197 protein-coding genes, 11 tRNA genes, 6 rRNA genes, 1 other RNA gene, 11 pseudogenes and 1 riboswitch (1 of these 227 cut by a window edge) are annotated in these 230,686 nt (G+C 54.9%); of the genes and pseudogenes, 82 read left to right on the top strand and 144 right to left on the bottom strand.

Annotated elements, in window-relative coordinates:
• From folP to rlmE, 3 genes are all read right to left on the bottom strand, one after another.
• Positions 1-292, bottom strand: the 5' end (the start) of a protein-coding gene (gene folP / locus EBA31_RS01145) for a dihydropteroate synthase (protein ID WP_020824949.1). 542 nt of this gene lie to the left of the window's left edge; 292 of the gene's 834 nt are visible here — the first part of the coding sequence; the start codon lies at positions 290-292; the stop codon falls past the left edge of the window.
• Positions 293-384: 92 nt separating this feature from the next.
• Entirely contained in the window at positions 385-2,316 is a 1,932-nt protein-coding gene (ftsH, locus tag EBA31_RS01140; RefSeq protein ID WP_041414147.1) for an ATP-dependent zinc metalloprotease FtsH, read from the bottom strand.
• Positions 2,317-2,372: 56 nt separating this feature from the next.
• Positions 2,373-3,002 carry a 23S rRNA (uridine(2552)-2'-O)-methyltransferase RlmE gene (gene rlmE, locus EBA31_RS01135; protein ID WP_012004940.1) on the bottom strand — a complete coding sequence of 210 codons (630 nt, stop codon included), beginning with the start codon at positions 3,000-3,002 and terminating at the stop codon, positions 2,373-2,375.
• Between the two features lie 144 nt (positions 3,003-3,146).
• Between rlmE and yhbY the strand changes: the two genes are divergently transcribed.
• Positions 3,147-3,440 (top strand): ribosome assembly RNA-binding protein YhbY, encoded by a 294-nt coding sequence (gene yhbY, locus EBA31_RS01130; protein WP_004933536.1) that lies wholly within the window; start codon positions 3,147-3,149, stop codon positions 3,438-3,440.
• 114 nt (positions 3,441-3,554) lie between these two features.
• Here yhbY and greA read toward each other — a convergent pair whose 3' ends face one another.
• Positions 3,555-4,031: a transcription elongation factor GreA gene (gene greA / locus EBA31_RS01125; protein WP_020824947.1), complete on the bottom strand. Its 477-nt coding sequence runs from the start codon at positions 4,029-4,031 to the stop codon at positions 3,555-3,557.
• Positions 4,032-4,287: 256 nt separating this feature from the next.
• Here greA and dacB point away from each other — a divergent pair, with 256 nt between their 5' ends.
• From dacB to pmrB, 3 genes are read left to right on the top strand one after another with little or no spacing between them, the layout of a single operon-like run.
• Entirely contained in the window at positions 4,288-5,721 is a 1,434-nt protein-coding gene (dacB, locus tag EBA31_RS01120) for a serine-type D-Ala-D-Ala carboxypeptidase (RefSeq protein WP_020824946.1), read from the top strand.
• Positions 5,722-5,729: 8 nt separating this feature from the next.
• Positions 5,730-6,392 carry a two-component system response regulator PmrA gene (gene pmrA / locus EBA31_RS01115; protein WP_122076761.1) on the top strand — a complete coding sequence of 221 codons (663 nt, stop codon included), beginning with the start codon at positions 5,730-5,732 and terminating at the stop codon, positions 6,390-6,392.
• Positions 6,389-7,453, top strand: a complete 1,065-nt coding sequence (pmrB, locus tag EBA31_RS01110) for a two-component system sensor histidine kinase PmrB (RefSeq protein ID WP_122076758.1) — start codon at positions 6,389-6,391, stop codon at positions 7,451-7,453. The genes pmrA and pmrB overlap by 4 nt, the downstream gene beginning before the upstream one ends.
• Positions 7,454-7,503: 50 nt before the next feature.
• Here the strand turns inward: pmrB and cgtA are convergent, their stop codons facing one another.
• From cgtA to rplU, 4 genes are all read right to left on the bottom strand, one after another.
• Positions 7,504-8,676, bottom strand: coding sequence for an Obg family GTPase CgtA (gene cgtA / locus EBA31_RS01105; protein WP_020824943.1), 1,173 nt, complete (start codon positions 8,674-8,676; stop codon positions 7,504-7,506).
• A 16-nt stretch (positions 8,677-8,692) separates the two neighbouring features.
• A complete protein-coding gene (locus tag EBA31_RS01100; RefSeq protein WP_122080570.1) occupies positions 8,693-9,664 on the bottom strand; it encodes a DMT family transporter in 972 nt (323 codons plus the stop codon).
• Positions 9,665-9,770: 106 nt separating this feature from the next.
• On the bottom strand, positions 9,771-10,028 hold the full coding sequence (gene rpmA / locus EBA31_RS01095; RefSeq protein ID WP_004933559.1) for a 50S ribosomal protein L27: 258 nt from the start codon (positions 10,026-10,028) through the stop codon (positions 9,771-9,773).
• Between the two features lie 17 nt (positions 10,029-10,045).
• A complete protein-coding gene (rplU, locus tag EBA31_RS01090; RefSeq protein WP_004933561.1) occupies positions 10,046-10,357 on the bottom strand; it encodes a 50S ribosomal protein L21 in 312 nt (103 codons plus the stop codon).
• A 269-nt stretch (positions 10,358-10,626) separates the two neighbouring features.
• Between rplU and ispB the strand changes: the two genes are divergently transcribed.
• Positions 10,627-11,598: an octaprenyl diphosphate synthase gene (gene ispB, locus EBA31_RS01085; RefSeq protein WP_020824941.1), complete on the top strand. Its 972-nt coding sequence runs from the start codon at positions 10,627-10,629 to the stop codon at positions 11,596-11,598.
• A gap of 49 nt (positions 11,599-11,647) precedes the next feature.
• Here ispB and EBA31_RS01080 read toward each other — a convergent pair whose 3' ends face one another.
• Positions 11,648-11,998: a DNA-binding protein gene (locus tag EBA31_RS01080; RefSeq protein ID WP_048762812.1), complete on the bottom strand. Its 351-nt coding sequence runs from the start codon at positions 11,996-11,998 to the stop codon at positions 11,648-11,650.
• Positions 11,999-12,180: 182 nt separating this feature from the next.
• Here EBA31_RS01080 and EBA31_RS01075 point away from each other — a divergent pair, with 182 nt between their 5' ends.
• Positions 12,181-12,441: a helix-turn-helix transcriptional regulator gene (locus EBA31_RS01075; RefSeq protein ID WP_020824939.1), complete on the top strand. Its 261-nt coding sequence runs from the start codon at positions 12,181-12,183 to the stop codon at positions 12,439-12,441.
• A gap of 68 nt (positions 12,442-12,509) precedes the next feature.
• Here the strand turns inward: EBA31_RS01075 and mdh are convergent, their stop codons facing one another.
• Entirely contained in the window at positions 12,510-13,448 is a 939-nt protein-coding gene (mdh, locus tag EBA31_RS01070) for a malate dehydrogenase (protein WP_122076755.1), read from the bottom strand.
• A 251-nt stretch (positions 13,449-13,699) separates the two neighbouring features.
• On the bottom strand, positions 13,700-13,867 hold the full coding sequence (locus tag EBA31_RS26725; RefSeq protein ID WP_162302861.1) for a hypothetical protein: 168 nt from the start codon (positions 13,865-13,867) through the stop codon (positions 13,700-13,702).
• A gap of 47 nt (positions 13,868-13,914) precedes the next feature.
• On the opposite strand from EBA31_RS26725, the gene argR reads away from it, so the two are divergent.
• The 3 genes from argR to yhcN (EBA31_RS01055) all read left to right on the top strand — a co-directional run bounded on the left by argR (position 13,915) and on the right by yhcN (EBA31_RS01055) (position 15,442).
• Complete coding sequence (argR, locus tag EBA31_RS01065; RefSeq protein ID WP_020824937.1) at positions 13,915-14,385, top strand: transcriptional regulator ArgR; 471 nt, start codon at positions 13,915-13,917, stop codon at positions 14,383-14,385.
• 405 nt (positions 14,386-14,790) lie between these two features.
• Positions 14,791-15,054: a peroxide/acid stress response protein YhcN gene (yhcN, locus tag EBA31_RS01060; protein WP_048762811.1), complete on the top strand. Its 264-nt coding sequence runs from the start codon at positions 14,791-14,793 to the stop codon at positions 15,052-15,054.
• Between the two features lie 124 nt (positions 15,055-15,178).
• Entirely contained in the window at positions 15,179-15,442 is a 264-nt protein-coding gene (gene yhcN / locus EBA31_RS01055) for a peroxide/acid stress response protein YhcN (RefSeq protein WP_020824935.1), read from the top strand.
• 203 nt (positions 15,443-15,645) lie between these two features.
• On the opposite strand, the gene mpl is transcribed toward yhcN (EBA31_RS01055), so the two are convergent.
• The gene (mpl, locus tag EBA31_RS01050) at positions 15,646-17,025 is read right to left on the bottom strand and encodes a UDP-N-acetylmuramate:L-alanyl-gamma-D-glutamyl-meso-diaminopimelate ligase (protein WP_020824934.1); all 1,380 of its coding nucleotides are present in this window, start codon (positions 17,023-17,025) and stop codon (positions 15,646-15,648) included.
• A 168-nt stretch (positions 17,026-17,193) separates the two neighbouring features.
• Here mpl and fbp point away from each other — a divergent pair, with 168 nt between their 5' ends.
• On the top strand, positions 17,194-18,198 hold the full coding sequence (fbp, locus tag EBA31_RS01045; RefSeq protein ID WP_020824933.1) for a class 1 fructose-bisphosphatase: 1,005 nt from the start codon (positions 17,194-17,196) through the stop codon (positions 18,196-18,198).
• Between the two features lie 37 nt (positions 18,199-18,235).
• Here the strand turns inward: fbp and EBA31_RS01040 are convergent.
• Positions 18,236-19,788, bottom strand: a pseudogene (locus EBA31_RS01040) (methyl-accepting chemotaxis protein).
• Between the two features lie 256 nt (positions 19,789-20,044).
• On the opposite strand from EBA31_RS01040, the gene ppa reads away from it, so the two are divergent.
• Positions 20,045-20,575 (top strand): inorganic diphosphatase, encoded by a 531-nt coding sequence (gene ppa / locus EBA31_RS01035; RefSeq protein ID WP_004952787.1) that lies wholly within the window; start codon positions 20,045-20,047, stop codon positions 20,573-20,575.
• A 52-nt stretch (positions 20,576-20,627) separates the two neighbouring features.
• Here ppa and EBA31_RS01030 read toward each other — a convergent pair whose 3' ends face one another.
• From EBA31_RS01030 to EBA31_RS01020, 3 genes are read right to left on the bottom strand one after another with little or no spacing between them, the layout of a single operon-like run.
• On the bottom strand, positions 20,628-20,975 hold the full coding sequence (locus EBA31_RS01030) for a gamma-glutamylcyclotransferase (RefSeq protein ID WP_006317485.1): 348 nt from the start codon (positions 20,973-20,975) through the stop codon (positions 20,628-20,630).
• Positions 20,976-20,977: 2 nt separating this feature from the next.
• Positions 20,978-24,796: a translocation/assembly module TamB domain-containing protein gene (locus EBA31_RS01025; protein ID WP_122076751.1), complete on the bottom strand. Its 3,819-nt coding sequence runs from the start codon at positions 24,794-24,796 to the stop codon at positions 20,978-20,980.
• Positions 24,793-26,529: an autotransporter assembly complex family protein gene (locus tag EBA31_RS01020; RefSeq protein ID WP_020824929.1), complete on the bottom strand. Its 1,737-nt coding sequence runs from the start codon at positions 26,527-26,529 to the stop codon at positions 24,793-24,795. The genes EBA31_RS01025 and EBA31_RS01020 overlap by 4 nt, the downstream gene beginning before the upstream one ends.
• 286 nt (positions 26,530-26,815) lie before the next feature.
• Between EBA31_RS01020 and msrA the strand changes: the two genes are divergently transcribed.
• Both msrA and EBA31_RS01010 read left to right on the top strand, forming a co-directional pair.
• Entirely contained in the window at positions 26,816-27,457 is a 642-nt protein-coding gene (gene msrA / locus EBA31_RS01015; RefSeq protein ID WP_020824928.1) for a peptide-methionine (S)-S-oxide reductase MsrA, read from the top strand.
• A gap of 177 nt (positions 27,458-27,634) precedes the next feature.
• Positions 27,635-28,966 carry a hemolysin family protein gene (locus EBA31_RS01010; RefSeq protein WP_020824927.1) on the top strand — a complete coding sequence of 444 codons (1,332 nt, stop codon included), beginning with the start codon at positions 27,635-27,637 and terminating at the stop codon, positions 28,964-28,966.
• A gap of 197 nt (positions 28,967-29,163) precedes the next feature.
• Here the strand turns inward: EBA31_RS01010 and EBA31_RS01005 are convergent, their stop codons facing one another.
• Positions 29,164-29,370, bottom strand: coding sequence for a DUF1107 domain-containing protein (locus EBA31_RS01005; RefSeq protein ID WP_122076748.1), 207 nt, complete (start codon positions 29,368-29,370; stop codon positions 29,164-29,166).
• 326 nt (positions 29,371-29,696) lie between these two features.
• Here EBA31_RS01005 and EBA31_RS01000 point away from each other — a divergent pair, with 326 nt between their 5' ends.
• Positions 29,697-30,254, top strand: a complete 558-nt coding sequence (locus EBA31_RS01000; RefSeq protein WP_122076744.1) for a YtfJ family protein — start codon at positions 29,697-29,699, stop codon at positions 30,252-30,254.
• Between the two features lies 1 nt (position 30,255).
• Here EBA31_RS01000 and cysQ read toward each other — a convergent pair whose 3' ends face one another.
• The gene (gene cysQ, locus EBA31_RS00995; RefSeq protein ID WP_162302927.1) at positions 30,256-30,996 is read right to left on the bottom strand and encodes a 3'(2'),5'-bisphosphate nucleotidase CysQ; all 741 of its coding nucleotides are present in this window, start codon (positions 30,994-30,996) and stop codon (positions 30,256-30,258) included.
• A gap of 256 nt (positions 30,997-31,252) precedes the next feature.
• Between cysQ and EBA31_RS00990 the strand changes: the two genes are divergently transcribed.
• Both EBA31_RS00990 and ytfE read left to right on the top strand, forming a co-directional pair.
• The gene (locus EBA31_RS00990) at positions 31,253-33,205 is read left to right on the top strand and encodes a bifunctional 2',3'-cyclic-nucleotide 2'-phosphodiesterase/3'-nucleotidase (RefSeq protein WP_122076736.1); all 1,953 of its coding nucleotides are present in this window, start codon (positions 31,253-31,255) and stop codon (positions 33,203-33,205) included.
• Positions 33,206-33,324: 119 nt separating this feature from the next.
• Complete coding sequence (gene ytfE / locus EBA31_RS00985) at positions 33,325-33,990, top strand: iron-sulfur cluster repair protein YtfE (RefSeq protein WP_046374657.1); 666 nt, start codon at positions 33,325-33,327, stop codon at positions 33,988-33,990.
• Positions 33,991-34,033: 43 nt separating this feature from the next.
• Here the strand turns inward: ytfE and fklB are convergent, their stop codons facing one another.
• Positions 34,034-34,654 carry an FKBP-type peptidyl-prolyl cis-trans isomerase gene (gene fklB, locus EBA31_RS00980; RefSeq protein ID WP_020824922.1) on the bottom strand — a complete coding sequence of 207 codons (621 nt, stop codon included), beginning with the start codon at positions 34,652-34,654 and terminating at the stop codon, positions 34,034-34,036.
• 288 nt (positions 34,655-34,942) lie between these two features.
• Between fklB and EBA31_RS00975 the strand changes: the two genes are divergently transcribed.
• Positions 34,943-35,611 carry an OapA family protein gene (locus EBA31_RS00975; RefSeq protein ID WP_122076732.1) on the top strand — a complete coding sequence of 223 codons (669 nt, stop codon included), beginning with the start codon at positions 34,943-34,945 and terminating at the stop codon, positions 35,609-35,611.
• On the opposite strand, the gene EBA31_RS00970 is transcribed toward EBA31_RS00975, so the two are convergent.
• From EBA31_RS00970 to rpsF, 5 genes are all read right to left on the bottom strand, one after another.
• Positions 35,608-35,967, bottom strand: a complete 360-nt coding sequence (locus EBA31_RS00970; RefSeq protein ID WP_122076728.1) for a DUF488 domain-containing protein — start codon at positions 35,965-35,967, stop codon at positions 35,608-35,610. The two genes, EBA31_RS00975 and EBA31_RS00970, sit on opposite strands and share 4 nt — an antisense overlap.
• A gap of 110 nt (positions 35,968-36,077) precedes the next feature.
• Complete coding sequence (gene rplI, locus EBA31_RS00965; protein ID WP_004933629.1) at positions 36,078-36,530, bottom strand: 50S ribosomal protein L9; 453 nt, start codon at positions 36,528-36,530, stop codon at positions 36,078-36,080.
• A 39-nt stretch (positions 36,531-36,569) separates the two neighbouring features.
• Positions 36,570-36,797, bottom strand: coding sequence for a 30S ribosomal protein S18 (rpsR, locus tag EBA31_RS00960; RefSeq protein WP_000135199.1), 228 nt, complete (start codon positions 36,795-36,797; stop codon positions 36,570-36,572).
• Positions 36,798-36,801: 4 nt separating this feature from the next.
• A complete protein-coding gene (gene priB / locus EBA31_RS00955; RefSeq protein ID WP_006317460.1) occupies positions 36,802-37,119 on the bottom strand; it encodes a primosomal replication protein N in 318 nt (105 codons plus the stop codon).
• An 8-nt stretch (positions 37,120-37,127) separates the two neighbouring features.
• Positions 37,128-37,526: a 30S ribosomal protein S6 gene (gene rpsF, locus EBA31_RS00950; RefSeq protein ID WP_006317459.1), complete on the bottom strand. Its 399-nt coding sequence runs from the start codon at positions 37,524-37,526 to the stop codon at positions 37,128-37,130.
• Between the two features lie 457 nt (positions 37,527-37,983).
• Between rpsF and EBA31_RS00945 the strand changes: the two genes are divergently transcribed.
• Positions 37,984-38,250 carry a DUF1471 domain-containing protein gene (locus tag EBA31_RS00945; protein ID WP_020824919.1) on the top strand — a complete coding sequence of 89 codons (267 nt, stop codon included), beginning with the start codon at positions 37,984-37,986 and terminating at the stop codon, positions 38,248-38,250.
• Positions 38,251-38,344: 94 nt separating this feature from the next.
• Here the strand turns inward: EBA31_RS00945 and yjfP are convergent, their stop codons facing one another.
• Positions 38,345-39,097: an esterase gene (gene yjfP / locus EBA31_RS00940; RefSeq protein WP_122076724.1), complete on the bottom strand. Its 753-nt coding sequence runs from the start codon at positions 39,095-39,097 to the stop codon at positions 38,345-38,347.
• A 126-nt stretch (positions 39,098-39,223) separates the two neighbouring features.
• On the opposite strand from yjfP, the gene bsmA reads away from it, so the two are divergent.
• Both bsmA and EBA31_RS00930 read left to right on the top strand, forming a co-directional pair.
• Complete coding sequence (gene bsmA / locus EBA31_RS00935) at positions 39,224-39,532, top strand: biofilm peroxide resistance protein BsmA (protein WP_020824917.1); 309 nt, start codon at positions 39,224-39,226, stop codon at positions 39,530-39,532.
• Between the two features lie 122 nt (positions 39,533-39,654).
• Positions 39,655-39,930, top strand: a complete 276-nt coding sequence (locus EBA31_RS00930) for a DUF1471 domain-containing protein (RefSeq protein ID WP_122076720.1) — start codon at positions 39,655-39,657, stop codon at positions 39,928-39,930.
• Here the strand turns inward: EBA31_RS00930 and EBA31_RS00925 are convergent.
• From EBA31_RS00925 to nnr, 16 genes are all read right to left on the bottom strand, one after another.
• Positions 39,927-40,325 (bottom strand): DUF350 domain-containing protein, encoded by a 399-nt coding sequence (locus EBA31_RS00925; protein WP_020824915.1) that lies wholly within the window; start codon positions 40,323-40,325, stop codon positions 39,927-39,929. The two genes, EBA31_RS00930 and EBA31_RS00925, sit on opposite strands and share 4 nt — an antisense overlap.
• 87 nt (positions 40,326-40,412) lie before the next feature.
• A complete protein-coding gene (locus EBA31_RS00920) occupies positions 40,413-42,044 on the bottom strand; it encodes an isovaleryl-CoA dehydrogenase (protein WP_122076716.1) in 1,632 nt (543 codons plus the stop codon).
• 129 nt (positions 42,045-42,173) lie between these two features.
• Positions 42,174-42,905, bottom strand: coding sequence for a 23S rRNA (guanosine(2251)-2'-O)-methyltransferase RlmB (rlmB, locus tag EBA31_RS00915; RefSeq protein WP_020824913.1), 732 nt, complete (start codon positions 42,903-42,905; stop codon positions 42,174-42,176).
• A 59-nt stretch (positions 42,906-42,964) separates the two neighbouring features.
• The gene (gene rnr, locus EBA31_RS00910; protein WP_122076712.1) at positions 42,965-45,451 is read right to left on the bottom strand and encodes a ribonuclease R; all 2,487 of its coding nucleotides are present in this window, start codon (positions 45,449-45,451) and stop codon (positions 42,965-42,967) included.
• A gap of 59 nt (positions 45,452-45,510) precedes the next feature.
• On the bottom strand, positions 45,511-45,936 hold the full coding sequence (gene nsrR / locus EBA31_RS00905) for a nitric oxide-sensing transcriptional repressor NsrR (RefSeq protein WP_020824911.1): 426 nt from the start codon (positions 45,934-45,936) through the stop codon (positions 45,511-45,513).
• Between the two features lie 500 nt (positions 45,937-46,436).
• Positions 46,437-47,735 (bottom strand): adenylosuccinate synthase, encoded by a 1,299-nt coding sequence (locus EBA31_RS00895; protein ID WP_041415174.1) that lies wholly within the window; start codon positions 47,733-47,735, stop codon positions 46,437-46,439.
• Between the two features lie 97 nt (positions 47,736-47,832).
• Positions 47,833-48,033, bottom strand: a complete 201-nt coding sequence (locus tag EBA31_RS00890) for a DUF2065 domain-containing protein (RefSeq protein ID WP_122076706.1) — start codon at positions 48,031-48,033, stop codon at positions 47,833-47,835.
• Positions 48,034-48,096: 63 nt separating this feature from the next.
• On the bottom strand, positions 48,097-49,104 hold the full coding sequence (hflC, locus tag EBA31_RS00885; protein ID WP_020824908.1) for a protease modulator HflC: 1,008 nt from the start codon (positions 49,102-49,104) through the stop codon (positions 48,097-48,099).
• Between the two features lie 3 nt (positions 49,105-49,107).
• Positions 49,108-50,367, bottom strand: a complete 1,260-nt coding sequence (gene hflK, locus EBA31_RS00880) for an FtsH protease activity modulator HflK (RefSeq protein WP_020824907.1) — start codon at positions 50,365-50,367, stop codon at positions 49,108-49,110.
• Between the two features lie 68 nt (positions 50,368-50,435).
• The gene (gene hflX / locus EBA31_RS00875) at positions 50,436-51,716 is read right to left on the bottom strand and encodes a ribosome rescue GTPase HflX (protein WP_020824906.1); all 1,281 of its coding nucleotides are present in this window, start codon (positions 51,714-51,716) and stop codon (positions 50,436-50,438) included.
• A gap of 95 nt (positions 51,717-51,811) precedes the next feature.
• Positions 51,812-52,120, bottom strand: coding sequence for an RNA chaperone Hfq (gene hfq, locus EBA31_RS00870; protein ID WP_012004894.1), 309 nt, complete (start codon positions 52,118-52,120; stop codon positions 51,812-51,814).
• Positions 52,121-52,234: 114 nt separating this feature from the next.
• Positions 52,235-53,176: a tRNA (adenosine(37)-N6)-dimethylallyltransferase MiaA gene (miaA, locus tag EBA31_RS00865; RefSeq protein ID WP_020824905.1), complete on the bottom strand. Its 942-nt coding sequence runs from the start codon at positions 53,174-53,176 to the stop codon at positions 52,235-52,237.
• The gene (gene mutL, locus EBA31_RS00860; protein WP_122076703.1) at positions 53,169-55,043 is read right to left on the bottom strand and encodes a DNA mismatch repair endonuclease MutL; all 1,875 of its coding nucleotides are present in this window, start codon (positions 55,041-55,043) and stop codon (positions 53,169-53,171) included. Before mutL ends, miaA begins: the two co-directional genes overlap by 8 nt.
• A gap of 26 nt (positions 55,044-55,069) precedes the next feature.
• Complete coding sequence (gene amiB, locus EBA31_RS00855; RefSeq protein WP_020824903.1) at positions 55,070-56,866, bottom strand: N-acetylmuramoyl-L-alanine amidase AmiB; 1,797 nt, start codon at positions 56,864-56,866, stop codon at positions 55,070-55,072.
• 7 nt (positions 56,867-56,873) lie between these two features.
• Positions 56,874-57,344 (bottom strand): tRNA (adenosine(37)-N6)-threonylcarbamoyltransferase complex ATPase subunit type 1 TsaE, encoded by a 471-nt coding sequence (gene tsaE / locus EBA31_RS00850; protein WP_122076700.1) that lies wholly within the window; start codon positions 57,342-57,344, stop codon positions 56,874-56,876.
• Positions 57,345-57,358: 14 nt separating this feature from the next.
• A complete protein-coding gene (gene nnr, locus EBA31_RS00845; protein ID WP_122076697.1) occupies positions 57,359-58,870 on the bottom strand; it encodes a bifunctional ADP-dependent NAD(P)H-hydrate dehydratase/NAD(P)H-hydrate epimerase in 1,512 nt (503 codons plus the stop codon).
• Between nnr and queG the strand changes: the two genes are divergently transcribed.
• The gene (queG, locus tag EBA31_RS00840; RefSeq protein ID WP_115060335.1) at positions 58,869-60,008 is read left to right on the top strand and encodes a tRNA epoxyqueuosine(34) reductase QueG; all 1,140 of its coding nucleotides are present in this window, start codon (positions 58,869-58,871) and stop codon (positions 60,006-60,008) included. The genes nnr and queG overlap by 2 nt on opposite strands.
• Positions 60,009-60,307: 299 nt before the next feature.
• Here queG and EBA31_RS00835 read toward each other — a convergent pair.
• The 4 genes from EBA31_RS00835 to orn all read right to left on the bottom strand — a co-directional run bounded on the left by EBA31_RS00835 (position 60,308) and on the right by orn (position 61,404).
• A tRNA-Gly gene (locus tag EBA31_RS00835) sits at positions 60,308-60,383 on the bottom strand.
• 55 nt (positions 60,384-60,438) lie between these two features.
• Positions 60,439-60,514, bottom strand: a tRNA-Gly gene (locus EBA31_RS00830).
• A gap of 64 nt (positions 60,515-60,578) precedes the next feature.
• Positions 60,579-60,654 (bottom strand) — tRNA-Gly (locus EBA31_RS00825).
• A gap of 204 nt (positions 60,655-60,858) precedes the next feature.
• Positions 60,859-61,404, bottom strand: coding sequence for an oligoribonuclease (gene orn / locus EBA31_RS00820; RefSeq protein WP_020824899.1), 546 nt, complete (start codon positions 61,402-61,404; stop codon positions 60,859-60,861).
• 183 nt (positions 61,405-61,587) lie between these two features.
• On the opposite strand from orn, the gene rsgA reads away from it, so the two are divergent.
• The 3 genes from rsgA (at position 61,588) to mscM (ending at position 66,971) form a co-directional block, all read left to right on the top strand.
• Positions 61,588-62,637 carry a small ribosomal subunit biogenesis GTPase RsgA gene (rsgA, locus tag EBA31_RS00815; protein ID WP_020824898.1) on the top strand — a complete coding sequence of 350 codons (1,050 nt, stop codon included), beginning with the start codon at positions 61,588-61,590 and terminating at the stop codon, positions 62,635-62,637.
• A 76-nt stretch (positions 62,638-62,713) separates the two neighbouring features.
• Positions 62,714-63,610, top strand: a complete 897-nt coding sequence (gene asd / locus EBA31_RS00810; RefSeq protein ID WP_020824897.1) for an archaetidylserine decarboxylase — start codon at positions 62,714-62,716, stop codon at positions 63,608-63,610.
• Between the two features lie 13 nt (positions 63,611-63,623).
• Positions 63,624-66,971, top strand: coding sequence for a miniconductance mechanosensitive channel MscM (gene mscM, locus EBA31_RS00805; RefSeq protein WP_048762797.1), 3,348 nt, complete (start codon positions 63,624-63,626; stop codon positions 66,969-66,971).
• A 69-nt stretch (positions 66,972-67,040) separates the two neighbouring features.
• Here mscM and epmA read toward each other — a convergent pair whose 3' ends face one another.
• Complete coding sequence (gene epmA / locus EBA31_RS00800) at positions 67,041-68,018, bottom strand: elongation factor P--(R)-beta-lysine ligase (RefSeq protein ID WP_020824895.1); 978 nt, start codon at positions 68,016-68,018, stop codon at positions 67,041-67,043.
• A 385-nt stretch (positions 68,019-68,403) separates the two neighbouring features.
• Between epmA and frdA the strand changes: the two genes are divergently transcribed.
• From frdA to blc, 5 genes are all read left to right on the top strand, one after another.
• On the top strand, positions 68,404-70,200 hold the full coding sequence (gene frdA / locus EBA31_RS00795) for a fumarate reductase (quinol) flavoprotein subunit (RefSeq protein WP_020824894.1): 1,797 nt from the start codon (positions 68,404-68,406) through the stop codon (positions 70,198-70,200).
• Positions 70,193-70,927: a succinate dehydrogenase/fumarate reductase iron-sulfur subunit gene (locus EBA31_RS00790; RefSeq protein ID WP_122076694.1), complete on the top strand. Its 735-nt coding sequence runs from the start codon at positions 70,193-70,195 to the stop codon at positions 70,925-70,927. Before frdA ends, EBA31_RS00790 begins: the two co-directional genes overlap by 8 nt.
• Positions 70,928-70,942: 15 nt before the next feature.
• Positions 70,943-71,335: a fumarate reductase subunit FrdC gene (gene frdC, locus EBA31_RS00785; RefSeq protein WP_020824892.1), complete on the top strand. Its 393-nt coding sequence runs from the start codon at positions 70,943-70,945 to the stop codon at positions 71,333-71,335.
• A gap of 12 nt (positions 71,336-71,347) precedes the next feature.
• On the top strand, positions 71,348-71,707 hold the full coding sequence (gene frdD / locus EBA31_RS00780) for a fumarate reductase subunit FrdD (protein ID WP_020824891.1): 360 nt from the start codon (positions 71,348-71,350) through the stop codon (positions 71,705-71,707).
• Positions 71,708-71,794: 87 nt separating this feature from the next.
• Positions 71,795-72,328: an outer membrane lipoprotein Blc gene (gene blc / locus EBA31_RS00775; protein ID WP_122076691.1), complete on the top strand. Its 534-nt coding sequence runs from the start codon at positions 71,795-71,797 to the stop codon at positions 72,326-72,328.
• Here the strand turns inward: blc and sugE are convergent.
• The 4 genes from sugE to efp all read right to left on the bottom strand — a co-directional run bounded on the left by sugE (position 72,322) and on the right by efp (position 73,875).
• Complete coding sequence (gene sugE, locus EBA31_RS00770; RefSeq protein ID WP_020824889.1) at positions 72,322-72,639, bottom strand: quaternary ammonium compound efflux SMR transporter SugE; 318 nt, start codon at positions 72,637-72,639, stop codon at positions 72,322-72,324. The genes blc and sugE overlap by 7 nt on opposite strands.
• 215 nt (positions 72,640-72,854) lie before the next feature.
• Positions 72,855-72,986: an entericidin A/B family lipoprotein gene (locus EBA31_RS00765; protein ID WP_020824888.1), complete on the bottom strand. Its 132-nt coding sequence runs from the start codon at positions 72,984-72,986 to the stop codon at positions 72,855-72,857.
• A 122-nt stretch (positions 72,987-73,108) separates the two neighbouring features.
• Positions 73,109-73,237, bottom strand: a complete 129-nt coding sequence (locus tag EBA31_RS00760) for an entericidin A/B family lipoprotein (protein ID WP_232103375.1) — start codon at positions 73,235-73,237, stop codon at positions 73,109-73,111.
• Positions 73,238-73,308: 71 nt separating this feature from the next.
• A complete protein-coding gene (gene efp / locus EBA31_RS00755) occupies positions 73,309-73,875 on the bottom strand; it encodes an elongation factor P (protein ID WP_020824887.1) in 567 nt (188 codons plus the stop codon).
• 42 nt (positions 73,876-73,917) lie between these two features.
• On the opposite strand from efp, the gene epmB reads away from it, so the two are divergent.
• Positions 73,918-74,946, top strand: coding sequence for an EF-P beta-lysylation protein EpmB (gene epmB, locus EBA31_RS00750; protein ID WP_048762794.1), 1,029 nt, complete (start codon positions 73,918-73,920; stop codon positions 74,944-74,946).
• Between the two features lie 83 nt (positions 74,947-75,029).
• On the opposite strand, the gene EBA31_RS00745 is transcribed toward epmB, so the two are convergent.
• The 4 genes from EBA31_RS00745 to EBA31_RS00730 form a co-directional block, all read right to left on the bottom strand.
• Entirely contained in the window at positions 75,030-75,374 is a 345-nt protein-coding gene (locus tag EBA31_RS00745; RefSeq protein ID WP_020824885.1) for a DUF4156 domain-containing protein, read from the bottom strand.
• Between the two features lie 239 nt (positions 75,375-75,613).
• Positions 75,614-77,260: a chaperonin GroEL gene (groL, locus tag EBA31_RS00740; RefSeq protein WP_020824884.1), complete on the bottom strand. Its 1,647-nt coding sequence runs from the start codon at positions 77,258-77,260 to the stop codon at positions 75,614-75,616.
• A 44-nt stretch (positions 77,261-77,304) separates the two neighbouring features.
• Positions 77,305-77,598: a co-chaperone GroES gene (locus tag EBA31_RS00735; RefSeq protein ID WP_004952634.1), complete on the bottom strand. Its 294-nt coding sequence runs from the start codon at positions 77,596-77,598 to the stop codon at positions 77,305-77,307.
• Between the two features lie 184 nt (positions 77,599-77,782).
• On the bottom strand, positions 77,783-78,274 hold the full coding sequence (locus tag EBA31_RS00730) for an FxsA family protein (protein ID WP_020824883.1): 492 nt from the start codon (positions 78,272-78,274) through the stop codon (positions 77,783-77,785).
• A gap of 345 nt (positions 78,275-78,619) precedes the next feature.
• Between EBA31_RS00730 and aspA the strand changes: the two genes are divergently transcribed.
• The 6 genes from aspA to EBA31_RS00695 all read left to right on the top strand — a co-directional run bounded on the left by aspA (position 78,620) and on the right by EBA31_RS00695 (position 84,468).
• Positions 78,620-80,056, top strand: a complete 1,437-nt coding sequence (aspA, locus tag EBA31_RS00720; protein WP_020824881.1) for an aspartate ammonia-lyase — start codon at positions 78,620-78,622, stop codon at positions 80,054-80,056.
• A 126-nt stretch (positions 80,057-80,182) separates the two neighbouring features.
• Positions 80,183-81,484: an anaerobic C4-dicarboxylate transporter gene (locus EBA31_RS00715; protein ID WP_044553921.1), complete on the top strand. Its 1,302-nt coding sequence runs from the start codon at positions 80,183-80,185 to the stop codon at positions 81,482-81,484.
• Between the two features lie 124 nt (positions 81,485-81,608).
• Positions 81,609-81,932, top strand: a complete 324-nt coding sequence (gene cutA / locus EBA31_RS00710) for a divalent cation tolerance protein CutA (protein WP_020824880.1) — start codon at positions 81,609-81,611, stop codon at positions 81,930-81,932.
• Positions 81,908-83,617, top strand: coding sequence for a protein-disulfide reductase DsbD (locus tag EBA31_RS00705; protein WP_122076688.1), 1,710 nt, complete (start codon positions 81,908-81,910; stop codon positions 83,615-83,617). Before cutA ends, EBA31_RS00705 begins: the two co-directional genes overlap by 25 nt.
• 40 nt (positions 83,618-83,657) lie before the next feature.
• Positions 83,658-84,233, top strand: a complete 576-nt coding sequence (locus tag EBA31_RS00700; protein ID WP_020824878.1) for a transcriptional regulator — start codon at positions 83,658-83,660, stop codon at positions 84,231-84,233.
• Positions 84,234-84,392: 159 nt separating this feature from the next.
• A tRNA-Phe gene (locus EBA31_RS00695) sits at positions 84,393-84,468 on the top strand.
• Positions 84,469-84,864: 396 nt separating this feature from the next.
• On the opposite strand, the gene torS is transcribed toward EBA31_RS00695, so the two are convergent.
• Positions 84,865-87,606 (bottom strand): TMAO reductase system sensor histidine kinase/response regulator TorS, encoded by a 2,742-nt coding sequence (gene torS, locus EBA31_RS00690; protein WP_122076685.1) that lies wholly within the window; start codon positions 87,604-87,606, stop codon positions 84,865-84,867.
• A gap of 81 nt (positions 87,607-87,687) precedes the next feature.
• Here torS and torT point away from each other — a divergent pair.
• A pseudogene (gene torT, locus EBA31_RS00685) lies at positions 87,688-88,737 on the top strand (TMAO reductase system periplasmic protein TorT); the annotation flags it as partial.
• Here torT and torR read toward each other — a convergent pair.
• Positions 88,717-89,412 carry a two-component system response regulator TorR gene (gene torR, locus EBA31_RS26985; RefSeq protein WP_122076679.1) on the bottom strand — a complete coding sequence of 232 codons (696 nt, stop codon included), beginning with the start codon at positions 89,410-89,412 and terminating at the stop codon, positions 88,717-88,719. The pseudogene torT and the gene torR sit on opposite strands and share 21 nt — an antisense overlap.
• Before the next feature lie 134 nt (positions 89,413-89,546).
• Here torR and torC point away from each other — a divergent pair, with 134 nt between their 5' ends.
• Genes torC through torD form a run of 3 tightly spaced genes read left to right on the top strand, consistent with a single transcriptional unit; the run spans position 89,547 to position 93,911 of the window.
• Positions 89,547-90,710, top strand: a complete 1,164-nt coding sequence (torC, locus tag EBA31_RS00675; RefSeq protein ID WP_122076676.1) for a pentaheme c-type cytochrome TorC — start codon at positions 89,547-89,549, stop codon at positions 90,708-90,710.
• Positions 90,711-90,722: 12 nt separating this feature from the next.
• Positions 90,723-93,257, top strand: a complete 2,535-nt coding sequence (gene torA, locus EBA31_RS00670) for a trimethylamine-N-oxide reductase TorA (RefSeq protein WP_122076671.1) — start codon at positions 90,723-90,725, stop codon at positions 93,255-93,257.
• A gap of 12 nt (positions 93,258-93,269) precedes the next feature.
• On the top strand, positions 93,270-93,911 hold the full coding sequence (gene torD, locus EBA31_RS00665) for a molecular chaperone TorD (RefSeq protein ID WP_122076668.1): 642 nt from the start codon (positions 93,270-93,272) through the stop codon (positions 93,909-93,911).
• A gap of 141 nt (positions 93,912-94,052) precedes the next feature.
• Here the strand turns inward: torD and EBA31_RS00660 are convergent, their stop codons facing one another.
• Both EBA31_RS00660 and EBA31_RS00655 read right to left on the bottom strand, forming a co-directional pair.
• Complete coding sequence (locus tag EBA31_RS00660) at positions 94,053-94,799, bottom strand: sulfite exporter TauE/SafE family protein (protein WP_122080569.1); 747 nt, start codon at positions 94,797-94,799, stop codon at positions 94,053-94,055.
• Between the two features lie 79 nt (positions 94,800-94,878).
• On the bottom strand, positions 94,879-95,502 hold the full coding sequence (locus tag EBA31_RS00655) for a DUF2238 domain-containing protein (RefSeq protein ID WP_122076664.1): 624 nt from the start codon (positions 95,500-95,502) through the stop codon (positions 94,879-94,881).
• 210 nt (positions 95,503-95,712) lie between these two features.
• On the opposite strand from EBA31_RS00655, the gene actS reads away from it, so the two are divergent.
• Positions 95,713-96,462, top strand: coding sequence for an amidase activator ActS (gene actS / locus EBA31_RS00650; RefSeq protein WP_122076661.1), 750 nt, complete (start codon positions 95,713-95,715; stop codon positions 96,460-96,462).
• A 71-nt stretch (positions 96,463-96,533) separates the two neighbouring features.
• On the opposite strand, the gene gltP is transcribed toward actS, so the two are convergent.
• The gene (gene gltP / locus EBA31_RS00645; protein ID WP_122076658.1) at positions 96,534-97,850 is read right to left on the bottom strand and encodes a glutamate/aspartate:proton symporter GltP; all 1,317 of its coding nucleotides are present in this window, start codon (positions 97,848-97,850) and stop codon (positions 96,534-96,536) included.
• Positions 97,851-98,683: 833 nt separating this feature from the next.
• On the opposite strand from gltP, the gene acs reads away from it, so the two are divergent.
• The 3 genes from acs (at position 98,684) to actP (ending at position 102,695) form a co-directional block, all read left to right on the top strand.
• Entirely contained in the window at positions 98,684-100,642 is a 1,959-nt protein-coding gene (gene acs, locus EBA31_RS00640) for an acetate--CoA ligase (protein ID WP_122076655.1), read from the top strand.
• 92 nt (positions 100,643-100,734) lie between these two features.
• A complete protein-coding gene (locus EBA31_RS00635) occupies positions 100,735-101,046 on the top strand; it encodes a DUF485 domain-containing protein (RefSeq protein ID WP_020824859.1) in 312 nt (103 codons plus the stop codon).
• Positions 101,043-102,695, top strand: coding sequence for a cation/acetate symporter ActP (gene actP, locus EBA31_RS00630; RefSeq protein ID WP_122076651.1), 1,653 nt, complete (start codon positions 101,043-101,045; stop codon positions 102,693-102,695). The genes EBA31_RS00635 and actP overlap by 4 nt, the downstream gene beginning before the upstream one ends.
• Positions 102,696-102,894: 199 nt before the next feature.
• Here the strand turns inward: actP and rrf (EBA31_RS00625) are convergent.
• The 5 genes from rrf (EBA31_RS00625) to EBA31_RS00605 form a co-directional block, all read right to left on the bottom strand.
• A 5S ribosomal RNA gene (gene rrf, locus EBA31_RS00625) occupies positions 102,895-103,010 on the bottom strand.
• Between the two features lie 102 nt (positions 103,011-103,112).
• Positions 103,113-106,019: ribosomal RNA gene (locus EBA31_RS00620) — 23S ribosomal RNA — on the bottom strand.
• 205 nt (positions 106,020-106,224) lie between these two features.
• Positions 106,225-106,300, bottom strand: a tRNA-Ala gene (locus tag EBA31_RS00615).
• A 37-nt stretch (positions 106,301-106,337) separates the two neighbouring features.
• Positions 106,338-106,414, bottom strand: a tRNA-Ile gene (locus EBA31_RS00610).
• A gap of 75 nt (positions 106,415-106,489) precedes the next feature.
• A 16S ribosomal RNA gene (locus tag EBA31_RS00605) occupies positions 106,490-108,030 on the bottom strand.
• The 16S, 23S and 5S rRNA genes sit together here with 2 tRNA genes alongside, the layout of an rRNA operon.
• Before the next feature lie 651 nt (positions 108,031-108,681).
• Here EBA31_RS00605 and purH point away from each other — a divergent pair.
• Together purH and purD are read left to right on the top strand one after the other, a co-directional pair.
• A complete protein-coding gene (gene purH, locus EBA31_RS00600; RefSeq protein WP_020828725.1) occupies positions 108,682-110,271 on the top strand; it encodes a bifunctional phosphoribosylaminoimidazolecarboxamide formyltransferase/IMP cyclohydrolase in 1,590 nt (529 codons plus the stop codon).
• Between the two features lie 48 nt (positions 110,272-110,319).
• Positions 110,320-111,603 (top strand): phosphoribosylamine--glycine ligase, encoded by a 1,284-nt coding sequence (purD, locus tag EBA31_RS00595; protein WP_046374688.1) that lies wholly within the window; start codon positions 110,320-110,322, stop codon positions 111,601-111,603.
• A 45-nt stretch (positions 111,604-111,648) separates the two neighbouring features.
• Here the strand turns inward: purD and EBA31_RS00590 are convergent, their stop codons facing one another.
• From EBA31_RS00590 to nudC, 6 genes are all read right to left on the bottom strand, one after another.
• A complete protein-coding gene (locus EBA31_RS00590) occupies positions 111,649-112,287 on the bottom strand; it encodes a DUF1481 domain-containing protein (protein ID WP_234530531.1) in 639 nt (212 codons plus the stop codon).
• A gap of 69 nt (positions 112,288-112,356) precedes the next feature.
• Complete coding sequence (gene hupA / locus EBA31_RS00585) at positions 112,357-112,629, bottom strand: nucleoid-associated protein HU-alpha (protein ID WP_012004757.1); 273 nt, start codon at positions 112,627-112,629, stop codon at positions 112,357-112,359.
• Positions 112,630-112,817: 188 nt separating this feature from the next.
• Positions 112,818-113,408, bottom strand: coding sequence for a YjaG family protein (locus tag EBA31_RS00580; protein ID WP_004953973.1), 591 nt, complete (start codon positions 113,406-113,408; stop codon positions 112,818-112,820).
• A 48-nt stretch (positions 113,409-113,456) separates the two neighbouring features.
• A complete protein-coding gene (gene nfi / locus EBA31_RS00575; protein ID WP_122076642.1) occupies positions 113,457-114,143 on the bottom strand; it encodes a deoxyribonuclease V in 687 nt (228 codons plus the stop codon).
• A 9-nt stretch (positions 114,144-114,152) separates the two neighbouring features.
• On the bottom strand, positions 114,153-115,217 hold the full coding sequence (gene hemE / locus EBA31_RS00570; RefSeq protein WP_122076638.1) for a uroporphyrinogen decarboxylase: 1,065 nt from the start codon (positions 115,215-115,217) through the stop codon (positions 114,153-114,155).
• 40 nt (positions 115,218-115,257) lie between these two features.
• Entirely contained in the window at positions 115,258-116,025 is a 768-nt protein-coding gene (gene nudC / locus EBA31_RS00565; RefSeq protein ID WP_020828730.1) for an NAD(+) diphosphatase, read from the bottom strand.
• 99 nt (positions 116,026-116,124) lie between these two features.
• Between nudC and EBA31_RS00560 the strand changes: the two genes are divergently transcribed.
• From EBA31_RS00560 to EBA31_RS00520, 9 genes are all read left to right on the top strand, one after another.
• Positions 116,125-116,628 carry an Rsd/AlgQ family anti-sigma factor gene (locus EBA31_RS00560; protein ID WP_020828731.1) on the top strand — a complete coding sequence of 168 codons (504 nt, stop codon included), beginning with the start codon at positions 116,125-116,127 and terminating at the stop codon, positions 116,626-116,628.
• Between the two features lie 38 nt (positions 116,629-116,666).
• Positions 116,667-116,791, top strand: a riboswitch (TPP riboswitch).
• A 114-nt stretch (positions 116,792-116,905) separates the two neighbouring features.
• Entirely contained in the window at positions 116,906-118,849 is a 1,944-nt protein-coding gene (gene thiC, locus EBA31_RS00555; protein ID WP_122076634.1) for a phosphomethylpyrimidine synthase ThiC, read from the top strand.
• The gene (thiE, locus tag EBA31_RS00550) at positions 118,842-119,480 is read left to right on the top strand and encodes a thiamine phosphate synthase (RefSeq protein WP_122076629.1); all 639 of its coding nucleotides are present in this window, start codon (positions 118,842-118,844) and stop codon (positions 119,478-119,480) included. The genes thiC and thiE overlap by 8 nt, the downstream gene beginning before the upstream one ends.
• A 4-nt stretch (positions 119,481-119,484) precedes the next feature.
• Positions 119,485-120,234, top strand: coding sequence for a HesA/MoeB/ThiF family protein (locus EBA31_RS00545; protein WP_122076625.1), 750 nt, complete (start codon positions 119,485-119,487; stop codon positions 120,232-120,234).
• Positions 120,231-120,431: a sulfur carrier protein ThiS gene (gene thiS / locus EBA31_RS00540; protein WP_048759445.1), complete on the top strand. Its 201-nt coding sequence runs from the start codon at positions 120,231-120,233 to the stop codon at positions 120,429-120,431. The genes EBA31_RS00545 and thiS overlap by 4 nt, the downstream gene beginning before the upstream one ends.
• A gap of 1 nt (position 120,432) precedes the next feature.
• Entirely contained in the window at positions 120,433-121,212 is a 780-nt protein-coding gene (locus EBA31_RS00535; RefSeq protein WP_122076622.1) for a thiazole synthase, read from the top strand.
• The gene (gene thiH, locus EBA31_RS00530; protein WP_122076619.1) at positions 121,212-122,345 is read left to right on the top strand and encodes a 2-iminoacetate synthase ThiH; all 1,134 of its coding nucleotides are present in this window, start codon (positions 121,212-121,214) and stop codon (positions 122,343-122,345) included. Before EBA31_RS00535 ends, thiH begins: the two co-directional genes overlap by 1 nt.
• 303 nt (positions 122,346-122,648) lie before the next feature.
• The gene (locus EBA31_RS00525; RefSeq protein ID WP_230090449.1) at positions 122,649-123,122 is read left to right on the top strand and encodes a thioesterase family protein; all 474 of its coding nucleotides are present in this window, start codon (positions 122,649-122,651) and stop codon (positions 123,120-123,122) included.
• A gap of 395 nt (positions 123,123-123,517) precedes the next feature.
• Positions 123,518-124,261 carry a helix-turn-helix domain-containing protein gene (locus EBA31_RS00520; RefSeq protein WP_255417490.1) on the top strand — a complete coding sequence of 248 codons (744 nt, stop codon included), beginning with the start codon at positions 123,518-123,520 and terminating at the stop codon, positions 124,259-124,261.
• On the opposite strand, the gene EBA31_RS00515 is transcribed toward EBA31_RS00520, so the two are convergent.
• The 17 genes from EBA31_RS00515 to EBA31_RS00430 form a co-directional block, all read right to left on the bottom strand.
• On the bottom strand, positions 124,229-125,521 hold the full coding sequence (locus tag EBA31_RS00515; protein ID WP_020828740.1) for a HAMP domain-containing sensor histidine kinase: 1,293 nt from the start codon (positions 125,519-125,521) through the stop codon (positions 124,229-124,231). The genes EBA31_RS00520 and EBA31_RS00515 overlap by 33 nt on opposite strands.
• A 1-nt stretch (position 125,522) precedes the next feature.
• Entirely contained in the window at positions 125,523-125,987 is a 465-nt protein-coding gene (locus tag EBA31_RS00510; protein WP_122076613.1) for an oxidoreductase, read from the bottom strand.
• A complete protein-coding gene (locus tag EBA31_RS00505) occupies positions 125,987-126,433 on the bottom strand; it encodes an N-acetyltransferase (RefSeq protein WP_020828742.1) in 447 nt (148 codons plus the stop codon). Before EBA31_RS00505 ends, EBA31_RS00510 begins: the two co-directional genes overlap by 1 nt.
• Before the next feature lie 171 nt (positions 126,434-126,604).
• On the bottom strand, positions 126,605-130,825 hold the full coding sequence (rpoC, locus tag EBA31_RS00500) for a DNA-directed RNA polymerase subunit beta' (protein ID WP_020828743.1): 4,221 nt from the start codon (positions 130,823-130,825) through the stop codon (positions 126,605-126,607).
• 118 nt (positions 130,826-130,943) lie between these two features.
• On the bottom strand, positions 130,944-134,972 hold the full coding sequence (gene rpoB, locus EBA31_RS00495) for a DNA-directed RNA polymerase subunit beta (protein ID WP_020828744.1): 4,029 nt from the start codon (positions 134,970-134,972) through the stop codon (positions 130,944-130,946).
• 334 nt (positions 134,973-135,306) lie between these two features.
• Complete coding sequence (rplL, locus tag EBA31_RS00490) at positions 135,307-135,672, bottom strand: 50S ribosomal protein L7/L12 (RefSeq protein WP_012004743.1); 366 nt, start codon at positions 135,670-135,672, stop codon at positions 135,307-135,309.
• 62 nt (positions 135,673-135,734) lie between these two features.
• Positions 135,735-136,232, bottom strand: a complete 498-nt coding sequence (rplJ, locus tag EBA31_RS00485; RefSeq protein WP_020828745.1) for a 50S ribosomal protein L10 — start codon at positions 136,230-136,232, stop codon at positions 135,735-135,737.
• A 330-nt stretch (positions 136,233-136,562) separates the two neighbouring features.
• A complete protein-coding gene (rplA, locus tag EBA31_RS00480) occupies positions 136,563-137,267 on the bottom strand; it encodes a 50S ribosomal protein L1 (RefSeq protein WP_004953932.1) in 705 nt (234 codons plus the stop codon).
• Between the two features lie 3 nt (positions 137,268-137,270).
• The gene (gene rplK, locus EBA31_RS00475) at positions 137,271-137,699 is read right to left on the bottom strand and encodes a 50S ribosomal protein L11 (RefSeq protein ID WP_015376316.1); all 429 of its coding nucleotides are present in this window, start codon (positions 137,697-137,699) and stop codon (positions 137,271-137,273) included.
• Between the two features lie 162 nt (positions 137,700-137,861).
• On the bottom strand, positions 137,862-138,407 hold the full coding sequence (gene nusG, locus EBA31_RS00470) for a transcription termination/antitermination protein NusG (RefSeq protein ID WP_004953928.1): 546 nt from the start codon (positions 138,405-138,407) through the stop codon (positions 137,862-137,864).
• 1 nt (position 138,408) lies between these two features.
• Complete coding sequence (gene secE / locus EBA31_RS00465; RefSeq protein ID WP_020828746.1) at positions 138,409-138,792, bottom strand: preprotein translocase subunit SecE; 384 nt, start codon at positions 138,790-138,792, stop codon at positions 138,409-138,411.
• A gap of 258 nt (positions 138,793-139,050) precedes the next feature.
• Positions 139,051-140,235, bottom strand: a complete 1,185-nt coding sequence (gene tuf / locus EBA31_RS00455) for an elongation factor Tu (protein ID WP_020828747.1) — start codon at positions 140,233-140,235, stop codon at positions 139,051-139,053.
• Between the two features lie 109 nt (positions 140,236-140,344).
• Positions 140,345-140,420, bottom strand: a tRNA-Thr gene (locus tag EBA31_RS00450).
• A gap of 6 nt (positions 140,421-140,426) precedes the next feature.
• A tRNA-Gly gene (locus EBA31_RS00445) sits at positions 140,427-140,501 on the bottom strand.
• A 37-nt stretch (positions 140,502-140,538) separates the two neighbouring features.
• Positions 140,539-140,653: non-coding RNA, RtT sRNA (locus tag EBA31_RS00440), on the bottom strand.
• Between the two features lie 46 nt (positions 140,654-140,699).
• Positions 140,700-140,784, bottom strand: a tRNA-Tyr gene (locus EBA31_RS00435).
• A gap of 24 nt (positions 140,785-140,808) precedes the next feature.
• A tRNA-Thr gene (locus EBA31_RS00430) sits at positions 140,809-140,884 on the bottom strand.
• A gap of 398 nt (positions 140,885-141,282) precedes the next feature.
• Between EBA31_RS00430 and EBA31_RS00425 the strand changes: the two genes are divergently transcribed.
• Together EBA31_RS00425 and coaA are read left to right on the top strand one after the other, a co-directional pair.
• Entirely contained in the window at positions 141,283-141,831 is a 549-nt protein-coding gene (locus EBA31_RS00425) for an N-acetyltransferase (RefSeq protein ID WP_122076610.1), read from the top strand.
• Positions 141,832-142,051: 220 nt separating this feature from the next.
• The gene (gene coaA, locus EBA31_RS00420; RefSeq protein WP_020828749.1) at positions 142,052-143,002 is read left to right on the top strand and encodes a type I pantothenate kinase; all 951 of its coding nucleotides are present in this window, start codon (positions 142,052-142,054) and stop codon (positions 143,000-143,002) included.
• Between the two features lie 45 nt (positions 143,003-143,047).
• On the opposite strand, the gene birA is transcribed toward coaA, so the two are convergent.
• The 11 genes from birA to EBA31_RS00365 form a co-directional block, all read right to left on the bottom strand.
• The gene (birA, locus tag EBA31_RS00415) at positions 143,048-144,010 is read right to left on the bottom strand and encodes a bifunctional biotin--[acetyl-CoA-carboxylase] ligase/biotin operon repressor BirA (protein ID WP_122076607.1); all 963 of its coding nucleotides are present in this window, start codon (positions 144,008-144,010) and stop codon (positions 143,048-143,050) included.
• Complete coding sequence (murB, locus tag EBA31_RS00410) at positions 144,007-145,044, bottom strand: UDP-N-acetylmuramate dehydrogenase (protein WP_122076604.1); 1,038 nt, start codon at positions 145,042-145,044, stop codon at positions 144,007-144,009. The genes birA and murB overlap by 4 nt, the downstream gene beginning before the upstream one ends.
• 447 nt (positions 145,045-145,491) lie before the next feature.
• Positions 145,492-145,607 (bottom strand): 5S ribosomal RNA (gene rrf, locus EBA31_RS00405).
• Positions 145,608-145,709: 102 nt separating this feature from the next.
• Positions 145,710-148,617, bottom strand: a 23S ribosomal RNA gene (locus EBA31_RS00400).
• A gap of 232 nt (positions 148,618-148,849) precedes the next feature.
• Positions 148,850-148,925 (bottom strand) — tRNA-Glu (locus tag EBA31_RS00395).
• Between the two features lie 145 nt (positions 148,926-149,070).
• Positions 149,071-150,611 (bottom strand): 16S ribosomal RNA (locus EBA31_RS00390).
• A gap of 452 nt (positions 150,612-151,063) precedes the next feature.
• Complete coding sequence (hemG, locus tag EBA31_RS00385) at positions 151,064-151,597, bottom strand: menaquinone-dependent protoporphyrinogen IX dehydrogenase (RefSeq protein WP_020824857.1); 534 nt, start codon at positions 151,595-151,597, stop codon at positions 151,064-151,066.
• Between the two features lie 22 nt (positions 151,598-151,619).
• A complete protein-coding gene (gene trkH / locus EBA31_RS00380; RefSeq protein ID WP_020824856.1) occupies positions 151,620-153,071 on the bottom strand; it encodes a Trk system potassium transporter TrkH in 1,452 nt (483 codons plus the stop codon).
• Positions 153,072-153,106: 35 nt separating this feature from the next.
• Complete coding sequence (locus tag EBA31_RS00375) at positions 153,107-153,721, bottom strand: IMPACT family protein (RefSeq protein ID WP_122076601.1); 615 nt, start codon at positions 153,719-153,721, stop codon at positions 153,107-153,109.
• A complete protein-coding gene (gene pepQ, locus EBA31_RS00370) occupies positions 153,721-155,052 on the bottom strand; it encodes a Xaa-Pro dipeptidase (protein ID WP_020824854.1) in 1,332 nt (443 codons plus the stop codon). Before pepQ ends, EBA31_RS00375 begins: the two co-directional genes overlap by 1 nt.
• A 117-nt stretch (positions 155,053-155,169) precedes the next feature.
• Entirely contained in the window at positions 155,170-156,366 is a 1,197-nt protein-coding gene (locus tag EBA31_RS00365) for an MFS transporter (protein ID WP_122076598.1), read from the bottom strand.
• Positions 156,367-156,599: 233 nt separating this feature from the next.
• Here EBA31_RS00365 and fadB point away from each other — a divergent pair, with 233 nt between their 5' ends.
• Positions 156,600-158,789, top strand: a complete 2,190-nt coding sequence (gene fadB / locus EBA31_RS00360) for a fatty acid oxidation complex subunit alpha FadB (protein WP_122076595.1) — start codon at positions 156,600-156,602, stop codon at positions 158,787-158,789.
• A 10-nt stretch (positions 158,790-158,799) separates the two neighbouring features.
• Positions 158,800-159,963, top strand: coding sequence for an acetyl-CoA C-acyltransferase FadA (gene fadA / locus EBA31_RS00355; RefSeq protein WP_020824851.1), 1,164 nt, complete (start codon positions 158,800-158,802; stop codon positions 159,961-159,963).
• Positions 159,964-160,131: 168 nt separating this feature from the next.
• On the opposite strand, the gene fre is transcribed toward fadA, so the two are convergent.
• The 3 genes from fre to pepE all read right to left on the bottom strand — a co-directional run bounded on the left by fre (position 160,132) and on the right by pepE (position 163,317).
• Complete coding sequence (gene fre, locus EBA31_RS00350; RefSeq protein ID WP_020824850.1) at positions 160,132-160,833, bottom strand: NAD(P)H-flavin reductase; 702 nt, start codon at positions 160,831-160,833, stop codon at positions 160,132-160,134.
• Positions 160,834-161,007: 174 nt separating this feature from the next.
• A complete protein-coding gene (gene ubiD, locus EBA31_RS00345; protein ID WP_020824849.1) occupies positions 161,008-162,528 on the bottom strand; it encodes a 4-hydroxy-3-polyprenylbenzoate decarboxylase in 1,521 nt (506 codons plus the stop codon).
• Between the two features lie 63 nt (positions 162,529-162,591).
• Positions 162,592-163,317, bottom strand: coding sequence for a dipeptidase PepE (pepE, locus tag EBA31_RS00340; protein ID WP_046374708.1), 726 nt, complete (start codon positions 163,315-163,317; stop codon positions 162,592-162,594).
• Between the two features lie 244 nt (positions 163,318-163,561).
• Here pepE and rfaH point away from each other — a divergent pair, with 244 nt between their 5' ends.
• Positions 163,562-164,050: a transcription/translation regulatory transformer protein RfaH gene (gene rfaH, locus EBA31_RS00335; RefSeq protein WP_020824847.1), complete on the top strand. Its 489-nt coding sequence runs from the start codon at positions 163,562-163,564 to the stop codon at positions 164,048-164,050.
• Positions 164,051-164,095: 45 nt separating this feature from the next.
• Here rfaH and hemB read toward each other — a convergent pair whose 3' ends face one another.
• The 12 genes from hemB to udp all read right to left on the bottom strand — a co-directional run bounded on the left by hemB (position 164,096) and on the right by udp (position 174,762).
• Positions 164,096-165,118, bottom strand: a complete 1,023-nt coding sequence (hemB, locus tag EBA31_RS00330; protein WP_020824846.1) for a porphobilinogen synthase — start codon at positions 165,116-165,118, stop codon at positions 164,096-164,098.
• Positions 165,119-165,132: 14 nt separating this feature from the next.
• Positions 165,133-165,915 (bottom strand): 3'-5' ssDNA/RNA exonuclease TatD, encoded by a 783-nt coding sequence (gene tatD / locus EBA31_RS00325; RefSeq protein WP_122080568.1) that lies wholly within the window; start codon positions 165,913-165,915, stop codon positions 165,133-165,135.
• A gap of 51 nt (positions 165,916-165,966) precedes the next feature.
• Positions 165,967-166,737 carry a Sec-independent protein translocase subunit TatC gene (gene tatC, locus EBA31_RS00320; RefSeq protein ID WP_012004722.1) on the bottom strand — a complete coding sequence of 257 codons (771 nt, stop codon included), beginning with the start codon at positions 166,735-166,737 and terminating at the stop codon, positions 165,967-165,969.
• Positions 166,738-166,740: 3 nt separating this feature from the next.
• Positions 166,741-167,307 carry a Sec-independent protein translocase protein TatB gene (gene tatB / locus EBA31_RS00315; RefSeq protein WP_122076591.1) on the bottom strand — a complete coding sequence of 189 codons (567 nt, stop codon included), beginning with the start codon at positions 167,305-167,307 and terminating at the stop codon, positions 166,741-166,743.
• Positions 167,308-167,310: 3 nt separating this feature from the next.
• Complete coding sequence (tatA, locus tag EBA31_RS00310; RefSeq protein ID WP_020824842.1) at positions 167,311-167,574, bottom strand: Sec-independent protein translocase subunit TatA; 264 nt, start codon at positions 167,572-167,574, stop codon at positions 167,311-167,313.
• An 80-nt stretch (positions 167,575-167,654) separates the two neighbouring features.
• Positions 167,655-169,286: a ubiquinone biosynthesis regulatory protein kinase UbiB gene (ubiB, locus tag EBA31_RS00305; protein WP_020824841.1), complete on the bottom strand. Its 1,632-nt coding sequence runs from the start codon at positions 169,284-169,286 to the stop codon at positions 167,655-167,657.
• On the bottom strand, positions 169,283-169,891 hold the full coding sequence (locus EBA31_RS00300; protein ID WP_122076588.1) for an SCP2 domain-containing protein: 609 nt from the start codon (positions 169,889-169,891) through the stop codon (positions 169,283-169,285). The genes ubiB and EBA31_RS00300 overlap by 4 nt, the downstream gene beginning before the upstream one ends.
• A 13-nt stretch (positions 169,892-169,904) precedes the next feature.
• A complete protein-coding gene (gene ubiE / locus EBA31_RS00295; RefSeq protein WP_020824839.1) occupies positions 169,905-170,660 on the bottom strand; it encodes a bifunctional demethylmenaquinone methyltransferase/2-methoxy-6-polyprenyl-1,4-benzoquinol methylase UbiE in 756 nt (251 codons plus the stop codon).
• 79 nt (positions 170,661-170,739) lie between these two features.
• Positions 170,740-172,287, bottom strand: a complete 1,548-nt coding sequence (rmuC, locus tag EBA31_RS00290; protein WP_122076585.1) for a DNA recombination protein RmuC — start codon at positions 172,285-172,287, stop codon at positions 170,740-170,742.
• A 140-nt stretch (positions 172,288-172,427) separates the two neighbouring features.
• On the bottom strand, positions 172,428-172,958 hold the full coding sequence (locus EBA31_RS00285) for a DedA family protein (RefSeq protein WP_020824837.1): 531 nt from the start codon (positions 172,956-172,958) through the stop codon (positions 172,428-172,430).
• A gap of 87 nt (positions 172,959-173,045) precedes the next feature.
• Entirely contained in the window at positions 173,046-173,828 is a 783-nt protein-coding gene (locus EBA31_RS00280) for a tyrosine-protein phosphatase (RefSeq protein ID WP_046374711.1), read from the bottom strand.
• Between the two features lie 172 nt (positions 173,829-174,000).
• Entirely contained in the window at positions 174,001-174,762 is a 762-nt protein-coding gene (gene udp, locus EBA31_RS00275) for a uridine phosphorylase (RefSeq protein ID WP_020824835.1), read from the bottom strand.
• Positions 174,763-175,274: 512 nt separating this feature from the next.
• Between udp and EBA31_RS00270 the strand changes: the two genes are divergently transcribed.
• The gene (locus tag EBA31_RS00270; protein ID WP_020824834.1) at positions 175,275-176,111 is read left to right on the top strand and encodes a dienelactone hydrolase family protein; all 837 of its coding nucleotides are present in this window, start codon (positions 175,275-175,277) and stop codon (positions 176,109-176,111) included.
• A gap of 92 nt (positions 176,112-176,203) precedes the next feature.
• Here EBA31_RS00270 and metE read toward each other — a convergent pair whose 3' ends face one another.
• Positions 176,204-178,495, bottom strand: coding sequence for a 5-methyltetrahydropteroyltriglutamate--homocysteine S-methyltransferase (gene metE, locus EBA31_RS00265; protein WP_202914186.1), 2,292 nt, complete (start codon positions 178,493-178,495; stop codon positions 176,204-176,206).
• Positions 178,496-178,585: 90 nt separating this feature from the next.
• Between metE and metR the strand changes: the two genes are divergently transcribed.
• Positions 178,586-179,536, top strand: coding sequence for an HTH-type transcriptional regulator MetR (gene metR, locus EBA31_RS00260; protein ID WP_122076579.1), 951 nt, complete (start codon positions 178,586-178,588; stop codon positions 179,534-179,536).
• Between the two features lie 32 nt (positions 179,537-179,568).
• Here the strand turns inward: metR and EBA31_RS00255 are convergent, their stop codons facing one another.
• A complete protein-coding gene (locus EBA31_RS00255) occupies positions 179,569-180,432 on the bottom strand; it encodes a carboxylate/amino acid/amine transporter (RefSeq protein ID WP_020824831.1) in 864 nt (287 codons plus the stop codon).
• A gap of 150 nt (positions 180,433-180,582) precedes the next feature.
• Here EBA31_RS00255 and EBA31_RS00250 point away from each other — a divergent pair, with 150 nt between their 5' ends.
• Positions 180,583-180,912, top strand: a complete 330-nt coding sequence (locus EBA31_RS00250) for a hypothetical protein (protein ID WP_122076576.1) — start codon at positions 180,583-180,585, stop codon at positions 180,910-180,912.
• On the opposite strand, the gene EBA31_RS00245 is transcribed toward EBA31_RS00250, so the two are convergent.
• From EBA31_RS00245 to EBA31_RS00190, 12 genes are all read right to left on the bottom strand, one after another.
• Complete coding sequence (locus tag EBA31_RS00245) at positions 180,893-181,849, bottom strand: AEC family transporter (RefSeq protein ID WP_122076572.1); 957 nt, start codon at positions 181,847-181,849, stop codon at positions 180,893-180,895. The genes EBA31_RS00250 and EBA31_RS00245 overlap by 20 nt on opposite strands.
• A 105-nt stretch (positions 181,850-181,954) precedes the next feature.
• Positions 181,955-182,701: a glycerophosphodiester phosphodiesterase gene (gene ugpQ / locus EBA31_RS00240; protein ID WP_048762269.1), complete on the bottom strand. Its 747-nt coding sequence runs from the start codon at positions 182,699-182,701 to the stop codon at positions 181,955-181,957.
• Positions 182,698-183,774 carry a sn-glycerol-3-phosphate import ATP-binding protein UgpC gene (locus EBA31_RS00235; RefSeq protein WP_046374713.1) on the bottom strand — a complete coding sequence of 359 codons (1,077 nt, stop codon included), beginning with the start codon at positions 183,772-183,774 and terminating at the stop codon, positions 182,698-182,700. Before EBA31_RS00235 ends, ugpQ begins: the two co-directional genes overlap by 4 nt.
• 16 nt (positions 183,775-183,790) lie before the next feature.
• A complete protein-coding gene (ugpE, locus tag EBA31_RS00230; RefSeq protein ID WP_020824827.1) occupies positions 183,791-184,636 on the bottom strand; it encodes a sn-glycerol-3-phosphate ABC transporter permease UgpE in 846 nt (281 codons plus the stop codon).
• Positions 184,633-185,520 (bottom strand): sn-glycerol-3-phosphate ABC transporter permease UgpA, encoded by an 888-nt coding sequence (ugpA, locus tag EBA31_RS00225; protein WP_041415156.1) that lies wholly within the window; start codon positions 185,518-185,520, stop codon positions 184,633-184,635. The genes ugpE and ugpA overlap by 4 nt, the downstream gene beginning before the upstream one ends.
• A 162-nt stretch (positions 185,521-185,682) precedes the next feature.
• Complete coding sequence (gene ugpB / locus EBA31_RS00220; RefSeq protein WP_020824825.1) at positions 185,683-187,002, bottom strand: sn-glycerol-3-phosphate ABC transporter substrate-binding protein UgpB; 1,320 nt, start codon at positions 187,000-187,002, stop codon at positions 185,683-185,685.
• Between the two features lie 315 nt (positions 187,003-187,317).
• On the bottom strand, positions 187,318-188,505 hold the full coding sequence (locus tag EBA31_RS00215; protein ID WP_048762265.1) for a PLP-dependent aminotransferase family protein: 1,188 nt from the start codon (positions 188,503-188,505) through the stop codon (positions 187,318-187,320).
• Positions 188,506-188,610: 105 nt separating this feature from the next.
• Complete coding sequence (livF, locus tag EBA31_RS00210) at positions 188,611-189,312, bottom strand: high-affinity branched-chain amino acid ABC transporter ATP-binding protein LivF (RefSeq protein ID WP_122076569.1); 702 nt, start codon at positions 189,310-189,312, stop codon at positions 188,611-188,613.
• A 3-nt stretch (positions 189,313-189,315) separates the two neighbouring features.
• Positions 189,316-190,083, bottom strand: coding sequence for a high-affinity branched-chain amino acid ABC transporter ATP-binding protein LivG (gene livG, locus EBA31_RS00205; RefSeq protein ID WP_020824822.1), 768 nt, complete (start codon positions 190,081-190,083; stop codon positions 189,316-189,318).
• Positions 190,080-191,363: a high-affinity branched-chain amino acid ABC transporter permease LivM gene (locus EBA31_RS00200; RefSeq protein WP_122076566.1), complete on the bottom strand. Its 1,284-nt coding sequence runs from the start codon at positions 191,361-191,363 to the stop codon at positions 190,080-190,082. Before EBA31_RS00200 ends, livG begins: the two co-directional genes overlap by 4 nt.
• Complete coding sequence (livH, locus tag EBA31_RS00195) at positions 191,360-192,286, bottom strand: high-affinity branched-chain amino acid ABC transporter permease LivH (RefSeq protein WP_122076562.1); 927 nt, start codon at positions 192,284-192,286, stop codon at positions 191,360-191,362. Before livH ends, EBA31_RS00200 begins: the two co-directional genes overlap by 4 nt.
• 125 nt (positions 192,287-192,411) lie before the next feature.
• Positions 192,412-193,527, bottom strand: coding sequence for a branched-chain amino acid ABC transporter substrate-binding protein (locus EBA31_RS00190; RefSeq protein WP_046374714.1), 1,116 nt, complete (start codon positions 193,525-193,527; stop codon positions 192,412-192,414).
• A 406-nt stretch (positions 193,528-193,933) separates the two neighbouring features.
• Between EBA31_RS00190 and panM the strand changes: the two genes are divergently transcribed.
• From panM to EBA31_RS00175, 3 genes are all read left to right on the top strand, one after another.
• Entirely contained in the window at positions 193,934-194,326 is a 393-nt protein-coding gene (gene panM / locus EBA31_RS00185; protein ID WP_048762262.1) for an aspartate 1-decarboxylase autocleavage activator PanM, read from the top strand.
• The gene (locus EBA31_RS00180; RefSeq protein ID WP_122076559.1) at positions 194,323-195,540 is read left to right on the top strand and encodes a DUF3142 domain-containing protein; all 1,218 of its coding nucleotides are present in this window, start codon (positions 194,323-194,325) and stop codon (positions 195,538-195,540) included. The genes panM and EBA31_RS00180 overlap by 4 nt, the downstream gene beginning before the upstream one ends.
• Positions 195,541-195,610: 70 nt before the next feature.
• Complete coding sequence (locus tag EBA31_RS00175; protein ID WP_238387491.1) at positions 195,611-197,608, top strand: hypothetical protein; 1,998 nt, start codon at positions 195,611-195,613, stop codon at positions 197,606-197,608.
• 59 nt (positions 197,609-197,667) lie between these two features.
• Here EBA31_RS00175 and rpoH read toward each other — a convergent pair whose 3' ends face one another.
• From rpoH to ftsY, 4 genes are all read right to left on the bottom strand, one after another.
• Positions 197,668-198,525, bottom strand: coding sequence for an RNA polymerase sigma factor RpoH (rpoH, locus tag EBA31_RS00170; RefSeq protein WP_020824815.1), 858 nt, complete (start codon positions 198,523-198,525; stop codon positions 197,668-197,670).
• A 315-nt stretch (positions 198,526-198,840) separates the two neighbouring features.
• Positions 198,841-199,794, bottom strand: a complete 954-nt coding sequence (gene ftsX, locus EBA31_RS00165) for a permease-like cell division protein FtsX (RefSeq protein WP_020824814.1) — start codon at positions 199,792-199,794, stop codon at positions 198,841-198,843.
• Entirely contained in the window at positions 199,784-200,455 is a 672-nt protein-coding gene (gene ftsE, locus EBA31_RS00160; protein ID WP_020824813.1) for a cell division ATP-binding protein FtsE, read from the bottom strand. Before ftsE ends, ftsX begins: the two co-directional genes overlap by 11 nt.
• Positions 200,456-200,460: 5 nt before the next feature.
• On the bottom strand, positions 200,461-202,044 hold the full coding sequence (gene ftsY, locus EBA31_RS00155; protein ID WP_122076553.1) for a signal recognition particle-docking protein FtsY: 1,584 nt from the start codon (positions 202,042-202,044) through the stop codon (positions 200,461-200,463).
• A gap of 220 nt (positions 202,045-202,264) precedes the next feature.
• Here ftsY and rsmD point away from each other — a divergent pair, with 220 nt between their 5' ends.
• Both rsmD and EBA31_RS00145 read left to right on the top strand, forming a co-directional pair.
• Positions 202,265-202,885 (top strand): 16S rRNA (guanine(966)-N(2))-methyltransferase, encoded by a 621-nt coding sequence (gene rsmD / locus EBA31_RS00150; RefSeq protein ID WP_046374719.1) that lies wholly within the window; start codon positions 202,265-202,267, stop codon positions 202,883-202,885.
• Positions 202,875-203,147: a DUF1145 family protein gene (locus EBA31_RS00145; RefSeq protein WP_006317223.1), complete on the top strand. Its 273-nt coding sequence runs from the start codon at positions 202,875-202,877 to the stop codon at positions 203,145-203,147. Before rsmD ends, EBA31_RS00145 begins: the two co-directional genes overlap by 11 nt.
• 27 nt (positions 203,148-203,174) lie before the next feature.
• Here EBA31_RS00145 and EBA31_RS00140 read toward each other — a convergent pair whose 3' ends face one another.
• The 4 genes from EBA31_RS00140 to EBA31_RS00125 form a co-directional block, all read right to left on the bottom strand.
• A complete protein-coding gene (locus EBA31_RS00140; RefSeq protein ID WP_020824810.1) occupies positions 203,175-203,531 on the bottom strand; it encodes a DUF2500 domain-containing protein in 357 nt (118 codons plus the stop codon).
• Between the two features lie 127 nt (positions 203,532-203,658).
• Complete coding sequence (locus EBA31_RS00135) at positions 203,659-204,339, bottom strand: LuxR C-terminal-related transcriptional regulator (protein WP_122076550.1); 681 nt, start codon at positions 204,337-204,339, stop codon at positions 203,659-203,661.
• Between the two features lie 598 nt (positions 204,340-204,937).
• A complete protein-coding gene (locus EBA31_RS00130) occupies positions 204,938-205,624 on the bottom strand; it encodes a hypothetical protein (RefSeq protein ID WP_122076547.1) in 687 nt (228 codons plus the stop codon).
• Between the two features lie 22 nt (positions 205,625-205,646).
• The gene (locus tag EBA31_RS00125) at positions 205,647-205,952 is read right to left on the bottom strand and encodes a hypothetical protein (RefSeq protein ID WP_122076544.1); all 306 of its coding nucleotides are present in this window, start codon (positions 205,950-205,952) and stop codon (positions 205,647-205,649) included.
• 146 nt (positions 205,953-206,098) lie between these two features.
• Here EBA31_RS00125 and EBA31_RS00120 point away from each other — a divergent pair, with 146 nt between their 5' ends.
• The 3 genes from EBA31_RS00120 (at position 206,099) to EBA31_RS00110 (ending at position 208,722) form a co-directional block, all read left to right on the top strand.
• Positions 206,099-206,656 (top strand): tyrosine-type DNA invertase, encoded by a 558-nt coding sequence (locus EBA31_RS00120; protein WP_122076541.1) that lies wholly within the window; start codon positions 206,099-206,101, stop codon positions 206,654-206,656.
• A gap of 637 nt (positions 206,657-207,293) precedes the next feature.
• A complete protein-coding gene (locus tag EBA31_RS00115) occupies positions 207,294-207,674 on the top strand; it encodes a CaiF/GrlA family transcriptional regulator (protein ID WP_122076538.1) in 381 nt (126 codons plus the stop codon).
• A gap of 292 nt (positions 207,675-207,966) precedes the next feature.
• Positions 207,967-208,722 (top strand): LuxR C-terminal-related transcriptional regulator, encoded by a 756-nt coding sequence (locus EBA31_RS00110; RefSeq protein WP_122076535.1) that lies wholly within the window; start codon positions 207,967-207,969, stop codon positions 208,720-208,722.
• 94 nt (positions 208,723-208,816) lie between these two features.
• Here EBA31_RS00110 and EBA31_RS00105 read toward each other — a convergent pair whose 3' ends face one another.
• On the bottom strand, positions 208,817-209,374 hold the full coding sequence (locus EBA31_RS00105) for a tyrosine-type DNA invertase (RefSeq protein WP_369982314.1): 558 nt from the start codon (positions 209,372-209,374) through the stop codon (positions 208,817-208,819).
• A gap of 400 nt (positions 209,375-209,774) precedes the next feature.
• Between EBA31_RS00105 and EBA31_RS00100 the strand changes: the two genes are divergently transcribed.
• On the top strand, positions 209,775-210,401 hold the full coding sequence (locus EBA31_RS00100; protein ID WP_020824800.1) for a lysoplasmalogenase: 627 nt from the start codon (positions 209,775-209,777) through the stop codon (positions 210,399-210,401).
• 39 nt (positions 210,402-210,440) lie between these two features.
• Here EBA31_RS00100 and EBA31_RS00095 read toward each other — a convergent pair whose 3' ends face one another.
• Positions 210,441-210,818 carry an AprI/Inh family metalloprotease inhibitor gene (locus EBA31_RS00095; RefSeq protein ID WP_122076532.1) on the bottom strand — a complete coding sequence of 126 codons (378 nt, stop codon included), beginning with the start codon at positions 210,816-210,818 and terminating at the stop codon, positions 210,441-210,443.
• Positions 210,819-210,873: 55 nt separating this feature from the next.
• A complete protein-coding gene (locus tag EBA31_RS00090; protein WP_020824798.1) occupies positions 210,874-212,337 on the bottom strand; it encodes a serralysin family metalloprotease in 1,464 nt (487 codons plus the stop codon).
• Between the two features lie 671 nt (positions 212,338-213,008).
• Here EBA31_RS00090 and EBA31_RS00085 point away from each other — a divergent pair.
• From EBA31_RS00085 to EBA31_RS00070, 4 genes and pseudogenes are all read left to right on the top strand, one after another.
• A complete protein-coding gene (locus EBA31_RS00085; RefSeq protein WP_122076529.1) occupies positions 213,009-215,324 on the top strand; it encodes a zinc/cadmium/mercury/lead-transporting ATPase in 2,316 nt (771 codons plus the stop codon).
• A 174-nt stretch (positions 215,325-215,498) separates the two neighbouring features.
• Positions 215,499-216,566: a hypothetical protein gene (locus tag EBA31_RS00080; RefSeq protein ID WP_116691456.1), complete on the top strand. Its 1,068-nt coding sequence runs from the start codon at positions 215,499-215,501 to the stop codon at positions 216,564-216,566.
• A pseudogene (locus EBA31_RS00075) lies at positions 216,566-217,701 on the top strand (BamA/TamA family outer membrane protein). Before EBA31_RS00080 ends, EBA31_RS00075 begins: the two are co-directional and overlap by 1 nt.
• Positions 217,701-218,806 (top strand): annotated as a pseudogene (locus EBA31_RS00070) (DUF4056 domain-containing protein); the annotation flags it as partial. The pseudogenes EBA31_RS00075 and EBA31_RS00070, both read left to right, overlap by 1 nt.
• Positions 218,807-218,834: 28 nt before the next feature.
• Here EBA31_RS00070 and tusA read toward each other — a convergent pair.
• On the bottom strand, positions 218,835-219,086 hold the full coding sequence (gene tusA, locus EBA31_RS00065; protein WP_020824793.1) for a sulfurtransferase TusA: 252 nt from the start codon (positions 219,084-219,086) through the stop codon (positions 218,835-218,837).
• Positions 219,087-219,306: 220 nt separating this feature from the next.
• On the opposite strand from tusA, the gene EBA31_RS00060 reads away from it, so the two are divergent.
• The 3 genes from EBA31_RS00060 to EBA31_RS00050 all read left to right on the top strand — a co-directional run bounded on the left by EBA31_RS00060 (position 219,307) and on the right by EBA31_RS00050 (position 221,091).
• Positions 219,307-219,972, top strand: coding sequence for a 7-cyano-7-deazaguanine/7-aminomethyl-7-deazaguanine transporter (locus EBA31_RS00060; protein ID WP_020824792.1), 666 nt, complete (start codon positions 219,307-219,309; stop codon positions 219,970-219,972).
• Positions 219,973-220,012: 40 nt separating this feature from the next.
• Entirely contained in the window at positions 220,013-220,447 is a 435-nt protein-coding gene (locus EBA31_RS00055; RefSeq protein ID WP_122076526.1) for a GNAT family N-acetyltransferase, read from the top strand.
• A gap of 80 nt (positions 220,448-220,527) precedes the next feature.
• Positions 220,528-221,091 carry a DcrB family lipoprotein gene (locus EBA31_RS00050; RefSeq protein ID WP_048762234.1) on the top strand — a complete coding sequence of 188 codons (564 nt, stop codon included), beginning with the start codon at positions 220,528-220,530 and terminating at the stop codon, positions 221,089-221,091.
• A 46-nt stretch (positions 221,092-221,137) separates the two neighbouring features.
• Here EBA31_RS00050 and glpC read toward each other — a convergent pair.
• The 3 pseudogenes from glpC to glpA all read right to left on the bottom strand — a co-directional run bounded on the left by glpC (position 221,138) and on the right by glpA (position 225,231).
• Positions 221,138-222,336, bottom strand: a pseudogene (gene glpC, locus EBA31_RS00045) (anaerobic glycerol-3-phosphate dehydrogenase subunit GlpC).
• A pseudogene (gene glpB / locus EBA31_RS00040) lies at positions 222,333-223,601 on the bottom strand (glycerol-3-phosphate dehydrogenase subunit GlpB). Before glpB ends, glpC begins: the two co-directional pseudogenes overlap by 4 nt.
• Before the next feature lie 181 nt (positions 223,602-223,782).
• Positions 223,783-225,231, bottom strand: a pseudogene (gene glpA / locus EBA31_RS00035) (anaerobic glycerol-3-phosphate dehydrogenase subunit A).
• A gap of 363 nt (positions 225,232-225,594) precedes the next feature.
• Between glpA and glpT the strand changes: the two are divergent.
• Together glpT and glpQ are read left to right on the top strand one after the other, a co-directional pair.
• A pseudogene (gene glpT, locus EBA31_RS00025) lies at positions 225,595-226,949 on the top strand (glycerol-3-phosphate transporter).
• Between the two features lie 83 nt (positions 226,950-227,032).
• Positions 227,033-228,112, top strand: a pseudogene (gene glpQ, locus EBA31_RS00020) (glycerophosphodiester phosphodiesterase).
• Between the two features lie 35 nt (positions 228,113-228,147).
• Here glpQ and yigL read toward each other — a convergent pair.
• Entirely contained in the window at positions 228,148-228,948 is an 801-nt protein-coding gene (yigL, locus tag EBA31_RS00015) for a sugar/pyridoxal phosphate phosphatase YigL (RefSeq protein WP_020824784.1), read from the bottom strand.
• Between the two features lie 11 nt (positions 228,949-228,959).
• Positions 228,960-229,993, bottom strand: a pseudogene (gene pldB, locus EBA31_RS00010) (lysophospholipase L2).
• Between the two features lie 133 nt (positions 229,994-230,126).
• Between pldB and rhtB the strand changes: the two are divergent.
• A pseudogene (gene rhtB / locus EBA31_RS00005) lies at positions 230,127-230,686 on the top strand (homoserine/homoserine lactone efflux protein); the annotation flags it as partial.

The raw sequence follows: 230,686 nt of genomic DNA, 5'->3' as shown, positions 1-230,686 counted from the left end.
AAGTATCTACCGAGATAAAAACTTCAAAACGCCGGGCAATGGCTTCAACGACGGGGACTACGCGCGCGATCTCTTCGTCTTCGCTGACCTCAGCCGCTCCCGGTCTGGTCGACTCGCCGCCCACATCAATCATGGTCGCACCGGCCGAAATCAGCGCATGCGCGTGCAGCAAAGCCTGATTAAGCTGGTTGTGCTGGCCGCCGTCAGAAAAAGAATCCGGGGTCACGTTGAGGATCCCCATCACCCGCGGATGGGAAAGATCGAGAGTCATGTCTCGCACGGTTAACTGCATTGCTAATCCACCTTACTGTCGCCTGGTTCACTGCCCGCCGGGCAATAAAAAACCCCGGCATGCCGGGGTTCGATGTTATTACACAGCCAAAGTTACTTGTCTAGCTGTTCAGACATGGTATTGCCTGGGTTTGGTGTGCGCGGTTCATCAACCGGCGTCGGGGCTTTTGGTGTGCCACCGTTGTCGGAATTGCTGCCCTTGCCCACATCGTCCCAACCCGCTGGCGGACGCACGTCTTTACGGTTCATCAGATCGTCAATCTGCGGCGCGTCGATGGTTTCGTACTTCATCAGGGCGTCCTTCATTGAATGCAGGATGTCCATGTTTTCCATCAACAGCGAACGCGCTCGCACATAGTTACGTTCAATCAGGGATTTAACTTCCTGGTCGATAATGCGCGCGGTTTCGTCCGACATGTGCTTCGCCTTGGCCACTGAACGGCCCAGGAACACTTCGCCCTCTTCTTCCGCATACAGCAATGGCCCCAGCTTCTCGGAGAAGCCCCATTGGGTCACCATGTTGCGGGCAATCGAGGTCGCCACTTTAATGTCGTTCGAGGCACCGGTAGAGACTTTTTCCGGTCCGTAAATGATCTCTTCAGCCAGACGACCGCCGTACAGAGTAGAGATTTGGCTTTCCAGCTTCTGACGGCTGGCGCTGATCGCATCCCCCTCCGGCAGGAAGAAGGTCACACCCAACGCACGGCCACGAGGGATAATCGTGACTTTATGCACCGGATCGTGCTCAGGAACCAGGCGACCAATAATGGCGTGGCCAGCTTCGTGATACGCGGTCGACTCTTTCTGCGCTTCGGTCATCACCATGGAGCGACGTTCTGCACCCATCATGATCTTGTCTTTGGCTTTTTCGAACTCCACCATCGACACAACACGTTTGTTTCCACGTGCGGCAAACAGCGCAGCTTCGTTGACCAGGTTGGCCAGGTCAGCACCGGAGAAGCCAGGCGTACCACGAGCCAGTACAGAAGCATCAACATCGGGTGCCAGTGGCACGCGGCGTGAATGCACTTTCAGGATCTGCTCACGGCCACGCACGTCCGGCAAGCCCACCACAACCTGACGGTCGAAACGGCCTGGACGCAGCAACGCCGGGTCAAGCACGTCTGGACGGTTGGTCGCAGCGATAACGATGATACCTTCGTTGCCTTCAAAGCCGTCCATCTCAACCAGCATCTGGTTTAGCGTCTGCTCACGTTCGTCATGACCGCCGCCCAGGCCGGCACCACGCTGGCGACCGACGGCATCGATTTCATCGATAAAGATGATGCACGGTGCCGCTTTCTTCGCCTGCTCGAACATGTCACGCACACGGGAAGCACCGACACCCACAAACATTTCCACGAAGTCAGAACCGGAAATGGTGAAGAACGGCACTTTCGCCTCACCGGCGATAGCTTTCGCCAGCAGGGTTTTACCTGTCCCCGGCGGGCCAACCATCAGCACGCCTTTCGGGATCTTGCCGCCCAGCTTCTGGAAACGGCTCGGCTCGCGCAGGTATTCCACCAGTTCGCTTACTTCGTCTTTTGCTTCGTCGCAGCCGGCAACGTCAGCAAAAGTGGTTTTGATCTGGTCTTCCGTCAGCATGCGGGCCTTGCTCTTGCCGAAGGACATCGCGCCCTTGCCGCCGCCGCCCTGCATTTGACGCATGAAGAAGATCCAGACCCCGATCAGCAACAGCATCGGGAACCATGAAATAAAGATAGAAGCCAGCAAACTCGGCTCTTCAGGCGGTTCACCAACCACTTTCACATTCTTGGTCAACAACGTATCCAGCAACTTAGGATCGTTGACAGGGATGTAGGTCGTGTATTTGTTACTGTCTTTCTTGGTAACGTTAATTTCACGTCCATTGATTCGCGCTTCGCGAACCTGATCTTGGGTCAGTTCGGACATGAAGGTAGAGTAATCCACCCTACGGCCATTCGACTCGCTGGGCCCAAAGCTCTGGAATACAGACATCAACACTACCGCGATGACTAACCAGAGAATTAGGTTTTTCGCCATGTCACTCAAGGGATTAACCTCATATTACAACTGTGTTAACAAACAGCGTTAGGGTACTACAGCTTGCGCCCTGTCGCTACAATGTACACTTCGCGCGAACGTGCGCGGGAAGCGTCTGGCTTACGAATCTTAACCTTCGTAAACAGGGAGCGAATTTCCCGTAGGTACTCGTCAAAGCCATCTCCCTGGAACACCTTCACCAGGAAACTTCCGCCTGGTGCGAGGACATCACGACACATTCCCAGTGCTAATTCCACCAGATACATCGATCTTGGAATATCGACGGCCGGAGTGCCACTCATATTCGGGGCCATGTCAGACATGACCACCTGAACCTTACTTTCACCTACACGTTCCAACAGAGCCTTGAGCACCAGTTCATCACGAAAATCGCCCTGAAGGAAATCGACGCCAACGATAGGATCCATTGGCAAAATATCACAGGCGATGATGCGGCCGGAACCGCCAATCTGGGTCACGACATACTGCGACCAACCACCCGGCGCCGCACCTAAATCTACTACGGTCATGCCAGGTTTAAACAGTTTGTCACTCTGCTGTATTTCATCAAGTTTAAACCAGGCGCGCGAACGTAGCCCTTTTTTCTGCGCCTGTTGCACATATTTATCGCTAAAGTGTTCTTGTAACCAGCGACTGGAGCTAGCAGAACGCTTTTTATTAGCCATCTCGTTTTCCAACTATCATAAAAAGAGTCTTAATGTCAGGTTCGCAGCTCATGTAGACTCACACCGATGAAGACCGATTTGGTGATATACATGAGATGGCGGTAGAATGTACCGTTTTCAATCCCAACTTAAGCAAAAAAGACAATGAATCTGAATAATAAACAAAAACAGCACCTGAAAGGCCTGGCGCATCCGTTAAAACCGGTTGTCATGCTGGGTAATAACGGTCTCACCGAAGGGGTGCTGGCTGAAATTGAACAGGCTCTGGAGCATCATGAGCTGATCAAGGTAAAAATCGCTGCTGAAGATCGCGAAACCAAAACCCTGATCGCCGACGCTATCGTGCGCGAAACGGGTGCCTGCAATGTGCAAGTCATCGGTAGTACGCTTATTCTTTACCGCCCTTCTAAAGAGCGCAAGATCAGTCTACCGCGTTAATAAGCATTGGGTTAACGAAAAGGTGCCATGCACCTGATTCAGATAAAAGGCCGCACGCGGCCTTTTTCCTTTCTTTACAAAACCCTGGCGATTTTCTGCACGATTGGAAGGTGATCAGAGATATTCAACCTTCAAGATCTCATAATCGACATCGCCACCCGGGGTTTTTATCACAACCACATCATCTTGTTCTTTGCCGATCAGGCCACGTGCCATAGGCGAATTGACAGAAATCAGATTTTTCTTGAAATCAGCTTCGTCGTCGCCAACGATACGGTAGGTCACTTCTTCTTCGCTATCCAGGTTCAGCACCGATACGGTAGCGCCAAAAATCACGCGGCCATTGTTTGGCATCTTGGTGATATCGATCACCTGCGCGTTCGACAGCTTGGCTTCAATTTCCTGGATACGTCCTTCACAGAATCCCTGCTGCTCACGCGCCGCATGGTACTCTGCGTTTTCTTTCAAATCGCCGTGTTCACGGGCGTCAGCGATGTCCGCAATGATTTTCGGACGGCGCACGCCTTTCAAATATTCGAGTTCTTCGCGCAGTTTTTCAGCGCCAAACAAGGTCATCGGAATCTGTTTCATAGTATAAATACCTCTAAATCTTTCCTGTTCAAATAGCCGTCATCCTGACGTGTTCGTATGAAAAAACGGTGGGTACGTGCCCCCCGCCTCCAGGCGATAAACAAAAGAAGCCTGACTCGGAACCCTTGCCCAAGTCAGGATCGATTTTGCATTTTGATACGCATTTTAGCCTAGAGTTCCTTGAGGGTCATCGTTTACTTTTTCCCTGAATGCACCGTAGTATGACGGCACGTTATCCAGCTGTTATCCCGAGATTATGCGTTTTTCACGAATTGTCAGTGCATTGGCTTGCGCATTTGTTCTGAATGCGAATGCGGCCCCGGTTGAAGATTACACACAATATTTGCCTGATGGGGCCAACCTTGCCCTGGTAGTTCAGAAGATCGGCGCTAGCGCGCCGACCATCGATTATCACTCTCAGCAAATGGCGTTGCCGGCCAGTACCCAAAAAGTACTGACCGCTTTAGCTGCCTTGTTGCAGCTCGGCCCAGACTATCGCTTCACCACCACGCTGGAGAGCCAGGGCGACATCAGCGACGGCGTGCTGCGCGGCAACCTGATTGCCCGCTTTGGCGGCGATCCGACCTTTAAGCGCCAGAGCCTGCGCAACATGGTGGCGATCCTGAAAAAACAGGGCGTGCGCCAGATTACCGGCGATGTGCTGGTCGATACCTCGGTATTCGCCAGCCATGACAAAGCCCCCGGCTGGCCGTGGAACGACCTGACGCAGTGTTTCAGCGCACCGCCGGCGGCGGCGATAGTCGACCGCAACTGTTTCTCGGTGTCGCTGTACAGCGCTCCCAATCCGGGCGATATGGCCTTTATTCGCGTGGCCTCCTATTATCCGGTCAATATGTTTAGCCAGGTTCGCACGTTGGCGAAAGGGTCTGCAGATGCCCAATACTGCGAGCTGGACGTGGTGCCGGGCGAACTGAACCGCTTTACCCTGACCGGTTGCCTGACCCAACGCAGCGATCCGTTGCCGCTGGCCTTCGCCATTCAGGATGGTGCCAGCTATGCCGGGGCGATCCTGAAAGATGAGCTGACCCAGGCCGGTATCCAGATCGACGGACACCTGAAGCGCCAGACACAGCCGGGCCTGAAAGGCACGGTGATCGCCCAGACTCAATCAGCGCCGCTGCACGAATTGCTGAAGATTATGCTGAAGAAATCGGACAACATGATTGCCGATACCGTCTTCCGCACCATCGGTCATGAACGTTTTGGCGTTCCGGGTACCTGGCGTGCCGGCGCTGACGCCGTGCGTCAGGTGCTGCGTCAGAAGGCCGGCGTGGATTTGGGCAACAGCATCGTGGTAGACGGCTCAGGCCTTTCACGCCATAACCTGCTGGCTCCGGCGACCATGATGCAGGCGCTGCAATACATTGCGCAGCATGACAGCGAGCTGAACTTTATTTCGATGCTGCCGCTGTCCGGTTACGACGGAACGCTGCGCTACCGTGGCGGGCTGCACGAAGCCGGTGTTGATGGCAAGGTGTCCGCCAAAACCGGTGCGCTACAGGGCGTATATAACCTGGCCGGATTTATTACAACCGCCAGCGGCCAACGCTTTGCCTTCGTACAGTATCTGTCAGGCTATGCCGTACCGCCGGAAGATCAAAAGCAGCGTCGAGCGCCACTGGTTCGTTTCGAAAGCCGTCTGTACCGGGATATTTATCAGAATAACTGAGGGTTATGATGAAACTGCTGATTGTGGAAGACGATGAGCTGCTGCAACAAGGGTTGGCACTGGCATTAGCCGGGGAAGGCTATGCCTGTGACTGCGCCGCCACGGCAGCGGAGGCCAATGCTCTGCTCATCACCAGCCAATACAGCATGATTATCCTCGATCTGGGCTTGCCCGACATGGATGGTGCCAGCCTGCTGCGGCAGTGGCGCCGCCAGCAGGTCGATCTGCCAGTGCTAATTTTGACCGCCCGTGACGCACTGGAAGACCGGGTCGAGGGGCTGGACGCCGGTGCTGACGATTACCTGGTCAAGCCCTTCGCGTTAGTTGAACTACAGGCGCGCGTGCGCGCCCTGATCCGCCGCTATCAGGGCCACAGCGACAATCTTATTCAGTTGGACGATCTCCAGCTCAATCTCTCCAGCCAGCAGGTTTATGTTCAGCAGCAGCCGGTGGAGGTGACGCCGAAAGAATTCGCCATCCTCTCCCGCCTGATGATGCGCGCCGGTCAAACGGTTAATCGCGAGCTGTTGCAGCAGGATCTTTATACCTGGCAGGATGATTTAGGCTCCAACACGCTGGAAGTGCATATCCATAACCTGCGCCGTAAATTGGGCAAGGACCGCATCCGTACCGTTCGTGGCATTGGCTATCGTCTGGAATCCTCATCATGATCAGCATGCGCCGTCGTCTGTTGTTGATGCTGGCGCTGATCCTGTTGGTCACCCAGTTAATCAGCGCCTTTTGGCTCTGGCATGAAAGCCAGGAGCAAATCAGTTTCCTGGTGGATGAAACCCTGTCGGCCAAGGTGCGTACCGAGCGTGTCGATACGGAAATCGCCGAGGCGATAGCCTCACTGCTCGCCCCTTCGCTGATCATGATGATCGTCACCCTGCTGGCCTCATTCTGGGCTATCAGCTGGATTATTCGCCCGCTCAATCAGCTGCAGCAACGGTTGGAGAAGCGTTCCGCCGATAACCTGACGCCTCTGCCGCTCAGCGGAGACAGCCTCGAAATTATGGCGGTCACCACCACACTCAACCAACTGTTCTCACGGTTGGATAACACCATTCAACAGGAACGACTGTTCACCGCAGATGCCGCACATGAGTTACGTACGCCACTGGCGGGGATACGACTGCACCTGGAGTTAATGGAAAAACAGGGGGTCCCGCAAAGTAAGCCGTTGATCACCCGCATCGACCAACTGATGCACACCGTCGAACAATTGCTGATGCTCGCACGCGCCGGACAAGACTTTGCCAGCGGACACTATCAGCGTTTCGATTGGGTGAGTGACGTGATCCTGCCGCTACAAGAGGAACTTGAGGAGTTGACCCGCCAGCGCGGACAAAAACTGCAATGGCAGCTCCCGGCGGCGGCCCCGATGCATGGCGATCCGGTCCTGCTTCGCCTGTTGCTGCGTAATCTGGTAGAAAATGCTCACCGCTACAGCCCGGAAGGCAGCAGCATTCAGGTGCAGCTGACACAGCAGAAACCCGGCTATCAGTTGCAGGTGACGGATGAAGGCCCGGGAATCAAAGAACAAATGGAAGGCGAGCTCACTCAGGCATTCCGCCGTATGGACCAGCGCTATGGCGGCAGCGGACTGGGACTGAACATCGTCACCCGCATAGTGCAACTGCATCAGGGCCGTCTGACTCTGGAAAATCGCCAGGATACCCACGGGCTGAATGCACAATGCTGGTTACCTGAGAATGTCCTGAAAAAATAATGCCAATAAAAAAGGGCCCAGTTTTTAACTGAGCCCTTTTCTTTGCAAGATTATTTCTGGTAAATGATTTCGACGCCTTCGTCGTCATCTTCGTCCCAGTCATCATCCCAATCGTCTTCCGCTTCAGCTTCCACTTCAGCGATCTGTTCACGGTGGTAATCATCCCACATGAACTCGACTTTCTCCGGTGCGCTTTCTTCGATAGCCATGGCTTTCGGTTGGGTGTTGATGAACTTCATCACGTCCCAGCACAGCGCATTCACGCCTTCGCGATTCACCGCGGAGATCATGTAGTACTTGCCTTCCCAGCCCATGCCTTCTGCAATCGCCTTGGCGCGCTCGGCAGCTTCTTCCTCACCTATCAGGTCAACCTTGTTGAAAACCAGCCAGCGTGGCTTCTGCGCCAGATTTTCGCTGTATTGATTCAACTCGTTGATAATGACTTTGGCGTTTTCTACCGGATCGGATTCATCGATAGGTGCGATATCCACCAGGTGCAGCAGAACGCGGCAACGCTCCAGGTGCTTCAGGAAGCGAATACCCAGGCCGGCACCGTCGGAAGCCCCTTCGATCAAGCCAGGAATGTCGGCAATAACGAAGCTCTGTTCGTGATCCATACGTACCACGCCCAGGCTTGGGACCAGAGTGGTAAATGGATAGTCGGCCACTTTCGGCTTAGCGGCAGACACTGCACGAATGAAGGTGGATTTGCCGGCGTTTGGCAGGCCAAGCATGCCAACATCGGCCAGCAGCAACAGCTCCAGCAAGATGTCACGTGCTTCACCGGCGGTGCCCAGCGTTTTCTGGCGCGGCGCACGGTTAACTGATGATTTAAAACGGGTGTTGCCCAAACCGTGCCAACCGCCCTTCGCCACCATCAGACGTTGTTCATGGCGGGTCATGTCACCGAGGATCTCACCGGTGCCCTGATCCTGCACGCGGGTACCGACCGGTACCTTGATGGTGATATCTTTGCCACGCTTGCCGGTACAGTCACGGCTTTGGCCGTTCTGGCCACGTTCAGCACGGAAAGATTTCTCAAAGCGGTAGTCGATCAGCGTGTTGAGGTTTTCGTCCGCCAACAGATAGACGTCGCCGCCATCGCCGCCGTCACCGCCATCAGGGCCGCCGTTCGGGATATACTTTTCGCGGCGGAAGCTGACGCAACCATTACCACCGTCACCTGCAACGACCAAAATCGCTGCTTCATCTACAAACTTCATTTACCGTCTCCGTAAATCATTCACCGGGCTGCTTCAAAGGAGCAACCAGGCGGGTTTCTGCCCGTCGCGGCCACCAACGGTGACCAATTGCGGAAAACATGGCGCCCGCTACCACGACGAAAGCGCCGACATAACCGACGACATTCAATGTCGGGGCGGCGAATACGTGTGGCCAGGCCAGCGCCAACAAATCTGAAAACAGCAGGGTAAACAGCGGGGTCAGCGTGATTAACGCACTCACCTGCGCCGCCTGCCAGCGCGCCATGGCTTCCGCCAGCGCACCATAGCCAATCAGCGTGTTGGCGCCACAGAACAGCAAACAGGCTAATTGCCAGCCGCTGAGCTGGAAAATCACCTCAGGCTTGGCCAGAGGGAATAGCGCGATCGCACATAAAGTGTACAACATTACCAGAATTTGCGGCGAGGCTAATCGACGTAGCAACACTTTCTGCGCCACGCCATAAGTCACCCAGACCATCGCCGCACACACGCCCAACAGCACCCCCAGGGTGTAATCCGTCAGGCGGGTGAAAATCTCAATCAGGCTGACATTGAAGAACAACAGCAGCCCGCAAATCAGCATCAGTGCGCCAATCACCTGGGTGATGCGCATCCGCTCTTTTAAAACCAGCACGCTGGCAAACATCATACCGACCGGCGACAGCTGGCCGATGACCTGCGATGCGGTCGGGCTAAGGTACTGCAACGAAGAGCTGAAGAAGATAAAATTCCCCAGCAGGCCCGCGGTGGCGATGGCCAAAATCAGCAGCCAGCGTGATTGACGGAACATGGTCACCGGCGGCAATCTGCCGCGCACGGCCAAAATGATCCCCAGCCCCAGCGCCGCGATGGTAAATCGATACCAAACGACGGTAAACGGCTCCATCACTACCAGCACTTCTTTCATCGCAATCGGCAATGCACCCCAGCAAACTGCCGTAGTTACCGCCAGGAAAATGCCAATTCCGACCTGCTGTTTCGTTTCCATCTTACCTTTTGCCAGCGCTGACGGGCCGATGCACAAGCAGCCCATAAATGTAAAAAGCCCCGCAACGAGTTGCGGGGCTTACATCTATTTCGTAAGGCTCGAAAAATTATTCAGCTTCGATGCTGATGAATTTACGATTGCTCGGGCCTTTAACTTCGAATTTGACTTTACCGTCTTTCAAAGCAAACAGAGTGTGGTCTTTGCCGCAACCCACGTTGGTACCAGCGTGGAATTTAGTGCCGCGCTGACGAACGATGATGCTGCCTGCCAGTACTGCTTCGCCGCCAAAGCGTTTAACGCCCAGACGTTTAGCTTCTGAATCGCGACCGTTACGAGTCGAGCCGCCAGCCTTTTTGTGTGCCATTAATCTGCTCCCCTAACTTAAGCGCTGATGCCGGTGATTTTAACGTCAGTGAACCACTGACGGTGGCCCTGCTGCTTACGATGGTGCTTACGACGACGAAACTTAACAATCTTAATTTTCTCGCCACGACCGTGAGCAACGACTTCAGCTTTGATCTTACCGCCATCGACGAAAGGAACGCCGATTTTGATATCTTCGCCATTAGCAATCATCAGAATCTGGTCAAACTCAACAGCTTCACCAGTTGCGATGTCCAGCTTTTCCAAGCGAACGGTTTGACCTTCGCTTACTCGGTGTTGTTTACCACCACTTTGGAAAACCGCGTACATATAAAACTCCGCTTTCCGCGTGCCCAACTGTTCAGTACAGAGCGCGCTATAAATATTCACAATAGGGCGCGAATTCTACGCAATAATCCAGCATATGACAAGAGCAGAATAAGACCAGAAGTACAAAAAAGAAGAAAAAAAGCACAGTTTCTTTCATGGCGTTTATCTGAGGCGTTTTTCAAGTACAATCAGTAGGACAGTTACCGCCATGTACCGATGTGAGCAGCGATCTCAACGCGGTGAAGAGAAACACAGCTGAAAAAAATACAATGAACCTAGAGCAAATTACCGAGTTAACCGCGCAAGATATGGCGGCCGTGAACGCAACAATTCTCGAACAGCTGAATTCCGATGTCACGCTCATCAATCAGCTTGGCTATTACATTATCAGTGGTGGCGGTAAACGCATCCGCCCGATGATCGCCGTTCTGGCGGCGCGGGCATTGCATTATCAGGGTGATAAACACATTACCGTCGCTGCCCTGATCGAATTCATTCATACCGCAACCCTGCTGCATGATGATGTGGTGGATGAATCCGATATGCGTCGCGGCAAGGCCACTGCCAATGCCGCCTTCGGCAATGCCGCCAGCGTATTGGTTGGCGACTTCATCTATACGCGTGCTTTCCAGATGATGACCAGCCTGGAATCGCTCCGTGTATTGGCGCTGATGTCCGAGGCGGTCAATGTGATTGCCGAAGGTGAAGTGCTGCAGTTAATGAACGTGAACGATCCGAACATTACCGAAGAAAGCTACATGCGGGTGATCTACAGCAAAACCGCACGCCTGTTCGAAGCGGCGGCACAATCTTCGGCGATCCTTTCAGGCGCCAGCGAGGCAGAAGAAAAAGCGCTGCAGGATTACGGCCGCTATCTTGGCACCGCCTTCCAGCTGATCGACGACCTGCTCGATTACAGCGCCGACGGCAGCACCCTGGGTAAAAATACCGGTGACGATCTTAACGAGGGCAAACCGACGCTGCCCTTGCTGCATGCCATGCATAATAGTGAAGGCGAGCAGAAAGCCATGATCCGCGGCGCGATTGAACAGGGCAACGGTCGTCATTTGCTGGAGCCGGTTTTACAGGCCATGGAGCAATGCGGCTCGCTGGAATATACCCGCCAACGCGCTGAGGAAGAGGCCGACAAGGCGATTGCCGCACTGCAGGTGCTGCCGGAGTCTGCCCACCGTGCCGCGCTGGAAGGATTAGCCCATCTTGCAGTTCAACGCGATTTTTAAGAAATAATAAACGCCCTGCAGTTTCCACAGACCCGCGATGCGGGTCTGTTTATTTCCCCGGAAAGACACGCGCCAGCAGGCCGCCAATCCCCTCTCGCATCAGGAAAGCCAACATCTTTTCGCGTTCGCTCTCCGTCAGGTGGTAATAATACTCAATCCACACCGTCAGCGGATCCTTGCGCTCAACTTCATACAGCGCCGGTTCCTCTTTCAAGATCAGTAAATTGCGCGTACCGGTCGGCAAACTGTCAATGTGATACTCCAGCGCCTTTCCCTGTACGCCTTTGCGCCGGCGGCTGATCCAGCCTTCACGACGCGCCATCAAGTTTATTCCCTGTGGTGAGGAAGGTAACCCTGCCACGCCGGTCAATTCCTTGGCGGCAAACCACTCTTTTTTCATGGCCATGTTCTCTGGGCAAAAGTAGGCGAAGATCTTTTTTAGGAAATTTATTGGATATTTTTTAAGAAATTTAGTGGTATCCTAGTTTCCGTATAAGCGTTTCATGTTGTTCAAACGATTAATCTTGACCTGTTAGTTATACCACTAACAGAACTTTCGCTAATCAAAAAAGGAATGCAAACATGAACTCAAGGAATAAGGATTGGCATCCGGCGGATATCATTGCGGCTTTACGTAAGAAGGGAACGACACTGGCGGCGGTGTCGCGCAAGGCAGGACTTAGCTCATCAACGCTGGCAAACGCACTGTCGCGTCCCTGGCCAAAAGGAGAATGGCTGATTGCCGAAACGCTCGATATACACCCTGCGGAAATCTGGCCGAGCCGCTATTTCGATCCCCATACCAATAACTTACTGGATCGAAAAGCCCGTATTCGGTCCTAGCTGCGGGCATAAAAAAACCGCCGGTACGTTGTCCGGCGGCCTATGCATACTCATGCACTGCTGGATGATCAGTTATTGATAAACTTTTCGCCCAGTTCGATATCTTTGTGCAGAACATCCAGCATGTCTTCCAACGCTTTCTGTTCGAACGCGCTCAGAGTGCCGATGTCTTTGCGTTCTTCAACGCCATTCTTACCCAGCACCAGCGGTTGCGCGAAGAAGCGAGCGTATTTCCCATCGCCTTCCACATAAGCACATTCCACCACGCCTTTTTCGCCTTGCAGCGCACGAACCAGAGACAGGCCGAAACGCGCCGCCGCCTGGCCCATAGACAGGGTTGCAGACCCGCCGCCGGCTTTGGCTTCAACCACTTCGGTACCCGCATTTTGGATACGCTTGGTCAGATCGGCCACTTCCTGATCGGTAAAGCTCACGCCAGGGATCTGCGACAGCAGCGGCAAAATGGTCACGCCAGAGTGTCCGCCGATAACCGGCACGTTCAGCTCTTCCGGCTGTTTGCCTTTCAGCTCAGCCACGAAGGTGTTGGAACGGATGATATCCAGCGAGGTCACGCCGAACAGTTTGTTCTTGTCATAAACACCGGCTTTCTTCAGCACTTCTGCCGCGATAGCCACGGTGGTGTTGACCGGGTTGGTGATAATGCCGATGCAGGCTTTCGGGCAGGTGCTTGCCACTTGCTGGATCAGATTACGCACGATACCTGCGTTCACGTTGAACAGATCTGAACGATCCATGCCGGGTTTACGCGCAACGCCTGCAGAAATCAGCACCACGTCTGCACCGTGCAGAGCTGGAGTAGCGTCTTCGCCACTGAAGCCTTTGATTTTCACTGCGGTTGGGATGTGGCTTAAATCGACGGCAACGCCTGGGGTAACGGGGGCAATGTCGTAGAGAGAGAGTTCAGAACCTGAAGGAAGCTGGGTTTTGAGTAGAAGGGCGAGGGCCTGGCCGATACCGCCAGCAGCACCGAGAACTGCAACTTTCATCCTATACTCCTTTATTATCTTAAATATATAAAGCGCCGTGAATATGTTGGTTACGGACCTTAAATTATTACACCTTTAAAAACAATCTCTTAACAGTCTGTTTGAGAACTGGCGCAATAAAACAGCCGATGTCGCGCTCATTTTAGATTAAATAGCTTACGCATTAAGGGCATAGCGCACACTAATCAAAAATACTGCGAGGTTATTCACGAGCAAGTTAACCGGCGGTTACATTACACCCTTACACAACATCAGAACAACATCATTTTAATAACATTTTCTTTACCACCGAGGGCGGCATTTTCGGTCACCGAAAGGGCATATTCATGGGGTACGGATTTTGTTAAAATGCTGCCCTTTCCTCGTTGTCCGGGCATTGTTATTTTTTCCGGGTGTCCTTTTATTGCATAAAAATTCATTTATATGCATAATCATCACTTCTATTGTCAACATTCCACGGTGCAAAATGCGTAATCCCGCAAAGCAGGAAGATCTGATCAAGGCGTTTAAAGCGTTATTGAAAGAAGAAAAATTCAGTTCTCAAGGCGAGATTGTTTTGGCGCTGCAAGAAGAAGGCTTCGAAAACATCAACCAATCCAAAGTATCGCGCATGCTGACCAAGTTCGGCGCGGTGCGTACGCGCAATGCCAAAATGGAAATGGTGTATTGCCTTCCCGCTGAACTCGGCGTGCCGACCACTACCAGCCCGCTGAAGAATCTGGTGCTGGATGTCGATCATAACGATGCAGTTGTCGTGATCCACACCAGCCCCGGCGCCGCGCAGCTCATTGCTCGCCTGCTGGATTCTCTGGGCAAATCCGAAGGTATTCTCGGCACCATCGCCGGTGACGACACCATTTTCGTTACCCCAGCCAGCAGCTTTACCGCGCGCCAGCTGTACGAAGCCATCCTGACCCTGTTCGAACAGGAGCTGTGATGCATAACGCTAACAAAATGCGGCGAGCCGTCGCGTTTTGTTAGCGTTTCTTTAACCCCATCCTTACTTTTCCCCCTCCCCCTACCACTTTTAACGCCAGGTTTCTTTCTCTTCGCAACACATTTCAATGACATTTCCGCTTAGCTAGTGATAGCTACTGTGATCTTCCGCACTTTTGGTCAAAAGCACTTACCTTATTGAAATTACATAAATTTAACATCAAAAGATCGTTTTATAACCGCTTTTTATTCCATCTGGTTATAAAAGATAAGGATCGTCATAATAAAGTTTCACTAGAAACTGTTAGCGAACTATTAATTTTTGGCGTTACTAGATGTATACTCATTTCCGTGACGTAAATCACAGTTCACTGGAACTGATAAAAGAATACGAAAAGGTCAAATCATGAAAATTAAATCTACCATTGCAACCATGAGCGTTCTCTCCATGCTTTCTTTCGGCGCATTTGCAGCACAATCTGTTGATGCAAACCAGGCCGCAAAAATGCAATCTGCAGGCACCATTACCGTCAGCGGCGTTGCCGGTGCACCTTCAGATATCCGTCAGGCACTGTCTGAAAAAGCCGATGCCAAAGGGGCGACCGCTTACCGTGTAATCGAAGCACGCAACGAAGGTAACTTCCACGCGACAGCAGAAATTTACAAATAAGTACAAGGCGTTACCCGGCAACGGGCAATATAACTCTGGTACCGAGCACCATTGATAACAGCCTTCAAGTACAAAAACGCTGCAAAAGCCCTTCCAGGCGGTTATCACAACAGGACGCACTATCATGAATATGAAAACCACTCTCGCTGCACTTAGCCTGCTGTCTGTCGTTTCGTTCGGCGCTTCCGCCGCGACGTTAATCACTAACGACCAGGCCAATACGCTCCAGTCTGCCGGTACCATCACCGTCAGCGGCGTCACCGGCGCGCCTTCCGATATTCGCCAGGCGCTGTCTGACAAAGCCGATAAACAAGGCGCTAAAGCCTACCGCGTGATCGAAGCCTACGAAAACGGCAATTGGCACGCGACAGCCGAAATCTACAAATAACAATTCAGGGAACCCTGCTTACCGAACTGATTACCCTCGTCACTGCCACTGCCGAGTTCTATCGTAAGCACTGATTCCTTGAAGAAACTTCGTCGTCCTATCCGACGAACCCCGTTGCCCTCGCTCGCGAGGGCTTTTTTATGGGCAAAAGAAAAGGCCGTAAGCGGCCTTTTAGTTTTGCTTCAGTCACACTGAATCGACGATCAATAAGTCACTTTAGGTTCTGACTTGTGGGCCAATGCTTCCAGCAGACGGTCATGGATCCCACCGAAGCCGCCGTTACTCATCACCAAAATGTGGTCGCCAGGCTGGGCCGTTTTCACGATCATGTCCACCAGCGTGTCGAGATCGGCGCTCCAGTGGGCCGGCTGTACACAGGCTTCCGCGACTTCCGCCACCTGCCAGGGGATATGGTGCGGTTGGAACAGGAAGACCTCATCGGCACGGCCCAGAGACGGTGCCAAATCATTCTTGCTGATCCCCATTTTCATGGTGTTGGAGCGCGGCTCGAGCACAGCCAAAATGCGCGCGGTACCGCCAACCTTGCCGCGCAATGCGGCCAAGGTCGCCAGGATCGCCGTTGGGTGATGGGCAAAATCGTCATACACCGTAACGCCATGAGCTTCACCGCGCAGTTCCAGACGGCGGCGAGCATTGATAAACTCACCGAGCGCGCGGCAGGCATCGGCTGGCAGCACACCAACGTGGCGCGTGGCGGCAATGGCCATCAAACCGTTATGCATGTTGTGTTCACCCACCAGCGACCACTTCACTTCGCCCACCTGTTCGCCGTCGAGGAACACCGCATAATGGCTGGCGTCTGGCGTTAATTTTTGAGCGCGCCATGCGCCCTCTTCCCCGACCAGCTCTTGCTCACTCCAACAGCCCATCGCCATCACCTGTTTCAGGTGGTTGTCGTTATCAGGCAAAATGATCTTGCCCTTGCCCGGCACCAGACGCACCAGATGATGGAACTGTTTCTGGATCGCTTTCAGATCGTCGAAGATATCAGCGTGATCGAACTCCAGGTTATTCATGATCAGCGTACGCGGGCTGTAATGCACAAACTTGGAACGCTTGTCGAAGAAGGCGCAGTCATACTCATCGGCTTCGATCACAAAGAACGGGCTACCGCCCAGACGCGCGGAAACGTCAAAGTTGCCCGGAACGCCACCGATAACAAAGCCCGGTTGATAGCCGCAGGCTTCCAGGATCCAGGTGGCCATACCGGCGGTAGTGGTCTTGCCATGCGTGCCGGCCACGGCCAGCACCCAGCGATCGCGCAGCACATAATCGTGCAGCCACTGCGGGCCGGAAACGTAAGGGATCCCCTGTTCCAGTACCGCTTCAACGCAAGGATTACCCCGCGTCATGGCGTTACCGATGATCACCAGATCCGGCGCCGGATCCAATTGAGCAGGATCGTAGCCCTGGATCAGGTCGATCCCTTCCTTCTCCAGCAGCGTGCTCATCGGCGGATAGACATTAGCGTCAGAGCCGGTCACCTCATGCCCTAGCGAACGAGCCAGCACCGCCAGCCCGCCCATAAAGGTGCCACAGATCCCAAGAATGTGAATGCGCATAGTTTTCTCATAGAGTACGTCGAATGTTGACTCATTCTAACGCTCAGAATCGTCCAGAAGAAATGGATTTGCCTATGAATAGCGTTCATCTTTGGGCTACACTGCTCGCGAATACGTTGGCGGTTTGTTAACAAACCGCTACCCATCCGTAGATTCAGGGATTGTGTCATGAAAACGTTAGGCGAATTTATCGTCGAGAAACAGCACGACTTCTCACACGCCACCGGCGAGCTGACTGCGCTACTTTCTGCAATTAAACTGGGCGCCAAAATCATCCACCGCGATATCAACAAAGCGGGTCTGGTGGATATTCTGGGCACCAGCGGCGTTTCCAATGTACAGGGCGAAGTTCAGATGAAACTGGACCTGTACGCGAATGAAAAGCTGAAAGCAGCATTGAAAGCGCGCGGTGAAGTTGCGGGTATCGCTTCTGAAGAAGAAGATGAAATCGTGATATTCGACGGCGAGCGGGCTGAAAATGCCAAGTATGTGGTGCTGATGGATCCGTTGGACGGTTCGTCCAACATCGATGTCAACGTCTCGGTCGGTACGATTTTCTCTATCTATCGTCGCATTACCCCGGTCGGTACGCCAGTGACCGAAGAAGACTTCCTGCAGCCAGGCAGCGCACAGGTCGCCGCAGGCTACGTGGTTTACGGTTCATCCACCATGCTGGTGTACACCACCGGTTATGGCGTGCATGCCTTTACCTACGATCCTTCTCTGGGCGTGTTCTGCCTCTCCCACGAGAAAGTCCGCTTCCCGGCCAGCGGCAATATGTATTCCATCAACGAAGGTAACTACATCAAGTTCCCGCGCGGCGTGAAGAAATACATCAAATATTGTCAGGAACAGGACGAAGCTACGCAACGCCCTTATACCTCACGCTACATCGGTTCACTGGTTGCCGACTTCCACCGCAACCTGCTGAAAGGCGGCATCTACATTTATCCAAGCACCGCCAGCCACCCGCAAGGCAAGCTGCGCCTGCTGTATGAATGCAACCCGATGGCGTTCCTGGCGGAACAGGCCGGCGGTAAAGCCAGCGACGGTAAAAACCGTATTCTGGACATCACCCCGGTGAAACTGCACCAGCGCGCACCGTTCTTCGTCGGCACCAAATCCATGGTGGAAGACGCAGAGCGCTTTATCGCTGAGAACCCGGACGAATAACGAGTTCAATGTGGGGGACGGCTTGCCGTCCCCGGCATTATAATTTGAACGCCGCCATGCTCTGCGCCAGCAACTGCGCCTGATCCTCCAGCGAGCGCGTCGCCGCCGCCGACTCTTCGACCAAGGCCGCATTCTGTTGCGCCACCTGATCCATCTGCGCCACCGCCAGGTTTACCTGCTCAATACCGCTGCTTTGCTCACGCGTAGCCGCAGAGATTTCCCGCATCAGCGCCGTCACCCGGCCCACTTCACCGGTAATGCCGTTCATGGTTTTCGCCGCCGAACCGGCCATTTGTTCGCCTTCCTGCACCCGATTCTGCGACGCTTCAATCAACCCTTTGATCTCTTTCGCCGACTGTGCGCTGCGCTGAGCCAGGCTGCGAACCTCACCGGCCACCACGGCAAAACCACGCCCTTGTTCACCGGCACGTGCCGCTTCCACCGCCGCATTCAACGCCAGAATGTTGGTCTGGAAGGCAATGCCGTCCATCACGCTGATGATATCGGCAATGCGGCGTGAGCTGTCGGTGATCGCCTGCATCTTGTCCATGACCTGACTGACCACTTCACTGCCTTGGTTGGCAATATCGGATACGCTCAGCGCCAGTTGATTCGCCTGTTCGCAGTTCTCGGCGTTCATCTTCACCGTCGAGGTCAGCTGTTCCATGCTGGCGGCGGTTTCTTCCAGAGAAGCGGCTGATTCTTCGGTACGCTGCGCCAGGTGCAGGTTGCCGGCAGCCAGTTCGCGTGAACCGGTATCGATTTGGCTGCTGGCATCGCGCACCTTGCTGACCGAACTGACCAAGGCCCGCTGCATCCGCTGCATCGCACGCACCAGACGGCCCATTTCGGTCTCGCCTTCGCCGGTGATACGGTGCGTCAGGTCGCCGCTGGCGATATGTTCCAGCTGGGCGATTGACTCATCGAGCGGACGCAGGATAATCACCCGCAGCGCAAACCAGGCCAGTAGCGCCAGCAAAATGCTGAGCAGGCCGGCAATCACGATCAGCGTAATTTTGGTGCTGGCATTGCTTTCCGCTTCATTCACCCGCTGCTGGCCAATCTTCATGGCGAAGCTGCGGAAGTCGCTGAGGTCCTTTTCAAAAGCGATGCTCAACGCGGAAATTTTTGTTTCCTGAATGTCGTAGTAATCATCAACTTTGCCGGCCTTGATGGCATCGGCCATCGGCCCAACGCCCTGTTCCAGATAGGCGCGGTAGCTGTTTTGCAAACGACCGGACAGCTCGCGTCCACGTTCGGTGACGGTACCGACGCTGACAAAACGCGCCATTTCCTGCTTCGATTGCGCAAGATAGTCATAGATACGGCCCACCGTAGCATCTGAAACCTCAATCTGGCCGATTTCCCGTTGGCGTACCGCCAGTGAGGCAGCGGTTCTGGCGCGCAGCGTCAGGTTGGAACTGCTGGCCAGCGACCCCAACTCTTCCCCAGGATTTGATTCAGGGTGTGTAACGAGCGCGATCCTTCGTTAATCGCGTTGACGCCAATCGTGCTGACCATAATCAACAGCAGCGTCATCAGGCTCAACAGGGCAATCAGCCCGGCCTTGACCGTAATCTTTTTTAGCATGAGTTCTTCCCGGCTTCAGAAATAGTGAGATCTTACGTAGAGGAGGTAAAACGCGGAGCCAGACTTCGCCGACTCATTATTATTTGATGAAGTTATCGGCAACCCTCGAGAAAACTTAACGCCGTGGGAGGATTTATCTGGAAATTCGATGGATGGCTCTGCGCCGGGGCGGGGATGATGAAAAGGGCAGGAAATCGCAAAAGAGTCCGCTATAATAGCCGCCACTCCATTTCTGGTTTGATTAAAGGAAACCGACATGAGCTTGAACCTGGTCCCTGCTGGCAAAGACCTGCCGGAAGACATCTACGTTGTTATCGAAATCCCGGCAAACGCCGATCCGATCAAATATGAAATCGACAAGGACACCGGTGCGCTGTTCGTTGACCGTTTCATGTCCACCGCGATGTTCTACCCGTGCAACTACGGTTACATCAACCACACCCTGTCTCTGGACGGTGACCCGGTTGACGTGCTGGTGCCAACCCCATACCCTCTGCAGCCTGGTTCTGTGATCCGCTGCCGTCCGGTTGGCGTGTTGAAGATGTCCGACGAAGCCGGCGAAGATGCGAAACTGGTTGCCGTACCGCACAGCAAGCTGACCAAAGAGTACGATCACATCAAAGACGTGAACGACCTGCCGGAACTGCTGCGCGCCCAGATCGCTCACTTCTTCGAGCACTACAAAGATCTGGAAAAAGGCAAATGGGTGAAAGTGGAAGGCTGGGCAGATGCTGCCGCTGCCAAAGCTGAAATCGTTGCTTCTTTCGAGCGTGCCGCCAAGAAGTAATTCTTGCCCGCCGTCCGATAAAAAAACACCGCTCAGTGAGCGGTGTTTTTTTTTACTTTTCGTCGAGACGCTTCAGCCAGTCGCCGCTGTTAATTCGCGGGTAACCGTCCACACTGTGTTTATACAGGTAGATCCACGCACTCCCATAAGGCGTCTGAATCAGCTCGCGCTTATAGTCCTTGGTGTTGCTTTTCAGTTCGTCCAGCTCAGCCAAAATCGATGAGTTGATGCGGTACACTTCGCAATGTACCGTGCCCTCTCCAGGGATCGCCGCCGGGTAATGGCCCAGATTATAAATCTGATAGCCTTCGAGCTCATGCTCGCCGAGCCATTGGGCGTTGGTCATCCAATGGCTGTTTCCCTGTTTGCGTCGTAAACTGCCGTAGACAATTATTCGCATCGCTAAAACTCAAACTGATAGAGCAAATCTAATGCCTGGTCGAGACCAGACACCGCTTCCAGATACAATTTAGGCATCAGGCGGTAACGCAACGTCAACGTAGCCAGCGAGTCGAAAATACCCACCCCATATTTTACTTGTAAGCCTGGGAGAACATAACCGCTCACGACAACCTGGGAACTGTCGCCGACACCCTGAGTATCCAGGGCCAAATTGCTTACGCCAAACGCCTCGCCGATTTTACCCACAAGTTGACCACTTTGTGCAACCCCCATCCCAATTAACATTGAGGTCATTGCGTTACCATCGGCGCCGGAACTGCCCAATCCCTGCCCGCGCAGCAGATAAGACAGCGCTTCCTGCTGAGATTTGGCCGGATCCGAGAACACTTCCAGCTTGGGTGCATCCGCCAACCCGGTAACGCGTACCCCAGCGGTGACGTCGTCTTCTGTCGATTCAGGATTACGAATGGCTTCAATATTAAGCAGCGGCTGATCCGGCGGCCCTGAGAACATCAGTTGGCCCTTGCGGACGATCAAATCCTGACCATAAGCATGGAAGCGACCGGAAGGGATGTCAATCTGGCCGTTCAGGCCCAGGCCATTCTTGTCCTGCACCACTTTCAGATCGCCCTTCAGGCGGGCTTTTAAGCCAAAGGCATCCAGCCGCACATCGTTACCCACGTGGATCATCAGGTTGCTGTTGATCGGGATCCCTGCGGTTTTCGGCTGTATCGGTTTCAGTTGGTCGTCCAGCATCACTTCGTCGGAAGAGACGCCCACCGCACTTTCCGGCAACTCCTGCACCGTAATGCGCGCCCACGGAATATCTACCGAACCATTGAGCGAGAACAGCTGCGGCGTGGCTTCAAACACCAGATCGGGTGAAACGTCGATGCGGATCATCGGCGGCACCGTCACCCGCAGCTTATCGCCCTTGGCGGCGATACGTGCGCGCCAGGCGTTGATGTCGCGCCAGTCAGCATCGCCCGACAGGTTAAGCTGTCCGCGCGTGGTGCTGACCAGCCCTTCCATGGTCGAGGTCATGCCGTCAAAGTTCATCACCAGGCGGCCGTCCGTCATATCAAACGGCATCCAGTGACCATCTATATCAACCTTATCCAACGCCATCCGGCCATAAACCAGAGGCTTCTGCGCACTGCCACCCAGGCGCAGATTGGCATTCAGCATGCCCGCGGCTTTCTCCCCCTTCATCAACGCCGGATTGATCATCGCCAGCGAGATATTGGTGATATTGACGTTGCCGCTGATATTACGTCGTACCTGCGGATCGGCAACCTGCACGTTACCGTCAAATTGGCCATTATTGGTCAACTTGATCAACCAGTCGGCCTGTGCACGACCGTTGGACAGGCCGGCATTAAGGTTCAGCCGATCAAAGGCGATCGGCAACGCGTTGCCCTGCACTTGCTGAACCACCTTCACGCCGTTACCCACCAGGGAAACTTTCGCGTCCGGCAGCGCACCGCCCGGTTTCCAGCTTACGTCCGCCCGCCCGGTGAACACGCCGCTCAAAGCGGTCTCCGGACCGAGGAAAGGTTTGATCATCGCCAGATCAAAGCGGTTCAATACCACGCTGGCCTGGCCACTCTGGCCTGCTTCGATGGTCTTGGGTACGCACAGTTCGGCGTTCGGGTTCTGCCAGCAGTGCGGTCCAATACTGATTTTCTGCGCGGTATTCAGGTAATCCAGCGCAATGGCGCGAGTTAAGCGCCATTCGCCCACCGGGGTATCGAAACGGGTATTGTTCAGGTTGCCGCGCCAGCGCTGCTGTTGGCGATCGAAACTGCCCTGCAGCGCCAACTGACCGGATACCGGCTTGCCGTCAATTTTCAATTGCAGCTGATGCTGCTTCTCGCTGCCTTTGGCATCCAGTGTCAGCAGGCTGATATCCAGCGCATCCTGCTTAAGTTGCTCAACGCGTACCGCCAACTGACCCTGGATCTGATCGCTGGAACGCACGTCGCCGTCAATCTTCACTCGGTTGATGCGCAGCGCCTGCCACTGCAGGCCGGAAGCGGTCAGGTCGGCCAGCAACTGAGGCGCTTGCAGGTTGCCCCGCAGTTTCAGCAAGCCTTTCGCCGTACCGCCCAGCCCTGGCAGAGCGCCGTCCAGACGTGGCGCGTCGATATTCGCATCCAGGTTCCAGCTTTTCTCGTCCAGTTGGCCCTTAACGTTCAGTTGGTTGCGTCCCAGCGTCAGATCGATGCCCGGGATTTTCCACTGACCGGCAGCATTGCCGCTAAGCGTGCCACGTGCAGTGACTTTGTTTTGCTTCACGTTACCATCGAGCTGCAGCATCGGCACCTGCAATTGCCAACTGCCGCCGTGCAGGCTGCCACGCGTAGTGATTTTACCGTCCAACTTCGCCGGCCATTCCGGCCACTGCTTGGCGGTATTGATGCCGCTCAGCGTCAGCTGTGAATTCCAACTGATGGCCTTGCTCCAGTCCACCAGCGCCGTCAGATCGGTATTGCCCTGCAAGGCCGCCAACCGCAGGCGATCCAGTTTGAACTGTTCAACGTTACCTTTACCGTCCAGCGTCAGCACCGCCGGCGGGAGATCCTGCCCCTTGATATTGGCCCGGGTCGACAAGGCATAATCAGTCGCCTTGCCATTGAAACGCAGGCGGAAATCGTTGACCTGATACTGGGCTTCGCCGTTCAGCGGCCATTTCAGCTGTTTGCTTTGCAGCGTCAGTGCCAGCGGTAAACCCACTTCGGCCAATTGGGTCTGTACATCAAGCTGCGCACCGACCGGTCCGGAGAGGTTCAGCGCCACTTTAAGTTCTTCGCGCAGCCCACCGCCGACGTTCAGTTTGACCTTTTCCCCTTTCAGCGGCTCGATATTCAGCGTGCTGTTAGCCACCATTTCCACCGGCCAACTGCCGGTCAGCGTCGCCTGCCCCTGCGCAGACAACGTGCCCTGCGGGGATTTCACATCGAAATTGTCCAGCTTGATATGCTGATCCTGGGTACTGGCCTGCAGCAACAGGCTGGTAATCAACACCTCGGTATCACCGGTCAAGTGCAGTTGTTCCCCGCTGATCTCCTTAACCGTGATGTCCAACGGCAGGCGGATTTCCGGCAGATCCGGCAGCAGCGGCTTGGCGAACAGCTCTTTCAACGTTTCGCCCAGCGGCTTCTCTTCCGGCACCGGTGCCGGTTTCGCCGCCTTGTCGACCTGTTCACCCACTTTTTTCGCGACCTCGACAGCCGGCTGTATCGCCTCCGGCAACGGGTTCTGCGGGGTTTTCGGCAGTGCAATCAACAGGCCGCTGATTTTGGTGGGCAGCAAGGTCAACGCACGCTCTTGCCACTGCGCTCCGGTACGGAATTCACCAAGAGAGATTGCCGTGTCGTCTACGCTGACCTTAACGTTATTCAGCGTCAGCATACGCAAGGTAATAGGGTAAGGCGTGCTCAGATTGGTGGTCGGCTCGCTGGTCTCTTCCACCGGCGCAGACGGCGTCATTTCTTTGGTTTTCACCACCACGTCGACGTCCTGCGCGGTCAGCGCATTGACGCACAGCGAACTGTTTTTAAAGCAGGCCAGATCGAGTGACAGATGGAATTGTCCGGCATTCACCGTCACGCCCGGCATCTGATACTTCACGCCTTTTAGCGTCAGATCACGCCAGCCACCGCTCACGCTGGCAATATCCAACCCCGGCACCCATCGAGCGGCAGCGTTGAGGGTCATATGCAAACCACTGGTGGTACCGAGCAAGTACGCCACCGCCCCGACCAGCAACAGCAAGACAATCAGGAAACCAAAGCAAATCTTTTTTATCAGGCTCATAGTTCAGGCCCCAAACCGATGTAGAACTGCATCCCGTGGGTGTCCTTGTCCCCCACGGGCGCGGCGATATCCAGCTTCACTGGCCCTACCGGCGACTGCCAGCGTACGCCTACACCGGCGCCGGTTTTGAAGTTGCTCTGCTTGATATCGTTCACCGCTTCACCGGAATCGACGAACATCGCCCCCCACCATTTACCGGTAACGTTGTATTGATATTCCAGCGAGCCAGTCAGCATTTTGGAGGCACCGGTCAACTTGCCGTCATCGTTGCGGGGGGAAATGTCTTTGTACTTGTAGCCACGGATGCTGCGATCGCCACCGGCAAAGAATCGCAGGTCTGGCGGCACTTTGTCGAAGTCGTTGGTTTCGATCCACCCCACCTGCCCGCGCGCCACGAACCGGTGCTTATCGGCCAGGGTGCGGATCCAGACGTTCTGCGCCTGCATCAGCGCGAAGTCCACGCCGGATCCCCAGGTGGTGTCGGAAACGTCGATGGAGTAGCGTTGGCTATCGCCCCAGGTCGGCATCAGGCCTCCACGCGAGCGGGTGCGGTTGAGGCTGACGCCAGGGTACAGCAGCATGGTGGTATTGCTGACGTTACCCTGGGTAAAGTTATCCCAGCGCCAGGTCAGGTTAATAGCCCGCTGCCAGCCGCTGGAGAGATCCCAGTTGCGCGAGGCCACCACTTTGGAGGTTACGGACTTGGTATCGTTTAGATCGACGTTCTTGAGCCCGCCCTGCAGCAGGTAATACTGCTCCAGCGGATTCTTCAGCAACGGGATCTTATAGGTCAGATCGAGCTGCTGCTCGGGGGCCGAAATACTGGCGCTGGTTTCCAGACTGTGGCCGCGATCGTTAAGCCAGGGCTTCTTCCAGGTGCCTTTAACGCGGGGACCAACGTCGGTGGAGTAACCGACACCGGTTTCGATGGTGTTGCGAGTGCGTGGTGACACCAACGCATCTAGCGGCAAAATCTTGTTCTCTTTGGCATCTTTGAAATCAGGGGAGACCACCACCGAGTTAAACCAGTTAGTGGCGGACAAACGGCGGTTCAGTTCGGCCAGGTCTTCCGAAGTGTAATAATCCCCCTGATGAAAGGGCACCAGATTTTGCAGATAGTCTTCACGAATTTGCGAACCGGTAAACTTCACCTGGCCGAAGCGGTAACGCTGCCCGCTGTCGAAGTCGATGTCCCAATAGGCCTTATGCAGATCCTCCGCCACGCCGAGCTGGCTTTTGGTCATATCGGCATCGAAATAGCCTTTGCGCAGCGCCAGGCCGGTCAGTGAACCTTTAAAACTGTCGTATTTACCGTGATTAAGGATCTCACCTATCGTCGGTTTGCCTTTTTTGACCAACGACAGATAGTCTTCATCGGTTTTCGCACCGCCTTCCAGCACGATATTGGCCCCGGCAATGCGCACCGGTTCACCCGGATTGACCTTGGCGTGCAGCACCGGCCGCGCCAGCCCTGGCCGATCGTCCAACGTAAATTCGATGGTAGGCTGATAATAGCCAAGCGCTCTTAGCCCCTGACGAACAGCTTCATCCACGCGTGCGCGGAAACGGCCATCAGTACCGACCTCTTCCGGAGTGATGGAAGACAGGCGTACCCGGACGTTTTTTTCCAGTTCCCCGCTAAGTCCTTCAACCTGCAGCCGCACATTCGCCGAAAACGCCGCAGGCGTCGCGAGCAGCGCACACAAAAAGCACAGGGCACGGTATCGTGGCACGCGTTCTCCTTAATTTATTTTACTTTCCTGTTATAACACGCACTCTGGTGCCAGGGCATACTCCGCGCTATCAAGACGGCAGCCCTTTCAGCCTTATTCCAGACGCGACATATTACGATTTTACTGCCGCAGTAAACTGGCGCATTCTTAGCTTTTGGCGCTCTAAATACTGCGTTAATCTGATTCATAATCTGAATATGTAGCTTATTGTGGGCAAAGTTGCGGTTAGATACAACCGAACTGCCGTGTCTTAGGTCAATTCTTACTGTGACAACAGGAGTCAACCGTGGTGCCATTTTTTGATAAAACACAAACCGTCGACAAGGCGAACGCGCTGCCTGGCCGCACGACGCCCATGCCGGTTGCCACGCTCAACGTGGTCACTCACCATTCAATGACCCAGGTGCCGGAAGGCATGGAAGTGGCTATCTTCGCCATGGGATGCTTCTGGGGTGTGGAGCGCCTGTTCTGGCAACAGCAGGGCGTATACAGCACGGCGGCAGGCTACAGCGGCGGTTTTACGCCAAACCCAACCTACCGCGAAGTGTGCAGCGGCCAGACCGGTCATACTGAAGTGGTGCGGGTGGTATTCGATCCGAAAATCATCAGCTATAAGCAGCTGCTGCAGGTGTTCTGGGAGAACCACGATCCGGCGCAGGGCATGCGTCAGGGTGGCGACGTCGGCACTCAGTATCGCTCAGCAATTTATACGCTGACGCCGGAACAGCAGACCGCAGCCGAAAGCAGTCTGAAGCGTTTCCAGCAGGCCATGAACGAGGCGGGCGACCAACGCACCATCACCACCGAAGTGGTGCCGGCGCTGCCGTTTTACTATGCCGAGGATGACCATCAGCAGTATCTGTACAAGAATCCTGAAGGCTACTGCGGCCTGGGCGGCATCGGCGTTTGTTTGCCACCCCAGGGCTAAACCCTTGGTCAGCGGTAATTTTTTAACCGCTGGCGGCCCCTGTAGGGCTGCTGCTATACTATGCGGGCCGCATCTGCGGCCTGATAGCCTCCTTTCTGGTTGTTATCACTACTTTTTTTACAATGTACTACCCTTCCTCAAGAGCGCCGTCATCCCGTCGGCACGTATGGATAGATTATGTTAAACAGTATTTTACTGATTCTTTTTCTGATCGCAGTGAGTGCGTTTTTCTCACTGTCGGAAATTTCTCTGGCCGCGTCACGCAAGATTAAACTGAAACTGATGGCTGACGAAGGTAACGTCAATGCCGCCAAAGTCCTTAAACTACAAGAAACCCCGGGGCTGTTCTTTACCGTGGTGCAGATTGGTCTGAACGCCGTAGCCATTCTCGGTGGTATCGTCGGTGATGCTGCCTTCTCCCCTAGCTTCCAGGTATTGTTCGATCGCTTTTTGTCCCCGGAGATGGCGGAGCAAGTCAGCTTTATCTGCTCGTTCGTCCTGGTGACCAGCCTGTTCATCCTGTTCGCAGATTTGACCCCGAAGCGCATCGGTATGATTGCACCAGAGACGGTCGCCGTCCGGATCATCAACCCGATGCGTTTCTCGATCATGATCTTCCGGCCGCTGGTGTGGTTCTTCAACGGCATGGCAAACCTGATCTTCCGCCTGTTCAAACTGCCGATGGTGCGCAAGGACGACATCACTTCCGACGACATCTATGCGGTAGTGGAAGCCGGAGCCCTGGCTGGCGTGCTACGCAAGCAGGAACATGAGCTGATCGAAAACGTGTTCGAACTGGAGTCACGCACCGTACCTTCGTCGATGACCTCGCGCGAAAGCGTGGTTTACTTCGATCTGCGTGAAACCGAAGAAAGCATTATCGAGAAAGTCTCGACCCATCCGCACTCCAAGTTCCTGGTGTGCGACGGCAATATCGATCAGGTGGTCGGCTACGTTGACTCCAAAGACTTGCTGAACCGCGTGCTGGGCAATCAAAGCCTGGTGCTGAGCAGCGGTGTGCAAATCCGCGCGGCGCTGATCGTGCCGGATACCCTGACGCTGTCCGAAGCGCTGGAAAGCTTTAAGACGGCCGGCGAAGACTTTGCCGTTATTCTCAATGAATATGCACTGGTCGTGGGCATCATCACGTTGAATGACGTAATGACTACCCTGATGGGCGATCTGGTCGGTCAAGGCCAGGAAGAGCAGATCGTCGCACGCGATGAAAGCTCATGGCTGATTGAGGGGGGTACGCCAATCGACGATGTGATGCGCGTTCTGCACATTGATGAGTTCCCGCAGGCGGGCAACTACGAAACCATCGGCGGCTTTATGATGTACATGCTGCGCAAGATCCCAAAACGCACCGACTTCGTGAAATACGCCGGCTACAAGTTTGAAGTGGTGGACATCGACAGCTACAAGATTGACCAGTTGCTGGTAACCAAACTGAGCGACAAACCGGCGGCGGTACTGCCGAAGGCGCCAGAAGACAACGCCCCCGCCTGATCCGGACTGTAGAAACGTCAGCGGCCCCATCGGGGCCGCAATTATTTCAGTTTTTTCAGCTGCTCTAATTACCCTATGAATTTCAAGTTGCAGCTAGGCAGCCAGCTCACTCATCCCCTGGAGCTTACTTAAGTAAGTAACAGGGGTGGGTGAGTGCAGATAACAACGCTGCGGCTTGAAAGGCGACGGGTACTGCATCAACCCATATCAGTTTGCAGCAACAACACCTGACGGTTTACCTCTGACATCACGCTGAAGTGGCGCCGGTCACGAATTTTCGGTAACAGGATTTTCCCTTCGTCGAATTCGAACGCGCCTACATCTTTGATATACAGTCGGCCACGAAACAGGGTTTTTACGTACTTCGCCACTTTCAACGGATTATAACGCTGGAAGATTCTCATTCTATTACTCTCCTCCGTTTGGTCCATGCGCTCAGCGGGCCGCCAAGGTGGCAGCCTCTAAAGTAAGAACGCAACTTGATTGCCATGTAGTAGACCTAGTAAAGACGATAATGTTCACTTCTGCACGGATATCTTCACTGGATTTACACTTTTTGACAGAATTGTATATGATAATATATAACTTTTTCAGTACATCCCTTCAAAACACAGGTATTACCGGCCAGAAGGGGAAACTGCGATCCAGCTAACAGGACAGACCTCCGATCACCACCTATGCTTTAGGCTGTCGGGTGCTGTCGGCACCGTTCCCCTTCCAAGGAGAAGGCATGAAAAAAAGTCACCTGCTTATTGTTTCCCTGCTGCTTGCCCCCTTTTTAGCCTCTGCGCACAACTTCCAACTCCAGCAACGCGTCGCGCCGGTCGGCGTCAGCGATAAGGGAGAGTTGAATTACGCTAATGATAAGTTTAGCTATCAAAACTGGAATAGCGCGCAACTCAGTGGGAAAGTGCGAGTCATACAGCATATTGCCGGCCGTAGTTCCGCCAAGGCGATGAACGATCCGCTGATCGAAGCGATTAAGAAAGCTAAACTACCGCACGATCGTTACCAAACGACGACAATAGTGAATACCGATGACGCGATACTCGGCACCGCGGTGTTTGTTCGCAACAGCATTGAAGACAGCAAGAAAGAGTTCCCCTGGTCGCAGTTTGTGGTCGACAGCAACGGCAACGTGCGCAAGGCCTGGGATTTGCAGCCGAAAGGGTCGGCCATTGTGGTGCTGGATAAGCAAGGCAGGATCCAGTTCGCCAAAGACGGCGCCCTGAAGCCAGAAGAGGTGCAGCAGGTCATGACCCAACTGCACCAGCTGCTGGCGAACTGATTTAGAACAGCGAAACCCTGAAGCCGGGGTTTAGGAAGGATTCACGCGGCGTATAGAGCAGAGGTCTGCCCTGCCAGTCGTGGATCTGTGCCCCGGCTGCCACGGCCACGGCATGACCGGCGGCGGTATCCCAGATATTTGTGGGCCCAAAGCGCGGGTAGAGCTGCGCCTTACCTTCCGCCACCAGGCAGAATTTCAGCGAAGAACCAACGGAAACGGTCTGGTGTTCGCCCAGCTGTTTCAGGTAGTCCTTCAGCTCTTCGTCGCTGTGCGAACGGCTGACCACCACCAATGGCGGATGGGCATTGCTGACGCCAATCTCCTGCCGGTGGCCCTTTTCTTCTTTCCAGGCTTTACCGCGTTCGGCTAAATACAGCACGTCGATCGCCGGGGCGTAAACCACCCCCATTACCGCCTGCCCGTCTTCAATCAACGCGATATTTACCGTGAACTCACCGTTGCGATTCAGGAACTCTTTGGTACCGTCCAACGGATCGACCAGCCAGTAGCGCGTCCAATTCTGCCGCACTTCCCAGGTCGGTGGATCTTCTTCCGACAGCAACGGGACCTCCGGCGTTAACGCCGCCAGGCCGCGCTTGATAATGTGGTGCGCCGCCAGATCGGCCGCCGTCACCGGGGAGTCATCTTTTTTTTGTGTAACATCAAGCGGTTGTTCACCGTTGTACACCGCCATGATGGCCGCGCCCGCCTCGCGGGACAGTTGGCAAATTTTTTCTAACATCATTCACCTCAGATAGACAGTTCCGTGGGCCATTTCCCCTTTCTCATTGCTAGCAGCCTAGTTTTTTTTGCATCGAATATCCATCATAACGATTTAACCTTCGGTAATGACTCAAGTCTTTGCCGTCACAACTGTGACATTTCCTCCGATGCCTTGGTCGGTTTTCTGCCACACTTCACAGTTTGGTGAGACAACCAATGTTAATTACATGCCCCTCTGCGATAAAACTCGAAAAATGGAATGGAGAAAACCAAAAATGATGAAGCGTCCGCTGACGTTGTCTGTCCTCGCTATGCTGGTTTGCGCCTCAGCGCAGGCGGCAACGGTCGATCTGCGCGTGCTGGAAACCACCGATCTGCACAGCAACATGATGGACTTCGATTACTACAAGGATAAACCGACCGACAAGTTCGGCCTGGTACGCACCGCCAGCCTGATTGAACAGGCCCGCCAACAGGCCACCAATAGCGTACTGGTGGACAACGGCGACATCATTCAGGGCAGCCCGCTCGGCGACTATATGGCCGCCAAGGGCCTGAAGCCCGGCGATATTCATCCTGTCTATAAGGCTATGAACACCCTGAATTATGTGGTCGGCAACATCGGCAACCACGAATTCAACTACGGCCTCGATTACCTGAAAACCGCCATCAGCGGTGCCAAATTCCCGTATATCAACGCTAACGTGATCGACGCTAAAACTCAGAAACCGCTGTTCACTCCTTACATTATCGTCGATACGCCGGTAAAAGACCGTGACGGCAAGGAACATAGTTTACGCATCGGCTATATCGGCTTTGTACCGCCGCAAATTCTGGTGTGGGATAAGGCCAATCTGCAAGGCAAGGTTAAGGTCAACGACATCACCGAAACCGCCAAACGCTACGTGCCGGAAATGCGTAAACAGGGGGCCGATCTGATCGTGGCGATCCCGCACTCCGGCCTGTCCAGCGAGCCGTACAAGGCGATGGCAGAGAATTCGGTGTACTACCTCAGCCAGGTTCCGGGCATTGACGCCATCATGTTCGGCCATGCTCACGCCGTATTCCCGAGCAAAGACTTCGCCAATATCAAAGGCGCTGACATTGCCCAGGGCACGCTGAACGGCATACCTGCGGTCATGCCCGGCCAGTGGGGCGACCACCTCGGCGTTGTCGATCTGCAGTTGAACAACGACTCTGGCAGTTGGAAAGTAGCTTCCGCCAAAGCGGAAGCACGGCCAATCTACGACAAAGAGAACAAGAAATCGCTGGCGGCGGAAGACGCCAAGCTGGTGAAAGTCCTGGCTGAAGATCATAAGGGCACGCGCGATTTTGTCAGCAAGCCAGTCGGCAAAGCTGATGACAACATGTACAGCTACCTGGCGCTGGTGCAGGATGACCCAACGGTACAAATCGTGAATAACGCGCAGAAAGCCTATGTGGAACACTACATTCAGGGCGACCCGGATCTGGCCGATTTGCCGGTGCTGTCAGCGGCAGCGCCGTTCAAGGTCGGCGGCCGCAAAAACGATCCGGCCAGCTTCGTCGAAGTGGAAAAAGGCCAGCTCACCTTCCGTAACGCTTCGGATCTCTACCTCTACCCCAACACCCTGGTGGTAGTAAAAGCCAGTGGCAAAGAGGTGAAGGAGTGGCTGGAGTGCTCCGCCGGGCAGTTCAATCAAATCGACGTCAACAGCAGCCAACCGCAGGGCCTGATCAACTGGGATGGCTTCCGCACCTATAACTTCGACGTGATTGATGGGGTTAATTACCAGATCGACGTCAGCCAGCCTGCGCGTTACGACGGCGAATGCCAGTTGATCAACGACAAGGCGGAACGTATCAAGCAGCTGACGTTCAAAGGCAAGCCAATTGATCCTAAAGCCACCTTCCTGGTGGCGACCAATAACTATCGCGCTTACGGCGGCAAGTTCGCCGGCACTGGCGATCAGCATATTGCCTTCGCTTCGCCGGACGAGAACCGTTCAGTGTTGGCGGCCTATATCAGCGCTGAAACCAAGCAGCATGGCGCAGTACGGCCACAGGTGGATAACAATTGGCGCCTGGCGACCTTCAGCAGCCCGCAACCGCTGGATATTCGCTTCGAAACCTCGCCAAGCGAGAAAGCGACAGCGTTTATCAAGGCACATGCCCAGTATCCAATGAAATCCGAAGGCACGGATAACATCGGGTTCGCAGTTTATAAGATTGATTTAAGTAGCAAATAAGCTGCAGGCCGGGAGGCACAGGGTTCCCCCCGGCCATCTACTCCTTTTTCTCGCTGGCGCGCCCTTTAAATTGCATTTAAAATGCATGTTATAAATTTTTCATTTAAAGAGGCACTCTCATGGATTACCGTAATCAATCCCTCGGCGCTCTCGCCATCGCTATTCCCCGGGCATCACGCCTGTTCCGCCTGAACGATTTGGATTTCTGCTGTGGCGGAAAACAAACGCTGCAACGCGCGGCCGAGCGTAAAGGACTGGATCTCGAGCAGCTTGAAAGCGAATTGGCCGCCCTCGCCGCCAGACCGGCAGCAAGCCATGACTGGCGTACTGCACCGCTCGGTGAACTGATTGATTATATTCTGCCACGCTTCCATCAGCGGCACCGCGAGCAGCTGGCCGAGCTGGTACTGATGGCGGAAAAAGTCGAACGGGTTCATGCCGACAAAGCCACCTGTCCACGCGGTCTGGCGAAACAGCTGAACCTGATCCGGCTGGATCTGGAAAATCACATGATGAAAGAGGAACAGATCCTGTTCCCGATGATCAAGCAGGGTATGGGCCGGCAGGCGGCTGGGCCGATCTCGGTAATGGAACATGAGCATGACGAAGCGGGCGAACAGCTGGAAGTGGTGAAGTTCCTCACCCACAACGTGACGCCACCGGAAGGTGCCTGCAATACCTGGCAGGCGCTGTATGGTGGTATCGACGAGTTTATTGATGACCTGATGGAACACATCAATCTGGAGAACAACCTGTTGTTCCCCCGCGCGCTGAACGGCGCATAAAACAAGGGCGCCATCAAGGCGCCCAGAGAAATCTGTTAGAGAATTACAGGATTTCCAGCAGTTCGACGTCGAACACCAGCGCGCTGAATGGCGGGATGGATGCGCCGGCACCACGCTCGCCGTAGGCCAGGTCGTGTGGAATATACAGCTGCCATTTGGAACCGACCGGCATCAGGGTCAGCGCTTCAATCCAGCCAGGGATCACGCCGCTAACCGGGAATTCTGCCGGTTGACCGCGCTCTACGGAGCTGTCGAACACGTCGCCGTTAATCAGACGGCCAGTGTAATGCACACGCACGCGATCCTGACGGGACGGGATTGGGCCGTTGCCCTGTTCCAGCACGGAGAACTGCAGGCCGGATTCGGTCAGCGTAACTTCGTCGCGCTTGGCGTTGTCTTCCAGGAATTTCTGGCCTTCAACGGCCATCGCCTGTTGACGCTCACGACGCACGGCATCCGCACGCTCGTGGATTTCGCGCAGCGCACGGTGCACCACGTCTACCGGAACCGCCGGGGCATTCCCTTCCAGCGCGTCACGCAAACCTGCCAGCAAAGCTTCCGGTTGTAAACCTTCCAGACCGGACTCTTGCAGCTGCTGGCCGACCTGTAAACCAATCCCGTAGCTCGCCTGCGCTTCAACGCTGTCAAAAGAAGGGGTTGTCATGGGGTTTTCCTTTAGTCTGTAAAAAGTCGAAAGCGCAGCATAACAGCGCCGCAATGCCGGGTAAAATCTTGTGTGGAGAATGATGACTTTTGTCGTAGAAAAAGAAACAATAACCCTCAGTTAACACCCGCTCCCGCGCGCCCAGGCGAATCGCCTGCCGCAACAGGTATGGGTTTGCTGCTGCCTTTCACTTCAATCAGTTAGCGGACTATACTGAAAACAGGGCATCGGGTCGGCGGTACACCCTTTTGTACCGTGATATTTTTACGCCGTTGAAGAGAGGTTACCATGGGCAGAATCTCGCCCAGGAGAAGGAAGACCACCCGTATCTACCAGCCGTTGTTGCGTACCTGGCTGAACTTCAGTCAGCGCCTGAAGCCCGGCTCCGCGCCAGCGTCGGTAGAAGACCCGGATTCAGAACAACCACCGGAAAGCGGTAAGGGGCAAAACATCAAAGCGTTACTGCTGAAGATCTGGCACCTGCCGGACGGCTTCGGTTGGATGGAGCCACTGCCTTATTTTCATCGTCGCTGGACCCTGATTTTCGGCATCATCCTGCTGCTGGCACTGCTGTGGCCGTATTCATCGGAAAAACAGCCATTCCCTGTCACCCAGCAGGAAAACAGCGTTCCCTTGCAGGCCGAATTGCAAAACGACACTCAGCAGCAGCACGCTGTAGAGCCGGAACCGGCGGGCAACTGGCAACGCTACCAGATCCAACCGGGCCAGACGCTGGCGCAGCTTTTCCGTGACAACAACCTGCCGGTGAACGAAGTTTTCGCCATGGCGCAGGTGGAAGGGAACGATAAGCCGCTCAGCAACATGAAGGCTGGCCAGGAAGTGCGTATCGAACGTGATACCAACGGCGTGATCACCGCGCTATCTGTCACCACCGCTGACAACAGTCAGGTGTTATTTCGCCGCCAGGCCGACGGCGGCTATCGTCGCGAGCGTTAATCCGCTAACTGCCTTAACAGAAAGTCGCGCAGCACGATGCCATGGTTGTGCTGTGTGTCTTTACTGCCATAAAGTAAGGTCAAGGGTTGCCCCTGTGTTAGTAAAGCTACCAATGGCTGCCAGGCGTCGTTTTGAGCCAGTTGCAAGCGGTAGTGGCTTTCGAACTCGTCCCACCGGTCAAGATGTTGATGAAACCACTGCCGCAGCGCGTTATCCGGCGCAACCTGCTTTAGCCACTGCACGCCCTGCAATCGTTCCTTGCTGATGCCTCGCGGCCACAAACGATCAATCAAATAGCAGTGCTCCGGTGCAGGGCCGGTAAAATCGTAAACGCGCTGCAAGATAATCTCCGCCATTTCCGCTGCTCCTCATTCAAGCTGTGATAGCAGGGTAGCGCGTTTTACCGGACGCAGAAAAGCAAAACGCCAGCACGAGGCTGGCGTTTTAACTTGGCTGGCAGGAGCGATTAAGCTTCTGCAACCACAACTACATTCAGCTGTGCGAACACGTCGCTGTGTACCTGGAAGTGAACTTCGTGTTCACCAGTGGTACGCAGAACGCCGTTCGGCAGACGAACTTCGCTCTTGGCAACTTCAACGCCTGCCGCAGTAACTGCGTCAGCGATGTCGCGGGTGCCGATAGAGCCGAACAGTTTACCTTCGTCGCCTGATTTAGACGCGATGGTGACTGAACCCAGTTCGTTGATCTTGGTTGCGCGAGCTTCAGCAGCAGCCAGAACGTCAGCCAGTTTGGCTTCCAGTTCAGCACGGCGTGCTTCGAAGAACTCTACGTTTTTCTTGGTAGCAGGAACAGCTTTGCCCTGTGGTACCAGGAAGTTACGGGCGTAGCCCGCTTTAACGTTAACTTGATCACCCAGGCTGCCCAGGTTTGCTACTTTATCAAGCAGAATAACTTGCATTACCTTATCCTCTCAAAGTCGTTAATGGACAGTGGCCGATTACTGATGACGATCAGTGTACGGCAACAAAGACAGGTAGCGCGCGCGCTTGATAGCACGGGCCAGCTGGCGCTGATATTTTGCACGAGTACCGGTAATACGGCTCGGGACAATTTTACCACTTTCAGTGATGTAGTTTTTCAGCGTAGCGATGTCTTTATAGTCAATCTCTTGAACGCCTTCCGCGGTGAAACGGCAGAACTTGCGACGACGGAAATAACGTGCCATTAGGCTAGTCTCCAGAATCTATCAATTCAATCTGCTCGGCATGCAGAACCAGTTTGTTCAGCCCGTTGCGCCCTTGATGGCAGCTTACGAAGCCTTGCACGGTTATCTGACTGCCGACCGTTAATCTTTGAGTTAGTGCTTGTGACTGTTGTCCGCTGACAACCACGGGCATTCGGCACCATGCTTGCCTGCTAAATCCGGCTTCCATTTGCTGCGAACGGTGCTCTAGCACAAATTGGCAGTGGGGGATCCCGGAAGGACTCACTTTTCGAACCGGCGCCTTGCACACAGTGCCCGACAAAACCAGACGATTAGATGTCACGGCGGCAATTACTCTTCAGAATCCCCAGCATCTGCATCATCTGCGGTTTCGTTAGCGAAGTCTTCGCGGCGATCGCCACGACGTTCGTCTTTCGCTTTAACCATCGGAGATGCTTCAGTTACCGCGTGCTTAACGCGCATAACCATGCTACGGATAACGGCGTCGTTGAAGCGGAAGTTAGTTTCCAGCTCATCGATCGCTTCCTGCGGAGCTTCAACGTTCAGCAGAACGTAGTGAGCTTTGTGCAGTTTGTTGATCGGGTAAGCCAGTTGACGGCGGCCCCAGTCTTCCAGACGGTGAATCTGACCAGCAGCGTTAGTGATGGTAGCACTGTAACGCTCGATCATGCCCGGAACCTGTTCGCTTTGGTCAGGATGGACCATAAAAACGATTTCGTAATGACGCATCGAATTGCTCCTTACGGATTATTCAGCCTCCTGTCAGGGTCAACCGCGGCCCATGGAAGCAAGGAACGTGTATGTGTGTGCGGCTGAAAAAATGACGCGTAATCATACTTGCGCAGGCTGGGAAACTCAAGGACAGAAGGGTATTTATTATCGGTAATGCGGGCCTGATACGTAAATAGCACGATTTGCTATCTGTACAACCTATGTACACAGATCCATCAGTTCAAAAAATCTTTCAATGAAATCATCACTGACGCGCAAAATTAGTTCATTTTTTTTGAATGATGACATCAAAACCCCCCCCTTTTTAATCCTGCCGGAAGGTCTAAAATTGTTGTTATCCGCCGCAGACAGCGCGACGAAAAAGATTTGAGCTTATTCAATACAGACAAATAACTTTTTGCTGCACTGGCACCTGCTGTCAGGCCGTTGAAGCAAACAGTTAAGAGAGGCACTTATGAAACGCATTACCATCGCCACCGCCATTGCTTTACTGTTTTCCGCCAACGTCATGGCCGCTACCGAAATCACTTCGCATCAGGCTGACCAACGCCAGAGCGTGGGATTCGTCACGTTGAACCAGAATGTGGTGTCGCCGGATGACGCCAGCAGCCAGGTGAGCAAAATAGCCGATCAACGCGGCGCGACCGCCTACCGGATCATTGCGCTGCACGAACCGGAAAACAACAGCACCATTCACGTCAGCGCGGAACTGTATCGTTAAGCCTGCATGCAGTGCCAGGGAAGCAAGCCGCGCCCAAAAGCGGCAAATTAAAATGTGAAAATGTCGTCAGCCCCCTGCCCGCAGGGGGCTTTTTTTATAAGGTTTTCACGAAGAACTCGGTCGTTGCGTCGAGCGCTAACGGCGTGATGCGGTGCTTAACGTCCGGTTCAGTCAAAAATGTCAGTTGCCGGTCCCAACCACTCTGGCGAAGCTCGGTTGCCAGGCGTCGACTTTCAGCCGCCGGGACCACATCGTCCGCTTCGCCGTGCCATAACAGCAGCGGACGATCGGCAATTTTTTCCAACTGGCGTTCCAGGCCATAATCCGCAAGCGCGGCAATGCGCGTATCAAAACCGCTCGCCGTCAAGAGGTTTCCCTGTTCATCCAGCGGTGGGAACAGCGTCTGCGCCAGGGAACTGTAATAACCGGCCCCCATCAGGCTCGCCGCAGCTTTCACCCACGGATAACGAGCAAAGCCTCCCAACGTCGTCATCCCCCCCATGGACGCGCCCGCGACGCCGATGCGCCCTTCGGCAATCAGCCCGCGCCGTTCAAAGTCCGCCTTCAACGCCGGTAACTCATCGATATTGCTGCGCAGGATCTCCCAAAAGCGGGACAACCGCTTTTGTTCATCGCCGTCAAAACGCTCGCCGTGCAAATCGGCATCCGGCAGCACCACGCGAAATCCCACCCTGGCTAACGCGTAGGCAAAGTAGGCGTAGACTTCTTTCGACGAGGTATAACCATGGTAGAAAAATACCGTCGGCAACGGCTGATGATACTGCCCCTGCGGCACGGCATGGATGACCGCAATATCTCCTGATCGCTCGTCATAAATTTCAATCATTCATTTTCCCTCTGCATCGCCATTGCCTTCATAATGGCAAACTTGCGCTAAAAAGCATTAGCTCAATCTGTTCCAATTTATAATGGGTTACACTCAAATCACGCTATCCGCTTTCTTGAGGTATCTATGAAAATGTCCCGCCTGCTGCTCTCCTTGACGCTGGTCACGCTGCTTAGCGCCTGTGGCATGATGACCACGACGCCCAAAGCGCCCCCACCGCCGACCGGACAGGCGCAGGAGATAACCCGGGCACAAACCGGTAGCCTGGAAAAAATAGGCACCACCAGCGCCCTGGTGCGCGGCAGCCCGATGGATGTGGAAGCGGAAATTCAGCAGAAGGCCAATGCCAGCGGCGCGCGCTATTACATGATCATCATGAACAGCGAAACCGTGGTTCCCGGCCAGTGGTATTCGCAGGCGATCCTGTATCGGTAACTGCTGGAGTTTTAATAAGATTTACATTGGCTTTGCACAGACTGAAGTTGGATAGAGCACACTGGCAAACAGCGCGCCGCAGCCCGCGGCCGTGAATCCAGGATCCGACGAAGGGGAACGCCATGACACGCTCCGCCGCACTCACCGCCCTCCTGCTTTCTATGGGGTTACTCTGCGCCAGCGCCCAGTCCGCTGAACTGGCCCCCGCAGACCGCGTTACGCCACTCAGCGAAATGGCGGAAATCACCCTGAACAACCTCTCCGGCTCCCCTCAGGACGTAGAACAATTGATCGCCCAAAAGGCGGATGAGCATGGGGCAAGCTATTACCGCATCCTGCGAATGGAAGAACAGGCGCATCAGCCAGGCTGGCGCGCCTCCGCAATACTTTACCTTTAGTAGGTCATGCAGGCCGCATTCAGCACACCGCCACTGATCGACACGCCGCCGAGGAAAATCCCGGCCGCCACGTGATTGGACTCAATCTTGTCGCTAATTCGCGGCATATAGATTTTCACCGCCGCAAACAGCAGCAGCTGTACCACCAGCGCCACCACGCCCCACAACAGATAGTCCAACAGGCTGACGGAGTTGATCGCTGCACTCGCCAGCGGGATGACATACCCGAGACAGGCACCGACAAATCCAAAAGCGGCGGCCTGATTGTCGGCTTTGATCAACGCCCATTCGTCATGCGGCGTAATGCGGGTATAAACGAACAAAAACACCAGAACCATGGCAAAGCCACTGAAGAAATAAGAGGCGAATGCCGCCAACGCGCTGAGAATATCCATGTCATGTTTCCTGGTCAGAGGTCAGTATCCCTTACGGGCCAAGAGCTGAATTAAAAAGCTTTTCCGGCTGCGGCGCCACCGTTTTACCTAGCCGCCCATCGCGCGGGTAAACAGCGTTTCGCACAGCCTTTCCGGCAATGTCCGCTCACCACGGGCATCAAGCATCATTTGACACCAGGCTTCCGCCAGCGGCGGTGAACTGTAACGCAGAAGCTGCGCCGCCGCGAACAGATTAAACAAGGCGCCGGTCACCGCACGTCCTTGCTCTTCATGAGGTTTGCGCATCAGTTGAAGCAACCGTCGCCATTGGTGATCATAATGGCGGTTCTGCCCTCTCACTTCACCGAGTTCCTGCTCCAGCGCCTCCTGCACCGCCGGCAGCTTGCCCCAGGCGCGCATGACGTCCAGACACATAATATTGCCGGAGCCTTCCCAGATGCTGTTTACCGGCATTTCACGGTACAACCTCGGCAGTTCGCTCTCTTCGCAATAGCCGATGCCGCCCAACGCCTCCATGGCTTCAGCAATAAAAGGAATGCCTTGCCGGCAGACTTCAAACTTCGCCGCAGGCGTCATCACTCGGCATAACGCCTGCTCCAGGGGCGTGCTACCTGCGCTGTCATAAGCACGCGCCAGACGCATCAGGGCCGCCGTCTGCCCCTCCAGGCGCAGGGCCATTCGCGCCAGCACCTGCCGCATCATCGGTTGTTCAATCAGCGTCTTACCAAACGCCTGCCGCTGCAGAGCATGGTACAACGCCACCGACAGTCCGCGCCGCATCAGCCCGTGGCTACCCAGTGCGCAGTCAAAACGCGTCAGGCTCCCCATTTTCAGGATATGTCGTACACCATCCCCTTCCTCGCCCACCAGCCAGGCGCTGGCATCCTGGAATTCTACTTCGCTGCTGGCGTTGGACCTGTTGCCCAACTTATCCTTCAGCCGTTCCAACCTTATGGCATTGCGCGTGCCATCAGGCAAAATTCGCGGCAGGAAGAAACAGGACAGCCCGCCTTCGGTCTGCGCCAGCACCAGGTGCGCATCGCTCTGCGGTACCGAGAAAAACCACTTGTGGCCGACCAAACGGTAGGCTTCTCCTGGGCCGCGTGCACCCAGCGGGCTGGCGGTGGTGGTATTACTCAGCACATCGGAACCGCCCTGCTTTTCGGTCATTCCCATGCCGATCAGCAAACCGCGCTTTTGCCCGCCGGGCAATGAATGCGCGTCGTAACGATCGGACAGTAGCGGCGTTAGCCAGGATTGGAACTCCGCAGGCAACGAGCGCAGCAGCAAAGGAATTGCGCCAAAGGTCATGGTCACCGGACACAAAGTGCCGGCCTCGACCTGCGCATGTAATACAAACCGCGCCGCCCGCGCCACAAAAGAGCCGATTCGGGCGTCCTCCTGCCACGGCAGGTTATGCACCCGGTTGGCTATCAGCCCTTGCATCAGGATGTGCCAGGCGGGATGAAAACGGACGTCGTCCAATCGCTGGCCGGTGGCGTCATAGCGCAGCAGTTCCGGTGGGTTGGCATTGGCCAGCCGCCCCAACTCCAGCGACTCCTGAGTGCCCAACTGTTGGCCCAGCGAGGCCAGCACGTCCGCATCCCAACCGGCCTGCTCACGCTGAATGGCTTCATGCAATGGCGTATCGGACAGGAACAGATTACTGTTGCCCAGCGGCTTCGGCTGATTAAAAACGGTGTGTGTATTCCAGACCATTGGCTTGCTCCCTGATAAAAGCGTCAGGAGTAATTATGGTCGTCAGGGGGAATTCTGCCGCAGGCGAGATCACAGGGTAGGCATTGAGAAAGGAATTAAGGGCGCAAAAGCTGCGCCCTTACGGATAAATCAACTGCGTTGACGCACCGCTTCAAACAGGCAGATACCGGTCGCCACCGAAACATTTAGTGAAGAAACCGTACCGGCCATCGGAATGCTGATCAGCTCGTCGCAGTGCTCGCGAGTCAGACGACGCATACCTTCGCCTTCCGCCCCCATCACCAGCGCCATCGGGCCGGTCATTTTGCTCTGGAACAGCGTGTGGTCGGCTTCGCCCGCAGTGCCCACGATCCAGACGTTCATCTCCTGCAACAATCGCAGGGTGCGCGCCAGGTTGGTGACGCGAATCAACGGCACATTCTCCGCCGCGCCACAGGCCACTTTCTTGGCCGTAGCGTTCAGCTGGGCAGAACGATCGCGCGGGACAATCACCGCGTGCACACCGGCCGCGTCGGCGCTGCGCAAGCAGGCACCGAGGTTATGCGGGTCGGTCACGCCGTCCAGCACCAGCAGGAACGGGGTATCCACGCTTTCCAGCAGCGCCGGCAGGTCATTTTCCTGATACTGGCGTCCTTCGCGCACCCGGGCAATGATCCCCTGATGCACCGCACCCTCGACCTTCTCATCCAGCCACTGGCGGTTCGCCACCTGGATAACAATGCCGGTCGCTTCCAGCTCGGCAATCAACGGCTGTAGCCGACGATCGTCGCGGCCTTTGAGGATAAACACTTCCAGGAAGCGTTGCGGATCGTTGTCTAACAGGGCTTTGACGGCATGAATACCGTAAATAATTTCGCTCATGATGCTCTTTTTACTGTGCGGCAGGCAAACGCCTGCCGGTGATAATGACGTGTGGCAGGTTAAGCCTGCTCAGCACCTTTCTTCTTGCCGGCGCGTTTGGCCTTGGTCGCCTCCGCTATTTTCCGGGTTTTGTCGGACACTTTCTTGGCTTTCGCCTTTTTGTCTTTCTTCACCTTGTCAGCGGGCTTGGCTTCATCCTTACGGAAGGCGCTGTCAGGCTCAAAATTGGCAGGCGGTTTGCCGCCCCGGCGTTTGCGCGGTGACGAGGTGCGGCCTGCGCCTGCGCCATCACGCAAGGTGCGCTGACCGCCTTTCTTGGCGCGATCGCGTTCAGTTTTGCCTTCACCGCGTGGTTTGCGGGTGCTGGAGACCAGAGCGAAGTCAATTTTACGCTCATCCATATGCACCGCTTCCACACGGATCTCTACCGTGTCGCCCAGGCGATAAACCACGCCTGAGGATTCGCCAATCAGACGCTGGCCGATATTATCGTAGCGATAATAATCATTATCCAGCGAGGATACGTGCACCAGGCCGTCGATAAACAGATCGTTGAGACGCACGAAGAAACCGAAGCCGGTCACGCTGGCAATAATGCCGCTGAACACTTCACCGACGTGATCCTGCATAAAGTCGCATTTCAGCCAGTCGGCAACGTTGCGCGTCGCTTCATCGGCGCGACGTTCAGCCATCGAACAGTGCTCGCCCAACTGCAGCATTTCTTCGAATTCGCTGTGCCAACCACCGGTCGGCGTCCAGCGCTCTTTCGGTTCGCCGTGCTCTTTGGCCAGTTGGTACTTGATCGCACGGTGCATCGCCAGATCCGGATAACGGCGGATCGGTGAGGTGAAGTGGCCATAAGAAGCCAGCGCCAGACCAAAGTGGCCGCGGTTTTCCGGATCGTAAACCGCCTGCTTCATCGAACGCAGCAGCATGGTTTGCAGCATTTCATGGTCAAGACGTTCGGACACTTCATCCATCAGTGTGGCGTAGTCCTTCGGCTGCGGCTTGTTGCCCCCGCCCAGCGTCAGGCCCAACTCGCCCAGCACGCTGCGCAGTGCACTGATGTGATCGTCACTTGGGCGATCGTGCACGCGGAACAGCGCCGGTTCGTTATTTTTCTCGACAAAGCGTGCAGCGGCGACGTTCGCCATAATCATGCACTCTTCGATCAGTTTGTGAGCGTCGTTACGCACCGTAGGTTCGACGCGCTCAATACGACGTTCGGCGTTAAAGATAAACTTGGCTTCTTCGGTTTCGAAAGCGATACCGCCACGTTCAGCACGCGCCTGATCCAGCACCTTGTACATCGCATGCAATTCTTCCAGGTGTTTGACCAGCGGGTGATAATGCTCACGCAGCTCCTGATCGCCCTGCAGAATATGCCAGACCTTGTTATACGTTAAGCGGGCGTGAGAGCTCATGACCGCTTCATAGAATTTGGCCGTCGACAGGCGTCCTTGTGCAGAGATGGTCATCTCACACACCATGCACAGACGGTCTACCTGCGGGTTAAGCGAACACAGGCCGTTAGACAGCACTTCCGGCAGCATCGGAATAACCTGCGATGGGAAGTACACTGAAGTCCCACGGTTACGGGCTTCGTCATCCAGTGCCGTGCGCGGACGCACGTAATAGCTGACGTCGGCAATGGCAACCCACAGGCGCCAACCGCCGCCGCGTTTTTTCTCGCAGTAGACTGCGTCATCGAAATCGCGGGCATCTTCGCCATCAATCGTTACCAAAGGCAGTTTACGCAGATCGACGCGGCCTTTTTTGGCGGATTCCGGTACCTGCTCACTGAGGTCGGCTACCTGTTTTTCCACCTGCGGCGGCCAAACATGCGGGATTTCATGGGTGCGCAGCGCGATATCTACCGCCATGCTGGTCCCCATTTTATCGCCAAGGATCTCGACAATCTTGCCAACCGCTTTGGTACGGCGGGTTGGGCGCTGGGTCAGTTCAACCACCACCATAAAGCCCATGCGCGCACCGCTGACGGCGTCGGCCGGGATCAGGATATCGAAGCTCAGGCGGCTGTCATCCGGCACCACGAAGCCGGTACCGGCGTCCATAAAGAAGCGGCCGACGATTTGACTGGTTTTAGGCACCAGCACACGGACGATACGCGCTTCGCGGCGGCCCTTGCGATCTGCAGCCATGGCCTGTGCCAACACCACGTCGCCGTGGATCGCCATCTTCATCTGTTCAGCTGACAGATACAGGTCGTCTTTGCTGCCTTCGATACGCAGGAAGCCAAAGCCATCGCGGTGGCCGATCACGGTGCCGCGCAGCAGGTCCAGACGTTCCGGCAGCGCGTAGCACTGGCGGCGAGTAAAGATTAATTGGCCGTCACGTTCCATCGCCCGCAGGCGACGGCGTAACGCTTCCAGGGGTTCTTCGCCGGTTAAATTCAGCTCTTTGGCCAGCTCTTCGCGGCTGGCCGGCGTTTCTCTTTTCGCCAAATGGGCCAAAATAAATTCACGGCTCGGAATGGGGGATTCATATTTTTCTGCTTCTCGTTCCAGGAATGGATCTTGTGACATTGCGGTTCCTCCGTTGTCATCAGCAGGGTGCCGCTGAGCCTTGTCTTCTCAGCGACGCTTTATTCGACAAGCAATAGCTTGTAGAGCGATGGATTGTCTTCGACCATATCGGCCAACGTGTGGTTATCCAGCTCTTCAAGGAAATTCTGTACGCCCTGTTGGAGCACCTGCTTCAGTCGGCAGGCAGGGGTTATGTGGCAAAACGTACTGCTGCAATTAACCAGTGAGAGCGGCTCCAGCGCCCTGACCACGTCGCCGAGGCGAATGGTTTCGGCCGGTTTGCCTAAACGGATGCCGCCGTTCTTACCGCGCACTGCGGTGACAAACCCAACCCGGCTTAACTGATTGATGATCTTTACCATATGGTTTCTGGACACGCCGTAGACCTCGGTGACTTCCGAGATGCTGGTCATTTTGTCCGGTGGCAGCGAGGCCATGTAGATCAACGCCCGCAGGCCATAATCAGTAAAACTTGTTAACTGCACATCTACCTCTGGGTATCATTTTACCCGTCTGATACGCCGATTTTCGGCACTATTCAAAAGATTACTTATTGGATAATAAACCAGCCAGAGAGTTCGCCGCTAATTATTTAGCGCATGTCGAGCTCGGGGACAGGTTAAAGAAAGGATTTTTGGACGTGAAACCGCAATCGGGGAAAATCAGGATAAAAACAAACCGGGACACGCCCGGTTTGTACAGGCTGCGTCCCGTAATAGGTCGCGGTGCCGTCGCAGACCCAAAAGCCCGTAATCAAGGCGGAGGGCGATGAACATAGTGGGCCTACGTTCAAGCCCGACAACACAGAGTACGGTTTTTTGGGGCGCGACCCGAAGGGCTGGGGCCATTTGAACGCGCACCTGTGTTACGAGCCGCTTATTTGGCCCACCAAACCTCACGACTCGCGCCTTGCTGCGCGTCCAAATGACCGCCAGCGGCACTCACGCACTATTGCGGGACACAGCCTAAGTGCAGCAAAGCCAGATTATGCGTCGAACGGGTCGCGCAGGATCATGGTTTCGCTACGGTCCGGGCCAGTAGAGATAATGTCTACCGGTACGCCAGTCAGTTCTTCAATGCGCTTGATGTAGTCCAGCGCTGCCTGTGGCAATTTGCTGTGTTCTTTCACGCCAAAAGTGGTGTCGCTCCAGCCAGGCATGCTTTCGTAGATTGGTTCGATACCTTCCCAACCTTCAGCCGCCAGCGGCGTGGTGGTCATTTCGCGGCCATCTGGCATGCGATAGCCCACGCAGATTTTCACTTCTTTCAGGCCATCCAGCACGTCCAACTTGGTCAGGCAGAAGCCAGACAGGGAGTTGATCTGCACTGCGCGGCGAACCGCTACGGCATCCAACCAGCCGGTACGACGACGACGGCCAGTAGTGGCGCCGAATTCGTTACCCTGTTTGCACAGGTATTCGCCAGTTTCGTCGAACAGTTCGGTTGGGAACGGACCTGCACCCACGCGGGTGGAGTAGGCTTTCACGATGCCCAGCACGTAATCCACGTAACGCGGACCAATACCTGAACCGGTAGCAACGCCGCCAGCAGTGGTATTGGAAGAGGTTACGTACGGATAGGTACCGTGGTCGATATCCAGCAGGGTACCCTGTGCGCCTTCGAACATGATCAGGTCGCCACGCTTGCGCGCGCCGTCCAACAGTTCAGAAACGTCAACAACCATTGCAGTCAGGATGTCGGCGATAGACAGCACGTAATCCAGAGTCGCCTGGTAATCAACGGCTTCGACTTTGTAGTAGTTAACCAACTGGAAGTTATGATAATCAACAATTTCCTTCAGCTTAACGGCGAAGGTTTCTTTGTTGAACAGGTCGCTGACGCGCAGACCGCGACGAGCTACTTTATCTTCGTAAGCCGGGCCGATACCGCGACCGGTGGTACCGATAGCTTTCGCGCCACGTGCTTTCTCACGCGCGTTATCCAACGCAACATGGTAAGGCAGGATCAGCGGACAGGCTTCGGACAGTAACAGACGTTCGCGTACCGGGATGCCGCGCGCTTCGAGTTCACCCATTTCTTTCATCAACGCGTCTGGCGCCAGAACTACACCGTTGCCGATGATGCTGGTCACGTTTTCACGCAGAATGCCTGAAGGAATTAAATGAAGGACGGTTTTTTCACCGTTAATTACCAGAGTATGGCCAGCGTTGTGACCACCTTGATAGCGCACTACATATTGAGCCCGTTCGGTCAGCAGGTCTACGACCTTGCCCTTACCTTCGTCACCCCATTGAGTGCCCAGTACGACAACGTTCTTACCCATTTTAAAAATCACCGGTTGCTTAAAAATGGATTCTACCACCGTAATTCGTGAGTTTCAGCACTTTTAGCGTTGAGTTGCGTATTTTTTAGGCTAACCTTTAAACCCCCGCGCGACTACGCAACATGTAGTAGATCACACAGCCCGCAACCACTATTCCGCCGCCAAACCGCCGTAAGGTAGAGTCAGGCAACTGGGTCATCGCCAGTATCATTTTACGCCAGGCCTGTGGAAACAGCATCGGCCCCAGGCCTTCCAGCACCAAAACCAGCCCTAACGCCAGCCAGATCGTTGAATTCATCAGAAACTCCCAAAAAGAAAGGGCCCGCGTTTAAACGGGCCCTCGATCAATTACCTGTCGTGATTACTTGCGCGTGGAGTCAGGCGACTTCATGTAGCGGAAGAAATCGCTGTCCGGGCTCAGAACCATCACGTCCTGGTTATTGCTGCTGAAGCTGGTTTCGTAAGCACGCAGGCTACGGATAAAGGCGTAGAAGTCCGGATCCTGGCTGAATGCGTTGGCAAACAGTTTGGCCGCTTCGGCATCGCCATCACCGCGAGTGATACGTGCAGTACGCTCAGCTTCCGCCAGGGTACGAGTCACTTCGTAGTCTGCGGTCGCACGCAGCTTCTCGGCTTCTTCCTGACCCTGTGAACGGTGACGACGGGCTACCGCTTCACGCTCGGCGCGCATACGCTGGTAGATCGCATCAGACACTTCCGCCGGCAGGTTGATCTGCTTGATACGCACGTCGATCACTTCAATACCCAACGCCGCCATGCTGTTCGGGTTAACCTTCGGCAGGTTGCCGGTGGTTTCCTTCTCAACACGCGCTGCTGCAGAGGCGATAGCGTCATCGGCTTCGGTGGTGGTGACTTCTTGATCGTCACCCACGGTACCGGTGTTCAATGCATCACGCACGTCTGACATCAGCTTACCGCGCGAGTCGGTGACGATGTCTTTCACGTCCAGACGACCAATCTCGGAACGCAGACGGTCACTGAACTTACGTTTCAGCAACACTTCGGCCTGTGAAACATCACCGCCGCCGGTTGCCAGATAGTAACGGCTGAAATCGCTGATACGCCATTTCAGGTAAGAATCGACAATCAGGTCTTTCTTCTCGCTGGTCACAAAGCGGTCAGCCTGGTTATCCATGGTCTGGATACGCGCATCCAGCGTCTTCACTGATTCAATAAACGGGATCTTGAAGTGCAGGCCTGGCGCATACACCAGCGGCTTGTTGTCGCTGTCACGCAGAACCTTGCCAAAGCGCAGCACGATGCCACGCTGACCTTCCTGAACCACGAACAAAGAAGCGTATAACGCCACCAGCACCGCGAGGACGATTACTACAAAAGACTTACGCATTGATTACTCTCTCCCTACGCGAGTGGTGTCGTCACGCTGCGCATTTGCCCGGCGCTGGTCCATGACCGAGCCGCTGCTGGTGCGCTGGCTGCTGGAGCTGGCGCCGCTGTTGGCAGACGGAGCGGGGTTGAGACGAATCAGGCTGGTGTCTTTATTGCCGTCCGCCGCCGCGCCGGTTTGGCCACGCAGCATTTGATCCAGCGGCAACACCATCAGATTGTTGCCTTTGTCATTCACCAACACCTTACGGGTGTGGCTCAGGACTTTTTCCATGGTTTCGATATACAGACGCTCACGGGTAATTTGCGGTGCCGATTTGTATTCCGGCAACAGCTTGGCAAAGCGAGCAACCTCACCCTGAGCTTCCAGGACTGTACGGTCTTTATACGCTTTGGCATCTTCCAACAGACGCTGCGCCTGGCCGTTAGCACGTGGCTGAACTTCGTTGGCGTAAGCTTCCGCTTCACGGATGTACTGCTGCTCGTTCTCACGTGCGGCAATCGCATCGTCAAATGCGGCCTTCACCTCTTCCGGCGGACGAGCGGCCTGGAAGTTGACGTCCAGCAGCGTGATGCCCATGTTGTACGGACGAATAGTTTCTTCCAGTACGCGTTGGGTATCGCTACGCACGATAGTACGACCTTCGGTCAGGATCTTGTCCATGGTGTACTTGCCGATAACGCCACGCAGGGCGCTGTCGGTAGCCTGGCTCAGGCTGTCGTCGGCATTGGTCACGCTGAACAGATAGGCTTCCGGGTTGGTCACGCGGTACTGCACGTTCATTTCTACGCGCACTACGTTCTCGTCGGAGGTCAGCATCACGCCAGACGCCGCCAATTCACGAACCGACTCCACGTTAACCGGACGCACTTCATCGATAAAGGTCGGCTTCCAGTTCAAACCTGGCTGAACCAGGTGGCTGAACTTGCCAAAACGGGTCACAACACCACGTTCGGCTTCCTTGATGGTGTAGAAGCCGCTGGCAGCCCAAATCACCACTACCGCTACCGCGGCAATGCCGATGATGCGACCACTGAGGCCCGGGCCAGAAGTGCCGGTGCCGCCGCTGTTATTGCTGTTGGAGCCTTTGCCCCCGCCCAAACCGCTCAATTTCTTGCTCAGTTTGCGGAAGATATCGTCCAAATCAGGTGGCCCTTGATCACGACCGCCTTTGTTATTACCGCCAGAGTTGCCGCCATTGTTATTGCTGCTCCCCCACGGGTCGCGGTCCTGTCCGTTATTACCGGGCTGATTCCACGCCATGTTTTAGCTCCATATTCTGTGATTGGGTACTTCAGGCTTACGCGAAGCTCAAATGTAACAGGATATGATCATACTATAAAGTTAATCAGTTCCTGTTCCTGTTTGCAGAGGCGACGCCATTCGACGATAGGCATACGTACCACCACGCCAATGCTGCCGTCTTCTTCGTTCCACTCTTTTTCAATTGCCTGAAGCTGGTAAAAACGGCTACGAAGACGGCCTGCCTCTGGCGGTAAGCGCAGCTCATAATGCGCAATTTCCCCCGATAAGCGCTCCGTCAACGCCTGATACAGCAACGGGATACCTTCACCGCTGGCGGCGGACAGCCACACCCGGATCGGTAAGTTTTCATCGTTGCGGTCGATACGCGGGACAAAATCATCCAGCATATCTATTTTGTTCATCACTAAAAGTGTAGGGATCTCATCCGATTCAATCTCTGCCAGCACGGTATTGACCGCTTCTATGTTTTCATCGACGCGGGTATCCGCGGCATCGATTACATGTAACAGCAAAGACGCCTGACGCGTTTCTTGCAGCGTCGCCTTGAAGGCGGCCACCAGATCGTGCGGCAGGTGCCGGATAAAGCCTACGGTATCCGCCAACACGGTATCGCCCACATCGGCCACGTCAATGCGCCGCAGGGTAGGATCCAATGTGGCAAATAGCTGGTCTGCCGCATAGACATCGGCGGACGTAATTCGGTTAAACAGGGTGGATTTTCCGGCGTTGGTATACCCTACCAGCGATACGGTCGGCACTTCAGCACGGGTACGCGCACGTCGGCCCTGTTCACGCTGCTTAGCTACCCGCTCCAGGCGGCGTAGAATCAAGCTAATGCGATCGCGCAACAGACGACGGTCGGTCTCTAATTGGGTTTCCCCTGGCCCGCGCAGGCCTATCCCCCCTTTTTGACGCTCAAGGTGGGTCCAGCCACGCACCAAACGCGTGGCAATATGACGCAACTGCGCCAACTCTACCTGCAGCTTACCTTCATGGGTACGGGCGCGCTGGGCAAAGATGTCTAGAATCAACCCGGTGCGATCGATCACTCGGCATTCGCACAGGCGTTCAAGATTTCTCTCCTGCGCTGCAGAAAGGGAGTGATCAAACAGGACAACAGATGCGCCACTGGCTTTTACCGCGTCTGCAATTTCTTCGGCCTTTCCTTCACCGACAAAGTATTTAGGATGCGGGGCTTTGCGGCTACCAGTCACCACTTGCAAAGCTTCGACACCCGCAGAGGACACCAGGGATTCGAACTCACTGAGATCTTCTGTGTCTTTGTCTTGCGAGAAATAGATATGAACCAGGACGGCCTGCTCACCGGCTTCATAACGGTCAAACAAGCGTGCAACCTCTCAAACGGGAACCCGTGAGTTTGGGGGACATAAACAGCCCACGGCTGCTTATGCTCCCCTTCATGGTTGACTCGCAACGCGCTTTATTCAGCGTCATCGCTTTCCTGCTGCGGCTGTTGCGGCGCAGACGGATTGTTACCATGGTGATAGTTACTGGTGCCGCCGCTCGGGGTATTGCTATGGTGCGAAACCGGGCGTGACGGGACAACGGTAGAGATAGCGTGCTTATAAACCATCTGGCTCACCGTGTTTTTCAACAGGATGACAAACTGGTCAAAAGACTCAATCTGGCCTTGCAGCTTAATACCATTCACCAAATAAATAGAAACCGGAACACGTTCACGACGCAATGCGTTCAGGAACGGATCTTGCAAAGATTGCCCCTTAGCCATTCTATCTTTTCCTTATTTGCTTGTTGTTTTTAACTAAGAACCTGTCGGCTCTAAAATAAACGACCTAAAAAATTTGCGCGCTGAATACTCATCAATTGTACACAATCACTCGACCTATGCACTAACAACCTGTATTACCGAGTCCAAAGCCTCTCCCGGCTTCTCGCTGTCCAGCCAATGTACCGAGTTCCAGCCTCGTAACCAGGTCATTTGGCGCTTGGCCAACTGACGTGTTGCGCAAATACCACGATAAACCATCTCATCGTAACTAATTTCGCCAGATAAATATGACCACATCTGGCGATAACCGACACAGCGAATGGAAGGCAAATCCGTATGCAAATCACCCCGTGCAAAAAGTGCACGCGCTTCCGTCTCAAAACCTGCCGCCAACATTTGATGGTACCGCAGCGCGATGCGTTGATGGATCAACTCACGGCTGGTCGGCGCTATCGCAAATTGGTGAACATGATACGGCAACGATTCACCCGAAATTTTAGTCAGTTCCGTTAAAGTTTTACCCGAAATAAAAAAAACTTCCAGTGCTCTGGACAGTCTCTGCGGATCATTAGGATGAATTCTCAATGCCGCAACCGGGTCAATCTCTTGCAACTGACGGTGTAAAACGTCCCAACCCTGCTCCGCAGCCTGCTGTTCGATACGCTCACGCACCGCCGGATCGGCAGGCGGCAGCGGCGATAAACCTTCCAGCAGCGCCTTGAAGTAAAGCATGGTGCCCCCGACCAGCAGCGGGATACGCCCGGCGGCAGTAATGGCGGCCATCTCTTTCAGTGCATCGGCGCGAAAATCCGCTGCTGAGTAAACTTCGGCAGGATCGCGAATATCAATCAGCCGGTGCGGTGCCTGCGCCAATTCCTCCGCGCTCGGTTTAGCCGTGCCGATATCCATGCCGCGATAAATCAGCGCGGAATCCACGCTGATCAGTTCCACAGGCAGGCGTTCACGCAGCGCGATCGCCAACGCGGTCTTGCCCGAGGCGGTCGGCCCCATCATAAAAATAGCCGGGGGACGTGGTGTCATTTCAGTTTCAATCATGCGTAAGGGCTGCCAGTGCAGCCTGTAAATCAACAGGTTGTAAAAGTCCGCTCGGTGGTGATTTGACCAGCTGCGGGCAAAGTCGTTCAACGTCGGTCAGCAATTGTATCGCTTGCGAGGTGTTCCACTGCTCATGTTCGCTGCCCAAGTGGCGGGCGAACCAGGTGGCTAACACCGGGGGCGACATCTCCTGATGCTCGGCCAGATAGCCTAACAGTTCGGGTATCAGTTTTTGTAAATTTTGTTGGCGTAATGGTAAAGGTACTGCGCGCAACGTCACACGCCCATGATCCGCCTGCAAATCCAATCCCATTTTGACCAGTAACGGCTGATGGCGCACACAGGCGGCCGCTTCTTGCTTATTCAGCGTCAGTTTGATGGGGATCAGCAGCGGCTGCGGCCGCAGGCCTTCTTCAGCTGGATTAAGCTGCGCCTGGCGCAACCAGCGCTCGGCCACCGGCAGGTTGAGCAACATCAATTGCTGGCGACGCTCAATCAGGGCAAAGCACGGCGGATGGATCATCAGCACCCGACCAAAACTGTGCTGGCTGCCGTCCAGCGGCACTTCTCGCTCAGCCTTTACTGGTGGGAACAGCGGTTGTTTCGGCGTTTCTGGCGCTGGCTCCACCACCGGAGCAGCCTGCATCAGTTTGCCGTAAAGCTCGCCTTCGCGCTTTTGGTAGCCGTTGCCTGCCTGATAGGCCGGTTGAGGTGCACGCTCGCGCGCGACGCCCGGTTCACTCGGCTGAGGTTCACGGCGCGACGCCGGCTGCGAAAAATGGTTGCCGCCGGCGGCGACGCGGTTTTCCGGCTGCCAGGTTGGCGCCGACGGTTGTTCCGGCTCATCGTCCAGCGGCAGCGGCGCGTTGCCGACCTGCTGCAGCACGGTAGTTACCGCCTGATAAATAAAGTCATGTACCAATCGCGCCTGATGAAAACGTACTTCGTGCTTGGCCGGATGCACATTCACGTCTACCTGGTGCGGATCGACCTCGAGATACAGTACGTACGCGGGCTGCTGATCGTCTTTCAACTGATCCTGATAGGCCTGGCGGATGGCATGATTGATCAGACGATCGCGCATCATACGGCTATTGACGTAGCAATACTGCATCTCGCCCAATTGGCGTGCACCGGCGGGATCAGCCACCCAGCCGCGAATGGCCAGATCGCCATGCTGCCAGGAAATGTTCAACGCATGCTGCAAAAAAGCCGGGCCACAAATGCTGCCCAGGCGGCGCTCATAGTGGCTTTCGTCTTTGGCTGCGCGATATTGGCGGATCAGTTTGCCGTTGTGGCTGAGGTTGATCGCCACATCGAAACGCGCCAGCGCAATGCGCCGCACCACCTCATCGATATGACCGAATTCGGTTTTCTCGGTGCGCATAAATTTGCGCCGTGCCGGGGTGTTGTAGAACAGATCCAGCACTTCCAGCGTACTGCCTATCGGGTGTGCCGCCGGTTTAACCGTCACCGCCTGATCGCGACCTTCGGCGTAAGCCTGCCAGGCTTCATTTTGTTCCGCAGTGCGTGAGGTTAGTGTCAAACGGGAAACCGAGCTGATGCTGGCCAACGCCTCACCGCGAAAACCGAGACTGACGATGGCTTCCAAATCGTCGAGCGTGCTGATTTTACTGGTGGCATGACGCGCCAATGCCAATGCCAGATCGTCTTTACCGATGCCGCAGCCGTTATCGCGGATGCGAATCAGCTTGGCACCGCCGCGTTCGATATCAATATCAATGCGCGTTGCACCGGCATCCAGACTGTTTTCCACCAGTTCCTTTACCACTGACGCGGGCCGTTCGACCACTTCACCGGCGGCAATCTGGTTGGCAAGCTGGGGCGGTAACACCTGGATGGGCATGCTGACTCCTCTAACTAATAGTGGCGCTAGGCCTGCGGAATGGTCAGCGTCCGATCCAGCGGCGCGACGTCCGACTTCAGTTTATTCACGCGTTTCAGGTCGCTGACGCTGACACCGTAACGAGTAGCGATGGAGGATAAGGTATCACCGCGGGTCACTTTGTGCCTGGACGGCTTCTTCACACTGGGTTTTGCCTTGGCGACCGTACTGACCGTCGCGGCGGTTTTACCCGCCGGCACTTTAAGGCGCTGGCCGACCCACACGCCGTCTTTTTTCAGCTTGTTGAGATCACGCAACGCCGCCATGGTGGTGCCATAGCTGTCGGCAATGCCGGAAAGCGTTTCGGCTCGCTTCACCACGTGGATCTGCGTTTTACCGCTAATGCGGCTGCTGCCGGCCGAACTGACGATCGGCGCGGGCTGACTGACGTCTTGTGTGGAGGAGTTAACCGCCGCTGCGACGTCCAGCGGTCGGTTTTCCACCTTTGGGTCGGCTTGTAGCGGGTGCGCCAGGAAATAACTGCGCAGGCCGTTGTGGATCGCCCGGGCAATTTTCTCCTGATATGCGCTACTGCCGAGCAGCCGCTCCTCCGTGCTATTACTGATAAATCCTGTTTCCACCAACAAGGATGGGATATCCGGCGAACGCAGCACGCCAAGGCTGGCGTGTTCAGGACGACGTTTATGCAATGAGCCGACGCTCTGCAACTGCTGCAGCACTTTTACTGCGACATCGTAGCCCACGCGTTGCGAGTGACCAAACTGCAGATCCAGCACCGCCTGGCTCAGGTAAGGATCCGCCTGGCTGTTGGCCAGCAAATCACCCGCACCGCCCAGCAACTCGGACTGCTTCTCATGTTGTTCCAGCCAGCCGGCCATCTCACTGTTGGCGCGGCGGTTGGACAGCACCCAAACCGAAGCCCCGTTGGCGCTGCGGTTTGGCGCGGCGTCAGCGTGAATCGAGACCAACACGTTAGCGCCTTGCTTACGCGCCACGTCAGAGCGCCCCATCACTGAGATGAAGTAGTCGCCGTTGCGCGTCAACACCGGTTTAAACTGGGGATCGGCATCCAACAATGCCTGCAGGCGGCGAGCGATAGCGATAGTTACATTTTTCTCTTTCAGGCCGTTCGGGCCAATGGCGCCCGGATCCTGACCGCCGTGACCGGCATCAATAGCCACCACCACCCGATCGCCGGAACCGGCGGATACGCGGCTGCTGCGCGGCGTGACCTCAGATGCGGTACCCGCAACCACGGTAGGCTTATTGGTGAAAGGATTGGAACCACTTGGCGCTCTACGCACCGGAGCGGGCTCTGGTTCAGGCTCACTCACCACCACCGGGGCTTTACGCGTCGGTGGGTTCACGACCACCGGTGCCGGCGTCGGGGCTTTTCGTACTGTAGTGTTTGCGCTGCCCTCGGCGGCGATGGTGAACACCACGGTATAGACACTGCCGTTCTGGCGTGTGGCTACCCGGGTCTTCGCGCGCTGGGTCAGATCAAACACCAGCCTTACGCTCTGGGCGTCTTTCGGCGCGCTGGAACGAATGCTTTTCACCAGGTTCTGGCCGCTGAAATTTAACGGTAAACCGCCCACCTTGCCTTTCTGGTTTACATCCAACACCACGCGATCCGGGCCGTGCAACGGGAAGAAGGCATAGTCCGGCGGACCGGTAAAGCTCACCGATACCGTGGCTTCGCGCTGGGCATTGGTGACTTTAATATCAGACAACGACGATGCGGCCAACGCACTGGCTGCACCCAAAGGCCCCAATACGGCGATCAGGGCGATTACGAGTAATTTTCTCAACGCATACGTCATTGCGGCGTCATTCCTGTGGCCCGTGAATACGGTCTAAAAGCTGGCTGCCGTAGGCAGAAACCGCCTGAATTTTTGCTTCGCGCCCCTGATCCTGGTAGCTGAGATGCAGCTCCAAATCAGGTTCCGGCAAGACGCCGGTCCCCTGCTGTGGCCATTCCACCAGGCAAATGGCATCCTGCGCAAAATAATCGCGAATGCCCATAAATTCGAGTTCTTCCGGATCGGCCAAGCGATACAGATCAAAATGGTATACCGCCAGCGGCTGCAGCGCATAAGGCTCCACCAGCGTATAAGTTGGGCTTTTAACGTTGCCCTGGTGGCCCAATGCCTGCAGAAAACCACGGCTGAAGGTGGTTTTACCGGCGCCCAGGTCACCGTAAAGGTAAATTACGCTGGCGCGATCGCACGCCTTGGCCAAGGCGATACCCAATGCGACAGTCGCTGCCTCATCCGGCAGAGGTAAAACGAGTTCTTTCATTCGATAGTTTCTATTTATGCCAACTCAGGATTAACGTAATAAGGGATTTCCGGCAATAAATCGCTCGCCAGCATCCCCCTTATTCCTTGTCTTGCCGCCACGCGATCGGCAGCTGCGCCATGCGCCACGCAACCGGCGCAGGCTGCATCATACAGTGAGAGCTTTTGCCCCAGCAAACCGCCGATGATACCGGACAGCACATCGCCCATTCCACCAGAGGCCATGCCGGGGTTGCCGACGTCGGCGATCGCCATCTGGCCTTGATCATCGGCGATCAACGTACCCGCACCTTTCAGCACGGCCACGCCACCGTAATGCGTGACCAGATTACGAACTGCAAGTAAGCGGTCACTCTCAATCTCGGCGGTACGGCACCCCAGCAGGCGTGCCGCCTCCCCAGGATGCGGGGTAATCACACGATTCTGACGCTTCTCGGGATTTAATGCCAGTAAGTTCAGCGCATCGGCGTCCCATAACGCCGGTTTATCACTGGCTTGCAATATTTTCAGCGCATTCCTACCCCATTCGCCCTGACCCAGCCCCGGGCCAATCACCAGCACATCCGCCCAGTCGAGCGCCTGCTGCAACCCTTCGTCGCTCAGCGGTTGCACCATCAGTTCCGGTCTGGCGGTCAGCAAGGGCCCGACATGCTCAATGTGAGTGAGTACTCGCACAAATCCTGCGCCGCTGCGCAACGCCGCTTCTGCCGCCATGCGTATCGCGCCGCCAAAGCCGTGATCGCCCCCCACCACTAACAAACGCCCCTGTTCACCTTTATGTGAGCAGGGACGACGCGGTTTCAGCCACTGGGACAGCGATTCGGCAGTAAGCCGCTGAATCTGCGTCGGTTGCTTTGCCAGCCACCCCGATAATCCTAGCGTACTCTGGTGAAGTTGCCCCACCCAATCGCGAGCCTGGCCGGTCAGCAGGCCAGGTTTAAGCGCGATGAAAGTCATGGTATGCGTTGCGCGGATGACGGCTCCAGGCGCGGCACCGCTTTCAGCCTGCAGGCCCGAGGGGATATCGAGTGCGATAACCGGCGCGCGGCTGCGGTTAACCGCTTCAATCAGGGCATCGTACGGCGACCGTGGCGCACTGCTTAACCCAGTACCGAGCAGGCCGTCGATGATCAGATCAACGTCTTCCGGCCAGCGGCTGTCGACCGGATGGATCTCGCCGCCGCTAGCCAACCATGCCTGTCTGGCTTCAGCCGCTTCTGGGGGCAGTGGCCGTGTGCCTTCGCAGGCAATCAGGCTGACTTTGACACCGGCCGCCGCAGCCAAACGGGCGACAACATAGCCGTCACCGCCATTGTTGCCATGACCGCACAGCACCAGCCAGTGATGGGCGGCAGGATATTGGTCGCACGCCAGCGTGTAAGCCGCCTCACCGGCACGTTGCATCAGTTGATAGAGAGAAATGCCCTGCGAGGCGGCGGCGCTTGCTTCTGCTCGCCGGATCCAGTCCGCAGACCAGACAGAGTGTGGTAAACTGTCAGAGTATCGTTTTTCACTGTGGCCCGTCATGACTCACCCCCTCGATCTCAATCAACTCGCCCAACATATCAAGCAATGGGGGCAATCGCTAGGATTCCAGCAGGTAGGCATCTGCGACACCGATCTGAGCGCGGAAGAGCCCAAGCTGCAGGCCTGGTTGGACAAACAATACCACGGTGAAATGGAGTGGATGGCACGCCATGGCATGCTGCGCGCCCGGCCACATGAGCTGTTGCCCGGCACGCTGCGCGTGATCAGCGTGCGCATGAACTACCTGCCGGCCAAAGCGGCCTTCGCCAGCACCCTCAACAACCCAGAATTAGGCTATGTCAGCCGCTATGCGCTCGGGCGGGACTACCACAAACTGCTGCGCCAACGGCTGAAAAAACTCGGCGATCAGATCCAGGCCTACTGCGGCGAACTTAATTTCCGCCCCTTTGTCGACTCCGCACCGGTGATGGAACGCGCACTGGCCTCCAAAGCCGGGATTGGCTGGGTTGGTAAACACTCACTTATTTTAAACCGCGAAGCCGGCTCCTGGTTCTTTCTTGGCGAACTGCTGATCGACCTGCCGCTGCCGGTGGATAAGCCCCAGGAGGAACAGTGCGGCCGCTGCGTCGCCTGTATCACCACTTGCCCAACCGGCGCCATCGTCGCCCCCTACACCGTAGATGCGCGCCGCTGCATTTCCTATCTGACGATTGAGTTGGAAGGCGCCATTCCTGAAGAATTCCGGCCGTTATTGGGCAATCGTATTTACGGCTGTGATGATTGCCAGCTTATCTGCCCGTGGAACCGCTTCTCGCAACTTACCGACGAAGACGATTTCAGCCCACGCGCCGCACTGCATGCACCGCAACTGATCGAACTCTTTGGTTGGACGGAAGAGAAATTCCTGCGCATCACCGAAGGCTCCGCCATCCGGCGTATCGGCCATTTACGCTGGCTGCGCAATATCGCCGTGGCGCTGGGCAACGCCCCTTACCAGGATGCGGCAGTGGTGGCGTTGCGCTCCCGGCTGGCACAGGACGCAATGCTGGACGAACATATCCACTGGGCACTGGAACAACAGTTGGCGCGGCGTGAGGCGCAAGGCATAGAAGTGCAGACAACGCAGAAAAAACGATTGATACGGGCTGTGGAAAAAGGATTGCCGAGGGATGCCTGAAATCTTTCATTCAGACCCGATAGTCACTCTGTGGATTTGTGCATAAAAATAAAAATGCTTTGTCTTTCAACTGCAACAAAAAGAGCAAGTGATCGGTATAACGTTTTCGGATAAATAAATATGCATACAAATCAATGCGATAAATATTTCATTTGTGTGGCGTTGATTTTTTGAGCTGCGGGTATTATGAGCGCTACCTGTGGATAAGTCTGTTCACAACATTTCGACAGGGTATGTATAACGAGACAAAGAACCGCGCCGCTAAAGGCGTTGGACTGAGTTTGAAACGAAGAGAAAATTGGAGCGGGAAACGAGACTCGAACTCGCGACCCCGACCTTGGCAAGGTCGTGCTCTACCAACTGAGCTATTCCCGCATTGAGATGCTTTGGGCATCCGGCCATCAAACAACAACATGGCCTTTGAATTTTTTGGAGCGGGAAACGAGACTCGAACTCGCGACCCCGACCTTGGCAAGGTCGTGCTCTACCAACTGAGCTATTCCCGCGTCGCATGGGTACTACCTGATACTTTTTTTATTCATCACGCCACCTAAGCAGCATTGTTGAATTTGGAGCGGGAAACGAGACTCGAACTCGCGACCCCGACCTTGGCAAGGTCGTGCTCTACCAACTGAGCTATTCCCGCCCGGCGTATCGATGTCGGAACTAAACGAAATTCTTCATCGGTACGGGGTGCGCATTATACGAGAAATCCTTTTTGCCGCAAGCCCCTGAAAGCAAAAAAACGCGATTTTTGTTTGATTGCCGATTAAAGCGCCAAACTGATTAATTAAGCGGCGGAATCGGCTGCTTTCGGCAGTAGGGCCCCGCTCAAGAGGCCCTGCATTCGTTATAACTGGATGAAATGCTCGCGGTAATAGGCCAGTTCACCTACCGACTCGCGAATGTCGTCCATTGCCTGGTGGGTGCCCTGCTTCTTGAAGCCACTGAGGATTTCCGGCTTCCAACGGCGCGCCAATTCTTTCAGCGTACTGACGTCCAGATAACGGTAATGGAAGTAGGCTTCCAGTTCGGGCATATAGCGGAACAGGAAACGGCGGTCCTGACCCACGCTGTTGCCGCAGATCGGCGATTTGCCCGCCGGTACCCACTGCTGCAGGAAGGCGATGGTGGCCAGCTCAGCGGCATGGTCGTCGAACTGGCTGGCTTTCACCCGCTCCACCAGGCCGCTGCCGGTATGGGTGCGCACGTTCCAGTCATCCATCAGGGCAAGCTGTTCATCGGATTGGTGTACGGCGATCACCGGCCCTTCCGCGAGAATGTTCAGATTGGCGTCGGTGACCAGCGTAGCGATCTCGATAATGCGATCGCGTTCAGGATCCAACCCGGTCATCTCCAGATCGATCCAAATCAGGTTATTTTCGTTTCCTGTCATGATATTTCCTGCGTAAAAGCCAAAAGATAAACAAACTGTAGGCAAGGCGGCGACCGGCGCTGGCCGTTCAGCGGCCAAGGTGCGCTGCGCGTGGCGGCTAACAACGGTTATTTAATATAAAATAGCGTGTATCATAGTCCTTTTGGTCGCCATGAGCGATAAAGCGGATTCAAGTGAGGCGCAGTGAGCAAGAACAAACTGTCCAAAGGTCAAGAACGCCGTGTACAGGCGAACCATCAACGTCGCCTGAAACGCACCGATAAAAAACCGGAACTGGATGATTCCCAACTGGGCGAGCCGCAGGACGGTATCGTCATCAGCCGTTTCGGGATGCATGCCGACGTTGAGGCAGCGGACGGCACCCAACACCGCTGCAATATTCGCCGTACGCTGCGTTCGCTGGTCACCGGCGATCGCGTAGTGTGGCGCCCTGGCGTCGGTACCCATGAAGGGGTCAAAGGCATTGTCGAGGCCGTGCATGAACGCACCTCGGTGCTGACACGCCCAGATTTCTATGACGGCGTGAAGCCTATCGCCGCCAATATCAACCAAATCGTTATCGTTTCGGCGATATTACCCGAGCTTTCGCTGAACATCATCGACCGCTATCTGGTGGCCTGTGAAACGCTGGAAGTTGAACCGCTGATCGTACTGAACAAGATCGATCTGTTGGATGCCGAAGCGCGCAAACGGGTCGACGGCATGATGGATACCTATCGCAAGATTGGTTATCGGGTGCTGGAAGTCTCCAGCCAGACGCGCGAAGGCATGGAAGCGTTCGAACAGGCGCTGGTCGGGCGCATCAGTATTTTCGCCGGGCAGTCCGGGGTCGGCAAGTCCAGCCTGCTTAACGCTCTGCTGCCAGCCTCAAAAGAGCAAATTCTGGTAAATCAGGTTTCCGATGTCTCTGGGCTCGGGCAACATACCACCACCGCTGCACGGCTGTATCATTTCCAGCACGGCGGCGACGTGATCGACTCCCCAGGCGTACGTGAGTTTGGCCTGTGGCACCTTGAACCGGAACAAATCACCCAAGGTTTTGTCGAATTCCGTAACTATTTAGGCGGTTGCAAGTTCCGTGATTGCCGCCACGATACCGATCCAGGCTGTGCTATCCGTGCCGCAATGGAAAAAGGCGATATCGCCAAAGAACGTTTCGACAACTATCACCGTATTCTGGAAAGCATGGCGCAAGTGAAGGTTCGCAAGAACTTCACCGATGCCGCAGACTGATAATGCCGGGCGGCGTTGACGGTGGCAGAGCCAGCGTTACAATGCGCGCCCTTTACCCTGATTCAAGAGGTTAAACGTGCTGGATAGCATCAAAATTAAATTGCAGTACTGGTTACCGAAGCTGGCTCTGACCCGCCTGGCGGGCTGGGGTGCGGACAAGCAGGCCGGTTGGTTGACCCAATTGGTTCTGAAGGGCTTTGCCCGTTATTACCGCGTAAACATGCAAGAGTCGCAACATCCAGAGCTGAGCGCCTACGCCAGCTTCAACGAATTCTTTGTACGCCCGCTGCGTGACGGCGCCCGCCCGATCATCAGCGACGCCAACTGGCTGGCCCTGCCCGCAGACGGTGCCATCAGCCAGCTCGGCCAGATCCACGACGACCAAATTTTCCAGGCCAAAGGCCACAACTACAGCCTGGAAGCGCTGTTGGCCGGCAACTATGTGCTGGCAGAGCCGTTCCGTAACGGTCTGTTCGCCACCACCTACCTAGCTCCGCGGGATTATCACCGCGTACATATGCCGTGCAACGGCGTGCTGCGCGAAATGATTTATGTGCCGGGTGACCTGTTCTCCGTTAACCCATTGACCGCGGCCAACGTGCCAAACCTGTTCGCGCGCAATGAGCGTGTGATCTGCGTGTTTGATACCGCTGTCGGGCCAATGGTGCAGATCCTGGTGGGCGCCACCATCGTCGGCAGCATCGAAACCGTCTGGGCCGGCACGGTAACCCCGCCACGCGAAGGCATTATCAAACGCTGGACCTATCCTGAAGAAGGTGCGGAAGGCGCTATCGTGCTGGAGAAAGGCGAAGAAATGGGCCGCTTCAAGCTGGGTTCGACGGTCATTAACCTGTTTACCCCAGGCAGCGTACAGTTCGCGCCGCAGCTGAACAACGGCACCGTGACCCGCATGGGCGAAGCCTTCGCAGAAATCCCGGCCGCGTCTGCTGCCGTTGAAACACCGCAGATCTGAAGGAATTGACGCTGTGCGCCTGATTATCACGTTATTGCTCGGTTGCTTACTGGCTCAACCGGTGCTGGCCGCCACGGTGCCCACCGAAACACAGCTCAAACAGGAGCTGAAGCAGGCCGAGAGCAACAAGAGCGCGCCTAATCAGGCGGAAACCACTGAGGCGTTGCAAAGCGCCCTCAACTGGCTGTCGGAGCGTAAAGAGTCGCTAACGCGCGTTGAGCAGTATCAGCGCGTGATCGACGATTTCCCGAAGATGACGCAGGAACTGCGTCGTCAGTTAGCGCTGGAAGACAGCAAAATCCTGCCGAACGGCGATAACCTGCCAGCCAGCGATTTGGAACAGCAAATCCTGCAAACCAGCAGCCTGCTGCTGGAACAGGCGCGTTTGCTGCAGCAAGAGCAGGAGCGCACGCGGGAAATCAGCGATTCCCTCGGCCAATTGCCGCAGCAGCAGACCGACGCTCGCCGTGCATTGACCGAGGTTCAACGTCGCCTGCAGGCACAACCCGCCAACCCGACCACTCCGCATGCTCAGGCTGCGCTGGCGTTATTGCAGGCGGAAGCCGCTGCACGCAAAGCCAAAGTCGATGAGCTCGAACTGGCACAGCTGTCGGCCAACAACCGCCAGGAACTGGCGCGGATGCGCGCCGAAGTCTACAAAAAGCGCCACGAGAAGATTGACGTTCAACTGCAGGCGCTGCGCAATAACCTCAATGCCCAGCGACAGCGCGAAGCCGAACTGGCACTGGAAAAAACCGAGCAGTTGGCCGAGCAAAATGGCGATCTGCCGAAAAGTATCAGTCAGCAGTTACAAATCAACCGTGAACTGTCTGCGGCGCTGAACAATCAGGCCCAGCGCATGGATCTGATTTCATCCCAACAACGTCAGGCCGCCGCGCAAACGCTGCAGGTGCGCCAGGCATTAAGCACCATTATCGAACAGGCCCAGTGGCTCGGCTCCTCATCGGCGCTGGGAGAAACCCTGCGTGCTCAGGTCGCCACGCTGCCGGAAATGCCCAAGCCGCAGCAGCTCGATGGCGATATGGCCCAACTGCGCGTACAGCGCCTGCAGTTTGAAAGCCAACTGGAAAAACTGTCTCAGCGCGAATTCAAACGTGACGACGGCAGTGAACTGACCAGCGCGGAAAGACGCATTGTCGACGCCCAGTTACGCACTCAGAGGGAACTGCTGAATTCACTGCTGTCCGGGTGCGATACTCAGATCCTCGAGCTGACCAAGCTGAAAGTGGCCAACACCCAGTTGATCGAGGCGTTAAACGAAATCAAGGACGCCACCCACCGCTATCTGTTCTGGGTGCCTGACGTCAATCCTATCACCCTGTCCTATCCGATTAACGTCGCGCACGATCTGACACGTCTGCTGTCGCTGGATACGCTGTCACAGCTCGGTGGGGCCTTCATGATGATGGTGACCAGCCGCGAAACGCTGATCCCCATCTTCGGTGCCCTGCTGCTGGTTATTTTCAGCATCAGCTCTCGCAAGCACTACCACGCCTTCCTGACGCGCGCCAGCAGCCGGGTTGGCAAAGTGACCCAGGACGAATTCTTCCTGACCCTGCGCACCGTATTCTGGTCGATTTTGGTGGCACTGCCGCTGCCGGTGCTCTGGGCAGCGCTCGGCTTTGGCCTGCAAAGCGCCTGGAACTACCCGGTAGCCGAAGCGATCGGCAAGGGTGTCACCGCCACGCTGCCGATCCTGTGGGTATGTATGATTTGCGCCGCCTTCGCCCACCCACAGGGGTTGTTTATCGTGCATTTCCGCTGGCCGGTGAAGCAGGTTTCACGCGCCATGCGCTATTACAAAATGTCGATCTGGCTGATAGTGCCGCTGATCATGGCGTTGATCACCTTCGACAGCCTGAAAGAACGCGAGTTTGCCAATACCCTGGGGCGGCTGTGCTTTATCCTGCTGTGTCTGGCTTTGGCCATCGTCACCAATAGCCTGAAACGTGCCGGCATTCCGCTGTATCTGGATAAAAAAGGCTCCGGCGACAACATGGTCAACACCGCGCTGTGGGGGCTATTGCTGTCCGCGCCGCTGCTGGCGGCGCTGGCCTCCGCCGTCGGCTATCTGACCACCTCTCAGGCACTGTTGGCACGGTTGGAAACGTCGGTGGCCATCTGGTTCTTCCTGCTGGTGATTTACCACATTATTCGCCGCTGGATGCTGATCCAACGGCGACGTATCGCCTTTGACCGCGCCAAGCAACGCCGGGCCGATATTCTGGCTCAGCGTGCGCGCGGTGAAGAAGAAACACCGCATACGCCCAATAGCACCGAAGGATCGATGGACATGGATGATTCAGAAATCGATCTGGATACCATCAGCGCCCAGTCGCTCCGGTTGGTTCGTTCGATCCTGACGATGATCGCGCTGGTGTCGGTGATCGTGCTGTGGTCAGAAATTCACTCGGCCTTCGCCTTCCTGGAAAACATCTCCCTGTGGGACGTGACCTCGACGGTCAACGGCGTGGAAACCGCGCATCCAATCACCTTGGGTGCGGTATTGATCGCCATCCTGGTGCTGATCGTTACCATGCAGTTGGTGCGTAACCTGCCGGCCCTGCTGGAGCTGGCGGTACTGCAGCACCTGGATCTGTCGCCGGGCACCGGCTACGCCATCACCACTATTACCAAGTATCTGTTGTTGTTGTTCGGCGCCATCCTCAGCTTTTCCTGGATCGGTATCGAATGGTCGAAATTGCAGTGGGTAGTGACCGCGCTCAGCGTGGGGTTGGGCTTTGGTATGCAGGAGATCTTCTCCAACTTTATCTCCGGCCTGATCATCCTGTTTGAAAAACCGATCCGCATTGGTGATACCGTGACGATCCGCAACCTGACCGGTACCGTCACCAAGATCAACACCCGCGCCACCACCATTTCGGACTGGGATCGCAAAGAGATCATCGTGCCGAACAAGGCGTTTATCACCGAGCAGTTCATTAACTGGTCGCTGTCGGACAACCTGACTCGTGTGGTACTGACCGTACCGGCACCGGCAGAAGCCAACAGCGAAGAAGTGACCAAAATCCTGACCAATGCCGCCGAACGCTGTTCGCTGGTGCTGGATAATCCGGCACCGGAGGTTTATCTGGTCGATCTGCAGCAGGGTATCCAGATCTTTGAACTGCGTATTTACGCCGCCGAGATGGGCCACCGCATGCCGTTGCGCCACGAGATCCATCAGTTGATCTTGTCCGGCTATCGCGAGCACGGCATTACGCTGCCGTACCCACCATTCCAGGTTCGCAGCGAGACGCTCTCCCGCCTGACCAGCAACGGTCGCACGCCGGCCTCCACACCGGCGCCCAACACCAAACGCGAATCGGGCAGTTTGTAACCGCCGAATGCAAAAAGGGTTCGGCCATGGCCGAACCCTTTTTTTATCGCAATGGTGCTGAATTAGCGGTTATGCGCGCCCGACCGGGAAGGCCAACACTTCACTCAGGCTTTCAGCGCCCAACGCCAGCATCACCAGCCGATCAACGCCTAGCGCCACACCGGAACACTCCGGCATACCGTGCTGCAGCGCATCCAGCAGGTTGTTATCAATCGGGTGCTGCGGCAAACCGCGTTCCGCTCGCTTGCGGTTGTCCTGATCAAAACGCTGACGCTGCTCGCGGCTGTCGGTCAGTTCACGGAAGCCATTCGCCAGTTCAATACCTTTGAAATAGACTTCGAAACGCTCCGCCACGCGGTGATCTTCAGTGCTGATCTCCGCCAGCGACGCCTGGCTGGCCGGGAAGTGATAAACGAACGCCGGTTTATCACGGCCGATGTACGGCTCCACGCCAACGGTAAACAACAATTGCAGCAGCGTATCGCGATCCTCTTCGGTATCGGCAATGTTGCTCAGATCGAGTTTGGCCGCCGCTTCACGCAGTTGTACCTTCTCCGCCGACAGCGGATCGATATCCAGATGGCGCAGGAAAGCCTGCTGATAAGACAGGGTCTCCGCACTCTCGCAGTCCAGTACCTGCTGCAGCAGATCATCCACCTCGTTCATCAGCCGGTACATGTCGTAGTGCGGACGGTACCACTCCAGCATGGTGAATTCAGGGTTGTGATGACGACCGGCCTCTTCATTGCGGAAACTGCGTCCCATCTGATAGATCGGCCCGCTGCCCGCCGCCAGCAGACGTTTCATGTGGTATTCCGGGCTGGTCATCATGTACAGCGTCATGCCATCCGCCGCTCCGGGCCCGACAAAACGCGTCTGGAACGGGAACAGGTGAATATCGGTGACCGTCGCCTGGCTCATGGTTGGCGTCTCAACTTCCAGCACGCCACGATCGGCGAAGAAACGCCGGATCTCAGTCAGGATCGCTGCGCGTTTCAACAAATTGGCGATGGGTGCACTTGGCTGCCAGCTTGCCGTTTCGCTCATGGTAATTACTCCGAAATCAAACAGGGGATGCAGTCTACTCGTATCCTGGCATGCAAACAAATTCTTAACAGCTCGGCCGCTTTAACCTCGACATTACCTGATAAATAGTTGGCAAAAAGGTTAATAAAAGTTGAATAAACGTTAAATCCAACCCACAGGCAATTATCCTTCCGCCCGCCGGTTAAAAGGCAAAACAATCGATCACATCAAATTTCTTCTACTTAACTTTAGGTATAGTTAATTCCACATTATTGGTGGGAGATATCTATCCTTAAGCTTTATGCAACGACAATGAACTCAGTTAGTTAGCACCCGAAGAATATTTATAAATATTAAGCATAGATATTTAATTTGCCGTTCTTAACAAGAATATTGGAGGAATGCAGTGCAAACCTTTAACGCCGATCTTGCCATTATTGGGGCCGGGGGTGCTGGTTTACGTGCAGCAATAGCCGCAGCGGAAGCCAACCCCCAACTGAAAATCGCGCTCATCTCAAAAGTCTACCCGATGCGCAGCCATACGGTAGCCGCCGAAGGGGGATCCGCCGCCGTCACTCAGGATCACGACTCTTTTGACTACCACTTCAATGACACCGTTGCCGGTGGCGACTGGTTGTGTGAGCAAGACGTGGTCGACCATTTCGTCCACAACTGCCCGCGGGAAATGACCCAGTTGGAACAGTGGGGCTGCCCGTGGAGCCGTAAACCGGACGGTTCGGTCAACGTGCGTCGCTTCGGCGGCATGAAGATTGAACGAACCTGGTTCGCCGCCGACAAGACCGGCTTCCACATGCTGCATACCCTGTTCCAGACCTCGCTCAAATACCCGCAAATCCAACGTTTCGACGAGCACTTTGTGCTGGATATTCTGGTGGATGACGGTCAGGTCCGCGGTTTGGTCGCAATGAACATGATGGAAGGCACCCGCGTGCAGATCCGCGCCAATGCGGTGATCATGGCCACCGGCGGTGCCGGACGCGTGTACCGCTACAACACCAATGGCGGCATCGTCACCGGTGATGGCATGGGCATGGCGTTCCATCATGGCATCCCACTGCGCGATATGGAGTTCGTCCAATATCACCCTACCGGCCTGCCGGGTTCCGGCATCCTGATGACCGAAGGCTGCCGCGGCGAAGGCGGTATTCTGGTGAATAAAGACGGCTACCGTTATTTGCAGGACTACGGCATGGGCCCGGAAACCCCGCTGGGCGAGCCGAAGAACAAATACATGGAGCTGGGCCCGCGCGATAAAGTTTCGCAGGCCTTCTGGCACGAATGGCGTGCCGGTCGCACCATCGCCACCCCGCGCGGCGACGTGGTCTATCTCGACCTGCGCCATCTGGGGGAAAAGAAGCTGCTCGAACGCCTGCCGTTCATCTGTGAACTGGCCAAGGCCTACGTCGGCGTCGACCCGGTAAAAGACCCCATCCCGGTACGCCCAACGGCGCATTACACCATGGGCGGCATTGAAACCGATCAAAACTGTGAAACCCGCATCAAGGGGCTGTTCGCCGTCGGCGAATGCTCTTCAGTCGGTCTGCACGGTGCCAACCGTCTGGGATCCAACTCGCTGGCGGAACTGGTGGTGTTCGGCCGGGTGGCCGGTGAGCATGCAGCTCGTCGCTCGCTGGAATCTGGCCCGGCCAATGGCAGTGCCCTTGATGCGCAAGGGCGCGACGTCGAAACCCGACTAAGCAATTTGATGAAGCAGGAAGGCAGCGAAAACTGGTCGAAGATTCGCGATGAAATGGGGTTGTCGATGGAAGAAGGCTGCGGTATCTACCGTACGCCAGAACTGATGCAAAAAACCATCGATAAACTGGCTGAGCTGAAAGAACGCTTCAAGCGCGTCAAAATCACCGATAACTCCAGCGTGTTCAATACCGACCTGCTGTACACCATCGAGCTGGGCTACGGCCTGGACGTCGCCGAATGCATGGCGCACTCCGCCTTTAACCGTAAAGAATCCCGCGGTGCCCACCAGCGTCTGGATGAAGGCTGCACCGAACGTGACGACGTAAATTTCCTGAAGCATACGCTGGCGTTCCATAACCCTAACGGCGCACCGCGCCTGGAATACAGCGACGTGAAGATCACCAAACTGCCACCGGCCAAACGTGTGTACGGCGCTGAAGCCGAAGCGCAGGACAAAAAGGATAAGGAGCAGGCAAATGGCTGAGATGAACACCCTGAAAATCGAGGTCATGCGCTATAACCCGGAATGCGACGCAGAGCCACATTTCGAGACCTTCGCGGTGCCTTACGATGAACAAACCTCGCTGCTCGACGCGCTGGGTTACATCAAGGATAACCTGGCGCCGGACCTTTCCTACCGCTGGTCATGCCGCATGGCTATCTGCGGTTCGTGCGGCATGATGGTCAACCGGGTACCGAAACTGGCCTGCAAGACCTTCCTGCGCGAATACACCGACGGCATGAAGGTAGAGGCACTGGGTAACTTCCCGATTGAACGCGATCTGGTGGTCGATATGACCCACTTTATCGAAAGCCTGGGGGCGATTAAGCCTTACATCATCGGCAATAACCGCAAACCGGAAGACGGCCCTAACGTGCAAACACCGGCGCAGATGGCCAAGTACCACCAGTTCTCCGGCTGTATCAACTGCGGGCTGTGTTACGCCGCTTGCCCGCAATTCGGTTTGAACCCAGAGTTCATCGGCCCGGCGGCAATCACCCTGGCGCACCGCTACAACCTGGATAATCGCGACCACGGCCAGAAACAGCGCATGGCGCAACTCAACGGCCAAAACGGCGTGTGGAGCTGTACCTTTGTCGGCTACTGCTCTGAAGTGTGTCCGAAGCACGTCGACCCGGCCGCTGCTATCCAGCAGGGCAAGGTGGAAAGTGCCAAAGACTTCATGATCGCCATGCTGAAGCCGCAATAAGGGAGAGAAACCGCAATGACAACACAACGTAAGCCCTATGTGCGCACCATGACGCCAACCTGGTGGCAAAAGCTCGGCTTCTATCGTTTCTATATGCTGCGTGAAGGGACCTCGGTGCCGGCCGTGTGGTTCAGCATCGTGCTGATCTACGGCGTTTTTGCGCTGAAAGGCGGTGCGGAGAGCTGGGCAGGGTTCGTCGGTTTTCTGCAAAACCCGCTGGTGCTGCTGATTAACGTAGTCGCCCTGCTGGCGGCGTTGCTGCACACCAAAACCTGGTTCGATTTGGCACCGAAAGCCGCCAATATCGTGGTCAACAGCGAAAAAATGGGGCCAGGGCCTATCGTCAAAGCGCTGTGGGCGGTAACGCTGGTCGCCAGCGTGGTCATCCTGGCCGTGGCCCTGCTGTAATCCGGAGGAAACATGATAAATCAAGCACCTAAACGCTCAGACGAACCGGTTTTCTGGGGATTATTCGGCGCCGGCGGCATGTGGGGCGCGATCATCGCGCCCGCTATCGTGCTGCTGGTCGGCATTCTGCTGCCGCTGGGGTGGTTCCCAGGCGATGCGCTGGGCTATGACCGCGTGTTGGCTTTCTGCCAGAGCCTGATTGGCCGGCTGTTCCTGCTGCTGATGATTATCCTGCCGCTGTGGTGCGGTCTGCACCGTATACACCATGCGATGCACGATTTGAAAATCCACGTGCCGGCCGGTAAATGGGTCTTCTATGGCCTGGCGGCCATCCTCAGCGTCGTCACCGTTATCGGCGTGGTGACGCTGTAAAACACTTCTGGCGGCCAACTCCCGTTGGCCGTCTGCTTTACCTTTCGGCTACACTGTTTATTCCAACCCGGTAAACAGGAGTAACCAATGCGTTTTCGGTCAAAGCTATGCGCGATCATTCCCGCCTTCCTTTCCGCCGCTTGCAGCGTTTCCCCGCCGAAGAACATCAAAGTAGTGAATGATTTCGACACCCAGCGCTATCTCGGCACCTGGTATGAAATCGCGCGTTTTGATCACCGTTTTGAACGCGGCCTCGAACAGGTCACCGCCAACTACAGCCCACGCGAAGACGGCGGCCTCAAAGTGGTGAACCGGGGTTTTAATACGCAAAAACAACAATGGCAGGAAAGCACGGGCAAGGCCTATTTTACCGGCTCACCGCAGGTAGCCGCACTCAAGGTGTCCTTTTTTGGGCCTTTCTACGGCGGGTATAACGTGATTGAGTTGGATGCAGATTACCGCTACGCGCTGGTTTGCGGCCCAAACCGAGGGTATTTGTGGATACTGTCGCGCACGCCGACGCTGGACGCCGCCACGCGCGACAGATTAGTGCAAACCGCGAAAAACAACGGCTTTGATACGGATAAGCTAATCTGGGTGAAACAAACGCAGCATCAGTGACTGCTGAACTTCAACCCAAGTATGCCGACAACAATCAGGCACAGGCTGAGGATGCGCGCGATATTGGTTGATTCACCAAGTAACACCATCCCCATAATTGCCGCGCCTACCGCACCAATGCCTGTCCAAACGGCATAAGCCGTGCCGGCGGGCAGCGTTTTCATCGCATGTGCCAACAGCAGCATGCTGACCACCATGGCGGCAACAGTAATAATGCTGGGGGTCAAACGAGTAAAACCATGGGTGTATTTCAGGCCAACAGCCCATACGACTTCCAACAAACCGGCAATAAGCAGAATAATCCAAGCCATGAAACAGGCTCCATAACGGTGGGGTCGTCCCCGAATGCAGATGCGTAAACGGGTCGTCCCATTTAGCGTTGTGATATGCCAGGGGATTATACCCACTGCCGGGGAGGATAACAGTACAAAGCTTTCGGCAGGAGATAGGTCAACAGGGGAAGCGGTATCCCACAACGATGCCTTTGGGCAGCTTTTCGCGGAATACCGCAAGTCAGTAAAGGGAGTTATTCCGCGCTACGCTGGATAGCCTTGCCGCCAGCCTGGATGTCCTCGCCCACGCCCTGAGTGGTGTTGCATGCGGTCAATGAGGTCAAGATCATCAAAGAGAAAATCGCGATAATACTTTTCTTCAGCATAGGAAAGTCCTTATTTGTCAGTGATGAAAAAGTACGGCTTTCTAAGCGTAGTAAATATTAGCGAGAGTTGCTGTTTAAAATGGTTTTATTTCGCACGATTACATTAGAGGCTTTAATGGTTATTAGCTGGCAGTACGCGAAATAGCGCCGCCGAGGTGCTGAACGTCCTCACCGAAACCACGGAAAGTATTACAGCCGCTAAGGGACATCAGTAACAGTAGGGAGACAACGGCTAACAGAGTTTTTTTCATTATGTAGATTCTGCCAACGAGATACGGAAGGTAAAACAAAGGAGCCGCGCAGGGCTCCTTTCTTTTGAAACTTATTTTACGCGTGAGACGTATTCGCCAGAGCGGGTGTCAACGCGAACAACTTCACCAATCTGTACGAACAATGGAACCTTAACCACGGCGCCAGTGCTCAGGGTGGCAGGCTTGCCGCCGGTACCGGCAGTATCACCTTTCAGACCTGGATCGGTGTCAGTGATTTCTGCTTCGATAAAGTTCGGGGGCTGAACCGCGATTGGACGACCGTCCCACAGGGTAACGATACATTCTGCGTTGTCTTGCAGCCATTTTGCCGCATCAGAAACGGTTTTTTCTTCAACACCGTGTTGCTCGAAAGTCTCAGGGTGCATGAAGTGGTAGAACTCACCGTCGTTGTACAGGTAGTTCATGTTGGTATCTACCACGTCCGCGCCTTCGCAAGAGTCGGTAGATTTGAAGGTTTTCTCAACGCGAGTACCGGTCAGCAGACGACGCATTTTAACGCGCGCAAATGCCTGGCCTTTGCCCGGTTTAACGAACTCACTGGATTCGATTGCGTAAGGTTCGCCCTCGAACATGATTTTAAGACCCGGACGGAAATCGTTGCTAGAATAAGTCGCCATGATGGCCCTCTGAATATTTAAACTGGTAGCTTAGCCAAAAAAATGGCACACATTATAACCCAAAGTACGGCATATAGAGAAGATTGGTTGCATCAACTCGCCGATGTTATTACCGATCCCGATGAATTACTGCAGCTTTTGTCACTGAATACGCATCCGGACCTGCCGCAGGGCCGTGAAGCCCGTCGGCTGTTTGCATTGCGCGTACCCCGCGCCTTCGCCGCACGCATGCGTCCCGGCGACGCCAATGATCCGCTATTGCGTCAGGTTCTGACCGCCAGCGAAGAATTCATCAATGCACCCGGCTTCACGACCGATCCGCTGGACGAACAGCGTAGCGTGGTGCCAGGCCTGCTGCACAAATACCGTAATCGTGCTTTGCTGTTGGTTAAAGGCGGCTGTGCGGTTAACTGCCGCTACTGCTTCCGTCGCCATTTTCCGTATCAGGACAACCAGGGCAATAAAGCCAACTGGCGTCAGGCGTTGGATTATATCCGCCAACACCCGGAACTGGATGAGATTATTTTCTCCGGTGGCGATCCGCTGATGGCCAAAGATCACGAGCTGGACTGGCTGATCGGGGAACTGGAAGCCATTGAGCACGTAAAACGCCTGCGCATCCACACCCGTTTGCCAGTGGTGATCCCGGCACGTATCACGCCAGAACTGTGCCGCAGGCTGTCGGCCTCACGCCTGCAGGTGCTGATGGTCACGCACATCAATCATGCCAATGAGATTGACCGTGAACTGCAGGGAGCCATGGCGCAACTGCGTCTGGCCGGCGTCACCTTGCTGAACCAAAGTGTGTTGCTGCGCGGCATCAACGACAACGCCGACACGTTGGCGGCGCTGAGCAATGCGCTGTTTGACGCCGGTATCCTGCCCTATTACATCCACGTGCTGGATAAGGTACAAGGCGCGGCGCACTTTATGGTCAGTGACGACGAAGCGCGCGCCATTATGCAGGCGCTGCTGAGCAAGGTTTCCGGATATATGGTGCCGCGTCTGACCCGTGAAGTCGGCGGCAAGCCAAGCAAAACGCCGCTCGACCTGCGCCTGATGCAAGATTGACTGACCGACGGAATGACAAAAACAAAAGAGGCATGCCTGGGCATGCCTCTTTTTTATGCTATGACGTACGCATTAATCTTGCGTTACGGGCACTTATAAACCTGGCCGGCCATTTTGCTGTCCAGCGGGGCAAAGCTTGAAAGCAGGTTCTGGCTTGGGCTGGTAGCACCATAAATCACGTTGCCGCCCATTGCCGCTGCCTTGTTGCGCAGATCGTTTGCCGCGCCGCGCATGGAGCTGCCTTCACCACCGTTACCGGACAACCAGTTGCTCTGGGTGCCAGTCACTTCGCCCACCAGCTGGCATTCTGCCGCCGGTTTGGTATCGGTAAATTTAACCTGCTGACCTGCGGCGGAAAGTTCATTGGTGCTGCTGCAACCTGCCAGCAGCAAGGCTGCCGAAAGACCCAGTAAGGCTTTAATCCGCATCTTGTTCCCCATCTATATTGAGAGTTTCGCAAAAGCTTATCAGAAAGCGTTGCTATCTCTTAAGCATCCGTTGCCACTGGTGCTGGCCAACGTCTTGAGCGACAGCTGATGAAAGATCAGTTTACCAGCTAAATCAGCCCGGTCTGCATAAATATCATCAAAAGCAGTGAGACAAAGCACGCAAAAAAAAGCCCCAACCAATTGGCCGGGGCTTTTGCACACGCGAACGTGGGGGATGATTACATCATGCCGCCCATGCCGCCCATGCCACCCATACCGCCAGCGCCACCTAAATCAGGTGCGTCGCTTTTTGGCAGGTCGGTCACCATGCACTCGGTGGTGATCATCAGGCCAGCCACAGAAGCCGCGTACTGCAGAGCAGAACGGGTTACTTTGGTTGGATCCAGGATACCCATCGCGATCATGTCGCCGTATTCTTCAGTGTAAGCGTTGTAGCCGTAGCTGCCTTCGCCTGCTTTCACGTTGTTGGCAATCACGGAAGCTTCTTCACCGGCGTTGATTACGATCTGACGCAGTGGAGATTCCATCGCGCGCAGAGCAACCTTGATACCGACGTTCTGGTCTTCGTTGTCGCCTTTCAGGTTAGCGATTTTGCTTGCTACGCGGATCAGTGCAACACCACCGCCGGCAACCACGCCTTCTTCAACCGCAGCACGGGTCGCGTGCAGGGCATCTTCAACGCGGGCTTTCTTCTCTTTCATTTCAACTTCAGTTGCTGCGCCCACTTTGATAACGGCAACGCCGCCAGCCAGTTTAGCGACACGCTCCTGCAGTTTTTCACGATCGTAGTCAGAGGTCGCTTCTTCGATCTGCTGACGGATCTGGGTAACGCGACCTTGGATAGTCGCTTCGTCGCCCACGCCATCGATGATGATGGTGGTGTCTTTGTTGATCACAACGCGCTTAGCCTGGCCCAGGTCTTCCAGGGTCGCTTTTTCCAGCTCCAGACCAATCTCTTCAGAGATAACGGTACCGGCAGTCAGGGTAGCGATGTCCTGCAGCATGGCTTTACGACGGTCGCCGAAACCAGGTGCTTTAACCGCAGCCACTTTCACGATGCCGCGCATGGTGTTAACCACCAGAGTAGCCAGCGCTTCGCCTTCAACATCTTCAGCAATGATCAGCAGTGGTTTGCCGGCTTTCGCTACGGCTTCCAGTACTGGCAGCATTTCACGGATGTTGGAGATTTTCTTGTCAGCCAGCAGGATGAACGGGCTTTCCAGTTCGATAGAACCGGTTTCTGGCTTGTTGATGAAGTATGGAGACAGGTAACCGCGGTCGAACTGCATACCTTCAACAACGTCCAGCTCGTCTTGCAGGCCAGTGCCTTCTTCAACGGTGATAACGCCTTCTTTGCCCACTTTCTCCATCGCTTCTGCAATCAGTTTACCCACGGTTTCGTCGGAGTTTGCAGAGATGGTGCCTACCTGAGCGATAGCTTTGGAGTCAGAGCAAGGTACGGACAGTTTTTTAAGCTCTTCAACAGCGGCGATAACCGCTTTGTCGATACCGCGCTTCAGATCCATTGGGTTCATGCCGGCAGCCACAGCTTTCAGGCCTTCGGTGATGATGGATTGAGCCAGTACGGTTGCAGTGGTGGTACCGTCGCCCGCAGCGTCGTTCGCTTTAGAGGCAACTTCTTTCACCATTTGCGCGCCCATGTTTTCAAACTTGTCTTCCAGTTCGATTTCACGAGCAACAGATACGCCATCTTTAGTGATGGTAGGAGCGCCGAAGGACTTATCCAGCACTACGTTACGGCCTTTCGGGCCCAGGGTCACTTTTACTGCATCAGCGAGAACATTCACGCCGCGGAGCATTTTCACGCGAGCGTCATTGCCGAATTTTACGTCTTTAGCTGCCATTGGTATTTCCCTTCAACTCGTTCAGTTCAGAAGATAAAGCGCACTTACGCTTCAACAATTGCCAGAATGTCGCTTTCGGACATGATCAACACTTCTTCATTGTCGATCTTCTCTGCTTTCACGCCGTAACCGTCGTTGAAAATCACGATATCGCCAACTTTCACATCCAGCGGCTGGATGTTGCCGCTTTCCAGAACACGCCCTTTACCCACTGCGACAACTTCGCCACGAGTAGATTTACCCGCTGCAGAGCCAGTCAGGACGATGCCGCCAGCAGATTTTGATTCAACTTCTTTGCGCTTGACGATAACGCGGTCATGCAATGGACGAATACTCATTGAACGCTCTCCTGTAAGAAGGTCTCTATCAGATTTAGGGTTGTCACCGGATTGTGAATACCGGCTTGTGGGATTTGAAATGGGGGCATTCCATCCCCCTTCAAGGGGGCGGCCAAAAAAATTTTCGCTTTTGATGGCAATACTGAGCTACTGATGCGAAAAACGCGGCCTGGGCCGCGTTTTTTCAACGATCGTTGCGTTTGTCATGATCGTCGGGCTGATGATCCAGCGTATAGCGATCGTCGTTTTTACGCTGGAACTCGCCGTCGAAGGTGTTGCCGTTGGCAGCATTACCGCCCTGGCTCCAACCGCCGGGGCGGTAAACGGAAAGATGCGGCATCAGTTTCAACGTCAGCGATTTTTGCACCGGGGGCAGTAACAACAACAGGCCGAGGAAATCGGTAAAGAATCCCGGCACCAGCAGCAAGAAGCCCGCTAATACCAGTGAAACACTTTTCACCATTTCCGACGCAGGGCTTTCACCTGCAGCCAGCTTTTGTTGCATCTGCATGAAGGTCTTCATGCCCTGGTTGCGCACCAGCGAAATGCCGACGCAGGAGGTGAACACCACCAGCAACAGGGTAATCGCCACGCCCAATACGGCGGCGACTTTAATAAATAGGGATATCTCTATGTAAGCCAACAGAAATATCAGCAGTAACGGTAACCAGCGCACCTGGTTCTCCTCTGGTAGATCTGCGCAACCGCACGTTGGCGACGGCGCGAAAAGGGGGCCGGTTAACGGCCGACCTAAATACAATGGGGTCTGCCGGCGTGCATTTCAACCAAAGGCCCTTTTTTATTGCTAAAGTTAATAAACGTGAAAGGGATCACAGAACCAGAAACAGGCAATTTAAGAAGGCTCAGAAGGTGATCTGGATTCAGTCATTTATTACTAACCAGCATATGATCTGGGCAGCAACGGGCACAGTGGTTAATCGTTTCATGCCTGAAGCCTTCGGCAACATAATTTGGTTCCCTGACAATTAATTAATTCGGCAGCAATACAAAGAAGGTTCACATGTCAAATAACATTCGTATCGAAGAAGACCTGTTAGGAACACGTGAAGTCCCCGCAGAAGCCTATTACGGTGTTCACACTCTGCGTGCGATTGAAAACTTTTATATCAGCAACAGCAAAATCAGCGATGTGCCCGAGTTTGTTCGCGGCATGGTAATGGTAAAAAAAGCCGCAGCGATGGCGAACAAAGAACTCAAAACCATTCCACGTAAAATCGCTGATGTCATCATCCAGGCCTGTGACGAAGTGCTGGATAAAGGCAAATGCATGGACCAGTTCCCGGTGGATGTGTTCCAGGGCGGCGCGGGCACTTCATTGAACATGAACACCAACGAAGTGCTGGCGAATATTGGTCTGGAGCTGATGGGCCACCAGAAAGGCGAATACCAATACCTGAACCCTAACGATCATCTCAACAAGTGCCAGTCTACCAACGACGCCTACCCAACCGGTTTCCGCATTGCGGTTTACGCCTCCAATCAGAAGCTTATCGACGCCATCAACCAGCTGCGCGAAGGGTTTGACCGCAAGGCAAAAGAGTTTGAAACCATCCTGAAAATGGGGCGCACCCAGTTGCAGGATGCGGTGCCAATGACGCTGGGCCAGGAATTCCATGCGTTCAGCGTGTTGCTGAAAGAAGAAACCCGCAACCTGCATCGCACCGCCGAGCTGCTGCTGGAAGTGAACCTGGGTGCGACAGCAATCGGGACGGCGCTGAACACCCCGGAAGGCTACCCGCAACTGGCGGTTCAAAAATTGGCAGAGGTCAGCAACCTGCCTGTCGTGCCGGCCGAAGACTTGATCGAAGCCACCTCCGACTGCGGCGCCTACGTAATGGTGCACAGTGCGCTGAAACGCCTCGCAGTTAAACTGTCTAAAATTTGCAACGACCTGCGCCTGCTGTCTTCAGGCCCACGCGCCGGTCTGAACGAAATTAACCTGCCGGAACTGCAAGCGGGCTCATCCATCATGCCGGCCAAGGTCAACCCGGTCGTACCGGAAGTGGTCAATCAGGTATGTTTCAAGGTGATTGGCAACGACACTTGCGTTACCATGGCGGCCGAAGCGGGCCAACTGCAGTTGAACGTCATGGAGCCGGTGATTGGCCAGGCGATGTTCGAGTCCATTCACATCCTGACCAACGCCTGCTATAACCTGCTGGAAAAATGCATTAACGGCATCACCGCGAATAAAGAAGTGTGCGAGCACTACGTCTTCAATTCCATCGGTATCGTCACCTATCTGAACCCGTTCATTGGCCACCACAACGGTGACATCGTCGGGAAGATCTGCGCCGAAACCGGCAAGAGCGTACGTGAAGTCGTGCTGGAACGCGGTCTGCTGACCGAAGCCGAGCTGGATGACATCTTCTCCGTGGAGAACCTGATGCACCCGGCCTATAAAGCCAAACGCTATACGGATGAAAATGAACAATAACAGACACACCCGGTAGCCCAAAAAGGCACGCTAAATCCCCCTGGATAGCGTGCCTTTTTACTTTCCATCGCCCACAAAATTTTAACTTTTCGTTTTCAAAAAAACTTATTTTAAGGAGTAGACACTATGTTAGCCGTAGAATTGGTTATCGTTCTGCTGGCCATTTTTTTAGGGGCCAGGCTGGGCGGTATCGGGATTGGATTTGCAGGCGGGCTGGGGGTTTTGGTCCTGGCGTTGATTGGCGTGAAACCGGGCAGTATTCCGTTCGACGTCATTTCCATCATCATGGCGGTGATTGCCGCGATCTCGGCGATGCAGGTCGCCGGCGGTATGGACTATCTGGTGCAGCAAACGGAAAAACTGCTGCGCAAGAACCCCAAGCACATCACCATTCTGGCACCGATCGTCACCTATTTTCTGACTATCTTCGCCGGTACCGGCAACATTTCGCTTTCCGCGCTGCCGGTGATCGCTGAAGTCGCGAAAGAACAGGGCATCAAGCCTTGCCGTCCGCTGTCTACCGCCGTGGTATCCGCACAGATCGCCATCACCGCCTCGCCAATTTCTGCCGCGGTGGTGTACATGTCTTCAGTGATGGAAGGGCACGGCGTCAGCTATCTGCACCTGCTGATGGTCGTGATGCCGTCTACCTTCTGCGCCGTACTGGTGATGTCGCTGCTGGTAAGCTGGTTGTTCGACTCAAAATTGTCGGACGATCCGGTTTACCTGAAACGCCTGGAAGAAGGTTTGGTGACACTGCGCGGCAACAAGATCATGGAAATCAAACCCCGCGCCAAAGTGTCGGTGCTGCTGTTCCTGCTCGGCGTGCTGTGCGTGGTGGCTTACGCCATCATCAACAGCCCGGGCCTGGGCCTGGTGGCAAAACCGCTGATGAACACCACCAACGCCATTCTGATCATCATGCTTAGCGTCGCTACCCTGACCACCCTGCTGTGCCGCGTCGATACCGATATGGTGCTTAATTCCAGCACCTTTAAGGCCGGCATGAGCGCCTGTATCTGTATTCTGGGGGTAGCCTGGTTGGGTGATACCTTTGTTCAAGCCAACATTGACTGGATCAAAGAGACTGCTGGCACGGTGATTCAATCGCATCCGTGGCTATTGGCCGTGATTTTCTTCTTCTGCTCGGCGCTGCTGTATTCTCAGGCCGCCACCGCCAAGGCGCTGATGCCGATGGCGCTGGCGTTGAACGTATCGCCATTGACCGCAGTGGCTTCCTTCGCCGCCGTTTCCGGCCTGTTTATCCTGCCAACCTACCCAACGCTGGTCGCCGCGGTACAAATGGATGATACCGGCACCACCCGCATCGGGCGTTTTGTGTTTAACCACCCGTTCTTTATCCCCGGCACCATCGGCGTGATATTGGCGGTGCTGTTTGGCTTCCTGCTGGGCAGCGTGATGCTGTAATGCTTCACCCCGGGGCTGCGGCCCCGGTTTCCCCTCTCCTGCCCCACTGGCGATAAACTCGCCTTCTAGCTGACCGCCCTTCAAGGTATAGTGCCCACTGATAATCTGGATGAGAGGGCTGAAGATGTCTGATTGCGAAGCTGTCGTCATACTCTGCACCGCACCCGATGAGGCCACGGCACAAGACCTGGCGGCCCGGGTTCTGGGGGAAAAGCTGGCGGCCTGCGCCACGCTGTTACCCGGCGCAACGTCGTTATATTACTGGGAAGGGAAACTGGAACAGGAATATGAAGTGCAGATGCTGTTCAAAAGCGATTGCCACCATCAAGATGCCCTGCTCAGCTACCTGAAACAACATCACCCCTACCAGACGCCAGAACTGTTGGTGTTGCCGGTGATGGCCGGAGATAAAGACTACCTGTTATGGATCAACGCCTCATTAAACTGATTTTTCTGCTTTGCAGCCTGTTCTTTCTGCCGCAGGCGGCCCAGGCTTCGCTGTTCGGCCAAAACGGCGGTAGCCAGTTCGTGCCTGTCGATCAGGCCTTCGCCTTTGATTTCAAACAGCAAGGCAATCAGCTGTCGCTGGACTGGCAAATTCGTCCCGGTTATTACCTGTATCGCCAGCAGATCAAACTGGTGCCAAAGCAGGCCACGCTGGGCACCGTTGAACTGCCCGCCGGGCTGAGCCACAAAGACGAATTTTTCGGCGAGGTCGCCATTTTCAAGCAACAGCTGAATCTGAAGATTCCGCTGCAACAAGCAACGGCAGATGCCAGCCTGAGCGTGACCTACCAGGGCTGCGCGGAAGCCGGTTTCTGCTACCCGCCGGAAACGCGCGTGATCCCGTTGAATGCCGTGAGCGCCTCCGCCGCTCCGGTACTCCCTACTGCGGCAGAGCCGGTACCGGCTCCCAATGATCTGCCGTTTTCACCGCTGTGGGCATTGCTGATCGGTATCGGTATCGCTTTCACCCCCTGCGTTTTGCCGATGTACCCTCTGATTTCCGGCATCATTCTGGGCCGTGAAAAACCGCATAGCAGCGGTCGAATTTTGGCGTTGGCCGTGGTTTACGTGCAGGGTATGGCGCTGACCTATACCTTGCTGGGTTTGGTGGTCGCTGCCGCCGGGCTGCAGTTTCAAGCGGCACTGCAACATCCGTACGTGTTGATCGGCCTCTCAGTGCTGTTTATCGCCTTGGCATTGTCGATGTTTGGCCTCTATTCATTGCAATTACCGGCCTCGCTGCAAACGCGTTTAGCGGGCTGGAGCAATACCCAAAAAGGAGGCTCGCTGCCCGGCGTGTTCCTGATGGGGGCTCTAGCTGGATTGATCTGTTCCCCTTGTACCACCGCACCACTCAGCGCGATCCTGCTCTACATTGCCCAGAGCGGTAATATGTGGGCCGGCGGCGGTACCTTGTACCTTTACGCATTAGGCATGGGGATCCCGCTGGTGCTCGTCACCCTGTTCGGCAACCGCCTGCTGCCGCGTAGCGGCCCATGGATGCAGTATGTCAAAGAGGCTTTCGGCTTTGTGATCCTCGCCCTGCCGGTATTTCTGCTGGAGCGTGTGATCGGCGATCTGTGGGGGCTGCGGCTGTGGAGCCTGCTGGGTCTGGCGTTCTTCGGCTGGGCATTTGCCCTTAGCCTGAAAACCTCCCGCGGCTGGGCCCGTGTTTTACAGATGCTATTACTGGCAGCGGCGGTGATTGCCGCACGGCCGTTGCAAGACTGGGCTTTTGGCGTTAACAGCACTCAGCAGGCAGCACCACATCTGAACTTTACGCAGATCAGTAATGTGGAGCAGCTCAACCTGGCGCTGCAGCAGGCACAGGGTAAACCGGTGATGCTGGATCTGTATGCCGATTGGTGCGTCGCCTGCAAAGAGTTCGAAAAGTATACCTTTAGTGATGCGGCCGTTCAGGCTAAGCTGACCAATGCCGTGCTGCTGCAGGCGGATGTGACCGCCAACAATGCCGAACAGGCAGCGCTGCTCAAGCACTTGAAAGTCCTGGGTTTGCCGACAATTCTATTTTTTAACGGTGCAGGACAAGAGTTGACGGCCCAGCGGGTGACTGGATTTATGGATGCTCCAACGTTCAACGCGCATTTGCAGAAAGTAGTGCAATAAATAACACTGAAGTTCAGAACCGAATTTGGAGGGAGCACAAGTGCAACGCGAACAAGTTCTTGATACGGCACTGGGGCTGTTGGAACAACAGGGCCTGGCAACCACCACATTAGAAATGCTGGCAGAAAAACTCGACGTACAGCCGAGCGATCTTAAACGCTTCTGGCCGGATCGCGAAGCGCTGCTGTATGACTGCCTGCGCTATCACGGCCAGCAAATTGACACCTGGCGTCGTCAGTTGCTGCTGGACGAAGCCCTGAGCCCACAGCAAAAATTGCTGGCACGCTACGACGTGCTGGCAGAGTACGTACAACACGATCGCTATCCCGGCTGCCTGTTTATTGCCGCCTGTAGCTTCTTCCCGGAGGTGGATCACCCTATCCACCAGCTGGCCGAGCAGCAGAAGCTGACTTCGCTGGAACTGACCCGTGACCTGCTGCGAGAAATGGACGCCGACGATGCGGATATGGTGGCGCAGCAGATGGAACTGATCCAAGAGGGCTGCCTCAGCAAACTGCTGATAAAACGTCAGCTCCAGGACGTATCCGTTGCCAAGCGCTTGGCGGAAGACATCTTGCAGGTCGCTCAGTGCCGCAGAAATGGCGCATTAAGCTGAATGACACCATGGCGGCGAGCGCAACCACGGTACTTTACGCCCATCTCGCGCTTTTTTTGCTCCCTTTGACTGAAAAGCCAGCAACCGGACGCGTTTTGCCTTATTTCGTTCACAAAGCCGTTGACTGACTTCGGCCAATACGGTTTAATGCTGCGCGTTGCCCGGATAGCTCAGTCGGTAGAGCAGGGGATTGAAAATCCCCGTGTCCTTGGTTCGATTCCGAGTCCGGGCACCATATTTAGAGAACCCAGCCAATGGCTGGGTTTTTGCTTTTCTGGAGTGAGACTCTTCATCGAACAAGTTCGATTATTCGGCCAGAGGCCTCACCCTGCGGGCCAACGCTAAAGCGTTGTTCAATCCGGCGCAAGCGCCGGTTGTCCGAGTCCGGCACCATATTTAGAGAACCCAGCCAATGGCTGGGTTTTTGCTTTTCTGGAGTGAGACTCTTCATCGAACAAGTCCGATTATTCGGCCAGAGGCCTCACCCTGCGGGCCAACGCTAAAGCGTTGTTCAATCCGGCGCAAGCGCCGGTTGTCCGAGTCCGGCACCCTATTTAGAAGAACCCGCCTATGGCAGTTTTTTTGCTTTCTGAGACAGGACGCTTCATCGGACAAGTTCGATCGCACGACCTTATTGCGCATCGATCCAGGCCGAAAGCTGCCGCAATTCTTCCGTGAGGATTTGGCGCAGCGGAATCAATTTATCCGGTGTCTGCTCCAGCTCGGAACAGGCCTCAACCGCATGCTGCATGCCCAAACTGGCACAGCTGCTTTTTAGTTTATGTGCCAAATGCACAACTCTGCGCACATCCCCCGCTTCGCTGGCCTGTTCAAGCTCAGTAACCCATAACAAGGCATGTTCTGTGAACAAGTCTCGCCACTCGCTGATTTTCTCTTTACCGAACACCGCCATATCCTGCGTTAGCTGAACGAAATCCAAACTGGGAGCGAGCTGCATCGGGCATTTTTCTGCCGTTAAATAGTGCTCAATCAGTCGGCTTAATGCTGCACAGGCGATAGGCTTTTGTATCAATCCGCAGAATATTTCGCCGACGCGGAGCCTTAACGTTTCGTCGGCAACATGGGCGCTGAAACCGATAAGGGGTAACTGTGGCTGCAACGCAGCAATCAGCCCAGAGAGCGTCACACCGTCCATATCCGGCAGATCCAAATCCACCAGTACACCGCTGAATGCGCCATCAACTGCCAATAGGTTCAATGCGCTTTGGCCATCGCCAACCACCTCAACCATGGCATGGCAAGACAGCAACATTTCGGCGGTAATACGCTGGGTGACCAGGTTATCTTCCACCAGCAGCAGACGGTAACCGGAAAGATCCGTTCGTTCTTCTGCCCGATGCTGTATGGGCGTAGCCGCGATAATCAGCGGCAGACTCAGTGAAAAACAGCTGCCGCTCCCCAGCGTGCTGGTAACGCTTAAGCTGCCTTGCAGTGCCTCCGCCAGCCCCCGGCTGATCGCCAATCCCAGCCCGGTGCCACCGTGCTTGGCCGTCAGCTGTACAAAGGGTTTGAAAATCTGTGCCAGTGCTTCACCGGCAATGCCACACCCCGTATCTGCAACGTCAATTTGCCAGCGCGGCCCATCAATATGGCAGCGAATATCCACCCGGCCTTGATCGGTGAAACGCAGGGCGTTAGCCAACAAATTCATCACAATTTGGCGAATACGCCGCGCATCACCCTTGAGCCATTGCGGCAATTCGTCAGCACAAGTGAGAGCCAATGTAATCTCACGATTACGTACCCGCCCGGAGATTAACCTCATGATACTCGCCAGTAACTGACGTGGGTCGAAAGCCTCTTCGTTGAGCGTCACGCTGCTCTTACCCGCCTCGAGCGCAGAGTAATCCAGAATATCGTTGAGGATCGCCAATAGACTCTCACCGGAGTCATTGATCGCCTGTACGTAGGAGAGGTTCTTTAGCGACAGCGCCTGTTCCGACAACAGCTGAGCCGTGCCAAGAATACCGTGCAACGGGGTTCGAATTTCATGGCTCATCGCGGCCAAAAAGGCCGACTTAGCCCGGTTGGCCTTTTCCGCCTCAGCGCGAGCCTGGTGGTGCTCCATTACCATGGCTTCTAATTCTGCAGTACGTAATTCGACCTGCTTCACCAGGTCTTGGCGCTGGTTTTGTAAGGCATAGGCATTGGCGCGAAAAGCCTCCATCAACTGCCCCATGGTATTTAGCTCCCGCACACCGGAAGTCGCCGGGAATGGCGTGTTGAGATCGCCCTCCAATAACCCTTCCAGAGCCGCTGTTTGCTTCGCCAAGGGCAACGTCACCGAGCGCCACACCACGTGCCACAGGATCAGTGACAGCGCCACCAACGAGAATAAACTCAAGATAATCAGCCAGAACTTTCCCGTTTCCCGAGCCTGCCGAAGTGCCTCTAACGCCTGAGTATTACGCCGCTCGATATCGCTGACCTGACGGCTGATTTCAGTACTGAAGCGAGTAAACATATCCAGGTTGTCTTGCGACAGCGCCTGAAGCTGCGCGCGGAGATCCCGTTCCCGCTGATACAGTGCCGCAAGCTGTTGATAACGTTCCAGGGTCTGTAATTCACGCGCTATCTTTTCGCTTGTAAGGGGATCTTCGACTCGCTCCTGCCTGCGCTGGAGAATACGAACGTAGTTGCCGATACGGGAGATTAATTCTGCTGGCGCACGCTCGGCAAGCTCCTTCTCCAGCAGCAAAATCAGATGCTCAATTTGTATCGCATTGAGCCGTAGCTCGGCCATTTGATTTTGATATTCATAATCGATATCGATCAGGCGGTCTAACGCCTGCTCCGCGGCCTGATTGCGATGCTGCTCAATCAAATCGTAAATCCCTGCCTGCGTAACGCCTGCGGCCGTTGCGGCATTGTTTAACTGCCCTTTGGCCAACTCGGCAATGCGGGCCGCTGCATCCATAATTTCACGGGAAAGATCGCGCTGCTGTTTTCGCAGCGTCAGGCGCTGACCAACCAACTCACCCTGCAGACCTAAACTGCGCGTAATGTCGGACTCCTGCTGCTCTATCGCCGTCGTATCAAACCCTTGGCTGCGCAAACGTTCCAAAAGCCGGCTGATACGCAAACTTTGCACCGTGAGCATCTTTCCTTGTGCCATCCAATCGGCTTGGGTATCGGCATTCGTTAAACTTTGGGCGGAAAACAATTCGTATGCACTGGCCTCACTGAGTTGCCGGGCCAAATTCATCGTCGGGATCACCGACCGGGTGTGGTTTTGTTCGACCTCGCCCATAAAGCGAAAACCCAACCAACCTATCAGCGAACTGATCAGCGCTAACCCTGCCATCAGCAGAAAAGCCAACCAAAGTCGCTGTGTTAACGAAGGGTGCCCCATAGGTATCCTGATGATGAAATTAAAGTTGTTTTATCAGTGACGAAACCTCTAGCATAAAGACTTATTAAATATGAGGCTATTATGCGCAGCGCGATTTTCCGTTTTCTTCTGCCGTTTTTCTGCGGCACGATAACCTGCTCGGCATTGGCTGTTTCGCAAGCCCCTCTGGTGCGCTGGCTAAACGAGCGACAATCAGAGCCGGTTGCCGCCATGCCGGTATTGCAGATGGAACGCCGTTGGAAATTGTGCGCCCTCTACCCCAGCCTGAAGGACGCTTACTGGCTCTCGATCAATTACGGCATGATCCGTGAAGCCCAGCGAACCAAAGTGCAGCTGAAGATATTTGAAGCCGGTGGCTATTCGCAGCTTGAAACCCAACGCGAACAATTAACGCTCTGTCGCCAATGGGGGGCCGATGCGATTTTGCTTGGCAGCAGCCTGGCTCAATTCCCCAACCTGGCAGCATCCGTTGGCAACACGCCGGTGATTGCCGTGGTGAATGAACTGAATTTTGCGGCGGCCAAAGCCCGGGTGGGCGTGCCCTGGTTTCAAATGGGCTACCAACCCGGCCGATATCTGGCCGAGCATCCCCCTCACCCTTCACTCCATGTGCTGCTGATGCCTGGGCCAAAGGATGCCGGAGGCAGCCGGGAAATGGTTGACGGATTTCGCACCGCGGTGGAAGGAAGTTCGATACAGATCGTTGATGTGGTTTATGGCGATAACGACGTAGAGATACAGCGCAACTTATTACAGGACATGCTGGAAAAACACCCTGAAATCAACCTGATTGCCGGGAATGCCATTGCCGCTCAGGTCGCCATGGGGGAAGCACGCAACCGTCGCCATCCCTTGGGAATTGTCTCTTTTTACCTGTCACATCAGGTATATCGGGGACTGAAACGGGGCAGAATCATCGTGGCAGCCAGTGACCAGATGGCGCTACAGGGCGAGCTGGCCGTCGATCAAGCCATTCGAGCCTTGCAGCATCAAAACGTGGACATGAACATCAGCCCGCAAATTCTGGTACTGACACCGGCGAACATTTCCCCTGAGAAGGTAAAGCTATCCCTTTCTCCCCTGGGTTTTCGCCCGGTGTACCTGTTCCCTTCAGCTAACCTCAGCCGCGAGAAAGTAACCCTCGCCATGCCTGGTGACGAACAGTTCGTGGCTCAATTTGTTTCTCAACCGGCGGATCAATACATCTACGGTACGAAGATCCGGCTGGTCCACCCGGTGAGATGACAACATGCGCAACAGCCGTTCGCGGCTCAACACCGTGCCCGGGTTGGTAATAAACGCCAGCAGCATTTCGTATTCGGCTCGCGTCAGGCGAATCGGCTCCCCCTCGCATTCCAGCGTATGCCTGGAAGGATTAAGGCAATATCCGGCGAACAGATAGCAGTTTTCCTGTTGCCCTTGCCTTGCTGGCGTCTTGGCCAAATCGATACGCCAAAGGAGGTTTTTGACGCGCACCACCAGCTCACGCAACTCGAGGGGTTTAGTGACATAGTCATCCGCCCCCATTTCCAGCCCTACAATCCGATCAATTTGCTCACAACGGCCGGTCACGAGAATAATGCCGACGTTTGAGCGTTCACGCAGAGATCGGGTCAGCAACAAGCCGTTTTCATTGGGCAGGTTGATGTCCAGCAGTACCAGATCCACCGGCTGAAGCAGCATAATTTCCTTCAGCCCCGCCCCGCTTTCGGCCACAGAAACCTGATAGCCCTCATGAACAAAATAATCACGTAAGCGCGCCTGTGTAACCGGATCGTCTTCAACGATAACAATGTGATGGCTCATGATTTCACGCTCGCTTCAGTCTGTTCATATCCATTCATATTCTGACTTACTCCATTCATCCAGACCGGTGACCCCATTCATATTTACTCAATATCCTACTAAAGGAGTACCCATAATAACGAGAAGGTTTATTTATGAGCAAACTTTGGCGAAAACTGACACGGCCCAGTGCCAAATGGTCAGTGCTGGCACTGTTAGGGATCGGTTGTATTCTCGGATTGGCCATCATCATCGTGCCGCACGCTGGCATTAAGCTGACCAGCAATACGGAATTCTGCGTCAGTTGCCATGCGATGCAGCCGGTATATCAAGAATATCAACAGTCCGTTCACTTCAAGAATGCGTCCGGCGTACGCGCAGAATGCCGTGACTGCCATATCCCACCGGATGTTCCAGGCATGCTGTGGCGCAAATTGGAAGCGGCCAACGATCTCTATCAAAACTTTATTGCTCATTCGATCGATACGCCGGAAAAATTCGAAGCGAAACGTGCCGAGCTGGCCAAGCGCGAATGGAAGCGCATGAAAGACAACAACTCCGTCGGCTGCCGTTCTTGCCATAACTACGAGGCCATGGAGCACAGCAAGCAGCACCCTGAAGCGGCCAAACAGATGAGCATTGCGGCGAAGGACAATCAGTCTTGCGTTGATTGTCACAAGGGGATTGCTCACCAACTGCCGGACATGAGTAGCGGTTTCCGCAAGCAATTTGAAGATATGCGCCTGCAGGCCAACGAAAACAGCGACGGCAACACGCTATATACGCTGGACATGAAACCTATCTACGCGGCCAAAGGCGATAAAGAACCGGCGGGCTCTCTGCTGCCGGCCTCAGAAGTTAAGGTCTTAAAACGTGACGGCGATTGGCTCGAAGTGCAAATCGTGGGCTGGACAGAAACCGAGGGGCGCCAACGCGTGCTTTCGCTGCTGCCTGGCAAACGCATTTTTGTTTCGTCCATTCGCGATGAAGTGCAAAAACACGCCCAAACGCTTGAAAAAACCACGGTAGCCGCCACCGGTGCGGAGTGGAGCAAACTTCAAACCACCGCCTGGGTACAAAAAGGCGACCTGGTCAACGATATCAAACCGATTTGGGCCTACACCAGCGCGCTGTACACCGGAACCTGCAATCAGTGCCACGGTGCCCCTGACATTGCGCACTTTGATGCCAACGGCTGGATCGGCACGCTGAACGGCATGGTGGGCTTTACCAGCCTTGATAAGCGCGAAGAACGCACCCTGCTGAAATATTTGCAGATGAATGCTTCCGATACCGGCGGCGCAGACCAGAAGCACTAAGGGAGAATGCACATGAAATCATCACAGAAAGTCAGCTTGTCCCGCCGTCGTTTTCTGGCTCAGCTTGGTGGCTTAACGGCCATTGGCATGATAGGCCCTTCGCTGTTAGTACCCAAAAACGCCCTGGCTCAGGGAGGGTTGCAAGAAGGTATACTGACCGGTTCCCATTGGGGAGCCATCCGCGCGACCGTGGTGGACGGGCGATTTGTCGCTGCCAAACCCTTCGAAATGGATAAATATCCCTCGAAAATGATTGCGGGCTTACCCGATCATGTCCATGGCACGGCACGCATCCGTTACCCGATGGTACGAATTGACTGGATGCGTAAACGCCATTTGAGTGATACCACACAGCGCGGCGACAACCGTTTTGTGCGGGTAAGTTGGGATGAAGCACTGAACCTGTTCTATCAAGAGCTTGAGCGGGTGCAGAACACCTACGGCCCGTCTGCTCTGCTATCCGGCACCGGTTGGCAATCGACCGGCATGTTCCACAATGCCGCGGGCATGCTGGCTCGGGCGCTGGCCCTGCACGGAGATTCTGTCGGTACCGGCGGCGACTATTCAACGGGTGCCGCCCAGGTGATTCTGCCGAGGGTGGTGGGTTCAATGGAAGTGTATGAACAGCAAACTTCCTGGCCACTGGTGCTGCAAAACAGCAAAACCCTGGTGCTTTGGGGATCGGATCTGGTGAAAAACCAGCAGGCCAACTGGTGGTGTCCGGATCATGATGTTTATGAATATTACGCCGAACTTAAAGCCAAAGTGGCCAAAGGCGAAATCAACGTCGTCAGCATTGACCCAGTGGTGTCATCTACCCATGCGTTTTTAGGCCGTGAGCATGTGCAGCACATCGCTCTGAATCCGCAAACAGACGTGCCCTTACAGTTAGCGCTGGCGCACACGCTGTACAGCGAGAATCTGCACGATACCCACTTCCTCAAAACCTATTGCGTTGGCTTCGAGCAATTCCTCCCTTATTTGCTGGGCCAAACGGACGGCCAACCTAAAGATGCCCAATGGGCGTCAGCACTGTGTGGCGTCGATGCTGAAATCATTCAGGCATTGGCTCGTCAAATGGCGGCCAACCGTACGCAAATCATTGCGGGCTGGTGCGTGCAACGTATGCAACACGGCGAACAATGGGCGTGGATGACGGTAGTGCTGGCGGCGATGCTTGGCCAAATCGGCTTACCTGGCGGCGGGTTCGGTTTTGGTTGGCACTACAACGGCGCAGGTACACCGAGCCGCAAAGGGGTGATCCTGAGCGGTTTCTCCGGTTCCACCGCTACGCCGGCACGCCATGCCAAGGGGGATTTCAAAGGTTACAGCAGTACCATTCCGATCGCGCGCTTTATCGATGCCATGCTGGAGCCGGGCAAGGAGATCGATTGGAATGGCAAACGCGTCAAGCTGCCAATGCTGAAAATGTGCGTGTTTGCAGGCACCAATCCGTTCCATCGCCATCAGCAGGTTAACCGGATGATTGCCGGCTGGCAGAAACTGGAAACCGTGATTTCTATTGATAATCAGTGGACCTCAACCTGTCGTTTTGCCGATATCGTTCTGCCTGCTACCACACAATTCGAACGCAACGATCTCGATCAGTTTGGCAACCACTCCAATCGCGGCATTATCGCGATGAAACAGCTGGTACCGCCGCAATTTGAGGCACGTAATGACTTCGATATCCTGCGCGAACTTTGCAAACTGTTCGATCGCGAAAGTGATTTCACCGAAGGCCTGGATGAAATGGGTTGGATCAAACGCATTTATCAGGACGGCGCGCGCCAGGGCAAAGGACGCGGCGTGACTTTGCCTGCATTCGATGAGTTTTGGGATGGCGATGGCTACGTCGAGTTCCATCACCCCGAAATGTTCGTGCGTCACCAGGCGTTTCGTCAAGACCCGGATCTGGAACCTTTAGGCACCCCAAGCGGCCTGATCGAGATTTACTCAAAGAGTATTGCGGATATGAATTATAAGAACTGCAAAGGTTACCCAATGTGGTTTGAAAAGGCAGAACGTTCACACGGCGGGCCGCTTTCAGCGAGCTATCCACTTCATTTGCAGTCGGTACATCCCGATTTCCGGCTGCACTCCCAGCTGTGCGAGTCTGAAACCTTGCGTGCACAGTACAGCGTTGCAGGTAAGGAACCGGTATTTATCAGCCCGGAAGATGCGGATGCTCGCGGCATCAATAATGGTGATGTTGTTCGGGTGTTTAACGCCCGCGGGCAGGTTTTAGCGGGTGCGGTAGTTTCAGATCGCTATGCGCCGGGAGTGATCCGCATCCATGAGGGTGCCTGGTACGATCCTGAACGTGGCGGCGTGGCGGGTAGCCTGTGCAAATACGGCAATCCAAATGTACTGACGTTGGATATCGGTTCTTCCGAGCTGGCTCAGGCGACTAGCGCCCATACGGCACTGGTTGAGATTGAACGCTTTAATGGCAAAATCGAACCTGTTACCGCCTTTGATGGCCCATTGGAAATGGTTGCGCAATGCGACTACGTGCCGATGACGCCAGCAAACGTGCCGCAGTAAGGAGGTGGTTCCATGGAAGATAATATTTCAGCGCTGGGACATCCGCATTATGCTTGCCTCTATGCCTGGTTATCCGGCAGTTTCGCCCGCGAGCTTAGCGACCTGCAAATTGCAGAACTGACCAGCCCTGAACTCACCGCATGGCTGGCAATAATTGAACCGCTGCCGGGGCTGACAGCGCCGGTAACCCAATTCAGACAAACCGTTACGGCACTCCAACAGCGGCCCGACGCCCAACTGGAATTGGCCGCCGACTTCGCCGGGCTGTTCCTGATGACGGAGAAGTCCGCTGCGTTACCCTATTCCTCTTGTTATCAGTTGGAATCTTCGCGTTTTAAGCAGGAACCCAGCGCGCAGATGAAAGCGCTGTTGGCACAATCGGGCATGGCGGTGGAGAGTTCCTTTGGCGAACCGGAAGATCATTTAGCTCTGGTTGTCGAACTGTTAAGTCACCTGAATTTCGCATTAACAGAAGCTGGGAATGAGCGCAGAGAATTGCTTGAACTGCGAAGTGAAGCCTTGATTCACTGTCTGAGTTGGCTGCCGGAGTTTAATCAGCGCTGCCTCAGTTACGACAAGTTTGGCTTCTATGCCGCACTCAGCGGCTTACTGCTTGCCCTGATGCGCCTTGATGCCGGCATGCCCATGCAATAAATCACCAGCTTGGCCCTCATAACCTGAGGGCCTGGCGCGCCTGAGAGAATGCCTGAATAAGTGGCCACACCCACCAGCGCCGCTTAATTGGGATCGAAGTAAAGCTCGCTGGCATGGCAGAAGGCATTCCGCCCAGCATGCTCAACTGAAATACTTAACCATCAGCGCGGTACCCGAGGCCAACAAAATCACATTGATTAGCTTCAGGAATTGCTCACGTGACATTTTCAAAGTGAAATGACGCCCCAGGGTAATCCCCACCAACATCCCCGGCAGCAGCACCAATGCCAGTAGCAATAAATCAATGTCCAGATAAACACCGGCAAAGGTGAAAATAACCACCCGCGTCAACGTACTCATCCCGATAAGCGTGGTTTGAGTCATCCGGAAAGCCTCTTTCTTCTCAATACGACCGCTGAGATAGATGGCATAGATAAAGCCGCCGCTGCCGAATAATGCGCTGAAAATCCCGCCCACCAGGCCAAAAGGCACCGAAGCCTTGGGCGAAAATTGCCGATCGGGTTTTAAACCGCTGAGCGAATAAAGAGCATAGAGCACCACAAAAATGCCCAACGCCAACAAGAGGATATCCGGCCGGGTTTTCAGCAGGATCGCCGCGCCCAGAAGACTGCCGATAATCATCACCGGGATCAGCCGTTTTAATTCTGCCCATTGTGCATTGCGACCATCGCGGCTGACGTTAACAATGGCCGCGCACATGTCCAGCAGCGCCAGCAAAGGAACAATTTTCGCTACCGGAATATAAAGCGCCATCACCGGACTGGCGACCAACGCCGAGCCAAAACCGGCAATGCCGAAAATGACATAGGCCACCAGCAAGGTGGCGGCCAGTACCAGATAGCTTGAGAGCGTTAAGGTTTCTTGCATATCCATTTCCGCCTACTCCATTACCCCGAAGCGAGCTGCAGGCTAAAACCTAATACTTTAGTTGATAAACGGAGGAACGCTATTTCGCGCTTAAACCAGCCAGTTGCCGATCCTGTCGACGGCCGAACAGCAACAGCCCACATGCCGCCCCCAACAGGGCACAAAACATGTCAGACTGGGTATCCCATGGGTCGCCCTGTGTTCCCAGAAACTCATCGGCACCCTGCCCTAATGCCAATGCGGCCCACCATTCGATCAGTTCATAAACTGCGCTGATGGCCAACGCAATGCAGCACACCACGAAACCCAACATTTTTCGGCCCCGGACATAATCCCCACGCAGCAGAATTTCCCGCGCCACCAGCGCAGGCACCAGCCCCTGGAAAAAATGCCCAAGCTTATCGTAGGGGTTACGCCCCAATCCCAATAACTCCTGCACGTAAAACCCGGCGGGCACGCGCGCATAGCTATACATACCGCCAAAAATCAAAATTAACGCGTGGAGAAAAATCAGCTGGTACAACAAGGGGGTTAGCGGATAACGACTCCGGGTCAGCCCCAAGACAACCAGCGCTATCACAACCGGCATGACTTCCATCAGCCAGGTCATTCGGTCATAGGGGTAAACACCGCTATAAATCAGCAATGCAATCAGCAACAACGCGGCGGTGGGTAATAAATAACGGGCAGACAAGAGGGACATGGTGAAGTTACCAGGACGGTGAAAGTTATCGCATTATTATACAGTGACAAAATGAAGGCGGCATATTTCGCCGTCCAGTGAAACCGCCAGGCAGCTTTTTTGACCACATAGCCGTTGATGTTACTATACGAAGATCACTATGCTCCCGCACAAGTACCACCTGGCAGCATAACTACTAAGGGCGACGACGTTTAAGGACGATATTTGAGTATGGGAAGCACATTCGCTGTATGGCGGCTGATGGCCGTGTGCGTAGTCAGTCTTGCGTTGCTGGGCTGTGGCTCCGGAAAGAAGGCCAACACCTATGACCGCGACTACGATAGCCTGGCCAGAGGCAGCTATAGCGGCAGCACCTATACCGTCAAACGCGGTGATACTCTGTTCTATATTGCCTGGATCACCAATAGTGAAGTCAGCGAGCTGGCGCGTCGCAACAAGATCCCCAAGCCTTACAATCTCGAGATTGGCCAAAAGCTGGCGTTAAATAATATGACGGCGCAGAAAGGTAAAACGCGTAAAACGAAATCGACAGGCCAACTTGCGGCCGCTGCGCCGCCGATCCGCAGCAGTATCAAATGCTGGCGCTGGCCAACCCAGGGCAATATCGTCAGCAAGTATTCTACCGCCGACGGTGGCAATAAAGGCATTGATATCGCCGGTAACCGCGGGCAGCCGGTATTTGCCGCAGCCAAAGGTCGAGTGGTGTACGTGGGTAACCAACTGCGGGGCTACGGCAACCTGATTATGATCAAACACAATGACGAGTACATCAGCGCCTACGCTCATAACAACACCCTGCTGGTGCGCAACGCGCAGGAAGTGAAAGCCGGGCAAAAAATCGCCACCATGGGCAGCACAGGTACCGATAAGGTCATGCTGCACTTCCAAATACGCTATCGCGCTACCGCTCTGGATCCGCTGCGCTTCTTGCCACCGCAAGGTTCCGCACCTTCCTGTTAATTCCTCTGTGGAAAATGAACGAAAAAAAACCCGCACAAGGCGGGTTTTTTCATAAGCAAGCGCAATAGCCGTTAAGACTCGTTGACCTGCTTTACCTTGCCGGACAAGAACGCTTGTTCGTAAGCCCGCGCCTTTTTGCTGTCGAACTGGTGCTCCCATTTCGCGACCACCAATACCGCCAACGCATTACCCACCACGTTCAGCGCGGTACGTGCCATATCCAGAATACGGTCAACCCCGGCGATAAACGCCAGACCTTCCAACGGGATCCCGACGCTGCCCAGCGTGGCCAACAGCACCACAAAGGAAACCCCCGGCACGCCGGCAATGCCCTTAGAGGTCAGCATCAGCGTCACCACCAGGACAATCTCCTGCCCCAGGGACAGCTCAATACCGTACAGCTGCGCAATAAAAATGGCGGCGATGCTCTGATACAGCGTCGAGCCGTCCAGATTAAAGGAATAACCCGTCGGCACCACAAAACTGGTGATCGCCTTCGGTGCACCGTAGGCTTCCATTTTTTCGATGATACGCGGCAACACCGTTTCTGAACTGGCTGTGGAGAAGGCCAGGATCAGTTCATCCTTCAAAATACGAATCAACGTCCAGATACGCAGATTGCAAATGCGGGCAACGGCGCCCAGCACCACCAAAGCGAAGAAGGCGATAGCAAAGTACACCAGCACCACCAGCTTGGCCAAAGGCCACAGCGAGGCGAAACCAAAGTTGGCAACCGTCACTGAGATCAGACCAAATACCCCGATCGGCGCATAGCGCATGATCATATGAGTGACTTTGAACATGCTTTCGGAAACGGCTTTAAACACCTTCAGCAGCGGCTCTTTGGTTTCTTTCGGCAATGACGACAGACCAAGACCAAAGAGCACCGAGAAGAAGATGATCGGCAACATGTCGCCCTTCGCCATCGAAGCGAAAATGTTCGACGGGATCAACGACAGAACCGTGGCAACCAGGCTGTGCGATCCACTTTGCACCTGCTCAGTGGTTTTTTCATACTGCGAGATATCGACTGCGGTCAGCGTCGACATGTCGATACCGTGACCGGGTTGAAAAACATTAGCCAGCGTCAGCCCCACCACGATGGCAACAGTGGTGATCACTTCAAAGTAAATAATGGTTTTCAATCCGAGCCGACCCAGCTTTTTCGCATCTCCCACCCCGGCGATACCGACAACCAGTGTAGAAATAACAATCGGCACAACAATCATCTTAATCAGGCGAATAAATATATCTCCCGCCGGGCTAAGAATATTGCTGACTAACCACTCTCGTGATTCCGTCTGATTATGGAGTACGGCCCCAACGATAATACCCAGTACCAACGCGATCAGGATTTGCCAAGCAAGACTGATTTTTACACTTTTCATACCCAAAAAGTCCTCAAAGACTCTTTTCCGCGTATTTAAAACAATTCGCCGAAAAGAATACTTAATCATTTAATACAGGCTTATGTTGATGACAACGAAGCGCTCACCTGCCCTTAGTGTGACGCTATTTAAATCTGTACCATCTGAAAGGCATGCTCTGCAAGCCTTGTTTTATCGACCTTCTGTGCAAAATATAATCACAAATGAATTTAGTATTTAATTTCACCAAACATAATTAGTTGTTATTAAAAGCATAATTTTATGCGAGATGTATCACGAAACCACCTCATACTTTGCTTTTTTAGCCGGATGGAAGTGCGTTTATTTTCGCTAATCTTGCATATTTAGTCCATCGTACATGTTTATATTTTGTTGCAATAAAGTTTTAAAAATGAAAATATCAGAACGTTCAGGTACCGCATTTTATCGTCTATTTATTAGGATGATTCTCAAATCATTCTCTTATTAACGCCGCTGACTGACCACTCCACTATTAATATCAACATCGAATATCAAAAGGGAACTATGTTCCAAAAGGATTTAACCGAGATTTTAACAGTGGCGTTTTATATTAAAAAATGGCGATAAAAAACGGGTTTATTGTGGGATTGTTTATTCTTTTTAGTTCTTTAGATAGTGTTTTCTGGCGAAAACTTGGTATCTGAACGTTTTTTCCCGCCAAGCAGATAGATGCTCAACACAAATGGGGCAGAACTATTACAAATCAATATCTTCGTTGCGTGATCTGCCGCGCAAAAAAGAAACAAAGAATCGGAGCAAACTATACTTAACCTTCAGTTGACATATCATTAACAACTTCAAGGAGAAAAGCTATGAGCCAAGTGCATAAACACGCTATTCCTTCTGCAATTGCAGAACACGCCCTGATCAGTCCGACACAATATCAACAATATTATCAACAATCTGTGCAAGACCCAGAAATGTTCTGGGGCGAGCAGGGAAAAATTCTCGACTGGATAAAGCCTTATAGCCGGGTAAAAAACACCTCGTTTGATCCGGGCCATATCAGCATTCGCTGGTTTGAAGACGGTACCCTGAACCTGGCGGCCAACTGCCTCGATCGCCACCTGGCCGAACGTGGTGACCAAACTGCCATCATCTGGGAAGGTGACGATCCCACCCAGTCAAAAAAAGTGACCTACAAACAACTGCACCACGATGTCTGCCAGTTCGCCAACGTGCTGAAAAAGCTGGGCGTTAAAAAAGGCGACGTCGTGGCTATCTATATGCCGATGGTACCGGAAGCCGCGGTGGCCATGCTGGCCTGCGCCCGCATCGGGGCCGTGCATTCGGTCATCTTTGGCGGTTTCTCACCGGAAGCGGTCGCCGGACGAATTATCGATTCCAACTCAAAACTGGTTATTACCGCTGACGAAGGCCTGCGTGCCGGACGTGCCGTACCCTTGAAGAAAAACGTCGATGATGCGCTGAAGAATCCTGGTGTGAAAAGCGTCGCCAACGTTGTGGTGTTCCAGCGCACCGGCAAACCGGGCTACTGGCAGGAAGGCCGCGATCTGTGGTGGCATGAGCTGACCGAAGGCGTCTCAGCCGACTGCCCGCCGGAAGAGATGAATGCGGAAGATCCGCTGTTTATCCTTTATACCTCGGGGTCAACCGGCAAACCCAAGGGTGTGCTACACACCACTGGCGGCTACCTGGTTTATGCCGCCCTGACCTTTAAGTACGTGTTCGACTACCACGATGGCGACGTGTACTGGTGTACCGCGGACGTCGGTTGGGTCACCGGCCACAGCTATCTGCTGTACGGCCCACTGGCCTGTGGCGCCATTACCCTGATGTTTGAAGGTGTGCCGAACTACCCTGGCGTCAACCGTCTGTCACAGGTGATCGACAAGCATCAGGTCAATATTCTGTACACCGCGCCCACCGCCATTCGTGCCCTGATGGCTGAAGGCGACAAAGCGATCGAAGGCACCAAACGCGACTCGCTGCGTATCATGGGATCGGTGGGTGAGCCAATCAATCCTGAAGCCTGGGAGTGGTATTACAATAAAATCGGCAACGGCAAATGCCCCATCGTAGACACCTGGTGGCAGACCGAAACCGGCGGCTTTATGATCACCCCACTACCGGGCGCCACCGAGCTGAAAGCCGGCTCGGCAACGCGTCCGTTCTTCGGCGTACAGCCGGCGCTGGTCGATAATGTCGGCACGCCGCAAGAAGGTGCCTGCGAAGGCAATCTGGTGATCACCGACTCCTGGCCTGGCCAGGCGCGAACCCTGTTCGGCGATCACGATCGCTTCGAGCAAACCTACTTCTCCACCTTTAAAGGCATGTATTTCAGCGGTGACGGCGCGCGCCGTGACGAAGACGGATACTACTGGATCACTGGCCGCGTCGACGACGTACTGAACGTGTCCGGCCACCGTCTGGGCACCGCCGAAATCGAATCCGCCCTGGTCTCTCACCCGAAAATTGCCGAAGCGGCGGTAGTCGGCATTCCGCATAACATTAAAGGCCAGGCAATTTACGCCTATATCACGCTCAATCACGGCGAGGAACCTTCGCCTGAGCTTTATACCGAAGTCCGTAACTGGGTACGTAAAGAAATAGGGCCGATCGCTACCCCGGACGTGCTGCACTGGACAGATTCCCTGCCCAAAACGCGCTCCGGCAAGATCATGCGCCGTATCTTGCGCAAAATTGCCGCCGGCGATACCAGCAACCTGGGGGATACCTCAACGCTGGCGGATCCGGCCGTAGTCGACAAGCTGTTGGAAGAAAAACAATCAATGAAAGTGCCGTCATAATTTACGCCGCCTCTGGCCGATCGGCGGGAAGATAACCCAATGATCGGCTTCAAGCGCGGCGTATTCGTTCAATACCTACTGGAGACACTCTGATGAATGACACCATTTATCAAGGGATTGAGGAAAACCCGCGCTTTATCGAGCTGGTGCGAAAACGCAGCCGATTTGCCTGGCTGCTGTCGCTGATTACACTGGCGCTCTACGTTGGCTTTATTTTATTGATCGCCTTCGATCCTCAGTGGTTGGGCACCCCGATCGCCGCAGGATCCACTATTACCCGTGGGATCCCGGTAGGCGTTGGCCTGATCGTGATCTCTTTTGTGCTCACCGGGATCTACGTATTCCGCGCCAACGGCGAATTCGATCGCCTGACTGCAGAAATCCTGCGTGAGGTGAAGAAATGAAGCGTTTACTGTCCGCCGCCGCTCTGATGATGCTACCGGGCCTGGCCTTTGCCGATGCCATTGGCGGTGAAGTGAAGCGCCAACCGTTGAACATTCAGGCCATCGTCATGTTCATCCTGTTTGTCGGCGCCACGCTGTATATCACCTATTGGGCCTCAAAACGTACTCGTTCACGTCAGGACTATTACACCGCCGGCGGGAAAATTACCGGTCTGCAGAACGGTCTGGCGATTGCCGGCGACTTTATGTCAGCGGCCTCTTTCCTGGGTATTTCTGCCCTGGTGTATACCTCCGGCTATGACGGACTGATTTACTCCATCGGTTTCCTGATCGGCTGGCCGATCATTTTGTTCCTGATTGCAGAACGCCTGCGTAACCTGGGCCGTTACACCTTTGCCGACGTGGCTTCCTACCGGTTAAAACAAAAGCCAATCCGTACGCTCTCCGCCTGTGGCTCTCTGGTGGTGGTCGCACTGTATCTGATTGCCCAAATGGTCGGTGCCGGCAAGCTGATTCAGCTGCTGTTCGGCCTCAATTACCACGTGGCGGTCATTCTGGTCGGTATTCTGATGGTGCTGTACGTCTTGTTCGGTGGGATGTTGGCCACCACCTGGGTGCAGATTATCAAGGCGGTGCTGTTACTGGCCGGTGCCAGCTTTATGGCGTTGATGGTGATGAAATCGGTCAATTTCGACTTCAACACCCTGTTTGCCGAAGCCGTGAAGGTGCATCCAAAAGGCCTCGCCATCATGAGCCCGGGCGGTCTGGTTTCCGACCCTATTTCTGCGTTGTCTCTGGGGTTGGCGCTGATGTTCGGTACCGCTGGTCTGCCACATATTCTGATGCGTTTCTTTACCGTGAGCGACGCTAAAGAGGCCCGCAAAAGCGTGTTCTACGCCACCGGTTTTATCGGTTACTTCTATATCCTGACCTTTATTATCGGCTTCGGGGCCATCTTGTTGGTCAGCCCTAACCCGGCGTTCAAAGATGCCACCGGGGCGCTGCTGGGCGGTACCAATATGGCGGCGGTGCATTTAGCCAACGCCGTGGGCGGCAACTTCTTCCTCGGCTTTATCTCTGCTGTCGCCTTTGCCACCATTTTGGCCGTAGTCGCAGGCCTGACGTTGGCGGGTGCTTCAGCGGTATCTCACGATTTGTACGCCAGCGTGATTAAAAACGGCAAAGCGACTGAGCGTGACGAACTGCGCGTCTCCAAGATTACCGTGGTGATCCTGGGTATCGTGGCGATAGCTCTGGGGATTTTGTTTGAGAAACAGAATATCGCCTTTATGGTCGGCTTGGCTTTCTCTATCGCTGCCAGCTGTAACTTCCCGATTATTATTCTTTCGATGTATTGGTCACGTCTGACAACCCGTGGTGCCATGATCGGCGGCTGGTTGGGTCTGCTCACTGCGGTGATCCTGATGATCCTCGGCCCGACGATCTGGGTGCAGATCCTGGGGCATGAGAAACCCATCTATCCGTATGAATATCCGGCGCTGTTCTCGATGATTGTCGCGTTCGTCGGCACTTGGCTGTTCTCGGTTACCGACAGCTCTTTAGCCGGGCAACAAGAACGCGAACGCTTCCGTGCTCAATTTGTACGTTCACAAACCGGCCTGGGCATTTCCCAGGGCAGCTCACACTAAACGAATAATAAGTGAAAAAAGCAAACACACCCTAATCAAAGGCCCTTCGGGGCCTTTTCTCTTGGATAAAGATGATTAACGGTATTGCTGGAAAAGAGATTTGACGACGAGGAATACAAGACCCAGCCTGGCTGCGCCTTTTTTCTTTCGCGCACAGCCAAAAGGCCATCCTTGCGGATGGCCTCTTGGCTTAATTGATGCCTGGCAGTGTCCTACTCTCGCATGGGGAGACCCCACACTACCATCGGCGCTACGGCGTTTCACTTCTGAGTTCGGCATGGGGTCAGGTGGGACCACCGCGCTATTGCCGCCAGGCAAATTCTGTTTCATTCCAACCGCTACTCCCGTAGCCATTGAAACCAATCTCGGAACTCGCTGAAAATCTCTACAATCTCTCTAAAACACCTTTGGTGTTGTAAGGTTAAGCCTCACGGATCATTAGTACTGGTTAGCTCAATGCATCGCTGCACTTACACACCCAGCCTATCAACGTCTTAGTCTTAAACGTTCCTTCAGGGGCCTTAAAGGCCCAGGGAAGACTCATCTCGAGGCAAGTTTCGCGCTTAGATGCTTTCAGCGCTTATCTTTTCCGCACTTAGCTACCGGGCAGTGCCATTGGCATGACAACCCGAACACCAGTGGTGCGTTCACTCCGGTCCTCTCGTACTAGGAGCAACCCCTCTCAATCTTCCAACGCCCACGGCAGATAGGGACCGAACTGTCTCACGACGTTCTAAACCCAGCTCGCGTACCACTTTAAATGGCGAACAGCCATACCCTTGGGACCTACTTCAGCCCCAGGATGTGATGAGCCGACATCGAGGTGCCAAACACCGCCGTCGATATGAACTCTTGGGCGGTATCAGCCTGTTATCCCCGGAGTACCTTTTATCCGTTGAGCGATGGCCCTTCCATTCAGAACCACCGGATCACTAAGACCTACTTTCGTACCTGCTCGAGCCGTCACTCTCGCAGTCAAGCTAGCTTATGCCTTTGCACTAACCTCACGATGTCCGACCGTGATTAGCTAACCTTCGTGCTCCTCCGTTACTCTTTGGGAGGAGACCGCCCCAGTCAAACTACCCACCAGACACTGTCCTCACCCCGGATCACGGGGCCGAGTTAGAACATCAAACATTAAAGGGTGGTATTTCAAGGTTGGCTCCACGCAGACTGGCGTCCACGCTTCAAAGCCTCCCACCTATCCTACACATCAAGGCTCAATGTTCAGTGTCAAGCTATAGTAAAGGTTCACGGGGTCTTTCCGTCTTGCCGCGGGTACACTGCATCTTCACAGCGAGTTCAATTTCACTGAGTCTCGGGTGGAGACAGCCTGGCCATCATTACGCCATTCGTGCAGGTCGGAACTTACCCGACAAGGAATTTCGCTACCTTAGGACCGTTATAGTTACGGCCGCCGTTTACTGGGGCTTCGATCAAGAGCTTCGCCTTGCGGCTGACCCCATCAATTAACCTTCCAGCACCGGGCAGGCGTCACACCGTATACGTCCACTTTCGTGTTTGCACAGTGCTGTGTTTTTATTAAACAGTTGCAGCCAGCTGGTATCTGCGACTGGCTTCAGCTCCGAGAGCAAGTCTCTTCACCTACGCGCCAGCGTGCCTTCTCCCGAAGTTACGGCACCATTTTGCCTAGTTCCTTCACCCGAGTTCTCTCAAGCGCCTTGGTATTCTCTACCTGACCACCTGTGTCGGTTTGGGGTACGATTCTGTGTTACCTGATGCTTAGAGGCTTTTCCTGGAAGCTTGGCATCAACTACTTCTGCACCGTAGTGCATCGTCATCACGCCTCAGGGTTAATAAGTAACCGGATTTACCAGGTCACTCCCCCTACACGCTTAAACCGGGACAACCGTCGCCCGGCTAGCCTAGCCTTCTCCGTCCCCCCTTCGCAGTAACACCGAGTACAGGAATATTAACCTGTTTCCCATCGACTACGCCTTTCGGCCTCGCCTTAGGGGTCGACTCACCCTGCCCCGATTAACGTTGGACAGGAACCCTTGGTCTTCCGGCGAGCGGGCTTTTCACCCGCTTTATCGTTACTTATGTCAGCATTCGCACTTCTGATACCTCCAGCAGCCCTCACAGGCCACCTTCAACGGCTTACAGAACGCTCCCCTACCCAACAACGCCTAAGCGTCGCTGCCGCAGCTTCGGTGCATGGTTTAGCCCCGTTACATCTTCCGCGCAGGCCGACTCGACCAGTGAGCTATTACGCTTTCTTTAAATGATGGCTGCTTCTAAGCCAACATCCTGGCTGTCTATGCCTTCCCACATCGTTTCCCACTTAACCATGACTTTGGGACCTTAGCTGGCGGTCTGGGTTGTTTCCCTCTTCACGACGGACGTTAGCACCCGCCGTGTGTCTCCCGTGATAACATTCTTCGGTATTCGGAGTTTGCATCGGTTTGGTAAGCCGGGATGGCCCCCTAGCCGAAACAGTGCTCTACCCCGAAGATGAGTTCACGAGGCGCTACCTAAATAGCTTTCGGGGAGAACCAGCTATCTCCCGGTTTGATTGGCCTTTCACCCCCAGCCACAAGTCATCCGCTAATTTTTCAACATTAGTCGGTTCGGTCCTCCAGTTAGTGTTACCCAACCTTCAACCTGCCCATGGCTAGATCACCGGGTTTCGGGTCTATACCTTGCAACTATTCGCCCAGTTAAGACTCGGTTTCCCTACGGCTCCCCTATACGGTTAACCTTGCTACAAAATATAAGTCGCTGACCCATTATACAAAAGGTACGCAGTCACACCACGAAGGTGCTCCCACTGCTTGTACGTACACGGTTTCAGGTTCTATTTCACTCCCCTCGCCGGGGTTCTTTTCGCCTTTCCCTCACGGTACTGGTTCACTATCGGTCAGTCAGGAGTATTTAGCCTTGGAGGATGGTCCCCCCATATTCAGACAGGATGTCACGTGTCCCGCCCTACTCATCGAACTCACAATTAATGCATTTTAGTGTACGGGACTATCACCCTTTACTGTGCGACTTTCCAGACGCTTCCACTAACACAAGAACTGATTCAGGTTCTGGGCTCCTCCCCGTTCGCTCGCCGCTACTGGGGGAATCTCGGTTGATTTCTTTTCCTCGGGGTACTTAGATGTTTCAGTTCCCCCGGTTCGCCTCATACGACTATGTATTCATCGTATGATAGTGCAACGAATTGCACTGGGTTTCCCCATTCGGGTATCGCCGGTTATTACGGTTCATATCACCTTACCGACGCTTATCGCAGATTAGCACGCCCTTCATCGCCTCTGACTGCCTAGGCATCCACCGTGTACGCTTAGTCACTTAACCTCACAACCCGAAGGTGTTTCCACTTTCGTGCTGCTACATTTGAGAGACTCTATGACAGGTTAATCCTTACCCCAATACTTCTACGGAGGGATAAGTTTCAGCTGTCATGTTTCAATTTTCAGCTTGTTCCAGATTGTTAAAGAGCAAAATACTTCGCAGCATACTGTTGCCAGTACACTCTGAAGTATTGAAATACAGGACTATATGGTGGAGCTAAGCGGGATCGAACCGCTGACCTCCTGCGTGCAAGGCAGGCGCTCTCCCAGCTGAGCTATAGCCCCATACAGTCACGTGCAGTACCTTTTCCACTTCGAGAAGTGGTAGGCCTGAGTGGACTTGAACCACCGACCTCACCCTTATCAGGGGTGCGCTCTAACCACCTGAGCTACAAGCCTATAAAGGTATTTCTGCTCGTTACTTTTTCATCAGACAATCTGTGTGAGCACTTCACGCGAATCAATATCATTAGGTAAGGAGGTGATCCAACCGCAGGTTCCCCTACGGTTACCTTGTTACGACTTCACCCCAGTCATGAATCACAAAGTGGTAAGCGCCCTCCCGAAGGTTAAGCTACCTACTTCTTTTGCAACCCACTCCCATGGTGTGACGGGCGGTGTGTACAAGGCCCGGGAACGTATTCACCGTAGCATTCTGATCTACGATTACTAGCGATTCCGACTTCACGGAGTCGAGTTGCAGACTCCGATCCGGACTACGACGTACTTTATGAGGTCCGCTTGCTCTCGCGAGTTCGCTTCTCTTTGTATACGCCATTGTAGCACGTGTGTAGCCCTACTCGTAAGGGCCATGATGACTTGACGTCATCCCCACCTTCCTCCGGTTTATCACCGGCAGTCTCCTTTGAGTTCCCACCATTACGTGCTGGCAACAAAGGATAAGGGTTGCGCTCGTTGCGGGACTTAACCCAACATTTCACAACACGAGCTGACGACAGCCATGCAGCACCTGTCTCAGAGTTCCCGAAGGCACTAAGCTATCTCTAGCGAATTCTCTGGATGTCAAGAGTAGGTAAGGTTCTTCGCGTTGCATCGAATTAAACCACATGCTCCACCGCTTGTGCGGGCCCCCGTCAATTCATTTGAGTTTTAACCTTGCGGCCGTACTCCCCAGGCGGTCGACTTAACGCGTTAGCTCCGGAAGCCACGCCTCAAGGGCACAACCTCCAAGTCGACATCGTTTACAGCGTGGACTACCAGGGTATCTAATCCTGTTTGCTCCCCACGCTTTCGCACCTGAGCGTCAGTCTTTGTCCAGGGGGCCGCCTTCGCCACCGGTATTCCTCCAGATCTCTACGCATTTCACCGCTACACCTGGAATTCTACCCCCCTCTACAAGACTCTAGCTTGCCAGTTTCAAATGCAGTTCCCACGTTAAGCGCGGGGATTTCACATCTGACTTAACAAACCGCCTGCGTGCGCTTTACGCCCAGTAATTCCGATTAACGCTTGCACCCTCCGTATTACCGCGGCTGCTGGCACGGAGTTAGCCGGTGCTTCTTCTGCGAGTAACGTCAATGCAATGTGCTATTAACACACTACCCTTCCTCCTCGCTGAAAGTGCTTTACAACCCGAAGGCCTTCTTCACACACGCGGCATGGCTGCATCAGGCTTGCGCCCATTGTGCAATATTCCCCACTGCTGCCTCCCGTAGGAGTCTGGACCGTGTCTCAGTTCCAGTGTGGCTGGTCATCCTCTCAGACCAGCTAGGGATCGTCGCCTAGGTGAGCCATTACCCCACCTACTAGCTAATCCCATCTGGGCACATCTGATGGCATGAGGCCCGAAGGTCCCCCACTTTGGTCCGTAGACGTTATGCGGTATTAGCTACCGTTTCCAGTAGTTATCCCCCTCCATCAGGCAGTTTCCCAGACATTACTCACCCGTCCGCCGCTCGTCACCCAGGAGCAAGCTCCCTGTGCTACCGCTCGACTTGCATGTGTTAGGCCTGCCGCCAGCGTTCAATCTGAGCCATGATCAAACTCTTCAATTAAAAGCTTGATTTGCTTCAACTCGTGAAGCGATGCTCGAAAATTAACTTTCGTAATAATTCAACTAAATGAATTACTGCTTGGTCACTCTTCAAGACTTGATATTTTTTTGAACCCTAAGGTTCTGGATATCGTCTTGTGGAGTGCCCACACAGATTGTCTGATAAATTGTTAAAGAGCAGTGAGTTAGCCGCCGTAGCTTGCTATCTCGAGGTGGCGTATAATACGCTTTCCTCTTTCAGAGTCAACCCCTAAATTTCAGGATTTTTTCTCTTCGAACCCCGGAGACTCTGTGAAGTTGTTCACATGTTCCGTGTCGATGGAGGCGCATTATAGGGAGTTCCTCGCAGGCCGCAACAGGTATTTTCGACAAAAACGACCGTTTGCTGCATTCCACAGCAAAAGCCCGCCTTATACCCTGTTGTGCACAAACTTATCCACAGAAGCCATTTGCACGGAAAATTTACGAGCGCCACGCAAACGTTTTCGCTACAATTCCCCGCGACGAAACGCTCCCCTTTTTATGGGGGCGTTACCTGAATTTGTGCCCGATACCCTCTTTATAGAGAGAAAAACCTTTCCTTATAGAGAGTAGAAGGTGGAAATTCACGTAACGCTCTTTTATTGCGACTCCAAAGCCAAGGGATAAAACCATGCAACAACCTCGTCCAATCCGCCGGGCCCTGCTCAGCGTCTCTGACAAAGCCGGTATCGTTGAATTCGCCGAAGCGCTTTCAAGCCGTGGCGTTGAACTGCTCTCCACCGGCGGTACCGCTCGCCTGCTGGCAGATGCCGGTCTACCTGTTACCGAAGTTTCCGACTACACCGGCTTCCCGGAAATGATGGATGGACGAGTAAAGACGCTGCACCCGAAAGTGCACGGTGGCATTCTGGGCCGTCGCGGTCAGGACGATGGCATCATGAGCCAACATGACATCAAGCCGATCGACATGGTGGTGGTAAACCTGTATCCGTTCGCCCAAACCGTGGCGCGCCCGGATTGCTCGCTGGAAGATGCAGTAGAGAATATCGACATCGGCGGCCCGACCATGGTGCGCTCCGCGGCCAAGAACCATAAAGACGTCGCCATCGTGGTAAAGAGCAGTGACTACGCCGCTATCATTACCGAGATGGATAACAACGACGGCTCACTGCAATACGCCACCCGTTTCGATCTGGCTATCAAGGCGTTTGAACACACCGCCGCTTACGACAGCATGATCGCCAACTACTTCGGCGCGCTGGTGCCGGCCTACCATGGCGAAACCGAGCAGCCTTCCGGTCGCTTCCCTCGCACGCTGAACCTTAACTACATCAAGAAGCAGGATATGCGTTATGGTGAGAACAGCCACCAGCAGGCCGCCTTCTATATAGAAGAGAATGTTCAGGAAGCTTCTGTCGCCACCGCCGATCAGCTACAGGGCAAAGCGTTGTCGTACAACAACATCGCCGATACCGATGCGGCACTGGAGTGCGTGAAAGAGTTCGCCGAACCGGCCTGCGTTATCGTCAAGCACGCCAACCCCTGTGGCGTGGCGATAGGCGACGATATTCTGGCAGCCTATGAGCGTGCCTATCAAACCGATCCTACCTCCGCGTTCGGCGGCATCATCGCCTTCAACCGCGAACTGGACGCCGCCACTGCGCAAGCCATTATCAGTCGTCAGTTTGTGGAAGTGATTATCGCACCTAGCATCAGCCAGGAAGCGCGCTCCCTGCTGGCCGCCAAACAGAACGTCCGCGTGCTGGCCTGCGGCCAATGGCAGCAACGCGTTGCCGCTCTGGACTTCAAGCGCGTCAACGGCGGCTTGCTGGTGCAGGATCGCGATCTGGGCATGGTGAGTGAAAGCGATCTGCGCGTAGTGTCCGAACGCCAACCTACCGCTCAGGAATTGCGTGATGCGCTGTTCTGCTGGAAAGTGGCCAAGTTTGTTAAGTCCAACGCCATTGTTTATGCGCGCGACAACATGACCATCGGCATAGGTGCGGGGCAAATGAGCCGCGTTTACTCAGCCAAGATCGCCGGCATCAAAGCCGCCGACGAAGGTCTGGAAGTCAAAGGCTCCGCCATGGCGTCCGACGCCTTCTTCCCGTTCCGTGACGGCATCGATGCCGCGGCAGCCGTTGGCATCACCTGCGTGATCCAGCCAGGCGGGTCGATCCGTGATGATGAAGTGATTGCCGCCGCCAACGAACACGGCATTGCGATGATCTTTACCGATATGCGTCACTTCCGCCATTAATCCTTTTTGCTGCGTGCGCTGCGGCGCACGCCCTTCGTGGAGCACCTGATGAACATTTTAATTATCGGCAACGGCGGACGCGAACACGCGCTGGCCTGGAAAGCAGCCCAATCACCGCTGGCGGACAAAGTTTACGTAGCACCGGGCAATGCCGGTACCGCGCTGGAACCAGGTCTTACGAACGTCGAGATCTCCGCTACCGATATTCCGGCCCTGCTCGCTTTTGCCCAGAGCAACGATATCGGCCTCACCATTGTCGGGCCGGAAGCGCCGCTGGTGATTGGCGTGGTTGACGCCTTCCAGGCCGCCGGTCTGAAAATCTTTGGCCCCTCTCAGGCCGCAGCCCAGTTAGAAGGCTCTAAAGCCTTCACCAAAGATTTCCTGGCGCGCCACAATATTCCAAGCGCCGAGTACCAAAACTTTACCGAAGTCGAACCGGCGCTGGCCTATGTTCGCAGTAAAGGTGCACCGATCGTCATCAAGGCCGACGGCCTGGCGGCCGGTAAAGGCGTGATTGTTGCCATGACGCTGCAGGAAGCGGAAGACGCCGTGCAAGACATGCTGGCAGGTAACGCCTTCGGCGATGCAGGCCACCGCATCGTGGTGGAAGAATTCCTGGATGGGGAAGAAGCCAGCTTTATCGTCATGGTCGACGGTGAAAACGTAGTGCCGATGGCCACCAGCCAGGATCACAAACGTGTCGGCGATGGCGACACAGGCCCGAACACCGGTGGTATGGGGGCTTATTCCCCGGCGCCAGTGGTAACCGATGAAATCCACCAGCGCGCGATGGACCAGGTTATCTGGCCAACCGTGCGTGGCATGGCGGCGGAAGGTAACACCTATGTCGGCTTCCTTTATGCCGGGCTGATGATCTCTGCGGACGGTCAACCGAAAGTCATTGAATTCAACTGCCGCTTTGGCGATCCGGAAACCCAGCCGATCATGCTGCGTCTGCGCTCTGATCTGGTTGAACTGTGCCTGGCCGGTGCGGAAGGCAAGCTGGATGAGAAAACGTCTGAATGGGATGAACGTCCTGCGTTGGGCGTGGTACTGGCAGCCGGCGGTTATCCTGGTGACTATAACAACGGTGAGGTCATTCAGGGTCTGCCGCAGCAAGAAAGCGCCGACGGCAAGGTATTCCATGCCGGCACCCGTATGCAGGGTAACGACGTGGTGACCAGCGGTGGCCGCGTGCTGTGCGTTACCGCGCTGGGTGAAACGGTGGCTCAGGCGCAACAACGCGCTTACCAATTGGCGGATGGCATTCAGTGGACAGGCAGCTTCTGCCGTAAGGACATTGGCTATCGTGCGATTGCACGCGGCAAATGATCTGAACGCTAAAATCTCTGAGGGCTCCGCCATGCGGGGCCTTTTTTATAGCTGATCTTCTTTCGGTTCCCAGCGGCAAAAATCGTCGTTTGCCACCAGCAGCAGTTCACGCCCTTCCGGCGCATCCAACCAGGCAATATTCACCGGTTGGCTGCTGTTGCGGGCGCGACGCTCAATCCAGGCTTCGGCACTGCCGTCCAGCCCTGGTTTCAACGTTTGGCCATCGCAGGTTTGCACCGTGCCCTGTTGCCAACGCCCCTGCAGCAGTTTCACATTGCCGGCACGCAGCGCATTACTCACTTCAAGCACTCGACGCGCCTGGTATTGGTACAGCGCGATTTCATCGGCGGTCAGTTGTTCACGCCGCGTGGCCAGTTGACGCTGCATAAAGCTTACTTCGCCGTCATCGGTGAAGCGAAGTTGAATAGAGTCACGATCGCCATCGGCATCGGTGCGTTTAATCTGGCGCAGTTCGCCGTTTTGGTATTCGTACAGCGTGGTGACGGTGCCCGGACCGCGATAAGGACTGTAGACGCTCATCAGCACCTGTGGGCGATGCCGATCGTCGTCTTTGCGCCACAGGCGAATAACGCCCTGGTCGGCCACAAAGCCGCTGGCACTAAAGGCAGGGGGATCTGAATGACTGCTGCAGGCGCTCAGGACACCGGCAAAGCCGATGACCATGAGCGCCTGTCGGATAAACAAAAGGGGCGCTATTGCCCCCCTGTTTAATCTTTTCACCAACACGCAGTATTACTTAACCGCGTCTTTCAGTGCTTTACCAGAAACGAACGCAGGCACGTTAGCAGCTGCGATTTTGATTTCTTTACCAGTCTGCGGGTTGCGACCAGTGCGCTCGTTGCGGTGGTTGACCTTGAAAGTACCGAAACCAACCAATTGTACTGCATCACCTTCTTTCAGAGACTCAGTAATAGCAGCCAGGGTGGATTCCAGAGCCAGTTTAGCTTGTGCTTTGGAAAGGTCAGCCTTGTCCGCGATTACATCAATCAGTTGAGTCTTGTTCATAAGTTATCCTTACAGTGTGTTTATCGTTTGCAAAGCATCGAGTGCGACGGATATGCCGATTGACAGCACTCCCTGCATACACGCACCGATAGCCACTTTTTTTACGCCCCCCAAATGTAGACCAGACAGGGTGCGGATGTGAAGCCTTAAGGCATGACAAATCAGGCGTTAAATCACGTTTTCTTGCCTTATTGCGTTAAATTTATCCCGATATTACTCACCGCGGCCTCGCGGAGGTCAGAACGCAAGCCTTTGATCAGCTCTAAATCGCGTTCCTCGCAGTCAGCCAACAGGCGGAAAATTTCCCATTGGATGTCCCATTCTTCCTCTACCGCAGGCAAAACCTTGAGCTCATCGTCGGTCATTTCTTTACCGGCCTGAGTCATTTCCAACATCGCCACGGTGCGAATTGACGTTTCGCTAATGGCGATGGCGTGCTCTAGCGTCTCCCCGCTGAGTCGCGAATGGATCAGTTCCCCTAATGCGATACAGGCGTCAATAGCCGGGTAAACGCCGTAAAGATCGTAATCTTCTGCCGAAGGTATCGCCTCTTCCAACTTCTCCAGCTGGCTGTCAAAGTTGACCTTGGCGTCCTTGACCACCAGCGTTTCCCACACCAAATCCAGAATGCGGCGGTAAATCGCCGGATCGCCAAACTCGGTTTGCAGGCAGAACATCTGGTAATTCGGATACATACGCTCGCACAAACTGGCCATAAAGGTCAAATGTTGCCAGCTTTCAAGCTTTTCCAGACGTAAATGGATCGGGTTACGTAGCATTATTCACTCTCTTACGCGTTATCTGCGCCGCAGTGTACCCGAAATCGGTCATTGCGACACCTCTGGATACTGCTGCAACCAGCGCTGGAAGGCCGGCCGGCGCGAGGCGATGGCATCGGCCCAGCGCGTAGGTTCCGGCAAACGGTAGCCCGCCATGCAACGTTGTACCCAGGTCAACGCACTGTCGGCCCCGACGCGGTGGCCGGTAGAGATAAACAACGGGTTACAACGCGCCTTGCTACGCCACACCCAGCCAAGCTGCTCGCTTTTATCTTCCAGCGGCGCCAACGCGCCGGCGGCGGCGTCCAAAGGGGCGAATTTACCGCACAGGCGCTTTTTGGCGACGCCAATGGTCGGTACGTCGACCAGCAGACCGAAATGGCTGGCAACGCCCAGACGGCGCGGGTGTGAGATACCATGGCCGTCGACAAAAACCAGGTCCGGCTTCTGCTGCAATTGCTCCCAAGCCGCGAGCAACGCAGGGTATTCACGAAATGATAAAAAACCGGGAATGTAAGGCAGGGTGGTCGCGACACGAGCCACCCGGTACTCCACCAGCTCCAGCGATGGATAGCGCAGAATGGCAATGGCAGCACGCGTCACCTCACCTTCCTGTTCAAAGCCCACGTCGGCACCGGCAATAAAGGCCGGCGACTCGGTCTGGAAGTCATCGTAACGAATCACTTCCGAGGCGCGCTGCAATTGCTCCGCGCGTAGGGCTTGAGTATCTATCACGTCCGGTCCTTAGCGATGGTATTTGCCCGATTGAGCGTGAACCGCCTCGACAAAGGCGCCGGCGTTTTCTGGTGGCACATCCAAATGAATGCCGTGACCCAGGTTAAATACGTGCCCTTCACCGTGACCGAAACCGGCGAGGATGGTCTCCACTTCCTGGGCAATACGCTCAGGTGACGCATACAGCATAGAAGGATCCATGTTGCCCTGCAGCGCGACTTTATCCCCTACGCGACGGCGCGCGTCAGCGATGTCGGTCGTCCAGTCAAGGCCCAGCGCGTCACAGCCGGTGGCCGCCATGGCCTCCAGCCACTGGCCACCGCCTTTGGTGAACAGCGTGACCGGCACGCGGCGGCCATCGTTTTCACGCAGCAGCCCATCGACAATCTTATGCATGTAATGCAGAGAGAATTCGCGGTAGTCACGGCCGGTCAGCACGCCCCCCCAGGTATCGAAGACCATCACCGACTGCGCGCCGGCTTTGATCTGGGCATTGAGATACAAAATGACGCTGTCTGCCAGCTTATCCAGCAGCAGGTGCAGCGTAGCCGGCTCCGCATACATCATTTTTTTCAGCTTGGTGAAGGCCTTGCTGCTGCCGCCTTCCACCATATAGGTCGCCAGGGTCCACGGGCTGCCGGAGAAACCGATCAGCGGCACTTCGCCTTTGAGCTCGCGGCGGATAGTACGCACCGCGTTCATCACATAGCTCAGTTCCACTTCCGGATCGAAGGCCGGCAACTTGTCCACGTCGGCACGACAGGTAATCGGCGAGGAGAAACGCGGGCCTTCGCCGGTTTCGAAATACAGCCCCAGCCCCATGGCATCGGGAATGGTGAGGATGTCGGAGAACAGAATGGCCGCATCCAGCGGGAAGCGGCGCAACGGCTGCAGCGTAACCTCGCAAGCCAGTTCCGCATTCTTGCACAGCGACATAAAATTACCGGCCTGGGCACGGGTGGCTTTGTACTCCGGCAAATAACGACCGGCCTGACGCATCATCCATACGGGGGTCACATCCACCGGCTGACGCAGCAGCGCGCGCAGGTAACGATCGTTCTTCAACTCATTCATTTATGGGGCTCCCTTATTCATCTGCCGCTATTGTAGCGAGTTATTGCTCGCGGCATAAGGCTACGGTGTCCTCTATCAGGCGGCGCGCCACGGTGCCAGGCGGCGGCAAAAGCGGCAACCGATCGTAGCGGTACCAGCCGGCGTTAAGCAGCTCTTTCGGATCGTGACGGATCTCACCCCGATGGTAATCGGCCATAAAGGCCATCATCAGCGAATGCGGGAATGGCCAGGGTTGCGAGGTGACGTAGCGCAGGTTTTTGATTTCAATATTACTTTCCTCCATTACCTCGCGCGCAGCCGCCTGCTCCAGCGTTTCGCCGACCTCAACAAAACCGGCCAGGACAGTATGAATTCCACCGCGATGGCGCACGTGCTGGGCCAGCAGGATCTCGTCGTCACGTCGAATGGCAACAATCACGCAAGGGGCGATTTGCGGGTAGTAACGCTCGCGGCAATTGCCGCACAGACAGGCACTCTCCGTGCGACTGAGATGCATCTCATGGCCGCAGTAACCGCAGTAGCGATGGGAACGGTAGAAGTCGGCCAGTTGCACCCCGCGCCCAGCGAGCTGGAACAGTCCACGATCGAGCTCAAGCAGTTGGCGTACCGAGCCCATGTCCTGCGGCATCGCCTGACGCACCAGCCAGACCGGCAGCCCTTCCCATTCACCAATAGCCCTGGCCATTCGCCCCTGCAGGGAGAATGACGCCGCCAAACCACACGGCAATTCACCGTTTGGTAACCAAAGTTTGCTTTCATGGCTGACAATCCACCAGCCATTTTCATTACCCGTTAATGCAAGTTCCATATCGTTGTTGCACAACCTCAGCTTCACTGGCACTCTACAAATCGGCCTTGTAACATTTTAATAACTTACTGTTACGTTTTATTACTTACGGAGTCAAACATGCTCAACCGTTTGGAAAGCCTGACTCAGCGCGTTGGTGGTAGTAATGAATTAGTTGATCAATGGCTTCAGGCTCGCAAGCAATTGCTGGTCGCCTATTGCACCCTCGTGGGTATCAAACCGAATAAAGAAAAGCATACGCCGCTGAATGAAAAAGCGCTGGAGAACTTTTGCCATAATCTGGTGGATTACCTCTCCGCCGGTCATTTTCATATCTATGACAGAATTATCAAGCAAGTGGAAGGCGCATCCAGTCCGAAAATGACGCTGTCGGTAAACATCTACCCCAAACTGTGGGCAAATACCGAACAGATTATGGCATTTCACGATCGCTATACCGAAGTGGATATCGATCAGGATGTGTGCCTGGAACTCCATCAGGCATTGTCGGATATCGGTGAAACCCTGGCGGCACGTTTTACCCTGGAAGATAAGCTGATCCAACTGGCGACCGAAGCCTGGCAACAAACGATGCCGGATAAAGCGCTGGATCAGGCACGTTAGAATTTTGTAGTTTTTTTTATTCACCCTCCTATACTGGGGGCATCTTGTCGGAGTGCCTAGCGCCTGATTTGTTCATCAAATTGGCCAGGCTGAGACCGTTAATTCGGGATCCGCGGAACCTGATCGGGTTAATACCCGCGAAGGGAACAAGAGTAATCTATCGCCACAGGCAGGTGATCCCAACAGGGATAATCCCGCCCTGTCGGCCAGCATCATTACTCCCTCCGAGCTCCAGACAAGCAACATTCCCAACCCAACACACTGGTAGGAACTTGCTATGTCTAACGTTAAAAAACCCCGTGCCCGTAAAGAGCAACGCGAAGAAGCCCAGCAGTTTATCGATACCCTTCAGGGCGTGTCCTTTCCCAATTCACGCCGGATTTATCTGCAGGGCTCACGCAACGATCTGCAGGTGCCGATGCGTGAAATCCAGCTTAGCCCGACGCTGCTTGGCGGCGACAAAGACAACCCACAGTACCAGCCCAACGAAGCCATTCCGGTATACGACACTGCCGGTCCTTATGGCGATCCGCAATCTGAACTTAATGTGCATACCGGCCTGGTAAAACTGCGTGCAGGCTGGATAGCTGAACGCGGTGATACCGAACTGCTCAATGGCGTCAGTTCCGGCTTTACCCAGCAGCGCCTGGCGGATGAAGGTCTGGATCACCTGCGTTTTGAACATCTGCCGCGGCCGCGCAAGGCGCAACCCGGCAAATGCGTCACCCAGTTGCACTACGCCCGCGCTGGCGTAATCACCCCTGAGATGGAGTTTATCGCCATCCGCGAAAACATGGGCCGCGAGCGTATCCGTGGCGATGTCCTGCGCCAGCAGCATCCAGGCCAAAGTTGGGGCGCCAATCTGCCGGAGAACATCACGCCGGAATTCGTTCGCCAGGAAGTGGCCGCTGGACGCGCCATCATCCCCGCTAATATCAACCATCCCGAATCCGAGCCGATGATCATCGGTCGCAATTTTCTGGTGAAAGTTAACGCCAACATCGGCAACTCGGCGGTGACCTCATCCATCGAAGAGGAGGTCGAAAAACTGGTCTGGTCCACCCGCTGGGGCGCGGATACGGTGATGGACCTGTCCACCGGCCGTTATATCCACGAAACCCGCGAATGGATCCTGCGTAACAGCCCGGTACCGATCGGCACGGTGCCTATCTATCAGGCGCTGGAAAAAGTGAACGGCGTGGCGGAAAACCTGACCTGGGAAATGTTCCGCGATACGTTACTTGAGCAGGCAGAGCAAGGCGTTGACTACTTCACCATCCACGCCGGCGTACTGTTGCGCTATGTACCGATGACCGCCAAGCGCCTGACCGGCATCGTCTCGCGCGGCGGTTCGATCATGGCTAAATGGTGTCTGTCACACCATCAGGAAAACTTCCTGTACCAGCACTTCCGCGAAATCTGCGAAATTTGCGCCGCCTATGACGTCTCTCTGTCCCTAGGCGATGGCCTGCGCCCCGGCTCAATTCAGGACGCCAATGATGAAGCGCAGTTCGCCGAACTACACACGCTGGGCGAACTGACTAAAATTGCCTGGGAATATGACGTGCAGGTGATGATCGAAGGCCCGGGTCATGTACCGATGCAAATGATCCGTCGCAACATGACCGAAGAGTTGGAGCATTGCCACGAAGCGCCGTTCTACACCCTTGGCCCGCTAACCACCGATATCGCTCCGGGCTATGACCACTTCACCTCCGGCATCGGCGCCGCGATGATCGGTTGGTTCGGCTGCGCCATGCTGTGTTACGTCACGCCGAAGGAGCACCTCGGGCTGCCGAACAAAGAAGACGTCAAACAGGGGCTGATCACCTACAAAATTGCCGCCCACGCCGCCGATTTGGCCAAAGGCCACCCGGGTGCCCAGATCCGCGATAACGCCATGTCCAAGGCGCGTTTCGAATTCCGCTGGGAAGATCAGTTCAACCTGGCGCTCGATCCGGCTACCGCCCGCGCTTATCACGACGAAACCCTGCCGCAAGAGTCCGGCAAAATCGCCCACTTCTGTTCCATGTGCGGCCCCAAATTCTGCTCGATGAAAATTTCGCAGGAAGTACGCGACTATGCCGCTGCGCAGGAAGCCGCCAAACCGATAGAAGTACAACTCACCGGCATGGAAAAAATGTCGGCCGAGTTCCGTTCACGCGACAGCGAGCTCTACCACAGCGCCGGCAACCTGCAAGAGGAACTGAGCAATGACTGATATCACCACGCCTTTCCCCGCCACCCCGTACAAGCTGGGGTTATATCCGGTAGTCGACAGTGTCGAATGGATTGCTCGCCTGCTGGATGCGGGTGTTACCACGATCCAACTGCGCATCAAGGATTTGCCGGATGAGCAGGTCGAAGAGGATATTGCCGCCGCCATTGCGCTCGGTAAAAGGTACAACGCCCGGCTATTTATTAATGACTATTGGCAATTGGCGATTAAACACGATGCCTATGGCGTCCACCTGGGTCAGGAAGACCTGGAGACCACCGATTTGGCGGCCATTCACCGCGCCGGATTGCGTTTGGGCGTTTCCACCCATGACGACGCCGAGCTGGCGCGAGCCATTGCGGTGAAGCCTTCTTATATTGCGCTGGGGCATATCTTCCCGACGCAAACCAAAGACATGCCTTCCGCTCCCCAGGGCCTGGCAGAGCTGAAACGCCATATCCTCGGGTTGAGTGACTATCCGACGGTGGCGATCGGCGGGATCAGTATCGATCGCGTGGCCGACGTGTTGGCCTGCGGCGTAGGTAGCGTGGCGGTGGTCAGCGCCATTACTCAGGCGCCGGACTGGCGCGCCGCTACCGCCCAACTGCTGCAGCTGATCGAAGGCAAGGAGTAACGCCATGTTGAACGATCAAGAGTTCCTGCGTTACAGCCGCCAACTGCTGCTGGAAGATATCGGCCCGGAAGGTCAGGAGAAGCTGAAGCGTTCGACGGCGCTGATCGTCGGGCTTGGGGGCTTAGGCTCCCCTGCAGCGCTCTATCTGGCCGCCGCCGGCGTCGGTACGCTGTTGCTGGCCGATGACGATACGCTTCACGTCACCAACCTGCAGCGCCAGATCCTGTACCGCAGCCCCGACGTGGAAAAAAGCAAAGCCGCTCTGGCACAGCGCCAGTTACAGGCACTGAACCCGATGGTTGAAGCCATTGCGCTGGAGCAACGGCTGCAAGGCGAAACCTTGCACCACGCAGTGGAGCGCGCCGATCTCATTTTGGACTGCAGCGACAATATGGAAACCCGCCATGCGGTGAACGCCGCCTGCATCAGCGCCGACAAGCCGCTTATCAGCGGCAGCGCGGTGGGTTTCAGCGGCCAGTTGCTGGTCATTGAACCGCCTTATGTCCACGGCTGTTACGCTTGTCTTTACCCGGAATCGGCAGAACCGCAGCGCAATTGCCGCACCGCTGGCGTGCTCGGCCCGGTGGTCGGCGTCATCGGTACGCTGCAAGCCCTGGAAGCGATAAAGATGCTGGCAGGCATGTCTTCACCACTGAACGGCAAACTACGGTTGTTCGACGGTAAACAACAAAGCTGGAGCACCTTGCAACTCAGCCAGGCCAGCACCTGTGCAGTATGCGGAGGGGCAGCATGAAGATCCGGCTTAATGAGCAGCCGTTGGAACTGGCGCAGCCCCTGAGCGTCGATGCTTTGCTGGAGCAACTGCAACGCCACCAGCCGGGCACCGCGCTGGCTATCAACCAAACCATCATCCCACGCGCCGACTGGGCTAACCACCAGGTGCAGGACGGTGATGACATCCTGTTGTTTCAAGCGATCGCCGGAGGCTGACATGCTAAAAATCGCCGATACCACCTTTACTTCACGCCTGTTTACCGGCACCGGCAAGTTCGCCACCCCAGCGCTGATGCTGGAAGCCCTGCAGGCCTCCGGTTCGCAGCTGGTCACCATGGCGATGAAGCGCGTTGATCTGCGCGGCGGCAATGATGCCATTCTGGCGCCGCTGCAACAGTTGGGCGTTCGCCTGCTGCCCAACACCTCTGGTGCCAAAACCGCCGGCGAAGCGGTGTTTGCCGCCGGGCTGGCGCGTGAGGCACTCGGCACTCACTGGGTAAAACTGGAAATTCACCCTGATGTGAAATACCTGCTGCCGGACCCCATAGAAACCCTGAAAGCGGCGGAAACCTTGGTAAAAGAAGGCTTTGTGGTGCTGCCTTACTGCGGTGCCGACCCGGTGCTATGCAAACGGCTGGAAGAAGTGGGCTGCGCGGCGGTCATGCCGCTCGGATCGCCAATCGGTTCCAACCGGGGGCTGCGCACCCGCGACTTTCTGGAGATCATTATCGAACAGGCCAAAGTGCCGGTGGTAGTGGACGCCGGTATCGGTGCGCCGAGCCATGCACTGGAAGCCATGGAACTGGGTGCCGATGCGGTGCTGGTGAATACGGCTATCGCCGTGGCGCGCGATCCCGTACAGATGGCGCATGCTTTCCGTTTGGCATTGGAAGCCGGTGAACTGGCGCGTCAGGCCGGTTTGGGCAGTAGCCAACGTAGTGCGGCGGCTTCTAGCCCGCTGACGGCTTTTCTCAGCCAGGCCGGGGAGACGTTGTGATGGCCGATGATTTCAGCCGCCGCTGGCAGCAGTTGGATTGGGACGACATCTCGCTGCGCATTAACAGTAAGACGGCGCGGGATGTGGAGCGTGCACTCAATGCGGACAAGCTGACGCGTGAAGACTTTATGGCATTGATCTCCCCTGCCGCGGCGCCCTATCTGGAACCTTTGGCGCAACGTGCACAGCAACTGACTCGCCAACGTTTTGGTAACGTGGTCAGCTTCTATGTGCCCTTATACCTGTCTAATCTATGCGCTAATGACTGCACTTACTGCGGTTTTTCAATGAGCAATCGCATCAAGCGCAAAACCCTGGATGCCGCAGAAATCGAACGCGAGTGTCTGGCGATTAAAGCTTTGGGTTTTGAGCATCTGCTGCTGGTCACCGGTGAACACCAAACCAAGGTCGGCATGGATTACTTTCGCCAGCATATTCCGGCGATCCGCCGCCATTTCAGTTCGCTGATGATGGAGGTACAACCGCTGGCGCAGGAAGAGTATGCCGAACTGAAAACGCTGGGGCTGGATGGCGTGTTGGTGTATCAGGAAACCTATCATCCCGCCACCTATCTGCAGCATCACCTCCGTGGGCAGAAACAGGACTTTCATTGGCGGTTGGCCACGCCGGATCGCCTGGGCCGCGCCGGGATCGACAAGATCGGTCTCGGCGCTCTGGTCGGGCTCTCCAACAGTTGGCGCACCGACTGCTATATGCTGGCCGAGCACTTATTCTACCTGCAGCAAACCTATTGGCAGAGCCGTTATTCCATCTCGTTCCCGCGTTTGCGCCCCTGCGCCGGCGGTATAGAACCGGCCTCGATCATGAGTGAACCGCAACTGGTGCAGTTGATCTGTGCTTTCCGGCTGTTCGCCCCCGACGTGGAACTTTCTTTGTCGACGCGTGAATCCCCGTTCTTCCGCGATCATATGATCCCGGTGGCGATCAACAGCGTCAGCGCCGGATCCAAGACACAACCCGGTGGCTATGCCGACGACGTGCCGCCTGAACTGGAGCAGTTCGAACCGCATGATGGCCGTACGCCGCAACAGGTGGCGCAAGCGATTAGCGATGCCGGTTTGCAGCCGGTGTGGAAAGACTGGGACGGCTATCTTGGACGTGGCGCGCAATAAGCTGTAATCCATTAACCATTGCAGAGAAATCCAAAGATAGACTGCGCAAAGTCTATCAACCAAGCTGGTGCCGAAAATCACACCGGCTATAGTCCCTCTGCCGGTCGCCAAACCCGGCGCCGGCCGGGGCCGTTACCTTCTCAATGGCCCCGCCTTACCCATCCCCGGATCGTACCGGATACCCTCCCGCGCGATCCGGGCCTTCCTTTTCGGTTTGCTCACTCATCAACGTGGTTCGGGGATTTTGACAAAGTCAACTGGTTGGACCACATTTAACCTCTCACCCCCGGCGGAATAATAACCATGAACCTGTACCTGCGACTGATTTGGATCTTTATCTCATCACGCTGGAAAGCGCGCATGTCAATGGATGACCTGACCAGCACCCTGCAAACTCGAGTATGGCTAAATGATATCGATATCAATCTGCACATGAATAATGGCCGCTACCTGACGGTGTGCGACCTCAATCGGGTGGATATGTTTATTCGAACCGGATTAATGAAGCTGATGCTCAAGCGGCGTTGGTCGCCGATCGTCAGTCAACTGAATATGAATTACAAAAAGGCGCTGCAGCCCTTCCAACGTTATCAAGTCAGTATGACCATTACTCACTGGGACGATCGTTACTTTTATGCGACTCATACTTTCAGTGTCGGCGATCGGATTGTGGCACTGGGCACGTCACAGGCAGTCGTAGTCGGGAAAGAAGGCGTAGTGGCGCCAGAAGAAGTAGCAGAAAGCGTGCGGCAATATCAACAGGCGAGCAAGGTGTGACCACCTGCGCCGCGGTGATGTGATGAGTCCCTGATGCTGTAATGGCCCTGGCGTCGGCCGTGTATCTTTTTTTGCTGCCTGCCCCTAGCTTGAAGACAGGAGCAGGCAGCTTATTCTGTGAGACAGGCAGCCCCCCCAGGAACGCGAATCGCACATATAAGAGCTAATTAATCATATCAACGATAAAATGTGAATGTCTTTTGAGTGTTTTTTTGAGTGCTATTGAGTGTAATTTGAGTTTAGTCATGAAAATCAAACGGATATCGCCGCAGCCATCCTGACTTCATCTATAATCGAGCCAGCAGGCAACCTCGGGACAGCAAATGCTCGTGGTCAACATCAGAAAAATCGAGGTGATCATGAAAAAAACGCCAAATTACGCAGAGGCAATCAGTATGTTGCTGGCCCAGAAAGGGGTAGGTGACAGAAAGCACGCATCAACCATGGCAAGCATTCTGAACCTTCAATATAACAGCGCCAAGCAGAAGCTGGACGGTAAAAGAGGCATCACTCTCGACGAGATAAAAAGAGTATTTCAATACTTCAATGAATCGTTTGAAGGACGCAGAGCCCACAACTGCGTGTTTATCATGAACAGCATACATAAACGGTGCAATATCGAGGTTGATGACAAGCCGGTAGACAGCATTGAGGACGGGGAAACCTATGCGTTCAGAAAAGACGATCTTTTTATTATTAACACCGGCAGAGATAAAAGCGCAGGCGCAGAGCTGTATAAGGTCAGGAAAATAGACTTTCTTCCGGCACCCAGAATTGCCATCCTCGACAATGACCAAGACATCCTGGAGTTGCTAAAAAAAATCACCACCCGCTACGGTATCGAAACAGAGACTTTTCCAACCGCTAAGGCGATCATCGACAGCCTGGAGCAACATACCTACGAGGCCTTTATCCTTGATTGGCTGTTAGACTTTGGCGAGACATCAGAAAAGGTCGTAGAAAAGATAAAAGAGCGAGTGGATACCCATGCACAAATCATCATCCTGACAGGCCAGTTACACCACTATGAGAAAAACATCGGCGATATGATATTAAACTACGACGTACATTTGATTGAGAAACCAGCCAAGCCGCTGATTATTTCTTCACTGTTGCTTTCCCATTTGTTTTTCAACTGATTTTATTGGCAAGCAAATGAGGAATGACGAGCCTTTACCTTCAACAGATTTTACTCTGAGGGTGCCCTTCATCCTGGTCACATAGTTCTTTATAATGGTCAGGCCCAAGCCCAGCCCCTGGCGCGTCTCTCTTTCCACCCCCTGATTAAATGCTTTATATAATCTGTTAATATTTTTCACGTTAAAGCCGATACCGTTATCTTTCACCAGAAGATAAAGACGACCGTGACAAACCTTCACATTCAGAATTACCAAGCCGCAATGGGTATATTTATCGGCATTACCCAACAGATTGACGATTATTCGATATAACTTGTATTTATCGGAATGAACTTCCCCTGAATAAGACGAATACCGGACAATAAATTTATTGCGACCGTCCCCACCCACCGCAGCAACAGCATCGTCAACCACCTCATTGAGTGAAAACAGAGAATCATTGACCTTTACTTCCCCCATTTCAAGCCGTGAGTAATCCATGACCTCACGCGTTTGCTCTGCAATTTTATTGCCGTGATGCGAGATGAGCCTGGCCTCTTTTTTTAACTCATCCTGCACCAACTCATGCTCCATGATGTCTGCCGCAATCACGATGGCCTGCGTTGAGCCGGCTATCTCATGGTAAATGGAAGAAATAAAGATATTCTTATTCTTAACTATCTCCTTCAGTGAAAACGCATGCTTCAAAATCAGGAACATCATCAAGAAAATCAGCACCAGTGAAATAATCGCAAACAGCTCGGCTTTACCTGAATTATCTTTGATGATGTCTTTAACCTCGGTGAAATTCCTTATCTGTATTTTGTAGATTATCTCTTGAATATCGACCAAGGTAATTTCCATCTCGTCCATAAAGGAGAGTATATCTGCTCTGGTTTTGGTGCCATTTAACAACTCAACGCTAAGTTGATCCAGCTCAGCATACTGCTGCTTCAAAACCGCAATGGTTTTTATAAATTCTTCATCATAATAAAAAGCATCGCTGAACGTCGAGCGCCCCTCAAGAATGGCAATTTTTGATGCAAATATTTTCTTTTTGAGCATAAAAGCGTCGTAGTTATCCTCATCGCCCAGCAGCAATGCGGTTTTTGTCCTTTCAAATGACAAAAAGAGGATTTCAGCAACGGAGTAATTATCGAGATTAGGCTCAATCTGCTTGTATCGCTCTTTCACATTGCCGAAATTTGTGGCAATCAGTAAAACCAAGAGCACCAACACTGCAACCAGAGCGACAAGCGTCCCGATAAATTTTTTGCTCATTTCACTTAACCTCTAGCATCTTTATCTGCCAAACGGTTTTTGCGTTCACATCAATATTGTTCAACTCTGGGTGGCTATCGCGAGGATAGATAATCGCAAAAGGCCCTAGCTGTGCGACGTCCATAAGCTCGCCATTTTTCTTATAGGCGATAATAGCCTTGTATTTAGCCAACTCAGCAACGGGCATTGAATATGAATAATCATCCCAGGCAAAAGCGCGAACCTTACTTCCCGTCAGGCCATATTCCTTTGCCAGCACGCTAAACTCAACGCCGGTAAAAACGGCCTCAGGAGTGAAATTGGTAGAGGTTTTAATCGAAGAAGATGGCATCGCCTCTAATGCCTTTAGCGTAATCTTAACCTTCTCGCCATCGCTCTTTTTAAGATAAAAATAATCAACGCCAGCACAGAGTGGAGCGCTAAACAGAGACATCAGAAATAATGCTATCAATCCTTTGATTTTCATTACTTATCACCTTTACGTTTAACCAGCTCCGCCTGACCAAACTCATCCTTGCCAATGGCAACCCACCCGCGCCGCTGATAAAACGCTTCAGCCTTCGATCCCGGATCGGTAGTGAGATGGATCTCTTGAGCACCATTTTCGAATAACCATGCCGTTACTGCATTCAGTAAGGCAGAACCTATCCCCTTCGACTGGTATTCCGGTTTAACAAACAGCCCACCGATCAAGGGTTCAGGAATAAAGAGCCCGAAACCTACGCCGGCGTAATCATCACCGCATTTGCAAATCCAACCACCACCCTGGTTAATATCATCCAGTGCCTGGGTCCTATGAAGATATTGGATCTGGTGAGGGTGAAGCGGGTTCTCTTCGACGGAGAATCTAATTTCATACAGGTAAGGCAGGTGTTTTGCCGTAAGTTTCTCGAAGGTGATCAGGCTGTCCATATCTGTACAATCCTTGGTTGTAATAGCACGCAGGTGATTTTAGCCATTATTTCGGGTTTATTCATAGTAGCAAAGATTCCCCCTGCCGGAGCGGGCAAAAAAAAACCGCCCCCGGAGGAGCGGTTTATCTGGCAAGGAACCGGCAAGCCGGATCCCGAGTGCATTCAACGATTAATCGTTGTTGCCGCCCAAGCCTGCATTCAGCAGTTCAGCCAGGTTAGCCGTTGCTTCTTCCGCGCTCACCTGCGGAACAACTGGCACTTCACCCTGTGCTTTACGGCGCATACGGTCCTGATGATAAGCGTAACCGGTACCGGCTGGGATCAGACGGCCCACGATGACGTTCTCTTTCAGGCCACGCAGTTCATCACGCTTACCGGCAACAGCCGCTTCGGTCAGAACGCGCGTCGTTTCCTGGAACGATGCTGCGGAGATGAAGGACTCGGTCGCCAAGGAAGCCTTGGTGATACCCAGCAGATCGCGTGAGAAGGTTGCCTCGATTTTGCCTTCAGCAGCAAGCTGACGGTTGGCAATCTTAACGCGTGACACTTCAGCCTGCTCGCCTTCCAGGAACTCGGTGCCACCTGCGCTGACGATGGTGCCTTTACGCAGCATCTGACGAACGATAACTTCAATGTGTTTATCGTTAATCTTAACGCCTTGCAGACGGTAAACTTCCTGCACTTCGTTGGTGATGTAGCGGGTAACCGCATGCACACCACGCAGACGCAGAATGTCGTGCGGAGATTCTGGGCCGTCAGAAACAACGTCACCACGTTCCACAACTTCGCCTTCAAACACGTTGAGCTGACGCCATTTTGGAATCATCTCTTCGTAAGCGTCGCTGCCGTCCAGTGGAGAGATGACCAGGCGACGTTTGCCTTTGGTCTCTTTACCGAACGAGATAATCCCGCTGATTTCAGCCAGGATTGCAGGCTCTTTCGGACGACGTGCTTCGAACAGATCCGCAACGCGTGGCAGACCACCGGTAATATCCTTGGTACCGCCGGATTCCTGAGGAATACGCGCCAGGGTATCACCCGCACCGATCTGAATGCCGTCTTCCAGCTGCACAATCGCTTTACCTGGCAGGAAGTATTGAGCAGGCATATCAGTACCTGGGATCAACACGTCGTCGCCTTTGGCATCAACGATTTTCAGTGCCGGACGCAGGTCTTTACCGCTACCGGTACGCTCTGCGCTGTCCAGTACAACCAGAGAAGACAAACCGGTCAGTTCGTCGGTCTGGCGTGTAATGGTCTGGCCGTCAACCATATCAGCGAAGCGGATGAAACCACTCACTTCGGTGATAACTGGCATGGTGTGCGGATCCCAGTTAGCAACGGTTTCGCCGCCGTTAACTTCTGCACCGTCACCTTTGCCCATCACGGCACCATAAGGCACTTTGTAGCTTTCTTTGGTACGGCCGAATTCGTCGATCAGCTTCAGTTCGGTGTTACGAGAGGTAATCACCAGCTTGCCTGCGGCGTTCATTACGAACTTCACATTGCTCAGCTTCAGGCTACCCTTGTTTTTCACCTGGATGCTGGATTCAGCAGCCGCACGAGATGCCGCACCACCGATGTGGAACGTACGCATCGTCAGCTGTGTACCCGGCTCACCGATTGACTGTGCCGCGATAACGCCGATAGCTTCGCCTTTGTTGATGATGTGACCACGTGCCAGGTCGCGACCATAGCAGTTTGCACACACACCAAAGTCGGTTTCACAGCTCACTACGGAACGGACTTTAACGCTGTCGACAGAGTTTTCTTCCAACAGGTCACAGGTCTTCTCGTTCAGCAGGGTGTTGCGTGGCACCAGGATGTCAGCCGTACCCGGCTTGATAACATCTTCTGCTGTCACACGACCCAGAACGCGTTCGCGCAGTGGCTCTTTAACGTCACCACCTTCGATAACCGGAGTCATCATGATGCCGTTGTGAGTACCACAGTCGTCTTCGGTAACTACCAAGTCCTGCGCCACGTCAACCAGACGACGGGTCAGATAACCGGAGTTAGCCGTTTTCAGTGCGGTATCCGCCAGACCTTTACGAGCACCGTGCGTGGAGATGAAGTACTGGAGTACGTTCAGACCTTCACGGAAGTTCGCGGTGATTGGCGTTTCGATGATGGAGCCGTCCGGCTTCGCCATCAGACCACGCATACCGGCCAGCTGACGAATCTGAGCGGCGGAACCACGCGCACCGGAGTCGGCCATCATAAAGATGCTGTTGAAGGAAACTTGTTGTTCCACAACGCCGTCACGGTTAACCACGTCTTCAACCGACAGGTTTTCCATCATCGCTTTAGCAACACGTTCGTTTGCCGCAGCCCAGATATCGATCACTTTGTTGTAGCGTTCGCCGGCGGTAACCAGACCAGATTGGAACTGCTCCTGGATCTCGGCAACTTCGGTTTCCGCTTCTTCGATGATCTCCGCTTTCTTGGCCGGGATAACCATGTCGTCGATACCTACGGAAGCGCCTGAACGGGCTGCGTAAGCAAAACCGGTGTACATGATCTGGTCAGCAAAGATAACGGTCGGCTTCAGGCCCAGGATGCGATAACAGGTGTTCAGCATCTTGGAGATAGCTTTCTTGCCCAAAGGCTGGTTAACGATCGAGTACGGCAGACCGCGCGGCACGATCATCCACAGGATGGCGCGACCAACGGTAGTGTCGATGATCGAAGTCTGGTGTACAGACTCGCCTTCGGTGTTTTTGATCTCTTCGGTGATACGCACTTTGACACGCGCATGCAGAGAAGCCAGACCAGCGCGGTAAATACGCTCCGCTTCTTTCGGGCCGCTCAGCACCATGCCTTCGCCTTTGGCGTTAACACAGTCACGGGTCATGTAGTACAGACCCAATACAACGTCCTGAGAAGGAACGATGATTGGCTCGCCGTTCGCAGGTGACAGGATGTTGTTGGTAGACATCATCAACGCACGCGCTTCCAGCTGAGCTTCCAGCGTCAACGGTACGTGAACAGCCATCTGGTCACCATCGAAGTCGGCGTTGTATGCCGCACAAACCAGCGGGTGCAGCTGGATTGCCTTGCCTTCGATCAGAACAGGTTCAAACGCCTGGATACCCAAACGGTGCAGGGTTGGTGCACGGTTCAGCAGTACCGGGTGTTCGCGGATAACTTCGTCCAGGATATCCCAAACGACAGCTTCTTCGCGCTCAACCATTTTCTTGGCGGCTTTGATGGTGGTGGCCAGGCCACGCAGCTCCAATTTGCCGTAGATGAACGGTTTGAACAGCTCCAGTGCCATTTTCTTAGGCAGACCGCACTGATGCAGACGCAGGTATGGACCTACGGTGATTACAGAACGACCAGAGTAGTCAACACGTTTACCCAACAGGTTCTGACGGAAACGACCCTGTTTACCTTTGATCATATCGGCCAAAGATTTCAGAGGACGTTTGTTCGAACCGGTGATGGCACGACCGCGACGGCCGTTATCCAGCAGGGCATCTACCGCTTCTTGCAGCATACGCTTTTCGTTGCGCACGATGATGTCAGGCGCAGCCAGATCCAGCAGGCGTTTCAGACGGTTGTTACGGTTGATCACGCGGCGATACAGATCGTTCAGATCTGAAGTCGCGAAACGACCCCCATCCAACGGAACCAGCGGACGCAGATCCGGCGGCAGTACCGGCAGCACGGTCAGGATCATCCACTCTGGCTTGTTGCCAGACTGCACGAACGCTTCCAGCAGCTTGATACGCTTGGTCAGCTTCTTACGCTTGGTTTCGGAGTTGGTTTCGTTCAGCTCTTCACGCAGCTGCTCGCACTCGGCTTCCAGATCCATGTTTTTCAACAGGGCCTGAATAGCTTCCGCACCCATCTTGGCGTCGAATTCGTCACCGAACTCTTCCAGCGCATCCAGATACTGCTCTTCAGTCAGGATCTGACGACGCTCGAGGTTAGTCATACCGCCTTCAACAACCACATAGGATTCGAAGTACAGTACACGTTCGATGTCACGCAGCGGCATATCCAGCAGCAAACCGATGCGCGAAGGCAGCGATTTCAGGAACCAGATGTGCGCAGTCGGTGAAGCCAGCTCGATGTGGCCCATACGCTCACGGCGTACTTTGGTCTGGGTCACTTCAACGCCGCACTTCTCACAGATCACGCCGCGGTGTTTTAAGCGCTTGTACTTACCGCACAGGCACTCGTAGTCTTTTACCGGCCCGAAGATACGGGCGCAGAAAAGGCCGTCACGTTCTGGTTTGAACGTACGGTAGTTAATGGTTTCCGGCTTTTTAACTTCACCGAACGACCACGAACGGATCATGTCTGGCGATGCCAGAGCAATCTTGATCGCATCAAACTCTTCGGTCTTAGTTTGCGCTTTCAGAAACTTCAATAAGTCTTTCACGGATTGGCTCCTGTCGGAGTTAAACCTGTTGGGTGCACGCTGACAAATCGCGCACCCGTGTGACCTGAACAACCACCCTCAGGCTCCCTAAGGTCGGGAGCCTGAGCCGGAAAAACGATTACTCGTCTTCCAGTTCGATGTTGATACCGAGCGAGCGGATTTCTTTCAACAGTACGTTGAAGGACTCCGGCATGCCTGGTTCCATGCGGTGATCGCCATCCACGATGTTTTTGTACATCTTGGTACGGCCGTTAACGTCATCCGACTTAACGGTGAGCATTTCCTGCAGGGTATAAGCCGCGCCGTATGCTTCCAGTGCCCACACTTCCATCTCACCGAAGCGTTGACCACCGAACTGCGCCTTACCACCCAGCGGTTGCTGAGTAACCAAGCTGTAAGAACCGGTTGAACGGGCGTGCATCTTATCGTCAACCAAGTGGTTCAGTTTCAGCATGTACATATAGCCAACGGTAACCTGGCGCTCAAATTGCTCACCGGTACGGCCATCGAACAGCGTAATCTGACCCGAGGTTGGGATCCCGCCCATTTCCAGCAGTTGCTTGATTTCAGTCTCTTTCGCACCATCAAACACCGGCGTTGCGATTGGCATACCTTTTTTCAGGTTCTCTGCCAGACGCAGGACTTCGTCGTCGGTGAAGGTGTTCAGGTCAACTTTCTGGCAGACGTCGTCGCCCAGATCGTAGGCCTTCTGAATGAACTCACGCAGTTTGGCCACTTCCTGATGCTGCTTGAGCATTTGGTTGATTTTCTCACCAATGCCTTTCGCAGCCATACCCAGGTGGGTTTCCAGGATCTGACCGATGTTCATACGTGATGGTACGCCCAGCGGGTTCAGTACGATGTCAACCGGCGTGCCGTTTTCATCGTAAGGCATATCTTCGATCGGGTTGATCTTGGAGATAACACCTTTGTTACCGTGGCGGCCTGCCATTTTGTCACCCGGTTGGATCTGACGTTTAACGGCCAGATAAACCTTAACGATTTTCAGCACGCCTGGTGCCAGATCGTCGCCCTGGGTGATCTTACGACGCTTGGCGTCCAGCTTCTTCTCGAAGTCGGATTTCAGCTCGTCGTACTGCTCTGCCAGCTGTTCCAGCTGGTTTTGCTTCTCTTCGTCGGTCAGGCCCAGTTCCAGCCAGCGATCGCGTGGCAGTTTGCTCAGCTTTTCAGCTTCGACACCGCCGGCAACCAGCACCGCATGGATACGCGTGAACAAGCCAGCTTCCAGGATCTGCAGTTCTTCAGTCAGGTCTTTCTTCGCCTGCTTCAGCTGCATCTCTTCGATTTCCAACGCACGCTTGTCTTTTTCCACGCCATCGCGGGTGAAGACCTGCACGTCGATAATCGTACCGGAAACGCCGTTTGGTACACGCAGAGAGGAATCTTTAACGTCAGATGCCTTCTCACCGAAGATCGCACGCAGCAGTTTCTCTTCTGGCGTCAGTTGGGTTTCACCTTTCGGCGTTACCTTACCGACCAGAATGTCACCACCGGTCACTTCAGCACCGATATACACGATACCGGATTCATCCAGTTTGGAGAGCGCAGCTTCACCCACGTTAGGGATGTCGGCAGTGATCTCTTCAGGCCCCAACTTGGTGTCGCGAGACACACACGCCAGTTCCTGGATATGGATGGTAGTGAAGCGATCTTCCTGAACTACACGCTCGGACACCAAGATGGAGTCTTCGAAGTTGTAGCCGTTCCACGGCATGAACGCCACGCGCATGTTCTGGCCCAGCGCCAGTTCACCCAGGTCAGTGGACGGGCCATCTGCCAGCACGTCGCCGCGCTCGATTGGCTCACCCAGATTCACACACGGCATCTGGTTGATGCAGGTGTTCTGGTTAGAACGGGTGTACTTGGTCAGGTTGTAAATATCGATACCTGCTTCGCCCGCGTGCATCTCGTCTTCGTTAACTTTGATAACGATACGGGAAGCATCCACGTACTGGATCACACCGCCACGGCGAGCTACGGCAGTAACACCGGAGTCAACCGCTACAGCACGTTCCATACCGGTACCTACCAGCGGCTTGTCAGCACGCAAGGTTGGAACCGCCTGACGTTGCATGTTCGCACCCATCAATGCACGGTTGGCGTCATCGTGTTCCAGGAATGGAATCAGTGAGGCACCAACGGAAACAACCTGCTGGGTTGATACGTCCATATAGTCAACCTGATCGCGGCTGAACAGGCTTGATTCGCCTTTGCTACGACAGGTGACCAGGTCTTCTATGAAGCGGCCGTCTTCGTCCAGGTTGGAGTTCGCCTGAGCGATAACGAAGTTGCCTTCTTCAATAGCAGACAGATAGTTGATTTCATCGGTAACCAAACCATCACGCACGCGGCGGTACGGAGTTTCCAGGAAGCCATACTCGTTAGTCTGTGCGTACACGGACAAGGAGTTGATCAGACCGATGTTTGGACCTTCCGGCGTTTCGATTGGACACACGCGACCGTAGTGAGTCGGGTGTACGTCTCGAACTTCAAAGCCGGCACGTTCACGGGTCAGACCGCCTGGGCCCAATGCAGAGATACGACGCTTGTGCGTGATCTCGGACAACGGGTTGTTCTGGTCCATAAACTGAGACAGCTGGCTGGAGCCGAAGAACTCTTTCACCGCCGCCGAAATTGGCTTGGCGTTGATCATGTCCTGTGGCATCAGGGTGTCCAGATCGCCCAGGGACAGACGTTCTTTCACCGCACGCTCAACACGTACCAGACCTACACGGAACTGGTTCTCAGCCATTTCGCCGACGGAACGGATACGACGGTTGCCCAAGTGGTCGATATCGTCCACTTCGCCTTTACCGTTACGGATATCGATGAGCTTCTTCATCACTTCAATGATGTCGTCTTTGCTCAGGATGCCCGAACCTTCGATCTCGTCACGCAGCAGAGAACGGTTGAACTTCATACGGCCAACCGCAGACAGATCGTAGCGGTCTTCAGAGAAGAACAGGTTCTCGAACAGGCTTTCGGCAGCTTCGCGCGTTGGCGGCTCACCAGGGCGCATCATGCGGTAGATTTCTACCAGCGCGCTCAAACGATCGCTTGTTGGATCGACACGTACGGTCTCAGAGATGTACGCACCGTGGTCCAGATCGTTGGTGAACAGCGTTTCAATACGCTTGTGGCCTGACTGGCTCAGTTTGGCCAGCAGATCCAGCGACAGCTCCATGTTGGCTGCGCAGATCAGCTCACCGGTATTGGTATCGATATAGTCCTTCGCGACCACTTTGCCCGCGATGTACTCGACCGGTACTTCAATACTATGAATTTCGTCTTTTTCGAGCTGACGGATATGACGAGCGGTGATACGACGGCCTTTCTCAATGTAGATCTTGCCGTTGGCTTCGATATCAAACGAAGCAGTCTCACCACGCAGACGCTCTGGAACCAGCTCCATCTGCAGCTTGTTATCACGGATCTCGAAAACTACTTTCGCAAAGAACAGGTCAAGGATCTGCTCAGTGGTGTAGTTCAATGCACGCAGAATGATGGTCGCAGGCAATTTACGGCGACGGTCAATACGTACAAACAGGTTGTCTTTCGGGTCAAACTCGAAATCCAACCATGAACCGCGGTAAGGGATGATACGTGCGTTATACAGCACTTTACCCGAAGAGTGGGTTTTACCCTTATCGCTGTCGAAGAATACGCCAGGACTACGGTGAAGCTGAGATACGATAACCCTCTCAGTACCGTTGATCACAAAGGTGCCGTTTTCGGTCATGAGCGGAATCTCGCCCATATAGACTTCTTGTTCCTTGATGTCTTTGACCGTACCTTCCGGAGCTTCACGCTCGTAGATTACCAGGCGCAGTTTTACGCGCAGCGGTGCAGAGAACGTCACACCACGGATCTGGCACTCTTTGACGTCGAAGACCGGCTCACCAAGACGGTAGCTAACGTATTGCAGCTCCGAATTGCCACTGTAGCTCTGGATAGGGAAAACAGAACGGAATGCGGCTTCTAAGCCGTACTGCCCTTCTGGATCTTGCTCGATAAACTTCTGGAACGAATCAAGCTGGATAGAAAGGAGATATGGTATGTCCAAAACTTGCGGACGCTTACCAAAATCCTTACGAATACGTTTTTTCTCGGTATAGGAGTAAACCATAGGGTTCCTCAGCTCGCTGGAAAGTCGAACCTATCTGTCCGTCCGGATATAGGACGGTTCACGCAACACCATTTTGTCGACCGGAAAGCGGGAACACTTTCCGCAATACTCGTTTCTATCACGCTTAAATCATTTCGTTGCGCTGTACGGCAGATTTTGCTGCGGCAGGGAGGGCAATATATTAAGTCGTCGATAGAAAGAAATATTGGGGTTAGTCAGTAGCCAAACAGTGTGAAACTCTACTGACGCCCTACAGCGCAAAAAGGCTGGTGACCAAAAAGTCACCAGCCATCAGTCTGTTAGTTAAAACAGACTGCACTCAGAAAGCAGTGGCTTATTTAACTTCAACTTCAGCGCCAGCTTCTTCCAGAGCTTTTTTCAGTGCTTCAGCGTCGTCTTTGCTGATGCCTTCTTTCAGTGCTGCTGGTGCAGACTCAACCAGGTCTTTAGCTTCTTTCAGACCCAGGCCAGTTGCGCCACGTACTGCTTTGATTACTGCAACTTTGTTCGCGCCGATACCTTTCAGTACAACGTCGAATTCAGTTTTTTCTTCAACAGCTTCAGCAGCAGCAGCAGGACCTGCAGCTACAGCAGCAGCAGAAACACCGAACTTCTCTTCCATAGCGGCGATCAGTTCAACGATTTCCATTACAGACAGAGCTGCAACGCCTTCGATAATTTGGTCTTTAGTGATAGACATAACAAATGTTCCTAAAATTCAGAAATAGTTTAAATACGTAAGCAAAGGCTAAGAAAGAGGGCTTATGCCGCTTCTTTCTGATCGCGCAGTGCAGCCAGAGTGCGAACCAATTTGCCGGCAGCGGCTTCTTTCATGGTTGCCATCAGGCGTGCGATTGCTTCATCGTAAGTAGGCAGAGTTGCCAAGCGGTCAATTTGTGCCGCAGGGATCAGCTCACCTTCAAAGGCCGCAGCTTTAACCTCGAATTTTGCATTCGCTTTCGCGAACTCTTTGAACAGACGAGCAGCAGCGCCCGGGTGTTCGTTAGAGAATGCAATCAAGGTAGGACCGACAAACGTGTCTTTCAGGCATTCGAATGGAGTGCCTTCAACTACGCGACGCATCAAGGTGTTGCGAACAACACGCATGTAAACGCCAGCTTCACGACCTGCTTTACGCAGTTCAGTCATTTTATCAACGGTAACGCCACGGGAATCCGCAACAACCGCAGACAGCGCGCCTTTGGCTACTTCGTTGACTTCAGCAACAATCGCTTGTTTGTCTTGAAGATTTAATGCCATTAGCTTTTTGCTCCTGGATTTAGCCGGGGGAAATCCCCAGCACTCACATCACTCAACACCTTGTGATAAATCACGCAGTGAGAGCGTTCAAACACGGTGAGCAGAATCCAGCAAAGACAATTTAAAAATTTTCTTTAGGCTCTGTCACCGTCTACGCAGGAAGGATTAAGTACCTTTCGATACACCTGCGGTCTTGGACGGAGGCCTGGATAGGCCAGGCTCCAACCGAAAAATCTTTGTTCCACTATGGCTATTGCCAATAGCAAAACCTTGGGGCATAAGATTCTAGACGAACCTTAGCCCCAAGTCAAAGCGATAATCGCAGGGCGATTAGTTCGCTACAGCAGTCAGGCCGCTTTGATCGATAGCAACGCCAGCACCCATGGTGGTGGAGAGGCTAACTTTCTTGATGTACACGCCTTTCGCCTGAGATGGTTTTGCTTTTTTCAGCGCAACCAGCAGGGCTTCCAGGTTTTCTTTCAGCTTGTCTGACTCGAAATCAACCTTACCGATAGTGGTATGGATGATGCCGTTTTTGTCGTTACGGTAACGAACCTGACCTGCTTTAGCGTTTTTCACTGCTTCAGCAACGTTCGGAGTAACGGTACCCACTTTCGGGTTTGGCATCAGGCCACGTGGACCCAGGATCTGGCCCAGTTGACCAACAACGCGCATTGCATCCGGGGAAGCAATAACAACGTCGAAGTTCATTTCGCCTTTCTTGATCAGGTCTGCCAGATCTTCCATACCTACCAGCTCTGCGCCAGCAGCTTTAGCAGCTTCAGCGTTAGGGCCCTGGGCAAATACGGCAACGCGAACAGAACGACCGGTGCCGTTTGGCAGAACGGTAGCGCCACGAACGTTTTGGTCAGATTTACGAGCGTCGATGCCGAGGTTAACAGCAACGTCAACGCTTTCTACGAATTTAGCGGTGGCCAGCTCTTTCAGCAGAGCAACAGCTTCGGTGATGTCATACTGTTTAGTAGCATCAACTTTGTCACGGATCACGCGCATGCGCTTGGTCAGCTTAGCCATTTCTTAATCCTCCACTACCAGGCCCATGGAACGAGCAGTACCTTCGATGGAGCGAGTCATCGCTTCAACGTCAGAACCAGTCATGTCCGCAGCTTTGGTTTCTGCGATTTCACGTACCTGAGCACGAGTCACTTTACCTACTTTGTCTTTGTTCGGCTTGCCAGAACCAGACTTGATACCAGCCGCTTTTTTCAGCAGAACTGCTGCTGGCGGGGTTTTGGTAACGAAAGTGAAGGAGCGATCAGAATAAACGGTAATAACAACCGGAATCGGCAGACCTTTCTCAACGCTGTCAGTCTTAGCATTGAACGCCTTACAGAATTCCATGATGTTAACGCCTTGCTGACCCAAAGCTGGACCAACTGGCGGACTTGGGTTAGCCATACCGGCTGCAACCTGCAGCTTAACGTAGGCTTGTACTTTCTTGGCCATTTACAATTCCTCGGTTTGGGTAATATCGCCTCAATAGAGGCTCCCCGTGTTTCACCCCGCTCAACTCAATGAGCAAGGCCTATAAAAACAAAAGGCGCGAAATTATAGTTCAATTTCGCGCCTCTGACAAGCGGCAAACGCCACTCGCTGCTGATTAATTGATCAGCCTTTTTCAACCTGAGCGAAGTCCAGTTCCACCGGCGTTGCACGGCCAAAGATGGAAACGGAAACTTTCAGGCGGCTCTTCTCGTAATCCACTTCTTCAACAACACCGTTGAAGTCAGCAAACGGACCATCGTTAACACGGACCAGTTCACCCGGTTCGAACAGCGTTTTAGGACGCGGCTTGTCACCCACCTGCTGCAGGCGGTTCATAATCGCATCAACTTCTTTATCGCTGATCGGTGCCGGACGGTCAGAGGTGCCGCCGATGAAACCCATTACGCGTGGAACGCTACGCACCAGGTGCCAGCTGGCATCGTTCATAACCATCTGGACCAGGACATAGCCCGGGAAGAATTTACGTTCACTTTTACGACGTTGGCCACCACGGATCTCAACAACTTCTTCCGTAGGTACCATCACTTCGCCGAACAGTTCTTCCATATCGTGCAGTTTGATGTGCTCACGCAGCGATTGCGCTACGCGACCTTCAAAACCGGAAAACGCCTGAACGACGTACCAACGTTTTTTTGGAGCTTCAGACATTTTAGAACCTCAGGCCAGTAATAAACGATACCAGACGGACCAGAATACCGTCCAGGCCCCACAGAATCAGTGACATCACGGCAGTTACCGCGGCAACGATCAACGTGGTGTGTAGCGTTTCCTGACGAGTTGGCCAGATCACCTTGCGCACTTCAGTGCGCGCTTCGCGTGCAAACGCAACGGTGGCCTTGCCTTTGGTGGTCATCAGCGCTACAGCGCCAGCAACAGCGATAACCACTACAACAGCCAGCGCACGTAATGGCAGGCTGAAATCACGGTAGTAATAGTTACCGACAATCGCTACAACCAACAGAACGGCGACGATCAGCCACTTAGCCGTTTCCAGGCCGCGCCCGCTCCCTTGAGCCTCGGTATTCGCACTCATAAACCAACCTGTCACAATGAATTCAGAACAGACAACTTTGCCTCGCACAGCAAGACAAACCAAACCGATCAAATGCCGCTCGGCAGCATTTCGGTGTTTTACGCTATGACGTATCTCAGTCAATACGGCTTTAAGAGCCCATCTCACCAATGATTATGACTGCAAAATCGCTGATGAGATAGGTTCTAGTTCACAGCGTAGAAAAAGGGCATCAAATGATGCCCTTTTACCGCGTGTCGCGTCAAACGTTATCAGCGATTAAGCGATAACTTTGGCAACAACACCAGCGCCAACGGTACGGCCGCCTTCACGGATTGCGAAACGCAGGCCGTCGTCCATCGCGATTGGGTGGATCAGGGTAACAACCATGTTCACGTTGTCACCTGGCATTACCATTTCAACGCCTTCTGGCAGTTCGATGGTACCGGTCACGTCAGTTGTACGGAAGTAGAACTGTGGACGGTAGCCTTTGAAGAATGGAGTATGACGACCACCTTCTTCTTTGCTCAGGATGTACACTTCTGAGTCGAACTTGGTGTGTGGCTTGATTGAACCTGGTTTAGCCAGTACCTGACCACGTTCGATGTCTTCACGCTTGATACCACGCAGCAGAACACCAACGTTCTCACCAGCACGGCCTTCGTCCAGCAGTTTGCGGAACATTTCAACGCCAGTACAGGTAGACTTAACGGTGTCTTTGATACCAACGATTTCAACTTCTTCGCCAACTTTAACGATACCGCGCTCAACACGACCGGTAACAACGGTACCACGACCGGAGATGGAGAAGACGTCTTCGATTGGCAGCAGGAACGGCTTGTCGATAGCACGCTCTGGTTCTGGGATGTAAGAATCCAGGTAACCAGCCAGCTCGATGATTTTAGCTTCCCACTCAGCTTCGCCTTCCAGTGCTTTCAGCGCTGAACCACGAACAACCGGCAGGTCATCACCAGGGAAGTCGTAAGCAGACAGAAGTTCACGAACTTCCATTTCTACCAGTTCCAGCAGCTCTTCATCATCAACCATGTCGCATTTGTTCATGAATACGATGATGAAAGGAACGCCAACCTGACGACCCAGCAGGATGTGCTCACGGGTCTGAGGCATTGGGCCGTCAGTCGCAGCAACAACCAGGATAGCGCCGTCCATCTGAGCAGCACCGGTGATCATGTTTTTAACGTAGTCGGCGTGCCCTGGGCAGTCAACGTGCGCGTAGTGACGAGTCGGGGTGTCATACTCAACGTGAGAAGTGTTGATGGTGATACCACGAGCTTTTTCTTCTGGCGCGTTATCGATCTGGTCGAAAGCACGTGCAGAACCGCCGTAGGTTTTAGCCAGAACGGTGGTGATTGCTGCAGTCAGGGTAGTTTTACCGTGGTCAACGTGGCCGATAGTACCGACGTTAACGTGCGGTTTTGAACGTTCAAACTTTTCTTTAGACATCGATTGTCCCTCTAAGACACGGATAAATCGGTGGTATCACCACATCAACCAAGCATTTGCTTGTTGAATCCAGAACAGAAAGAAAATCAGGGGGCGAGATAATAAGAAGTGGTGCTGATAGGCAGATTCGAACTGCCGACCTCACCCTTACCAAGGGTGCGCTCTACCAACTGAGCTATATCAGCACATCTTGGAGCGGGCAGTGGGAATCGAACCCACATCATCAGCTTGGAAGGCTGAGGTAATAGCCATTATACGATGCCCGCATCCTGGAACTCGGCTACCTGACTTTTCTGTAGAATTTTAAGGGAGGAGAAGGATTGTTTATCGCTTAACTCTCACCCTTCGAGTTGTTTGCGCTATGCGCTGTACAACTCGAACCTTGCGAAGGCTTTCGCCTTCTCCTTCTGCAAGTCAACCGTTGCGAGATTATCGCTGGCCAGTTAACTGCCTAAGGCAAGATATGGTGGTGGGGGAAGGATTCGAACCTTCGAAGTCTGTGACGGCAGATTTACAGTCTGCTCCCTTTGGCCGCTCGGGAACCCCACCAGATTTTAACTATTGTGACTTGATTGGTGCCGGCTACCGGAATCGAACTGGTGACCTACTGATTACAAGTCAGTTGCTCTACCAACTGAGCTAAGCCGGCATCAAGTGCAGCGCATTCTAGGTAGACCGGACGACCTATGCAACAAAAAAATTGCGTTAGTTGCACTTTCGCTCACAAATCACCCAATTTTGCACGGTGTCTTGCAATTTACTGCGCGTAGCGTGCAAAGATTCATCAACTGCAGGCATCATTCTCTACAATTTAATCCACTTTTTGCAAGTATTGACCCTTTCTTTCCCCGTGCCCGTTATCTCAAATCCGTAAACCCAAAACAGGAAACTGTGAGTGATATCGATGCACCAAAAAAGGGATGAGTGCCCCACGTAATGACATCAACTATCATTATTTCTCACCGCTTTCGCTGCCACAGCACCCACCACCGCTCTGGCGCAATTATTGCTTGTCTTCATTACCCCCTCACCCAGGAGGAATGACCGATGAAAATTGTCCTGATTAATGCCGCCACGCTGCCCATTTACCGAAATGAACTGGCTCGCCTGTTGACCGATGCGGTAACGCATGGGGCCTCAGTGGGCTACGACACACTGATCCCGCATGAAGACGCCGAGAGTTACTTCCACAGCTTGAGGCCTGCCTTGGCCAAAGGAGAGCTGTTGTTGTGGATTGCCAGAGACGAGCGCGGCGTCATTGGCACAGTACAACTGGAGCTGTGCCAGAAACCGAATGGACGCAACAGGGCTGAAGTACAAAAACTATTAGTCCACAGCCGGGCACGTCGTAACGGTGTCGGACAAGCCCTGATGAAAGCATTGGAACAGTCAGCACTTCAGCAACAGCGCGGCCTGCTTTATCTCGACACGCAGGCAGGTTCCGCTGCAGAGGCGCTGTATCGCTCATTGGGCTATCGCTGCCACGGAGAGTTACCCGACTATGCCGCCGCACCCGATGGCTACTATCACCCGACGGTCATTTACTACAAACGCCTGTTCGCGGTTAACCAAACCTCCCCTGCCATCGCCAGCTAGCATGAAAGCGGTATCATTTCCTAGCGATACCGCTTTGCAACGCCTCTGCCATCAACTGCGCGCCGCTTCTCACAATTGACATAAACTGCCGCCAATCGATAACTTTTGCGAAAAAAGTCTACGCCAAAAACGAAGCTGTCTATAATATGCAGCTTGTTTATTATCTGGAGTTGGCGTCCGGCGCCTTTCCCAACCTGCGTTAACAGGCAGAATTTGGCTTATGATAAAAAGAGATCAATCTTTAGCGACGCCCTATCTTCAGTTCGATCGTACCCAGTGGGCTGCGTTGCGAGATTCGGTGCCGCTGACACTGTCAGAAGAAGAGATTGTTAAACTGAAAGGGATTAACGAAGATCTCTCTTTGGAAGAGGTGGCTCAGATTTATCTGCCGCTGTCGCGGTTGCTGAACTTCTATATCAGTTCCAACCTGCGCCGTCAGGCCGTACTCGAGCAATTTCTCGGAACCGATGGACAAAAAATCCCCTACGTTATCGGCATCGCCGGCAGCGTTGCCGTAGGCAAAAGTACCACCGCACGTTTATTACAGGCATTGCTTAGCAGTTGGCCGGAACACCGTAGCGTTGAGCTGATAACCACTGATGGTTTCCTGCATCCCAATAAAGTGTTGAACGAACGCGGGCTGATGAAGAAAAAAGGTTTCCCGCAGTCTTACGATATGCACAGCCTGGTCAAGTTCGTTTCTGAAGTGAAATCCGGCGCCAAACGCGTCACTGCTCCGGTATATTCCCACTTGATTTATGATGTTGTTCCTGAAGGAAATAAAGTCATCGAGCAGCCGGATATTCTTATTTTGGAAGGGCTCAACGTTTTACAAAGCGGTATGGACTATCCTCATGATCCGCATCGCGTATTTGTTTCTGACTTTGTTGATTTCTCTATATATGTCGACGCACCGGAAGAACTTTTACAGTCCTGGTACATTAACCGGTTCCTTAAATTCCGTCAGGGAGCGTTTTCTAATCCTGATTCTTATTTCCATAACTATTCCAAGCTGCCAGAACCTGAGGCTGTTAATATAGCCACTCAGCTGTGGAATGAAATTAATGGATTGAATTTACAGGAAAATATCCTTCCAACACGCGAACGTGCGAGCCTGATTATGACCAAAAGCGCTAATCATGCAGTCGAGAGCGTTCGTTTGAGAAAGTAATTTCATTAGCGACAAGGGGCCTTAGAGCCCCTTATTAATAATAATTTACTCTGCACTACGTAGCGATATTTCCCCGCCAATGAATGGCTTAATAACACCATTTTGCTCAAGCAATAATGCCCCTTGCTGATCGATACCGCGAGCAGTGCCGAATATTTGCTGCTCACCGATTAATAGCTTAACAGGCCGGTCAATAAAGTTATCCAACGTATGCCACCGTGAAATAAAGGGAGTCAAACCCTCAATCTCAAACTGACGCAGCGATTGGCGTAGCTCATTAAGCAAAGTCGCGGCCAGCTCATTGCGATCGATATTAATCCCCGCTTCCTGCAGGTTTATCCAGCCTTGATTAATGGCATTGGCATTAGTTTCACGCATCGCCAAATTGATACCTGCACCGATGACCAGCTGTGCCGCATCACCGGTTTTCCCTGTCAATTCGACCAAGATCCCAGCCAACTTACGATCGTTAAGATATAAATCATTCGGCCATTTGACTCTGACATCCTGTGCGCCGAGGCCTTGCAACACTTCGGCCATCACTATACCAATCACCAGGCTCAGACCCATTGCGGCGGCAGGCCCCTGCTCGAGGCGCCAAAACATTGAAAGATAGAGATTGGCGCCAAATGGAGATATCCATTGGCGTCCACGTCGACCACGTCCGGCTTGCTGATACTCAGCGACACAGGCATCACCCGACTGCAGCTCAGCAATACGCTCCAATAGGTATTGGTTGGTAGAATCCACGACTGGCAGCACGGTGACACGCTTATCTGCCAATTGGCTGAGAATACGTTCGGCATCCAGCAATTGGATTGGAGCAGGCAGACTGTAGCCTTTTCCGGGTACGGTAAACACGTCCAGGCCCCACTCACGGATGGTCTGTATATGCTTGTTAATGGCTGCGCGGCTCATCCCCAGTAATTCACCAAGGTGCTCGCCTGAATGGAAACCACCATCGGCCAGTATTGCAATCAGCTTGAGGGGAACTTTGGTATCCTTCATGACAGAACCTCTATGGCATTCAACTCGCCATCCTTACCGATAAAGCGTACTTCTGGCTCTAACCAGACATCAAACTTTTTCGCTACGGTATTACGCACATGGCGTGCCAAGGTGACCACGTCCTGACTGGTGGCATTATCCACATTAACCAGAACAAGCGCCTGTTGACTATGTACCGCCGCACCGCCAATACGATAACCTTTCAGCTCACACTGATCGATCAACCAGCCAGCTGCCAGCTTCACCTGACCATCCTGCTGTGGGTAATGCGGCATACCAGGATATTCGAGCATCAGCGCAGCGGCCTTTTCACTACTGACCAACGGATTTTTGAAGAAACTACCGGCATTACCCATCACCTTAGGATCCGGCAGCTTACTACGACGCATGGCGCACACTGAATCAAAGACCTGACGTGGGGTCACCGTTTCCGGATCCAGTTTTGCCAGCTCGCCATAATTAAGCATCGGGTTCCATTGTTTGTTCAGGCGCAAGCCTACGCCAACAATGATGTGCCCCTTCTGAAAATGATGTTTGAAAATGCTTTCACGATAGCCAAACCCACAATCTGACGCTGAAATGCGATCGATGGCTCCCGTACTCAGATCCAATAGATCAACATAGTCACATACGCTTTTGAGCTCGATGCCATAGGCGCCGATATTCTGAATGGGGGCAGAGCCGACCAGGCCAGGGATCAGCGCCAAATTTTCCAGGCCAGGAATGCTGATATCCAGGGTCCGACAAACCAGGCCATGCCAATTTTCACCTGAGCTGACGTGGAGGAACCAGGCATCCTTTTCTTCTCTGATATCAATGCCTTTCAATTGATTGATCATGACCGTACCGGCAAAGTCTTCAAGAAACAGGACGTTACTTCCTTCACCGAGTACCAGCAGCGGCTCTTGGCGCTTCTGCGTTTTCTGCCAAACCTTGATCATTAATTCGATAGTGTTGGCAATGACCAGATGCGCTGCGTTGACCGGGAGCGCAAAGGTATTGTGGTTTTTTAATGACGCGCCTTCAGTAGACATAACGATAAATACCTATACGGAAATGAACCTCCACCTAGTCTACTCGATTCGGTACGTCAGACTAATATTTGTTTTCATTGATATTGCTTTTATCTGGAGATCATCCATAGATGAAATATTTCTAATTGTTTTATAAGGTAATTTCTATATAAATTAATTAGGTAATACATTAGAAATAATGGTTAAGGTGATTAATAAAAGTTTTTCTTGGTGGGAGCGCTTATTGTTGAGAGCCAAACCAATCCAATTAGGGCTGATTTACATTCATCTGAAAACAGTTATGTTTTTTAAACATTAACCATATTTATAATCGCGAATATAACTGGCAGGAATTTATTCGTAGGAAAGTGCAGATTATCGGCTAACAAGGCCCAGCCTGGCTGCGCCTTTTTCTTTCGCGCATAGCAAAAAGGCCATCCTTGCGGATGGCCTCTTGGCTTAATTGATGCCTGGCAGTGTCCTACTCTCGCATGGGGAGACCCCACACTACCATCGGCGCTACGGCGTTTCACTTCTGAGTTCGGCATGGGGTCAGGTGGGACCACCGCGCTATTGCCGCCAGGCAAATTCTGTTTCATTCCAACCGCTACTCTCGCAGCCATTGAAACCAATCTCGGAACTCGCTGAAAATCTCTACAATCTCTCTAAAACACCTTTGGTGTTGTAAGGTTAAGCCTCACGGATCATTAGTACTGGTTAGCTCAATGCATCGCTGCACTTACACACCCAGCCTATCAACGTCTTAGTCTTAAACGTTCCTTCAGGGACCTTAAAGGCCCAGGGAAGACTCATCTCGAGGCAAGTTTCGCGCTTAGATGCTTTCAGCGCTTATCTTTTCCGCACTTAGCTACCGGGCAGTGCCATTGGCATGACAACCCGAACACCAGTGGTGCGTTCACTCCGGTCCTCTCGTACTAGGAGCAACCCCTCTCAATCTTCCAACGCCCACGGCAGATAGGGACCGAACTGTCTCACGACGTTCTAAACCCAGCTCGCGTACCACTTTAAATGGCGAACAGCCATACCCTTGGGACCTACTTCAGCCCCAGGATGTGATGAGCCGACATCGAGGTGCCAAACACCGCCGTCGATATGAACTCTTGGGCGGTATCAGCCTGTTATCCCCGGAGTACCTTTTATCCGTTGAGCGATGGCCCTTCCATTCAGAACCACCGGATCACTAAGACCTACTTTCGTACCTGCTCGAGCCGTCACTCTCGCAGTCAAGCTAGCTTATGCCTTTGCACTAACCTCACGATGTCCGACCGTGATTAGCTAACCTTCGTGCTCCTCCGTTACTCTTTGGGAGGAGACCGCCCCAGTCAAACTACCCACCAGACACTGTCCTCACCCCAGATTATGGGGCCGAGTTAGAACATCAAACATTAAAGGGTGGTATTTCAAGGTTGGCTCCACGCAGACTGGCGTCCACGCTTCAAAGCCTCCCACCTATCCTACACATCAAGGCTCAATGTTCAGTGTCAAGCTATAGTAAAGGTTCACGGGGTCTTTCCGTCTTGCCGCGGGTACACTGCATCTTCACAGCGAGTTCAATTTCACTGAGTCTCGGGTGGAGACAGCCTGGCCATCATTACGCCATTCGTGCAGGTCGGAACTTACCCGACAAGGAATTTCGCTACCTTAGGACCGTTATAGTTACGGCCGCCGTTTACTGGGGCTTCGATCAAGAGCTTCGCCTTGCGGCTGACCCCATCAATTAACCTTCCAGCACCGGGCAGGCGTCACACCGTATACGTCCACTTTCGTGTTTGCACAGTGCTGTGTTTTTATTAAACAGTTGCAGCCAGCTGGTATCTGCGACTGGCTTCAGCTCCGAGAGCAAGTCTCTTCACCTACGCGCCAGCGTGCCTTCTCCCGAAGTTACGGCACCATTTTGCCTAGTTCCTTCACCCGAGTTCTCTCAAGCGCCTTGGTATTCTCTACCTGACCACCTGTGTCGGTTTGGGGTACGATTCTGTGTTACCTGATGCTTAGAGGCTTTTCCTGGAAGCTTGGCATCAACTACTTCTGCACCGTAGTGCATCGTCATCACGCCTCAGGGTTGATAAGTAACCGGATTTACCAGGTCACTCCCCCTACACGCTTAAACCGGGACAACCGTCGCCCGGCTAGCCTAGCCTTCTCCGTCCCCCCTTCGCAGTAACACCGAGTACAGGAATATTAACCTGTTTCCCATCGACTACGCCTTTCGGCCTCGCCTTAGGGGTCGACTCACCCTGCCCCGATTAACGTTGGACAGGAACCCTTGGTCTTCCGGCGAGCGGGCTTTTCACCCGCTTTATCGTTACTTATGTCAGCATTCGCACTTCTGATACCTCCAGCAACCCTCACAGGTCACCTTCAACGGCTTACAGAACGCTCCCCTACCCAACAACGCCTAAGCGTCGCTGCCGCAGCTTCGGTGCATGGTTTAGCCCCGTTACATCTTCCGCGCAGGCCGACTCGACCAGTGAGCTATTACGCTTTCTTTAAATGATGGCTGCTTCTAAGCCAACATCCTGGCTGTCTATGCCTTCCCACATCGTTTCCCACTTAACCATGACTTTGGGACCTTAGCTGGCGGTCTGGGTTGTTTCCCTCTTCACGACGGACGTTAGCACCCGCCGTGTGTCTCCCGTGATAACATTCTTCGGTATTCGGAGTTTGCATCGGTTTGGTAAGCCGGGATGGCCCCCTAGCCGAAACAGTGCTCTACCCCCGAAGATGAGTTCACGAGGCGCTACCTAAATAGCTTTCGGGGAGAACCAGCTATCTCCCGGTTTGATTGGCCTTTCACCCCCAGCCACAAGTCATCCGCTAATTTTTCAACATTAGTCGGTTCGGTCCTCCAGTTAGTGTTACCCAACCTTCAACCTGCCCATGGCTAGATCACCGGGTTTCGGGTCTATACCTTGCAACTATTCGCCCAGTTAAGACTCGGTTTCCCTACGGCTCCCCTATGCGGTTAACCTTGCTACAAAATATAAGTCGCTGACCCATTATACAAAAGGTACGCAGTCACACCACGAAGGTGCTCCCACTGCTTGTACGTACACGGTTTCAGGTTCTATTTCACTCCCCTCGCCGGGGTTCTTTTCGCCTTTCCCTCACGGTACTGGTTCACTATCGGTCAGTCAGGAGTATTTAGCCTTGGAGGATGGTCCCCCCATATTCAGACAGGATGTCACGTGTCCCGCCCTACTCATCGAACTCACAATTAATGCATTTTAGTGTACGGGACTATCACCCTTTACTGTGCGACTTTCCAGACGCTTCCACTAACACAAGAACTGATTCAGGTTCTGGGCTCCTCCCCGTTCGCTCGCCGCTACTGGGGGAATCTCGGTTGATTTCTTTTCCTCGGGGTACTTAGATGTTTCAGTTCCCCCGGTTCGCCTCATACGACTATGTATTCATCGTATGATAGTGCAACGAATTGCACTGGGTTTCCCCATTCGGGTATCGCCGGTTATTACGGTTCATATCACCTTACCGACGCTTATCGCAGATTAGCACGCCCTTCATCGCCTCTGACTGCCTAGGCATCCACCGTGTACGCTTAGTCACTTAACCTCACAACCCGAAGGTGTTTCCACTTTCGTGCTGCTACATTTGAGAGACTCTATGACAGGTTAATCCTTATCCCAATACTTCTACGGAGGGATAAGTTTCAGCTGTCATGTTTCAATTTTCAGCTTGTTCCAGATTGTTAAAGAGCAATATCTTAAACACGACTCGCAAGAGTCATCTTTAAGATGTTTTCGGTTTCAAGAACCGGTGATAATGTCTTTCACTCATTATCGGATGGCGTCCCCAAGGGGATTCGAACCCCTGTTACAGCCGTGAAAGGGCAGTGTCCTAGGCCTCTAGACGATGGGGACACGAAAATCCGATTAAACTGACTGTCTTAATCGGTTCGTATCAGCATGAGTCAGTGACTCATTACATCAACAGGTAGCGCTTTTGCTCATTACGTTTCTATCAGACAATCTGTGTGAGCACTTCACGCGAATCAATATCATTAGGTAAGGAGGTGATCCAACCGCAGGTTCCCCTACGGTTACCTTGTTACGACTTCACCCCAGTCATGAATCACAAAGTGGTAAGCGCCCTCCCGAAGGTTAAGCTACCTACTTCTTTTGCAACCCACTCCCATGGTGTGACGGGCGGTGTGTACAAGGCCCGGGAACGTATTCACCGTAGCATTCTGATCTACGATTACTAGCGATTCCGACTTCACGGAGTCGAGTTGCAGACTCCGATCCGGACTACGACGTACTTTATGAGGTCCGCTTGCTCTCGCGAGTTCGCTTCTCTTTGTATACGCCATTGTAGCACGTGTGTAGCCCTACTCGTAAGGGCCATGATGACTTGACGTCATCCCCACCTTCCTCCGGTTTATCACCGGCAGTCTCCTTTGAGTTCCCACCATTACGTGCTGGCAACAAAGGATAAGGGTTGCGCTCGTTGCGGGACTTAACCCAACATTTCACAACACGAGCTGACGACAGCCATGCAGCACCTGTCTCAGAGTTCCCGAAGGCACTAAGCTATCTCTAGCGAATTCTCTGGATGTCAAGAGTAGGTAAGGTTCTTCGCGTTGCATCGAATTAAACCACATGCTCCACCGCTTGTGCGGGCCCCCGTCAATTCATTTGAGTTTTAACCTTGCGGCCGTACTCCCCAGGCGGTCGACTTAACGCGTTAGCTCCGGAAGCCACGCCTCAAGGGCACAACCTCCAAGTCGACATCGTTTACAGCGTGGACTACCAGGGTATCTAATCCTGTTTGCTCCCCACGCTTTCGCACCTGAGCGTCAGTCTTTGTCCAGGGGGCCGCCTTCGCCACCGGTATTCCTCCAGATCTCTACGCATTTCACCGCTACACCTGGAATTCTACCCCCCTCTACAAGACTCTAGCTTGCCAGTTTCAAATGCAGTTCCCACGTTAAGCGCGGGGATTTCACATCTGACTTAACAAACCGCCTGCGTGCGCTTTACGCCCAGTAATTCCGATTAACGCTTGCACCCTCCGTATTACCGCGGCTGCTGGCACGGAGTTAGCCGGTGCTTCTTCTGCGAGTAACGTCAATGAACAGTGCTATTAACACTGAACCCTTCCTCCTCGCTGAAAGTGCTTTACAACCCGAAGGCCTTCTTCACACACGCGGCATGGCTGCATCAGGCTTGCGCCCATTGTGCAATATTCCCCACTGCTGCCTCCCGTAGGAGTCTGGACCGTGTCTCAGTTCCAGTGTGGCTGGTCATCCTCTCAGACCAGCTAGGGATCGTCGCCTAGGTGAGCCATTACCCCACCTACTAGCTAATCCCATCTGGGCACATCTGATGGCATGAGGCCCGAAGGTCCCCCACTTTGGTCCGTAGACGTTATGCGGTATTAGCTACCGTTTCCAGTAGTTATCCCCCTCCATCAGGCAGTTTCCCAGACATTACTCACCCGTCCGCCGCTCGTCACCCAGGAGCAAGCTCCCTGTGCTACCGCTCGACTTGCATGTGTTAGGCCTGCCGCCAGCGTTCAATCTGAGCCATGATCAAACTCTTCAATTAAAAGCTTGATTTGCTTCAACTCGTGAAGCGATGCTCGAAAATTAACTTTCGTAATATTCATCAGTTAAACACGTCAACTAAATGAATTATTGCTTGGTCACTCTTCAAGACTTGATATTTTTTTGAACCCGAAGGTTCTGGATATCGTCTTGTGGAGTGCCCACACAGATTGTCTGATAAATTGTTAAAGAGCAGTGAGTTAGGTTGCTAACTCGAGGTGGCGTATATTACGCTTTTCACCTGAAGAGTCAAGCTTTTTTCTTATTAAGAAACGGTGTTTTCACCGGCTTGAATCTTTCTGGCTGGGCGACTGGTTCTCGTTAGAGGAGTCGTTGTTCCCGGTCAGTGGAGGCGCATTATAGGGAGTTCTCAGAAGGCCGCAACCCCTAAATGCAAAAAACTTTTCAAGCGCGGTATTTTTCGACAAAACGCTGCACAAGCCAGCGTTTTCGTCACTTTTCATACTGAATATGGCCAAACTCCTGGGCAAAACGTTCCACTTGCTGCCAATCGGTGTATTCCACTTCTTTACTGCTGTCTGTTTCACCCCCGGTCATACGCATAATAAGTTGAATCATTACGCGATCGAGCCAGCGATAACGTGGATAACGCAGTGCGCCGGCAAACACGGCGCACTGTTTTGGCTGCCAAGGCGACGCAAGCAGGAACTTGCGGGTATAAGCATTGGTCTGCGGGGAACGTTTGTCCGCTTTACGGGCGGTCAGGTTGACGCTAAAGAATGCGCTCGGCATCCGGTTCAATTGTTCAGCATGGCGTTTGACGAACTTTCCCAATGTCGGATGGAAATGACCATAACGCACCGATGCGCCAATCAATACCTGCTGATACTGCGTGAGGTCAATATTATCCGCCTGCAGCAAATCGATCACATCGCAGCGCAGCGTATCCTGCAGTTTGTTTGCTATATAAGAGGCGATAGAACGTGTTTGCCCATCACGGCTAGAATAAAGAATCAGTGCCTTCACGGCGTTACTCCTTTTATCAAGGTCATTCGCGCCAGAACGTCGGCGTAAACAGAACCAGCAGTGTAAAGACCTCAAGGCGACCAAACAGCATCGTCAGAACCAGGATCCACTTTGCCGGTGCAGGCATGGTAGTAAAGTTATCCGCCACCACCCCCAACCCCGGCCCCAGGTTGTTCAGCGTCGCCGTCACAGCAGCGAAGGCAGAGAAATCATCCACACCGGTTGCGATAATGGCCAGCATGCTGACGATAAAGACCAACGCATAAGCCGAGAAGAATCCCCATACCGCCTCCAGGATCCGTTCCGGCAGTGCACGGTTACCCAATTTTATCGTGTAAACCGCGTTAGGGTGCACCAGCCTTTTTAGCTCACGCGAGCCCTGCAAATAGAGCAACAGAATACGGATCACTTTCAGACCGCCCCCCGTCGAGCCGGCACAGCCACCGATAAAGGCAGAGCAAAGCAGCAACATCGGCAAGAATAACGGCCATTTGGAAATGCTGTCGGTAGTAAAGCCCGCCGTCGTCGCCATCGACACCACCTGGAAGAATGCCTGATTGAGCGTTTCCATACCGGTTTTGTAAACACCATGCCCCCAGAGTACGCCAGTGCAGACCACCACCAGCGTCAACTGGACGGCGATAAACATGCGAAACTCAGGATCACGCCAGTACACTTTCAGGCTTCGCCCGCTCAACAAGGCAAAGTGCAGGCCGTAGTTACAACCGGAAATCAGCAGGAAAATAGCAATAATGGTGTTGATGGTGGGACTGGCGTAGTAACCGATGCTGGCATCGTGGGTAGAGAAGCCGCCAATGGCGATGGTCGAGAAGCTGTGGCCTATGGCGTCGAACATCGACATGCCGGCCCCCCAGAGCGCCAACGCGCAGGCAATGGTCAGCAGAACATAAATCAGCCACAGGGTTTTAGCCGTTTCGGCAATGCGCGGGCGCATTTTGTTATCTTTCAGCGGGCCCGGCATTTCTGCCCGGTACAACTGCATCCCCCCGACACCGAGGATCGGCAGTATCGCTACGGCCAACACGATGATCCCCATCCCGCCCATCCATTGCAGCATCTGCCGATAGAACAAGATGGCTTTGGGTAACGAGTCCAACCCCACCAAAGTTGTCGCCCCCGTGGTGGTCAAACCGGAAAACGACTCGAAGAAGGCATCGGTCAGCGACAGGTTAGGCCGCTCCGAAAATAAAAACGGCAATGCCCCGACGCTGCCCAGCACCGTCCAGAACAGCACCACGATCAAAAAGCCTTCCCGCGGTTTCAACTCGTGCTTTTGTTTACGGTTAGGCCACCACAGCATCAGGCCAATGGTCACCGCCACAAAGAAGGTCTGGCTGAAAGCCCGCCCTGCCCCATCGCGGTATATCAATGCCACCAGACCAGGAATAAACATCGTCCCGGAGAACAGGATGACCAACAAACCCACGATACGGGTAATAGCGCGAAAATGCATTTCAGCACGATCCTTAGCAATTCAGTTGGGGGGAATTATTGCGAAATGGGGGTTAATTGCAAATTACCGCGACTGAGATCACGTAATTTATTCCCGAACGCCTCAACGCCGGTGACCGGTAAAGCCAGATGCAGCACGACGGAGGCACCATATTCCCCCTGTACAATCCGCCCTTCTGTTTGCTGCAACAGATTCTCTACCAGTGCCAACTGAGCATAGTCGCATTGCAAAGTATATTCGGCCTGCGGGATCTTGTAGCTCACGGCCAACTGTTTTAATGCCTGCTGCACCCCGCTACCGTAGGCTCTTACCAAACCGCCGGTGCCCAACTTGATACCGCCGTAGTAACGTACCACTACGGCGGTGATTTCGCCTATGCCGCTGCCCATAAGCTGCGCAAGGATAGGTTTACCCGCCGTGCCGGAGGGCTCCCCGTCATCTGAGAAGCCTAATTGCTGAGAATCGGTCGGCGGCCCGGCGACAAATGCCCAGCAATGGTGCCGCGCTGCCGGGTGCTCATCACGTACCTGCTGGATAAACGCCTTGGCCGCATCAACCCCGCTGGTCAGCGCCAGCAGGGTGATAAAACGGCTCTTCTTGATTTCCTCGCTGACGCTAATGGGGCCTGCGGGGATCGGATAAGGCTGCATCAGGCCAGGTTCAGATCGCGCGTCATGTTCTCAATGCGCTTTTCATGGATCACGATATTGTCTTCAATACGGATACCACCATAAGGTTTCAGCGCATCGATACGATCCCAGGCAAAGTGTTGGCTGAATTCGCCGCTGCGCCACGGTGCCAGCAGGGATTCAATAAAGTAGAGGCCAGGTTCGATGGTCAACACCATGCCAGGTTGCAATACGCGGGTGCAGCGCAGGTATGGGTACTTAGATGGCGCCGCCAGGTGAGTACCTTGTTCATCCTGCATAAAACCGGCTGAGTCGTGTACCTGCAGGCCCAGAGGGTGGCCCAAACCGTGCGGCAGGAATGGCGTGGTAAGCCCTTGTTCCACCATGGCTTCTTCGCTGATGCCGCTCACCAGTTTGTGGCTTTTAAGCAATTTGGCGATGCGCTGGTGCATCTGTACATGGTAATCGGTGTAACGCACACCGGCTTTGATGGTTTCCATCAGCGCCAACTGCTCGTTATTAAGATCTTTAACCAACTGGGCGAAATCGCTGCCGCTCTGGCCAGCATAAGTACGAGTCAGATCGGCCGCATAGCCGTTATATTCCGCACCAGCATCGATCAAAAAGCTCAGCATTTCAGCCGGCGGTTGGTGGTCCAGCGTGGTGTAATGCAGTACCGACGCATGCTCATTCAGCGCAACGATATTGTCGTAAGGCACATCGGTATCGCGATGGCCTGTCGCCGTGAGATAAGCCAGGTTGATATCAAACTCACTCATGCCTGACAGGAAAGCTTCGTGGGCAGCACGATGCCCCATAACCGCCGTCTTCTGCGCTTCACGCATGCAGGCCAGCTCGTAGCCGGTTTTGATTGAGCGATGGAAGTCGAAGTAGTTCAGCACCGCTTTAGGGTTAACGTTTTCTGCCGAAATACCGAGATCGCGAGCGCGCTGTTGCGCATAACCGATATAGCCCACGCGCTCACGCTGGGCTGGCAGCTGCTGAGCGATATCGTCAGCATTGGCCAGCGGTATCAGTTCAACAGATTTGGTCCAGAAACTGTCCGGCAGCGGCTCAACGCTATGCCAGTAATCGACCGGCGAATAGAACCACAGCTTCGGTTTGTTAACGCCGTCCACCCACAGCCAGCAGTTTGGAACCGAAGTCACCGGCACCCAGGCTTTAAAATGCGCATTCACTTTGAACGGATAACTGCGGTCGTCCTGGAATATCCGCTGCAGTTCCCCTGAGTGAATCAGCAACGCGTCCAGTTTGTTGCGCGTTAACACTTCACGCGCGCGTTTTTGCAGTTCTGCCAGGTGGTCGTTATACAAAGAAGCCAGTGTTTCCATCACAATACCCTTTTACATACCATTAGAACGGAATGCCTCATCTTAGCACACCGTTCCTGCGTACCAACCTCATCGCCTCTGGCATGCGGGGCGCTTCGCAAATCACTGTAAATGTCGTTACATCCGCAGCTTAACAATTAACCAGGCGATAAAACCTGACGAGGCGATCGCGGCGGCCCACAGACCGTGATGCTCAAGCAAAACGGCACCGGCCGCAGCGATACCCGCCAGGCACTGCTGCAGAAACCCACACAACGCCATGGCATAGGCACCCTGCTCTTTGGCATCGCTGACGGCCATCGCCATACTGTTAGGGAACAATACCGCCTGGCCAAAAATCGTCAGGCAGTACAGCACAATGAATAACGCCATGCCGGAAAGCCCCACCAGCACACCGCTCCACCACAGCAGCATGATCGCGACGGTCGTCATAGCGACAATACTCGCTCCTATCTGCATTAGCCGTTTGCCGCCGAAACGCGCCACCGTCCGATTCACCGCCATCGCCCCGGTAAAGTAAGCTACGCCGATCACCAATCCTAGCGCCCCAAAGGCCGTCACGTTCAGACCAAACCCCTGCTGCATAATAAACGGGCTCACCTCTTGCAGGGTTACCGTAGTAGCGAACCCTAATCCACCGACGCATGCCGGCCAGAAAAATCCCGGCCGACGCAAAATGCGCCAATAGGCCGTGGCCATCGGCGGACGAGGCCCCGCCCCCCTGCCAGCTTCCAACGGCAGCGTCTGCATAAGCAGCAGGATCGCCAGCCCGGTCAGCCCCATCAGTACAAAGCCCATTTGCCAGTGCGAATATTGACTCAGCAACCCACCGATAAACTGCCCACCGCCCAACGCGGCGATAAAGGCAATCGACAATACCGAAAGGCGTCGTGCCAGCTCGTCACCGCTCCAGTTATCGCGAACAATAATGCGTGCGATGATCGCGGCGCCCCCGGCGGCAATGCCCTGCAGTGCCCTCAGCACCAATAATTGGGTACCATTGCTGCAAAACGCCAGCAGCGCGCTGCAACTGATAAACAACGCCAACGACAACGTCAGCGGCAGACGCCGCCCAAAGCGATCGGCCGCCGCGCCCCAAAACAGCACCGGTAGCGCGGCGCCAATGACGAATATTGATATCGATAGCTCGGTGGCGCGGCGCGTCATCGACAATTCCTGCATCACCGTCGGCAACGAAGGCAGATACACCGTTGTCGCCATCTGCGCCATGAAGACCAGCAAGCAGGCCAGCGTCATGGTTCTGGCGGGAAGACTCCAAAACCCACTCTGTTTTGCACATACCGCCTTACTCATTTCGCACCTCTGGGTGTTTAGCGCTTCGCTCCGGCAAGTGTATGAGGGGTTTCCCACACCAGCAAATCACCATAAGGCATAAAATATAACTTCGTTTTAAATCAAAATATTAACCCAGAGCCATGTGATCCGCCCTGCAAAAATGCAATCTCTTATTTGCATATTGTTAACATAAAAACCACACTCCTCATCATCTGGTCATACCAGATCAAACGCTGATTCAGGAGATAGACATGCTCTACCAAGGCGAAACATTACAACTGCACTGGCTCGACAACGGCATCGCCGAGCTGGTGTTCAATGCCCCAGGTTCTGTAAACAAGCTGGATACCCGCACCGTTGCCAGCCTGGGCGAAGCGCTCACGGTTTTGGAAAAGCAGACCGAGCTGAAAGGCCTACTGCTGCGTTCCACGAAAGCCGCCTTTATTGTCGGCGCCGATATCACCGAGTTCCTTTCTTTATTTGCGGCTCCAGCAGAAAAACTGCAGGAATGGCTGGTCTTTGCCAATAGCATCTTTAACCGGTTGGAAGATCTGCCGGTACCGACCATTTCGGCCATTAACGGCTATGCGCTCGGCGGCGGTTGCGAATGCATTTTGGCTACCGACTTCCGCGTCGCTTCACCGGATGCACGCATTGGCCTGCCGGAAACCAAACTGGGCATCATGCCCGGTTTCGGCGGTTCCGTACGTCTACCACGCCTGTTGGGTAACGACAGCGCATTGGAGATCATCGCCGCCGGTAAAGACGTCAGCGCCAAAGACGCACTGAAGGTTGGCCTGGTAGATGCAGTGGTTGCCCCGGAAAAATTGGTCGATGCCGCGCTGAAAATGCTGCAACAGGCGATCGACGACAAACTGGATTGGCGCGCTTATCGTCAGCCAAAGCTCGAGCCATTGAAGCTTAGCCCAATCGAAGCCGCCATGAGTTTCACCACCGCCAAAGGCATGGTGATGCAAACCGCGGGCAAACATTACCCGGCACCGATGACCGCGGTCAAAACCATTGAGGCCGCTGCCAAGCTGGGTCGCGATGAAGCGTTGAAATTGGAAACCGCCAGCTTTGTGCCATTGGCCCGCTCCAAAGAGGCGCGCGCCCTGGTCGGCATTTTCCTCAACGATCAGTTTGTGAAAAGCCAGGCGAAGAAGCGGGCGTTGAATGCTGAAGCACCGAAGCAAGCTGCTGTGTTGGGGGCCGGTATCATGGGGGGCGGCATCGCCTACCAGTCCGCGCTGAAAGGCGTGCCGGTGATCATGAAAGACATCAGCGACAAATCCCTGACGCTCGGCATGAATGAAGCCGCCAAGCTGCTGAACAAGCAGCTGGAGCGCGGCAAGTTGGATGGCATGAAGATGGCCCAGGTGCTGTCGACCATTCAGCCAACGCTGGACTATGCCGGTATCGAGCGCGCACAGGTCATCGTCGAAGCCGTGGTCGAGAATCCTAAGATCAAGGCGGCAGTGCTGTCCGAAGTGGAAGGCCTGATTGGCGAGGATACCGTCCTGGCCTCCAATACGTCGACCATTCCGATTAATCACCTGGCGAAATCGCTGAAACGTCCGCAGAATTTCTGCGGCATGCATTTCTTTAACCCGGTACACCGTATGCCGCTGGTAGAAATCATCCGCGGCGAGCAGACCAGCGACAGCACTATTGCTGCGGTGGTGGCCTACGCCAGTCGCATGGGTAAAACGCCGATTGTGGTGAATGACTGCCCGGGGTTCTTCGTCAACCGCGTGCTGTTCCCGTATTTCGCCGGTTTTAGCCTGCTGCTGCGCGACGGCGCGGATTTCCGCCAGATCGACAAAGTGATGGAAAAACAGTTTGGCTGGCCAATGGGCCCGGCTTATCTGCTCGACGTGGTGGGGATTGATACCGCGCACCATGCCCAGGCAGTGATGGCTTCCGGTTTCCCTGAGCGTATGGGCAAAGATTACCGTGACGCTATCGACGTGATGTTCGATAACCAGCGTTTCGGTCAGAAAAATCAGTTGGGCTTCTATCGCTACAGCCAGGACAGCAAAGGCAAGCCGCGTAAAGACAACGATGAGCAAACCGATGCCCTGTTGGCGACCGTCAGCCAGCCACGTCAAACCGTCAGTGACGAAGAAATCATTGCCCGCATGATGATCCCGATGATCAATGAAGTGGTGCGTTGTCTGGAAGAAAACATCATCGCCAGCCCGGCCGAGGCCGATATGGCACTGGTCTACGGCATCGGTTTCCCGCCGTTCCACGGAGGGGTATTCCGCTACCTGGATACGCTTGGCACCACCCATTACGTCGAAATGGCTCAGCGTTACGCGCATCTTGGCGCTCTGTATCAGGTGCCTGCCGGCCTGCGTGCCAAAGCCGAACGTAATGAAAGCTACTACCCGGTGGCAGCGCCGCTGTCCGATGTCTCCACTGGCCAACCGGCATGAGGTCATAAAGATGGAAAACGTAGTTATTGTTGATGCCGTACGCACGCCGATGGGCCGCTCCAAGGGCGGAGCCTTCCGCCAGGTACGAGCCGAAGATCTTTCCGCTCACCTGATGCGTGCCGTACTGAGCCGCAATTCGGCGTTGGACGCAGCCGAAATTGACGACATTTACTGGGGTTGTGTGCAACAGACGCTGGAGCAGGGCTTTAACATCGCCCGTAACGCTTCGCTGCTGGCTGAGATCCCGCACAGCGTACCGGCCGTAACCGTCAACCGGTTATGCGGCTCCTCCATGCAGGCGCTGCACGATGCAGCGCGCGCCATTATGGTCGGCGACGCGCACGTCAGCCTGATTGGCGGCGTCGAACATATGGGCCACGTGCCGATGAACCACGGCGTGGATTTCCACCCGGGGCTCAGCCGCAGCGTGGCAAAAGCCGCCGGCATGATGGGCCTGACCGCCGAGATGCTGGCCAAGATACACAATATCAGCCGTCAGATGCAGGACGAGTTCGCCGCGCGTTCACACCAACGTGCGCATGCCGCCACCCTGGCCGGCTACTTCAAGAATGAAATTATTCCCACCACCGGCCACGACGCCGACGGTGTGCTGACACGTTATGACTTCGACGAAGTGATCCGCCCGGAAACCACCGTTGAAAGCCTTGCGGCACTGCGCCCGGCATTCGATCCGGTCAACGGCACTGTGACCGCAGGCACCTCTTCGGCCTTGTCCGACGGGGCATCCGCCATGCTGCTGATGAGTGAATCTCGTGCCAAAGCGCTCGGTCTGAAAGCCCGTGCACGCATTCGCTCAATGGCGGTCGTCGGCTGCGATCCGTCCATTATGGGCTACGGCCCGGTGCCTGCCAGCAAGCTGGCGTTGAAGCGCGCCGGCCTGACCGTGCAGGACATCGACCTGTTCGAACTGAACGAAGCCTTTGCTGCACAGTCATTGCCATGCATCAAGGATCTGGGCCTATTGGACAGCATCGATGACAAAATCAACCTGAACGGCGGCGCCATTGCGCTGGGTCACCCGCTGGGTTGCTCAGGTTCCCGCATCTCGACCACCCTGCTGAACAACATGGAACGCCGCGATGTGCAGTTCGGTCTGGCGACCATGTGTATTGGCCTGGGCCAGGGGATTGCCACCGTCTTTGAACGCGTTTAGCTGTGTCTATTTGGCCTGACTGCGTCACACTTTAAACCGCAGCACGCCAACAAGTTTAGTTGCCGTACTTCCCGCCTGTCAGGGGCGGGTTTTTTTATGCCTGAAATCCGCAGACGGCCAATAAAAAAGGGCAGCCATTGGCCACCCCATTTTTTCCCGCTTCGCCGCTTAGATAAACGAGAAGGCGTCGCCAAACATGTGCGCTTCCAGCGCGCCACGTTCGGCACAGAAGCGTTCACGAGCGATTTTCGCCATCTCGAAACGACCGGCAATATAAATGTCGTGCTCCGCCAGCGTACCGAAATCCTGCAATACCGCACTGAGCACCGTGCCGCTGCGGCCACGCCACTCTTCTTCCGGTTGTTCAACCACCGGAATGACTTTCAGGTTCGGATGCTGCACTGACAGCGCTTCCAGCTCGCTCAAATCATACAGGTGCTTGAGCTCGCGCCCGCCCCAATAGATAGAGATATCGCGGTCAGGCTGCTGCTCGAGTGCGGCCAACAGAATCGAGCGCGCATATGAGAAGCCGGTGCCGCCGGCGATCAACACCAGTGGACGGCTGCCCTCTTCACGCAGCCAAGCGTCACCGTGCGGAATATCAACGGTAATCGCCTGCTCTTTCAGAATGCGATCCATCACTGCCATGGCGTACAGATTCAGTTCCGAAGCACCGATATGCAGTTCAATATAATCCTGCTCTGTCGGGGTCGATGCCAGCGAGAACGGACGCTTGTCGCGCTCATCCATCACCACCATCAGATACTGCCCTGCCTTGAAAGAAAACGGCGCCTCTGGCACCAAACGTACCCGGTAAACCGTATCGGTAATGGCCTCTACGGAGGTCACTTTACAGCTCAATATTGTCATGCGTTCCCTCTGTCGGGTCATCAATGCAAAACTGAGAACAGAGCCTGACATACCCTTCATATTTGAAGCTGCATCTTTGTTGGCTTTTCTCGCTTACCCCAGTCACTTACTCAAGTAAGCTCTTGGGGTGCGCTGCGTTGCCGCCGCAATGCAACTCCAATTATTTTGGGTACATTATAATGTCGGTTCTCTGTCACTGAAAATTGCGAGCTCATCCCAGATGTCATCGATGCGCGCACGCACCTTTTCATCCATCTCAATCGGACGGCCCCATTCGCGCTCGGTTTCACCCGGCCATTTGTTGGTGGCATCCAGCCCCATCTTCGAACCCAAACCGGAAACCGGTGAGGCGAAGTCCAGATAATCGATCGGCGTATTCTCCACCATCACGGTATCCCTTGCCGGATCCATTCTGGTGGTAATCGCCCAAATCACATCATTCCAGTCACGCGCATTGACGTCATCGTCGCAGACGATAACAAACTTGGTGTACATAAATTGACGCAGGAACGACCAGACGCCCATCATTACGCGTTTAGCATGACCAGCATACTGTTTCTTGATGGTCACCACCGCCAGACGATAAGAACAGCCTTCGGGCGGCAGATAGAAGTCGACAATTTCCGGGAACTGCTTTTGCAGAATGGGAACGAAGACTTCGTTCAGCGCCACGCCCAGCACCGCAGGCTCATCCGGCGGACGGCCGGTGTAGGTCGAGTGGTAAATGGCATCGCGACGCTGGGTGATGTGAGTGATGGTAAATACCGGGAAGTGGTCGATCTCGTTGTAGTAACCGGTGTGATCGCCATACGGGCCTTCCGGTGCCATTTCACCCGGTTCAATGTAGCCTTCCAACACGATTTCCGCGCTGGCCGGCACTTCCAAATCGCAGGAGAGGCACTTGACCACTTCGGTTTTGTTGCCGCGCAGCAGCCCGGCAAAAGCATATTCAGACAGGGTATCCGGTACCGGCGTCACCGCGCCGAGGATAGTGGCGGGATCCGCCCCTAATGCCACCGCAACCGGGAAACGCTCACCGGGATGCGCCTGACACCATTCCTGATAATCCAACGCGCCGCCACGGTGGGACAGCCAACGCATGATCACTTTATTTTTGCTCAGCACCTGCTGGCGATAGATGCCCAGATTCTGGCGCTCTTTTTGCGGCCCCCGGGTTACCGTCAGCCCCCAGGTGATCAGCGGCGCAGCGTCTTCCGGCCAGCAGTGCATCACCGGGATACGGCTGAGATCAACGTCATCGCCCTGCCATACTTGTTCCTGACAAGGGGCTGAACCCAACACCTTGGTCGGCATGTTCAACACTTGTTTGAACTTCGGCAGTTTGTCGAACAGATCGCGAAAGCCCTTCGGCGGCTCTGGCTCTTTCAGGAACGCCAGCAATTTGCCGACCTCGCGCAACGAGCTGACATCTTCCTGGCCCATGCCCATCGCAACGCGGTTGGCGGTACCGAACAGATTGCACAACACCGGCATATCGTACCCTTTAGGGTTTTCGAACAGCAGTGCAGGGCCGCCCGCACGTAAAGTACGATCGGCAATTTCTGTCATTTCCAGATAGGGATCAATCGGCTGGCTGATGCGTTTTAGTTCCCCTCTCTTTTCCAGCAACGAGAGGAAATCGCGTAAGTCACGGTATTTCATGCTGATCATTATAACGGCCAGTGAGGAGGGCATTATAAGCCCTCTTCACAGTTGTTGCTGCACTTTTGTTAAACACCGGTAAAGACATCGTCGGCGTTAGTGGCAGGTAAAGGGCACCAGCGGACGCAATGCCCGGGTATCGCGATATTCCTGAGTTTCCACACCGTGGCGGAACACCTTGAAACCTTGATCTCTGGCGCTAAAGTAACGCAGATCATTACCCTCAACGTGCAACAGGCTGCCCTCGCGCAGCGCCACCACGGATTCGCTCGGGTTAACCGCGCAGAACTCGGCCAGGCGTTCATCACGGGTTTCCCCCATGTGGCCGCTAATATGGGCGTCGATGTAATGCGGGTTAATCTGCACCGGGAACAGGCTCAGTGCCGGCAGTACGACGCTGTTACGCACCGGCATGTCATTGGTGGTGCGAATACTTGGTGTGGCAACGTTACACCCGGCGCTCCACCCCACGTAGGGCACGTTACGTTCACGAACCGCCCGTTGAATCGGGACGATTAGCCCGTTTTCATGCAGCATCTGGTTCAACATCCAGGTATTGCCGCCGCTGACCAAAATGCATTCTGCCTGTTCAATCGCCGCCGCGGGAGAGTCGGCGTGGTGAATACTGGTAACCTTGATGCCGAGAATTTTCGCCAGTTCCTGTGCACGCTGATCGTAATCGCTGCGGATCATGGCATAGGGGATAAATACGGCGGACGTAATGCCACGGCGCGCGATCATCGCCAACAAGTGGCTCTTGGCATAACCCAGCAGCTCATCCTCACCGGACAGCTTGCCGTTGCTCAACAAAAATAACTCCATTTTTCCCCCTCAATCGAAAACGATGAATAACGTCACACCCGACGAAAGCAGCACAAGGCATACTCCGACGGTAACAAATTTTTAGCCCTCTGTTATACCCAAGCCGTGCGAATAAGTGTGTGACCCCTCGCTAATTGCCAACGATTCATGCAGATAGCGGTCGTTACATGCTGAAACTTGCATCACTATGTATCCGTAATGGCTTTTGATATGCTTACCGGCTGACAGAAAGGCATGTGAAATTATGGAATCTTGGTACCTACTGTATTGCAAGCGCGGCCAACTTTTACGGGCGCAGGACCATTTGGAACGGCAGGAAGTGAACTGCCTGAGTCCGATCATAACGCTGGAAAAGATCGTACGCGGTAAACGCATTGCGGTCAGCGAACCCCTGTTTCCGAACTACCTGTTTGTGAAGTTCGATCCGGAGCGCATCCACACCACCACCATCAGTGCAACTCGTGGTGTCAGCCACTTTGTACGCTTTGGTTCAACGCCGACCACTATCCCGCAGAAAGTCATCGAAGAGCTGCAGACGCATACCGGTGAAACCTACGTCGATCCGGAAACGCCACAGCCGGGTGATAGCGTGTTAATCGTCGATGGCGTGTTCGAAGGGCTGAAGGCGATTTACACCGAGCCGGACGGCGAAGCCCGTTCGATGCTGCTGCTGAATCTGATCAACAAGCAGGTCAGCCAAAGCGTGGATAACCGGCAATTCCAAAAACTGTAATGCAAAAAGGCGCCCAGGGCGCCTTTTACATAGATGACTTACGCCTTAGCGCTGCATCGCTTCGTCATGCATCCACTGAGCGACTCGCTTGGCGAAGTAGGTCAGTACGCCATCGGCGCCGGCACGCTTAAAGCACATCAGCGATTCCATCACCGCCGGTTGCTCCTGCAACCAACCGTTTTGAATCGCCGCCATGTGCATCGCATACTCACCGGAAACCTGATAGGCGAAAGTCGGCACGCCAAAGGTATCCTTCACCCGACGCACTACATCGAGATACGGCATACCAGGCTTCACCATCACCATATCCGCACCTTCCTGCAGATCCTGTGCGATCTCCTGCAGCGCTTCGTCGCTGTTGGCCGGGTCCATCTGATAGGTTTTCTTGTTGCCGCCTTTCAGATTACCGCTGGAACCGAGCGCATCGCGGAACGGGCCATAGTAGCAAGACGCATATTTGGCGGAGTAAGCCATGATTTGAGTATTCACCAGACCCTGATGTTCCAGGCGATCGCGGATCGCGCCGATACGGCCGTCCATCATGTCACTCGGTGCCACGATCTCTGCCCCGGCTTCCGCGTGAGACAGCGCCTGGCGAACCAGGATCTCTTTGGTGATGTCGTTAATGACATAACCTTGTTCGTCGATAACGCCGTCCTGACCGTGAGTGGTGTAGGGATCGAGCGCCACGTCCGTCAGAATACCCAGCTCAGGCACCGCGTCTTTTAATGCACGCACCGTACGCTGTACCAGACCTTCCGGGTTATAAGCTTCTTCCGCATGCAGTGACTTCAGGCCAGGTTCAATCACCGGGAACAGGGAGATCACCGGCACGCCAAGTTTGGCGATGGCTTCCGCTTCTTTGATCAGCAGATCGATGCTCATGCGCGATACGCCGGGCATCGATGCCACCGCTTCCTGACGGTTACTGCCTTCCATGACAAATACCGGATAAATCAGGTCGTTAACAGTCAGTTGGTTCTCGGCCACCAGGCGGCGGCTGAAATCGTGACGGCGCACACGGCGCATACGGCGACCCGGGAAGGTACCCGGAAATGCATAGCTCATAGTTTTCTCCTAACTCATTCCAGCCGGAATAGCCGGCGGGCGTTCTCATCGGTTTTCTGCCCCAGCCATTCGGGATCTTCTTGTCGCCAGGTAGCCACCTGCCGGACGATATGAGGCAAAAAACAGGGTTCGTTGCGGCGAGATGCAGGTTTCGGATGTAAATCCCGGGGCAACAGATAGGGTGCGTCGGTTTCCAACAACAGACGTTCGGCGGGGATCTGCGGCAACAATGCACGCAACTCCAGGCCACGTCGCTCATCACAGACCCAACCGGTAATCCCGATCGACAGGCCCAGCGACAAGCAACTTTCTAATTCTTCGGCGGTGCCGGTAAAACAGTGCACCACCGCCGCGGGCAGTTTATCCAACCACGGCGTCAACAGTGCGGCAAAACGTGCGTGCGCATCACGGCAGTGAAGAAAAACCGGCATCTCCAGCTCCGCCGCCAGCGCCAGTTGGGCGCTGAATGCGCTCTCCTGCTGCTCTGGGGTAGAAAAGTTACGGTTAAAGTCCAGCCCGCATTCACCTATCGCTACGACCTGCGGCTGCGAGGCCAACTCGCGGATCCGCTCCGCGGTCTGCTCATTCCAACTGCTGGCCTGATGGGGATGCACACCGGCGGTGGACCAGCAATAACCAGGATGCTGCTGCGCCAGTTCACAGGCAGCCTGGCTTTCCTGCAAATCAGTACCGGTAATCAATAGCCCTGTCACGCCTGCGGTTCGTGCGCGATCCAGCACCGCTGGGCCGTCTTTGGCAAACTGTGAACTGGTGAGGTTTACGCCAATATCAAACATGGTTTTCCCAATGCAAAAGCCGCCCATCGGGCGGCTCAGGAGCAAACAAATTTAAGGTGCCGGGGGTTCGTCACCCTCGTCTTCTTCTTCCGGCTGCGGACGACGTTTACCGGTGTAGAAACGAGCAAAGAACACGCCCACTTCAAACAACAGATACATCGGAATGGCCAGCAGGGTTTGCGAGAACACATCCGGCGGGGTCAGAAGCATGCCGACCACGAAAGCCCCGACCAGAACGTAAGGACGTTTCTTTTTCAGATCTTCCGGTGAGGTGACGCCACTCCAGCACAGCAAAATAATGGCAACCGGCACCTCAAATGCCACGCCAAACGCCATAAACAGCGCCATGACGAAGTCGAGATAGTTATTGATGTCGGTGGCAATCATCACCCCGGCCGGCGCGGTTTTGGCAAAAAAGCCGAACGCCAGCGGGAAGACGATAAAGTAGGCAAAGGCCATGCCGAGATAAAACAGCAGGCTGCTGGAGACCAGTAAAGGCATCATCAGGCGACGTTCATGCTTATACAACGCCGGCGCGATGAAGGACCAGACCTGGTACAAGATAACCGGTGCGGACACGAACACCGAGACGATCATCGTCAATTTGATCGGGGTAAAGAACGGTGAGGCCACGTCTGTGGCGATCATGCTCGCCCCGGCAGGCAACTGCTTGATCAGCGGCGCGGACACCAGTTGATAAATATCATTGGCGAAAAAAACCAGCACCAGGAAAATCGCCAGTATGCTGATAATCGAGTTTAACAACCGCTTACGCAGTTCTATCAGATGACTGATAAGGGGTTGGGTATCTTCAACAGCCATGTTTTAACGATCGCCACTAGGTTGGTGAGACGCTGGGGTTTTATCCACAACAGGTTCTGGGGTTGCCTGAACAGCCGGCTCGACCGGTTGTTTCACCGGAGCAATGACCGGCTGCGCAACCTGCGGCGTTGCCGTTACAACCGGCTCCGGCACTGCAGCCGGAGAGGATGCTACGGCCGCGGCTTCCGCCGGCGTCACGCCGTCATGAATGGCTTCCGGGTCTGTGACCAGAGGGTTATGGATGGTGTGCGCAGGTTCGGTTTTGGTGCCACTGTCGCCCTGATAAGAACGTTTCAGCGATTCCGCTGCGTCTTTCAGCTCATCCATTGACGCCTTCAGCTCCGGCGACAAATTCTGCATGCCGGCCTTCTCTACCTTTTTCAGGCTGTCCTGCAGTTCCTGCAGCTTCAGTTCCTGAGAAAGTTCGTTCTGCACCGAAGCCGCAAGCGAACGCAGCGCGCGGATCCAGCCCGAAACTGTTCTTACCGCTACCGGCAACCGTTCTGGCCCAAGTACCACCAGGCCAATCACCAGAACCAGCAGCAGTTCACTAAACCCAATGTCAAACACGGTTTATACCTGCTCTTTATTCTTCGACTCTTCCGCTTTCACTTCCGGCTGCTTATCGGTAATAGGCTTGGCCGTGAAGTCAGCGTCATCCAGGCTGCTTTTCTCAGCCGTGTTGGTCGGCGGCGTGTTGTCATCGCCGATCGCCTTTTTGAAGCCCTTGATTGATGCACCGAGATCGGACCCCAGAGTACGGAGTTTTTTGGTACCAAACAGCAGCACCACGATCACTGCGATGATCAACAATTGCGTAATACTAATACCGCCCATTGCAATTACCTCTATTTTTACAGGGTTTTTTCAAAATCCGTCGCATTATACGGCAGATTTTACCAGAGTTTCGAATCAATTCAGGTGGTTCGCTTCCAGCCAATCACCCAGGATACGATGCCGGCTGCCATCAGCCATGCGGGAAACACTTCGACGTCCCCCAACAGCAAAATCGTACCGCTTACTAACAGTGTAGCGCCAACGCCGAACAAATAACGTGATTGCCCTTGGCGAACGCGCTGAGCCTGCATCTGGTTGGTGAGCTTATCAACGCTTTGTTGCAACAGCTTATGTTGCTGCAGGCTATCGTAAAATAATTCAGGCAGTTCGGGCAGTTTCTCCGCCCAAAACGGCGCTTTTTCTTTCAGTGCCCGGATCACCGCCGGAATACCGACCTGATCGCGCATCCAACTTTCCAGGAAAGGCTTGGCGGTAGTCCACAAATCCAACTGCGGATAGAGCTGGCGTCCCAGACCTTCAACATACAGCAAGGTCTTCTGCAATAACACCAGTTGGGGTTGTACTTCCATATTGAAACGGCGAGCGGTGTTGAACAGGTTTAACAAGACGTTGCCGAACGAAATTTCCGACAGCGGTTTTTCGAAAATAGGCTCGCACACGGTGCGGATAGCGAACTCGAAATCCTCCACGTTGGTGTCGCGTGGCACCCAGCCTGAATCAACATGCAACTCTGCCACCTTACGGTAGTCGCGATTGAAGAAGGCGATAAAGTTTTCCGCCAGATAGCGCTTATCATCTTTGTTCAGCGAACCGACAATACCGCAGTCAATGCCGATATAGCAGGGATCTTCAGGATGCTCATAGCTGACAAAGATATTGCCGGGATGCATGTCCGCATGGAAGAAGCTGTCGCGGAAGACCTGGGTAAAGAACACCTGTACCCCGCGTTCGGCCAACAATTTCATGTTGGTGCCCTGCTTCTCCAGTGTCGGAATATCCGAAACCGGAATGCCGTAGATCCGCTCCATCACCAGCACGCTTTCGCGGCAGTAATCGGAATAAACCTCGGGCACATACAGCATCGGGCTGCCGTCGAAATTACGGCGCAGTTGAATGGCGTTGGCCGCTTCGCGCAACAGGTTCAGTTCATCCAGCAAGGTCTTTTCATATTCGCGCACTACTTCCCGCGGGCGCAAACGGCGACCGTCCGGCATCAGTTTTGGCACCCAGGCCGCCAGGCGATACATCAGGCGAACGTCGGCCTTGATGATCGGCCCGATATCCGGCCGGATCACCTTCAGCACCACTTCCTGCCCGGTGGTTTTCAGCCGTGCGGTATGGACCTGAGCTATGGATGCCGAAGCCAGCGCCTGTTGGTCAAAATCATCGAACCAGGTTTCCAGTGGGCCGCCCATCGCCAATTCGATATGCTTGCGCGCCAGGGCGCCGTCGAAGGGGGCAACCCTGTCCTGCAGCAACGTCAGCTGATCGGCAATCTGTGGCGGGAACAGGTCACGACGGGTAGACATCATCTGACCAAACTTAATCCATACCGGCCCCAGTTCCTGCAAGGCCAGCCGCAGACGCTCCCCCAGCGGTTTATCCGCGTGGCGGTTTGGCATCCAAAACAGCAGACGTCGGCCAAAGCGCAAAGGCAACGTCAAACGCATCTTGGGGATCAGTTCATCCAGGCCATAACTGAGGAAAACGCGGACGATCAAATACAGGCGGCGTAGTTCGCCAGGGGTCATCGTTTACCCTCCAACTTGTCCATGCGAGCAATCAGCGCTTCGGCACTGCGAACGGTGGCGTCAACTTCCTCGTTAAACCACACCACTTCCAGCGGGCCAGGAGCCACACGCCACTCTTCCGTCAGGGTTTCGGCCACGTAATGCTGTTGACGCTGCAAGCCTTTCTTCAGCAAATTCGCGCCCTTGCCGAACGCCTGAGTGACGCCTTGAGCGGCAATATCGCCGATATAAGGCGCCAGCCATTCCGCCGGATCCCACTCAGCCAGATCAAGCAGGCCGACCAACTGCTGTACCACCTGAATATCACCTTCAACAATCAGCTCGCCGCTGCGCATCAAGGGCGAAAGCTGTTGGCGGTCGCGCAGTTTAAGCAGTACCGATATGCGGCTGCGCACCGTGCAGTCGGCGGTATCGTCAGACTGACCAAACACATCGACTCGCTGCTCACTGAAGATCAATACCAACGGCGAAGCAAGCTCCTGCAACTCTATGCGCAGCACCTTGCCAGCCAGGCGAAGGCGGGCTGCCTTCATGCTGCGATCGCGGAACAGCAGGTTATTGAGCGATGTTTCCAGCACGCCGGTCAACAAAGGGGTTAGCAGCATCGGCATGTCCATATCAGAATTTGAAGCCGCGATGCAGGGCAACAATACCGCCGGTCAGGTTAAAATAGGTCACGTTGTCAAACCCGGCTGCGCCCATCATGCCCTTCAGCGTTTCCTGATCGGGATGCATGCGGATCGACTCGGCGAGGTAACGGTAGCTTTCTGGATCCTTCACCACCAGTTCGCCGATTTTCGGCAACACGTGGAAAGAATAAGCGTCGTAAGCCTTGCTCAGCGGGGCCAGCAAGGGTTTGGAGAACTCCAGCACCAACAAACGGCCACCCGGTTTCAACACGCGGAACATGGAGCGCAGTGCCTTGTCTTTGTCGGTGACGTTGCGCAGACCGAAGGAGATAGTGATGCAGTCAAAATAGTTGTCCGGGAACGGCAGCGCTTCGGCGTTGGCCTGCACATAGCTGACGTTGCCGACAATGCCGCGGTCCCGCAGCTTCTCGCGCCCCATTTTCAGCATGGAATCGTTGATGTCCGCCAGCACTACCTGCCCCTGCTCACCGACCATGCGGGAGAACTTGGCGGCCAGATCACCGGTACCACCGGCCAGATCCAACACACGCTGCCCACGGCGCACGCCGCTGCAGTCAATGGTAAAACGCTTCCAGATACGGTGGATACCAAACGACATCAGGTCGTTCATCACGTCATACTTTGCCGCTACCGAATGAAAAACGTCTGCCACCATGGCCTGCTTTTCGTCTCGAGCTACGGTGCGAAAACCGAAATCGGTGGTTTCCTGCGGTTGATCTGCCATTGTCCTGCCTGCTATTCAGTCAATTTAGTGTGGTTGAGTGTACCAGAACCCCACGAAATACCCCACCTCGCCGCGGCTGTCATGCCTGCGATGCGGAGCGTGGTTGCTCTGCGGCGTCGTCATCCTCCGCCCCCGGCAGCGCGTCAATGTCATCTTCGCCCGCTGCCTCGAATTCTTCGTCATGCTGTGCGCTGGCCTGCTGGGCCAGCAGCGGGTTGATAGGTCTTTTCACTTCAACCCCCAGCGCGCGGAACCCCTCGGTCTGGCCGATAAGATTACCACGGCCTTCACTCAGTTTGTTCATCGCCTGGCGATAACTCCCCTGAGCCTTGTCCAGGCTCTGCCCAAGCGCCGACATGTCGTCAACGAACAACCGCATTTTGTCATACAGCCGCGCAGCCCGGTCGGCAATGCGTTGAGCATTCTGGCTCTGATGTTCATAGCGCCACAGGTTGGTGATGGTGCGCAGGGCGACCAGCAAGGTGGTTGGGCTCACCAGCATAATGTTGTGCTTGAGCGCTTCGCTAATCAATTCCGGCTCACGGTCTATGGCCAAAAGGAAAGCCGGCTCCACCGGTATAAACATCAACACGTAGTCCAGTGAACGCAGGCCGGGTAACTGCTGATAATCCTTACGACCCAGCAGACGAATATGGCCACGTAGCGAGGCAATATGCTCACTCAGCGCCGCCTCACGCTCCACTTCATCTTCGCTGTTGAAGTAACGCTCATAGGCCACCAGCGACATTTTTGCATCGATCACCACGTCCTTACCCTGCGGCAGGCGCACGATAACGTCGGGCTGCATCCGACTCTGATGGTCCAGCCGCACGTTGACCTGCGTTTCGTATTCGTGCCCTTCCCGCAGGCCAGAGGCTTCCAGCACCCGACTTAATACCACCTCGCCCCAATTGCCCTGGGTTTTATTATCCCCTTTCAAGGCCTTGGTCAGGTTAATAGCCTCACGCGCCATTTGCGCATTAAGCTGCTGCAGGTTGCGTATTTCGTGGGTCAGCGTATGACGTTCGCGAGCTTCCTGGCCAAAACTGTCCTGCACCTGGCGGCGAAAACCGTCCAGTTGCTCACGCAACGGCAACAGCAGACGATCCAGACTTTGCTTATTTTGCTCATCCACCTTGCGACCGCTGTGTTCAAAAATGCGGTTGGCCAAATTTTCAAACTGGGTGGTGAGACGCTGCTCGCTATTGATCAACAGGCGCTGCTTCTCTTCCGCCGCCATGCGGGTTTCCTCCAGACGGATGGTCACCTCACGCAGCTCGGCTTCCTGGGCGCTGTTCACTTCACGCTGGGCACGCAGTTCCTGGTTCAACAATTCGCACTCGTTGCGCCAGTGATTAAGCTGCTGAAGCTTTTCGTGCCCTGCAGCCAGCTGGCTGTGCAAATTGCGCAGCTCCATATCGTTCTGCCGCATTTGCTGTTCATTGCGCAGGAGCGTCTCTTGCCGGGCTGCCGTTTCCTGCTGCGCCTGTTGCAGCGATTGTTCCAGCAGCCGCAGCTCGGTTTCATGCTGCGCATGGGACTGCTGCACCCTCAGGCTGGCGATTAACCAGCCCAACAGCAGGCCTACCGTCACCCCGCCTATACCGTAAACCAAACTGGTATCCACCCTGCCTCCTGTTACACCTGACCGTTCCGGCGTTTTATCCGCCCGCTGCCCGTCACGTTAAGGGGATGCTGTATGGATGTCCAGCCTGATTTCGTCCCAACGGCGCATTATTGCGAACCGCTGCGCAAGTCAGGCAAAGATTAGCCAAACCACTGGCTTAACCACTTGATGCCAAACGCCCCCGGCGCGAGAATGCCGAACGCCCAGATCATCGCCGAAGTAATATTCGCCACCTGAAAATAACGCTGGGGCATACCGCAAATGCCACCAACCAGCGGGACCACGGCCCGCAACGGACCAAAGAAGCGGCCAATGAAAATGCCCAGCACGCCCCAGCGCTCAAAAAACGCATGGCCGCGCGTCAGCAGCTGCGGATTACGCGATAGCGGCCACATGTGCGCCACGCGATCTTGATAGTGGTAGCCAATCCAGTAAGAAAGCCAGTCACCAAAGAAAGCGCCCGCAGCGGCGGCGGCCCAGATAGGCCAAAAGGCAATGCCGCTTTCGCCAATCAGCGCACCCAGCGCCAGCAAGATCACCGTGGCCGGCAACAGCAGCGACAGGAACGCCAGCGATTCGCCAAACGCCAGGAAGAAGATAATCGGGATGGCCCAGCCTTCGTGCTGACGCACGGTCTCGCTGATCCAGTGGATAATGTCATTGAGGCTCAATACGGGCTCCTGATGCGGGATTTACTGCCCCAAGGATACGCAATGCCAGCTGGCGTCGGTTAAACCCCGGCTAAACATCCACGCGGTTTACTCGAGGTAGAACGCCTGTAGCGCTGCTCGCTGGCTTTGCCCCAGCCCGTATTCCGCCTCCAGCCAACGGTCGGTAGAACCGTATTGGTCACGGATGCAACCCAGGGCAGTCATCAGGAACTCTTCTCGGGCGCTAAGCACATAGGCAAACTGCCCCAATGCCGAGTCACTTAAACGAATCGACAGTTGATCCAACATTTGTTCACGGAAGGTCGCCAACGTGGTTTCTGTCAGCAGGTAATCTTCCACCACCGTCGCCTCATCGGCACCCAGTGCGAACAATACCAACGCCGATCCGACCCCCGTGCGATCCTTACCGACTGCACAGTGCTGGACGATAGCACCGTTATCGGTATGGCTCAGCAACTGAGTCAACTGTTGGTAGGCCGGATTGCCGAACGGCAGTCGGCGATATAACTCCAGCATAAACGCCCGCGCATCAAAACCGGCCAGCGTTTCGCTGGTCAGTTTTTCCAGGTTGGCATTAACCTCATTGCTCAACGGGTTGGCAGGAAAATGATGGTAATCCGCGCCCTGCCACAGGATATCGGGCTTGGCCTGCACTTCATCGGGATCGCGGTAATCCAGTACCGATCGCACCGGCACGCCGGCCAGGAAGGCGCAGTCGTTTTCCGTCAGGCGCTCCAGCGACCCGGAACGGAACAGTAATCCTCGCTTGATGCGACGGCCATCAGCAACGCTGTTACCACCGAGATCGCGAAAGTTAATGCCGCCATCAAGCGGTGCCAATGAAGGATGAAGCAGGATCTGGGCGGTCATAGACGTCCTCGTGTTTATTGTCTGATAAAACGCAACCTGAGAGCCAAGGTAAAACCGGGCTCAACGGGTCAAAGAGGTGGCCAGTTAAGATGGCGCTGATGATGATAACCGTAACAGATTACGGCTGAATGGAAAAACGGACCGCGTGGCGGCCCGTTGAATTGCGGAGGGATTACAGCAGGCGACGCGCCGCATCAACCACGATCTGCACCGCTTTGCTCTCGGTGTTTTTCATGGTTTCCGCGTTCGGAATTTCCTGCTGGGTACGGTTAACGATCACACCGGCAACCATACCGGCACGCAGGCCCTGGCTGGCACACATGGTCAGCAGCGTGGCGGATTCCATTTCATAGTTCATCACGCCCATCGATTGCCATTCTTCCATCGAACCTTTGAAACGGCTAACGACGCGCCCGGAGAAGGTATCGTAACGTTCCTGGCCTGGATAGAAGGTGTCGGAAGACGCGGTTACGCCGATGTGCGTGGTCGCGCCTGCTGCCTTGGCAGCTTCGACCAGTGCGGTAGTACAGGCGAAGTCGGCCACCGCCGGGAACTCCATCGGCGCGAAGTGCAGGCTGGCACCGTCCAGACGAACCGCCGCGGTGGTGACCAGCACGTCACCTACATTGATGTCTGACTGGATCGCACCGGTGGTGCCGATTCGCAGGAAGGTACGAATACCCAGCTGTGCCAGCTCTTCAACCGCGATAGACGTCGAAGGACCGCCGATACCGGTGGAACAGACGATCACTGCCTTGCCGTCCAGCTCTGCACGCCAGGAGGTGAATTCACGATGGGAAGCCAGGTGCACCGGATTTTCCATCAGCTTGGCAATTTTCTCTACGCGCTGCGGATCGCCAGGAACGATGGCAAGCTGGGCCCCTTGTAAATCGTTTTTGGTCAGGCCGAGATGGAAAACGTCAGATTGAGACATACGAGACTCCTCATAGATCATGTTTATTGGGAGGAACAAAAAAGTACTCTACTGAAAATCGCCACGCAATTTCGTGACGGCAATCACTACAGACAAAGAAACAGAATGCAATCTACATAACTCTTGTGACTAAAGTCACAAAAATTAGCAAGAAGGCCCGCCTGTTGGCCCCAATAGCCACCAGTCTAGTCGACAAATCGCCCCGCCGGTTTCCCCTGCTACTCGGAGTTTATCAAGGCGGTTTGCCAATAAATCCCCTATGCAGTCACAGAAAAATAGCTTTGGTTTGTCGGGGACTTAGCCCGAATAAGCGGAACTAACGCACCTTATGGTACTAATGCAGGTCAACTTGCGTAATAGCATGATAAAAAGACAATAAAAACGCGGTAAAGCCGGATATTTAATCGTTTTTTACAGACTTGACTGAAAATGCTCCACTCGATGCCAATAACGGGTAATCTTTCCTATAGTTAATCGCAGCGCTTTTCTCTATTGATTGCACGGAGACCGCAATGAAAACCGATCATGTGATGACATTAAAACAGGCCCAGGGGGGATTCACCCCGGCCGTAACCCCCCTGGCGGCTTCTACCATCCTCACCGACGAGCAGGGCATTCATACCGGGGAAACCACCATTCCTTCTCAGGGTGACAACCTACCTGCCTATATCGCCAAACCGGCGGACCACAGCGGCCCCTTCCCGGTCGTTCTGGTGGTACAGGAGATATTTGGCGTACATGAACATATTCAGGATGTGTGCCGTCGTCTGGCGAAGCAGGGTTATCTGGCGATAGCGCCGGAACTGTACTTCCGTCAAGGGGATGCCCGGGAATACACCGATATCAGTGAACTGTTCCAGAATCTGGTGAGCAAGGTGCCGGATCGTCAGGTGCTGGCGGATCTGGATCATGCTGCCCATTGGGCAACGCGCCACGGCGGCGATGCCGGCAAGCTGGCGATTACCGGTTTCTGCTGGGGCGGGCGTATTAGCTGGCTCTATGCCGCGCACAACCCGCAGTTAAAGGCTGCGGTGGCCTGGTACGGTAGGTTGGTGGGTGAAAAAACGCTGAATTCGCCAAAACACCCGGTCGACGTTGCGACACAGCTGACGGCACCGGTGCTGGGACTTTACGGCGGCCAGGACAGCAGCATCCCGCTGGAGACGGTGGAAAGCATGCGTCAGGCGATCCGCGCGGCCAACGCCAATGCCGAGATCGTGGTGTATCCCGAGGCCGGCCATGCCTTCAATGCCGACTACCGGCCCAGCTACAACGCCGAAGCGGCAGAGGATGGCTGGCAACGTATGCTGGCTTGGTTCGCGCAGCACGGAGTGCCAGGCGTTAAATAGCCTCTCGTCTTAAGGCTGCCTGATCGGCAGTCATTTGCGATATGAAAAAGGGCGCCGAAGCGCCCAGAATAATCTACACCCAAATGTCGCTATCAGACCTGCTGCTCACGCAGGCGCTGTGCGGCCAGCACCATGTTGGTCAGCGACTGACGGGTTTCCGGCCAGCCACGGGTTTTCAGGCCGCAATCCGGGTTCACCCACAGGCGCTCTGCCGGGATGTTCTGCGCAGCTTTGCGTAGCAGCGCTTCGATCCATTCCACGCTTGGCACGTTCGGCGAGTGGATGTCATACACGCCCGGTCCAATTTCATTCGGGTACTCAAACTCTTTGAAGGCTTCCAGCAGATCCATATCGGAACGCGAGGTTTCGATGGTGATCACGTCGGCGTCCAGCGCCGCGATGGAGTCCATGATGTCGTTGAACTCGCAATAACACATGTGAGTGTGGATCTGCGTGTCATCTTGCGCGACAGCGGCGTTCAGTTTGAAAGCCTCCACCGCCCAGTTCAGGTAAGCCGCCCAGTCGGATCGACGCAGCGGCAAACCTTCGCGCAGTGCAGGCTCGTCAATCTGGATGATGCCGATACCGGCTTTTTCCAGATCTTCCACTTCGTCGCGCAGCGCCAGGGCGATCTGTTTGGCGATCACTTCGCGGGTCACGTCTTCACGCGGGAACGACCAGCAGAGGATGGTGACCGGACCGGTCAGCATGCCTTTTACCGGCTTGTCGGTCAGCGACTGAGCATACTTCGCCCACTCGACGGTGATGGCTTCAGGGCGACTGATATCGCCGATGATCACCGGCGGTTTTACGCAACGGGAACCGTAGCTCTGTACCCAGCCGTTTTGAGTGAATACGAAGCCGTCCAGGTTTTCACCGAAGTATTCCACCATGTCGTTACGCTCGGCTTCGCCGTGCACCAACACGTCCAGCCCCAGGCGCTCTTGTTCAACGATCGCCTGTTTGATGTGTTCGCTAATGCTGGTGCGGTAATTATTGCCGTCCAAACGCCCCTGCTTGAAGTCCAGGCGCAGGCCGCGGATTTCCGAGGTTTGCGGGAAAGACCCTATCGTGGTGGTCGGCCAGGCCGGCAGGTTAAAGCGCTCACGCTGTGCCTGAGCACGCTCGGCGTAAGGGCGCTGACGTTCGCTGTCCTGTGCGGTAATCGCCGCCAGACGTTGCCCTACCTGCGCATTATGTACGCGGCTGGACTGACGACGAGCGCGGATTGGTGCGCTATAGGCGTCCAGTTCGGCCTGCTTTTCTGCGCTCGGTGCGTTCAGCGCCGCGCTCAACAGGGCCACTTCGGCGCATTTTTGCAAAGCAAAGGCGAACCAGCTTTTCACCTCTTCGTCCAGGCGAGTTTCCACGCTCAGATCGATAGGGCTGTGCAGCAGTGAACAGGAAGTGCCGATCCACAGTGGGCGGCTGCCGACCAACGGCTGCAGGCGTTCAAACCAACTGCTCAGATCCGCACGCCAGACGTTGCGACCATTGATGACGCCCAGAGACAGCAGCCACTCTGTTGGCAGCGCCTTGTTCAATGCGTCGATATCGTCATGACCGGCAACCAGATCAACGTGCAGCCCCTGAACCGGTAGCTCGCGGACGGTGTCGAGGTTGTGACCCACGCTGTCGAAGTAGGTGGTCAGCAGCAGTTTTACCTGACCTTGCAGCGCTTCGTAAGCCGGCTTGAAGGCGTTCAGCCATTCCTGCGGCAATTCCAGCACCAGTGCTGGCTCGTCAATTTGTACCCACTCCACGCCGCGCTGCGCCAATTCAGCCAGCACCTGCTGGTAAACCGGCAGGATGTCTTTCAGCAGCGACAAACGGTCAAACGCCTCGCCTTTCACTTTACCCAGCCACAGATAGGTCACCGGCCCCAGCAACACCGGCTTGATTTTGTGGCCCAGAGCCAGCGCTTCGTCCACTTCTTCCAGCAGTTGGGTCCATCCCAGTTTGAACTGCTGGCCTTTGTGGAATTCAGGCACCATGTAGTGGTAGTTGGTGTTAAACCATTTGGTCATTTCTGCCGCCGCTGCCGGTTTTCCGGTGGGTGCGCGACCACGGCCGATGCGGAATAGCGTGTCCAGATCGATTGAGCCATCCGCATTCTGATGACGTGCCGGCACGTTGCCCAGCAGCAGGCTGGTGGTCAATACATGGTCGTACCAAGCGAAATCGCCGACCGGCACCAAATCCACCCCGGCCTGCTGCTGTTGTTGCCAATGGCGAGCACGCAGCTCGCGGCCAACCGCCAACAGTTCTTCCTGCGTTGAGTTGCCAGCCCAGTAGCTTTCCTGAGCTTTTTTCAGTTCACGTCTTAGCCCAACGCGAGGAAAACCCAGTGTGTGATTTAAAATTGCCATCGTCATATTCCCCATTTAGCCGTCCAGATGTTTACACATCCATAATCCGCAGGTACTGTATTAACCACAAGCGCAATTTATTCACTGTCACTGTGAAGGACTCTCATGATCGAACTGAAACACTTACGGACGCTGCAGGCGCTGCGCAATACCGGCTCGCTGGCGGCCGCCGCGGCCCAACTCCATCAGACACAGTCTGCTCTGTCGCATCAGTTCAGCGATCTGGAGCAGCGTCTGGGCTTCAAGCTGTTCGTTCGTAAAAGCCAGCCGCTGCGCTTTACCGCGCAGGGTGAGATCCTGTTGCAGCTGGCAGAGCAGGTGCTGCCACAAATCCAGCAGGCGCTGCAGGCGTGCCACGAACCTCATCAGGCCACGCTGCGTATCGCCATTGAATGCCACAGCTGCATTCAATGGCTGACACCGGCGCTGGATAATTTCCGTCAGAGTTGGCCGCAGGTGGCGATGGACTTTAAATCCGGTGTCACCTTTGATCCACAGCCGGCGCTGCAACAGGGTGAACTGGATCTGGTGCTGACCTCCGACATTCTGCCGCGCAGCGGTTTGCACTATTCACCGATGTTTGATTTCGAAGTGCGACTGGTGCTGGCGCCGGATCATCCATTGGCCAGCAAGCTGCACATCGAGCCTGAAGATTTGATTGACGAAACGCTGATGATTTACCCGGTACAGCGTCAGAGACTGGATATCTGGCGCCATTTCCTGCATCCCGCAGGCATCAGCCCGGCGCTGAAAAACGTGGATAACACCCTGTTGCTGATCCAGATGGTATCGGCACGGATGGGGATCGCGGCGTTGCCGCACTGGGTGGTGGAAAGTTTTGAACGCCAGGGGTTAGTGGTGACCAAAACCCTGGGGGATGGCCTGTGGAGCCGTCTTTATGCCGCGGTACGCGACGGTGAACAGCGCCAGGCTGTCACCGAAGCCTTTATCCGCTCGGCACGCCAGCACGCCTGCAATCATCTGCCCTTCGTGCGTGATGCTGCACGCCCAAGCGCCGGTGTCGCCAGCGTCAAACCGCTGGCTTCGCAACCCTGAATATCAGGGCAGCTCGCGCTTGGGCTGCCCGTTTATTTGCTGACTATTTTAGGTGCCACCCAACGGCGATGCACCCACAGCGAAGCGACAATCACCGCCCCGCCGATAATGAAACTTGGCCAATGCGGCTGTTGCTGCCAGATGGCCAGATTAACCAACAGCCCGGCCGGCACATGCATGTTATTCATGATGCCCAAAGTACCGGCATCCACCTGCGTTGCGCCGTAGTTCCACATGAAATAACCCAGCCCGGAAGCCACTACGCCCAGCCAGACCAGAATGCCCCACTGCAGGTTAGTGGTTGGCAGCTGCTGCGGATTGCCCCACAGGCACCAGGCGACCACCGCCACGACCAAGGCCCCCAGATAGAACCAGGAAAATGCGGTGTGTTGCGGCAGCGGATGCACTTCCATCAACCGTTTGTAACCGACCATGCCGATGGCAAAGCTGATGTTCGCCGCCTGCACCAGCAACAGCCCCCACCAAAAATGCTCGCTCAATTGATGATATCGAATAATCGCAGCGCCCAGCACCGCCAATAGCGCACTGAACACATAACCCCAGCGCAGGCGCTGTCCACTGATCAAGTCATAAATCAGCGTAACGTACAGCGGCGTCAGCACGGTAAACAGCAGGAATTCCGGCACCGTCAGGTACATGTACGCGCGGAAGCTGAACAGATACATGATGCCTAGCTGGCAAGCGCCCACCAGCATGTACAACAGGATCACTTTTGGCTTGATGTTGCGCCAGCGCAGGAAAGGCAGGAACACCGCCGCCGCCAGGCCGATGCGCATCAGCACCGAGAACCAGCTGTCGACCTGGCCCGCCAGGTATTCGCCAATCAGGCTGAAAGAAAATGCCCACAGGATGGTAGTAATCACCAGAAGCAGCACGATGGGTTCACCCTAAAGATTCAGAAAGGGCGATTGTAACGGAAGGCAGAAAGGGGTGTAGCGAAAAGAAGGTTTACATCTGAGCAAAATACAAACTTTCAGCAAATTTGCACCGCTGGGTTAGGCTTAATAAAAGACGAGGAGAACATCATGAAAAGTTATCATCTGCTCTATGGCCTGTTGCTGCTGTCCGGATTGGCCACCGCGGCCAACGGCGTCACCGAGCTCAGCTCGCAACAGCAGTTTCTCAACCAACGCACTCAGCAGACGCAACAACAGCGTATGTTGAATAATCAGCAGCTGGATCAGCGCCGCCTGCAACAACAGCGACAGTTCGATAATAACCAGCAGCAACTGCAGCAAACGGCGCCAAACGGTGGGAAGTTGTTACCCAACGGCAACCAGCCGCGCAGCCCATTTAACCGCACAGCACCTGCAGTCCCCCAGGCACCGCTGCCGGCTAGCCCTGCACGCCCATGATGGTCAGGATCAATGGCGTAGTCACTGCTGCCAGCACGGTAGACATCACCAGGCTGGTGGCGGCAGGCCCGGTCAATACGTTGAACTGGCGTGACATCAGGTAAACATTGACCCCGACCGCCATCGAACCCAGCAACACCACCACCCGGGTTTCCATCGGCGGCAGGTCCATCATCCAGGCCAGTAGCCAGATGATCAGCGGTTGAACAATCAGCTTGAGGAAACAGATGCCGCTGCTGAGGCGCCAGCCTTCGCTGATGCGATACTCCGCCAGCCCCATACCCAGCACCACCAGCGACAGCGGTGCGGCAACCTGACCAAGCATGCTGACCGGCTGGTCGACAAACGTCGGCAGCGGCAAGCCGCTCAGGCTGAACAGCGTGCCGGAAAGAATGCCGATAATCAGCGGATTGGTCAGCACGCTACGCGCCGTTTTGATAAAGCCCTGCAGCGTCGGCGAACCATTGCGCGCCCATTCGATGGAGATAGTCACCAGCGTCCAGAGGATCAGGCCGTTAAACACCAACACCAAGGCCACCGATGGGATTGCCGCCTCGCCGAGCATGACGCTGGCGATGGGCAGGCCCAGCATCACGTTATTGGAGAAAATTCCACCCAACGCGAAAACCGATCCCGCCACTCCATCCAGTTTAAACACCCGACGCGCGGTGATGCGACCGATCACGAACACAATCAGGCAACTGCCGAAAAAGGCGATCAACAGGCGGGCATCTACCGCTGGACGCTGCGAAAAGTCGCACATCATGCGGAACAACATGGCGGGGAGAGCCAAAGAGAAGACAAAACGCGTTAAACCGTCGGTGATGGTCGCTGGCCATTTACCCCAGCGGATAAGCCCATATCCCAACACGATCAGCACAAATAGCGGCAAAGACAGCGCTATTTGATGCCATAAAGAACCCATAAAAACAGACATCACATCCCTTCCGTTAGCGCGGCGGCAAAGGACTGACGTCGCAAAATTCAACAGGCGCCGACGGCTTTCTCACGGACGCAGCAAACTGCGTCCGTGGCAACGGGATCACGCGTTGGGAAAGTCCGGGCCGATCAAATCTATCCGGTCAGTGCAAATGCAGTCAACGCCCCAGTTCAACAACAAGCGCGCACGCGCCGGCTGGTTAACGGTATAAACCAGGATGCGCAGCCCTGCGGCTTTCAGCGCCGACACCCGTTCGGCCGTCAGTTCTTTATGGTTGATGTGCAACGAAACGCAGCCCAATCGTTCGGTCAGCGCCTGCCAGTTGTCGTCCCACTGATCCAGCAACAGGCCGCGCGGGAGTTCCGGCACCGTACGCTGCGCCGCCTCAAGCGCCTCAATCGAGAAAGAAGAGAGCAGCGGATCGGTCTGTCCCTGCCACAGCAAACGTGCGGCTAGCGCCACGACACGACCGGTTTCATCATCGCTGCCGGTGGTAGGCTTGATTTCAATGTTCGCCATCATGCCGTGCTGCTGGCAACGCTCCGCCACTTCGGCCAACAGCGGTAAACGTTCGCCCTTGTAAGCGGAGTTATACCAGTTGCCGGCATCCAGCTGTACCAGCTTGTCCCACGGCAGCTCACCCGCCACGCCCCAGCCGTTGCTGGTGCGATCCAGGGTATCGTCGTGCAACAGAAATATTTGCCCGTCCTGCGCCAGCTTGGCGTCGAACTCAATCATTTTATGACCGTGCCGTGCGCCGACATCGATCGCCGCCAGGGTATTTTCCGGTGCCAGAGAACCGCCGCCGCGGTGGGCGACAATGTGGGGGTAAGGCCAGGCTGTGGTCATGATTCCATCCGTAATCCGCTATCGGTATCAAAAAAGTGCAGCGCCTGTGCAGGCAACTGCAAATATAGCGTGCTGCCCGCCGTCGGCATAGTTTCATGCGACAAACGCGCAATCACGCCGTGACCGCCCCACTGCCCATGCGCCAGGTTATCTGCGCCCAATAACTCCAGCGTTTGCAGCGCCAGGGGCACGCCCCCTTGCTCGGAGGTGGTCAGTTGAAGATGTTCCGGGCGGATGCCAAGCGTCAACCGGCGGCCGCCCCACTGCGCCTTGGGTTGCGGTAAATTCAGCGTCATCCCCTCTGCCAGTTGCAGTTGGCTGCCGTCGGCGCTCAACGTGCCGGGCAACAGGTTCATCGCCGGCGAACCGATAAAGCTGGCGACGAACAGCGACGCCGGGCGCTGATAGACCTCACTGGGGGTGCCAATTTGCTCTGCCACGCCTTTGTTCATGACGATCACCCGCTGTGCCAACGTCATCGCCTCCACCTGATCGTGGGTCACATACAGGCTGGTGGTTTTCAGCCGGCGATGCAGTTGTTGCAGTTCCAGGCGCATTTGGACGCGCAGCTTGGCATCCAGATTCGACAGCGGTTCATCAAACAGGAATACCGCCGGCTCGCGCACGATAGCGCGCCCCATCGCCACCCGTTGACGTTGGCCGCCGGAAAGCTCGCGCGGCTTGCGTTGCAACAGCGGCTCCAGCTCTAAAATACGCGCGGCTTCCTCCACCCGCTGTTGAATATGCTGTTTGCCAAAGCCGCGAATTTTCAGGCCATAGGCCATGTTGTCGTATACGCTCATGTGCGGATACAGCGCATAGTTCTGGAACACCATCGCGATACCGCGATCCTTCGGCTCCATATCCGTTACGCGTTGACTGTCGATATAAATATCGCCGCTGGTGGTGCGTTCCAGCCCGGCCACCATGCGCAACAGCGTCGATTTACCGCAGCCGGACGGGCCGACCATCACGATAAATTCGCCGTCCGCCACGTCGAGGTCAATTTGCTTGATCACCGGCGTTTTACCGTCGTAAGACTTGGTGACTGCCTGTAGTTTTAAACCTGCCATGTGAAAATTTCTCTCGTTACTTTTCGCTATCAACCAGGCCGCGTACAAACCAGCGCTGCATCAGAAGAACCACCGTCAGCGGTGGAATTAAAGTCAGAATCATCGCCGCCATCACCTGATTCCACTGGGTCGGCGCGCCAGAGGTGGAGATCATGCTCTTGATGCCCGCCACTGCGGTGCCCATCGAGGCATCGCTGGTGATCAGAATCGGCCACAGGTACTGGTTCCAGCCGTAGATAAAGGTGATAACAAACAGCGCCGCCAGATTGGTCTTCGACAGCGGCAGCACGATATCCCAGAAAAAACGCATCGGGCCGGCGCCGTCAATCCGCGCCGCTTCCAGCAGTTCGTCCGGTAACGTCATAAAGAACTGGCGCAGCAGGAAGGTGGCGGTCGCCGACGCCATCAGCGGCAACGTCAGGCCGGTGTAGCTGTCCAGCAGGTTGAGGTTGGAGATAACCTCCACCGTCGGGAAAATACGCACCTCAACCGGCAACATCAGGGTGAGGAATATCAGCCAGAAGAACAGGCTGCGCAGCGGGAAACGGAAATAAACGATGGCATAGGCGGACAACACCGACACCACAATCTTGCCGAAGGTGATGGCCAGCGCCATCACCACGCTGTTCAGCAGCAGCAGCGAAAACGGCACCTTAAGGTTGCCCACGCCACCCTGCCAAATATTGCTGATGTTTTCCCACAGATGACCGCCGGGGATCAGGGTCATCGGCACCTGAAACACCTGTTTGTCGTCCAGCGTAGCCGCCACAAAGGCCACGTACAGCGGGAACAGCACCACCAGCACGCCGATAATCAGCATTACGTGGCTGAAAATGTCCAGCCCGCGTCGGTTCTCAATCATTGGTAACGCACCTTACGTTCGACAAAACGGAACTGGATCACCGTCAGGCCAATCACCAGCAACATCAGGATCACCGACTGTGCCGCGGAGCTGGACAGATCCAGACCGGCAAAGCCTTCACGGTAAATCTTGTAGATCAGCGTGGTGGTGGACTGTACCGGTCCGCCGCCGGTCGCGGCATCGATCACCGGGAAGGTATCGAAGAAGGCGTACACCAGATTCACCACCAGCAGGAAGAAGCTCACCGGCGTGATTAACGGCAGCACCAGATTGAAGAAACGCCGTACCGGGCCGGCACCGTCAATGGCCGCCGCCTCAACCAGAGAGCGAGGAATTGACTGTAGCGCAGCCAGGAAAAACAGGAAGTTATAGCTGATTTGCTGCCATACCGAGGCCAACACCACCAGGAACATCGCCTGCCCGCTGTTTTGCGCGTGGTTCCAGCTGTAGCCCAGTCCGTTGAGGAAATGGGTAATCAGCCCCAGGCCGGGGTTGAACAGGAAAATCCACAGCACTGCCGCCACTGCGGGCGCCACGGCGTAAGGCAGGATCATCAGCGTCTGGTAGATCCGGCTGCCGCGCAGCACGTAATCCACTAACGCGGCGAAGAACAGCGACACGACCAGCCCGATACCCGCCACCAGGAAACTGAAAATCAGCGTGGTGTAAAACGAGTCCAGATAGTAAGGGTCGTGGAACAGTTGGGTAAAGTTGTCCAGCCCGACAAACTGGCTGGACAGGCCAAACGGGTCGAGGCTTTGCACCGAATACCACAGCGCCTCACCGGCGGGCCACAGAAAGAATATTGCGGTAATCAGCAACTGTGGCAGCACTAAAACATAGGGCAGCCAACTGCAGCCGAAACCGGGACGATGTGAACTCATCATTAGGGACTCATGAAGACAAAAAACGGGTGACTCGAAGCAGGGCGTCGCGAGCAAAGCCAGTCTGGGTGCGGACAGCGCACAGCTCCCGGAGTGGACATAAAGTCCATGAGGAGAGCGAGCACTGCCCAATCCCAGAATGGCAAAGCGCAGTAGCTGCTATTACTTAGTCTGAGACTCGAAGCGACGCAGCAACACATCACCGCGCTGTACGGCGGCATCCAATGCCTGCTGTGGCGTTTTCTTACCGGTCCACACGCCCTCCAGCTCTTCATCCACGACGGTGCGAATCTGCGGCATATTGCCTAAACGCAGCCCCTTGGTGAACGGCAATGGCGGCTTGTTCAGCATTTGACGCGTCGCCACGTCCGCCCCTGGGTTCTTGTCATAGAACCCCTGTTGTTTGGTCAGGTCGTACGCTGCCGTGGTGATCGGCAGATAACCGGTCTTCTGGTGCCACTCGGCGGCGATTTCCGGCTGTGCCAGATACTGCAGGAACTCGGCTACGCCTTTATAGGTGGCGGCATCTTTACCGTTCATCACCCACAGGCTGGCGCCACCGATAATGGCGTTCTGCGGTGCATTTTTGGCATCGGCATCATACGGCATCATGCCCACGCCATAGTTGAATTTGGCGTAATGCTTGATGTCCGCCAGCGAGCCGGATGAAGCGGTGGTAATCGCACAGTCACCGCTGTAGAACTTCTCGGTGGATTCGTCTTTACGGCCGAAATAGGTGAAGTCACCTTTTTTGTTCATCTCTTCCAGCAGTTGGATATGCTTGACCTGCAACGGCTTGTTGAACTCCAGCTTGGCGCTCGCGCCACCAAAACCATTGTTCTCCGTGGCGAATGGCACACCGTGCCAGGCACTGAAGTTCTCCAGTTGGATCCAACCCTGCCAGCCGCTGGCATAGCCGCATTTCATGCCGGCTTCACGCAGTTTGGCGGTGTCCGCCGCCAGCTCCTGCCAGGTTTTTGGCGGCTGGTCTGGGTTCAAGCCGGCTTTCTTGAAGGCATCTTTGTTGTAATACAGCACCGGGGTGGAGCTGTTGAACGGCTGCGACAGCAGGTGCCCGCTTTTGTTGTCGGTGTAGTAACCGGACACCGTAGGCACGAATACCGATTCGTCAAAGCTGATGCCCGCGTCTTTAAACACTTCGTACACCGGCTTGATCGCCTTGCTGGCCATCATGGTGGCGGTACCCACTTCATACACCTGCAGGATCGCCGGCGCTTTACCGGAGCGGTAAGCCGCGATGCCCGCCGCCAGGCTCTGTTCGTAGTTGCCTTTATAAACCGGAACAATTTTGACGTCGGTGTGCGACTGGTTAAAGCGGTCCGCCAGGGAGTCCACTTCTTTACCCAGTTCGCCCTCCATCGAATGCCAGAACGGGATCTCGGTCGCCGCCAGTGCCTGAGTGCTGACCGCCAGGGTCAACGCGACGCACAGCGTGGTTTTGCGAATAGCGTAGGTGAGCATGCCTAACTCCTGAAAAAGCTGGTGTATCCCCTGCATCTTTCACGCCGCAGCCGTGTTGGTTTCCCGCCATCACCTCAGTCATTTACCTATATGTAAACTCCTGAGGATTCTGGCGGTCACCGCCTTGCTGCTACGTGAAATCTATTGGGGCAATAAGCGCGTGAGCGAAAAGAATCAGTTTTTTGTTCGGAAGCTAACATGCCATGCTCGGATGACAGAAAAATAACCGTTAGATGACAGCCATATGACGGAAGAGTGAAGTGCAGATTGCGGTTTGATGTCGGCGACGGGGAAAGATCCCCGCCGCCGTGAAGATCACAGTGAACGGCGCAGGCGGGCAACCGCTTCCTGCATTTGCTGTTCAGTGGCGGTGGCGAACGACAGGCGGAAGGTAGAACGGTCCGGATTGTCTGAGAAGAAGTATTCTCCCGGCACAAACACCACGCCCTGCTGCAGGGTGGTTTTCAGCCATTCGGTGGCGTTGAACGGCTGACGGAAACGCGCCCACAGGAACATGCCGCCTTTCGGCATATCGAAGCTGATATGGTCACCCAGCTCTTTTTCCACCAGCCCGGCCAGGATCTCACCCTTTTGTTTGTAAGCCGCGCGGATCTTTTCGATCTGCGCCGGCAGGCGATCCAGCCCCAGGTAACACTCTACGATGCTCTGCGACAATGCGCTGGCATGCAGATCCGCCGCCTGCTTGATGATTGCCACTTTATGCAGCAAAAACGGCGGCAGGATAGCCCAGCCCAGACGCAACCCCGGAGCCAGGATCTTGGAGAAGGTCGAGGTATAGATAATGTTATCGGTATGGCCCAGCACCTGCTGCGAAACCTGGTGCAGCGTCGCGTTACGCTCGTCGGTAAAACGCAGTTCGCCGTACGGATCATCCTCGATGATCAGGAAATTGTGCTCGGCCGCCAGCTTGACCAACAGTTCGCGACGCGGGGCGCTCAGGGTAATGCCGCTTGGGTTGCCGAAGTTCGGCACCACATACACGCCCTTGATGCGCTGCGTTTTCAACAGCTCGGCCAGTTCTTCGACCACCATGCCATCGCTGTCGGACGATACCGACATGATATTGGCTTCCGCCAGTTCCAGCGTCTGCAACGCCGCCAGGTAGGTCGGACGTTCCACCACGAACACGTCGCCCGGGTTCACAATGGCGCGCATCACCAGATCCAGCGCCTGCTGGGAGCCGGCCGTGACCATCACTTCATCGGCGGTGGCGGTGACGCCGCGTTCGGCACACAGCTCGCAGATGCGTTCACGCAGCACCGGGCTGCCTTCGGTAAGACCGTACTGAAAAGCGCTTTTCGGCTGTTCGGTGATCGCCTGATGAGTGGCGATGCTCAGCCCTTCGAAATCAAACAGGGCATCAGAGGGGATGCCGCCCGCCAGCGAAATGACGTTTTCCATCTTACTGTGCTTGAGCAATTCACGGATTGCCGAGCTTTTTACTTTTACGATGCGCTGCGCGAGTAACCCTTCTGTGTTCATTTCTTATTCTTCTCGTAATCGTTAAAAATGTTGTAGGGGTCCGATACGCTGCGCCCGAGTCGCTCGGGGCGAAGATATTCGCCCCCTACCGCTTCGACGGGTATTTCAACCGCCCAGATACGCCGACCTAACTGCTTCGCTTGCTAACAATTCGGCCCCCGTATCTTCCAACACCACGCGCCCGTTTTCCAGTACATAACCGCGATCTGCCAGTTTCAGCGCCTGATTGGCGTTTTGTTCGACCAGGAAGATGGTCATGCCCTCTTCACGCAGCTGCTGAATGATGTCAAAAATCTGCTGAATGATGATCGGCGCCAGCCCCAGAGAGGGCTCGTCGAGCAGCAGCAGCTTCGGCTGGCTCATCAGTGCACGGCCTATCGCCAACATCTGTTGCTCACCGCCGGACATGGTGCCCGAGCGCTGCGTACGGCGTTCCAGCAGGCGCGGAAACAGGCCAAACACCCTTTCGATGCGCTGTTGATATTGGTGACGGTCGGCAAAGAAACCGCCCATCGCCAGGTTCTCTTCCACCGTCATGCGCGAGAATACCCGCCGGCCTTCCGGCACGATAGCCACCGCTTCGCGCATGATGCGCGACGTCTGCCACTGGGTAATGTCCTGATCGAGAAAGGTGATGCTGCCTTCGCTGGCGCGGGGTTCACCGCACAGCGTGCCGAGCAGCGTGGTTTTGCCGGCGCCGTTAGCGCCGATCAGAGTGACAATCTCGCCCTGCTTTATGTTCAGGCTAACCTGATGCAGCGCCTGGATTTTGCCGTAATGGGCGGATACCTGATTAAATGACAACATAAATTATTCGCCCAGATAGGCCCGGATCACGTCCGGGTTGTTACGGATTTCTGCCGGGGTGCCCTGCGCCAACGGCGTGCCCTGGTTCACCACGTAGATACGATCGGAGATGCCCATCACCAGTTTCATGTCGTGCTCGATCAGCAGCACCGACACCTTATGCTGATTGCGCAATTCGACGATCAGGTGATCCAGCTCGTCGGTTTCCTTTGGGTTCAGGCCCGCCGCCGGCTCGTCCAGCATCAGTAATTCCGGCCGGGTGACCATGCAGCGCGCAATCTCCAGCCGCCGTTGCTGGCCGTAAGCCAGATTACCCGCCGAACGGTTCGCCATCTCCAACAGGCCCACCCGTTGCAGCCAAACCGAGGCACGCTCCAGCGCATCGGCTTCGGCACGGCGGAAGGCCGGCGTTTTCAGCAGCCCGGCGAACACGCCGCTTTTCAGATGCTGATGCTGTGCGACCAACAGGTTTTCGATCACCGTCATCTCGCGAAACAGCCGTACGTGCTGGAAAGTCCGCACCACGCCCATCCGGGCGATGGCCTGGCCGGGCAACCCTTCCAGATGGCGCTCGCGCAGTTTGATGGTGCCGCTGGTCGGACGGTAAAAGCCGGTCAGGCAGTTAAACACCGTGGTTTTTCCGGCACCGTTCGGGCCGATCAGCGAAACAATCTCGCCCTCGTTCAGCGTCAGCGCCACGTTATTGACCGCCAGCAGGCCACCGAAGCGCATCGACAGCCCTTCGACCTTCAACAAAGGTTGCATGCTCATGCTTGCTCCCCCTTGCCTGCCTGGATATCCGCCGCCTTCAGTTTTAGCTGTGGCCGCTTCATCGGCAACAGCCCCTGCGGCCGCCAAATCATCATCAATACCATTAAGGCACCCAGCAACAGCATGCTGTATTCGTTCAGATCACGCATCAGTTCGCGCGACACCACCAGCAGGATCGCCGCCAGGATCACCGCGAACTGCGATCCCATGCCGCCCAAGACCACGATCGCCAACACGAAGGCCGACTCGACAAAGGTGAAGGATTCCGGGCTGACGAAGCCCTGGCGCGCAGCGAACAGCGTGCCAGCAAAACCGGCGAAGGCGGCGCTGATGGTAAAAGCGGTCAGTTTGATTCTGGTCGGATTAAGCCCCAGCGAACGGCAGGCGATTTCATCTTCGCGCAAGGCTTCCCAGGCACGGCCCAGCGGCATGCGCAGCAGGCGGTTGATCACAAACAGCGTCAGCACCACCAGCAACAACGCCACCAGGTACAAAAAGACAATGCGATCGCTCGGATCATATTTCAGGCCAAAGAAGTTATGGAAGGTATCCCAGCCGCCGTCACGCGCGCTGCGGTTGAACTCCAGGCCGAAAAAGGTCGGTTTCGGGATCTGGCTGATGCCGTTCGGGCCGCCGGTGATCTCGGTATTGTTCAACAACAGGATGCGCACGATCTCACCGAACCCCAGCGTGACAATCGCCAGATAATCGCCGCGCAGGCGCAGCACCGGGAACCCGAGCAGAAAACCGAAGAGGGCGGTGACCATACCCGCCAGCGGCAGGCTCTCCCAGAAACCCAGGCCGTAATAATGGTTCAGCAGTGCGTAAGTGTAAGCGCCAATCGCATAGAAACCGCCGTAGCCCAATACCAGCAAACCGGACAGCCCCACCACCACGTTCAGGCCGAGGCCCAACATCACGTAGATCAACGTCAGCGTGGCGATATCCACCGAGCCGCGTGAGACCAGAAATGGCCAGGCAACCGCGGCGATAATGATCGCTGCGGCCAACAGCTTCTGCCGAGCGGTCGTGCCATCGAAGCTCGGTAATACCCACGCCGGGCCTGAGATTTTTTTCAGCCCGTGCTGCATCAGCGGGCGCAGCAGTTGGAAGAAAAACACGATGACGCAGCCGATGCCGATCCACATCCAGCGCACTTCCGCTGCGCCGTGCACCACCAGTTTGGTACCGTCCAGGCTCAGCTGCATGCCCATCAGGAATGAAGCCATCACAAACAGCACCAGGGTGGCGATCAGCGCGTTGAGCAAATTGAGTTTCATACCTTCTCAACCTCCGGACGCCCAAGGATGCCGGTTGGCATGATCAGCAGCACCACAATCAGCAGCGCGAACGACACTACGTCTTTATATTCGGCACTCAGGTAAGCCGAAGTCAGCGCCTCTGCCACCCCCAATACCAGGCCGCCAATCATCGCGCCGGGGATGCTGCCGATGCCGCCCAACACTGCCGCGGTGAAGGCCTTCATACCGGCCATAAAGCCGATATAGGGGTTAATCACTCCGTAGAATTGCCCGAGCAGTACGCCGGCGACCGCCGCCATCACCGCACCGATCACAAAGGTCAGCGAGATAACCCGGTCGGTATTGATGCCCAGCAGGCTGGCCATCTTCAAATCCTCCGCACAGGCGCGGCAGGCGCGGCCCATACGTGAATAACGAATAAACATCGTCAACGCCAGCATCGCCAGGAAAGTGACTACCCAGATAATCAGCTGCATGGTGCTGATGGTGGCAGCAAAGCCGTTGCTTTCCCCCAGCACCCATTGCCCGGTGACCAGGCTTGGCAACGCCAGGTCGCGCGAGCCCTGGGTCAGGCTGACGTAGTTTTGCAGGAATATCGACATCCCTATGGCGGAAATCAGCGCGATCAGGCGTTTGGAGTTGCGTACCGGCTTGTAGGCCACCCGCTCGATGCTCCAGCCGTAAGCGCTGGCGATCACGATCGATACCAGGAAAGCCGCGCCAATCAGCAGCCAACCGACGTCGATGCCGATCATCATCAGGGCGGCGATAACAATAAAGGAGACATAGCTGCCGATCATGTATACCTCGCCGTGGGCGAAGTTGATCATGCCGATGATGCCGTAGACCATGGTGTAACCGATGGCGATCAATGCATAGGTACTGCCCAACGTGACGCCGTTGAACATTTGCTGCAGAAAATAGAGAACCTGCTCAGACATACTCTAACCCTTGGCTGCGCTTTTATAGCAAACCTGAACGCGGTGAGAAATTCAGGTAAAGGGGTGCGGGCCGGCAAGCCGGCCTGCGGGCGCAGCTAGCTGCGCCCTACCCTAATTATTATGGCTTATTTAATCGGCGTTGAAGTGCCATCGGCATGCCATTCGAACACCCCGAACTCGAAGCCTTTAAGATCGCCTTTGTCATCCCAGCTCAACGGCCCCATCACGGTGTCCACCGGCTTGCCGGTTTTCAGATCCTTGACGATGTCGGCCGGTTCCTGGCTGCCGCTGCGCTCCATCCCGGCAGTCAGAGATTGCAACGCTGCGTAAGTGGTCCAGACGAACGGCCCGGTTGGATCCAACTTTTTGGCTTTGAGCGCATCCACCACCGGTTTGTTGGCCGGCACCTGATCGTAACGCTTAGGCAGGGTCACCAGCATGCCTTCAGAGGCGGCACCGGCGATATTGGACAGTGAGGAGTTGCCCACGCCTTCCGGCCCCATAAAGCGGGTGGTCAAACCGGCCTGTTTAGCCTGACGCAGGATCTGGCCCATTTCCGGGTAGTAACCGCCAAAGTAAACGAAATCGACGTTTTCTTTCTTCAGGCGCGCCACCAGGGTGGAGAAATCTTTATCGCCGGCGGTGATACCTTCAAACATCACCACGTCGGTGCCCTGCTTTTTCAGGCTGTCGCGCACCGAGCGCGCCAGGCCTTCGCCATACTGCTGCTTGTCGTGAACCACGGCAATGCGCTTGGGTTTGATCTCGCTGAGGATGTATTTCGCCGCCGTTGGCCCCTGATCGGAATCCAGGCCGGTGGTACGCATGATCATTTTGTAACCACGGGTGGTCAGATCGGCGTTAGTGGCCGCCGGGGTGATCATGATTACGCCTTCATCTTCATAAATGTCGGAAGCCGGCTGCGTCGAGGATGAGCACAGGTGGCCAATCACATAGCGGATACCGTCATTGATCACCTTGTTGGCGACGGCTACCGCCTGTTTTGGATCGCAGGCGTCGTCATATTCCACGCCGACCAGTTTGTCGCCCTTGATACCGCCCTTGGCGTTGATATCGGCAATCGCCTGACGAGCGCCGGTGAATTCCATATCGCCATACTGCGCCACCGGGCCGGACATCGCCCCGACGATCGCCACCTTGATGTCTTTCGCCATTGCCGCATGCCCGATAGCCATCGCGATACAACCCGCCAACAGCGCCTTACCTTTTGTTAATTTCATCCGCAAATCCCCATCTGTCGTTGTGAACGTACCTGTTGTGTTTGCCGACACCCAACCCTTATTTACTGCTTTTATTCATAAGTAATAATGATTTAGGTGTTTTTGTGGCAATATTTTCTAATAAGACTTTATTTTTCATGCCATTAAACAGGAATTTTCTGCTGCAAATCAACTTACACAATCAGAAACAAGCGGTGTAAACAGCATAAAATCCGGATTAAATCTGCGCTGTTTTGCATCAGGCACAGCGCGTTATGCTGGTTCTCGATCGATTAACTACATATTTACTCGGAAAATGCGTCCTGCAAAAAACATTTTGCGCAGTAATCGTACAGAAAAACTTACACAACGCTCTGTGCAAGATCTATTACACTGTCGGCATCGATTAGCCGTTCGGAAATCCTGCATGAAACTGACTATTGAGCGATTAACCACGCTGTCCCAGCAAGACCTTATCGACCTTGGCAAAATCTGGCCGCATCAGCAGCCGGAACAGTGGCAAAGCGGGTTGAACGGCAATAAAGCGCTGTTCGCCGCACGCTTCAATGAGCGGCTGCTGGGTGCGGTGAAACTCGAGCTGGACGGTGAACGTGCCCAACTGCAGGATTTGCTGGTGCGTGAAGTCACGCGCCGTCGCGGCGTAGGATTGTATCTGGTGCAGGACGTGCAGCGTCAGTTACCGCAGATAACGCATTGGCAGCTTTCGACCGCCGGTCTGACCCCACGCGAGCGGGGCGAGGTGGATAACTTTATGCGCGCCTGCGGTTTCACTCAGCAAGGCGAACTCTGGCAACGATGAAGCGCAGGTTCCTCGCACTGTTGGTGCTGGTGCTGGCGTTAATCGCCTGGTTCGGCGGCCGCCAGCAGGCGCTGCGGATACAGCCGACCTGGGATAATCAGGTCTACGTCTGGCAACGCGTTTGGACGCCGCAGCATGTTGCCGCACTGGCGCAAAGCCGCGATCTATTCCCTACACTGCGGGTGCTGGGTTTACAAGTGCACCCGCGTGAGGGCTGGCGGGAAATCCCGGTCAATCTCCCCTTACTGAAACAAGATGGCCGCCCGCTGTGGCTGGTGGCCCGTCTGGATGGGCAGTTGACGCAACTGGATGAAGTCGCGATTCGCCAACGTTTGCTAAAACAGGTGCAACGCTGGCAAACCGCCGGGCTGGAGGTGATCGGCGTTGAAATCGATCATGACGCAGCTACCGCGCGCCTGCCCGCCTATCAGCATTTCCTGCAGCAGTTGCGTCAGCAATTGCCCTCCTCACTGCAACTGGGCATTACCGCATTGCCGGCCTGGATCGGCTCAGCTGCGCTGCCCGGTGTCTTGCAACAGGCAGACAGCTCCGTGCTGCAGGTGCATGCCGTACTGTCGCCCGAACAAGGCCTGTTTGCTGCCCCGCTGGCACTGCGGTGGGTAAAACAGTACGCACAAATCACGCCAAGACCTTTCCGGGTGGCGCTGCCTGCCTATGGCATGGGTTTGGTGGGGTTCGATACGCAAGGCGCGCAGGTGGAAAGCGAAGCCTCCGTGCGCGTGGCGGGTACCTCGCGCGAGCTGACGGTCGCGCCGCAGCAGGTGGCCGATTTTCTGCGCCAGTTGAACACACGGACCACACCACACCTGCTGGGCCTGATCTGGTTCCGTTTGCCACTGGCGGACGATCGCCGCGCCTGGTCACTGGCTACGCTGAGGGCGGTAATAGAAAAGCAACCGCTCGACGTCAGCTGGCAGGTAAAATTTAGCCCTCAGGCGCTGCAAAATGGGCTGAATGATCTGATAATTCAAAACAACGGGCCGGTGGATGCACCGCTGCCGCATGAAATCGTCATCACCGCCGGTGAGTGCCTGGCGGCGGACGCGGCAGGCAACTACCGGCTGGAAAGCGAGCCTCAACGACTACGCTTTGTGCTTACCCGCAGTGACCAGCTGCGCGCCGGGCAGTCCCGGCCGTTGGGCTGGATCCGCTGCCAACAACTAACGCCAGGAGGCACCCTTGTCACACCGTAATGCACGCGCTACACGGACTCTGCGCGGCCGAACTCTTCCACTGGCTGCCCTGATCGGCTCGGCGCTGGCGATGCCACTTAATGGCTACGCCTGCGGGCCGGATTTCCCTAACCGTTTACTGGTCGATCGCAACGGCACGCTGCTGTATATGCCGGAAGGCAACTTTGCCTTTGAAGCCGGGCGTCTGGTCGCAGTGGATAAACAGCTGCCGTTGTGGAAAGCACCGCCACCGGCGATGCCACCGAAACCGATGCCGCTGTCGCCGGAAACTATCATCATCGAGAAAATGCGTGCGGCAAAAACCGTTGAAGAGGCCGATGCGGTCAATAGCCAGGGGCTGTCTGACGCGGCCCGCCTTTACCAACTGGGTGCAGTGGCCTTCGCCGGTAAAGACCCGCGCGCCAGCGAGTACTTCCAACAGGTTCTGGCGCTACCTGCCGCAGATCAAGGTGACTGGGGGCTAAGGGCGCAGTATTCACTCGGTCGGTTGTTGATGGGCGATTACGGCACGCCGGAAAACGAAGGTGACGGCTCGAGCATCGCAGTCGAACATCCCGCGAAGCCCCAGCTCGAGCAGGCGTTAGCGGCCTTCCAGCAGGTGATTGATAAAGTGAAAGGCGGTACGGCCGATCCAGATCAACTGGCACTAAGCAGCCTTGGGCAGCAGGCCCGCATTCATTTCTGGCTCGGCAACGTCACCCAGGCAGCGAAGTTATATGCTCAACAGGCGGCACAGGGTGACCAAAATGGGGCACTGTCGCTGCAGTACGTCTCCAGTTACCTGGTCAATCCGGATCACTTCGATGCTCTGAAGCAGACAATCGCCGATCCGCTGATCCAACAACTGGTCACCATTGAGCTGTTTGCCCGCAGCAGTAATCTGCAAATGACCGATACGGACGGCACCGGCACTCGCTCTGCACAAATCATCAGCCAAATCCTGACGCTGCTGGACGCCTCGGTGAAAAGCGGTTTCAGCGGCAGCGACCGGCTGGCGGCGCTGGCCTACCGAGCAGGACAATACCCGATGGCGGCCAGCCTGCTGAAACACGCTGGCGACAGTGGCCTGGCCTGGTGGTTACGCGCCAAAATGGCGCTGCGCGACGGGGATGTTAAAGCCGCCACCGCAGACTACGCCAAAGCGGCGGCCGCATTCCCCTCCAATGAAAGCTGGGGCGAACAGCGTAATGCGGACTTTACGCCAGAAACCATCGTGCCCGAATGCCGGGTGGCTGGGGAGCAGGCTATTCTGGCCCTGGATCGCGGCGACTATCTGCAGGCAATGGACTTCCTCTATCGCGGCAAAGATATTTACTGGGCGGACGTCGCCGACGTGGCCGAACGCGTGCTGACCATCGATGAACTGAAAGGCTTTGTTGATAAGCATGTGCCAGCCCCAGCTACGCCATTGAAACCGGTCAATCCCGACGACTACAACGGCCAGCCGCTTACGCCGGAGGTGCAACTGCGCGAGCTGCTGGCGCGGCGGCTGATGCGCGCCGGACGCCCTCAAGAAGCAATGGCCTACTTTGATATCCCGAACTATCGTCAGGTTGCCCAACAGTACGCCGATACGCTGAAAACGGCGCAGGATAAATCCGCAGACAAGCTGGCGCGGGCCAAAGCCTACTATCAGGCTGCCACGCTGCTGCGCAGCCAGGGATTGGTGTTCACGGGTTATGAGATGACGCCGGACTATGCAATTTATGACGCCGGTTATTCCTATCTGGGGGATGCCTTTGATACGCGCGAGCTCAAGCATAAGAGCTGGATCAGCAGTGCCGAGGCAGCACGGGCCAAAGCGGCGTTACCGCCACAGGATAATCGCTTCCTGCACTACCGCTGGCAGGCGGTTGATCTGGCGCAGCAGGCCGCCGACTTACTGCCGCCAAAAAGCCAGGCCTATGCCGCCGTGTTGTGTAATGCCGCCGGTTGGGTGATTAAACGTGACGCGAAAACCGGCCGGGCGCTGTATCAGCGCTATATCAATAACGGGACGCGCTATGCCTGGGCCAACAAGTTTGGTTATGACTGTCCGGCACCCGATTTTGCGGCGATCGCGCCGTAACGCCGAATTTCAGGCACAAAAAAGCCCGGCTAGCCGGGCTTTTTAACGCTTATGCGGAATTAGGCTTCGATCGCCATTTTCAGTTTCTTCATGGCGTTCTTTTCTAGCTGGCGCACACGCTCAGCGGAAACACCGTACTGATCGGCCAGCTCTTGCAACGTGGATTTATTGTCGTCATCCAACCAACGGGCGCGAATGATATGCTGGCTACGCTCGTCCAGACCTTCCAGCGCATAGGCCAGTTTGTCTGCGGCGTTGCTTTCCCAGTTATCTTCCTCGATGCCTTCGGCGAAGTCCGAGCTTTTATCCTGCAGATACAGCACCGGCGCCATAGACTGGCCATCACGGGCTTCGTCGTCCGGCGTAGGATCGAACGTCATGTCCTGCGCCGCCATGCGGGATTCCATCTCGCGGACATCCTTGCTGGTCACACCCAACTCGCGAGCAACCAATTCCACCTCATCCTGATTGAACCAGCCCAGACGCTGCTTGGTTTTACGCAGGTTAAAGAACAGCTTGCGCTGTGCTTTGGTGGTAGCCACTTTGACGATACGCCAGTTGCGCAGTACGTACTCGTGAATTTCTGCCTTGATCCAATGCACCGCAAAGGAAACCAGACGCACACCAACCTCTGGGTTGAAGCGGCGAACAGCTTTCATCAGGCCAATATTACCTTCCTGGATCAGGTCTGCCTGAGGCAGGCCGTAACCGGAGTAATTACGGGCAATATGAGCGACAAAGCGCAGGTGAGACAGGATGAGCTGCTTAGCGGCTTCCAGATCGCCCTGATAATGCAGCCGTTCAGCCAGCTCCCGCTCTTCCTCTGCCGTCAGCATCGGATAGGTGTTGGCAGCCCGGATATAGGCTTCCAAACTGCCCTGGGGCACTAAAGCTAAAGTTTGCATTTCTTTGGTCATTCAAACCCTCTCTTGAAAAAACAGGTCATGCAGGTGATTGTCACGGCGGGGAAATGATTGATTCTACGGCAGTTGCTATTGCAAAAGCGGTCCACACGCCGGGCACCATAACATTTTGCTGCAGATTTTGACCGCGTTCCGCCCTATTAGTTCACAGTTTTTCGATCGCATTGTCCATGACAATACGTGACGAATATTCAGGCCGATAGGGAATTTGTGCGCTAAGAAGAGACTGGATGGTGCTTAAGTTAGTGCCGGTAGCTCTTCTCCCGCAACACGCTCGGAGCAGCAGGAGAAGAGTATACCAAAAAATCTTTATTGTGGTGTAAATCGGCGTAAATGTTGCACCGTCGCCAGCCAGGCGGCGATCCAGCCGATCATCGCGGAAACAATCAGCAGCAGTAACGCCTCATCCCAACCCAGGCCGTGCAGGGTAAAGGTGGTGCCGAACACCTTGGCCACGCCGGTGACCACCGACTCCAGTCTCCACACCATCGCCCCGGACAACACCAACGACAGCAATGCGCCAAAGAAGCCCAGCATCGCACCGCCGTTCAGGAACGGCCGCAGGATGAAACCGTCGGTGGCGCCAATCAGCTTCATCACGTTGATGGTATCGCGACGGCTGAAGATGCTCAGACGTACGCTGTTGCCGATCACCAGGAACACCGCCACCACCATCAGCACGCCGATCATTGCAGCCACTTGCCCCACCAGCCCGGTCAGTGCAGCCAGACGAGCAAACCAGCTGTCGTCCATCCGCACTTCATCCACCCCCTGCACCGCCGCGACGCGATCGCGCAGGGTATTGAGGGTGTCGGAACTTTGGAAGCTCATTTTCGGCGTGATGATAGCGACCGCCGGTAACGGGTTCTCTTCCAACATATCCAGCGCGCCGCCAAAGCCGGACCAGTTGCGGAATTCGCCCCGGGCCTCTTCACGCGACAGGTAATTCACTTTCTCAACGCCAGCTTCTGCTTTGATGGCGTCGAGCACTTTCACCGCCGCGTCGTCATCCAGGGATTTATCCAGGTACACCGTTAACTGCGGCGTAGGGTACCATTGCGTCGCCGCGGTGCTGACGTTTTTCCAAACGATATAACACACGCTTGGCAGCGTCAGGGAGATGGCGATGACCATCACCGTCAGCAGCGTCGCCAGTGGCTGGCGCAGCATATCCTTGACGGCGTTCATCCAGGCGTAGCGCCATTGTTCCCGCCAGCCGCCACGCAGCGCTTTACTCTTGGCGGTTTTTGCATTATTCGCCATGATGCGCTCCTCCAGCCATGCGGCCCTGGCTCAGGCGCAGAATGCGGTAATTGCGACGAGCGATCAGCCCGGTATCGTGGGTGGCCATCAACACGGTGACACCCACGCGGTTAAACTCTTCGAACAAGCGCAGAATGCCTTCCGACAACGCATCGTCCAGGTTACCGGTAGGCTCATCCGCCAGCAGTACCGCCGGCTTGTTCACCACCGCGCGGGCGATACCCACACGCTGCTGCTCACCGCCGGAAAGCTGAATCGGGAAGTTCTTCGCCTTATCCAGCAGCCCGACCTTGTCCAACGCAGCGGAAACGCGGCGACGGATGTCTTCGGTGCTGGCGCCGGCAATAATCAGTGGCATTGCCACGTTGTCATACACCGTGCGATCCAGCAGCAGATGGTGATCCTGGAAAATCATGCCGATCTGACGACGCAGGAACGGCACCTCGCGGTTTTTCAACCGGCTGATGTCATGGCCGCCAAACCAAATATGGCCGGCGCTTGGCCGTTCGATACCACAAATCAGTTTCAGCAGGGTACTCTTCCCCGCGCCGGAATGGCCGGTCAGAAACGCCATCTCTGCCGGGCGCAGATGGAAATCCACCCCCTGCAGGGCCTGCCGTCCGCCCAGATAAGCTTTACTGACCTGTTCAAAGCGAATCATCCGTATTAATCCTCTCGGGCAAAAAGTGCCTCAATAAAATCGTCAGCCTTAAACGGCCGCAAATCTTCGATGCCTTCCCCAACGCCGATATAGCGAATCGGGATACCGAACTGATCGGCAATGGCGAAGATCACCCCGCCCTTGGCGGTACCGTCCAGTTTAGTCAGTGTGATACCGGTTAAGCCCACGGCTTCATTAAATAATTTCGCCTGGCTGACAGCATTCTGTCCGGTGCTGGCGTCAAGAGTCAGCATAACCTCATGGGGGGCCTGGTCGTCCAGTTTTTTCATGACGCGGACAATCTTCTTCAGCTCTTCCATCAGGTGCGCTTTGTTCTGCAAACGCCCTGCCGTATCGGCCAGCAGCACGTCGATGCCGCGGGCCTTGGCGGCCTGGACCGCATCGTAAATCACCGAGGCGGAATCCGCGCCGGTATGCTGCGCCACCACCGGAATACGGTTGCGCTCGCCCCACACCTGCAGTTGCTCTACCGCCGCGGCACGGAAGGTGTCCCCCGCCGCCAGCATCACCGATTTGCCTTCCGCCTGGAACTGGCGAGCCAGCTTACCGATGGTGGTGGTTTTACCCACGCCGTTCACCCCAACCATCAGAATGACATACGGGTTTTTACCGCCAACATCCAGCGGCTGATCAACTTTAGCCAGAATTTCGGACATTTCCTCCTTCAGCTTGCCGTATAACGCATCGGCGTCTTTCAACTGCTTGCGGCTGGCATGCTGAGTCAGAGAGGTAATGATTTTACGCGTGGTTTCCACGCCGACGTCGGCAATCAGCAGCTGTTCTTCCAGCTCTTCAAACAGTTCGTCGTCAATTTTCTTGCCGCGGAACAAGCCGACAAAACCGGATCCCAAATTTTGCTTGGTTTTCACCAGGCTACGTTTCAGCCGGGCAAAGAAGCCTTCTTTGGTCGGACGTTCCTGCTCCTGAGTGACCGCAGGGGCCAGCAGCTCGGATTCTTTTTCTTCTTCTTCGATAATGGCCGGCGCGACAATAATCGGTTCCAGCGCCACGCTGGCCGACAATGGCTCTGGCTCTGGCTCTGGCTCAATTACTTCCAGTTCGGGCACCATCACCGGTTCCGGTTCAACCACTTCCGGTTCTGGCGCAATAATCGGCTCTGGCGTAACCACTTCGGGTTCTGATACCGCGGTCGTTTCTGGCTTAGGCTCGATGACAAGTTCGGGTTCAGGCTGAACCACGGCCACAGGCACGGCAATCTCTTCCGCTGCCGGCTGTTGCTGTTCTGCCGCCACCTGTTCAGTAAGGGTGACAATCTCTTCCGCCAGCTTTTCTGCCGCGGCAGTGTGTTCGACGATCGCCGGCACGCTTTCTGCAATATGTTCGCCGGTCAGACTGCCGTCCCACTCCCCAGGCGTCTCTACGGAAGCGGCAGGTTCAGATTCCTGCGCGGGGAGCTGGTCATCCAGCTTGGGAGCGACCGGTTCAGCCGGGGTCTCCACGGCCTGATTTTCCGCCGCTTCTACCGGCGTCTCAGGTTGCTGTTGCTCTTCTTCCTTCTGGCCGAAGCCCAGCCAGGAGAAAAACCCGCGTTTCTTATCTTTTGCCATGTTATGACTCTACTCCGTACCGAAGGCTTGCTTATGCTGACAATAATTCGCCGAGTCTATCACTTTCCCTCGTTCAGCAACACGCATCCGGCATGCTTTCCACTGTGAAATCAGGCAACAAAGTTTTACCGTTTCCCCCAGCGCCTCTCACCGGTAGAATAGAGGCAACTTATCGCCAACTCATTCGGCCTCACCGCCAGAAAACAATCAAAGCAAACCTATGACAAGACTATCGCCACGGGCATCGGCAAAAAAACCGCCTCAGGCTGCGGCCGGGCAGATCCGCATTATCGGTGGCCAATGGCGCGGGCGAAAACTGCCGGTACCCAACAGCCCCGGGCTGCGTCCGACCACCGATCGCGTTCGGGAAACCCTGTTCAACTGGCTGGCGCCGGTGATCCAGGGCGCACGCTGCCTGGACTGCTTCGCCGGTAGCGGCGCACTCGGCCTGGAAGCGCTGTCGCGCTATGCCGGCAGCGTCACGCTGTTGGAGTTTGAACGCCCGGTGGCGCAGCAACTGGAAAAAAATCTGGCCCTGCTGCAGGGCAATGGCAAGGTGGTCAATACCAACGCGCTGAGCTGGCTGGCGACCCCCGCTCAGCCGTTTGACGTGGTGTTTCTCGATCCGCCTTTTCGCAAAGGCTTGCTGGCTGAAACCGTCACGCTGCTGGAGCAGCAGGGCTGGCTGGCCGATGAGGCCTGGATCTATGTAGAGGCCGAAGCCGAAAGCGCCGCCGCTGATGTCCCGGCCAACTGGCAATTACACCGTGAAAAAGTCGCCGGTCAGGTGGCTTATCGTCTTTATATCCGTTCGCAAGAGAAAACCGAAAATGCTGATTAATCTGGGTCGCCTGCTGATGCTGTGCGTGTGGGGCTTTCTGCTCTCCAACCTGTTTCACCCCTTTCCCAAGCCGCTGAAATATTTCATCGACGTGGCGCTGTTCTTTATGGTGGTGATGCACGGGCTGCAGTTGGTTCTGTTGAAGTCCACGCAACCGAAAGATCAGCCGATAAGCTACTGGCAAGAAGCCAAGATCTTCATCTTTGGCGTCTTCGAACTGCTGGCCTGGCAGAAAAAACAGCCGCCAATCAAAAGAAAATAACCCCACATGGGCACCGGATCCGGTGCCCTACGGCTGGGCAGTAAATGAGACAAACCGCGTGCCCTGCATGCTCAACGTGCCCTGTGCGCCTTTTTCAATCGGATTATACTGCCACGGCTTCAACCGCAGCCGGATCTCCTCGCCACCGCGCTGCGGGCTAAACACCACCTCATAATGCATCGGTTCATTGACCAGCGGCTCACGCTGCGGTGCCCGGGTCTTGGCGACCGGAAACTCACGTTTATCACTCACCGTGACCTGCAAACTGCGTACCGGCGCACGATCGTTATCCGCTTCAATACGGCGCTGATTGAAATAGCGGTGCGTCGCCAATACGGCGATCAACGCGATCACAGCGATAAAAAACAGCGGTGGCTTACTCATCTTACTTCCCATCTCCACGCGGTGAAATCAGCGTAAACATAACACACCTCCTGAAATGGCATCGCAGTTGCCCCGCATACCGGCGTTCACTCCTCACTACGCAGCTTATCATCGGCATTAGATTGAGTTACGCCGAGTACCCCCCCAAGGGGGCGTGGGGAATGTTGATGCCCGCATAGCGCAGAATGTCCAGCAGGCGGTTTTCCCCCTGATGATGAAACAGTCGCCGATCGCTACTGGCACCCAGCTTGTGCAAGGCCTGGACCTTGTGTGAGCTGATGGTTTTTTCACTGCGGCCCAAGCGCCGCGCCAGCTGCTTTTGCGGTTCGCCATGCGCCAGTGCACTGATAACCAAAAGCTCTTTTTGCGTCAGGTGACAGCAGACGCACATCTGAGTCCGCCGATATTCGGCCAAAAAACGCTGATGCCCAAGCCGATGGCGCAGCACCAGCAGCGAATTCAACTCGGCCGGCCCCAGCTTTTTTTGCAGGCAAACCGGCGGTTTCAGCCTGGAAGACAGGCCCGATAAGAAAGGGCCATAACCGTCGCTCCACATCAGCCAGGTCACATGAGAGAGCCTCTTGCAAAACTCCCTGCGAAAGACAAAGTAGTTATCCAGGCTTTCACCCTGACCGTGAGTGTCTGACAGCAACAGGTCAAATGGCTGTTTCTGCACCAGACCCTGCAAATCCGACAGCCGGTCAGTGACCCCGCAAACTTCAAACTGAGCCGGAAGCGAGGCAAGCACCGACAACACCCCGAGCCGAAACCAGGGATCCGGCTCCATAACCATCACTTTTAGACGCATTATTGTTTCTCCTTAAACAGGGAGCCTTAGTGGCCACCGTACGATAATCCACTTCAGCCATTCCACCCTGTGGCAAAAACAGCTGGTCCAACAGGTACCTGCCAACCTGCTGATGCAACAGACTACAGAAGTGATACAGCTCGCAACGCTGGCGGCGGTTCAACGAAGCACTGGCATCTGTGGCTGGGCCGATCCCCCATTGAGCAAACCGGTCATTCAGCGCGTGGAGATAACGTCCGGAGTGACGTGCGGGCGATGTATCGAGCGCGCTCGCATCATGGCGACACTGCGCCACTATCTGCGGCAATGCGTTCTTCCGGCAGTTGCCAATAAAAGAAGTCGGCGAGCGGCCCACCCACGTGCTCGCCTCAGCCGGAGAGGAAAACAATACGCCTCCCAACAACGCCGCCGCCATCCCAACGGCGAGCGTATAGCCCTGAGGGGGTAAGCACCCGTTGATAAATTGTTTCAACAGTCGGCCAGGCCATCGCCCACCGGCCATTAAAGACCGGCAAATTTCAACGCGCACCAAATGACCCCCCACCAAAAAATGCCACAAACCAGCAACATCGCCAGCCAGGTGTAGCGACGGATACGTTTATCCCTGGCTGACGACCACATCCGGGCTCCTCCTGGCTGGGCATAGCCGAGATCCATGCAGCAACGCATGGAGTTGTTGATCGCAGCACACACCCAGTTTGCGCATCGCGCTGCGCTTATGGGCGCTCAGGGTCTTCGTCGTGAATCCGCCCGTCGGCGTAGTGAGATGTTCCAGTGCACCACAGACAAAATGACTGAGAACCTGCAGCTCGGGCCAGCTGAGCACAATATTTGCCGGCATCCGGGGAAACGAGTCGCTGTTCATAAAGGCAAGGTGGCTCATTGCCTGGCGTTTCTGCAGCAAATCATGCAGCAGATGTGGCTGCAGATCATGCGGCAGGCACAGCGGCCCTTCATGGGGAGCCAACGGGCTGAGGGTGGTTAGCAACGGCGTAAGGGGTTCGCTGTACAGCAGCCAGGTTGTATCGATGTTGAAGCGCAGATAGTGGGAATAGAACAGGAAAAAGTCGCGTAGCCTGTCGCGATGCCCGGAGAGGCCGGTGAGGATGACATCCGCTCCGCCTTGCGACAACGTCTGTCGCAGAGTCAAAAGATCGTCGACCACGGTTAACGATGCGATTGCCTGGCGGGCCAGTTCGAGTACCCGCAGGGTGCCTTCGCGCATCAACCCCGGTGCCATCATCACGACCACGCGCAAACGCGGTGGAAGGGAGGTTGCAGACATAAGTTAGTCCTCTGCAGTGGATTCAGGGTTGCTGGCTATCGGCCTGATAGCGTTGACGTACCAGCAATTGGGTGGCCGGGTGCGAACAATGCCGCTGGCGTAACTGGGCATAGCGCCGTTCATTTTCAGCCAACCAAGGGGTCTCACTGACGCAACGCCACAACTCGGCGGCCTTGCGCAAAGCGCACAACCAGTCTTCTACGCCGTAAGCTATACCGCGAAGTTGCATGATGCGCCGCTCCAAACTGGCGGCTTTGATGGCAACGGCACGGGCGGCCTTGCGGGTGAGTATCGTGGGTGCGGCCATCGCGGTTATTTCCTGCTGCATGGTGGTTTTTACTCCTCCTGTCAGATCACCTGCCGCCATTTATTTGCAAAGAAAATAGATGCGTAAAAAAATGGAAACAGGCTATTTTCTCTCCAGTAAGATCCTCATACGGCATCGGGCCGGAGAGGCTATATGGAGCCAAAATAATGAAAACTCGAAAACACCTCACTCTCGGTGAAATAAATGACATCCTGCTTGCCACGCACATTGGAAAACATCCGGAGCGTGACCGTTGTTTAATACAGATGTGTTTTATCCACGGGCTGCGCGCCAGCGAAGCCTGTCAGTTAAAAATATCTGATATCGATCTGCGCGATAACGTGATTTATATCCGCCGCCTGAAGAACGGTTTTTCGACCGTGCATCCCCTGGCGCCAGATGAGCTGCCGCACTTGTTGTGCTGGCTGAATTTGCGTAACAAGTGGCGCGATGCTGACAGCGAGTGGTTATTCCTGTCGCAAAAAGGCGGCCAACTGACGCGTAAACACGTGCATTACTTGATTAAACGCTACGGCGAGGCCGCCAATATTACGGTGGCATCGCACCCACATATGCTGCGACATGCCTGTGGCTATGCGCTGGCGGATTCGGGCGTCGACACCCGTTTGATTCAGGATTATCTGGGTCACCGGAATATTCGACATACGGTGATATATACCGCCAGTAATCCCAATCGCTTTATTGGATTATGGCAAAAAAAGTGAGGTGAAAAATAGGTCATTTTGGACCAAAGTGTTACATATCTTAGTTTTGTACGATTTCAAGTCAATAAGAATACCCCCCACTTTCACGCAACAATTTTATTTCCTTCAATATCAACAACCCACTAAACAAAATAAAAAAGGCTCACCGAAGCGAACCTTTGTTAAATAAATTAACGCAATTAAACAGCGAAGCAACGTCATTTTTTTTCAGATACATACACTGACAAATCCGTCAGCACCCCACGAAAACTAAAACATTAGCCCGCGGGGATACCTAAAAACAGATTAATTATCTGAATGTCACAATTTGGTCCAAAATGTCGCATTTTCAGCACGATAAAAAACCAATGCATCACACTGAAATGAAAGGAGAAAATAAAAAAATAACTTTAATTGATATACCAAAATGAAATTCTGCATCTCTGCACCAGTTCCCTTTAAAACAGCAAAGGTGGAAATACTGGTGGATACATGCTCGTGAAGAAAATACGCAATAGTGGCGACAGATTCACTCTTGTTTTTTTCAAGTCACCCATCACGGGTTTCAGCATTAATCGAAAGCACCGGGCACAAGACAATTTATCCATGGCAAAGCCACACCAACAACTATTCATTCTACAAGGAGACAGGGGGGTTTATGAAGCTTCAGCATGACGAGAATATCACCCTGCCGGATACGGTAGCGCACCTGGCCGAACAGCCGTTATGTCGCATTGTGGCCACCTGGGGGTTGCTGCAAAACCACTATCTGAATCGCCAACGCATCATGCAGGCCTTTAACGTACCGCGCCGTAAAGCGGGTTACATTCTGCGCTATATCGTACACAGCCCTTGCATCACCTGCGATCAACACGTTTATACCCATCCGCGATCGCACCGCCAGGAACTGCGGGTCTGGATCCGCACGGTAAGCCAACCTGTGCCATTACGAACAAAGAGTACCAGGGTTCGCAATGAAGACAGGCAAAGCGTCTGGGCACAACTGCTGCAGCGGCCGTGGAGCGAACTGCATCTGTAATAACCGGCCCTTTTCGCTCCCCCTCATTGGAGAGGTTGCCTATAGACAACTTTTTCCCACCGGGGCCAAGCCGTAATGACATGAACAGCGTTGCGTCTAACCGGCCCCGACTTTTTCAAACCAAGGGGGAATGACCCTGTCTTGACCAAAAGAACCTTGTATCACCTGGAGCGGCTTGTCTGGAACCTGATGCTTACCCTCAGTGCACTGCTCTGGTGTCTTTTTGCGCTGCTGCTCTACTGGTTTTTTTAACCCCGGCACAATTTTTTCATTTGATTGCAGGAGAGATGATATGCGTTTGACCGTTAACAATCGTACCGGCTATTTCCCCGCTCCCAAGGAGCTGGACCTGCTTCGTAATATTGCCACGGCGGACAGTCTGCCCAGCATTGTTCTCAAACTGCAGCCCGCCGCCGAAAGCGCCGTGCGGCTAGAGCCCCTGCCCCATACCGGCGGCGTCAACTGGCTACCGCTGCTGTGGCAACTGGTGGTGCTGAAGTCTTGCCGGCATGACCTGGAACTGAGTCTGCAAGCACCGTTTTCCACCCCAGCCTGGCACCGTCTGTTAGGCGTGCTGAACATCGCCCCCGGTCTGGCCACCAAACAGCCACAGAGCCTGCCACTTTTGACGCTAACAGAGAGTCGGGTGTTGCTGACATTGCTTGGCGGCATGCACCCCTGGCAGCTGGCTGCCCGCATGAACCGAGATATCCGCACCATTTCCAGCCATAAAAAACGGGCCATGGACAAAGCCGGTTTGCAACATAACGGCGAACTCTATGCGCTGGGGGCGCTGCTTTACGGCCCACAGCATGCAACCGCGCAGATTGCCTTACCGGCAGCGGAACAGCAAGTGTTGACCGCCCTGCTGCGCAACGGCAGCGTCACGGCGACCGCGCAGTTGCTGGGGAAAAGCGTCAAAACGGTGAGTGGCCAAAAACACAATCTTATGCGCCGACTTAATGTGCCCCATGAGGTGGCACTGTTTGCCGCCGCCGAGCACTACCATGCCGGGCCCCAAAAAAACTGCCTCGTCCACTCTGAATAGGCCTTAAACATTAAATCAATGGCCAATAGGAAAAAAGCCATCGCTTAATTATCACGCTGTGACCATTTCGCGCGAATTAAGCCCTGGCCGAAAGTTAAAATTCAATTCTTTTGAATCGTTGGGCATTGCTGGCGGTATAGAGTACCGTATGCTGAATATTCCGGTGGCCGAGATAGTCTTGTATCAACCGGGTATCCATACCTTTATTTGCCAGGCTATAACCGCAGGCGTGACGCAACATGTGGGGATGGGCAGGTAATTCGAGACAGGCCGCTTTACCGTAATCGCGGATCAGTCGGTAGATTTGCTGGCGCGATAGCCGGCCGCCCTTGCGCGACAAAAACAACCAGGGCTGGCCGGCATGCGGGCTGTCTTTACGGTCATCCAGCCAGCGTTTAAGCATCAGGGTCTCATCCGGTTGTAATGGGTGCTGAACCGACAGACCATTTTTCAGTCGCGAAATAAAAACCCGCCGCTCGGCGAGTTCTATATTGTCCAGCGTCATACGGCTTAACTCGCTGGCCCGCAAACCGTGAACAAAGCACATGGTGATCATACAGCTGTCCCTGACCGAGTTTAGTCCTCCCTTTATATTTTTTATCATTTTTTTTATTTCTGATTCATTCAGATATTTTCTTATTTCCAATTGCATAACTCCCCAGAAACATCATGTATCAAACAGGACCGATGGCGGGTTTAAAAAACAGCCAAAAATGCAAATACAGTTACCAAACGTGCTAAATAGTAATGAGACTCTAAGATTAATCCTTAGCTATTATTGTCACGCGCAGCATTAATTACTAATTAATTAGCATTCGCATCGGGCAGTTATTGTTCTTAGAAAATGATTCACGGCGGTCGAGCAGCCATTGTCAGTAAATTTTCCCGAGAAAAACCACGGCTCCCTTTCTTACTCTGCAAATAAGTTACAGTTCATCAGCAAGAAAGCATTGTCGATCGCAGAGGCGCTGCCTACACTGCAAACAGGAAGTGACACTGGTAACAATTTGGAACCGGTTGCTGTGGTTCCCACAATGAATAAGGAAGACATAATGAGTTGGCCGTTCCTTGCCGTATTCTTTTCCGGTTGGCTGTTCGTCGATGCCTCCTACCGTGGACCTCGCTGGCAGCGCTGGGTGTTTAAGCCCATCACTCTGCTGCTGTTGTTATTGCTGGCCTGGCAAGCGCCGGTGTTGGGGCCTGCAGGGTATTTGATCGTCCTCGGCCTGCTGGCAACCTTAATCGCCGACACCTTGCTGCTGCTGCCGCGCGAACGCGTGCTTTACGCCATCGGTGCCTTTTTCCTGTCGCACTTGCTGTATACCCTGAGCTTCGCCAGTCAGATGACCTTCAGCCTGTTTTGGCCGCTGCCGCTGGCGCTGCTGATTATCGGCGTGCTGTTACTGGCAACAATTTGGACGCGACTGGAAGAAATGCGTTGGCCGATCGCCACTTATGTAGCGATGACGCTGCTGATGGTGTGGCTGGCGGGTGAGCAGTACTTTATGCGCAGCACCGATTTCGGTTTCTCGCTGCTGGCGGGCACTTCACTGCTGCTGCTGGCCAACGTGGTGTGGCTGGTTAACCGCTATCGCTGGACCTTCCGCGCCGCGGATGCGCTGGTGGCCTTCTGCTATTTCTCCGGCCATTTCCTGATCGTACGTTCGCTGTATCTGTAAGGCTGCTCAGGGCGGGTTCGACTGCCGAACCCGCTGTTGTTATACCAGCGCTTTCAGCGTCAGTCCGTCATCCGCGCCAAGCTGGTTGCGGTAAATATCGCCATCGCGCGAGAAGAACGCCAGCGTACTGCCATCCGCCCGCAGCAAAGCGATGCCGTCCGGTGCAGGGCGCCAACCGACCACCTCGGCGGTTAACACCTTTTCCAAACAGTGCTGCCGATCAACCAATGAGTAGCCGTTGATTTCACTCTGTTCACCGGCCAAAAACTCAATCTGACATTGTTGTTCGGCATTGGCGACCAGCCATTGCCCCGCCAATGATTGCGCGCTGGGAAGAACCAAACTGCTGGCCATAACTGCCCCCGTAACCATCATGCCGCCTGCCACTAAGGCGGCGTGCGCTAAGCTGCCCTTCATATCGTCTCCTGTATAACGCCCGGCCAACCGGCGCCGGGCGTTAGCACCGGCACTGTTAAACGATAAAGTCAGTGGCGACGTCAACCTGGCCGACGATCTTCACCAGGAAGTCCGGGGCCTGATGGCCGCCAATATTCAGGGCCAGATCGCTGACGTTATTCGACGCATTGTAAGACAGCAAGGCTTCGCCCGCAGCGCCACTGAAATGATCGACGAAGTGGATCTGATCGCCACCCTGCGCGCCCTGATTGAAGAATGACAGGTCGATTTTATCGATACCTTTCTGGAAGTCCTTGATCCAGTCGGAGGCACCCGGCGCAGAATCGCTGACCGCAGAGAAGACAAAGGTGTCTTTGCCCGCACCGCCCCACAGCTCATCAGCCCCACCACCGCCGAACAGCACGTCGTTGCCCGCGCCACCTTTCAGCACGTTGTTGGCCGCATTGCCGACGATCACGTCATTGCCTGAACCGCCAATCGCGTTCTCGATGGTCACACCTGCGGCAATGGACACGTTGCCTTTCAGCCCACCCACGTCGGAGAAAGATTTCTCGTTCAGATTAATACGCTGGTTAGCGGTGTAACCGGAGAAATCGAAGGTGTCATTGCCGCCCGCATCCCAGGCCGCAAAGATCACTTTTTGCGAATTGCTGGTGGTACTGAGGAAGTCACGGCCGGTATTTGAGTTGAAGCCATACACGGTATCGCCGGTACGGGTGGTCTGGTTGGCACCATACAGATGCTGAATAGCGGAAATGTCATCCAGCAGTGGCGCCGCAGCGTAGTGCCCGCCGTTGTCGCCACCGGTGTTGGTTTCGCTCCAGTAACTCATCAGGCTGAACTCACGAGTATCTTCGGCGTAGCTGGCGTCTCTGTAGGTCGGGTTGCCTTCACCGGCGTTGTAATCGCCCGGATGGCTCAAGCCCAACGCATGGCCAATTTCGTGGGTAAAGGTCTGGCGGCCGTAGTCTTCGCTGGCCGGATGTTTCACGTTGGACTGGTTGACGTTGTACCAAGTCTGCCCGCCCAGGTTTTGGCCCTGATAAATGGTGTTCGGCAGGAAGGCGTAAGCCTGGGTATCGTAGTCATAATGGCCGGGACGATCCTGGCTGTAGTTACCGAAGGTGATATTGGCCTTCTGGCCGGCACCAACTTCGGTAAAGGTGATATTGGCCACGTCAGACCAGGACTGCAGCGACAGCTTAGCCTGCTGCTGCTGTTCCGCGCTGAATTTGCTCAGTCCGGTATCGCCGGCGACGTTGGTGGAAGAGAATTTATAATCCGGGAAAGAGAACGTTAATTTAACCGGTTGGCCAAAAACTTTATAACCGTTCCAGGTTTGGTTCTCGCGGGTAATAAACAGCCCGGCTTGCTCGGTAGAAAATGAGTCCTTGCCATTAACCTGAATCCCGTTGCCTCGCTCATGATAATGCAGCAAATCATCTACTGCATTGTAAGCGGAGCTCGCAGCCGCAAGGCTGGATTCAGTAATTTCAATTGCCTTTTTAGTAGATTGCATTGGTTCGATTCCACTCATTAGCTGATTGTTTTCAATCAGACAGATAGACATAACCTGCCAGGAAGCCACGGAGAACGAACCGTACGCTTACGGGAAGGAGTTTATGCGCCGTTGCCGGCAGTGTGTTAGAGAGAATTAATGCATATATATCAGCAAATAAGATTACCACCATAAATGGTAATCGATTCCAATTATAGGCAGCGGTATAAAACTGCACATAAAATAATCAGCCATTTATTATCGTTTCGAAGGCGATTTATGCTGGTTTTTTACGTTCTTTACAATATTAATGAAACTTAAATGCCATGAGTTGGTAACAAACTCCAACAAAAATGCGGCCTGCAGAGCCAAGCGAATCGTGCTGGGATTTAGACGGCTAAAAGTTAAATTTTGCTAAAGCGTTATAGATTAATAACTCTTTATTATTAGCCGCCGGTACTTTTTAGTTCCCGCAGGAATAACATTTTCTTTTTTTGACTAATCACCTCGTGCCTTCCGAGTCCTTCACGCTCGTCGCCCCCTGATAAACGACATGGGAAAAAAGAAATACCCCAATTCTCCCTCCGGTGCGCCATTAGCAATAATTCTCATCCGTCGCTTGACTCTGGAGTGGACTCCAGGGTGTAGAGTTGGTTTCAAGAAGCTCATTAACTGCCCTGAGGGGGGACGTTATGCATAACCATGAAAATCACAATCATCAGGAACATAACCATGCCGAAGGTGGCTGCGGGTGCAATCACAGCCACAGCAAAACCCAGCACGGTTGCAGCAGTGAAAAACAAAACGCTGTCAACCCTGGCGAACACTCTCATGCTCACGATCATGGCGCCAGCTGTTGCAGCGCTGACGATCATGGCGATCCGGACGAGGAAAGTGACAGGCTCGCTGCCGCCCCTCTCTCCGGCAGCAAGCGCTACAGTTGGAAAGTCACGGGTATGGACTGTCCCAGCTGCGCTAAAAAGATTGAAAATGCCGTTACTGCCATCCCGGGTGTCGTAAATGCACGGGTGTTATTCGCCACCGAAAAGCTGGTGGTAGACGGCCAGTCGAACCTTAGCCTGCGCATCCAGGACGCAGTGCAACAAGCCGGGTTTACCCTGCTCGGCACCCAGGCAAACCAAGCCGAGCCGCCTAAACCTTCACGCCTGGGTGAATTCGGCCCGTTGCTGCTGCTCACCGCGCTGATGATCGTCAGTTGGGCACTCAGCATGGTCAATCCAGAGCTGAGCCGCATCGCCTTTATCGCCACCACGCTGGTGGGGTTGGCACCGGTCGCCACCAAGGCGATACGTCTGATCCGCTCCGGCACGCCGTTTGCCATCGAAACGCTGATGAGCGTGGCAGCCATCGGCGCGCTGTTTATCGGCGCTACCGCCGAAGCGGCCATGGTGCTGTTGCTGTTTATGGTCGGCGAAATGCTCGAATCCTACGCCGCCAACCGCGCCCGTCGTGGCGTGAAAGCGTTGATGGAGCTGGTTCCTGAAGATGCCCTGCTGCTGCAGGGTACCGAGCGTAGACGCGTGCCGGTCTCCAGCTTGCGTCCCGGCGATGTGATTGAAATTGCCCCCGGCGGTCGCCTTCCGGCCGATGCCGAACTGCTCAACCCGTTCGCCAGCTTCGACGAAAGCGCCCTGACCGGCGAGTCGGTCCCGGTCGAACGTCAGCAAGGTCAGAAAGTGGCGGCGGGCAGTTTGTCGGTCGATCAGGCCGCGCAGATGAAGGTGATTTCCGAGCCGGGCAAAAACGCCATCGACCGTATCCTGCAGCTGATTGAGGAAGCCGAAGAACGCCGTGCGCCGATCGAGCGTTTCCTTGACCGTTTCAGCCGTTACTACACCCCGGCCATTATGCTGCTGGCCATCGCGGTAATTCTGGTGCCACCGTTGATGTATGCTCAACCCTGGGATGTCTGGATTTATCGCGGCCTGACCCTGTTGCTGATCGGCTGTCCTTGTGCACTGGTGATTTCCACTCCGGCAGCCATTACCTCCGGACTGGCGGCGGCAACCCGTCGCGGCGCGTTGATTAAAGGTGGCGCGGCGCTGGAACAGCTCGGCCAGGTGCAAACCATCGCCTTCGACAAAACCGGTACCTTGACGGAAGGCAAACCGACGGTGACGGATGTGCTGCCGCTTAGCGGCATCAGCGAACAGTCACTGTTGATCCTTGCCGCGGCGGTAGAAGCCGGCTCCCATCACCCGTTGGCGCAGGCCATTATCAATCGCGCCGAACAATATGGTGCTCCTTTGCCGCCGGCACAGAACCGTCGTGCGTTGGCCGGCGTCGGTGTGGAAGGCATTGTCGACGGTAAAACCGTGCTGATCAGTACACCGGCCAAACTGGCTGCAGGCTTGCTCAATCAGCAAGGTGCTAACCAGGTGGAACGGTTGGAAAATGCCGGTAAAACGGCGGTAGTGGTACTGGAAGATGGCGTGCCGATCGGCCTGCTGGCCCTGCGCGATACGCTGCGCAGCGACGCCAAGCAGGCGATTGCCGAACTGAATGCGTTGGGGATCAACGGCGTAATGTTAACCGGCGACAACCCTCGAGCGGCCGCAGCGATTGCCGCCGAGCTGGGGCTGGACTACCGTGCCGGTTTGCTGCCGGAAGATAAAGTGAGGGCGGTAACCGAGTTGAGCGAGCTGCGCCCAACGGCGATGATCGGCGATGGCATCAACGATGCGCCGGCAATGAAAGCCTCCAGCATCGGTATTGCCATGGGCAGTGGCACCGACGTGGCGCTGGAAACCGCCGACGCGGCGCTGACGCACAATCGGCTGCTGGGCGTGGCGGAGATGATCCGCATCTCACGCGCTACACACGCCAATATCCGCCAGAACATCACCATTGCGTTGGGGCTGAAAGGGATATTCCTGATCACCACCCTGATGGGCCTGACCGGGCTGTGGCTGGCGGTGCTGGCGGACTCTGGCGCTACCGCGCTGGTCACCGCCAACGCCCTACGCTTGCTGAAGAAACGTCAGTAATAAGAACCACATATCAGGATGCCAGCAATGGCATCCTGATTCACTTAGCCGAAAAATAACACCGGCAAGTCGCACGTAATAACCATAAAACCAGCATGCCTTTCTATATTCTTCCGCCACCTACTCCTGAAACCCGATAAGCCTACTTAACTTATCAGAGTCATGGCCGAATGAATGAAACCGCTATATTTTAAAATCCTGAACCTGATCGTCGTCCCTTTTATCCCTACACTGGCTCTGGCGCAGCAGCCTGATTCTGCCGCCACAGAGCAACTCATTGATAGCGCCGATCGCCCCCTTTTCACCACCCCTAACGCCTTACCCGCAGCCCAGCATAACGATGCGCCCAAGGCAAAACCCCAGCCTGAGCATCGCCTGTTGCCGATTTGGGGGGATGAAGCACGCGCCCGTGGTTATGATCTGCCGGAACCCTTCGGGATCGGCATCAACTACATGAACATGCGGCAAAATATCGATGTCGACAGTATCCAATTTTCCGGCCTCAGCCTGGGCAAAACTCCCTTGCCATCCAATTTGTTCAACATCGACGTGGGCAAAACTCGCGAGAAAAGCAAAACGGAAACCATGCGTCTGGACACCTGGGTACTGCCATTCCTCAATGTTTACGGCATCATCGGCCATACCAAAGGCAGCTCGTTGTCCCAGGTCTCCGTAGACGCCGATCCCAGTCAACAAAAAGGCTTCCTGAACAAGGTTATCGCGGGTCAGGTGCACCGCATGAATCAAAGTGGGCAACTGCGCGATCTGGATTTTAAGCTCGATTTTAAAGGCACCACTTACGGCGCCGGTTTCACGCTGGTTGGGGGATATGAGAACTGGTTCACCTCGGTCGATACCAACTACACCCGCACCAATTTCGATATCCTTGATGGTCAGATTTCCGCACTGACGGTGTCGCCTCGGGTAGGTTACCGCTTCCTGGTGCCCGGTATCAGTGGCCAAACCCATCTCAACCTGTGGGTCGGCACCATGTATCAGGACGTCCAGCAGAGGTTCAAAGGCAGCCTGAGTGATTTAAAAATGCCAACCGAACTTCAGAGCCTGATGATGATGGCCAATCAGCAGGGTGAAGGCCGTTTTGACGTGAAACAGCACCTGCAATCGCCGTGGAACGTACTGATTGGCACGCAATACGAGATCACCAGGCACTTTAACCTGTTGACCGAATTTGGCTTTAGCGAACGTAACAGCTTTATGGTCTCCGGTGAATATCGCTTCTGATGGCAATATCGATCCGCAGTTTGCCGCTGGTATTGTTGGTTCTGCTACCCGGAGCTCACGCCACTTTGTTGTCACGCCAGCAAATAGATGAAATGTTGGCCCCTTTGGGGTCTGACAACCAATTCGACAGCAGCAAAGCCATCGATTGGGGGGTCTTGCCCGGCCCGTTCTATACGCCAGAACTCGGTCTTGGTATCGGTACCGCCGTCGTGGGGATATATCGCCCGGACAGCCAGGATAAAGTCAGCCAAAACTCGACGCTGGCGTTAAAGGGCTTTTTCAGCACCACCGGTGCCTTCGGCGTCGGTTTCCAAAACCACAGTTTTTTCGCTGACGACCAATGGCGTTTTTTTGCCGACGGCTCGCTGAATAATATGCCCACCTATTTCTGGGGCACCGGTTACCAGGCTGGGCATAACAACGGCAACAAAGAAAAGTACACGCAGCAGGCATTCCAGATAGCCCCGCAGCTGCTGTATCGCATTGCCAATGCCACCTACGCGGGGTTGGCTGGGATTTTTCCTCGACGCACGCCAGCAAGACTGATGAGGATGACAGTAGCCTGTTAAGGGCCCAAAAAGCCGGCGTTTCATCGCTAAGTTCAGGAGTCAGCGGTTCGCTGAGTTACGATACGCGCGACTTCGTTTCTAATGCCAGCCGTGGCCAGTATCTTCGCCTGAGCGACACCTATTTTGCGCCAGAATTGGGCGGCGACAGCCGTTTCAATGCTGTAGAAGGCCAGTACAATGCCTACCACAGCTTGAGTGCGAAAAGCGTGCTGGCGTTAGACGCTTACAGCCGCCTGACGACGGGCGAGGTGCCTTGGGACAGGCTGTCCGGCCTGGGTGACGACAAACGCATGCGCGGCTATTATCAAGGCCGCTATCGCGACAGAAATGTGTTCAGCAGCCAGATCGAGTATCGTCGCAAGCTGAACTGGCGCCACGGTTACGTTCTTTGGGCCGGTGCGGGAACGCTAAGTAGCAAGGCCGGCGATTTGGGCCAGGGGCCCTGGTTACCCACGCTGGGAGCGGGTTACCGTTTTGAATTCAAACCGAAAATGAACGTGCGGCTCGATTTTGGCATCGGACGTGGCAGCAGTGGATTTTACTTTCAGGTTGGGGAAGCTTTTTAATGCGCTCTGTTGTACTGCTGGTTTTGTTGTCGTTTACTTCCGCGCTATCTGCCAAACCCGTGGAAACGTTGGTGACCTCGCAACCCATCAACGAAAGCCGTATCGCCTGGCCGGTGGCTGCGCCGCTGTCCCCGCCGGATGGTTTGCGCCCCTGCTGTGCCTTTGGCTACAACCTCAAAGCGCAAGTTTGGGGTATCCCAGTCCCCTTTTATCAGTTGGGTAACCTGGTGGATGCCGACCGGCTTGGCCGTCACCACTATAACGACAGCGCTTTCAATGCCGTTAGCAACTTGATGGGACTTGGCAGCGAGCAATTGGGGGTGATGTACACCCGCCGCGGGGGATTTATCGATATCGCTCACGTGCGCGACACCGCCGACAATACCCTTTTCCTGTTCAGCCAACTGTTACCCCGATTGGGCCAGCAATGGAATATCGATCTTAGCCCCGAGTTGGCAATACGCCGTATCCAGCTGAACGCCTTTACCCCGCCTCAGGATGCTGCGCAGCGCTATACGCTCGCGGCGTATTTGGCAGGAGAACTCGCCTTTCAAATGGCGGCGTGGCATGAAGTGGCACAGTGGTATGGCTATCAGTCGGTACCGGGGTTTTCTGAGGAGGTCTCGGCTTTTTCACCGGAAGATTTGTATTCCAACCTGCTGGGATCACGGCTGGCGATCGATGCTATCTTGCAGGGGCAGGCGGTTTCCCTAACGGCCTACAACCAGGCCATGGAGAATTTGCTCCCCCAGGCCCTGCACCAGCTTGGCGCTGTCTCCATCAGGGCAACTCAGCGGCAGTTTGACGGGATTGACGGCGACTGGTGGGACAGCCAGCGCCGGGTACCGGAGAAGTTTCTGGTCTTAAAACGGGATTACACGACCGGCAGCAATCGCCTGCCGGCTCTGCCGCCGTTCGAAAACACCGCCCACAACGCCTGATGTTACCGCTGCAGGTTCAGGGGTTCTGGCTGGCAAAGCTGGGTGAACTGCAACTCTGGCCGACGGATGCGATGCATTCTCTGCCGGTGCCGTCCCACTATTACCGCCCGCAGGATTTCAGGGGGCTGGCAATGCATGCTCGCGCATCGGACGCACAGCAAATACTGCAAAAACGCTAGGCAAAAGCGGCGATTAGCGCTCAACACCTTTACGCAATAAATAGCGGTAAGGCGTTTTTTCAGTTTCCTGCGCCACCAGCGTGTGCTCCATAAAACGGCAAAAACCCGGAATATCGCGGGTGGTGGCCGGATCGTCAGCAATAATCAGCAGGGTTTCACCGTTATCCATATGGCGCACGGTTTTACGCACCATCATTACCGGTTCCGGACAGCGCAGCCCCAGCGCATCAAGCGTCTGGTCGGCCTGGGCAAACAAGTCAGTCATGCAATTTTTCTCGGTCAAAAGCGATCGGCGTACGCTCGCCGCATCTCATTAGCGCCTAGTTTACGCCGGTAGTTTTTCTGTGCAAGATGCGTTAACGTTTGCGTTAAATTTAACCATTGCATTGGTTGCGCAAACGCGTATCATGCGGCCGCGCAGCTTTTTTCGCTGCATAGACAAGACATTCTGGGTTCCCTCACCCCACTGCTAAAAAGGCTACAACATGTATTCGTTTACCGCTCGACAGCGCCTTACCGCGTTGGTCTGGCTATCGCTGTTCCATATTGTCATCATTACCTCCAGTAACTACCTGGTGCAGTTGCCGATGTCCATTTTCGGTTTCCATACCACCTGGGGCGCGTTTACCTTCCCATTTATCTTTCTGGCAACCGACTTGACGGTGCGTATTTTTGGCGCCCCACTGGCGAGACGCATCATTCTTTCGGTGATGGTGCCGGCCCTGTTTATCTCGTACGTCATCTCCACCGTCACCTATCAGGGGGAATGGCAGGGGTTTGCCGCACTGGGTAGCTTTAACCTGTTTGTCGCACGTATCGCCGTCGCCAGCTTTATGGCTTACGTGCTCGGTCAGATCCTCGACGTACACGTTTTCAACCGGTTACGCCAGCGCAGCGCCTGGTGGGTGGCCCCTGCCGCGGCCATGTTCCTCGGCAATATCAGCGACACGCTGTCGTTCTTCTTTATTGCATTCTACAAGAGCAGCGACGCCTTTATGGCCAACAACTGGGTCGAGATTGCACTGGTCGATTACAGCTTCAAAGTGCTGATCTGCATGCTGTTCTTCCTGCCAATGTACGGCGTGCTGCTGAATATGCTGCTCAAACGCATTGCCGCTCGCCAGGGCGACAGCAGCCTGCAACCGAGCTGACCCGTGTTATCATTGGCGGCCTACCCATCCGGAGGCCGCCATGACCGTCACCACCCGCCACGCCACCCTCGAAGAAATTCATCGTCTGTATCAGCAAATCCCCGAATTCGGCAATCTGCACAACCTCAACGATCTGCAACAGCGCATCGGCTCACTCCCAATGGCCGCACTGATCGCCGAAGTCGACGGCCAGGCTGCCGGTTTCAAGCTCGGTTATCAGCAACAAGACAGGGTGTTTTACAGCTGGTTGGGTGCCGTATTGCCGGCTTATCGCCGTCATGGTGTGGCAATGGCGCTATTGGCCGAGCAGGAAAACTGGGCACGGGCGCAGGGTTATCACCAGTTGAGGGTGAAAACCCGTAATCAGTTCCGTGCGATGCTGATGATGCTCATCAACAATCACTATCAGATTGTTCAACTGGAAAAGAAAGGCGAAGTGGCTGATTATCGGCTATTACTTGAGAAAACCTTGTGACAACATCTGCCTTGCATTTCACCCTGGAATAGGTTGCGATACGGCAGTGAAACCCTACCTGAAAGGAAGAAGGAAGCCCAATGCGTAAAGTAGCAAAATTGATGGGTATCAGCCTGTTAGTGCTTGGCCTCGCGGCCTGCGACGGCGAAACCAAAGACACCAAAGCGCCGGCGGGCGATGCCGCAGCCAGCGCACCGGCCGGGCAACAGGTAAGCTTGCTGGAGGGTAAGCTGGCGTTCACCCTGCCGGTCGGTATGGCGGACCAAAGCGGCAAGCTGGGTAATCAGGCGAACAACATGCACGTTTACGCCGACAGCACCGGCCAACGCGCAGTGATCGTGATCCTCGGCGACAAAACCGCCGACAGTCTGGAAACCCTGAGCAAGCGTCTGGAAGATACCCAGCGCGCGCGTGATGCGAACCTGCAGGTGGTCACCAACAAAGCCATCGACGTAAACGGCGTGCCGCTGCGTCAGTTGGACAGCATCATTACCAGCGGCGGCGAGAAGGCCTACTCCTCCATCCTGATTGGCACGCTGGATAACAACATGCTGACCATTCAGGTGACGCTGCCAGCGGATAACCAGCAGCAGGCGCAAAGTGAAGCCGAAGGCATCATCAAAACGCTGAAACTGAACAAGTAAACTTTTACTGACTCAGCCTATAGGGCGCAGTTCACACTGCTGCGCCCTACGCCAGGGCCTGTGCCAACAGGGTAATCGGGTGTTCGCAGCGCTTGCTGGTCGACATCTCGATTTGCCATTTACAGGTTTCGCAGTCCGTCACCACCAAATCGACCCCACTCTCCTCAATCTGGCGAAACAGCGATGCGCCAATCCCTTGCGAAGTCGCATAGTTCTCGGATTTAAATCCGTAGGTGCCGGCAATGCCGCAACACTGCGAATCCAATACCACCAGCTCCAGCCCCGGTATCTGCCGCAATAATTCCAGCGTATAGGCCGTCCAGCCCATTTTCTCCATGTGACAGGGCGTATGGTAGGCCACCCGCAACGGCGTGCGCTTCAGCGGCAGGCTGCGCCCCTGATTGAGCAGGCGGTACAGATAGCGCGTCGCCAGCTCCACCCGTTCACGCACCGCCGAGGTATCCACCTCCAGCAAATGCGGGTATTCGTCACGCAGCGTAAAGTACAGCTCGATGATGTGGCCACAACAGGGATGCCGCGCTCCAACACCGCCTCATGCAGCGATTCGGCATTCACCTTGGCCTGTTTCTTGGCCTGGGCGATAAAGCCGTTGGCAATCAGCGGCACACCGCAGCATTTTTCGCGCTTAAGCAGCTGCACGCCGATATCCATCGCATTGAAGACTTTGATCAGATCCTTACCCAGCTGTGGATGGTTGTAATTGACGAAGCAGCCGTGGAAAAAAGCCACCTGCTCGGCGTAACGCTGTTGGGCCTGCGCTTGCTGGCGGTACCAGCGGCGGAAGGTGCCGAACGAGTATTTGGGCAGTTCGCGACGGTGATCAATTTTCAACGCCTTGTCCAGCAGAGCGCGCACCGGCTTTAACCCGGTGGCAGCGTTGACGATCGGCGCAAACGGCGTCGACAGTGAGCCCATTATATCGGTATGACTGAGGATGGCGTCGCGCAGCGTCGGCTTGCTCTGGGCAAAGTCGGCACGCGCCCGCTGAATGATATCGCCAATTTTGACGTCGGACGGGCAGGCCACCTCACAGCGTTTGCAGTTGGTGCAATACTTCAGCGCTTCATCGTACAGCGCCGGATCTTTTAACCGTAGGCGTTCGCCGTCCGGCCCAGCCTGCTTGGGCCCGGGATAAAGCGGATTGACCTTGGCCACCGGGCAATAGGTGGTGCAGACGGTGCACTTGATGCAGTTCTCAAAACTGTTGTCTTTGTGCAGGCTCATGGTTGCTCCTCCTGTGCCGCAATCTGTTGCGCGACATGCAATGCTCCCACCAACGAAACACCTGCACCGCAGCCCTGCTGCAGCGGATCGTAGCCGCCGGTCACCGCCCCTATGGCATACAGGTTACTCAAAGGCTCTCCCTGCCTTAGGGCACGCAGCTGGTTATCGGTGCGTACCCCAAACTGCAAATAGGGTTGCGGAGCAAACAGCTCGCGACAACTCCAGTCTGCACGCTCCGCCTTACTGTCGACATCCAGTCCAAATACCGGTTCACGTATGCCGTCGAAGTCCGCCACCAGCCCATTACTGAAAAAACTGCCGCTGGCCAGCACCACCTGCTGCGCCACCAACGGAATGTCGGTGTGGTTACGGGTATAAACACCGGTGACTCGCCCGGCTTCAATATCCGCCCGCAGCACGCTGTCCCCCGGCATAAAACGCCGCCCAATTGCTGTAATCGCGAACGCAGCGCCTGGTGCAACCTCATCCCGAGCACTGAAGGCGGCAGCGTCGGCAGCAGGCGAATCGGTTTGCCGACCGCCGCCTGCAGCGCCGCCAATGGCGCGTCATCCTCCAGCCCCAGACAGGCCGGCAAGAATATCGCCTCGGCGTCCGCAGCCAACCGCCGAAGCTCGTCCGCCATTGGCGTCAGGTTTTCCGGCAGATCCAGTACCCTGGCGATATTTACCGCTCGGAACTCACTGGGGTTATTGCGCAGCCGGTCCAGCGCCGGCAAGTGCATATCCGCCACCTCAGCCCGAACGCCCAGGGACTGCGTCAGGGAACTGGCGGCCAACTGTGGCTGAAAATCCAAAAAGCCTTCAATGCCGATCACCGCAATGTGCCGCCACGGCAGTTCACCGCCTAACGGCGTAACGGGGATAGCCTGCGGGCTGAGCCAGGTCGCCCGGCGCGTGCCAGCGGCGTGATGCGCAGATGATTGCGTTCGCTGTCACCCTGCAGAGCAAGCCCACAGCGCTGCAATAGTGAAGCGGCTTCACCCGACAGCGCCGCCACCCGCTCGGCACCGATCAACGCATAGGGATGCCGGGGTGCCTGTGTTACCAGTGCGGACAGCGCCGCCAATGGCTCTGTCACCGGGGTGCCGTCGGGCAGTTGCGCCAGCAGATCAAGCGAGCCGGATGAAAAATAGAGTGCACTCTGGCCAGAACTGACCACCGCACAGCGCTTGCCCTGTTCCGCCAGGCGGATGGCGCAGGCCATACCCGCAGGCCACCGCCAATCACCACTACGTCAAATCGCATCATCGGCCTCCTGTTCCCCCCGGGCATCGAGCCCGCACAATCCCTGGTAAACCCCAACTGGTAAATTCACTTTCGCGCAGCGCATCGCCCCAGGCGATAGGCCGGACGCCTTTCCAACGCTCGTTGAGGAAATGCGATAGCTGGTCGATCGACTGCTGCGGGGTGGTGACGTTAAAGCGTGTCAGCAGCCCGCGGCACGGCAGGCGCAAAGCTCCCCCTGGCAGGTGCCCATGCCAACGCGGGTACGGCGACGCAAATCGACCAGGTTATTGACGGTGAGAGAGTTAACCGCATAACGCACCTCGCCGGCGGTCACCGCTTCGCATTCGCACACCAGGCTGTTGTCCAACCGATCCCCCGCCGGTACGCGGTTTGCACGGTCGCCGTGGCGATAAACCGCCGAACCACGAATACTGGCAGGCAAAGACACCACGCTACGCACCGTTTCTTCCGCCGACTGACGAGAACCCGGCAACGCCTCCTGTGCGGTAGTGCAGGGGCTGTCTACCCGAAGCTTTTCGCACACTTTATCGGTCGCCCACTGCGCCATCAGCCGGTAGGTCATCAGCTTGCCGCCGGTGATGGTGATAAAGCCTTCCAGGCCGTCGCGGCTGGCATGATCGAGCAGCACGATGCCACGGCTGACGTTGCGACCGCTAGGGTCGTCGTCACTGGCTACCAAAGGCCGAACGCCGGCATAAGCACGCAGAATTCGGGTTTGCGCCAATTCAGGTGCCAGCAGCGCGCCCTCGCGGATTAAAATGTCCACTTCCTGCGGGGTCACCAGCATGTTGTCGATCTGGTCATAATCAATGTGGGTGGAGGTGGTGCCAATCAGCGAGATGGTGTCGCCCGGCACCAGAATGTCGGCGTCCGCCGGCTTGCGGCAGCGGTTGATCACCATGTTGTTGATGCGATGACCCAGGATCAGCAGAGCGCCCTTGGCCGGGAACATGCGAATTCGCAGATCGGCATATTCTGCAATCTGCTGACCCCAGATACGGCGGCGTTGACCACCACTTCGGCGTGAATATCGTAACGGCGCGACGATTGATGGTCGAAAACACGCCACTCCGGTAACGCGATCGCCCGTGCGTAATAAACCGACCACCTGGTGATAAGTGAGGATCTGCGCGCCGTGCTCACGGGCATCGAGCATATTGGCGGCGGTCAAACGGAAAGGATCGACAGTGCCGTCCGGCACGCGCACGGCACCGATGAGCGCCGGATTAGCCGCCGGCTCCAGCCGCAACGCCAACTGCGGATCAATAGCTTCAGCGTTGATACCGGCGCTGTGGCAGGAGACAATAAACTGCTGTTGGTAAGCCAGCGAATCCTGCGGCAGGGTGATAACAGCCCGTCGGTTCGCTCAATACAGTGATGCGCAATGCGTTTGAGGATACGGTTCTTCTATGCATTCGCGCGCCGATTCGCCGTCGGTTACCGCATAACGCGCACCGCTGTGCAGCAGGCCGTGGTTGCGCCCGGTCGCGCCGGTGGCGATATCATGACGCTCCAGCAGTATGCAACGCAGGCCGCGGCGTGCGCAGTCACGAGCAATGCCCGCGCCGGTCGCGCCGCCGCCAATGATGATCACATCCGTTTCGTTTTCTGCTGAATGGCTGCTCATGACGCTCCCTCTGGATCCGTGGTTATTGCCCTATTGGGCCACAGTCATTGGGGTCTTTGTTTGATAAGGAACAATAACGAACTTAAAACGAAAGTAAAATGTCCACAAAAAACACGAATGTGATCACAATCACGATTTTTAGGCGTTTTTCTATTTCATAACGTTAACGAATCGCTCAAAATCCGCCGGTGTTTCATAAAAGTGTAACATTTGCGCCATTCATCACAGCGACACCAGGCGGTTTTGACTAGGATGACGCTCGTTATGGAACAAAAAACACCACATTCGATATCCGCTCAATCATCAAATGAACGTAAAAGATCATATTGATGTGATAACTAGATAAAGCCATCGGAGGCGCTCATGTTGAGTATTTTTAAGCCGGCAGCACACATTTCACGTGTGCCGGTCGACAAAGTCGACCCGCTGTACCGTAAATTGCGCTGGCAAATATTTATGGGGATTTTCTTCGGTTATGCCGCCTACTACCTGGTGCGCAAGAACTTCACCCTGGCCATGCCTTACCTGATTGACCAGGGCTTCAGCCGCGGTGACCTCGGTTTCGCGCTGTCCGGTATTTCCATCGCCTACGGTTTCTCCAAATTTATCATGGGGTCGGTTTCTGACCGCTCCAACCCTCGCGTGTTCCTGCCCGCCGGCCTGATTTTGGCTGCTGCGGTCATGCTGTTCATGGGCTTCGTTCCATGGGCGACATCGAGCATCGCGGTCATGTTCGTGCTGCTGTTCCTGTGCGGTTGGTTCCAGGGCATGGGCTGGCCGCCTTGTGGCCGTACCATGGTGCACTGGTGGTCGCAGAAAGAGCGTGGCGGTATCGTTTCGGTCTGGAACTGCGCCCATAACGTGGGTGGCGGCCTGCCACCGCTGCTGTTCTTGCTGGGTATGGCCTGGTTCAACGACTGGCACGCGGCGCTGTACATGCCGGCCTTCGGTGCCATTCTGGTAGCCCTGATCGCCTTTGCCCTGATGCGCGACACCCGCAATCCTGCGGCCTGCCGCCGATTGAAGAATACAAAAACGATTATCCGGACGACTACACCGACAAAGCGGAAGAAGAGCTGACGGCCAAGCAGATCTTCATGCAGTACATCCTGCCGAACAAACTGCTGTGGTACATCGCCGTAGCCAACGTGTTCGTTTATCTGCTGCGTTACGGCATTCTGGACTGGTCACCGACCTACCTGAAAGAAGTGAAACACTTCGCGCTGGACAAGTCTTCATGGGCTTACTTCCTGTACGAGTATGCCGGTATTCCGGGCACCCTGCTGTGCGGCTGGATGTCGGACAAGGTGTTCAAGGGTAACCGCGGCGCTACCGGCGTGTTCTTCATGACGCTGGTGACCATTGCCACCGTCGTTTACTGGCTGAACCCGGTCGGTAATCCTGGCATCGATATGGCCTGTATGATCACCATCGGCTTCCTGATTTACGGCCCGGTCATGCTGATCGGCCTGCACGCACTGGAACTGGCACCGAAGAAAGCCGCCGGCACCGCCGCAGGCTTCACCGGTCTGTTCGGTTACCTGGGCGGCTCTGTTGCAGCCAGCGCCATCGTCGGCTACACCGTTGACTACTTCGGTTGGGACGGCGGCTTTATGGTGATGATTGGCGGTAGCATCGGCGCGGTAGTGCTGCTGTTGCTGACCATGATGAGCGAGAAAAAACACCACGCGGAAATCGCTGCCAACAAACGCGGTTAAGCGTCATACAACTTTCGCATTATTTAAAGGCCGCCTTGCGGCCTTTTTAATACCCCTGCACCTACAACATGGAGAACAACAATATGCGGACTCAAGTCAAAGCCCTGCTGGCAGGGATTATCCTGGCCACCTCAATGGTCAGCGCCGCACAAGCCGCCGACAAGGTGGTAATCGCCCACCGTGGCGCCAGCGGTTATCTGCCGGAACACACGCTGCCGGCGAAGGCCATGGCCTACGCGCAGGGCGCGGATTTCCTCGAACAAGATCTGGTGATGACCAAGGACAACGAGCTGGTGGTGTTGCATGACCACTACCTCGATCGCGTCACCGACGTAGCAGAGCGTTTCCCGGACCGCGCGCGCAAAGACGGCCGTTATTACGCCATCGACTTTACGCTGCCTGAAATCAAGTCGCTGAAGTTCACCGAAGGTTTTGAGATCGAAAATGGCAAGAAGGTACAGGGTTACCCGGGTCGTTTCCCGATGGGTAAATCCGACTTCCGCGTCCATACCTTCCAGGAAGAGATCGAATTTGTGCAGGGTTTGAATCATTCAACCGGCAAAAACATCGGTATTTACCCGGAAATCAAAGCGCCGTGGTTCCATAAGCAGGAAGGGAAAGACATTTCCAGCAAGGTGCTGGCGGTTCTGAAACAGTACGGCTACACCGGCAAGGGCGATAACGTTTATCTGCAATGCTTCGATGCCAACGAGCTGAAGCGGATTAAAACCGAGCTGGAACCGAAAATGGGCATGGATCTGAAGCTGATCCAATTGATCGCCTATAACAAGTGGCAGGAAACCTACGAGCAGAAAGCCGACGGCAAATGGGTGGAATACGACTATGACTGGATGTTCAAACCGGGCGCGATGAAGCAAATCGCCCAGTATGCCGACGGCATCGGACCGGACTACCACATGCTGGTGGTGGCGGAAAAATCCAAGCCGGGCAAGGTAGTGCTGACCGACATGGTGAAATAAGCGCATGCCAACAAGTTGGCGGTGCACCCATTCACCATCCGCGCCGACGCGCTGCCAGACTACGTGACCGACGTGAATCAGCTGTATGACGTGATTTACAACCAGGCGGGCGTGGACGGCGTGTTCACCGACTTCCCTGACAAGGGCGTGCAATTCCTGCAAAAGCAGGGCCAGCACAAGTAATACCAATCAGGGCGCCGCAAGGCGCCCTGTTCATATCAACCCAGGAACATTTTCCGCAGGTAATGTGGCACCGCGTCGTCGACGTTTGAGCCAATGACTTCCAGCTCAGGCAGTTTATCTTTCAGCCGCTGATGCGCGTCGCGCATGATGCAGCCTTTACCGGCCATCGACAGCATTTCCAGATCGTTCATGCCGTCGCCGAAGGCGATGCACTCTTTCAACGTATAACCGATGATCTTGGCCACTTCTTCCAGCGCATGCCCTTTTGACACGCCACCCGCCATCACTTCCAGACAGGTTGGGAACGAGAAGCTGACGTTAACCCGATCGCCCCAGCGTGCATTGATGGCATCTTCCAGCGGCAGCAGCTTTTCGTGATCGTCGCAGGTGAAGTACACCTTGCACACGCCGTCGGTTTCCAACAGGCCCGGTTCGAACAACTGGTACTGGAAAATGGATTCCTGGAAAAACTCTTTCTGTTCAGGGCTTTCGCGGTTGATGTACCAGTCGTCGTTGCGGTAGACGTTGGTGGTGATATCGGCATCGTTATGCAGCATGCCGTAAAGGTCGCGGGCAATGTCTTCGGCCAGGTTATGGCTGAAAATCAGCTCACCGTCGGTGTTGTGCACGCGAGCGCCGTTGGACGTGATCATAAAGGCGCTGATGTCGAGGTTATCGCGGATCTGCGCAACGTCGATATGGTGACGCCCGGTAGCGAAGACGAAATGTACCCCACGCTGGGTCAGCAGCTTCAAGGTCTCTTTGGCGTACGGGGACAAGGTGTGGTCAGGTGACAGCAGCGTGCCATCTAAATCGGAAGCGACGACGTGATACATAGCGGTATGTTCTAACCTCTGATGGAGTGGTCGGCGGTAGGGGTACCACCTAAGTGTTGAGCAAAGAAACGCAGGATTGCGTTCAGTGCTTCGGCGCGCATCGCGTCCCGCTCAAACAGGATCTCATGCCGTGCGCCTTCGATAACCTGCGGTTTTTCCCCTTCGCAAGGGTGCCCCGCTTCTGACAATGCCTGACAAAAAGCCTGGTGAGAGCGATTGTCGACCACCCGATCCTCCCCGGCCTGCAATAACAATAGCGGCGTAGTGATGTTAGCCGCCTGAGCGATGATATCCCGACCGGCCTGGAGACTTTCTCGCACCCAATGGTAAGTGGGCCCCCCCACCTGCAGCTCGGGATAGTCGGCGTAATAGCGCAAGCAGCGCCGATAACGTTCACGACTGTGGGTCAACACGTTGACCACGTACGGCAGTGGCCGCCACTGGCCGGTGCCTATCGCATAGTACTCACGCACCTTCTGGTGCTTCTCCGCCCAGTCAAGAATGCGATTGGCCATCCAACCCGGCATCGGTAAATAAATGCCGAACATTGGCGCACAAAACGCGGCGGCGTCAAAGGCCTGCGGCTGACGTACCAGAAATTGCGCCAGGATCGCGCCCCCCATTGAGTGCGCCAGCGCAAAGCGTTGCCGGTAACCGCGTGGCTTCACTTCCTGCTGATAAAACTGGGTGAAATCGTCGACGTAATCGCTGAAGTTTATCACATGACCACGGTGCGTATCCGCCAGCAAACGGCCGGAACGGCCTTGCCCACGGTGATCTAAAATCATCACATCATAGCCACACTGGAACAGATCGTAGGCCCTCAGGATATTTAACGTAACTTTCGATGCGGCCGGGGCTTACCACACCACCCGCTGATGACGCGCAGAACAGAATCGTACAAAGCGGATGGGTACGCCGCCAACGCCGATGAACTCGCCTCCTCACGCAGCCGCCAAAAGTCCAGCAGCGGGCCGGTGGCGAAAGCAGCAAACTGCGTTTCACGCGTTAACCAGTCATCGGTGCTGAGAGTAAACGACGTCATCAAATGCTTTTCCCTGAGCCGCCAGCGATAAAAATGTGACCGCTGGCACAAGAAATAACTAGCGTATTGTGATTCAATTCCTACAAAAACCGAATCATTTTGGCACAAATTGGCGCTTTCAGGGAGCACTGCAATGACTTTGGACTGGTGGCTAACCTACCTGCTGACAACCCTTATCCTCAGCCTGTCACCCGGCTCTGGAGCGATCAACACCATGAGCACCGGCATCAGCCACGGTTACCGTGGGGCAGCAGCCTCGATCGCCGGGCTGCAGGTCGGGCTGAGCCTGCATATCCTGCTGGTGGGCATTGGCCTGGGGGCGCTGATCTCGCAGTCGCTGATGGCTTTTGAATTGCTGAAATGGCTGGGTGCCGCTTATCTGGTGTGGCTCGGTATTCAGCAGTGGCGCGCCGCCGGTTCGCTGGACTTGCATACGCTGGCGGGTACCCTGCCGCGCCGCCGTCTGTTTCGCCGTGCCGTGCTGGTAAATCTGACCAACCCGAAAAGCATCGTTTTTCTGGCCGCGCTGTTTCCGCAGTTTATTTTGCCCAATCAACCCCAGGCGAGCAGTATGTAGTGCTTGGCGTCACCACGGTGGTAGTGGATATCATCGTGATGATTGGCTACGCCACTTTGGCGACCCGTATTGCCGGTTGGCTGAAGACCCACGCCAGATGCAACTGCTGAACCGCA

This window comes from Serratia sp. P2ACOL2 (assembly GCF_003691565.1).
Lineage (GTDB): Bacteria > Pseudomonadota > Gammaproteobacteria > Enterobacterales > Enterobacteriaceae > Serratia > Serratia liquefaciens.
This window is presented reverse-complemented; position numbering and strand designations above follow the sequence as displayed.

Bases quoted from the DNA above. Each gene is read 5' to 3' on its own strand.
- ftsH (WP_041414147.1), bottom strand. From the start codon at position 2,316: ATGGCGAAAAACCTAATTCTCTGGTTAGTCATCGCGGTAGTGTTGATG.
- rlmE (WP_012004940.1), bottom strand. From the start codon at position 3,002: ATGGCTAATAAAAAGCGTTCTGCTAGCTCCAGTCGCTGGTTACAAGAA.
- yhbY (WP_004933536.1), top strand. From the start codon at position 3,147: ATGAATCTGAATAATAAACAAAAACAGCACCTGAAAGGCCTGGCGCAT.
- greA (WP_020824947.1), bottom strand. From the start codon at position 4,031: ATGAAACAGATTCCGATGACCTTGTTTGGCGCTGAAAAACTGCGCGAA.
- dacB (WP_020824946.1), top strand. From the start codon at position 4,288: ATGCGTTTTTCACGAATTGTCAGTGCATTGGCTTGCGCATTTGTTCTG.
- pmrA (WP_122076761.1), top strand. From the start codon at position 5,730: ATGAAACTGCTGATTGTGGAAGACGATGAGCTGCTGCAACAAGGGTTG.
- pmrB (WP_122076758.1), top strand. From the start codon at position 6,389: ATGATCAGCATGCGCCGTCGTCTGTTGTTGATGCTGGCGCTGATCCTG.
- cgtA (WP_020824943.1), bottom strand. From the start codon at position 8,676: ATGAAGTTTGTAGATGAAGCAGCGATTTTGGTCGTTGCAGGTGACGGT.
- EBA31_RS01100 (WP_122080570.1), bottom strand. From the start codon at position 9,664: ATGGAAACGAAACAGCAGGTCGGAATTGGCATTTTCCTGGCGGTAACT.
- rpmA (WP_004933559.1), bottom strand. From the start codon at position 10,028: ATGGCACACAAAAAGGCTGGCGGCTCGACTCGTAACGGTCGCGATTCA.
- rplU (WP_004933561.1), bottom strand. From the start codon at position 10,357: ATGTACGCGGTTTTCCAAAGTGGTGGTAAACAACACCGAGTAAGCGAA.
- ispB (WP_020824941.1), top strand. From the start codon at position 10,627: ATGAACCTAGAGCAAATTACCGAGTTAACCGCGCAAGATATGGCGGCC.
- EBA31_RS01080 (WP_048762812.1), bottom strand. From the start codon at position 11,998: ATGAAAAAAGAGTGGTTTGCCGCCAAGGAATTGACCGGCGTGGCAGGG.
- EBA31_RS01075 (WP_020824939.1), top strand. From the start codon at position 12,181: ATGAACTCAAGGAATAAGGATTGGCATCCGGCGGATATCATTGCGGCT.
- mdh (WP_122076755.1), bottom strand. From the start codon at position 13,448: ATGAAAGTTGCAGTTCTCGGTGCTGCTGGCGGTATCGGCCAGGCCCTC.
- EBA31_RS26725 (WP_162302861.1), bottom strand. From the start codon at position 13,867: ATGAATTTTTATGCAATAAAAGGACACCCGGAAAAAATAACAATGCCC.
- argR (WP_020824937.1), top strand. From the start codon at position 13,915: ATGCGTAATCCCGCAAAGCAGGAAGATCTGATCAAGGCGTTTAAAGCG.
- yhcN (WP_048762811.1), top strand. From the start codon at position 14,791: ATGAAAATTAAATCTACCATTGCAACCATGAGCGTTCTCTCCATGCTT.
- yhcN (WP_020824935.1), top strand. From the start codon at position 15,179: ATGAATATGAAAACCACTCTCGCTGCACTTAGCCTGCTGTCTGTCGTT.
- mpl (WP_020824934.1), bottom strand. From the start codon at position 17,025: ATGCGCATTCACATTCTTGGGATCTGTGGCACCTTTATGGGCGGGCTG.
- fbp (WP_020824933.1), top strand. From the start codon at position 17,194: ATGAAAACGTTAGGCGAATTTATCGTCGAGAAACAGCACGACTTCTCA.
- ppa (WP_004952787.1), top strand. From the start codon at position 20,045: ATGAGCTTGAACCTGGTCCCTGCTGGCAAAGACCTGCCGGAAGACATC.
- EBA31_RS01030 (WP_006317485.1), bottom strand. From the start codon at position 20,975: ATGCGAATAATTGTCTACGGCAGTTTACGACGCAAACAGGGAAACAGC.
- EBA31_RS01025 (WP_122076751.1), bottom strand. From the start codon at position 24,796: ATGAGCCTGATAAAAAAGATTTGCTTTGGTTTCCTGATTGTCTTGCTG.
- EBA31_RS01010 (WP_020824927.1), top strand. From the start codon at position 27,635: ATGTTAAACAGTATTTTACTGATTCTTTTTCTGATCGCAGTGAGTGCG.
- EBA31_RS01005 (WP_122076748.1), bottom strand. From the start codon at position 29,370: ATGAGAATCTTCCAGCGTTATAATCCGTTGAAAGTGGCGAAGTACGTA.
- EBA31_RS01000 (WP_122076744.1), top strand. From the start codon at position 29,697: ATGAAAAAAAGTCACCTGCTTATTGTTTCCCTGCTGCTTGCCCCCTTT.
- cysQ (WP_162302927.1), bottom strand. From the start codon at position 30,996: ATGTTAGAAAAAATTTGCCAACTGTCCCGCGAGGCGGGCGCGGCCATC.
- EBA31_RS00990 (WP_122076736.1), top strand. From the start codon at position 31,253: ATGATGAAGCGTCCGCTGACGTTGTCTGTCCTCGCTATGCTGGTTTGC.
- ytfE (WP_046374657.1), top strand. From the start codon at position 33,325: ATGGATTACCGTAATCAATCCCTCGGCGCTCTCGCCATCGCTATTCCC.
- fklB (WP_020824922.1), bottom strand. From the start codon at position 34,654: ATGACAACCCCTTCTTTTGACAGCGTTGAAGCGCAGGCGAGCTACGGG.
- EBA31_RS00975 (WP_122076732.1), top strand. From the start codon at position 34,943: ATGGGCAGAATCTCGCCCAGGAGAAGGAAGACCACCCGTATCTACCAG.
- EBA31_RS00970 (WP_122076728.1), bottom strand. From the start codon at position 35,967: ATGGCGGAGATTATCTTGCAGCGCGTTTACGATTTTACCGGCCCTGCA.
- rplI (WP_004933629.1), bottom strand. From the start codon at position 36,530: ATGCAAGTTATTCTGCTTGATAAAGTAGCAAACCTGGGCAGCCTGGGT.
- rpsR (WP_000135199.1), bottom strand. From the start codon at position 36,797: ATGGCACGTTATTTCCGTCGTCGCAAGTTCTGCCGTTTCACCGCGGAA.
- rpsF (WP_006317459.1), bottom strand. From the start codon at position 37,526: ATGCGTCATTACGAAATCGTTTTTATGGTCCATCCTGACCAAAGCGAA.
- EBA31_RS00945 (WP_020824919.1), top strand. From the start codon at position 37,984: ATGAAACGCATTACCATCGCCACCGCCATTGCTTTACTGTTTTCCGCC.
- yjfP (WP_122076724.1), bottom strand. From the start codon at position 39,097: ATGATTGAAATTTATGACGAGCGATCAGGAGATATTGCGGTCATCCAT.
- bsmA (WP_020824917.1), top strand. From the start codon at position 39,224: ATGAAAATGTCCCGCCTGCTGCTCTCCTTGACGCTGGTCACGCTGCTT.
- EBA31_RS00930 (WP_122076720.1), top strand. From the start codon at position 39,655: ATGACACGCTCCGCCGCACTCACCGCCCTCCTGCTTTCTATGGGGTTA.
- EBA31_RS00925 (WP_020824915.1), bottom strand. From the start codon at position 40,325: ATGGATATTCTCAGCGCGTTGGCGGCATTCGCCTCTTATTTCTTCAGT.
- EBA31_RS00920 (WP_122076716.1), bottom strand. From the start codon at position 42,044: ATGGTCTGGAATACACACACCGTTTTTAATCAGCCGAAGCCGCTGGGC.
- rlmB (WP_020824913.1), bottom strand. From the start codon at position 42,905: ATGAGCGAAATTATTTACGGTATTCATGCCGTCAAAGCCCTGTTAGAC.
- rnr (WP_122076712.1), bottom strand. From the start codon at position 45,451: ATGTCACAAGATCCATTCCTGGAACGAGAAGCAGAAAAATATGAATCC.
- EBA31_RS00895 (WP_041415174.1), bottom strand. From the start codon at position 47,735: ATGGGTAAGAACGTTGTCGTACTGGGCACTCAATGGGGTGACGAAGGT.
- EBA31_RS00890 (WP_122076706.1), bottom strand. From the start codon at position 48,033: ATGAATTCAACGATCTGGCTGGCGTTAGGGCTGGTTTTGGTGCTGGAA.
- hflC (WP_020824908.1), bottom strand. From the start codon at position 49,104: ATGCGTAAGTCTTTTGTAGTAATCGTCCTCGCGGTGCTGGTGGCGTTA.
- hflK (WP_020824907.1), bottom strand. From the start codon at position 50,367: ATGGCGTGGAATCAGCCCGGTAATAACGGACAGGACCGCGACCCGTGG.
- hfq (WP_012004894.1), bottom strand. From the start codon at position 52,120: ATGGCTAAGGGGCAATCTTTGCAAGATCCGTTCCTGAACGCATTGCGT.
- miaA (WP_020824905.1), bottom strand. From the start codon at position 53,176: ATGATTGAAACTGAAATGACACCACGTCCCCCGGCTATTTTTATGATG.
- mutL (WP_122076703.1), bottom strand. From the start codon at position 55,043: ATGCCCATCCAGGTGTTACCGCCCCAGCTTGCCAACCAGATTGCCGCC.
- amiB (WP_020824903.1), bottom strand. From the start codon at position 56,866: ATGACGTATGCGTTGAGAAAATTACTCGTAATCGCCCTGATCGCCGTA.
- tsaE (WP_122076700.1), bottom strand. From the start codon at position 57,344: ATGAAAGAACTCGTTTTACCTCTGCCGGATGAGGCAGCGACTGTCGCA.
- queG (WP_115060335.1), top strand. From the start codon at position 58,869: ATGACTCACCCCCTCGATCTCAATCAACTCGCCCAACATATCAAGCAA.
- nnr (WP_122076697.1), bottom strand. From the start codon at position 58,870: ATGACGGGCCACAGTGAAAAACGATACTCTGACAGTTTACCACACTCT.
- orn (WP_020824899.1), bottom strand. From the start codon at position 61,404: ATGACAGGAAACGAAAATAACCTGATTTGGATCGATCTGGAGATGACC.
- epmA (WP_020824895.1), bottom strand. From the start codon at position 68,018: ATGAGCGAAACGGCAAGCTGGCAGCCAAGTGCACCCATCGCCAATTTG.
- EBA31_RS00790 (WP_122076694.1), top strand. From the start codon at position 70,193: ATGGCTGAGATGAACACCCTGAAAATCGAGGTCATGCGCTATAACCCG.
- frdC (WP_020824892.1), top strand. From the start codon at position 70,943: ATGACAACACAACGTAAGCCCTATGTGCGCACCATGACGCCAACCTGG.
- frdD (WP_020824891.1), top strand. From the start codon at position 71,348: ATGATAAATCAAGCACCTAAACGCTCAGACGAACCGGTTTTCTGGGGA.
- blc (WP_122076691.1), top strand. From the start codon at position 71,795: ATGCGTTTTCGGTCAAAGCTATGCGCGATCATTCCCGCCTTCCTTTCC.
- sugE (WP_020824889.1), bottom strand. From the start codon at position 72,639: ATGGCTTGGATTATTCTGCTTATTGCCGGTTTGTTGGAAGTCGTATGG.
- EBA31_RS00765 (WP_020824888.1), bottom strand. From the start codon at position 72,986: ATGCTGAAGAAAAGTATTATCGCGATTTTCTCTTTGATGATCTTGACC.
- EBA31_RS00760 (WP_232103375.1), bottom strand. From the start codon at position 73,237: ATGAAAAAAACTCTGTTAGCCGTTGTCTCCCTACTGTTACTGATGTCC.
- efp (WP_020824887.1), bottom strand. From the start codon at position 73,875: ATGGCGACTTATTCTAGCAACGATTTCCGTCCGGGTCTTAAAATCATG.
- epmB (WP_048762794.1), top strand. From the start codon at position 73,918: ATGGCACACATTATAACCCAAAGTACGGCATATAGAGAAGATTGGTTG.
- EBA31_RS00745 (WP_020824885.1), bottom strand. From the start codon at position 75,374: ATGCGGATTAAAGCCTTACTGGGTCTTTCGGCAGCCTTGCTGCTGGCA.
- groL (WP_020824884.1), bottom strand. From the start codon at position 77,260: ATGGCAGCTAAAGACGTAAAATTCGGCAATGACGCTCGCGTGAAAATG.
- EBA31_RS00735 (WP_004952634.1), bottom strand. From the start codon at position 77,598: ATGAGTATTCGTCCATTGCATGACCGCGTTATCGTCAAGCGCAAAGAA.
- aspA (WP_020824881.1), top strand. From the start codon at position 78,620: ATGTCAAATAACATTCGTATCGAAGAAGACCTGTTAGGAACACGTGAA.
- EBA31_RS00715 (WP_044553921.1), top strand. From the start codon at position 80,183: ATGTTAGCCGTAGAATTGGTTATCGTTCTGCTGGCCATTTTTTTAGGG.
- cutA (WP_020824880.1), top strand. From the start codon at position 81,609: ATGTCTGATTGCGAAGCTGTCGTCATACTCTGCACCGCACCCGATGAG.
- EBA31_RS00705 (WP_122076688.1), top strand. From the start codon at position 81,908: ATGGATCAACGCCTCATTAAACTGATTTTTCTGCTTTGCAGCCTGTTC.
- torS (WP_122076685.1), bottom strand. From the start codon at position 87,606: ATGGGGCACCCTTCGTTAACACAGCGACTTTGGTTGGCTTTTCTGCTG.
- torR (WP_122076679.1), bottom strand. From the start codon at position 89,412: ATGAGCCATCACATTGTTATCGTTGAAGACGATCCGGTTACACAGGCG.
- torC (WP_122076676.1), top strand. From the start codon at position 89,547: ATGAGCAAACTTTGGCGAAAACTGACACGGCCCAGTGCCAAATGGTCA.
- torA (WP_122076671.1), top strand. From the start codon at position 90,723: ATGAAATCATCACAGAAAGTCAGCTTGTCCCGCCGTCGTTTTCTGGCT.
- torD (WP_122076668.1), top strand. From the start codon at position 93,270: ATGGAAGATAATATTTCAGCGCTGGGACATCCGCATTATGCTTGCCTC.
- EBA31_RS00660 (WP_122080569.1), bottom strand. From the start codon at position 94,799: ATGCAAGAAACCTTAACGCTCTCAAGCTATCTGGTACTGGCCGCCACC.
- EBA31_RS00655 (WP_122076664.1), bottom strand. From the start codon at position 95,502: ATGTCCCTCTTGTCTGCCCGTTATTTATTACCCACCGCCGCGTTGTTG.
- actS (WP_122076661.1), top strand. From the start codon at position 95,713: ATGGGAAGCACATTCGCTGTATGGCGGCTGATGGCCGTGTGCGTAGTC.
- gltP (WP_122076658.1), bottom strand. From the start codon at position 97,850: ATGAAAAGTGTAAAAATCAGTCTTGCTTGGCAAATCCTGATCGCGTTG.
- acs (WP_122076655.1), top strand. From the start codon at position 98,684: ATGAGCCAAGTGCATAAACACGCTATTCCTTCTGCAATTGCAGAACAC.
- EBA31_RS00635 (WP_020824859.1), top strand. From the start codon at position 100,735: ATGAATGACACCATTTATCAAGGGATTGAGGAAAACCCGCGCTTTATC.
- actP (WP_122076651.1), top strand. From the start codon at position 101,043: ATGAAGCGTTTACTGTCCGCCGCCGCTCTGATGATGCTACCGGGCCTG.
- purH (WP_020828725.1), top strand. From the start codon at position 108,682: ATGCAACAACCTCGTCCAATCCGCCGGGCCCTGCTCAGCGTCTCTGAC.
- purD (WP_046374688.1), top strand. From the start codon at position 110,320: ATGAACATTTTAATTATCGGCAACGGCGGACGCGAACACGCGCTGGCC.
- EBA31_RS00590 (WP_234530531.1), bottom strand. From the start codon at position 112,287: ATGGTCATCGGCTTTGCCGGTGTCCTGAGCGCCTGCAGCAGTCATTCA.
- hupA (WP_012004757.1), bottom strand. From the start codon at position 112,629: ATGAACAAGACTCAACTGATTGATGTAATCGCGGACAAGGCTGACCTT.
- EBA31_RS00580 (WP_004953973.1), bottom strand. From the start codon at position 113,408: ATGCTACGTAACCCGATCCATTTACGTCTGGAAAAGCTTGAAAGCTGG.
- hemE (WP_122076638.1), bottom strand. From the start codon at position 115,217: ATGAATGAGTTGAAGAACGATCGTTACCTGCGCGCGCTGCTGCGTCAG.
- nudC (WP_020828730.1), bottom strand. From the start codon at position 116,025: ATGGAACTTGCATTAACGGGTAATGAAAATGGCTGGTGGATTGTCAGC.
- EBA31_RS00560 (WP_020828731.1), top strand. From the start codon at position 116,125: ATGCTCAACCGTTTGGAAAGCCTGACTCAGCGCGTTGGTGGTAGTAAT.
- thiC (WP_122076634.1), top strand. From the start codon at position 116,906: ATGTCTAACGTTAAAAAACCCCGTGCCCGTAAAGAGCAACGCGAAGAA.
- thiE (WP_122076629.1), top strand. From the start codon at position 118,842: ATGACTGATATCACCACGCCTTTCCCCGCCACCCCGTACAAGCTGGGG.
- EBA31_RS00545 (WP_122076625.1), top strand. From the start codon at position 119,485: ATGTTGAACGATCAAGAGTTCCTGCGTTACAGCCGCCAACTGCTGCTG.
- thiS (WP_048759445.1), top strand. From the start codon at position 120,231: ATGAAGATCCGGCTTAATGAGCAGCCGTTGGAACTGGCGCAGCCCCTG.
- EBA31_RS00535 (WP_122076622.1), top strand. From the start codon at position 120,433: ATGCTAAAAATCGCCGATACCACCTTTACTTCACGCCTGTTTACCGGC.
- thiH (WP_122076619.1), top strand. From the start codon at position 121,212: ATGGCCGATGATTTCAGCCGCCGCTGGCAGCAGTTGGATTGGGACGAC.
- EBA31_RS00525 (WP_230090449.1), top strand. From the start codon at position 122,649: ATGAACCTGTACCTGCGACTGATTTGGATCTTTATCTCATCACGCTGG.
- EBA31_RS00520 (WP_255417490.1), top strand. From the start codon at position 123,518: ATGTTGCTGGCCCAGAAAGGGGTAGGTGACAGAAAGCACGCATCAACC.
- EBA31_RS00515 (WP_020828740.1), bottom strand. From the start codon at position 125,521: ATGAGCAAAAAATTTATCGGGACGCTTGTCGCTCTGGTTGCAGTGTTG.
- EBA31_RS00510 (WP_122076613.1), bottom strand. From the start codon at position 125,987: ATGAAAATCAAAGGATTGATAGCATTATTTCTGATGTCTCTGTTTAGC.
- EBA31_RS00505 (WP_020828742.1), bottom strand. From the start codon at position 126,433: ATGGACAGCCTGATCACCTTCGAGAAACTTACGGCAAAACACCTGCCT.
- rpoB (WP_020828744.1), bottom strand. From the start codon at position 134,972: ATGGTTTACTCCTATACCGAGAAAAAACGTATTCGTAAGGATTTTGGT.
- rplL (WP_012004743.1), bottom strand. From the start codon at position 135,672: ATGTCTATCACTAAAGACCAAATTATCGAAGGCGTTGCAGCTCTGTCT.
- rplJ (WP_020828745.1), bottom strand. From the start codon at position 136,232: ATGGCATTAAATCTTCAAGACAAACAAGCGATTGTTGCTGAAGTCAAC.
- rplA (WP_004953932.1), bottom strand. From the start codon at position 137,267: ATGGCTAAGCTGACCAAGCGCATGCGCGTGATCCGTGACAAAGTTGAT.
- rplK (WP_015376316.1), bottom strand. From the start codon at position 137,699: ATGGCCAAGAAAGTACAAGCCTACGTTAAGCTGCAGGTTGCAGCCGGT.
- nusG (WP_004953928.1), bottom strand. From the start codon at position 138,407: ATGTCTGAAGCTCCAAAAAAACGTTGGTACGTCGTTCAGGCGTTTTCC.
- secE (WP_020828746.1), bottom strand. From the start codon at position 138,792: ATGAGTGCGAATACCGAGGCTCAAGGGAGCGGGCGCGGCCTGGAAACG.
- tuf (WP_020828747.1), bottom strand. From the start codon at position 140,235: ATGTCTAAAGAAAAGTTTGAACGTTCAAAACCGCACGTTAACGTCGGT.
- EBA31_RS00425 (WP_122076610.1), top strand. From the start codon at position 141,283: ATGAAAATTGTCCTGATTAATGCCGCCACGCTGCCCATTTACCGAAAT.
- coaA (WP_020828749.1), top strand. From the start codon at position 142,052: ATGATAAAAAGAGATCAATCTTTAGCGACGCCCTATCTTCAGTTCGAT.
- birA (WP_122076607.1), bottom strand. From the start codon at position 144,010: ATGAAGGATACCAAAGTTCCCCTCAAGCTGATTGCAATACTGGCCGAT.
- murB (WP_122076604.1), bottom strand. From the start codon at position 145,044: ATGTCTACTGAAGGCGCGTCATTAAAAAACCACAATACCTTTGCGCTC.
- trkH (WP_020824856.1), bottom strand. From the start codon at position 153,071: ATGCATTTTCGCGCTATTACCCGTATCGTGGGTTTGTTGGTCATCCTG.
- EBA31_RS00375 (WP_122076601.1), bottom strand. From the start codon at position 153,721: ATGCAGCCTTATCCGATCCCCGCAGGCCCCATTAGCGTCAGCGAGGAA.
- pepQ (WP_020824854.1), bottom strand. From the start codon at position 155,052: ATGGAAACACTGGCTTCTTTGTATAACGACCACCTGGCAGAACTGCAA.
- EBA31_RS00365 (WP_122076598.1), bottom strand. From the start codon at position 156,366: ATGAGTAAGGCGGTATGTGCAAAACAGAGTGGGTTTTGGAGTCTTCCC.
- fadB (WP_122076595.1), top strand. From the start codon at position 156,600: ATGCTCTACCAAGGCGAAACATTACAACTGCACTGGCTCGACAACGGC.
- fadA (WP_020824851.1), top strand. From the start codon at position 158,800: ATGGAAAACGTAGTTATTGTTGATGCCGTACGCACGCCGATGGGCCGC.
- fre (WP_020824850.1), bottom strand. From the start codon at position 160,833: ATGACAATATTGAGCTGTAAAGTGACCTCCGTAGAGGCCATTACCGAT.
- ubiD (WP_020824849.1), bottom strand. From the start codon at position 162,528: ATGCCCTCCTCACTGGCCGTTATAATGATCAGCATGAAATACCGTGAC.
- pepE (WP_046374708.1), bottom strand. From the start codon at position 163,317: ATGGAGTTATTTTTGTTGAGCAACGGCAAGCTGTCCGGTGAGGATGAG.
- rfaH (WP_020824847.1), top strand. From the start codon at position 163,562: ATGGAATCTTGGTACCTACTGTATTGCAAGCGCGGCCAACTTTTACGG.
- hemB (WP_020824846.1), bottom strand. From the start codon at position 165,118: ATGAGCTATGCATTTCCGGGTACCTTCCCGGGTCGCCGTATGCGCCGT.
- tatD (WP_122080568.1), bottom strand. From the start codon at position 165,915: ATGTTTGATATTGGCGTAAACCTCACCAGTTCACAGTTTGCCAAAGAC.
- tatC (WP_012004722.1), bottom strand. From the start codon at position 166,737: ATGGCTGTTGAAGATACCCAACCCCTTATCAGTCATCTGATAGAACTG.
- tatA (WP_020824842.1), bottom strand. From the start codon at position 167,574: ATGGGCGGTATTAGTATTACGCAATTGTTGATCATCGCAGTGATCGTG.
- ubiB (WP_020824841.1), bottom strand. From the start codon at position 169,286: ATGACCCCTGGCGAACTACGCCGCCTGTATTTGATCGTCCGCGTTTTC.
- EBA31_RS00300 (WP_122076588.1), bottom strand. From the start codon at position 169,891: ATGCTGCTAACCCCTTTGTTGACCGGCGTGCTGGAAACATCGCTCAAT.
- ubiE (WP_020824839.1), bottom strand. From the start codon at position 170,660: ATGGCAGATCAACCGCAGGAAACCACCGATTTCGGTTTTCGCACCGTA.
- EBA31_RS00280 (WP_046374711.1), bottom strand. From the start codon at position 173,828: ATGACCGCCCAGATCCTGCTTCATCCTTCATTGGCACCGCTTGATGGC.
- udp (WP_020824835.1), bottom strand. From the start codon at position 174,762: ATGTCTCAATCTGACGTTTTCCATCTCGGCCTGACCAAAAACGATTTA.
- EBA31_RS00270 (WP_020824834.1), top strand. From the start codon at position 175,275: ATGAAAACCGATCATGTGATGACATTAAAACAGGCCCAGGGGGGATTC.
- metE (WP_202914186.1), bottom strand. From the start codon at position 178,495: ATGGGGAATATGACGATGGCAATTTTAAATCACACACTGGGTTTTCCT.
- metR (WP_122076579.1), top strand. From the start codon at position 178,586: ATGATCGAACTGAAACACTTACGGACGCTGCAGGCGCTGCGCAATACC.
- EBA31_RS00250 (WP_122076576.1), top strand. From the start codon at position 180,583: ATGAAAAGTTATCATCTGCTCTATGGCCTGTTGCTGCTGTCCGGATTG.
- EBA31_RS00245 (WP_122076572.1), bottom strand. From the start codon at position 181,849: ATGTCTGTTTTTATGGGTTCTTTATGGCATCAAATAGCGCTGTCTTTG.
- ugpQ (WP_048762269.1), bottom strand. From the start codon at position 182,701: ATGACCACAGCCTGGCCTTACCCCCACATTGTCGCCCACCGCGGCGGC.
- EBA31_RS00235 (WP_046374713.1), bottom strand. From the start codon at position 183,774: ATGGCAGGTTTAAAACTACAGGCAGTCACCAAGTCTTACGACGGTAAA.
- ugpE (WP_020824827.1), bottom strand. From the start codon at position 184,636: ATGATTGAGAACCGACGCGGGCTGGACATTTTCAGCCACGTAATGCTG.
- ugpA (WP_041415156.1), bottom strand. From the start codon at position 185,520: ATGAGTTCACATCGTCCCGGTTTCGGCTGCAGTTGGCTGCCCTATGTT.
- ugpB (WP_020824825.1), bottom strand. From the start codon at position 187,002: ATGCTCACCTACGCTATTCGCAAAACCACGCTGTGCGTCGCGTTGACC.
- EBA31_RS00215 (WP_048762265.1), bottom strand. From the start codon at position 188,505: ATGAACACAGAAGGGTTACTCGCGCAGCGCATCGTAAAAGTAAAAAGC.
- livF (WP_122076569.1), bottom strand. From the start codon at position 189,312: ATGTTGTCATTTAATCAGGTATCCGCCCATTACGGCAAAATCCAGGCG.
- livG (WP_020824822.1), bottom strand. From the start codon at position 190,083: ATGAGCATGCAACCTTTGTTGAAGGTCGAAGGGCTGTCGATGCGCTTC.
- EBA31_RS00200 (WP_122076566.1), bottom strand. From the start codon at position 191,363: ATGAAACTCAATTTGCTCAACGCGCTGATCGCCACCCTGGTGCTGTTT.
- livH (WP_122076562.1), bottom strand. From the start codon at position 192,286: ATGTCTGAGCAGGTTCTCTATTTTCTGCAGCAAATGTTCAACGGCGTC.
- EBA31_RS00190 (WP_046374714.1), bottom strand. From the start codon at position 193,527: ATGAAATTAACAAAAGGTAAGGCGCTGTTGGCGGGTTGTATCGCGATG.
- panM (WP_048762262.1), top strand. From the start codon at position 193,934: ATGAAACTGACTATTGAGCGATTAACCACGCTGTCCCAGCAAGACCTT.
- EBA31_RS00180 (WP_122076559.1), top strand. From the start codon at position 194,323: ATGAAGCGCAGGTTCCTCGCACTGTTGGTGCTGGTGCTGGCGTTAATC.
- EBA31_RS00175 (WP_238387491.1), top strand. From the start codon at position 195,611: ATGCCACTTAATGGCTACGCCTGCGGGCCGGATTTCCCTAACCGTTTA.
- rpoH (WP_020824815.1), bottom strand. From the start codon at position 198,525: ATGACCAAAGAAATGCAAACTTTAGCTTTAGTGCCCCAGGGCAGTTTG.
- ftsX (WP_020824814.1), bottom strand. From the start codon at position 199,794: ATGGCGAATAATGCAAAAACCGCCAAGAGTAAAGCGCTGCGTGGCGGC.
- ftsE (WP_020824813.1), bottom strand. From the start codon at position 200,455: ATGATTCGCTTTGAACAGGTCAGTAAAGCTTATCTGGGCGGACGGCAG.
- ftsY (WP_122076553.1), bottom strand. From the start codon at position 202,044: ATGGCAAAAGATAAGAAACGCGGGTTTTTCTCCTGGCTGGGCTTCGGC.
- rsmD (WP_046374719.1), top strand. From the start codon at position 202,265: ATGACAAGACTATCGCCACGGGCATCGGCAAAAAAACCGCCTCAGGCT.
- EBA31_RS00145 (WP_006317223.1), top strand. From the start codon at position 202,875: ATGCTGATTAATCTGGGTCGCCTGCTGATGCTGTGCGTGTGGGGCTTT.
- EBA31_RS00140 (WP_020824810.1), bottom strand. From the start codon at position 203,531: ATGAGTAAGCCACCGCTGTTTTTTATCGCTGTGATCGCGTTGATCGCC.
- EBA31_RS00135 (WP_122076550.1), bottom strand. From the start codon at position 204,339: ATGCGTCTAAAAGTGATGGTTATGGAGCCGGATCCCTGGTTTCGGCTC.
- EBA31_RS00130 (WP_122076547.1), bottom strand. From the start codon at position 205,624: ATGTCTGCAACCTCCCTTCCACCGCGTTTGCGCGTGGTCGTGATGATG.
- EBA31_RS00125 (WP_122076544.1), bottom strand. From the start codon at position 205,952: ATGCAGCAGGAAATAACCGCGATGGCCGCACCCACGATACTCACCCGC.
- EBA31_RS00120 (WP_122076541.1), top strand. From the start codon at position 206,099: ATGAAAACTCGAAAACACCTCACTCTCGGTGAAATAAATGACATCCTG.
- EBA31_RS00115 (WP_122076538.1), top strand. From the start codon at position 207,294: ATGAAGCTTCAGCATGACGAGAATATCACCCTGCCGGATACGGTAGCG.
- EBA31_RS00110 (WP_122076535.1), top strand. From the start codon at position 207,967: ATGCGTTTGACCGTTAACAATCGTACCGGCTATTTCCCCGCTCCCAAG.
- EBA31_RS00105 (WP_369982314.1), bottom strand. From the start codon at position 209,374: ATGCAATTGGAAATAAGAAAATATCTGAATGAATCAGAAATAAAAAAA.
- EBA31_RS00100 (WP_020824800.1), top strand. From the start codon at position 209,775: ATGAGTTGGCCGTTCCTTGCCGTATTCTTTTCCGGTTGGCTGTTCGTC.
- EBA31_RS00095 (WP_122076532.1), bottom strand. From the start codon at position 210,818: ATGAAGGGCAGCTTAGCGCACGCCGCCTTAGTGGCAGGCGGCATGATG.
- EBA31_RS00090 (WP_020824798.1), bottom strand. From the start codon at position 212,337: ATGCAATCTACTAAAAAGGCAATTGAAATTACTGAATCCAGCCTTGCG.
- EBA31_RS00085 (WP_122076529.1), top strand. From the start codon at position 213,009: ATGCATAACCATGAAAATCACAATCATCAGGAACATAACCATGCCGAA.
- EBA31_RS00080 (WP_116691456.1), top strand. From the start codon at position 215,499: ATGAAACCGCTATATTTTAAAATCCTGAACCTGATCGTCGTCCCTTTT.
- tusA (WP_020824793.1), bottom strand. From the start codon at position 219,086: ATGACTGACTTGTTTGCCCAGGCCGACCAGACGCTTGATGCGCTGGGG.
- EBA31_RS00060 (WP_020824792.1), top strand. From the start codon at position 219,307: ATGTATTCGTTTACCGCTCGACAGCGCCTTACCGCGTTGGTCTGGCTA.
- EBA31_RS00055 (WP_122076526.1), top strand. From the start codon at position 220,013: ATGACCGTCACCACCCGCCACGCCACCCTCGAAGAAATTCATCGTCTG.
- EBA31_RS00050 (WP_048762234.1), top strand. From the start codon at position 220,528: ATGCGTAAAGTAGCAAAATTGATGGGTATCAGCCTGTTAGTGCTTGGC.
- yigL (WP_020824784.1), bottom strand. From the start codon at position 228,948: ATGTATCACGTCGTCGCTTCCGATTTAGATGGCACGCTGCTGTCACCT.